This window comes from Roseateles sp. P1_C6 (assembly GCF_056406315.1).
In genome coordinates this window covers 1-222,057 of sequence record NZ_JBFUAK010000006.1, presented here as the reverse complement: position 1 = coordinate 222,057, position 222,057 = coordinate 1, and the positions used below count along the sequence as shown (strand labels likewise).

The window sequence follows — 222,057 nt, the reverse complement described above, 5'->3', positions numbered from 1 at the left end:
CCCAAGGTCTTCATGCTGTGGGGCGCCTACGCCCAGGCCAAGGCGCCGCTGATCGAGGCGGCGCGACAGGACCACCTGGTGCTGAAGGCCAACCACCCGTCGCCGCTGTCGGCACTGAAGCCGCCGCGGCCTTTCATCGGCTGCGGGCACTTCTCGACGGCCAAGGCCTGGCTGGAAGAGCGTGGGCGCCGCCGGCCGGGGCACCCCAACCCCAGGTAGCAGACCGAGAATCCGGTCAAGCGGTCGGTTTGCGCGCAGTGTGAATGGCCACGATGCCCAGGGATAGGCGTTCGAAGGCCACGTCCTCGAAGCCCTGCTCGCTCAGCTCTCGCGCCAGTGCTTCGGCCGTCGGAAAATCCTTTATGCCGTGCAACAGGTATTTGTAGGCCGACGCATCGCCTCCCGTTGCCAGCCATCCGAGCAAAGGCATGCACAGCGACATGTAGAGCAGGTAGGTCCGATGCAAAGGCGCCCAGGGGATGTTCGACGCCTCCAGCAGGATCAGGCGTCCGCCCGGTCGAAGGACGCGCCGGGCCTCCTTCATGGCCAGCTGACGATTGCAGATCTTGAAGGCCAGTGACATCGAATAGGCATCGACGCTACCACTGGCAACCGTCGGCATGGCCTCGGCATCCAGTTGCCGCACATCCACCATGCCTCGGTACGGCCCCAGGCGAGCTGACGCGATGGCCAACATCTTGGGGCTGATGTCCGACGCGATGATGGTGCGCTTTTGGCCAGCCACCCGCGGCAGCACGCGAAGAATGATGTCGCCTGTGCCGGTGGCGCCGTCCAGCAGCGTGTGCCATGACTCTCGGGCGATCGTGTGCGCGACGCGCCGCTTCCACAACCGATGAATGCCAAGACTGAACAGATCGCAGAGCCGGTCATAGCGGCCGGCAATGCGGCCGAAGACGTCATCTCGCTGCCAAGCGAACTCCGCGGCATTGCGTCGCTCGATGTTTTCGCCTTGCGTCATGAACGCGATGCGCCGTGAGTGACGAGCCGGCTGCGCGCCTCGCGATGCCGATGCGCGCGCGACGGCGCCATGAAATCAAGAACGTTGCCCAAGACACAGCCTCCCGCGGGATGACATCCGCACCATCGATTGTTCCGCTGACAGCAACTCGCCGTTCTATTCCGCCCGCTTTTTCCCAAGCCGCGGAATACCTACATTGACTCCTGTCGGCGCACCGCCTGTGTGCCCCGCGACAAGGAAGTCACCATGAACACCCGATCCTTCTTCACGCTGATCACCGCCGCGACGGCCGTCGCAGCGCTGGCGGCGGGCATGTTGTTGGCCCTCAGCGCCCCGGCGCCGGCGACCAGCGATTTCGGCCCCGCCTTGATGGCCGCCGCCGAGCCCGAGCAGGCCTGAGCGCGACCGCCCGCGCTCAGCTGGTGCAGCGCATCTTCACGCCGCCCATCGCCTCGCGGCCCAGCAGGTCGACGACCCAGTCGACGAACACCCGCAGCTTGCTGCTGAGGTGGCGGTTCGGCGGGTAGACCACATAGACCGGGACCGGCTCGGCGTCCCAGTCCTCCAATATCCGCACCAGTTCGCCGGTCTTGAGCAGCGGCCCGGCCATGAAGCAGGTGACCTGCACCACGCCCAGGTGGGCCAGGCCGGCATTCAGATAGGCATTGGCATCGTTGACGGCAATGATGTGATTGCCCACCACTTCGACGGCCTCCTCGCCACGGCGGAAGGTGTCGGGCATGACCTTGCCGGTCCGCGCCGAGAAGTAGCCCACCATGCGGTGCGGTGGCCGGCCCAGCTCCAGCGGGTGCGCGGGCGTGCCGTGGCGGCGCAGGTATTCGGGCGTCGCGCAGGTGATGAAGCGGAACTCGGCAACGCGGCGCGCGACCAGGCTCTGGTCGGTCAGGTCGCCGCCGCGGATCACGCAGTCGATGTTGTCGCTGATCAAGTCCACCGTGCGGTCGCTGACGCCCAGTTCGATTTGGATGTCCGGATAGCGCGCGTAGAAATCCGGCAGGTGGGGAATGATCATTTCCCGGCCCACCACGCCGGGCACGTCGATGCGGATGCGCCCACGAGGCGTCACGCGCGCCTGGCTCATGCTGCCTTCCAGCTCCTCCAGGTCGCCCAGCAGCCGCATGGCGCGCTCGTAATAGGCGGCGCCATCGGGCGTGACCGTGACGCGGCGCGTCGTGCGGTTCAGCAGCTTGGTGCGCAGGTGGGTTTCCAGCGTCTGGATCAGACGTGTGACGGTGGCCTTGGGCAGGTCCAGCGAGTCGGCAGCCTTTGTGAAGGTGCCAGCCTCGACGACCCGCACATAGGCTTGCATGGCGGTGAGTCGGTCCATGGCGCGATTGTTTCAGGTTGGGGAAAAGTGAGTCACTTTGAAGGGCGTTTATCTAAGGGACATGAATCTCTATCTTTCGCCCCATGGACAAATTCGCCATCCCTTCCACGTTGCGCCTGGGCCCCACGCCCGGTTTCGTGGCCCATGTCTACGCTGCCCGGCGTCCGCTGGACGGCGGCGGGCGGGCGCTGATGCTGTATCTGCACGACGGCAGCTTCACCGGCGGCTCGCTGGACGCAGCGCGCTCGCGCAGCGAGATGCTGGCCGACGCAGGCGCCGATGTCGTCGCGCTGGACTACCCGCTGGCCCCCGAGCACCCCTTCCCAGCCGCGCTGAGCGCCGCCTTCGAGGCGCTGCAGGCGCTGGCCGCCAAGCGCAGCAAGCTGACCGGCAGCGCGCAGACGGTGTTGTTCGTCGCCGGCGAGGAAGCAGGCGGCAACCTGGCGGCGGCGCTGGCGCTGATGGCGCGCGACCAGCGTGCGCCAGAGCTGGCCGGCCAGCTGCTGATCTCGCCCATGCTGGACCCGGTGCTGGGCAGCGCGTCCATGCGCGACGGTGAGTGCGGCGGCTGCGAATGCATTTATGCCAAGGGCTGGCAGGCCTATCTGGGCGACAGCACGCGTGCTGACCATCCTTATGCCGCGCCGCTGAACGCGCTGCGCCTGTCGGGCCTGGCGCCCGCCCTGGTGATGGGCGTTGCCGGCCACCCGCTGAACGACGAGGCGCGCCGCTATGCCGCAGCCTTGCGCGAGCACGGCGGCACGGCCAAGGACTTGACGCTGCCGGCCATCGCACCCGGCTATGTGCTGGCACCCATCCATGAGTTCCTGAGCCAGGCCACCCGCCGGGCTCTGACACCGCCTTCTGCTTGAAACCCCTGGGAGAAATCGAAATGCAGTCCACCGCCCCTCGCTTCAATCGCCGCCTCGGCCTCATCGCGGGTGCCGTCGCCCTGGTGGCGCTCGGCGCCATCGGCTTCGGCCAGTTCAACCAGCCGGCGCAGGCCAACTCCGGCCCCGCCGCGCCGCCGGCCACGCCGGTGTCCGTCGCTCAAGTGCTCAGCCAGGACGTGGCCGCCTGGAACGAGTTCTCCGGCCGCCTGGAAGCCGTGGAGCGCGTGGATGTGCGGGCCCGCGTGTCGGGCGCCGTGCAGCAGGTGCATTTCCGCGAGGGCAGCCTCGTGAAGGCGGGTGACCTGCTCGTCACCATCGACCCCGCGCCCTACCAGGCCGAGGTGTCCCGCCTGGAAGCGCAGGTGGCCGCGGCGCAGGCGCGCGTGACGTACTCGCAGAGCGAAGCCACGCGAGCCAAGTCCTTGCTGGAAGACCGCGCCGTGGCCCGCCGCGAGTTCGACGAGAAGGACAACGCCGCCCGCGAGGCGGCCGCCAACCTGCGCGCCGCGCAGGCCGCGCTGCAGTCGGCGCAGCTCAATCTCAGCTACACGCAGGTGCGTGCCCCGGTGGCCGGCCGCGTCGGCAAGATCGAGGTGACGCAGGGCAACTTGGTCGCCGCGGGTGCGGGCGCGCCGGTGCTGACCAACCTGGTGTCGGTCAGCCCCATCTACGCCAGCTTCGACGCCGACGAAAAGGTCGTCCGCGAGGTGCTGGCCTCGCTGCCGGGCGGCGGCGCAGAGCGCCGCGGCATGGACAAGGTGCCGGTCGAGATGCTGGCCGGCGCCGACAAGGCCACGACCGGCCGCCTGCAGTTGGTGGACAACCAGGTGGATGCCAAGAGCGGCACGCTGCGCGTGCGGGCGGTGTTCGACAACAAGGACGGCGGCCTGATCCCGGGCCAGTTCGCCAAGCTGCGCATGGGCCAGGCCAGGAACGAGGCGGCGCTGCTGGTCAACGAGCGCGCCGTGGGCACCGACCAGGACAAGCGTTTCGTCATCGTCGTGGGCCAGGGCAACCAGGCCGAATGGCGGCCGGTGAGCCTGGGCGCCAGCGTCAACGGCCTGCGTGTCGTGACCAGCGGGCTGAAGGCCGGCGAGCGAGTCGTCGTCGGTGGCGTGCAGCGCGTGCGGCCCGGCGCGGTGCTCGCACCCAAGGACGTCGCGATGGACGCCAAGCCCGAGCTGCAAGCCAAACAGACGGCCGCGACCGCCTCCTGACCTAGCCCCACACCTCCGTAGCGAGCCCTGTCACCGGGCCGGCCATCACTTCGGTGGTGGCGGCCCGTGGGGGCGGCTTTTGCTCTGAAAGCCACCCCGCTCCTCAGAGCCCCCTGAAGGAAGAACCAATGAACCTCTCCAAATTCTTCATCGACCGCCCGATCTTTGCGGGCGTGCTGTCGCTGCTGATCTTCCTCGGCGGCCTGCTGTCGATCGGCGCGCTGCCCATCTCCGAATACCCGGACGTGGTGCCGCCGTCGGTCGTCGTGCGCGCCCAGTACCCCGGCGCCAACCCCAAGGTCATCGCCGAGACGGTGGCGACACCGCTGGAAGAAGCCATCAACGGCGTCGAGGACATGCTCTACATGAGCAGCCAGGCGACCACCGACGGCCTGATGACGCTGAACGTCACGTTCAAGCTGGGCACCGACCCCGACAAGGCGCAGCAGCTGGTGCAGAACCGCGTCTCCCAGGCCGAAGCGCGGTTGCCCGAAGAGGTCAAGCGCCTGGGCGTGACGACGGTCAAGAGCAGCCCCGACCTGACCATGGTCGTGCACCTGACCTCGCCTAACGACCGCTACGACATGACCTACCTGCGCAACTACGCGTTGCTCAACGTCAAGGACCGCCTCGCGCGCATCCAGGGCGTGGGCCAGGTGCAGTTGTTCGGCTCGGGCGACTACTCCATGCGCGTTTGGCTGGACCCGCAGAAGGTCGCCGAGCACGGCCTGTCGGCCAGTGACGTCGTGCGCGCCATCCGCGAGCAGAACGTGCAGGCCGCCGCTGGCGTGGTCGGCGCGTCGCCGGGCCTGCAAGGCATCGACCTGCAGCTGTCCATCAACGCGCAAGGCCGCCTGCAGACGGCCGAGGAGTTCGGCGACATCATCGTCAAGAGCGGCGCCAACGGCCAGGTCACGCGGCTGCGCGACCTGGGCCGGCTGGAGCTGGGCGCGTCCGAGTACGCGCTGCGTTCGCTGCTGGACAACAAGTCCGCCGTCGCCGTGCCCATCTTCCAGGCCCCGGGCGGCAATGCGCTGGACATCTCCAAGAACGTGCGCGCGACGATGGCCGAGCTGAAGGCCGTGATGCCCGAGGGCGTGGACTACACCATCGTCTACGACCCGACGCAGTTCGTGCGCGCGTCCATCGAGTCCGTCATCCACACGCTGCTGGAAGCGGTCGCGCTGGTGGTGCTGGTCGTCATCCTGTTCCTGCAAACTTGGCGCGCGTCCATCATCCCGCTGCTGGCCGTGCCCATCAGCATCATCGGCACGTTCGCGGTGATGCACCTGTTCGGCTTCTCCATCAACGCGCTGAGCCTGTTCGGCCTGGTGCTGGCCATCGGCATCGTCGTGGACGACGCCATCGTGGTGGTGGAAAACGTGGAGCGCAACATCGCCTCGGGCCTGAGCCCGCGCGAGGCGACCTACCAGGCCATGCGCGAGGTCTCCGGGCCCATCATCGCCATCGCGCTGGTGCTGATCGCCGTGTTCGTGCCGCTGGCCTTCATCAGTGGCCTGACGGGCCAGTTCTACAAGCAGTTCGCGCTGACCATCGCCATCTCGACGGTGATCTCCGCGGTCAACTCGCTGACCCTCTCGCCCGCCTTGTCGGCTCTGCTGCTGAAGGGCCATGACGCCCCCAAGGATGCGCTGACGCGCGGCATGGACAAGGTGTTCGGCCGCTTCTTCGCCGGCTTCAACAAGCTGTTCGCCCGCGGCTCCACGGCCTATGGCGGCGGTGTCAAGCGCGTGCTGTCGCGCAAGGCCATCATGCTGGGTATCTACCTGGCCCTGGTCGGCGCCACGTTCGGCCTGTTCAAGCTGGTGCCCGGCGGCTTCGTGCCCGGCCAGGACAAGCAGTACCTGATCGGCTTCGCGCAGCTGCCCGACGGCGCGACGCTGGACCGCACCGAAGACGTCATCCGCCGCATGACCGAGATCACGCTGAAGACGCCGGGCGTCGAGCACGCGGTGGCCTTCCCCGGCCTGTCGATCAACGGCTTCACCAACAGCTCCAACTCGGGCATCGTCTTCGCGACGTTGAAGCCCTTTGCCGAGCGCAAGGGCAAGGCGCTGTCGGCCGGCGCCATCGCGGGCCAGCTGAACGCGCAGTACGGTCAGATCGAGGACGCCTTCATCGCCATGTTCCCGCCCCCGCCGGTGCAGGGCCTGGGCACGACCGGCGGCTTCAAGCTGGAGCTGCAGGACCGCGGCAACCTGGGCTACGCGGCCATGGACGCGGCCACCAAGGCCTTCCTGGGCAAGGCCTACCAGACGCCGGAGCTGGCCGGGCTGTTCAGCAGCTTCCAGGTCAACGTGCCGCAGCTGTATGCCGACCTGGACCGCACCAAGGCCCGCCAGCTGGGCGTGGCCGTGACGGACGTGTTCGACACGATGCAGATCTACCTCGGCAGCCTGTACGTGAACGACTTCAACCAGTTCGGCCGCACCTACTCGGTCCGCGTGCAGGCGGATGCCGCCTTCCGCGCGCGCTCGGAGGACATCGGCCAGTTGAAGGTCCGTTCGGGCTCGGGCGAGATGGTGCCGCTGTCCGCGCTGATGACGGTCAAGCCCAGCTTCGGGCCCGAGCGTGCGATGCGCTACAACGGCTTCCTGGCCGCCGACATCAACGGTGGTGCGGCGCCCGGCTTCTCGTCGGGCCAGGCCCAGGCCGCGGTCGAGCGCATCGCCGCCGAGACGCTGCCCCCCGGCGTCGGCTTCGAGTGGACCGACCTGACCTACCAGGAAAAGATCGCCGGCAACTCCGCGCTGTGGGTGTTCCCGCTGGCCATCCTGCTGGTCTTCCTGGTGCTGGCCGCGCAGTACGAGAGCCTGGCCCTGCCGCTGGCCATCATCCTGATCGTGCCCATGGGCCTGCTGGCCGCGATGACCGGCGTGTACCTGAGCCATGGCGACAACAACGTGTTCACGCAGATCGGCCTCATCGTGCTGGTGGGCCTGTCGGCGAAAAACGCGATCCTGATCGTCGAGTTCGCCCGCGAGCTGGAGTTCGCCGGCCGCACGCCGGTGCAGGCGGCGATGGAAGCGGCACGGCTGCGGCTGCGCCCCATCCTGATGACGTCGATGGCCTTCGTGATGGGCGTGCTGCCGCTGGTGCTGTCCACCGGCGCCGGCGCCGAGATGCGCCAGGCCATGGGCGTCGCGGTGTTCGCCGGAATGATCGGCGTGACCGTGTTCGGCCTGTTCCTGACGCCGCTGTTCTACGTCGGCATGCGCCGCCTGAGCGGCAACGCACCGCTGCGCCACCACGGTGGTCAGGCCGCCGTGCCGCCCGCCGCCCTGCCCCAAGGAGAGTGACCATGAAAAAAACTTTGACCGCCCTGTTCGTCGCGCTGCTGCTGGCCGGCTGCGCGTCGGTGCCGCCCATCGAGGCGTCGCAACTGCCGCAGGCGCCCGCGGCCTACAAGACCGCCGGCGCCGAAGCGCCCGCCATCCAGGCCGCCTGGTGGCAGCCGTTTGCTGACTCGACGCTGGACGACCTCGTCGCCCGCGCACTGGCCGCCAACACCAGCGTGCAGGCCGCCGCCAACCGGCTGACGCAGGCCCGTGCGGCGCTGAGCGGCGCCGAGGCCAACCGCCTGCCGCAGGTCGGCGTCGCAGCGGGTGCCGGCCGCGCGGCAGACCCGGGTGCGCAAGGCATCACGCAGTACAGCGCCGGCCTGAACCTGGCCTATGAGCTGGACCTGGGCGGCCGCCTGCTGCACGAGCGTGACGCCAGCCAGCTGGACGTGCGCGCCCGCGAGCAGCTGCTGGCCGACGCGCGCCTCTTGGTGCAGGCCAATGTGGCCCGTGGCTACCTGGCGCTGCGCGCGCTGGACGCCGAGCGCGACATCGTGCGCGGCACCGTGGCGGCCTATGCCGAGACGCTGTCGCTGACCGAGAAGCGCGCCCGCGCCGGCGACGTGGCCGACCTGGACCTGGCCCGCGTGCGCGCCGAGCTGGCCGCCAACGAGGCCGAGGCCTTCGCGCTGGACCGCCGCCGCGTCGAGCTGGAAACGGCGCTGGCCGTGCTGCTGGGCGAGCCGGCGTCCAACTTCCGCCTGCCCGCGACGGCGTGGACGACCGCGCTGCCGGTCGTGCCGGCGGGCCTGCCGTCCGAGCTGCTGCAGCGCCGCCCCGACCTGGCCGCCGCGCGCAGCCAGCTGCTGGCCGCGCAGGCGCGCGTGGGCGTCGCGCAGGCCGCCTGGTGGCCCAGCCTGACGCTGACGGCCCAGGGCGGCGGCGCGTCCAGCGAGCTGTCCAACCTGCTGAAGAGCGGCGCCAGCACCTGGGGCATCGGCCTGCTGGCCGCGCTGCCCATCTTCGATGGCGGCCGCCGCGAGGCCGGCGTCAACACGGCCAAGGCGCAGCTGGAAGGCAGCTCCATCGCCTTCCGCGAGCAGTTCCTGCTGGCGCTGAAGGATGTGGAGGACCAGCTCGGCGCGCTGACACTGCTGCAGCAGCAGGGCGAGGCCAATGCCCGCGCCGTCAGCGCGGCCGGCCAGGCATTGAAGCTGTCGGACACCCGCTACCGCAACGGCCTGGTCAGCCAGCTGGAGCTGCTGGACGCGCGCCGCAGCGAGCTGGCCAACAAGCGCGCGGCGCTGCAGGTGCGCTCGGCGCAGTACCAGGCGACCGTGGGGCTGATCCGCGCCCTCGGCGGCGGCTGGTCTAACCCCGGCGCTTGAGCAAGGCGACGTTCACCGCGGTGCGCACGACGAAGCCCAGGCTTTCATAGAGCGCAATCGCCGCGGTGTTCGTCGTCCACGCGTGCAGGAAGGCCTGCTCGCCGCGGCGCTGGATCTCGGCCGTCACGGCGGCCGACAAGCGCCGCGCCAGGCCCCGCCCGCGAAAGTCGGGGTGCGTGCAGACCCCGCTGACCTCCACGTGGCCGGGAAAGCGCATGCGCTCCCCGGCCATCGCCGCAAGACGACCATCGATGCGCACGCCGATGAAGCGGCCCATCGTGGGCGTGCGCGGCAGGAAGGGGCCTGGCTCGGTCAGCGTCGCCAGCGCCAGCATGTCGGCCGCGTCGGCCTCGCCCAGTACCTGCGGACCGTCGTCGATGTCGAGTAGGCGCGTCGCCACCATCTGTACGCCGGGAGCCTCCTTCGCGGCCACAAGGCTCGGCGGCAACGCGATGCGCGGCACCTGCAGCAGGTAGACCGCGTCATCGTCGCCTTGCACCAGGGCCGCCAGCGCGGCCAGGTGCTCGGGCGAGTCGTCGCGCGCGGATGCAAAGCGGTTGATGTCGGGCTTGAAGCGCCGCGCGCGCTCATCGCCGTCGGCCCAATGCGGCTGGTGCTGCAGGCTGGCCCAGACGGGCCGGTCGAGGTCGGTCATCGTGGCTTACTCCGGCAGGCGCTGCAGCAGCGGCTGGTCGACCAGCGCGTCTTCCAGCGCCGCCAGCTGCGTCAACAGGTCGCCGCGCAGACCGGCACAGGCCTGGGCGACGGCGGCCTCGATGGCCGGCCAGGCCTCGCGCTGCGAGCGCTGCACCAGCCCGCGGCCCTTGCGGCTCAGCGCGACGCGGCGCACGCGCCGGTCTTCCTCGGCCGTCTCCGATTCGACGAGGCCGTCGTCCTCCAGCCCGCGCAGCGAGCGCGTGATGACGGGCTGGCTGACGCCCACCGCCTGGCTCAGCTCGCCCACGCTCAGCGCGCCCAACCGGTCCAGCGCCGCCAGCAGCGGAAAGTAGGCCGCTGGCTGCTCGAAGCCATGCGCCGCCAGCACCGCCTGCGTCTGCGCCTGCAGCGTCTCGCCGATGCGCTTGAGCCGCGTGCCCAGGCTCAGATGGCCCAGCTCCCTGACTACGTCTTCCACCATCCGAGGCCTCTTCGATCAATTGCATACCATGCTATGTAAAAGATCGCGGGCCGTCAACGACGGCGAGACTCGGAGTCAGGCGCCCAGCAGCGCCTTGGCGCGCAGCAGCAGCCGGCGCCGGTCGTCGATGCCGTTCAGGCCGCCGTTGACGCGCTTGGTCAGCGTCGTCAGGTCGTCGGCATCGGCCAGGGTGTTCAGGTTCTTCTTGGCCCAGAACCAGCCGGCCACGTCCACGCACAACTCGGGGTCGCTCTCGACCAGCTCGGGCTTGTCCAGCAGCTCCGCCTCGCGGCCGATGGCGCGGCCGTAGTCGCCGTAGTTGGCGCGGCCGGTCAGCTGGATCAGACCGCGACCCTTGAACTTGCGGCCGTCACCGGGCTGCAGGTTGCCCAGGTCAACGCGGCCCTGGTAGGCCTCGCCGTTGGCGATCTCGGCGCGGAAGCGGAACTCGCCGGACTCGTGGCCCACCTGGGCCAGGAAATGCGCCTGGCGCAGCGGTGTGTCGATGTGGCGGTTGGCCATGACCTGCTTGAGCCGCGGCGAGAAGTCGGCCACGTCTTCGTCCTTGGCGCGCAGATAGAGCAGGCTCAGCCAGGGCGGCGCCAGCGCGTCGGGCAGGGATTCGCACAGGCTCAGCAGCGTCGTGCCGTTCGCATCGACGCGCCCGTCGGGTTCGGTGCGGCCCATGGCGCTGCGCTGGAAGGCCATGATGGCGTCCAGCGTCTTCTGCCCGAAGGCGCCATCGGCCTTCAGCGGCTCCGTCAGCGCCACACGGCCGGCCGTGCCGCAGAGGTTGAGCAACTGCTGCACGCTCTCGACGTCGTCGCGCGCATTGCTGCACTGGGCACCGACGGCGCCCGTGGTCAGCCCGCGGCCTCGCGCACCGGCCGGCACCGCCACGGTGGCGGGAGCCCCGGCAGGCGAGGCCGGCGCCGTTGCGGTGGCCGACGCGCCCTCGCGGCGCTCGAAATGCGGCGTGTCCTTGAAGCTGGTCCAGTTGCCGCCCCAGCGGTTGGCGCTGTCCAGACTCTCCCAGTATTGGCCGATGGGTCGCAGCACCTCGACGTCGTAGACCAGCACCGGCCGACCATCGGCGCTGTCGCGGAAGAAGTTCAGGTCGACGGCCAGGCGCTTCAGGTGCTGGCTGGACATCGTCGTGCTGCGGCCGTTCTTGACGTGCAGTGCCTGCTGCTCGGGCGTGCGGAACAGCTCGCCGCCCGACGCCGAGAAGCCCAGCTCGCTGGCCTTGCGGATGAGCTCGCAGACATGCAGCAGGAAGACCGATTGCTCGCGCACGAGATCACTCATGGCTTGCCTCCGCGGCTGAGATCCTCTTGGGCGTCGGCCTGCATGGCCGAGCTCTGCGCCCGGATCGCATCACCCAGCTGGCCGATCTTCTCGTCCTTGGCCTTGCTGCCGGCGCTGGAGCCGAAGAAGTACTGGATGATGGCCGACAGCGACACGCCGAGCAGGAAACCCAGCACCGTGTCGATGACGCGCGCCGACTCCTTGTTCGCCTCCGTGTACTGGTGCATGAAAGCTGCCCAGAAGATGAAGATGAAAGTCAGCAGCGTCAGCACGCTGGCGTAGATGTAGATGAAGCGCCGCACCCAGGGATCGTTGTTGCCCATCGCCGACTCCTGCATGTGACGCGCGCTGGCGCGGTCTGCGGCGGCGATGCGCTCGTACTCGAGCATGTTGGCATCGCTCTTCTGGCGGTACTCCAGCAGCTTGCCCTGGTAGTCGAACTCGAACTGCTTGAGCTGCGCCCACTGGGTGTCCGTGAGCTTGTTGTCGGCGACATCGTTGATGTCGATGCCGGTCTTTTCCTGGATCAGGTTGGCGATTTCCGCCGTGCCCTTGTTGACCGCGCCGCGGAACACGCCGCTGAGCAGGTCCAGCCCCTTTTGCGCAAGCTGCGGCGCTATCGCCGACATCGCCGCCGCGATCAGTGGAATAGGCATCTCTGCTGCTCCCGGTCAGGTAAGACCGGGTCAGCTTAGGCGGCGCCCCGACGCGCCGCATCCATCGAAATGACTAAGGCAGCGTCTTGCAGTTGGGCTTGCAGACCACCTCGTTGCGGCCAAGCAGCCGGATGGACTGCAGGCTGGCCGGGGCGCGGTGCTTGCCGCATTTGAAGCAGGAGCGGGTGTGGCCGCTGCCGAGGAAGGGCGAACCGCCCACTTTCGACTGGTAGCGCAGGCCATCTTGGCGGACCGCGGTCACGGTGTCTTTGCTCATTCTTCAGACAGGTCGGGACGAAAGCAGGATTGAGCCATGGCGAAGATGACAACGCCATCTCGCAAGCCCGAAGTTCGACGCGCAAACGGCGCCAAAACGCGGGATTTCCCGACCCCAATCTGCGGGGTCGGCCAGCGGGGACAATGCCCGGCTGCTCCAGACACCCCCATGGCCAAGCTCTTTTTCCGCTACGCCGCGATGAACGCCGGCAAATCCACCGCCTTGCTGCAGGTGGCGCACAACTACGAGGAACGCGGCCACCGCGTGCGCATCTTCACGGCGCGGCTGGACGACCGCTATGGCCGCGGCTTCGTCACGTCGCGCCTGGGCCCGCAGCGCGAGGCGGAGCAGTTCGACGCCGACACCGATTTCCTGGCGATGGCCGACGAGACGCCCGGCATCGCCTGCATCCTGATCGACGAGGCGCAGTTCCTCACCAAGCGCCAGGTCCAGGCGCTGCACGAGTTGGCGCACCTGCGCAACCTGCCGGCCATCTGCTACGGCCTGCGCACGGATTTCCAGGGCGAACTCTTCCCCGGCTCGGCCACGCTGCTGGCGCTGGCCGACGAGATGGATGAGATGAAGACCATCTGCGACTGCGGCCGCAAGGCGACGATGAACATGCGCGTGGACGCCAGCAACCGCAAGGTCACCGAGGGCGCGCAGGTCGAGATCGGCGGCAATGCACGCTACCGGTCGGTCTGCGGCCGCTGCTTCCGTCAGGGATAAAACAAAAGGCGGCCAGAGGCCGCCCATGGACACGAGCAAGGCGGGGCGCCTGCATGGCGCCGCCGCTGGACCGCTTCAAGGCGGCGCCGCTCGATTCACTGAGAGGCCCAGGTCCGCCAGTGAATCGCCCCCTCGGGGCCAGCCCGCGTGACCGCGGGCGGGGCAAACCTATTTGCTGGCGATCTGCGCGTCCAGCTCCTTGCAGGACGGCGAGCAAACCGGTTGGGACTTGCCAAGGAGTTTCTTGGACTTGAGCATCGCGCGCGGCCGGTGCTTGCCGCAGAGGAAGCAAGACATCGTTGCTGCACCGAAAGAGGAGGTCGCCGCGAACGGCGAGCCCGGGGCTTTGGAGCGGTAGCGCAGACCATCCGCTTCGATGGTGGTCTTGGTGGTTTCTTTGGCCACACTGGTCCTGTCGAAGAGTTGTAAAGGGGGGCGCCGGGCAGGCGCGCAGGCCCCATATTTTCCACGATGTGGCGAAAGCCCTGGCCTAGGGCTTTCAACCCCCCTTGAATCGCGCTGGTCTCTTGCCCGCCCAGGCGGCCTGGCCCTCGATCAGATCGGCGGAATCGCGCGCCTTCAGGATGTCGGCTGCGAGCCGCTCTTCATCCAGCCGGCCGGCCGCAATCGCGTTCAGATGCTGCTTCATCGGCAGCAGCGCCAGCGGCGCCATGCCACGCAGTTCGGCCGTCAGCGCGGCCAGCGCCGCGTCCAGCGTCGCCACGTCCGGCAGCAGCTGGTCCAGGTAGGCGCAGTCCAGCAGTGCCGTGGCGTCCAGCGTGCGCCCGGCCAGCAGCACCTGCTTGGCCGTCGCCAGGCCCAGGCGGTTGACGAAGCGCCGCAGGCCGCTGGCATAGAAATGCAGGCCGATGCGGGCCGCCGGCACAAACATCTCGCAGGCGGGCGCGCCGAGGCGGAAGTCGCAGGCCAGCGCCAGGTCGGCCGCGCCGCCATAGACACCGCCATGCAGCCGCGCGATCGTGATGGGGCGCGCGGCCTCCAGCGCATCGGCCAGTTCGCCAAAGCGGGCCCCGGCGTCAATGGCGCCCAACGCGCCCAGGTCAAAGCCACTGCAGAAATGCCTGCCCTCGCCGGCCAGCACCAGCACACGCACGGCCGCGTTCGCATTCACCTGCTCGATGAGCTCACGCAGCGCGCCGAGGTCGTCGACGGCGAGCCGGTTGGCCTGGCGTGGCCGACGCAGCGTGATGCGCGCCAGCCCGGCGTCGATCTCCAGCAGCGGCGCCAACCCACCACTCACGCGGACCGCCTGGCGATGTGCCCCTGGCGCACATAGGCGTCGTTCAGGCGCGCAAAGCTCTTGCCGCGCTCGGCCTCGACCAGCTCGCGCAGCGCCTGGGCATGCGCCGCGCGCAGCCCGGCGTCGTGGTGCAGCACCAGCTCGGCCACCAGACCCCAGTCCGTCTCCAACTCGCCCGGCCAGACCAGCGCCTCGGCAGGCAGCTCGGCGAGCAGCTGGTGCAGCGCGCCAAACAGCGTCTCGGCGCCGACCAGCGCGGCCATCTCCGGCCAACGGCCCAGCAGCGGCGCGTCCAGGCGCTGCGGGGGCCACAGCGCGCACAGCCACTGCGGCGCATGGTTCTCGACCAGCGGCCCCTGCGGTGTCTGCACGACCTCGGCGCTGGCGCCCCGCACGCGCCGCGCCAGCGCCGTCCAGGCCTGCGGCTGCCATTGCGTGAGCAGCCGCGCGTCGGCCGCCGGGCGCGCGGGCGGCAGGTCCAGCACCGGCACCACGACGACGGCGGGCGGTGGCAGGATCTCGCGCAGCTCGATGTCCTCAACGTCCTGGATCTGATAGCCGCGCGCCTTCATGCGGGCCTTCTTGGCCTCGTCCAGGCCCGCGCCACCGGCCTGCAGCAGCCGGTGCAGCTCCAGGTCCTGCAGCGGCGTGGGTGCGGGCGCGCGCCAGCCGTCCAGCACGCGGGTGGGGTCTTGGGTTTCGGAAGCCGGGCCAGCCATGCGGTGATTGTGACGACGTAAGCTCGCGGCCTCGTTGTCACAAAAACGTCATGACACACACCCGCCGCCGCCTGTTGGGCCTGGCCCTCGCCAGCGCCGCCCTGTCCACCTTCAGCGGTTGCACGACGCCGCCGCCCGCCGCCGCGCCGCAGACACCGAAGCTGCTGGTGCTCGTCGTCATCGACGGCCTGCCGATGCGCCAGGTCACCGGCTACCGGGAGCAGCTCGGCCCCGACGGCTTCGCGCGCTTTCTCGACCATGGCCGCTGGTTCTCGCAGGCCCATTACGGCCACGGCCACACGGTCACGGCGGCCGGGCACTCGGTGATGCTCAGCGGCGCGTATCCGCAGCGCAGCGGCATCATCAGCAACGAGTGGCGCGACCCCGCCACCGGTGAGCCGGTCTACAACACCGGCGACACGGCCTATCAGTACATCGACAACCCGACCGCGCCGCTATCCGGCACCAGCCCGCGCAACCTGAAGGTGCAGACGCTGGGCGACGTGCTGCGCACGCGCTCGCCCGAGTCCAAGGTCATCGGCATCTCCGGCAAGGACCGCGGCGCCATCCTGCCGGCGGGCCACAAGGGCACGGCGTACATGTACATGACCGAGACCGGCCGGTTCGCGTCCAGCACGTACTACATGCAGGCCCACCCGCAGTGGGTGACCGACTTCAACGCCGCCAAGCCCGCCGACGCCTTCTTCAAGAAGACCTGGGCGCCCGCCCTGCCCGAGGCGGCCTACGCGCGCTCCGTGCCAGACGGCCAGTCCTGGCAGGTCGCCAGCGGCAACGGCAACAAACTGCCGGCCGTCATCGGCGACAAGATGGACGGGCCGGGGCCGCGGTTCTACGGCAACCTGCTCGCCTCGCCCTTCGGTGACGAGCTGACGCTGGCCTTCGCGCGCGCCGCCGTCAGCAACGAGAAGCTGGGCCAGCGCGGCGTGCAGGACATCCTGTCGGTCAGCCTGTCCAGCCACGACTACATCAACCACGCCTTCGGCCCCGAGTCCCGGCTGTCGCACGACCACACGCTGCACCTGGACCGCCACCTGCAGGCCTTCTTCCAGTTCCTGGACAAGACCGTGGGCGCCGGCAACTACGTGCTGGCGCTGACGGCCGACCACGGCTTCACCGACACGCCGGAGTGGGCCTCAAGCCAAGGCCGCGACGCTGGCCGGTTCGCGAGCGGCCCGTCGCTGGCCGTGGTGAACGGCGCGCTGAGCGCGAAATTCGGCGTCGACAAGCTGGCGCGCGACTTCTCCGCCGCCGGCCTGCTGCTGAACGAAAAGCTCGCCGCCGAGCGCGGCCTGAAGTTCGCCGACGTGCAGGCCGCGGCGCGCGAGGAGCTGCTGAAGCTGCCCGGCGTGGAGACGGTCTTCACGCGCGAGCAGCTGCTCGGCAACGACCGCACGACGCCCTACCTGGAAGCCATGCGCAAGTCCTTCGACCCGACCCGCGCCGCGCAACTGCAGATCGTGCTGAAGCGCCACTGGATTGCCAGCTACCGCCCCGGCGGCAGCACCCACGGCAGCCCGCACGACTACGACACCCACGTGCCCCTGCTGTTCTGGGGGCCGGGCTACGTCGGCCGAGGCGAGGTGAAGGATCGTGTCGAGGTGGCCGACCTGGCGCCGACGCTGGCAGCGATTGCCGGCCTGCCCGCGCCGGCCCAGGCGCAAGGCCGGGATCTGGGCCTCAAGCCCTGAGCAGCAAGGCCGTCGCCGACTCGCCCCACTGGGCCTCGGTCAGCACCAGCCCACCGAGGCGCTCGACCAGCGCCGCCGCCTGGGCAGGCCCGGTTGACGGCAGGATCAGCAGCAGCCGCCCGTCCTCCAGTCGCGCGCAGCCGTCCTCGCCGCGGATGCGGGCGAGCAGCGCCTGGGGGTCGACGCCGGGCGGCGTCGTCGCGACGCACAGCGGCCAGGCGCGGGGGTCGGTCAGCAGCGTCTGCAGCAACTCGCGGCCGGACTGCGGCCCCAGCAGCTGGCCCGTCGCCGGCCGCGGCCGCGCCAATGCGCTGATGTCGATGCCGGTGCAGGCCCAGCCGCCGTCGGCCAGCCGCTGCTCCACCCACCAGAGCCGGCGGCCGTCACGCCAGGCCTGCTCGTAGCCACGTTGCGCAACCCGGCTGTGTCGCTCGGGCCGCTCCACCGGCCCGATGCCGGTGGCCTGCGCGGCCTTGACCATGTCGGCCCAGCCGGGCAGCTCGGCGTCGTTGAGCGCCCAGGCGGCGCGGAAGGCTGCATTGGCCTGCAGCAGCCGGTCATCGGCACCGAACAGCGCCAGCAGGACCGGGCCATCGGCCAGGGCCTGCCACCAGAGATCGCTTGGCTTCACCCGGGCATTGGAACCCAGCGCATCTCAGCGGCGATGGATTTCGCCCGAACCGCTGACGCTTTGGCGCAACTGCGGCCGGCCGGCGTAGCTCAGGTCGCCCGAACCGCTGAGCTGGGCGTCCAGCTGCTCCGTGACGCCGATGGCCACGTCGCCCGAACCGTTCAGCTCGACGCGGGCCGTGCGGCCGGTCAGCGAACGCGCGTCGACGTCGCCCGAGCCGCTGATCTTCCAGCTCTGCTGCTCGGCCCGGCCGGCCACACGCACGTCACCGGAGCCGCTGATGCTCACAGTCAAGTCCTTCAGCTCGACCAGGCCGAAATGCACGTCGCCCGAGCCGATGACGCTCAGGCCCAGGCCGTCGCCCTTGAAGCGCTCGACCGTCAGATCGCCCGAGCCGTTGATGGCCACGGCCTGCAGCGCCCGTGCATCGACGCGGACCGTGGGCGACAGCCGGGTCGTGAAGCCAGTGTCGCGCTTCATGCGCACGATCAGCGTGTCGCTCTCGACGACCGTCTCGACCAGCGGCTCGATGTTGTCGTCGGCAACGACGGTGGCCTGGTCGCTGCCGGCCTGGGTCAGCCTCACGTCGAAGGGCCCGTCGATGCGCAGCTTTGTGAAGGCGCCCAGCGCCCGGGCCTTCTCGACCTTGACCCCGGTGCCGCGCACGCGGTTCTTGCCGCCGCCGTATTCGATCGGCCCGTTGAAGCTCGCCGTCCAGCCGTCCGACTCTTTCTTGATGCGCAAGCGCCAGTCGTTGTCACCGGCGAAGGCGGCGCTGGTCGTCAGGGCGGCGGCGAGGGTCAGCAGGGCAAGGCGTTTCATTTGGGAACTCCGGGTTCAGCGATGCGGCCGTAGTGTGGCCAGGCGGCCTGCGCGACGCCTGTGGCGGGCGACAGACTGCATTTCTGCGGTCACGGGCCGTAGGATGCCCCGACCAGCAGGAGACGAGCATGAAATGGGAAGGCCAGCGCGAGAGTGACAACGTCGAGGACGTCCGCGGCAGCGGCGGCCGGGGGGGGCTGCCCATCGGCGGCCGTGGCCTGGGGGTGGGCGGCATCGTGATCGCGCTGCTGGCCTCCTGGGCCTTCGGCATCAATCCGATGACTGTGCTGGGCCTGCTGGATGGCGGCGGTGGCCAGCCCGCCCAGCCATCCGCGCCGGCCGAGTCCCGTCCCCAGGACCCGGCCGCCCGTTTCGTCAGCACCGTGCTGGCCGACACCGAGGACGTCTGGGGCGCCTACTTTCAGCGCAGCGGGCAGCAGTACCCTGCCCCCAAGCTGCGCATCTTCCGCGGCAGCGAGCCCACCGCCTGCGGCACCGGCGAGGCGGCCATGGGGCCGTTCTACTGCCCGGCCGACCGCAAGGTCTACATCGACCTGGCCTTCTACGACACGCTGCGCGAGCGGCTGGGCGCCCCGGGCGACTTCGCCCAGGCCTATGTCATCGCCCATGAGGTTGGCCACCACCTGCAGAACCTGATGGGCACCACCGAGAAGCTGGACCGCGCCCGCGGCCGCGTTTCGGAACGTGAAATGAACGCAATGAGCGTCAAGCTGGAACTGCAGGCTGACTGCTATGCCGGCGTCTGGGCCAATTTGTCGCAGCGCAGCAAAGGTTGGCTGGAACAGGGCGACATCGAGGAGGCGCTGAACGCCGCCGCCCAGATCGGCGACGACACGCTGCAAAAGCGCAGCCGCGGCAGCGTGGTCCCGGAGAGCTTCACCCATGGCAGCAGCGCCCAGCGGGTGCGCTGGTTCAAGCGGGGGGCCGAGGCGGGAGATTTGAAGGCTTGTGACACTTTCACCAACCCGACCCCCTGAGTGAAGCTGCCACCCGTTCGAGGGGGGAACGGGCCTATCGACCGCCACGGCTTCTGTGAAACACTGTCTTAGACGGCTCACATGACTGCACTAGCATGGCGGCCGTCCATGCCATGCAACCGGTGTTGCGCAGGCCTAGCAGGGTTAAAACATGAATGAGCGCACTCCCTCCGATCCCGAAATGGGCGGTTCCATGGAACCGCCCAAGCTGCCGCCCGCCTCGGCCCGGGTGAGTGCGTCTCGCCGGCAGTTTGCCAAGGCAGGCGCGGCCGCGCCGGTCGTTCTGGGCAGCTTGCTGAGCAAACCGGCACTGGCAACCCAGCCCTACAACTGCACCATTTCCGGTCAGATGTCAGGCAATGCCTCACCCCGCCCGGGCAAGGTGGACTGCAAGACTCTCGGCAAGTCGCCCGGCTTCTGGAAGAACAACGCGGGCTGGCCGACGGGCACGATCAAGGGCACGCTGCCCGGTTCGACCTGCAGCTTTGCCACCAAGGGCACCGTCTTCGGCGGCTTCGCCAGCGGCGGTTTCGCGCTGGTTGATGCCTTCCGCTACAAGGCAGAAGCGTCGGGTTGCAACACCTACGGAATGCGCGACCCGGCTTTCGGTTCCTGCGCGACGTCGTCCAAGGCCACCCTGCTGCAAGTGTTGAACACGCCCGGCGGCCTGAACGACACGATGATCTATGCCCTGGGCCGCGCGACGGTCGCGACCATCCTGAACGCGCTGAGCATTGGTCCGGACTATCCCGTCTCGGTGGCCCAGGCGATCAAGATGTTCAATGCGGTCTGCCCAGCCGGCGGCAGGTACCAGGTCAACAGCACCATCTCCTGGGACGACAACCAGGTGATGGCGTATTTCCAGAGCCTCTATTCCTGAGCGCCAACGGCGATCGGTGTGAAACTTCGGGCGTCCGCAAGGGCGCCCGAACTTTTTATTGCTCCACATTCCCGTGATCACGCCCGATTCCGCCTCGCCGCCGCACTGGACGCTCACCCACGGCGCCGACCTGGCGATCCGGGTTTGGGACGAGGACTGTGTCGTGCACCACGCGCTGTCCAACGACACCCACCGCCTCGCGGCCTGGCTGGTGCCGGCGCTTCAGCGCCTGGGCGAGCAGCCGCCCGCCGGCCTGGATGAGTTGGCGGCGCTGATGGAGGTCGAACCGGCCACGGCCACCGACACGCTACAACAGCTGGAGCAGGTGCTGCTGGTGCGCCGATGCTGACGCTGGGCGGGCTGCCCAGGCGGGAGCTGCAACAGCGGCTGCATCAGGGCCTGACGCTGCGCACGGGGCCGTTCGCCTACCGCATCCGCAGCGACTGCGCACCGGTTGCCGCCGGCCTGGCGACGCTGTATGCCGATTTCGAGATCGAGCCAGAGCAGGCCATCGCGGACTTCCACGTCCATGTGCGCGCCGTCGGCGGCCTGCGTCGCTGGCTGGGTCCGCAGGTCGACTTCCGGCTCGACCAGCATTCCCCCTTCCTGCCGCTGCCGGCCAACCATGCGTTCGCGTTGCTGGAATGGGGCATGAACTGGTGCCTGGCGAGCCAGGCCAACCACTACCTGCTGTTCCACGCCGCCGTGCTGGAGAAGGACGGCCAGTGCCTGGTCATGCCGGGCGAGCCTGGTGCCGGCAAGAGCACGCTGACGGCGGCGTTGATGCTGTCCGGCTGGCGGCTGCTGTCCGACGAGATGGCCATGATCGACCGTGACGACGGCCTGATTGCCGCACTGGCCCGGCCAGTCAGCCTGAAGAACCAGTCCATCGCCGTGATCCGCGGCTTCGAGCCCGCCGCGGTGCTGGGCGAGGCAGCGCTGGACACGCACAAGGGCACGGTCTCGCACCTGCGCCCGTCTCCCGACAGCGTCGCGCGTCGCGACGCCAAGGCGCGGCCGACGCAGCTGGTCTTCCCGCGCTGGCGTGCCGGTGCCGCGACGGCGCTGTCGCCGGTTGGCAAAGCGCTGGCCTTCGAGCGGCTGGCCGACCACGCCTTCAACTACAGCCTGCTGGGCCGGCTGGGCTTCGAGCTGACAGCGGACCTGATAGACGCCTGCCACTGCTGGGATTTCGAGTATTCGGACCTGCCGCAGGGCATCGCCGCGCTGGGCGGGCTGCCGCGATGACGCCGCGCTGGACCGCCCTGCTGGACTCGCTGCGCGAGCCCGCCTGCATGGGCCGCCACGATGCGGTGACCTGGGACCTGCTGCTGCGCCAGGCGCTGTCGGCCGGACTGCTGGCCAGGCTGGGCGCGTTGGCGCGCCAGGTCGGGGTCGAGCCCCAGTTGCCGGTCCCCGTGCGCCGGCAGATGCGGGCGCTGCTGGCACTGTCCGCCGAGCAGCGCCGCGCGGTGCGCTGGGAGTTGGTGCAGCTGTCACGCGCGCTGGAGGAGCTGGCCGGACCGGTGCTGCTGCTGAAGGGCGCGGCCTATGTCGCCGGCGACCTGCCGCCGGCCGCCGGCCGCCTGTTCTCCGACATCGACCTGCTGGTGCCGCGCGCGCAGCTGGACCAGGCCGAGGCCGCACTGATGCTGGCCGGCTGGGCCAGCGCCGCCGAGAACAGCTACGACGACCGCTACTACCGGCAGTGGATGCACGAGCTGCCGCCGATGGTGCACCTGCGCCGCCAGACCGTGCTGGACCTGCATCACAACATCCTGCCGCTGACGGCGCGCATCCAGACACCCAGCGCGCCGCTGTTGGCTGCTGCCCAGCCGGTTGCCGAGTTCCCGCGCTTCAGCGTGCCCGCGCCGCTGGACCAGGTGCTGCACAGCGCCACCCACCTGATGCACGAGGGCGAATGGGGTCATGGCCTGCGTGACCTGGTCGACCTCGACAGCCTGCTGCGCCGGCATGCCCAGGCCGACAGTTTCTGGGACGCGCTGCTGGCCCGCGCTGCCGAGTTGTCGCTCGGCCGACCGCTGTTCTACGCGTTGAGCCTGTGCCGACGCTGGCTGGACACCCCCGTGCCTGACGCGGCGCTGGCGCACTGCCCGGCCCGGCCGGGGCCGCTGACACGGCGCCTCATGGACGCGGTGTTCGCCCGCGCCCTGACCAGCGCCCACCGCGGCTCCCTGGCGCCGGGAACGCGGATTGCCGAATTTGTCCTCTACCTGCGCAGCCACTACCTGCGCATGCCTTTGCATCTGTTGTTGCCCCATCTGCTCGTGAAGGCCCTGGGCCGCACCGGCCCGGCCCAGGCCAAGCAGCCGGACGGCGCCGTCGGCCGACCCTGAGCGCAAACGCCATGGACAAACCCAAACCCTTTTCGATGATCCGCGAGTTCCACCTCGCCGACTGGTTCACGCTGGGCAACGCCTGCGCCGGCATGGGCGCGCTGTTTGCCGTGATGACGTTTCTGCAGAGCGGCGAGCGGCTACACCTGCAATACGCCTGCGCGCTGATTCCCATCGCGCTGGCCTTCGACGTGCTGGACGGCCGCATCGCGCGGTGGCGCCAGAAGAGCTCGGCGCTGGGCCGCGAACTGGATTCGCTGGCCGACATCATCTCGTTTGGCGTCGCACCGGCCGTCATCGCCTATGGCTGCGGCATGCAAGGCCTGTACGACCGCATCGTGCTGGTGTTCTTCGTCGCCTGCGGCGTCAGCCGACTGGCGCGCTACAACGTGACGGCCGAGAAGCTCAGCGCCGGTTCGGACAAGGTCGCCTACTTCGAAGGCACACCGATCCCGACGTCCATGCTGCTGGTGGCGGTGCTTTGGGTGGCGGCCTCGCAGGCTGCCATCGGCGACGCACTGTGGGGCGGGGTCTGGTGGATCGCCGGCTACCGGCTGCACCCGCTGGTGCTGATGTTTGCGCTGTCCGGCTCGTTGATGGTGAGCCGGATCCGGATTCCCAAGCTTTAGGCGGTACGCCGCGACAGCCAGCTCAGCGGCGAATCCTGCGGCCCGCGGCCGGATTGCGATTCGAGGAAATCACTGGGCGACTGGCTGCGGTATTCGCTGATCGCGCCGCCGTCCAGGCAGGCGTCCAGCCCGAAGGCAGTGCCGAGGTCGGCCGGGTCCGGCTCGCTGCGCGCAGCGACGTCACGGCGGAAAAAACGCAGCGCTGGAACGAATCGCATGGCAGACCTCTTTACGTGACGCAACCGATAACCGCATCGGCTTCGTGGACTCAGTGTGCGGGATTCGTGTGACAAGAGAACCCCCCATCTGTGAGTAAATATTGCCTCTGATGGCAATACCACACACTCAGTCCGGGGGGTTTGCCCAGTAGGCATCGAGGTTGTGGCCGATTTGCATCGCGCGGCGGGCGTTTTGCGTTTGCACAACGCTGGCCAGATCCCCTAGTCCTGATGAGCCATTCGGCTCTCGCAGCGCTTAAGCTGCGCGACCCTGCCTGTCCCCCCGCCGGCCTCCCCATGAGTAGTTCGTTATTGAAATGGATCGCCAACGGCGTCATTGCCGTCGTGCTGATGAGCACGCTGTGGCTGGCGCAAGCCGTCCACCCTGGCGATCAAGGCCCCAGCTTGCTGCTGGCCCAGGTCATTCCCTCGGCTGAGGCGGCGTCCGCGCCGGCCACGACGACGCGCTGATCAGCCCAGCGCCCGCCGCGCGCCGTCGGCCAATGCCTGGCCGATCTGGTCCAGCAGCGCGCCACGTCCCTGCAGCTGCCACTGGTGCCAGTACAGCGCCACGTCGACGCCCACGTCGGGCTTCAGCACGGCCAGCCGCCCCGCGTCGACGAAGGGCCGCACCTGGATTTCCGGGGCGACGCCCACGCCCCAGCCCATAACGGCCGCGTTGACGTAGGCCTCGCTGGACGGCACGAAACGTTCGCGCAGTCGCGGCGAGCGCACGCCGAAGGCCTGCGACACCCACTGCACCTGGCTGTCGTCCTTGCGGTTGAAGACGAGAAACGGCGTGTCGGCGAAATTGCCAGCGTGCAGGCCATGAATCGGATCGCCCTGCAGCTGGGCTGCCAGAAAGCCCGGGCTGGCCACTGCCACATAGCGCATGACACCCAGCGGCTGCACGCGGCAGCCCTGCAGCGCCTCCGCCACCGTCGACACGCAGCCCAGCACGGCGCCCTGGCGCAGGCTGTCGTGGGTGAAGTCCTGGTCGTCGACGACCAGCTCCAGCCCGTAGCCCTCGCGCAAGCCCTGCTGAACGAGGCTGTCCAGCGCTGGCAGCACCCAGGTCGCCAGGCTGTCGGCGTTGATGGCGATGGCCAGGCGCGACTGCGGCGCCACGCGCTCGCCCAGTTCGCGGGCCACGTCGACACGCAGCGCCTGCAGCTGGCGGGCGAAGCGCAGCAACACCTTGCCGGCCTCGGTCAGGCGCAGCGGCCGCGAGCGCACGACCAGCGGCTGGCCGACCTGGGCCTCGAGCCCGCGCAGCCGCTGGGACACCGCGCTCTGCGTGATCGACAAGCGCTGCGCGGCGCGCTCGAAACCTTGTTCATCGGCCAGCGCGGCCAGGCAGTCCAGCGCGGCGGGATCAAATTCATTCATAAGCATTGCTAATGTATGGCGAAGAATATGAATGCAGCTTCTTGAATGGCAGGTGGCTGCGGAGAATCCGCCGATGCCTGCTCCAGCCCTGGCCTCTGTGACCGCGCCCGCCGTTTTTGCGCAGGGCTGGGCCATGGGCGCCGGCCTCATCCTGGCCATCGGCGCGCAGAACGCGCTGGTGCTGCGCCAGGGCCTGAAGCGGGAGCATGTCGGCGCCGTCGTCGCGGTTTGCACGCTGTCGGATTGGCTGCTGATCGCGCTGGGCGTGTTCGGCCTGGGCGCGCTGATCCAGGGCAGCCCGCTGCTGCTGGAGGCTTTCCGTTTCGGCGGCGCGGCCTTCCTGCTGGGCTATGCGCTGCTTGCCGCCAAGCGTGCCTGGCGCCCGGCCGCGGGGCTGGAAGCCGCCGGCGTGGCGTCCAGCCTGGGCGCGACGCTGTCGGCCGCCTTCGCCTTCACCTATCTGAACCCGCACGTCTACCTGGACACCGTCGTGCTGCTGGGCGGCCTGGGCGCGCGCCAGCCGCCTGAGCTGCGCGGCGCCTTCGCCGCTGGCGCCTGTGTGGCGTCGGCGATGTGGTTCGGCCTGCTGGGCTTCGGTGCGGCGGCTGCCGCCCCGAAGCTGCGCAGCGCCCACACCTGGCGGGTCATCGATGGCCTGGTCGCTTTGCTGATGGCCGGCCTGGGTTTACAACTCCTCCTGCAACCGCTCTGACAACTCGAAAGACCGTCATGAAGATCGTCGTTCTCGGCGCCGGCATCATCGGCATCGCCACCGCCTGGTACCTGCTCGACGAGGGGCATGAGGTCATCGTCGTCGACCGCCAGGCCGACGCGGCGTTGGAGACCAGCTTCGCCAACGGCGCTCAGATCTCGGTGAGCTTCTGCGAGCCCTGGGCCAATGCCGGCGCGCCGTTCAAGGTCGCCAAGTGGCTGCTGCGCGACGACTCGCCGTTGCTGTTCCGCCCGCGGCTGGACCCCAACCAGTGGCGCTGGGGCCTGGCCTTCCTGATGCAGTGCACGAACGCCGCGTTCGAGCGCAATGTGGAGGAGCTGGTGCAGCTGGGCCGCTACTCGCATGAGTCGCTGAAGGCGCTGGTCGACCGTACCGGCATCGAGTACTGCCGGCTGGAGCGCGGCATCCTGCACTTCTTCTCCAGCCAGGCCGACTTCGACAACGGTGCGGCGGGCGCCGAGATCATGCGGCGGCATGGCGTGGACCGCCGCGTGCTGGGCCGCGACGAGGTGCTGAAGATCGAGCCGGCGCTGGCCAGCTTCGGCGCCAACGTTTTCGGCGGCACCTTCACGCCCAGCGACGAGAGCGGCGACGCCAAGGTGTTCACGCAGAAGCTGGCGCGGCTGTGTGCCGAGCGCGGCGCGCAGTTCCTGTACGAGCACGACATCCTGGCGCTCCAGCGTGATGCCGGCGCGGGCGACGGCATCGAGGCCGTGCAGATCGCCCACACGCGCAGCGGCGAGCGCAAGACGCTGAAGGCCGATGCCTTCGTGGCCGCGATGGGTTCGTACACGCCCGAGCTGGTGAAGCCGCTGGGCGAACACCTCAACATCTACCCGGCCAAGGGCTATTCGGCGACGCTGCGGCTGAAGAAGCCCGAGGCCGCCAGCGTCGTCAGCCTGCTGGACGACAGCCGCAAGATCGCCATCTCGCGCCTGGGCGACCACATCCGCATTGCCGGCACGGCCGAGCTGTCGGGGTTCGACCTGAACCTGGATTCACCGACGGCGCGCGTGCGCTGCGCGGCGCTGGTGAAGCGCTACGAGGAACTCTTCCCCGGCGTGGCCGACACCAGCGAGCCGAACTACTGGACCGGCCTGCGCCCCAGCACGCCGACCAACATCCCCTACATCGGCCGCAGCAAGAAGGCACGCAACCTGTGGATCAACGCCGGCCACGGCACGCTCGGCTGGACGCATGGCGCCGGCTCGGGCCTGGCCATGGCCGAGCTGATCGCGGGCCGGCGGCCGGCGATGCCGGACTTCGGCTTCTACGGCCAGGTCTGAGACCCCCTCGTCCCAGGCGCGCCTTGGCCGGTCCCCGAGGGGACGACCCAGCGCCCGGCCCAAGCCGAATTCAGAGCGTCTTCAGCAGCGCGTCGACCTGCTTCTGCTGCGGGAACTTGTTGCCCAGCCTGGCCAGGCTCTCCAGCTCGGCCTTGGCCGCCGGCTTGTCGCCGGACTGGATCAGGATCTGCGCCAGATTGAGCTTGTAGCCGGGCTGGTCGGGCTTGTCGCTGATGAGCTGGCGCTGCACGCTGATCGCCTTGGTGAAGTCCTTCTCGTTGGCCAGCACGGTGGCATAGGTGTCGCGCAGCGCGCCGTCGTCGGCCTTGAGCTTGAGGCCGCGCTCGGCCAGCTCGCGTGCGCCGGGCTTGCCGGCCTTGCTGCGCAGCCAGGCGACGTTGTTGATCAGCGAGACGGCATCGGGGTTGCGCTTGAGCAGCGCTTCATAGCGGCTCAGGGCGCCGTCGAGGTCGCCGCGCGTCAGCGTCAGGTCGGCGGCGGCGGCGGCGAAGCCGTTGTCCTGCGGATGGGCGGCCTGCCACTGCGCCTCGAAGGCCAGCGCCTCGTCGCGCTTCTTGGCGGCCAGCAACACGGCGAACAGGCGCGGCGCCGCGTCGCCCGGCTCGCGCAGCGCCGTGGCCTTGCGCAGCGCGGCAATGGCGGCATCGAAGTGCTGGCGGCCGACCTCGATGTCGGACTCGACGACCAGCGCGTAGGCCTCCTGCGGGAACTTCTTCTGGCGCTCCCGCGCGGCGGCCAGCGCCTCGTCGACCCGGCCCTGGCGGGCGGCCAGCTGGATCATCAGCCGCTGCGCCACCATCGAGCCCGGCTCGGCCTCCAGCGCGCGCTTGACCTCGCGCTCGGCGCCGGCGTAGTCCTGGTCCATGAAGCGCAATTGCGCCAGGCCCAGCCAGCCATGCGCACGCGACGGCGCCAGCGCGGTCAGGCGGGCGTAGGTCTTGCCGGCCTGCGCCTTGTCGCCCGAGGCGAGCTGGGTGCGCGCCAGGCGCTCCATCACGTCGGGGTTCAGCGGCAGCGCGGCCGCGGCCTCCTGCGCCGCCTGCGCCGCAGCGCCCGTGCTCCCCTGGCGCAACTGGTGGTCGATCTGCGCCAGCCTCAGCGTGGCCTCGGAGGGCTCGGCACGCACGGCGGTGGCCAGCACCTCGGTGACGCGCGCGGGCGGTGCCTTGGTCTGCACCAGCAGCTCGGCCAGCGCCAGGCGCGCCTGCGGCGAACGCGGCTGGCTGGCGATGAAGCCCTCCAGGCGCTTGACGGCGGCGTCCTGCCGGTCGGCCCGCATGTCGATGGCCACGAGGCCCAGCACCGCTGGCAGATAGCCGGCATCGGCCTTCAGCGCGGCCTCGAACGAGGCCTGGGCGGCGGCGGTGTCCTTGCGCACCAGGTGGATGCGCCCCCGCAGGCCCTCGGGCACGGGGTTGTCCTTCATCTTGGGCGCCAGCTTGTCGAGCGCGGCGAGCGCGGCGGGATAGTCCTGCCGGCGCATCAGCGCATTGACCAGCATCAGGTCGTAGTTGCTGCCCGTGTCCTTGGCGGCCAGCTCGCGCAGCTGGCTCAGCGCCGCGTCCGCCTTGGCCTTGCCGCCGCCACCGGGCGTGGCGCTGTCGCGCGCAATCGCCGACAGGGCCAGCGCGGCCTGGGTCTTGGCATCGTCCGGGCGCAGCTTGGCGGCGGCGCCGAAGGCCTGGTCGGCGCCTTCAAAGTTGCCCTGCATCAACTGGGCCTTGCCGGCCAGCAGCAGCGTCTCGGCATCGGCCTTGCCGCTTTCCAGCAGCGGGCGCAGCGTCTCCAGCGTCTTGCCCGGCGAGCGGCGCAGCAGCTGCAGGCTGGCGAATTGGCGGCGCAGCCCGGTGTCCTCGGGCGCCAGCTTGAGCGCCTGGTTCAGCAAGTTCTCGGCGTCGGCCAGCTCGCCCAGCTGCTGGTGCGCGCCCGAGGCCAGCCGCAGCAGCGGCAGGTAGTTGGGCATCAGCTTGAGCAGCGGCAGCGACAGCTCGCGGGCCTTGGTGGGGTCGTTCTTGGCCAGCGCCAGCTGGGCCTGCAGGAACCGGCCCTGCGGCTTCTTGGCGATGGCCGGCGGCATCTCCTCGACGAGCTTGGCCGCCACCTCGACCTGCTGGCGGCCGAAGGCCAGGCGCACGAGCAGCGAGCGGGCGTCATAGCTGTTGGGATCGAGGGCGACCACCTGGGTCAGCAGCGGCTCGGCCTCGGTGGGCTTGCCGCGGGCCAGCAGCACCTCGGCCTTCAGCAGCAAGGCCTTGGTGGCCTTGGGGTTGCGCAGCAGCAACTCGTCCAGCGCGCTGACGGCTTCGTCGGCAAAGCCGGCCGCGAGCTTGGTGCGCGCGCTGACGATGACGGCCGGCTCGGACTCCGGCGTCAGCTGCAGCGCCCGCACCGCGGCGGCCTTGGCCTCGGTCAGGTTGCCCTGGGCCAGGAAGGCCACCGCCAGGTGCTGCAACAGCGTCGACATGGCCTTGGGGTCGGCCAGGCTCTGGTCGGAGAACTCGCTGATGAGCTTGCGCGACTGGCCGGAGTTCAGCAGCGTCTGCGCCAGCAGCGGCGCCAGCTCGTCGCGTGGTGCGCCCAGCTCCCAGGCGCGGCGCAGCTCGATCTCGGCGCCGGCCAGGTCGCCGGACTCCAGCAAGGCCTTGCCAAGGAGGTACCGCCCATTGGCGTTGTCAGGGTTGTGCTGCAGCAGATTCTTCAGTTCGATGACCGCACCGGCCGCGTCCTTTTGCTCCATGCGCTTCTGCGCGGCAGCGAGCAATTCCTGCTCGGAACGTTGGCCGCAGGCGGCCAGGGCGGCCGCCAACATCAGTGCGAAATAGCGCGTCTTCATCGGTTCTCCAGAGCAGGCGCGCGATTGTGTTCCTAGAATCCGCGCCCCTCGTCAGTGAAGCCCCCAGGGGCTCACCCACCCCGCCGTGACGTCATGAACACCCTTCCCAATTTTTGCGCCATCGACTTCGGCACGTCGAATTCGGCCGTCGCCATTCCCCAGGACCTGGGCGGCATGCGCCTCATCGAACTGGAGGCCGGCCAGCGCACCATGCCGACGGCCGTCTTCTACTTTGCCGAGGGCCCGCACGACGCCGACGGCCCGCCCCGCGCCTTCGGCCGCGCCGCCGTGGCCGCCTACGTGGAGGGCCACGACGGCCGGCTGATGCGTTCGATGAAGAGCATCCTCGGCTCCCCCCTCATCGACCAGACCACCGATGTCGGCGGCGGCCGCGGCGCCAAGTACTCGGACATCGTCGCCGGCTACCTGAAGCGGCTGCGCCGCCTGGCCGGCAACCCCAGCCGCGCGGTGCTGGGGCGGCCGGTGTTCTTCGTCGACGGCGAGCCCGAGCGCGACAAGGCGGCGCAGGCGCAACTGGAGGCCTGCGCCCGCGCGGTCGGTTTTGCGGACGTGCAGTTCCAGTACGAGCCCATCGCCGCGGCCTTCGACTTCGAGCAGCAGGCCACGCGCGAACAGCTCGTGCTGGTGGCCGACATCGGCGGCGGCACCAGCGACTTCTCCCTGGTGCGCGTGGGCCCCGAGCGCATGCAGCGCCTGGCGCGCCGCGACGACATCCTGGCCAGCCACGGCGTGCACATCGCCGGCACGGACTTCGACCGCCACATCGAGCTGGCCGGCCTGCTGCCCGAGTTCGGCTACCGCTCCACGGGCCCCAGCGGTCGCGAGCTGCCCAGCGGCATCTACTTCGACCTGGCCACCTGGCACCTCATCAACACCTGCTATGCGCCGCTGCGCGTGGCCGAGTGGCGGGGCATGAAGAGCTGGTTCAGCGACGTGCGCCAGCATGCGCGGCTGATGACGGTGCTGGAGGAGCGCCTGGGACACGAGCTGGCCGCGCGCGCCGAGGGCGCCAAGATCGCCGTCTCCGGCGGCGCCGACACGACGGTGGACCTGAGCCATGTCGAGCCAGGCCTGGTGCTGCCACTGAGCGAGCGCGTGGCCGTGGATGCGCTGCGCGCCGACCTGGACCGCATCATCGCGACGGCGCACGAGACCGTGGCGCTGGCCGGCCTGAAGGCGAGCCAGGTCGACGCGCTCTACTTCACCGGCGGCTCGACGGGCTTGCGCCTGCTGGTCGACGGCATGGCGGCCGGCTTCCCGCAGGCCGCGCGCGTCACCGGCGACCGCTTTGCCTCGGTCGCGACCGGGCTGGGCCTGCACGCCCAGCGGTTGTTTGCTGGGGCTTGAGCGGCCGAGAAACATCCGCCAGCATCAGCACCGCGCTGACCAGCCCCTCGACGGCCTGTTCCAGATCGGTCGGCGGCTCCAGCGACTCGATCTCCTCCAGCAGCGCATCGGCGTCCTCCAGGTCGTCCGGGTCCAGGTGCAGGTACAGCGCCGCCAGCGGCTCCAGCAGCGGCTCCTCGGGCAGCTTCATCAGCGCCGGGTGGGCGTCCAGCGCGTGGGCAAAGCCGGCCACCCAGGGCAGCACCGTCTCGCTGGGGCCGGCGTCCTCGTCCAGCTCGAACACCCAGGGGTCGAACCACTGGCGGCCGATGATGGCCATGTTGAGTTCCTTGTGGCGGCGGCGCAGCAGCGCGACGAGTTCGTCGCTCAGGCGCGGCGGCACGGGCCGCCCCTCGCTGTCCAGCAGCGGCGGCAGCCAGCGCTCCAGCGGCACGGCCTCCGGCTGCAGCAGCACGCCGCACAGGTAGCCGTCGGCCATGCTGACGTCCAGCGGTTCCAGCGGCGCGGGCAGGTCGTCCAGCAGGGCCTGCAGGCGCTCCAGATCGGCTTCGGAGAGGGCTTCGGCGGCGCGGTGGATGGGGGCAGACATGACGGGATTATCGGCAGGACGGCGTGAATATTGCCCGCCGCGGCGCGGGCAGGCGTCCTACAGTGCTGCCATCCCAACGACGCCCTCACCCGAGGGCTTCATGACCCGGCAGCCCGCTGACCGGGTCTTTTTTTGCGCGCAGCGTCAGCCCTTCACGCACGCGGCGGGTTGGCGGCGTCCATCCTGGCACCCAGCTCTGATACTGGCGGCTATGCCTGCAGTACTCGCGCTGCGCTTCGACCCCGCGGTCGTCGTGCTGTCCTATCTGACCGCCGCCTTCGCGTCCTATGTGGCGCTCGACCTGGCCCAGCGCGTGCGCACGCCGGATGCGCTGGTCGCCCGCGCCTGGTGGATCGCCGGCTCGCTGTCCATGGGCACGGGCATCTGGGCCATGCACTTCGTCGGCATGCTGGCGCTGAAGCTGCCCTTTCTCGTCGGCTATGACAGCGCCGTCACGCTGCTGAGCTGGCTCGCGGCCGTCGGCGTGTCGGCCATCGCGCTGCGTGTCGCGGCCCAGGAGGCGCTGACGCCGGCGCGGCTGGCGCTGGGCTCGCTGAGCATGGGCGCCGGCATCTGCGCGATGCACTACACCGGCATGGCCGCCCTCGTGCTGGCGCCGGGCATCCAATGGAACTGGCCGCTGGTCGCGGCCTCGGCCGGCGTCGCGACCGGCGCGGCCGCCGCGGCGCTGTGCATCTTCTTTGGCCTGCGGCGGCTGCCGCGTGTCTGGGCGCGCTGGGGCCAGGTCGTCGCGGCGCTGGTCATGGGCGCGGCGGTGGCCGGCATGCACTACACCGGCATGGCCGCCGCCGGCATCGCCGAGGGCGCGGTCTGCCTCAGCGCGACCGGGCTGCGCGGTGACAACCTGGGCAACCTCGTCGCCGGCGCCACGTTCGCGCTGCTGCTGCTGACGCTGATCACGTCCGCGCTGGACGCTCGCGGCCAGCGCCGCACGAACCGGCTGCAGCAGTCGCTGCACGCGGCCACGACCGAACTGCACGAACAGGCGCTGCGCGACGCGCTGACCGGCCTGGCCAACCGCCAGCTGCTGGACGACCGCCTGCAGCACGCCGCCGCGCGCGGCCAGCGCGAAGGCGCCCGGCTGGCGCTGCTGGCCGTCAACCTGGACGGCTTCAAGCCCATCAACGACAGCTTCGGCCTGGCCGCCGGCGACCAGGTGTTGCGCGAGACCGCCGCGCGGCTGCAAAGCCTGGCGCGCAGCGACGACACGCTGGCGCGGCTGGGCGCGGACGAGTTCGTGCTGGTGCTGGAGGGCGAGGTCGGCGAGGCCACGCTGGCCCAGGTTGCCCAGCGCCTGCTGGACGCACTGTCCGAGCCGATGACGGGCGTGCCCGGTGCCGGCAGCCAGCCGCTGCGGCTGTCGGCCTCGGTCGGCATCGCGCTGTACGACGGCACGGGCCCGGGCGAGGCACTGGTGGCGCAGGCCGACTCGGCCGCGCAGTCGGTCAAGCGCGCCGGCGGCAATGGTTTTGCGTTCTTCGAAGCCCACATGCAGGCCGGCGTGCGCGAGCAGGTCGAGCTGGCCCGCGACCTGCGCGCGGCGCTGGCCGGCGAGGCCAACGGCGGGCGCCTGTCGCTGCACTACCAGCCCAAGGTGGCCAGCGACGAGGGCGAGGTCACCGGCGTCGAGGCGCTGCTGCGCTGGCAGCACCCGCAGCGCGGCGCGATCAGCCCGGTCGTCTTCATCCCGATCGCCGAGCGCTTCGGCCTCATCATGCCGCTGGGCGACTGGGTCATCGCCGAGTCCTGCCGCCAGCTGGCCGCCTGGCGGGATCAAGGCCTGCAGATGCGCGTGGCGATCAACCTGTCCGTGCAGCAGCTGCGCCAGCCCGACGCGCTGCTGCGCCACTTCGAGGACGTGCTGGCACGCCATGACGTCGACGCCCGCCTGCTGACCTGCGAGATCACCGAGTCCGTCGCGATGGACGACGCCAGCGCCACGGAGCGCGCCTTGCAACGCCTGGCCGGGCTGGGCCTGGGGCTGTCCATCGACGACTTCGGCACCGGTTATTCCAGCCTGGCCTATCTGCGCCGCCTGCCGGTGTCGCAGCTGAAGATCGACCGCAGCTTCATCCAGGACCTGGAGACCAGCGCCGACGCGCGTGCCATCGTCAAGGCCGTCATCGAGCTGGCCCATGCGCTGGGCCTGAGTGTGGTCGCCGAGGGCGTCGAGACCGAAGGCCAGGCCGCCGTGCTGCGCGGCAAGCGCTGCGACAAGCTGCAGGGCTTTCTGTTCGCGCGGCCCATGCCGGCCGACGAACTGGCGCGCTGGGCGATGGATGCCCAGGACTCGCGGCTGCTGCGCTTCAGCGCCTCGGTCTACGCGCCGCTGGACGCCGGCGCAGGCGTCTAGGCGAGCATGCGTTCCGGCGCCACGTAATGGCGCCGGAAGTCTTCGAAGGGCATGGTGTCCGCCGCCTCGATGCGGGCCTGCTCGGCCAGCGAGTCGGCCGCCATCTTCTCGAAGCGCTGCTGCAGCGCGTCCGGGAACGGCAGCGCCAGCAGCGCCGCGCGGGTCGCATCGCTCTGGCGGCGGATGAAGCCGACATGGCTGTCGTCGAAGTCCTGGTCCATGACGGCCAGCACACGCGCCGACGGGCACAGCTCGGGCCGGCGCAGCCGCTCGGCCACGCGGGCCAGCGCCGCGCGGTAGGCCGTGCCGCCATGGGCCGCGTCCAGCGCCTCGGCCTGGGCTGCGCAGGCGGCCAGGATCTCGGCCGCCCAGTCCTGCAGGCTGCGCTCGCCGCCCTGCCAGTGCTCCAGCATCAGGCCGGGCTCGCGGCCGCGCGCGGCCACGCGGTGCTGGTTGCGCGCATTCAGCGCGCCTTCCAGCGGCGTGTCGTCGGGGCTGTCGCTCTTCAGGCAGTGCAGCAGGAAGGCGTCCAGCACGCGGATCGCGTCGGCGCCTATGCCCAGCGGCTCGAAGGGGTCGAGGTCCATCAGCCGCACCTCGATGTACTCGACGCCGCGCTCGCGCAGCGCGTGCAGCGGCCGCTCGCCGGAGCGGATCACGCGCTTGGCGCGGATGGTGCTGTAGAACTCGTTCTCGATCTGCAGCAGGCTGGTGGAGAGCTGGTTGTAGTCGCCGCCGGGCGTCTGCACGCCGATGGCTTCATAGGCCGGGTAGGGCCGGCTCAGCGCCTCCTGCAGCGACGCGGCATAGCTTTCCAGGCAGTTGTACGTGACGGCGATGCTGGCCTGCGCGTCGCTCTGGTAGCCCAGGCGCCCCATGCGCAGCGAGGTCGCGTGCGGCAGGTACAGGCTGTGCTCGGACAGCCGCTGCAGGCCGTGCTCGCGGCCATGCACGAAGCTGTCGCACAGCGCCGGGCTGGCGCCGAACAGGTACAGCAGCAGCCAGCCCTCGCGGCGGAAGTTGCGGATGGCGCCGAAATAGCCCTCGGTGGACACGCCCGGCAGCGACCAGTTGTAGTGGATGCCCGAGATGGTCTGCATGCGCCGGCCGTAGCGCTGGCCCAGGCCCATGCGGTAGACGCTCTTGGCGCGGCCGACGTTGCTGCCGCCATAGCGGCCGATGGGGATGGTTTCGTCGGCCGGCAGGCCGCAGGGCATGGAGCTGACCCACAGGCGCTCGTCGGCCAGGGCCCGGTAGACGGCCTGGTGGATCTCGGTCAGCTCCTGCAGGCAGTCGTCCACGCCGGCATGCACGCCGGTGATCAGCTCCAGCTGGGACTCGCTGTAGTCCGTCGTGATGTGCGGGTGCGTCAGCGCCGAGCCCAGCGCCACGGGATGCGGCGTCAGCGCGAGGCCGCCCCCGGGCAGGGCGCGCAGGCTTTCCTTCTCGATGCCACGGCGGATGCCGAGCAATGTCTCTTTGTCATTCATGGCGTCCGGGGACCGCTAACTGGGCCGAGACGGTAGCAGAAGAGCGCTAAAGCTGTCCGGGCGCGTCGATGTCGGCCAGACTGGGCCTCAGGGCATGTTCGCCGGCCTGGATGCCTTCGTGGTGGCTGAGGTAGAGCGACACATCGTGGCGTTCCAGCCAGCCAATAGCCTTCAACCGGTCCAGCACCGGTCCCTTCACCTCGGACAGCTCCAGCCGCAGCCCCTCGGCCGCCAGCGCGGCGTGCAGCTCCTGCAGCGCCGTGAGACCCGACACGTCGATGTGGTTGACCGGCGCCATCAGCAGCAGCACACGCTGCGGCGCGCCGACGCGGACGCGGTGCTCGCGCACATGGGCCAGCACGACGTCCACCAGGCCACGGGCGTTGGTGAACACCAGGCTCTCGTCGATGCGCAGGCCCACGACCTCGGGCTGCCATTCCACCGCGTAGCGCTCGAAATTGCGGTAATGCTGGGTGCCCGGCACGCGGCCGATGCGCGCCACATGCGGCCGCGCCGTGCGCTGGATCAGCAGCGCGATGGAGCCGACGACGCCCAGCGCCAGCGCCGCGCCGACGCTCCACAGCAGCACGGCCGCCGACACCGCCGCCATCAGCAGGCCTTCCGCGCGGGCGTAGCGCCAGGCGTCGGCGTAATGGCGCAGCGTGAAGCCGCCCAGCACGGCCACGACGATGGTCGCGGCCAGCACCGGCTTGGGCAGGTGCGCCAGCGGCCCGGCCAGCAGCAACATGGCCAGGGCCATGAAGGCGGCGACGAACACCAGGCTCCAGCGGCTTTGCGAGCCGGCCTCGTGCAGCAGGATGCTGCGTGAAAAGCTGCCCGCCACCGGCATGCCGCCGGTCAGCGACGCGACCAGGTTGGCGGCCGCCAGCCCGCGCATCTCGGCGGCCGGGAGCAGCTTCTCGCCACGGCGCTGGGCCAGCGACTCCGACACCGCCAGGCTGGACACGAAGCCCATCAGCCCGACCAGCGCGGCCGACGGCAGCAGCTGCAGCCACAGCGCCGCGTCCAGCGGCGGCAGGCCCAGCGGCACTGACATCGACGGCAGCGCGCCGACCTGGGCCACGCCCTGGGCGGCCGGCGTCCACGCCGACAGCGCCATCGCACTCACCAGCAACAGCAGCGGCGCCAGGCGCGCCAGCAGCCGCGAGCCGGCGCGGCGAGACAGCAGCAGCAGGACGATGGCCGCGGCGCCCCAGGCCGCGCTCAGCGGACCGAAGCCGCCCTGCGGGGCCGACCTGAGCAGGTCCGGCAACGTGAAGCCGGCCGCGGCGCTGCCCAGCAGCACCGGCAGCTGGCCGGCGGCGATCATCAGCGTGGCGCCGTTCTCGAAGCCGCGCAGCGCCGGCACCGACAGCAGGCTGCTCAACGCATCCAGCCGCAACAAGGCCGCGCAGGCGAGCAGCAGGCCCACCTCGGCCGCCAGCACCAGCGCGCCCGCCTCCACCGACACGCCCGCCGGCAGCCCGCCCAAGGCCTGGGCGATCATCAGCGCCAGCACCGCCACCGGCCCCAGGCCCAGCACCGGGCTGGAGCCCAAAGCGGCATAGGCCAGCAGCGGCAGCAGGCTGGCGTACAGCCCCACCTGCGGCGGCAGGCCGGCCAGCATCGCGTAGGCCAGGCTCTGCGGGATCAGCAGCACGGCGACGACGGCGCCGGCGATGAGGTCGGCGCGCCAGGTACGCGGCAACCCCATCAGTCGACTTTCGCGCCGGAGACCTTGACGACCTTGGCCCACTTGGCCGTCTCGGCGGCGATCAGCGCGGCGAACTCGGCCGAGGAGCCGCCACCGGCGACGGCGCCCTGGCCGGCCATGCGCTCGCGCAGCGCCGGCGCGTTCAGCGCCGCAGCGGCCTCGCGCTGCAGGCGCGCGACCTGGTCGGCCGGCTGGTTGCTGGGCGCCAGCAGGCCGAACCAGGAGCTGGCCTCATAGCCCTTGAGCTGCGCGCCGCCGGCCTCGGCGACGGTGGGCAGGTCGGGCACGGCCGGGCTGCGCTGGGCGCTGGTGACGGCGATGGCCAGCAGCTTGCCGGCCTTGATCTGCGGCAGCGCCGACGGCAGGTTGTCGAACATCAGGTCGGTGTTGCCGGCCATCAGGTCCAGCAGCGCCGGGCCCGAGCCGCGGTAGGGGAAGTGCAGCATGAAGCTGCCCGTCATGCTCTTGAACAGCTCGCCGGCCAGGTGGATGGACGTGCCGTTGCCGCTGGACGCCATGTTGAGCTTGCCCGGGTTGGCGCGCGCGACGCGGATCAGGTCGGCCACCGAATGGATGCCCAGGCGCGCCGCGTTGGCGGGGTTGAGCACCAGCACGTTGGGCACGGCCGCCACCAGCGTGATGGGCGCGAAGTCCTTCACCGGGTCGTAGGGCAGCTTGGGGTACAGCGCCGCGTTGATGGCGTGCGTGCCGACCGTGCCCATCAGCAGCGTGTGGCCGTCGCTGGCCTTGGCGACCTCGGCCGAGCCGATGTTGCCGCCCGCGCCGGGCTTGTTGTCGACAACGACGGCCTGGCCCAGGCGCTGCTGCAGTTCCGGCGCCATCGCGCGCGCCAGCAGGTCGGTGGTGCCGCCGGGCGTGAAGGGCACGACCAGGCGGATGGGCTTGCTGGGCCAGCTGGACTGGGCGAGTGCGGGCAGCGCGAGGCTGCCGGCCAGGGCGGTGATCTGGCGGCGGTTCAAGCTCATCGATGTCTCCTCGTTGATGTCAACGGTCGACTTTGACACCAGACAGCTTGACGACGCGAGCCCATTTGGCGGTCTCGGCGGCGATCAAAGCCGCGAACTCGGCGCCACCGCTGCCCTGGATGAGCAGCCCGCGGGTCTGCAGGCGCTCGCGCAGCGCCGGACCGGCCAGCACTGCAGCCACGTCGCGCTGCAGCCGCGCCAGCTGCTCGGGCGGCTGGCTGCTGGGCGCGAACAGGCCCACCCAGGCGCTGGCCTCGTAGCCCTTCAGCACCGGGCCGCCGGCCTCCTCGACGGTGGGCAGCTCGGGCAGGCCGGGGCTGCGCCGCGCGCTGGTGACGGCCAGCGCCAGCAGCTTGCCGGCCTTGATCTGCGGCAGCGCCGACGGCAGGGAGTCGAACATCAGGTCCATGTTGCCGGCGATGACGTCCTGCTGCGCCGACGCCGTGCTGCGGTAGGGGAAATGCAGCATGTAGGTCTGGGTCAGGCGCTTGAAGAGTTCGCCGGCCAGGTGCGAAGGGTTGCCGTTGCCGCCGGAGGCGATGTTCAGTCGGCCGGGCTGGGTCGTCGCCACATGCACAAGATCGCCCACATTGCGGATGCCCAGCGACTGCGCGACGCCGGGGTTGACGACCAGCACCAGCGGCACCGTCGCGATCAGGCTGATGGGCGCGAAATCCTTCACCGCGTCGTAGGGCAGGCGGCGCGACAGCAGCGGGTTGATCGCATGCGTGCCGACGCTGCCCATCAGCAGCGTGTGGCCGTCGCTGGCGCTGGCGACTTCGGCGCTGCCGATGTTGCCGTCGGCACCGGGCCGGTTGTCGACGATGACGGCGTTGCCCAGGCCCCGCTGCAGCTCGGGCGCGAGCAGGCGCGCGACGACGTCGGCCGCGCCGCCCGCGGGGTAGGGCACGACGATGCGCAGCGGTTTGCCCGGCCAGACCGGCGCGTTGCCGGGCTGGGCCTGGGCGGCACCGGCGGTGGCGGCCAGCCATACCAGCAGGCCGCGGCGCTGCAGCCGCACGCGACTCATGGTGGCCCGGGCAGCAGGCTCAGCCTGACCTGGCCGTTCATGCAGGCGGCGTCGAAGTCCTGCAGGATGGCGCCCAGCGTGTCGGCGTCGGGCACCTCGACGGCGGTGATGCCCACGCCGCGGTTGCGGCCCTCGGCCTTGGCCTTGTAGAGCACCATGTCGGCCCAGTTGACGGCCTGCTCCCAGTGCAGGCGCAGCCCCGGCCCTCCCGAGCCGCCGAGCGGGAAGCTGGCGAAGCCGATGGACGTGGTGATGCGCAGCGGGCCCTCGGGCGTGGCCATGGGCGTGCCGCCGATGCTGCGCAGGATGCGGTCGGCCATCAGCGCGAGGTCGGCGCCGGGCAGCTCGGGCGCGAACACCAGGAACTCCTCGCCGCCCCAGCGCACGACCAGGTCGGTGTCGCGCACGGCCGCACTGATGCGACGCGCGACCTCGACGATGACGGCGTCGCCGGCCGCATGGCCATGCTGGTCGTTGACGTTCTTGAAGTGATCGATGTCGATCATCATCAGCGCGCCGTGGAAGCCCTCGGCCTTGGCCTCGCGCGAGCGCTGGTCCATGACGGCCAGGAAGTGGCGGCGGTTGGACAGGTCGGTCAGCGGGTCGCGCTCGCTCTGCGCGCGCAACAGGCTCTGGTTGGCCGTCAGGCGGGCCTGCGCGCGGCGCATGCGCAGCAGCGTGACGCCGATCAGCGCGATGGACAGCAGCAGCAGCACACCCACGGCCACGCCGACCTGCTGCGCCAGGCGCTGGTTCTCGATCTGCTGGTCCTTCAGCTGGCCGTCGCGGTTCAGCAGGTCCAGGTCGCGCTGCTTGGCGGCGCTGTCGTACTTGCGGCGCAACTCCTCCAGCGCGGCGGCGCGGTTGCGCTCGTTGGTGCGCGCGTTCAGCTCGCGCTCATCGTTGAACGCGGCGAGCGCTTCCTTGTACTGGCCGGCCTCGGCCCAGGTGTCGCCCAGCTCGCGCAGCTCGCGGGCGCGCGGCACGAGATCGGTCGGGTCGACGGTGATGTCGCTGGCGCGCACCAGCTCCTGGCGCGCCGCGTCGAACTGGCGCAACTTGATGTGGGCCACCGCCAGGTTGTGATGCAGGCCGCGTTCGTAGGTGCGGTCGCGAAAGCGCTGCAGCACCGGCAGCGCCTTCTGGCCCGTGGCCTGGGCTTCCTTCAACAGGCCCAGGTGCATGTAGGCATCGACGAGGTTGGAACGCAACATGGCGACCAGGTGCGGCGCCTCGGCCTGCTCGGCCAGCAGCAGCGCGCTCTCCAGCGCGCTGCGCGCGGCACCGGCGTCGCGCGCGCGGCGCTCCAGCACGGCTTCGAAGTTGCGCACGCGCGCGCCGGCGACGAGGTCGCCCTGGGCCTCCACCAGCGCCGCGCGGATCTCGGCGCGTGCCGCGTCGACATGGTCCTGGGCCTGCAGGATGACGGCCAGCTGCGCCAGGCTGAGCGCGGCCAGGTGCTTGTCCTCGCCGGCGCGGGCCAGCGCGAGGGCGCGACGCACGCTGGCCTCGGCCTCGACGAACACGCCCTGCCCGGCCTGCTCGCGCTGCAGCATGCGCAGCGCCTCCCAGTTGCTGCGGAAGTCGCAGCCCAGCTCACGCACGGCACGCACCTCGTCGCCCACCGGGCAGCGCTTGGCCAGGCCGGTCAGTGCGCGGGCGGCCAGCGTGCCGGCGGGCTTGCCGGAGCGCTCCTGGATCAGCGCGCGCAGCAGCCAGCTGCGGTCCACGCCGTCCTCGCGCGCCATCAGTTGCACGGCGACGCCATCGGCCGCCTCGGTCTGGCTGGCGGCGAGCAGCACGCGGCCACGGGCCAGCAGCCAGGCGGCCTCGCGCGGCTGGCCGGGGCCGGCATGCGTGGGCCAGCGCCGGGTCAGCTCGGCGAGCATGGCGTCGGGGTCGTCGAAGGCACGGCGCGTGATGTTGGCCAGCAGCGTGTCCTCGGCCACCGGATCGGGCGCGGTCACCGGCGCCGCGTTCAACGCGGCAGTGGCCAGCAGCAGGCTCAGCGCGAGGGCGGCTGCTCTCATGCACCAGCCGGCCGTAGGCCGTCGTCGAGGGGCTGCATGCCGCTGTTGGGCGCCACGACGCCTGGGCCGCTGAGTGCCATCAGGCCCACACGACCCTCGCTCCAGGCGGCTTCGAGGCGGGCCGTCAGCTGCGCGGCGGCGAGGGCGTCCGCGGCGTCGATGCGCTCGACGCCATAGGCCTTGTTGCGGCCATGCGCCTTGGCCAGGTACATCACCGTGTCGACGAGATCGATGGCGCGCTCCCAGGACAGACGCAGCCCGTGCGGCGGCAACGGCAGGCTGACGAAGCCGATGGACGCGGTGACGTGGATGTTGCGGCCGTCGTGGCGCACCGAGCGGCCGCCGATGAGGTCCAGCAGGCGCTGCGCGAGCTGCGGCGCGAACGAGCTTTCGCGGCTGCGCGCAACGATGAGGAACTCCTCACCACCCCAGCGCACGATGAGGTCGTCGTCGCGCACGGCCTCGCGCAGCCGGCGCGCCATCTCGATGAGGACCACGTCGCCGGCGGCATGGCCGAAGCTGTCGTTGATGCGCTTGAAATGGTCCACGTCGACGAGGAAGACGCTGCCCACCAGCCCCTCGGGGCCGGACAGGTTCCTGATCGCAGCCTGGAAGTGGCGGCGGTTGGCCAGGCCCGTCAGCGGGTCGGTCTCGCTCTGGCGCTTCAGCGATGCGTTGCTGTGCGCCAGCGCCTCGTTGGTGCGGCGCACGCGGCGGAAGGCCTGGTACAGCAGGCCCAGCGACACGACGACGCAGCCACCCAGTGCCGCCCACAGCGCCAGCGCCAGGTTGCGCTGGTGGACCTGCTCGGCCTTCAGCGCGTTGTCGCGGTTCAGCAGCTCGATGTCGCGGGCGCGCTGCTCGGCGTCCTGGCGCTCCTGCGCTTCCAGCAGCAGCTTGCGCGTCTCGTCGCGCAGCACTCGGTCGGCCATGCGACGGTGTTCGCGATACGCGGCGACGGCACCGGGCAGGTCGCCAGCGCGCTCCAGGTAGCCGGCCATTTCCTTCCAGCCGTCGGAGGCATAGGACAGCGCGCCCTGCTGCTCGTCCAGCGTGATGGCGGCACGCGCCTCGTTGCGGCCCTCGGTGATGCGGCCCAGCGCGATCTTGGCCAGGCCGATGTTGGAGCGGGCGACGCTCTCGGCGCCGGTGTTGCGCGTCGCGCGCGCCAGCGGCAGCGCCTGCTCTGCCAGCTCCAGCGCGCGCGCCGGGTGGCCTTGGCGCAGGTGGTAGTCGGCGAAGTTGGCCAGGCCCAGGGCCCGCACCGAGTCGGCGCCGGCGATGGCGGCCTGCTCCAGCGCGTCGGAGTTGGCCTGCAGCGTGATGCTGGAGTCGCTGTCGTCGGCATGCACGATGCCGCGCATCGTGTGGACCTGGTTCAGCGTCATCGGGTCGGGGTCCTTCTGCGCCTCGGCCAGGGCCTGCGCCGCGATCTGGCGGGCGCGGGCCGGCGTGTCGGCGCGCAAGGTCGTGAAGGCCAGGTCCACGAGCGACAGCGCGACGCGCCACGGCTGGCCGGTCTGCTCGGCCAGGCGCAGCGCGTTGTGGCCCTCGGTCAGCGAGGAATCGAGTTCACCCGCATCGCTGCTGATGGCCGCGAGCTGGCGGTAGTAGCGCCAGCGGTAGACCAGGCCGGCGGCGTTGAGCTGGGCCGCATCCACCGCGGTCAGCAGCTTGCGTGCCTCGCGCAGGTCGCCGTGCGAGCGCAGGTACTCGGTGCCAATGCTGGCCGCCGCGACGGTGGCGGCGGCGCGCAGCTCGCCGGCGGGCCAGTCCCGCAGTTGCTGGGCCAGCTGCTCGCTCAGCGCCCGGTCGCGCGCCAGTGCGGCCAGCAGGCCGCGCAGCGCGATGACGTCGAGCTGCGCGGCACTGCCGGGCGGCAGCGCCGCGCCGCGCTCGCGCAGCTCCTTCTCGTACTGGGCTGGCTTGGCGCGCTCCGCGCGCTCAATGCGGTCGAGGTCGCGGGCCAGGCCGTCGGGGCTCACGGCCGAGGCGGCGGAGGCGGCCGCGTGGGGCGTGGCGGAGCCGCCGTCGCCTGGGGAACAGGCGCTCAGCAGGACCAGCGCGGCCAGCGCCGCGCACAGCGTTGATCGTGGAGCCAGGGGTCGGAGCATCGCGGCGGCAGGAACATCAGGTTCCAAGCGCCCCATTTCAGCGCGGTTCGGCCGGGGCCGCTGCGGATGCCGGGCCGAAGACCGTTGAAATTCCACGCGAGCTGCCGCGGCGGCCTCAGGCGACCTGGCCCTGGTAGCCGCGCGGCACGGCGCCCAGCAGCCGGCGCGTGTATTCCTCACGGGGCGCGGCAATCAGCGCCTGCGTGCCGGCCTGCTCGACGACGTCGCCGTTCTGCATGACCAGCACCTCGTCGGAGATGAACTTGACGACCGCCAGGTCGTGGCTGATGAAGATGTAACTCAGGCCGAACTCGTCCTGCAAGTCCTTCAGCAGGTTCAGCACCTGGGCCTGCACCGACACGTCCAGCGCCGACACGGCCTCGTCCAGCACCAGCACCTCGGGTTGCAAGGTCAGGCAGCGCGCGATGGCGATGCGCTGGCGCTGGCCGCCGCTGAACTCGTGCGGGTACTTGGCCATCGCGCTCTCGTCCAGGCCCACCTTCTTCAGCAGCGCCACGGCGCGCGCCTCGCGCTCGGCCGTGTTCGCGCCGATGCGGTGGATCTCCATCGGCTCGCGCAGCGTCTGGCCGATGGTGAAGCGCGGGTTCAGCGACGCGTAGGGGTTCTGGAACACGACCTGGATGCGGCGGCGCATCTGCTGCCAGTCGGCGCCGCTCATCTTCAGCAAGTCCTTGCCCTCGAACAGCACCTGGCCGCCGGTGGGCTCGTGCAGGCGCAGCAGCGTCAGGCCCATGGTCGTCTTGCCGGAGCCGGACTCGCCGACGACACCCAGCGTGTGGCCCTTGCGCAGCTTGAAGCTGACGCCCTTGACAGCCTTGAACTCGCGCTTGCCGAACAGGCCGTCCTTGAGCCAGAAGCTCTTCTGCAGGCCGGTCACTTCCATGATGACCGGCGCGCTGTCGTCCTTCACCTGCGCATCGCGGGCGCTCTCGCGACCGGCGATGTGGTCGTCGATGACCATCAGCCGCGCCGGGTTCTCGGTCAGCGATGGCCGGCAGGCCAGCAAGGCCTTGGTGTAGGCGTCCTGCGGGTCGTTGAAGATCTGCGCCACCGGCGCGCTCTCGCGCACCTGGCCATGGCGCATGACGACGACGTGGTCGGAGATCTCGCCCACCACGCCCAGGTCATGCGAGATGAACAGCAGGCTCATGCGGTGCGATTCCTTCAGCCTGGCCATCAGCTCCATGACCTGGCGCTGGATGGTCATGTCCAGCGCCGTCGTCGGTTCGTCGGCGATCAGGAGCTTGGGCGAGCAGGCCAGCGCGACGGCAATCATCACGCGCTGCTGCTGGCCGCCGGACATCTCGTGCGGGTAGGCCTTCAGGCGCCGCTTGGGCTCGGGGATGCCGACCTCGTTGAGCAACTCCTCGGCGCGCACCAGCGCCTGGCGGCGGCTCATGCCCATGTGCTTCATCAGCGGCTCGCAGATCTGCGTGGCGACGTTGAAGACCGGGTTCAGCGAACTCATCGGGTCCTGGAACACGCAGGCGATGTCCTTGCCGCGGATCCCCTGCAGGTCGCGCATCGACGCCTGCAGCAGGTCGCGGCCCTGGAACAGGATGCGGCCTTCGCGCTCGGCGTTGCTGGGCAGCAGGTTCAGGATGGACATCGCCGTCACGCTCTTGCCCGAGCCGGACTCGCCCACCAGCGCGACCGTGCTGTTCTCCGGCACGTCGAAGCTGACGCCCTTGACGGCCAGCTGGCGCTGCATCTGGCCATCGACGCGGCCCATGCGGAAGGCGACCTTGAGGTCTTGAATGCTGAGCAACATGGTCACTCCAGACCTCTCAACTTCGGGTCCAACGCGTCACGAAGCGCATCCGTGAACAGCGCAAACGCGGTGACGAAGACGGCCATGAAGGCGGCCACGACGGCCAGCTGCCACCAGTAGCCCAGGATCAGCTCGTTCTGCGCCTCGCCCAGCATGGTGCCCCAACTGACCTGGTCCACGCCGACGCCCAGGCCCAGGTAGCTCAGGATGACCTCGCTCTTGATGAAGCTGACCACGTGCAGCGACAGCTGCACCAGCGCCACATGCGACACGTTGGGCAGGATGTGCCGGAACATGCGCGACGCCTGCGACGCGCCGATGGCCTCGGCCGAGCGCACGTACTCGCGCACGCGGTGCTTCATGAACTCGGCGCGGATGAGGCGGTAGATGCCGGTCCAGCCCGTCAGCGCCAGGATGAGCACGACGGCGCCGACGCCGCGCGGGAAGATGGCCGCGAACGCGAAGATCAGCAGGATGCTGGGGATGGCCGTGAAGACGTTGTAGACCCACTCCAGGAAGTCGCCGACCTTGCCGCCAAAGAAGCCCGACACGGCGCCCAGCACGGTGCCGATCAGCGTCGCGACGATGGCGGCCGCCAGGCCGACAAAGATGGAAACCTCGGCGCCCTTGATGACCTTGGCCAGCACGTCGCGGCCCAGGCGGTCGCCGCCCAGCGGCAGCGTCTCGGCCTTGTTGATCTCGTCGGTCTTGAAGGCCTTGGCGCGCTCGGCCCATTCGGCGTAGCGCGGCGCCAGCGGGTCGATGTCGGACAGGTCCACGTTCGGCCCCTTGGGCGCGGCGATGGTGCCGGTGTCCTCGGCGGGCTGCGGGCCCAGCAGCGTCGGCGGCGCGTTGGGCACGCCGACCTCCTTCTGCCAGCCCGACGCGACCAGGTTGGTCGCGGCCAGCAGCACCAGCACCATGAAGGCGCCGACGATGGCCATGGACACGACGCCGACGCGGTCGGTCTTCAGGCGTCGCCAGGACGCGGCCCAGACGCCGCCGGAGGAGTTGGACACGGCGATCATTTCAGCACCACCCGGGGGTCGACGAGCTTGTAGAGCAGGTCGACGAGAAGGTTGACGGTCATCGTCAGCGCGGCCAGGTAGATGGCGAAGGCCTGGATGACGGGATAGTCGCCGCGGTTGACGGCCAGCAGCAGCTCGCGGCCCAGGCCCGGGATGGAGAAGAACACCTCGATGAGGAAGCTGCCCACCAGCACGCCGGGCAGCAGCACCGACACGTTGGTCAGGATGGGGATCATCGCGTTGCGCAGCACATGCTTGAGCAGCACGGTGCCCTCGGTCATGCCCTTGGCGCGCGCGGTGCGCACGTAGTCGTGGCCGATCTCGTCGAGGAAGAAGCTGCGGTACAGCCGGATCTGCGGTGCCAGCGACACGGCCACCGCGACCAGCACCGGCAGCGGCGCGTAGGTCGTCAGGTTGGTCCAGTGGCTGCCGGTCCAGCCCTGCACCGGGAACCAGCCCAGGCGAAAGGCAAACACGTACTGGGCCAGGATGACGTAGACCAGCAGCGAGATGGACACGGCCACCGTCGTGCAGACCATCACGGTGCGGTCGGTCAGGCTGCCGCGCACGGTGGCCACGGCGAGCGCGAACGGGATGGCCAGCGCCACCTCGAGGATGAGGATGGGCACGGTGACCGTCAGCGTGGCCGGCAGGCGCGTCGCGAACAGGTTGGCGACCGACTCATTCGTCGCCCAGCTCTTGCCCCAGTCGAAGGTGGCGATCTGCTTGATGAAGATCCACAGCTGCTCCCAGACCGGCTTGTTCAGGCCCAGCTGCTCGCGGATGGACTCGATCTGCTCCGGGCTCGCGTTCAGGCCGCCGAGGATGATGGCCGGGTCGCTGCCGAAATACTTGAACAGGAAGAACACCAGCAGCACGACACCGAGCAGGGTCGGGATCATCTGCCACAGGCGTCGAACGAAATAGGCCGCCATCGGGGCTCCAAGAAACTGCAAACCCCGCCGTTGACGCGGGGTTACACGGGAAAACGGGCCGGAGTCTATGCGAGCAACCCTGGGCCTTGCCCTGACGGTTTCACTAGACTCCGCGACTTTCCCGCCTTTGCCGCGCCCTCCGATGAAGCTCCCGTCCCTGCTGACCGCCCTGCTGCTGGCCTGCACACTGACCGCCGCCCAGGCCCAAGACAAGGTGCTTCGCTATGCGTTCAAGGTGGCCGAGACCGGCTTCGACCCGGCCCAGATCACCGACCTGTACTCCAAGGCCATCGTCGCCGGCATCCTGGACGCGCCGCTGGAATACGACTTCGGCGCCCGGCCGTTCAAGCTGCGGCCTGCCACGCTGGTCGAGATGCCGGAGATCAGCGCCGACTTCAAGACCATCACGATGCGGGTCAAGCCCGGCATCTACTTTTCCGACGACCCGGCCTTCAACGGCAAGAAGCGCGAACTGACCGCCGAGGACTACGTCTACAGCGTCAAGCGCCACTACGACCCGCGCTGGAAGAGCGGCAACCTCTACCTGCTGGAGAACGTCAAGATCCTGGGGCTTTCGGAGCTGCGTGCGGAGCTGATGAAGGCCAAGAAGCCCTTCGACTACGACCGCGAGGTCGAGGGCCTGAAGGCGCTGGACCGCTACACCTTCCAGCTCAAGCTGGGCGTCGCGGACCCGCGCTTCATCTACCAGTTCAGCGACCCCGGCTTCCTGGGCGCCGTCGCACGCGAGGTGGTCGAGTTCTATGGCGACAAGATCATGGAGCACCCGGTCGGCACCAACGCCTGGCGGCTGGCCGAGTGGCGGCGCAGCTCGCGCGTGGTGCTCGACAAGAACCCCAACTACCGCGACGTGCGCTACGTCGAGACTGCGCCGCCCGACGCCAGCGACAAGCTCAAGGCCGAGGTGGCCGCGCTGCAGGGCAAAAAGCTGCCGCTGGTGGACCGCGTCGAGATCGACATCATCGAAGAGTCCCAGCCGCGCTGGCTGTCCTTCCTGCGCGGCGAGGCCGACGTCATCGAGGAGGTGCCCATCGACTTCGCCAGCGTGGCCATTCCCGGCAACCACCTGGCGCCCAACCTCGCCAAGCAAGGCATCACGATGACGCGCTATCCCCGCGCCGACATCGCCTTGAGCTACTTCAACATGGAGGACCCGGTCGTCGGCGGCTACACGCCCGAGCGCATCGCGCTGCGCCGCGCGATCAACCTGGCCGTGGACCTGGACAAGGAGATCCGCCTGGTGCGCCGCGGCCAGGCGCTGAAGAGCCAGGGGCCGGTGCCGACCACGGTGTTCGGCTACGACCCCGCGTTCAAGTCCGAGATGAGCGAGTTCAGCCTCGCCAAGGCCAAGGCCTTGCTGGACCTGTACGGCTATGTCGATCGCGACGGCGATGGCTGGCGCGAACAAGCTGACGGCAAGCCGCTGGCCATCGAGTACTCGACGCTGGCCGACGGCGAGCGCCGCCAGCTGGCCGAGCAGTGGCAGAAGAACATGAGTGCGCTGGGCATCCGCATGAGCTTCAAGATCGGCAAGTTCCCCGAGCAGCTCAAGGCCGCCAGCGCCGGCAAGCTGCAGATGTGGGCCGTCGGCTGGGTGGGCTCCACACCCGACGGCGACACCTTCCTGGCGCTGGGCTCCAGCGCGGCCAAGGGCAAGGCCAACAAGGCGCGCTTCGCGCTGCCGGCCTTCGAGGCCATCTACGAGAAGCAGAAGGCCTTGCCCGACGGCCCCGAGCGCCTGGCGCTGATGACCGAGGCACAGCGGCTGCTGGTGGCCTACGCGCCTTACAAGTTCCACGTGCACCGCATCTGGACCGACATGGCCCAGCCCTGGGTCAAGGGCTACAGCCGCAACATCTTCGTGCGCGACTTCTGGAAGTACGTCGACATCGACCCCGCTGCCGCCAGCCTCAAGGCCAAGTGATGAAACAACTGCTCGCCGCACTGGCCCTGTGGGCCGCGCTGACCCCCGCCGGTCACGCCGCGCAACCCCAGAAGACGCTGCGCTACGCCTTCCTGATCGCCGAGACGGGGTTCGACCCGGTGCGGCTGTCGGACATCTACTCGCGCACCATCACGGGCCACATCTTCGAGGGCCTGTACACCTACGACCCGCTGGCACGGCCGACGCGCATCGTGCCGCTGATCGCCTCCGCCGACCCCGAGATCAGCGCCGACTTCAAGACCTTCACGATCAAGATCCGCCCCGGCATCTACTTCGCCGACGACCCGGCCTTCAAGGGCAGGAAGCGCGAGGTCACGGCCGAGGACTTCGTCTACAGCATCAAGCGCTACGCCGACCCGGCCAACAACGCCCAGGGCTGGTCGCAATACGAGGAAGCCGGCCTCGTCGGCCTGAACGAGTTGCGCGAGCGGGTCATCAAGAGCAAGAAGCCCTTTCCCTACGACAGCGAGGTGCAGGGCGCGCGGGCACTGGACCGCTACACGCTGCAGGTCAAGACGAACGAGGCCCGGCCCCGGCTGGTGGAATCCATCTTCGCCGGCAGCGACCTCTACGGCGCGGTGGCGCGCGAGGTCGTCGAGTTCTACGGCGACCAGATCATGGAGCACCCGGTCGGCACCGGCCCCTTCGTGCTGAAGGACTGGCGCCGCAGCTCGCAGATGGTGCTGGAGCGCAACCCGACCTACCGCGAACGCCACTACGAGGCCCAGCCGGCGCCCGATGACGCCGAAGGCCAGGCCATCCTCGCCAAGTTGAAGGGCCGGCGCCTGCCCATGCTGGACCGCGTCGTCATCGACGTCATCGTCGAGCGCCAGCCGCGCTGGCTGGCCTTCCTGAACAACGAGCACGACTTCATCGAGCGCGTGCCCGAGGAGTTCATCACCCAGGCCGCGCCCGGCGGCAAGCTCGCGCCCAACCTCGCCAAGCGGGGCATGCAGGCCGTGTTCACGCTGGCGCCCGACATGACGCTGACCTGCTTCAACATGGAAGACCCGGTCGTCGGCGGCATGACGCCGGACAAGGTCGCGCTGCGCCGCGCGATCTCGCTGTCCTACGACGTGCAGCGCGAGATCCTGATCGCGCGCCGCGGCCGTGCCGTGCCGGCGCAGGGCCCCACCGTGCCGCACACCACCGGCTACGACGCGGCGTTCAAGAGCGAGATGAGCGACTACGACCCGGCGCGCGCCAAGGCGTTGCTGGACATGTATGGCTACGTCGACAAGGACGGCGATGGCTGGCGCGACCTGCCCGACGGCCGCCCGCTGGTCATCACCCGCAACACCGAGCCCAACTCACTGAACCGTGCCATCGACGAGCTGTGGGACAAGGCGCTGCAGGCGGTGGGCATACGGATGCAGATCAAGATCCAGCAGTGGCCCGAGAACCTGAAGGCCGTGCAGGCGGGCAACTACCAGATGTGGCCGGTGGGCTCCACGGCGGCCCAGCCGGATGGGCAGGGCGCGCTGCAGCGCTTCTACGGCCCCGCCGCCGGCACGCAGAACCTGCCGCGCTTCAAGGACGCGCGCTTCGACGCCATCTATGACCGCATGCAGGCCATGCCCGACGGCCCGGAGCGCGAGGCGCAGTTCAAGGAGGCCAAGCGCCTCGCGGTGACCTATCTGCCTTACAAGGTCCACGTGCACCGCATCCTGACGGACATCGAGCAGCCCTGGATGAGCGGCTACCGCCGGCCGCTGTTCTGGCAGGACTTCTGGCAGTTCGTCGACATCGACGAGAGCAAGCGGCCTGTCCATTGAAATCACCGGGCGCGTCCCACAGATTCAACGGCCTGTCGCACGACACTGGTCTCCACGCGCAGGGCCGCTAGGCTTCGCCACATCAACACCGAAAGGAGCCCCAGATGAACGACGCAGAAGAACTGAACAAGCTGGCCGACCTGCACGCTCGCGGCGTGCTCAACGACGAGGAATTCGCCAAGGCCAAGGCCCGGCTGCTGGCCGGCCAGGCCACCGCCCACGCCTACAGCGCCGGTGCCGCGCCGGCGCCCAACCTCGGCGCCGTCAACGGCCTGCGCCGCGCCCGCGTCGACCGCTGGATCGGCGGTGTCTGCGGTGGCATCGCCCGCTCGACGGGGCTGGACTCCTGGGTCTGGCGCCTGATCTTCACGGTGCTGTTCCTGGCCTTCGGCAGCGGCATCCTGGTTTACATCCTGCTGTGGATCTTCGTTCCCGAGGAGTAAGGCCACCCCCTACGGCCTGACGGCCGCCCCCTCAAGGGGGCACCCCCAGCCGACCGGCAAAGCCGGATCGGCGGGAGTCGCTGGAGGGGTCGGCCCTAAGGGCCTCCGCCAGGTGAGCGCGGGTATGCTGGGCTGAAACAAGCCCAGGAGACAGCCCGATGAAACAGCTCGCCGGCCTCGACGCCAGCTTTCTCTACCTGGAAACGCCGCAGATGCCGATGCATGTCGGCGCGCTGCACCTGCTGGAACTGCCCGTCGGCTACGACGGCGACTATGTCGAAGACCTGCGCGAGCACATGCGCGCGCGCATGCCGCTGCTGCCGGCGCTGCGCCGCCGCCTGATCGCGATGCCGCTGGGCCTGTCCAACCCCGGCTGGGTGGACGCCGACCCCGACCTCGAAGAGCACATCGTCGAGATTCCCCTGCCTGAGGGCAGCGGCATGGCCGAGCTGGAGGCCCAGGTCGGCGCGCTGCACCCGGTGCTGCTGGACCGCAGCCGGCCGCTGTGGAAGTTCCATGTCTTCACCGGGCTGGAGTCCGGCCCCGAAGGCCAGCCGCGCATCGCGCTGTACACGCAGCTGCACCACGCCGCCGTCGACGGCCAGGCCGCCGTCGCGCTGGCCCAGGTCATCCTGGACCTGAGCCCCGAGCCGCGCAGCATCGAGGCGCTGGCCGCGCGCGGCAAGAAGCGCGGCCAGCTCGGCACCGTGGGCATGCTGCGCGCGGCCGTGTCGCAGCAATGGAAGCAGACCGTCAAGCTGGCCCGTTCGCTGCCCAACGCGGCCAGCATCCTGGGCGGCATGGCGGTCAAGTCACTGGGCGGCGCCGCGGCCGAGGCGTCGGTGGACAAGCTGCGCACGCTGCTGGCCGGCGTCGCGTCGCAGACGACGGCCGTCGTGCGCGGCAAGAAGGCCGTGTCCAGCCTCGGCCCGGCGCCGCGCACGCGCTTCAACGTCAGCCTGTCCGACACGCGCTCCTTCGCCGGCGTCACGCTGCCGCTGGCCGAGCTGCACCGCACGCGCAAGCGCCACCACGCCAGCGTCAACGACGCCGTGCTCTTCATCATCGGCGGCGCGCTGCGGCGCTACTTCGCCAAGCACGGCCCGCTGCCGCGCAAGAGCCTGATCGCCGCCGTGCCGGTGTCCACGCGTGCCGCGGGCGACACGACGTCCAACAACCAGGCGACGATGACCTTCATGAGCCTGGGCACGCACCTGAGTGACGCCAGCGAGCGCCTGGCCCATGTCATCGAGGTCAGCAAGGCGATGAAGGCGCAGATGAGCCAGCTGAAAAGCCTGATGCCCACCGACTTCCCGTCCCTCGGCATCCCCTGGCTGATGCAGGCCGGTGCCATGCTCTACGGCCGCGCCAAGGTCGCCGAGAAGCTGCCGGTGGTGGCCAACGTGGTCATCTCCAATGTGCCGGGGCCGCAGGTGCCGCTGTACCTGGCCGGCGCGCAGATGCTGACCAACTACCCCACCTCCATCGCCGTGCACGGCCTGGCGCTGAATGTGACCGTGCAGACCTACAACCAGTCGCTGGACATCGGCCTGATGGCCTGCGGCGAGGCGCTGCCGGAGACCGCTGAGCTGGCGGCCTATGTCGAGGCGGCGTTCATGGAGTTCCAGGCGCTGCCGGTGGCCGAGGTCGCGCCGGAGCCGGTGCCGGTGGTGAAGAAGCGGGCCCCGGTGAAGAAGGCAGCGGCCAAGAAGGTCGCCGTGAAGGTCGCCGCGAAGAAGAAGGCCCCCACGCCGGCCAAGCGGCGAGTGGCCAAGGCCGCCTGAGCGCATGGACGGTTCGATCTCGGACCTGCTCTTCTGGGGTGGGCTGATGGCCGCGGGCGCCCTGCTGCTCTGGCGCATCACGAACAACAACGGCGACGCGACATCGCGGCAGCAGCGCGAGCTGGAACGGCGCCTGGCCCGCTACCCGGCCAGCGCTGGCGCCGTCGTCATCAAGGGCCAGCCTCGGCGGGCGCTGTGGCGCATGCTACCGGCTGCGCTGCTGGCCATGGGCCTGGCTTTGGCGACATCACAGGCCGGCCGTGGCTTGCTGTGCGATCGCCTGGACGCCGCCGACGCGGCGCGGTGGACCTTGCGCCTGATCTTCCTCGGCATGCCGGCGGCGCTGGCGCTGCTGGCCGCCTTCGAAGTCAGCAAGGCCTTCCGGGTGCTGCGCGGTGGCTACGCACCCCCGCTGGACGCGGTGCTGGCGCGGGACACCATCGCCGTGACGGGATGGCGCGCCAAGCTGCAGGGCGCTGTCGGGTTGGTGATGGCGCCGCTGCTGGTTGGCGTCGTGGCCTGCCTGGCGTACGGCATGCGCGATGCCTTTGACGAAGACCGGCTGCAGGCGCGCGTCGCCGCCCAATGTGCGGCCCGGCACGGCGCAGGTGGCGTGCCGTGAGCGAAGGCGCGCTGAGGTGCCAGGGCTGCGGCGCGCCATTGCCGCACGCCGAAGCGGTCTGCACGCGCTGCGAGCAGGAACTGTCGGGGGCGCCCGCCATGCCGACCGGCCCCTACGTCTGCCCCCAGTGCCACGGCCGCTTCGCGACGCTGGCCCGCGCGCTGTGGCCGCCCAAGGTGCCCTGGTACCGGCCGACGACGATGCGGCTGCAGTGCCCGCACTGCGCCACGCCGCTGCGCGAACGCCATGAGCCCCCGTGGCTGAGGCGGCTCGCGCTTGTGGTGCTCGTGCTGGCGATCGGCCTGCAGCTGTTCGCGTCGGGCCGCCTGCGCCTGCTGATTCCCGCGCTGATGCTGGCAGGCCTGTTCGGCCCGCTGCTGTGGGCCGCCTGGAAGGGTCGGCGGGACCCGCACCGCTACGTCGTCGGCATCCGCCGCTTCTGGGCCCAGGGGCCGGACGTGATCCAGTCCACGGCCGACGGCGGGCGACGGCCGGGCACGCCGCCTTAGGGCCATACGGCGGCCCCATGCCACGTCGCCAACGCGACACGGCGGCCCCGGGCAAGCACGCCCCGGAAACAGGCGACAGCTGGCTAACATCGCCGAGCTTTGCCTGAAACCGCTTTCCGCATGCCCGCTATCCGCTCGCCGCGCTTCTCGCGCTGGCAACAGACGCCCACCACCGCCCACCCCGACTGGTCCGACCTGCGCGCCCCCAACGCCTGGCTGCTGATGCTGGAGGGCCGCGCGCCCTGGGAGTACGCCGCGCTGCTGGCCACGATGCCGTGGCTGAAGAAGCTGCCGCACGGCGACGGCCACCCGGTGCTGGTCTTCCCCGGCTTGGGTGCGCATGACTTCACCACGGCGCCGCTGCGCGCCATGCTGGACTCGCTGGGCTACGCCACCCAGCCCTGGGGGCAGGGCTTCAACTTCGGCCCGCGCGCCGGGGTGCTGGAGCGGTGCAAGGCCGACCTGGTCGACCTGCACCGCCGCCATGGCCGCAAGGTCAGCCTGCTGGGCTGGAGCCTGGGCGGCATCTACGCCCGCGAGCTGGCCAAGGAATGCCCCGAGCTGACGCGCTGCGTCGTCACGCTGGGCACGCCCTTCACCGGCCACCCGCGCGCGACCAACGCCTGGCGCTTCTTCGAGATGGTCAGCGGCCACGCCTCCAACGACCCCGAGCTGATGGCACAGATCCGCCAGGCGCCGCCGGTGCCGACGACATCCATCTACTCCAAGAGCGACGGCGTGGTCGCTTGGCGCTGCAGCGTCAACGAACCCTCGCCGCTGGCCGAGAACATCGAGGTGCAGGCCAGCCACATCGGCCTGGGCGTGAACCCGATCGCGCTGTATGCGCTGGCGGACAGGCTGGCCCAGCCGGATGGCGACTGGAAGCCGTTCGAACCCAAGGGCGCGCGGCGCTGGTTCTACCGGACACCGGTGCAGCCATGATCGCGACCTCCACGCTGCTGGCCTTCACGCTGCTCAACATGAGCTTCGCGCTGATCCCGGGACCGGACGTCATCTGCATCCTGAGCAACTCGGTGTCGCGCGGCGGCGCCGCGGGCATCAAGGTCTGCCTCGGCATCGCCTGTGCCGCGCTGGTGCATGTGGCCGCGGCCTCGCTGGGCCTGACGGCCTTCCTGGCGGCCGTCCCCACCGCCTTCCTGGCCGTCAAGGCGATCGGTGCCGTCTACCTGATGTGGCTGGGCTGGCAGATGCTGCGCCACCCCGCGCCGGTGGGCATCGAACCCCGCCGCAGCCGCTGGTCCTCGCCGTTCGCCCAGGGCGCGCTGTCCAATCTGCTCAACCCCAAGGTGGCCATCTTCTTCCTGGCCATCCTGCCCCAGTTCATCGACCCCACGCTCGGCCACCCGGGCCTGCAGGCAGCCGTGCTCGGCCTGGTCTCCATCGCCTCGGGCACCGCGGTCAACCTGTGCACGGCCACGCTCGGCGGGCGGGCCCGGCATTGGCTGCTGGCCAAGCCGCGCGTCTTCCAACGCTTCCAGCAGGTCGCCGGCGCCACCTTGATGGGCCTGGGCGTCAAGGTCGCGCTGGAGCGCGCCCGGTAGCCCTGCGGCACAAGCGCGCCCTGAGCGCAGGCGCATCAGGGTGCGATATTCCGGCTGACGAACTCGTGAGCTGTTGACGACTGACCCATGCCCTGGACTTTTGCGCACCCGGCCGCCATCCTGCCGCTGCGGTCTCTCTGCCCTCGCTGGCTCTCCTTTCCCGCCCTGATCCTGGGGGCCATGGCCCCCGACCTGAGCTACTACGTCGGCATGCACGGCAAATGGCGGGCGTTCTGCCACACGCCCGAGGGCGTCGCCACGGTCTGCCTGCCGGCGAGCCTGCTGCTGCTCGTGCTGCTGCTGCGGTTTTCCCAACCGCTGACGGTGCTGTTGCCGGCACCTCACCGCGCCCTCGTGCGCAGCCAGTTGCAGCAGCCGGCGCGCAGGGCCTCGGTGAACCTGGCGGTGGCCGTGCTGTCCATCTTGGTGGGGGCGGCCAGCCATGTGCTGTGGGATTCGTTCACGCACCCGGGCCGCTGGGGCACCGACCTGTTGCCCTGGTTGAACCGACCGGTCTTTGCCGCCATGGACCGGCAGTTCCTCGTCGTCCACCTGGTCCAGCACCTGAGTACCGCCATGGGCGTGGTCGCCATCGCCGCCGTGTACCGGCGTGCACTGCGCGCCCAGCGGCAGGCCAGCCCACCGCGACACGATGTCCGGCGAAACCGGCTGCTGCTGGCCTGCCTCGCCTGCGCCGCCATCGTCGGCGCGCTGTCGGCCCACGCGCTCACGCCGCCGACGCTGCCCGCCTACACCTCGCACCTCATCGTGCGCACGGTCGTCTGGAGCACCAGCTGCTTCGCCACGCTGTTGATCCTCGGCAGCATCGTCTGGTGGCGCCGGCTGGGTGACGCCTGACCTCTCCTCCAAGCCGCCCCGCATCTCGCGGTAAGGTATCGCCCTCAACCCGGACCCCACCATGCAACACCACACCCTCGCCGCCGCCGAAGACAAGGCCGCCAAGAAAGACGCCCCCGAGAAGCAGGAAGAGCAGCTGCTCTTCAAGGGCCGCTTCGTCATGGTCTTCGGCGAGATCGACGACAAGATGGCGCATGCCACCTGCCGCCGCCTGCTGGCGCTGAGCCAGGAATCCGACGCACCGATCACGCTGCTGATCTCGTCGCCCGGTGGCCATGTCGAGAGCGGCGACGCCATCCACGACATGATCCGCTTCGTGCGCGCACCGGTCACCACCGTCGGCACGGGCTGGGTGGCCAGCGCCGGTACGCACATCTACCTGGCCGCGCCCAAGAACCGCCGCTTCGCGCTGCCCAACACGCGCTTCATGATCCACCAGCCCGCCGGCGGCGCCGGCGGCCAGGCGAGCGACATCGCCATCCAGGCCAAGGAAATCCTGCGCACGCGCGCACGCATCGCCGCCGTCATCGCCAAGGAAACCGGCCAGCCGCTGGAGCGCGTCGCGATCGACATCGAGCGCGACTTCTGGATGAGCGCCGAGGAGGCCATCGACTACGGCCTGGTGTCGCGCGTCATCGAGCGCCAGGTCGACCTCGGCTGATCGGCCGTTGATGAAAGTCTCGGCGAACGGCGTCCAGATCGAAGTCGACATCCAGGGCCCGGACAGCGGTGAGCCGCTGCTGATGATCATGGGCCTGGGCATGCAGCTGATCGCCTGGCCCGACGGCCTGGTCGAGCAGCTGGTCGCCAAGGGCTTTCGCGTCATCCGCTTCGACAACCGCGACGTGGGCCACAGCCAGCCGTTCGACCAGCTGGGCATGCCCAACATCCCGCTGGCCGCGCTGCTGCACACGCTGCGGCTGCCGGTCAAGGCGCCCTACCAGATCGCCGACCTGGCGCGTGACGCCGTCGGCGTGCTGGACGCTTTGGGCATCGCCCAGGCCCATGTCTGCGGCGCGTCCATGGGCGGCATGATTGCGCAGCACCTGGGCTTCGCCCACGCCAGCCGCGTGAAGGGCCTGACGCTGATGATGACCACCAGCGGCCACCGCGGCCTGCCCAAGGAAAGCCTCAAGGTACGCCGCGCGATGCTGTCGCGTCCCAGGCCGGCGACGACGCCCGAGCAGAAGCTCGAGAACATCCTCGACCATTACGTGAAGCTCTACGGCGTCATCGGCAGCCCCGGCTACCCGCCGGAGCCCAGGGCGCTGCGCGAGCGCCTCGCGCGCGGCGTGAAGCGTGCCTTCCGCCCGCAGGCGGTGGCGCGCCAGCTCGTCGCCATCGCCGCTGACGACCGCCGCGCCGAGCGCCTGCCGCGCATCGCGGCGCCCACGCTGGTCATCCACGGCCAGGACGACGCGCTGATCCCGGTCGCCGCCGCGCACGACCTCGCCAAGCGCATCCCCGGCGCGCGGCTGGAGATCCTCCCGGGGTGGGGCCACGACCTGCCCGAGCCGCTGTGGCCGCGGCTGGCCGCTGAAGTCGCCGCCATCGCCGCAAGGGCCTGAGCGGACTTCCCCAGTTCACGCGGACCGCTCTCCGGCCGCGACAGGCGAACCGCGATGCCCCGTCTTTCTGCCCTCAAGCCGCGGGCCTTCGGCCTTGGCCTGACCGCGCTGGCCGGCGTGGGCATTGCCCGCCGCCGCCGCTGAGCCTCAGGCGCGTGCCGTCGGGTCGCCCAGTCGCGCGTTCAGCGCGATGGCGGCCCGTACCAGTGCCAGCGCGGTGGCGCGCTGCAACGGCGTGTCCTGCCGCAACTCCAGCGTGCGCATCTCGAACTTGCCGCCGCCACGCATGCGCGGTTCAAGGTCGAGCAGCCGCGTGCCGCGCCAGAAGCCGAACAACACGCGGCTCTCCTCGGCGCGGATCAGCAGCACGGGGCCGTTGCTGAAATAGACGAGGTGGCCCCACTTGAGCCGCTCGTCGGCAGCCGGCGCGGCCTCCCGCACCGCGGCACGCAACGCCGCCACCTGCGCCTGTCGCCAGCCGTCCAGCGCGGCGACGTAGGCGTCCGGCGTGTCGGCGTCAATGCGATACATCGCGGTGCATCAGTTCACTTGGCCCGTGCCTCGGCCTTGATCTCGACCGTCGTGCGCTGCTTGTCCTCGCCCTCGACGGTCAGCGTCAGCGGCACGGTCTCGCCGGCCTTGATCGGCGCCTTCAAGCCCATCAGCATGACGTGATAGCTGCCCGGCTTCAGCGCCACGGCCTGGCCGGCCGGCAGCGGCAGCGCGTCGACGGCGCGCATCTTCATGTTGTCGCCGTCCATCTTCATCTCGTGAATCTCGACGACCGCCGCCACCGGCGAGCTGGCCGCGACGACCTTCACGGACTTGGCCGACGTCAACTGCATGAAGGCGCCGGTGGCCTTCTGCGGCGCCACGGTGGCGCGCACCCAGGGGTCGTCGACCTTGACTTGCGCCTGGGCGGCAAAGGACACGAACAGAGCGGAGGCGAGCAGCAGACGGCGCATGGGGGTGACTTCAACGAGCAAGAAAGCCCGCATTGTGCGCAGTCCCGCCCGCCCCTGCTGTTCTGAACAAATAAAGTCGAAAACTGGACCCTAGGCGGAATGCGGCCTAGCGGGCGGTCAAATTTGTTCGGCGCTTCGGAGCGGTCGAAAACTGGAGCCGGTTCCGACCAGGTCCGCAGCGAAGGCTGACAAAAATAGTCGAAAACTGAATCCGGCTGCGGCGCGATCCACGTTGCTCAGGGACGGTCCAGGGCGTAACCGGTCAACGAGTGGCGACCGGTTACCCCGGCGCGGGAAGCTTGGGAGAGGCAGGCCCGCGCCACAGACCTTACCCGGGCGAGGCGCCGCCCAATGCGTCTGATTTTCAACCGCGCCAAGGTTCTTGCAGGTGCCTTGGAAGGAGCTCTTTGAAATGGCGGGCGCGCCTGCGCCCGCCATTTCAGACCAGAGTGAGTCTGCCCTCGCCGATCTTGCCGACCGGACCTACCTTAGGGATCAGAGGCCAAGCTGCTTGATCGCGTCGTCGAACTGCCGGGCGACCTTAGCTCGCTGATCCTCAAGCTCCTTCAGCTTTGCCGCGAGCGTGCTGACGTCGCCATGGCTTGCGCGAACGTGTTCAAGCATTGCTTGAAGGCCATTCACCGCGCCGTCAATTTGCGCCCCCCGCATCTCAGCGTCGGCATCTGCAAGTAGCCACGCGAGGGAATCGGCCGCATCGACGTTGTCGTCGATGACGAGCACGCGGAGCCCTTTCAGCTCTGTCCCGGCCATGGCGCACCTTCTTTGGCGGTGCGTCAGCGGACCTGCTCGTGCGGGCATTGCGCTTAAGGGCACGAAGGAGAAGCGCGCAGGAAGAACCACAAGTCTAGGCGGCAAGCGCCGGGATAAATTTCCCGACGGATCTGATTTCTAGAAGGACAGGTGCTCGCGCGCGGCAGCGCTCGGGCATTGGGCACTGCTCCCACGGCAAGCCCTCCACACTGTTGATGACCCGCGCCGTTGACCGCCGAAATGCCCGCATGGTGCACTCGTTGCCCACACTCAGGGAGAGCGACATGGCCAACGTTCGGGTCGTTTGGGATGGGGATACGGGCGTCGCAAAGCGCGCCGGGCTCAAGGGCATCGACGGAAAAATCATCTGGCTTTCGAAGTCGGGGGTCCAGGTGCCCAAGGGCGTCTACCTGCTGGTGTGGATGTTCTTGGGCGAGGTGGGCCTGAAGATCAGCCTGAAGATCGAGCAGGACGTCGACGGGACGTGGACGAAGCGCGCCGAGACCGGCCCTCACAAGATTCGCCAGGGGAAGAACAGGGTCGACAGCATGGATGCACGTCCGGACGGCTACGGCGATATCTCCGTGTCCATCACCTGAGGAGGTCCGCGATGAAGCATTTCATCCTCGCGGGCGTCGCGCTCGCCATCGCCGCCGCCTTCCCTGCCCATGCAGCCGAGCCCACGGCGTTAGAGAAAGCCCTGCAGGCAGCGAAGCTCGCCGCTGATGCCGCACGCCGGGCCGGAGATGCGGCCAAGGCCGCGAAGGACGCCGCGCAGGCGGCGCAAGACGCGGCGGCAGTCGCCAAGGCTGCCGCCAAAGCTGCGGGTCTGCCTGACGTCGCTACAGCCGACGCCAAGACACCGGCCGTCGCTCCCGACCTGAACCTTGCGCAGGCAACAGATTCAGGCGCCAAGCCAGCCGCGAAGCCGGATTCCGGCGCAACAAAGGATGGTGCGGGCAGCAGTAAGGCGCAGGCCGACGGCCCGAGCGCCTACCTGACGGCCAATACCGAGGGCGGCAACGCCACGATCAGGTACGACTGGTACGGCAAAGGCAAGGACGGCAGCGCCGACGGCAGCTACCTGAACCGCACCCTCAGCCTGTCTTCGCCGTTGTCGAGCGGCGCGAAGTCAGTGGACATCGCCTCTTTGGACGGGCTCGCCTCAGGCGCGAGCGTCGGCTACGGGCTGACGGCGGGCACGTTCGCGAGCAACTTCCTGCCGAGTGCCAACCTTGCCGACTTCGTGCTGGCAGGCGCCCAGGCACGCGTCGGCTACAAGAAGTACAAGTTCCTCAACACCACCACGCTGAAGGACGAGACGTCCGAGAAGTACTCGCAGAGCCTGGCTCCGTACATTGGGTACGCCACTTCGGGCTCAGTCCTCTACCTGGCCAAGTTCGACTACCAGCGCGCCTACAAGGAGGCCGATGCCAAGGTGTTCTGCCCGCAGGCCCAGACGTACCCGGTGACCTGTGTCAACGGCGCAGCCGGTCAGCCCAAGCAGCAGATCAAGCGAATCTTCACGCTGACGTCGCGCTTCTTCATGGGCGAGGCCGCCAGCGCGGAGATCAACCTGAGCTACGACCGGACGTCGCGCGTGAAAGGCATCGACATGCCGGTGTACTTCCTGCAGTCCAAGGACACCAACGACGGGTTCACGCCGTACAACGCGGGCATCCGCTTCGGCTGGCGCAGCGACACCAAGGACCCGTCGATCGGCATCTTTGTCGGAAGCCCGTTCAAGTTCTGGGGGCTGTAGCCGCCGCCGACGAAGCAGGCTGGCTCGCCGGCGCAGCAGGTCTATCCGCCGCCGGTGCGGCGGGTTCACTGGCTGAAGTCTGCTCAGCCTTGATGGCCTGGGCGACGAGGTTCCTGACTTCGGTCGGCAGCAGTTCCGATTGCGAGAACTTGCCCCGCTCGCCTTTCCAGATTCCCGATTCATGCATGCCCAACACGCGACCCGTCGCTATGTCCGCGAATGGGGCCCCCGCGACGCCGCCGGCAGTGCTGATGTCAGTGGTGACTCGAAGGGGGCGGCAGAAGCTTTGATGGACAACCTGTTCTTCGCGACGGATGGGACGGCCTCCGCGCTTGCATCGGTGAAGCTGTACGAACTCGGCTACCTGGGCGTGGTCCGTTTCGTCGTCGACAGCAGCGGCGAGGGTGCATTGCGCCACGAGTGCATCCGACACAGGGATACACGCGAGGAAGCCCTCGGCGATGCTCGTTCCGACGCGCTTCGCTTGGTCACGATGTGGGTAGAAGACCGCGTGCGCTTGGGCGGCCTTTAGTTCAAAGCACCTCAAGCCGATCCAAGAACCCGAAGTAGCGGGAGCGACTTTCACTGGGGCAGCCGTCTCCTCCCCTACCGTCGGTTCGCCGTGACGGTGGCCACGTCGTGGCCTCCGTGAGTCCTGTGCGAGTCAGTTCTCGACTGTCATTGACAGTTTTCGACTTTATTTGCTCAAAACACCTGCACCACGGGGGCTTGACGCGAACTGTCTACGTGTACTATCGTACTAGTACACATTGGCAGTACCGCATGGATCCCACCCATTTCGTTCACATCAACACCGGCTCGCCCGAGCCCATCTACCGCCAGCTCATCGAGCAGGTGCGGCGGCGTGTGGCGGCCGGGCAGCTGAAGGCGGGCGACGAGATCCCGTCGGTGCGCGAGCTGGCTCAGGCGCTGGCGGTGCACCCGATGACCATCTCCAAGGCCTATTCGCTGCTGGAGTCGGACGGCGTGCTGGAGCGCCGTCGCGGCCTGTCCATGGTGGTGGCGGCCCAGCACCAGCGCGCCCAGCCCACCGCCGACCGCGTCGAGCTGCTGCGCCCGACGCTGGAGCAGGCCGCCGCCGAGGCCCGCCAGCTGGAGCTGCCCAAGGCCCAGACCCTGCAGTTGTTCAAGACCATCCTCGACGAGCAAGCCCCATGAAGAGCGCCCACTTTCCCCACACTGAGACCACCGCCGCCGAACTCGCCGGCATCAGCCTGTCCTACCCCAAGGGCAGCGCCGTGCTGAACGGCCTGGACTGGCAGCTGCTGCCCGGCCAGGTCGTGGGCCTGCTGGGCCGCAACGGCGCCGGCAAGACGACGCTGCTGGAAGCCTTGCTGGGCTTGCGTGAACCGCAGGCGGGGACGGTGAAGCTGTTCGGCCAGGACGTGCATCAGCTGGACGACGCGGCACGCGCGCGCATCGGCTACGTGCCTCAGCACAGCGATCTGTTCGAGAGCTTCACGCCCGCCCAGCTGCTGGCGTACTTCAAGAGCTTCTACCCGCGCTGGAACGAGGCGCGCGTGGAAGGCCTGATGTCGCGCTGGGACATCGCCCGCGACAAGCCCATCCGCAAGCTGTCCGGCGGCCAGCAGCAGCGCCTGTCCATCATCCGCGCCCTGGCGCACGAGCCCGACCTGCTGGTGTTGGACGAGCCCGTGGCGAGCCTGGACCCGGTCGGCCGGCGCGACTTCCTGCGCGAGCTGGTCGAGCAGGTGCTGGACCGCGGCACGACCGTCGTGTTCTCGACGCACATCCTGTCCGACTTGGAGCGCGTCGCCTTCAACCTCGCCTTCCTCAGCGGCGGCCGCATCGCGCTGCAGGCGCCACTGGACGAGCTGCTGGAGCAGGTGCGCGCCTTCACCGGCACCGTCACCGAGCTGGCCGGCCTGTTCGCCCGGCTGAAGGCCGAACCGCTGAAGCGCACGCCGCTGGCCGCCGGCCGCGAGCGCGTGCTGGCGCGGTTGCCGGCGAACGCCAGCGTGCCGGCCGGCGTCGCGGCCGACCGCGTGAACCTGGACGACTTGTTCGCGGAGCTGACGTGATGCTCAACCCCAGCCTCAACCAGATGCTGCTGGCGTCCTGGCGCCAGCGCGACCCCGACAGCCCCTGGGGCCGGCGCGCGCTCGCCGCCCTCGGGCTGATCAGCCTGGCCGTCGGCCTGGTCATGCTGCCGGACACGAAAGCCCGCCTCATCCTGACGGCCTGCGTGCTGGCCGGTGCCGTTTTCGGCATCTGGATCGCCATCGTCGCCAGCCTGCTGGAACAGAACCACCCGAACGCCGCGCGCTTCGTGCCGCAGCATCTGCCGCGGCTGCGCGAGGCCGCGCTGCTGGCCTGGCTGCCGCTGTCGGCCGCACTGGGCGTGCTGCTGTGGCTGGCCATGGCGCGCATGCCGTCGCTGCCGGCCATGCTGCTGGCCGGCGCCGCCGCCGGCGTCTTCGTCGCGTGGGCGCAGCGCCAGTGGCTGCTGTGGTTCTTGCTCTGTTTCGCACCGGCCGTCGTGCTGCCGCTGCGCCTGGATGTGCGCTGGGCGCCGCTGTGGGCGGCGCTGGGCGACATCTGGCAGGCCCAGCCCTGGTCGGTGCTGGCGCTGTGCGTGCTGGCCTTGGGCGCGCTGCTGGCGCTGGTGTTCGGCAACGGCAGCGATGCGCACCGTGCCGGCTATGCGCGCCGCAGCCGCATGCGCCAGGCGGCGCTGGACGGCATGACCGGCAGCCGTGCCGGCCTGGCCGTGTTCGGCCGCCCGGGCGAGTGGCTGAGCCAGCCCTTCGACCGGATCGCCTCGGCATGGCTGGGCCACGTGCTGGCCAATGCGCGGCCCACGCCGGCCAGCGTGATGGCGCGCGCCGAGATCGTGCTGCACGGCCTGCAGCACTGGCTGCGCCAGCTGCTCGGCGTGAGCCTGGCCTTCGGCTTCGTGGGCCTGGGCTTCGGCCTCGCGTTCGCCCTGGCCGGCGCCAAGATCGGCCTGGCCTTTCAGAGCGGCGGCATCGGCATGGCCATCGGCCTGGCCAGCGCCGGCTTCAACCCCGGGTTCGCGCTGCGCAACATGCTGTGGCACAGCCGCCGCGAGCAGGCCTTGCTGACGCTGCTGCCCGGCATGCCGCAAGGCAGCGCACAGAGCCGTGCGGTGGTGTGGCGGCAGATGCGCCACTTCCTCGTTGCCTGGGTGGTGACGACGCTGGGCCTGCTGCTGCTGGCCAACGCCGCCGAGCAGCCGCTGATGCTGTGCCTGCCCATCGCGGCGCTGGCGCTGGGCATCGCCACGCTGATGCGCAGCCCGGCCGGCATGCAGGCGCCGCGCGCCTGGACGACCGTGCTGCCCGTCTTCGGCTTCCTGCTGCTCGGCGGCGCGCTGTGGCTGCTGAGCCGCTGGCTGGCGCTGCCGCTGTGGCCGCTGGCGCTGCTGGGCCTGGCCATCAGCGCAGCGCTGGCTGCCTGGCGCTGGCGCGTCATCAGCGCCGCGCCGGCGGCGATGCCGGCGGGCCGGCTGGGCTGATCACTGGTTGATTTCGGGCTCGGCCAGCTGGGCCAGCAGCGTCAGCGACTCCTGCCAGCCCATGTAGCAGGCCTCGGCCGGGATGACGGCCGGGATGCCTTCCTGCTTGATGTGCACCTCGGTGCCACAGAACACCGCGCGCAGCTCGACGGTAGTCTGCATCTCGCCGGGCAGGTTGGGGTCGTCGAAGGCGGCCGTGTAGCGCAGCTTCTGGCCGGGCACCAGCTCCAGGTAGCGGCCGCCGAAGCTGTGGCTGCCACCGGTCGTGAAGTTCGTGAACGACATGCGGTAGCTGCCGCCCACCTGGGCGTCCATCTCGTGGACGGTGCCGGTGAAGCCGTGCGGCGGCAGCCACTTGGCCATCGCGGCGGGCGTCGTGAAGGCGCGGTAGACGCGGTCGGGCGGGCAGCGCAGCACGCGGTGCAGCGTGACGGTGTTGGTCATGGCGTGGTTCCTGGGTTGGGCAGAGGACGACCCTCTGCAATGACGACGAACGGCGTGGGCCCAGATCGACAGCGCAGCGCCCTAGAGCGGCAATTCGGTGAAATAACGCCCGCCGTGGAAGATCAGCGGCTGGGCGCCGGCCCGTGCCGTGCAGCGCTCCACCTCGCCGACGAAGATGACATGGTCGCCCTCCTCGTACTGGCTGCGGTTGGCGCATTCGAAGGTGGCCACGGCGCCATCCAGCACCGGCGCACCGCCCGCGCCCTCGCGCCAGGGCACGCCGGCGAAGCGGTCGACGTCGCGCATCGCGAAGCGCTGGGCCAGCTGCATCTGGTCCGCGGCGAGGATGTTGATCGCGTAATGCGTGCCGCGCGCAAACACCGGCAACGAGCCGGCACGGCGCGCCAGGCTCCACAGCACCAGCGGCGGGTCCAGCGACACGGAGTTGAAGGAGTTGGCCGTGAGGCCCACGAGGCCGCCGTCCGCCGAGCGCACGGTGACGACGGTCACGCCGGTGGCAAACATGCCGAGGGCGGCGCGGAATTGCTGGCTGTCCATGGCGGTCATTGTCGCTAGGTGATGATGCCTCGTCCTACGAGAAGGCCGCGGCCGCCATCGCACAATGACGGCATGGATGCCGACGACTTCTTCGCTGCCCAAGATCTGCAGTTCACCAACCCGCCGACGCGCCAGTTCGGCGCCTGCGCCGATTGCGCGGCCGGCCGCTGCACGCCGCCGTCCCAGCGCAGCCGGCGCCTCTTCACGGGCCTGCTCGCCGCCACGGGCGCCGCGGCCGTCATACCGGCCTGGGCGCGCGAAGGCGTGGACGTGGGCCCCAAGAGCAAGTTCGCCGGCTTCGTGCCCGCCGAGCAGCTGGAGCAGGCCGGCGGCCAGCAGTACGCGCAGATGATGCAGCAGGCCGGCCAGCAGCGCGCGCTGGCGCCCATGGAGCACCCTCAACTGCAGCGGCTGCGCTACATCGCCCAGCGCATCATCCCGTTCAGCTACGAATGGAACGACCGCGCGCGGCAGTGGAAGTGGGAGGTCAACCTGCTGGGCAGCCCGCAGCTGAACGCCTTCTGCATGCCGGGCGGCAAGATCGCCTTCTATTACGGCATCCTCGAGAAGCTCAAGCTGGAAGACGACGAGGTCGCGGCCATCATGGGCCACGAGGTGGCTCATGCGCTGCGCGAGCACGCCCGCGAGCGGGTCGGCAAGTCCACGGCGACGAACGTGGTCGTCGAGCTGGGCTCGGCGCTGCTGGGCCTGGGCAACCTGGGCCGCTACGCGGCCGGCATGGGTGCACAGCTGCTGAGCCTGAAGTTCGGCCGCGAGGACGAGACCGAGGCCGACCTGGTCGGCCTGGAGCTGTCGGCCCGCGCCGGCTACGACCCGTCCGCCGCCGTGCGGCTGTGGGAAAAGATGATGGCCGCCAACAAGGGCGCGCCGCCGCAATGGCTGTCCACACACCCGGCCAACGCGACGCGCATCCGCGACATCCAGGCCGCCCTGCCGCAGGTCTCCGGCCTGTACGCGCGGGCGCCTCGGCCCGATCAGCGCTTCCCGGTGGCGCAGCCGCTCAAGTCAGCCCCGTCACCAGCGGGCCGGTAAGGTCTTGAGCCGCTGGTACTCGCCCGCCGCCACGCGCTTCAGGTAACCGCCCAGCTCCAGGTCCTTGACGAGCTTGGACACCATCTCGCGCGAGCAGCCCAGGCGCTGGGCCATGCCCTGGTGGGTCAGCTCCAGGTGGCGGCCATCGCCGGTGAACTCGTCGACGAGGTTGCGCAGGCGGCCGTAGACATCGTTCAACGCCAGCTGCTTGGTCGACAGCGTCGCGGCGCGCGCGCGGCGTATGACCTTGGTCAGCAGCTCGAACGCGAACTCGGGGTGCTCGCTGATGTGGGTCAGCAGGCTGGCACGCGTGACCATGACGAGGCGGCTGGCGGCCTCGGTGATGACGCTGGCCGAACGCGGGCCGCCGTCCAGGCTCATCTCGCCGACGTATTCGCCGGGGCCGTAGACGCCATAGGTGATCTCGCGGCCGCGCACGTCGCTGCTGTAGGCGCGCAGCGAGCCGGACAGGATCAGGTAGAGGTTGTCGCCGACCGAACCCTCCTCGATCAGCACGACGCCCTTGCGATAGCTGCGCGCCATGCCACGCGCGGCCAGCAGCCGCAGCGAGGGCGGCAAGGCCAGGAGTTCAGTGTCGAGGGCGTCGTCAGGCATCCGGCAGCGCCGCAGGCATGAGGCCTGGGGCACCGCGGAATGTTAGCCCCTCGTCCAAGGAGTACCTTGGGCGCCCCCTGGCGGACGGCTTGGGAGCGGCCCGGCGCTCGGCCCGCAGTTCTATAAAGTCAATTGACCAGCTTGGCCGGCCGCAGCGACGACACCAGCGGCGGCAGCAGCGCCAGCTGGCGCAGCAGCTCGCCGATGCTGTCCGCGCCGCTCTTGGCGCGGATGCTCTGGATCTGGCTGCGCACCGTCGAGATCGCGACACCCTGGCGCGACGCCACTTCGGTGGGCTTGACGCCGTTGGACAGCGCTTTCAGCACCTCGGTCTCCGCCGGGGTCAGCTGGTAGCGCAGTGCAAACCACTGCGCGGCCAGGTCGCCGCACAGCTGACGCCGCTCCAGGATCAGCAGCACGGCGGCCTGGCTGACGTCGCGGTTCAGCGGCACGACGACGACATTGCAGCGACCGCATTCGGCACGCTCATCGCCCAGGCGCAGCAGGCAGCGCCGGCCGCTCGCCTCGGCGCCCTCCAGCGCATCGGCCAGCGGCACGGCGTCGGTCAACAGCCGTGCGCGCAGGTGGGGGCCCACCAGCTCCAGCGGATGGTTGTCCTCCAGCGACGCGCGCGCCGCCAGATTGGTGTGCAGCACGCGGCCGGCACCGTTGAGCAGCACGACGCCATGGTCGAGCTCCTCCAGCACGAGGCCCATCCATTGGCTGGACAGCGAGGCCGCCGCGCGGCGCTCGGAAGGACGGGGCGTCTGGCCCGCCTGGGCAAATTCAGTCATCCACATCGCAGTGCTCCTCGGCTCATGCGGTTGACGAGCCATCCCCAAAGCGTAGGAGGCTGCGTGACCGGCTGGTTGTAAATGTTGCGGGATGTGTATGTGAACGAATTACGGCGTGGCGTCATTCGAACGCGTTTTGCAAGCTAGGGATTGCGAGGCCGCCCAAACAGGTACCGGCAAAGGCTGTGCACAAAGCACGACAGGCATGAGCTCATGACAAAGGCGTTGTTGGCCTTTGTGTCATCCGCCGTCAGACTTGAGACGTTCAACCTCCTACCAGAGCTGCCCCACCCCTCCGATGTGTGAGCTTTTCGCCCTCAACAGCCGCCTGCCGGCCGCCGCCAACTTCTCGCTGCGCGGCTTCGCCGCCCGCGGTGGGCGCACGGCGGACCATGTCGACGGCTGGGGCGTCGCCTTCCACGACGGCGAGCATTGCGAGGTGGTCGTCGAGGACCAGCCGGCCGCCCATTCCGACCTGGCCTCGCACTACGGCCAGCACCCGGTGCAGGCACGCAACATCATTGCCCACATCCGCAAGGCGACGCAGGGTGCGCGGGCGGTCGAGAACTGCCACCCCTTTCGCCGTGACTGGGCCGGCCGCACCTGGGCCTTCGCCCACAACGGCGATCTGAAGGACTTCCACCCCACGCTGACCGGCGCCTTCACGCCGGCCGGCCAGACCGACAGCGAGCGCGCGTTCTGCTGGCTGATGCAGCGCCTGCAGCAGCGCTTTGGCGACCAGTTGCCCGACTGGCCCGAACTGGGCGCCACGCTGACGCCCTGGCTGCACGAGATTGCCGAGCACGGCCGCTTCAACCTGCTGCTGACCGATGGCCGCGCGATGCTGGCGCATGCGTCGACCAAGCTGCACTGGCTGCGCCGCCAGCCGCCGTTCGGCCATGTGCGCCTGCGCGACGGCGACCTCAGCGTGGACCTGGCCACGCTGAACGGCCCGCGCGACCGCATGACGCTGATCGCCACCGAGCCGCTGACGCATGACGAAGCCTGGACGGCCTTCCTGCCCGGCGAGGTGCGTGTGTTCGAGCAGGGCGACTGCGTCTATGTCAGCGAAGGCCTGGCGGTGCAGGCCGCCGCCTAGCGTTTGCCGACGGGCCGCATGCGGCCCAGGTAGTCCAGCACCTCGCGCAGGCTCAGCCTGTCGTCCTTGTCGACATCGGCCGCGGCGAAGAAAGCCATGCGCGCCTCGATGACCTCCTTGAAGCTGAGCTTGCCGTCGCCGTCCTTGTCGGCCAGGCGCAGCCGGGCCGCCACCTCGCCGTCGTTGCGCACCACCCCCAGCATCTCGCGCACCGACAGGTAGCCGTCGTGGTCGAGATCCAGCGCATGCCAGGTGCGCAGCACATCCTTGTGGAATTCGTCGAGCGAGACGACCCCGTCGTGGTCGAGATCGGCCGCGGCAAACGCGACGCGTGCCTCGCTGGGTGACATCGGCTGGCCAGGCGTGGCCGCGCCGGCGGGCATCAGCGCCGCGGCGGCCAGCAACAGGGCGGCGGCGCAGGCGCGCTGGAGAGGGCGTCGCTTCATCATGGTGTCGGTCTCCATCGCTTACCAGGACCAGTTCTGGTTGGCGCCGCCATTGCAGCGCCAGGCAATCACGGGCTGGCCCGGCCGCGCCTGGCCGCTCTGCAGGTCCATGCACTTGCCGCTCAGATCGCTGACGATCTGGCCGCCACGCGCGCTCCAGCGCTGGTTGCGCCCGCCGTTGCAACGGAAGGCGATCAGCGGCGTGCCGTCGCGCGTGTCGCCGCTGGTGACGTCGACGCAGTAGTCGCCCACGCGCAGCTCGCCGCGCCGGCTCCAGCTGAAGCGCTGGTTGTCGCTGCCGTGGCATCTGAAGACGATCAGCGGCGCGCCCTGGCGCAGGCCGCCGGAGATGTCCAGGCACAGGCCATTCATGCCGCGGATGCTGTTGCCGCCCCAGGAGGGGTAGGACGGCTGGTTGTCGTCGGGGCGGTCGTCGTCGTCCTTGCCGTGGTGGTGGGCCAGCAGCGCCAAGCCCGCGATGGCGGCGATGGCCACAACCGCGGCGGTGCCGTTGCCGGATGACTTGTCACCGTCGCGCGTGCGCACGGTGAAGCGGCCCGAACAGCCGTCATCGACCCACAGCTCGCGGCCGGTCAGGTCGTAACCCCAGCTGCGGCCGAAGCGGCAGTTGCCGCCGTACTGCTGCGCCAGGTCGACGCTCTCGGTATCGGCGGGCAGCCGATAGCTTTCGTAGCGGCCGCGCGAACCCAGGTCCACGCTTTGCTCGGCGGCCTGCGCCGGCGCGGCGGTCAGCAGCAGGCTCACTGCCAGCATCACGACGGATGCGCGAGATGGTTTCATATGGCCTCCCCTGCGCCAGACCGGCGCCGGCGCATGCTACTGGGGCCGGGCAGCAAATGCCACGCAACGCCGCTGATTTGGTGCGTTCGCCCCCTAAGCCGTTGCCGGACCGGTGGCCGGCCTGCCAAGATGGCGCCATGCAACACATGACCCTCAGACTGCTGCGGCTGCTGGCCGCCGCCCTGCTGCTGCCGGCCAGCCTGGCCCACGCGGGCACGGCCATCGTCATCGGCGGCGCGCTGAAGAACGACAACGACGCCGTCTGGCAGCGCATCGTCGACGAGGCGGGCGGTGCCGGCGCGCGCATCGCCGTGTTCGCGACGGCCGCGGCCAACCCCGAGCGCAGCGCCGGCCTGATCGTGACCGCGCTGAACCGCCACGGCGCGAACGCCGAGGCGATTCCCGTCGCGCCGCGCCAGAAGGACATCGACCTGCAGGCCAACCTCAACGATCCCGCGCTGATCGCCAAGGTCGCCGGCGCCAAGGCGGTGTTCTTCTCGGGCGGTGCACAGGAGTACATCGTCGACACGCTGCAGCCCGGCGGCGAGCCCACTGCGATGCTGAAGGCCATCCGCCAGGTGTTCGACGGCGGCGGCGTGGTGGCCGGCACCAGCGCCGGTGCGGCCGTCATGAGCCGCATGATGTTTCGCGACGCGCCGGACAACATGCAGATCCTGAAGGGCCAGTGGCGCGACGGCCGCGAGTACGACCGTGGCCTGGGCTTCGTCGCGCCGACGCTGTTCGTCGACCAGCATTTCCTGAAGCGCGGGCGCATCGGCCGCATGCTGCCGGCGATGCGCGCGCTGGGCTACACGCTGGGCCTGGGCGTGGAGGAGAACACGGCCGCCGTCATCAAGGGCAGCGAGGTCGAGATCGTCGGCGCGCGCGGCGCGCTGCTGGTGGACCTGGCCGAGGCCACGTCGGACGCCAAGCTGCCGGCCTTCAACCTGCGCGGCGCCGTGCTGAGCTATCTGGACCGCGGCGACAAGCACGACCTCCAATCCGGCGTCACCACGCCCGCCGCGCACAAGCTGCGCGAATCCCGGATCGACCCGGCCGCCAGCGACTACAAGCCGCTGCTGCGCTACGACCACTACTTCCTGGACATCCTGGGCGACAGCAGCATCGTGCTGGCCATGGCACAGCTGCTGGACGGCCCGGCGCCCGAGGTGCGGGGCCTGGCCTACCGCGTGCGGCCGCGGCCGGGCGACCTGTCGCCGGAGCTGGGCTTCGAGTTCCGGCTCTACAAAGGCCCGGGCCTGGTGGGCTGGTTCAGTGGCGCCTTGGGTGGCGAGGACTACACGGTGCTGAAGGCACGGCTGGACGTGATCCCGGTGCGCATGGCCAGCCCGCTGTTCACGCCGGTGCCGGCGAACTAGGGCCTGTTAACGCTGTGGCAACGGGCCCTAAACGACGGCCTCGATCGCGCGCTTCAGCAGCGACAGGCCCAGGTCGATCTCCGCGTCGGTCACCGTCAACGGCGGCGCGATGCGGAACACGCCGCCCATGCCGGGCAGTTGCACGATGTTCATGCTCAAGCCCTGCGCCATGCAGGCGCGCGTGATGGCTGCGCCCAGCTCCGGCGCGGCCTGCTTGCCGGCCTGGCTCTTGACGATCTCCACGCCCAGCAGCAGGCCGCGGCCGCGCACGTCGCCGATGCAGTCGAACTCGCGCTGCAGGCTGCGCAAGCCCGCCTCCAGCCGCGCGCCGGCCGTGCGCGCGCGCTCCACCAACCCGTCGCGGGCCACCACCTCCAGCACCTTCAGCCCGACCGCCGCCGGCAGCGGATCGGACACGTGCGTCGTGTAGAACAGGAAGCCACGCTCGTGGCAGCGCTCCTCGATCTCGGTCGTCGTCAGCACCGCCGCCAGCGGCAGGCCCGCGCCCAGCGTCTTGGACAGCGTCAGGATGTCCGGCGAAACGCCGTCGCGGTTGCACGCGAACATCAGGCCGGTGCGGCCCACGCCGGTCTGCGCTTCGTCCAGGATCAGCAGCATCTGTCGTTCCCGGCACTTCTGGTGCAGCGCCGCCAGGTAGCCCACGGGCAGGTCGATGAGCCCGCCGGAGCTGAGGATGGGCTCGGCGATGAAGGCTGCGAGGTTGCCGCTGGACTGGCGGTCGATGAGGTCGAAGGCGTAGTCCAGCTCGGCCTGCCAGTCGAACCGGCCGTCGCGCTCGAAGCGCGGGCGGTAGGGATAGGGCGCGGGGATCGCGAACGAACCGACCGCCGCCGGGCCATAGCCCTTGCGGCCCGCGCTGTACGTGGCGGATGCCGCCGCGCCCGTCATGCCGTGCCAGGACTGCGCGAAGCTGACGATCTCGTACTTGCCGGTGTACAGCTTGGCCATCTTGATGGCGGCTTCGTTGGCCTCGGCGCCGGTGCTGAGCAGCATGGCGCGCTGCAGGCCCTCGGGCGCGACGTCGGCCAGTGCGGTGGCCAGCGCCACCACCGGGCGGCTCAGCATGCCGCTGAACAGGTGGTCCAGGTGCCGGGCGTGGTGGGCGACCACCTCCGCCACCTCCGGGTGGCCATGGCCCAGCAGCGAGCTCATCTGGCCGGACGTGAAGTCCAGGATCGCGCGGCCATCGGCGTCGTAGACGAAGCAGCCGTCAGCGCGCTCGATGATCAGCGGTTCGAAGCTGCCGCCGTAGCGGATCAGGTGCTGGCGGGACTGGGCCCAGAAGGCGGCATCGGCATTGCGCGACATGAAGAACCCCACGGCGATTGGATGCTGCGAGGGTAGGAAGTTCGCGCCGGCAGCGGAAGCGAATAGTGCTGATAGCAGCTATCAGCGCTAGACGGTGGGCAGCGCCTTGCGGACGTGGGCGGCGAAGGCGGCCGTCAATGCCGACGGGCGGTCCCGGTCGAAGGCCAGCGTGAGGCCCACGGTGGGCAAGGCCGGCAGGCCGCGGTCCTCGCCGAGGATTTCGAGATCGCCCGGCACGGCCGTGCGCGTCAGCACCGTGACGGCCTGGCCCGAACGCGCCATGCCGACCAGCCCGGTCAGGCTGCTGCTGGCATAGGCGATGCGAAAGCGCCGGCCCGCGGCCTCCAGCGCCTGGAGGGAGAGCCTGTGGTCCAGCGTGTCCGGCGCGCCCAGGGCCAGCGGCAGCGGGTCCAGCGTCGCGGCAGCCCCGCCTCGTCTGGCGGCCCACACCAGCGGCTCGCGGCGGATCACGTCGGTGCCGTCCTCCGCCTGCACGGACACCAGCGCCAGGTCGGCCGCGTGGCGGGCCAGCAGCTCGTGCAGACGCGGCGTCGGCGCGCAGGTGACCTCCATCTGCACCAGCGGATGCAGGCTCGCGAAGCCCTGCAGCAGGTGCGGCAGGAACACGACCGCGTAGTCCTCCGGGCAACAGAAGCGCAGCACGCCGGAGATCTGCGCGCCGCGCAGCTCGGCCAGTGCCTCGTCGTGCCGGCGGATCAGCTCGGCCGCCTGCGCCACCAGCCGCTCGCCCGCGGCCGTCAGCGTCACGCCGCGCCCGGTGCGGTACAGCAGCGGCTGGCCGGCCACGCCTTCCAGGCGCTGCATCTGCATGCTCAGCGCCGACTGCGTGCGGCCCACGCGCGCGGCGGCCTGGCCCAGCACGCCGGTCTCGGCCACGGCGACCAGGCTGCGCAGCAGGTCGATGTCCAGCGTGGCGGTCATGGCGGGCGCACGGCCAGCGGCCGCACGTGCTGCACCAGGCTCAGCAGGAACAGTCCCGGCTCCTCGTGCGGGGCCAGGTGGGCCGAGTGCTCGAACCAGACGATGCGCTTGGCGGGCGCCTTCAGCTGCGTCATCCACGGCTCGATGACGGACGACGGCGTCGTCAGGTCGTGGCGGCCCAGGAACATGAACATCGGGAACGCGACCTCGCGGAGAGCGGTGTGGTCCACGCGGCGCATGTCGCGCAGCAGCGCGGGCACCGACAACTGGCCGCCCTGGTCGATGGCCAAGCGGTCCTCGAACTCGTAATACGGCGACAGCCGCGCGGCGCGGAAGTAGAAATTGGCATCGCTGCGGTAGGCCGCCAGGCCACCGTAGGCCATCACCCACTTGCGCGCGACATTGACCTTGGCGAACGGGATCTCGCCGTCGCCCGGGTAGGGCGCAATGGCCTGCAGCTCCGCCAACGCGGTCGCGTCATGGCGCTTGCGCGCCTCGGCCAGCAGCGCCTCGTACTGCGCCTTCTCGTTGGACTGCAGGTTCATCAGCGGCCCCACGCCCACGTAGGCGCTGATCCACTCCGGCTTGCGCAGTGCCGCATCCATGCCGATGACGTTGCCCCAGGAATGGCCCAGCAGGATGACGCGCTCGACCTTGAGCCGCTGGCGCACCAGGGCAATCAGCTCGACGAGGTCGTCAGCCATCTGCCGGCGCGTGAGCCCCTCCTTGTTCGCGGCCTCGCCGCCGTGGCGCAGCGTCTTGCCGGTGCCGCGCTGGTCCCACTGCACGACGGTGAACACGTCCTCCCAGCCGCGCTGGTAGGGCCAGCTGCGGCCCATCTCCGCCGCGCCGGGGCCGCCGTGCACGTAGATCAGCACCGGGTTGGCCTTGTCGGCGCCGCGGACGGTGATCCATTGCTTCAGGCCGCCCAGCGTCACGGCCTCGCTGACCTCGATGGCGTTGGGCGCCACGAGGCGCTGCTGCTCCGCGATCATCGGCCGCACGGCGACGTAGGCAGCTTCGGCAGACGGTGGCTCGGCGGCGTGCGCGAGCGAGACGAGGAAAAGAGAGGCAGCAGCGAGACGCAACAACATCATGCGGAACGGGCGGGCGACAGAGGCTCGGACGCTATCACCGCCGCCGGCCCACCGTGCGGGCGGCGCTGTATGCCCAGCAGCAGCGCCAGCCCCGGCACGCGGCGCGCGCCCAGATAGGCCAGCGCGCAGATGCCCAGTGTCAGCGCGATCAGCAGCAACGCCTCCACCCCGCAGGGCAGCGCCAGCGGCTTCAGCGCCTGGGTCAGCAGCACGATGACGCTCTGGTGCAGGATGTAGAGGCAGAACACCGCGGCGCTGGCCTGGCGCAGCAGCGGCGATTCGCGGGTGAAGGCGCGCTGCGCCCAGCCGCAGGCGGCGACGATGGACCACCAGGTCAGTGAGGCACGCAACGTGCGCGCCGCGGCCAGGACGGCGTCGGGCGGCGTGGCGTCGGCATAGCGGCTGTTGAAGACCATCAGCACGGCCCAGGTGGCCAGCGAGACGCCCAGCGCCACCCAGCGCAGCCGCAGCGCCGCGGCCCAGAAACCCGCCGCCAGCGGCGTGCGGCTGGCCCAGCCGATGGCAAACAACCAGCCGTATTGCAGGTGGTTGTAGAGGTCGTGCACGAGATCGTGCGTGGTCGGGTAGTGCGGCATCACCAGCACGCGCGCCAGCGCCAGCGGCACGGCCGGCAGCAGCAGCCAGGCCCAGGCCGGCAAGGCCAGCGCAGGCGGGCGCCGGCGCAGCAGCGCGGCCAGCCCGGCGGCCAGCACGGCGTAGACCCAGAGGTAGGGCAGGAACCACAGGTGGTTCCAGGTCGGCACGTCCATGCAGTCCTGGCCGCGGCAGTACTTGCCGCCCTTCAGGTAGGCCGCCCAGAAGTCCAGGTAGCCGCCGTCGCCGGGCAGCAGCTGCGGCGCCTTGGTCAGCACCTCGAAATAGGCCTGCGGCGTGACGATGACGGCCATGCCGAAGACCAGCGGCAGCAGCAGCCGCAGCGAGCGGTCCTTCAGCGTGCCCAGCGCGCCACGCCGGGCGAACAGGCCTTGGGCTGCCGCGCCGGCGATCAGGAACAGCAGCCCCAGTCGCCACGGCGAGCTGAGCTGCATGAAGGGCTCCAGCGCGCTGCTGGCGGCGGGGCTCTTCACATGCCAGTCCCAGGTCACGTAGTACATGCCCACGTGGTACGGGATCAGCAGCGCGAAGGCGGCAACGCGCAGACCGTCGAGGAAGGGGAGGCGGGCGGAGGGGGTGTTCATGGCCGCCAGCTTCGCGGCGGGGCGCTCACCGCGCGAGCGCGCTGGGGCGAGTGGCGGCCGCTACGGGGCGAATGCGTCCAGCGCGGCCCGGTAGCCGCGCGACACGCGCAGCGACTCGCCGCAGCTCAACGTCAGTACGGCCTCGCCGCTGCCCAGGCGCTCGATGCGCTGCACATGCGCCGGGTTGACCGCATGGCTGCGGTGCACGCGCAGGAAACGCGCGGCCCAGCCGGGGCGGGCCAGCGCGTCGGCCAGCGTGGCGCGTTCCAGCAGCGTGCGTGGCGGCAGGTGCAGCTCGATGTAGTTGTCCGCCGCCGACAGCCACTGCACGTCGGCCAGCAACAGCCGTTCGCCATCCACCCACCACTCGCCCACCGGCGCAGCCGGCCGCGCCAGCGTCTCGCGCACGCGGGCCAGCGCGGCGGCCAGGCGCTCCGCCGTGTAGGGCTTGAGCAGGTAGTCCAGCGCGGCCAGCTCGAAGGCCTGCAGCGCATGCTCGGCATGCGCCGTCGAAAAGACCACGCAGCGCACGCCCATCTCGCGCAGCGCGGCGGCCAGCTGCACGCCATTGCCGCCGGGCATTTCGATGTCCAGCAGCGCCAGGTCGGGCGGGGCGGGCAGCGACCGCACCAGTGCCAGCGCCGCCGGCGCGTCGGGCGCTTCCAGCAGCTCGGCCACATCGGCCTCGGCAGCCAGCAGGCGGCGCAGCTTGGCGCGCGCGGCGGGCTCGTCATCGACGATCAGCACGCGCATGGCAGCTCCACGGTGAGCGTCATGCCGCGGCCGTCCGGCCCGAACACGACGCGGGCGGCGCTCCCGTAACGTCCATCCAGGCGCTCGCGCAGGTTGCGCAGGCCCAGGCCGCCGTCGGGATCGGGCGGGGACTCGGGCACCGGGGTGTCGCCGTGGTTGCTGACGCGCAGCCGCAGGCGCTCGCCCTCGCGCGTAGCCGCGACGACGACGGTCACGCGGCCACGGTGCCGCGCGACATCGTGCTTGACGGCGTTCTCCACCGGCGCCAGCAGCAGCAGCGCCGGCAGCCGGCAGTCCAGCGCGTCGGCGGCCGCGTCGATCTGCACGACCAGCCGCTCGGGCCCGAAACGTGCCTGCATCAGCGCGAGGAAGGGCTGCACCAGCGCCAGCTCCTCGCGCACCGTGTGCTCCACGCGCGCCTGCGCGGCCAGCGTCTGGCGCAGCAGGTCGGCCAGCTGGCACAGCAGCCGGTCGGCGCGCGGCACGTCCTCGTACATGACGGAGGAGATCAGGTTCAGCGTGTTGAACAGGAAATGCGGCTGCACCTGGTCGGCCAGCCGCGCCAGGCGCACCTCGGCCAGCTCGCGGCGGGCGCGCTCCAGCTCCTGCTCGCGCGCGCCGGCCGCCTGCGCCATCCAGATGCCACGCGAGATCAGGCAGAAGCTGATGTAGCTGACCGCGTCCTTGCCGCCCTCGAAGACGAGCAGCGCCGGGATCGCGTCGGGCCGGTAGTCGGCACCGACCAGGCCGTAGACCAGAAAGCGCAGGCCGAACATGCCGGCGATGTGCAGCACGCTGAAGACCGGCAGCGCGACGGCGTGCGCGGCCAGCTGCCGGGGCCAGGGCTGACCGCGCAAGGCGCCAACCAGCGCATGCACGCCCAGCGCCAGCGTGCCGATGACGAGCACGGAGCTGAACTCCCACAGGAAGGGCTCCCACGGGTGTGTGCCGCCGCCCAGGCGGTAGGCCTGCAGCGCCGACGCACTGAGCAGCAGGCCAACGACGGTCAGCAGCGCGAGATAGGGCAGGCGCCAGCGGCGCGGCAGGATGGCCATGCCGCGAGGTTAGCCGGCCCGACGACGAGGCCGCCGCGACTCACCCCGGCCGGGCGGCGCTTCGCCCCAGGTCAGCGACTGGCGCGCGGCTTCTGGTCCCCCGCGCCATGCTCGCCACCCTTCACCAGGTCGCCGCGGCGGTCGGCGTCCAGGCCCGGCGTGGCGCGCAGGTCGGTGTCGACCTGGCCTTGTTTCAGGTCGCTGGCGGCGCGGCGGATCTGCGGGTCGGGCTTGGCGTTCGTGGCCGTGTTCTGCTGGTCGCGCTCATGCGGCAGCGACGGCTTGCCATCGGGCACCGCGGTGCCGCGCTGCGTGGTCTCTTCCGGGCGGGGCGGGATGTTGGCGGTGGGCTTCATGGCGGGCTCGGGCAGGGCAATAGGGGTCAGACAACTTTGGGCGCCCAGCCGGCCTGGCACCGTCGTCCCCACCCCCTTCAAGGTGTCGGCGCAAACCGACAACGCCGCCGAAGCGGCGCGCCGTCCTACAACGGGCACGGTCGGCGTCCGGGCCGCGGATGCGCTGGCGCGACAGAGCATGTCGCTGTCATGTCCCATGTCCTGCCCGCCCCCCTGCCCCCTGCCGCCGCCAGCGCCGGTGGCCGCGCCATCGCCAACGCCCGCTGGGAGGGCCAGGGCCGGCAGTGGCGGCTGGTACTGGCCGGCGACTGGCACGCCGCCGACGCCGAGCTGCCCAAGCCGCCGGCCGAGCTGCCGGCCGCGCCCGGCACGCAGCTGGGCTTTGACAGCGCGGCGCTGTCGCAGTGGCAACCGCCCTTTGCCGGCGCGCTGTGGCAGGCGCTGGCGCCGCTGGCGCGCGCGGGCGTGCAGCTGGACCTGAGCGGCCTGCCGCGCGGCCTGCAGCCGCTGCTGACGCTGAGCCTGCCGCAGGTGGCCGGCGCCAAGCCGGCGCCCGCGCCCGACAGCGACGAGGCGCCTGAGCCCGAATGGCACAAGACGCTGGTGTTCGTCGGCGACCTGCTGGGCGCCCTGGGGCGGCTGGCGCGCGGCAAGACGGCCATGCGCATGTCGGACTGGCTGTGGCAGATCGAGCAGACGGGGCCCAGCAGCCTGCCCATTGTGCTGCTGGTCAGCAGCCTGGTCGGGCTGATCGTGGCCTACATGGGTGCGGAGCAGCTGCAGCGCTTCGGCGCGCAGAGCTTCATCGCCAACCTGGTGACCATCGGCGTGGTGCGCGAGATCGCGGCGCTGGTGGTGGGCATCGTGCTGGCCGGCCGCGTCGGTGCGGCGTTCGCGGCGCAGATCGGCAGCATGCGCGCGGGCGAAGAGATCGACGCGCTGACGACGCTGGGCGTGGACCCGGTCGAGCACCTGGTGCTGCCGCGCATGCTGGCGCTGCTGGTCACCGGGCCGCTGCTGACGCTGTGCGCCGGCGTGGCGGGCCTGGCCGTGGGCCTGGCCGTGGCGGTGGTGCTGTACGACGTGCCGGCCATGGCCTACCTGACGACCACGCGCGAGGCGCTGGCCGGCTGGGACTTGTTCGCGGGGCTGCTCAAGGGCAGCGTCTACGCGGTGCTGGTCGCGCTGGCCGGTTGCCGCCAGGGGCTGAACGCCGGGCGCAGCGCGCAGGCCGTGGGCGAGGCCACGACGGCGGCCGTCGTGCAGGCCATCGTCTGGATGGTCATCGCCGCATCGGCGCTGACCGTCATCTTCCAGCGACTGGACATCTGATGGCCGAGACCGACCGCAAGAACGGCGACGTGCTGATGCGCGTGCAGGACCTGAGCCTGCATGCCGGCGGCCGCGAGCTGCAGCACGGCCTGACGTTCGACGTGCGCGCCGGCGAGGTGCTGGCCATCGTCGGCGCCAGCGGCTGCGGCAAGAGCACGCTGCTGCGCCACATGATCGGCCTGCAGGCGCCGCGCCAGGGCACCGTCACCTGGATGGCCGGCGGCCAGGAACGCGACGTCCATGGCGACGACCCGCCGCGCCGCGAGATCGGCGTGGCCTTCCAGGCCGGTGCGCTGTGGAGCAGCATGACCGTCGGCGAGAACCTGATGCTGCCGCTGGAGCTGTACACCGAGCTGGACGAGACCGAGCGCGAGCAGCAGGCGCGCTTCAAGCTGGCGCTGGCCGGCCTGCCCGACGCGGCCACGTTTGACGCCGAACCCTCGGCGCTGTCGGGCGGCATGAGGAAGCGCGCGGCCATCGCCCGCGCGCTGATGCTGGACCCGCCGCTGCTGTGCCTGGACGAGCCCTCGGCTGGGCTGGACCCGCTGACGTCGGCGCGGCTGGACGACCTCATCAAGCGGCTGAAGAACGACCTCGGCACGGCCATCGTGCTGGTCACGCACGAGCTGGACAGCCTGTTCGCCGTGGCCGACCGCGTGCTGTTCCTGGACGTCGAGGCGCACACGGCAACGGCGCTGGGCCCGCCGGCGGAGCTGCGCGACCGCGGGCCCGAGCCGGTGCGCGAATTCCTGACGCGCGGCCAGTACCAGGCCGCAGAGCCCGCACGCGAGAAGGACGCTGCATGAAGCGCCGCCGCGCCAGCCCCTTCGTCATCGGCGCCTTCGTCGTCGGCGCGCTGGCCTTGCTGGCGCTGGCCCTCGTCGTGCTGCCGGGCCGGCACTGGTTCAAGCAGCCGGAGCGCGTGGTCATGTTCTTCTCGGGCTCGGTGTTCGGGCTGCAGAAGGGCGCGCCCATCGTCTTTCGCGGCGTGCGCATCGGCGACGTGACCGACATCACCGTGCACTACGACAGCAAGGCCGACAGCTTCGCCATTCCCGTGCTGGCCGAACTCGATGCCGATGCCGTGCGCGGCCTGGACGGACGCATGGGCAACGACGACATCGGCCATGCGCTGCCCACCCTCATCAAGCGCGGCCTGACAGCCCAGCTCGGCACGCAGAGCCTGCTCACTGGCCAGCTCTATGTGGACCTGGATTTCCGCCCCAAGCCGCCCGGCCGCATGCATGGCGGCTACCAGGGCGACGCCACCGAGATCCCGACCAGCGCGACCGCCTTCCAGGCGTTGAAGGACCAGCTCGAAAGCGTCGACCTGCGCAAGATCGTCGACGACCTCAGCCAGATCGCGAACTCGGCGCGCCAGCTGATCGCGGCACCCGAGCTGAAGCAGGGTTTGAAGGACTTCGCCGCCACCGCCGGCCATGCGCGCAAGCTCGCCGCGCAACTGGATCGCCGCGCCGTGCCGCTGACGCAGGGCGCCGAACGCGCGATGGCCAGCGTGGACCGCGCGGGCGACAAGGTGTCCGGCACGGCGGACCGCCTCGGCACCACCGCCGACCGCGCCAACCAGGTGCTGGACCCCAAGGGCCCCGTCGTGCGCGACCTGCAGCGCGCCATCAACGAGCTGGCCCAGGCCAGCGCCTCGCTGCGCGAAGCGGCCGACGGCGACGGCCCGCTGCTGCAGCAGACCGAGCGGACGATGCGCGAGCTGTCGCAAGCCGCGCGGGCGCTGCGCCAGCTGGCCCGCTCGCTGGACGCGCAGCCCGAGCAGCTGCTGCTGGGCCGCAAGCCCGATGCCCCGCCAACTGCGCCCGCCGTGGAGCCCGCCAAATGAAGACGCCCGCCCTGGACCTGCGCCGCCGCGACGCGCTGCTCATGCTGGGCGCCGCGGCCCTCCTCACCGCCTGCTCGACGCGCAGCACGCCGCCACGCCGCCTCTACGGCCTGACCGGCCTGCCGCCGTTGCCGCCCGAGGCCAGGCCCGGCAAGGACAACCGCGCCTGGGTGCTGAGCCCGCAGGTGGCGCTGCCCGATCTGCTGGACCGCGACGAGATCCTCATCGCCGAAGGCAGCGCCGGCCTACGGCCGCTGCCCGAGTCACGCTGGGCCGAGCCGCTGCGCGAGGCGCTGCCGCGCGTGCTGGCCGAGGACCTGTGGCGGCTGCGCCAGCCCTACCCGGTCACGGTGGGCAAGCAGAACACGCCGGACGGTGAGTCGCTGCGGCTCGTCGTGCAGGTGGACGAGTGGCTGGCCCGGCCCGACGGCGGCGGCCTGCAGTTGCACCTGCGCGCGCGCTGGCACTGGTTGCCGCTGCAGGCGCCGGCCGGCACGGCCTTGCCCGCGCCGGGCTCGGCGGACCTGACGCTGCCCTGCAGCGCGCAGCCGGATGCGCTGGCCGACGCCTACCGCCGCAGCGTCATGGGGCTGGCGGCACGCATCGTGGCGGGGTCCTGACGCCGGGCATCGGCGAGACTGCGGCGCCGCAGCTCATCCACCCGCCACTTGCAGATTCAGACCGTACGGCTCCAGCGCGTGTTCGACGTCAAGCGCGATCCGTCCTCGAAGGACGAGGCCACGCTTTTCTCCTTCGAGACCGAGGACGGGCGCCGGTGCCTGTCCGCGCAGCTGCCAGGCCGGCCGCGGCAGGAGCCCGGCGACACGGTGACGGCGGTTCTCGTGGAGGCGGACAACTGGCAGACGCTGCGGGGCTGGAAAAACCAGGCGAACGGCGACGTCGTGGTGCGCGGCAACGTCGGCTTCGCCGGCTTTCTGCGCGCACTGGCGGTGTCGGGCCTCGTGTTCGCGCTGTGGCGCGGGGCGACGACCGAGAGCGGCCGGACCCTGTCGGGCGTGGTCTTTGGCCTGAGCGGCCTGATCACGATCGGACTGGCCCACCAGCAATGGCAGGCCTGGCGGGTCCGCAAGCTGCTCGACAACGCCTAGCCTCAGCGCGATGCCAATGAAATCGCGGGAGCCGCCGCGGCGGCTCCCCACATCGTTCACTGCGCCGTCAACCGCGCCGCGAACGCCTTGTGCACCGCCAGCAGCGAGGCCGCACGATTCGTCTGCACCTGGATCAGCGCGTCCTGCGCCGCCAGCCGCTCCTGCTCGGCGTTGAGCAAGGAGTAGAAGTCGGTCACGCCGGCTTCGTAGCGCTTCAACGCCAGGTCACGGGCGCGTTGCGTCGCCTCGGCGGCCGTGGCCTGGGCGGTCGCCTGCAGCTCGGTCTCGCGCAGCGTGGACAGGCTGCCCTGCGCGTCCTGCAAGGCCGTCAGCTGGGCTTGCTCGGCAGTCGCCACCGCCGCCTCGAAGCCGGCGCGGGCGGCCGACTCTTCGGCCTTGCGGGCCCCGAAGTCCAGGAAGTTCCAGTTCAGCGCGGCGCCCAGGCTGTGGATCTGCGTGCCACTCTTGAACAGGTCGCCTGCCCTGCCAGCGCTCCAGCCGATCTGGCCGGTCAGGCCCAGGCTGGGCCAACGCGCGGCCCAGGCGACGTGGGCGCGTGACGCGGCGGATTGGGCGCGCACGGCAGCGGCCTTCACGTCGGGGCGTTGCGCCAGCAGCCCCGCCGGGTCGGGCAAGGTTCCCAGGCTGATCAGGCGAGGCTCGGGCATGGCGGGCAGCGGGTCGCTGTCGGCCTTGTCGCAGTCGGCCGGCGGCTGGCCGCGCAGCACGTCGAGCTGCAGGCGCGTCAGGCAGGCGGCGTTGCGCAGCGCCGGCACGCTGGCGGCCGTGGTGGCCACGAGCGCCTCGGCGCGGGCCTGGTCGACGGCCGTGCCGCGGCCGGCACCCACGCGGGCCTTCACCAAATCCAGCAGCTGGTTCTGCACGCCGAGCGCCTCCTTGGCGAGCTTCAGGCGATGGCCCAGGCCGATGAGCTGGGCCTGCAGGTTCAGCGCCGTGCCGGCCAGGCTGAGCTGGGCGGCATCACGGTCCAGCGCAGCGCCTTGCGCGTCATAGCCGGCGGCCTGCGCGTTGGCCGACGCACGGCCCCACAGGTCGATCTCCCAGTTGGCCGTGGCGTTGACGCCATAGCTGTTGAACGTGTTGTATTGGCCCTGGTCGTTGGGCGCGCGCTGGCGGCTGGCGTTGGCGCCGATGCCGACCGTGGGCAGGCGCTGGGCGCCCGCAGCGGTCGCGAGCGCCTCGGCCTGCTTGAGGCGGGCCGCCGTGGCGCGCAGGTCACGGTTGTTGGCCAGCACCTCGTCAACGACGCGCTGCAGCTGCGCGCTGTCGACAAAGGCAGCCGTCATCGTGGCCGGGCCGGGGTTGGCTGCGGCATCCACCACGGGCAACTGAGCGAACTTGGCGGGTGCGAGGTTCTGGGGGCCTTGGGACAGACCCGGTGCTGCGCAGCCGGCCAGCACGGCGGCTGCGGCCAGGAGGGTGAGGCGGACTTTCATTTCAGTGGCCCTCCTTCTTGGGTGCGGCATCGTCGATGCCGGGGTGGAAGGCGTGGGCCGAGGCCTCGACCTGGGCGCGCAGCGCGGCGGCGCGGGCGCGGCGCTTTTCGGTGCCCTTGCGCAGCAGGCTGTAGAACACCGGCGTCAGGAAGATGCCGAACAGCGTCACGCCCAGCATGCCGGCGAACACGGCGATGCCCATCGCGCGGCGCATCTCGCTGCCGGCACCACTGCCCAGGATCAGCGGGATGACGCCGGCGCAGAAGGCGATCGACGTCATCAGGATGGGGCGCAACCGCAGGCGGCAGGCCTCGATGACGGCGTCCGTGACCGACTTGCCGTGCTCCTCCAGCTCCTTGGCGAACTCGACGATCAGGATGGCGTTCTTGCACGCCAGGCCGACCAGCACGACCAGCGCCACCTGCGTGAAGATGTTCAAGTCACCGGCCTGCCCGAACGGCGGGAAGTGCGACAGCCACACGCCGAAGAGGGCCGACAGGATGCACATCGGCACGATCAGGATGATGGCCAGCGGCAGGCTCCAGCTCTCGTACTGCGCGGCCAGCACGAGGATGACGAGCAGCACCGAGAACATCAGCACGGCGGCCAGCGTCGGCACCTTGACGCCGATGCCGGGCAGCGTGACGTCGCGGGTCAGGCGGTCCTGGTAGCTGAGCTCGGTGAACTCGTAGCTGAAGCCGCGCGGCAGGCCCTTGAGCAGCCGCTCGATCTCGGTCTCGGCCTGGCCCGACGAGAAGCCGGGCTTGGGCGCGCCGTTGATGTCCGCCGACGGGAAGCCGTTGTAGCGCGTCACGCGCGTCGGGCCGAAGGTCGGCTCGACGCTCATCAGCGAGCCCAGCGGCACCATCTCGCCGGCCTCGTTGCGGGTCTTGAGCTGGGTGATGTCCTCGGCCTTGGCTCGGAAGGGCGCGTCGGCCTGCACGATGACCTGGTAGGTCTTGCCGAACTTGGCGAAGTCGTTGACGTACAGCGAGCCGAGGTTGATCTGCAGCGTGTCGTAGATGGAGGCCAGCGGCACGCCCATCTGCTTGGCCTTGGTGCGGTCGACGTTGGCGAACAGCTGCGGCACGTTGATGTCGTAGTTGGAGTACGGCGTGCCGATGCTGGTGTTGGGGTTGCCGTAGATCTGGCCCAGCGTGCCCCAGGTGGCGCCGTACAGCGCCTGCTCGCCCTGGCTGCTGCGGTCCTGCACCTGCACCTTGAAGCCGCCGGCAATGCCCAGGCCGTCGACCGGCGGCGGCGGCACGACGAACATGCGCGCGCCCTGGATCTGCTGGATGGCGCCGTTGACCTGGCCGAGGATGGCCTCCTTGCTCAGGTCGCGCGAGGTGCGCTTGTCGAAGTCGGCGAGGCCGAAGAAGACGATGCCCTCGTTCGGCGCGGCCGAGAAGCCCGCCCCCGACAGGCCGGGAAAGGCCACCGAGTCGACGATGCCGGGCACCTTGAGCGCGATGGCGCTCATCTGGCGGATGACTTCCTCGGTGCGGTCCAGGCTGGCGCCGGCCGGCAGCTGGGCGATGCCGATCAGGTACTGCTTGTCCGGCGCGGGCACGAAGCCGCTGGGGATGCGCGTGAACAGCAGTGCCGTGGCGCCCAGCAGCAGCGCGTAGACGACCAGGGCCAGCGACTTGCGCTTCAGGATGCCGGTGACGCCGCGGCCGTATTCCGAAGAGCGCCGCTGGAAGAAGCAGTTGAACCAGTGGAAGAAGCGGCCGAACACCTTGTCCATGCCGCGCATCAGCGCGTCCTTGGGGGCGTCATGCGGGCGCAGCAGGATGGCGGCCAGCGCCGGCGACAGCGTCAGCGAGTTGAAGGCCGAGATCACCGTCGAGATGGCGATGGTGACGGCGAACTGCTTGTAGAACTGGCCCGACAGGCCCGGCACGAGTGTGAGCGGGATAAACACCGCGCACAGCACCAGCGCGATGGCGATGATGGGGCCCGAGACCTCCTGCATCGCCTTCACGGTCGCCGCATGCGGCGTGAGGCCGTCCTGGATGTTGCGCTCGACGTTCTCGACCACGACGATGGCGTCGTCCACGACGATGCCGATGGCCAGCACGAGGCCGAACAGCGTCAGCGTGTTGATGGAGAAGCCCAGCAGCAGCAGCACGGCGAAGGTGCCGATGATGGACACCGGCACGGCCACCAGCGGGATGATGGACGCGCGCCAAGTCTGCAGGAAGATGATGACGACCAGCACGACCAGGCCGACGGCCTCGAACAGCGTGTGCACGACCTTCTCGATGGAGGTCTGCACGAAGCGCGTCGGGTCGTAGACGATGGCGTAGTCCACGCCCTTGGGGAAGCTGGGCTTGAGCTTCTCCATGGTCTTGCGCACGTTGTCCGAGATCGCCAGCGCGTTGGAGCCCGGCGCCTGGAACACGGCGATGGCCGCGGCCTCCTTGTTGTTCAGCAGGCTGCGCAGCGCATAGGTGTTGGCGCTGATCTCGACGCGGCCGAGGTCCTTCACGCGCACCATGGCGCCGGTCTTGGGCTCGCTGCGCACGATGATGTCGCCGAACTCCTCCTCGCTCGCCAGCCGCCCCTGGGCGTTGATGGAGAGCTGGAAGTCCGTGCCCTTGGGCGACGGCGACGCGCCGACCACGCCGGCCGCGACCTGGGTGTTCTGCTCGCGGATGGCGCCGACGACGTCACCGGCCGTCATGTTGCGCGCGGCCAGCTTCTGCGGGTCCAGCCAGATGCGCATCGCATAGTCGCCGGCACCGAAGCTCAGCACCGAGCCCATGCCGGGCACGCGCAGCAGGTCGTCGCGCACGTTCAGCGTGCCGTAGTTGCGCAGGTAGAGCGCGTCGCGCGAGTTGTCGGGGCTGACCAGGTGGACCACCATGGTCAGGTTGGACGCGGCCTTCTCGGTCGTCACGCCGATCTGGCGCACGATATCGGGCAGGCGCGGCAGCGCGCGGTTGATGCGGTTCTGCACCGCCGTCTCGGCGGCTTCCGGGTGCGTGCCGATCTTGAACGTGACCGTCAGCGTCATGCCGCCGTCACCGGTGGCCTGGCTGTCGAAATACAGCACGTTCTCGAGGCCGTTGATCTGCTCCTCCAGCGGCGTGGCCACCGTCTCGGCGATGACGCGCGGGTTGGCGCCGGGGTATTGGGCGCGCACGACGACCTGCGGTGGCGCGACCTCGGGGTACTCGGAGATCGGCAGCAGCGGGATGGCCAGCGCGCCGATCAGGAAGATGAACAGCGACAACACGGTCGCGAAGCGCGGCCGGTCGATGAAGAAGCGTGAGATGTCCATGGGCTACCGCCTTGGGATTACTTCGAGGCGGCCGAAGTTGCAGCAGACGCCGGCGCAGCGGCGGGCGCGGCGCCCGGCTGGCCTTGCGGCGGCGCGGGGATGGGCATGCCCTTGTCGTCAACCTTCAGCACCTGCGGCGTGACCGGCGCGCCGGGGAACGCACGCAGCAGGCCGTCGACGATGACGAGCTCGCCGGGCTTGAGGCCATCGACGACGCGCATGCCGTCGATGAGGGCGCCGGGCTTGACCTCGCGCGGCTGCACGATGTTGTTGGGGCCGACGACCAGGACGATCTTGCGCGTCTGGTCGGTCGTGATGGCGCGGTCGGTGACGACAACGGCCTTGTAGGTGCCGCTGCCGATCAGCTTGATGCGCGCGAACAGGCCCGGCGTGAACAGGCCCTGCTTGTTGTCGAACACGGCACGGCCGCGGATGGACGCCGTCGCCGGGTTCAGCCGGTTGTCGACGAAGTCCATCTTGCCCTGGTGCGGGTAGCCCTCTTCATTGGACAGGCCCATCTGCACCGGGTTGGCGGCGTCGCGCGACGACGCGCGGCTGCCGTCGCGGGCAGCGCGCATGTACTTCAGATAGGTGGCCTCGCTGGCGTCGAAGTAGGCGTAGACCTTGTCGCTGGACACGACGGTCGTCAGCACCGGGTCGCCGACGCCGACGAGGTTGCCCGGCGTCACATTGGCGCGCGACGTGCGGCCGCTGACGGGTGAAGTGACGTTCGCGTACTCGACGTTGAGCTTGGCCTGCACCAGCGCGGCTTCCGCACCCTTCTGGTTGGCCTCGGCGCTGCGCAGCGCCGAGCGCAGCTGGTCGATCTCCTGCTGGCTGACCGCGTTGACGCTGACCAGCTTCTCGGAGCGGGCCAGGTCGGTCTTGGCCAGCTCGGCCTGGGTCTTCAGCGCGGCGATCTGCGCCTCGGCGCGAGCCACCTCGGCGCGGAAGGCACGCGTGTCGATCGTGAACAGCGGGTCACCCTTCCTGACGAGCTGGCCCTCCTTGAAGCGCACCGCATCCACCGTGCCGGCGACGCGGGCGCGCACCTCGACGGTGTCCGGCGCCTCCAGGCGGGCCGTGAACTCGTCGAACTCCTGCACCTCGCGCTGCGTGGCCGGTGCGACCGACACCGGCGGCGGGCCGCCGTGGCCACCCGGACCGCCGGGGCCGCCCTGCTGCTGGCCGCACGCGGCGAGCAGGACGGCAAGAGTGGAGGTTAGGGACAGCGCCAGGCTTCGCTTCTTCATGGAGGGCTCCGAATTCAAGCGCGCGACTGTAGCGAGATCGACTTAAAGCTGATTAAGTCACGCCTGAAACCCTTTGCCTCTGCTGACATAACTTGTCACCAGCCAGGATCTGTGAACAAAAAAGCCGCCAGGCTCGGGGCCGTGGCGGCTTCGGGGAGTTACGCACGGGTTTCATGACCCGCGAGGTCATCGTCAGTGGACGCCGTGCATCCACTTCTTCATCAGCGGCGTCATGGCCATCAGCACGAGGCCGGCGCCGATCGGGATGACCGTGAAGATCAGGAAGAAGACCGACATCGAGTACTGGCTGGACACCTGGTCGATGAAGGCGCCGGTGGATCCGGCGATCTTGTTGGCGATGGCCGCGTTCAGGAACCACACGCCGAACATCAGGCCCAGCAGGCGGGCAGGCGCCAGCTTGGAGATGTACGACAGGCCCACCGGCGACAGGCACAGCTCGCCCATGGTGTGGAACAAATAGGCCAGCGTCAGGAACATCATGCTGACCTGGGCGGTCTTGGCGCCCTGCGGGATGCCGGCCGAGCCATAGGACAGCACGGCGAAGCCCAGGCCCAGCAGCACCAGGCCGACGCCGAACTTGACCGGGCCGCTGGGGTTCCACTTCTCTTCCCAGAGCTTGGAGAACATGGGCGCCAGCACGACGATGAAGAAGCTGTTCAGCACGCCGAACCAGGTGGCGGGCACCTCGCTCTGCTCCATCGCGAACTCGCGGCCCAGCATCCACAGGCACAGGCCCCAGATGATGACGAAGGCGACGGCCAGCGACAGGTTGGCCAGCGCGTAGTTGCCGCCGGTGGAGCGGTAGAGCTTGAACAGCAGCCAGGACAGGATGGCCGCCGGCACCAGCGTCATCGCGGTGTTGACGATCTTGAAGATGAGGCCGCTGGTGCCGACCAGCGAGCGGTCGGTGTAGTCGGCCGCGAAGATGGTCATGGAGCCGCCGGCCTGCTCGAAGGCGAACCAGAAGAAGATCGTGAAGAAGGAGAACACGAAGATCGCCTTCAGGCGGTCAGCGACGACCTGCTTGGGCGTGTCGTCCAGCGCATCGCGGGCCACCTTAGCCGCGGCGTCGATCTTGTCGCCGACGCTGCCGAACAGGCCCTGGCTGAGCCAGAACTGCAGGGCGCCCAGGATCATGAACACGCCGGCCAGGCCGAAGCCCAGGTTCCAGGACACCTTCTCGCCGATGTAGCCGCACAGCGAGATGCCGAAGAAGGCCCCGGCGTTGACGCCCATGTAGAACAGCGTGTAGCCGCCGTCGCGGGCGCCCTCGTTGTCCTTGCCGTACAGCTGGCCGACGATGGCCGAGATGTTGGGCTTGAAGAGGCCCGTGCCGATGACCACCAGGCCCAGGCCGATGTAGAAGCTGGTCACCGTGTCCATGAACAGCGCGACGTGGCCGGCGGCGATGACGAAGCCGCCCAGCAGCACCGAACGGCGTGTGCCCAGCAGCCGGTCGGCGATGTAGCCGCCCAGGATGGGCGTCAGGTAGACCAGGCCGGTGTACCAGCCGTACAGGTTGGTCGCATCCGCCCGGCTCCAGCCCCAGCCGCCCTTGCTGGCCTCGGTGACCAGGAACAGCACGAGCAGCGCCCGCATGCCGTAGTAGGAGAAGCGCTCCCACATCTCCGTGAAGAAGAGGACGAAGAGCTGGTTGGGCTGGCCAAGGATGGCCGTCCCGGCGGGCGGGGTTGCCGCGCGGCCGGACGCCGGTGTGGGGATGGTGGTCACGTCTGTCGTTCCAAGTGGACCCGGTAGGGCGGGCGAGGCGGGCGGTAACCCGCTGGAAAGAGCGGAATTGTCCCGTCTGGCGCGGGCAATCCCGCGTCGTCCCGGCCCAGGGAATGCCCTCGGTCGCCCTAAACTGGTTCCATGACCAAAGCCGTGATCCTGGCCGGTGGATTGGGTACCCGCATTGCCGAGGAAACCCATCTGCGGCCCAAGCCGATGATCGAGATCGGCGGCCAGCCCATCCTGTGGCACATCATGAAGATCTATGCCGCCCACGGTATCCAGGACTTCATCGTCTGCTGCGGCTACAAGGGCTATGTGATCAAGGAATACTTCGCTAACTACTTCCTGCACAGCTCGGACGTCACCTTCGACCTCGCCCACAACCGCATGGAAGTGCACGAGCGCCATGCCGAGCCCTGGCGCGTAACGTTGGTGGACACCGGTCAGGACAGCGGCACCGGCGGCCGGCTCAAGCGCGTGGCGGCCTATCTCAAGGACGAGCAGGACTTCTGCTTCACCTATGGCGACGGCGTCGCCGACGTGGACGTGACGGCGGCCCTCGCCCAGCATCGCGCCCGCGGCGTGGCCGCCACCATCACCACCGCCATCCCGCCGGCCCGCTTCGGCGCGCTGGATGTGGACCCCGACTCCGGCCTGGTGCGGCGCTTCCGCGAGAAGCCGCAGAGCGAGAGCGCCGGCGTCAATGCCGGCTTCTTCGTGCTCAATCCCGAGGTGCTGGACCTGATCACCGACGATGCCGACGCCTGGGAGGCCACGCCGCTGGAGACCCTGGCCGAGCGTGGCCAGCTCGGCGTCTATGAGCACCCGGGCTTCTGGCAGCCCATGGACAACGTGCGCGACCGCACCCATCTGGAGCGCCTCTGGGCCGAAGGCCGGGCGCCGTGGAAGACGTGGTGACGCCGCAGTCCTCAGCCTTTTGGGCCGGCCGACGCATCCTGGTCACCGGCCACACCGGCTTCAAGGGCGGCTGGCTGGCGCTGTGGCTGAAGCGCCTGGGCGCCCAGGTCAGCGGCTATGCGCTGGCGCCTGAAGCCGGCGGCTTTTACGACTTGGCTGGTGTTCAGCAAACGCTGCGCGGCGAATGGCGCGCCGACGTGCGTGACGCAGCCACGCTGCGTGAAGCGCTGGCCGCGGCCCAGCCCGAGGTCGTCTTCCACCTCGCCGCCCAGCCGCTGGTGCGCGCCTCCTATGCCGACCCGCTGGGCACCTTTGCCACCAACGTGATGGGCACGGCAAACCTGCTGGACGCCGTGCGCCAGCAGGCCGGCGTGCGTGCCGTCGTCGTGGTCACCAGCGACAAGTGCTACCGCGACCTGGGCGCCACCCCCTGCCGGGAGACCGACGCCCTGGGCGGCCACGACGCCTACAGCGCTAGCAAGGCCTGCGCCGAGATCGTCGCAGCCAGCTTTGCGTCCGCCTACGAGCTGCCCGGCCGCGGCACGGGCCTGGCCACCGCGCGCGCCGGGAACGTCATCGGCGGCGGTGACGTCAGCACCGACCGCCTGGTACCCGACCTGCTCCGCGCGCTTGACAGCGGCGCGCCGCTGCACCTGCGCCACCCCGGCGCCGTGCGGCCGTGGCAGCACGTGATGGAGCCGCTGGCCGGCTATCTGGCGCTCGCCGAGCGCTTGGTGGAAAACCCGTCAAGCTACAGCAGCGCCTGGAACTTCGGCCCGGAGTTGGCGCAATGCCTTCCCGTCAGCACGGTGGCACAGCTGCTGATGGCACAGGCCCAGCGCGAAGATGTGCAACCGCCGCGCCTCACGCTGGGCGACGGCGCCGGCGTGCACGAAGCCGGCATCCTGATGCTGGACAGCAGCAAGGCCGCCGAGCGTCTCGGCTGGCGCGGCCGGCTGGCGCTGGAAGAAGCGCTGCACTTGACCTGGCAATGGCACCTCGCACACCGCATGGGGCAGGACCTGCACGCGCTGACGCTGCAGCAGATCGACTCTTACGCTTTTCTCCTATGACCCCCGCCCAACTCGCGCTGCGCCAGCAGATCCTGCAGCTCGTCGAACAATACGAGGCCGCTGCCGCCCAGCCCGCCCCCTTCCAGGCCGGCCAAACGGTCATTCCACCGTCCGGCAAGGTTGTCGGTGCGCAGGAGATGAAGCTGATGGTGGAGGCGTCGCTGGACGCGTGGCTCACCACGGGCCGCTTCAATGCCGCCTTCGAAGCGCGGCTCGCGCAGCGCCTTGGCGTGAAGCATGTGCTGACGACCAACTCCGGCTCGTCCGCCAACCTGCTCGCGTTCTCGGCACTAACGTCGCCGCTGCTGGGCGAGCGCGCCATCCGCCCCGGTGATGAGGTCATCGGCGTGGCCGCCGGCTTCCCGACCACGGTGAACCCCATCCTTCAGTGCGGCGCCGTGCCGGTTTTGGTGGACGTGCACCTGCCGACCTACAACATCGATGTCGCCCAGCTGGAAGCCGCCATCACCCCGCGCACCAAGGCCATCATGCTGGCCCACACGCTGGGCAACCCGTTCAACCTTGACGTCATCACGCGCATCGCCCGCCAGCACGGCCTGTGGCTGGTGGAGGACTGCTGCGACGCGCTGGGCTCCACCTACAACGGCCAGCTGGTTGGCAGCTTCGGCGACATCGCCACGCTGAGCTTCTACCCCGCCCACCACATCACCATGGGCGAAGGCGGCGCGGTGTTCATGAACGACGACACCCTGAAGCGCGCCGCCGAATCGCTGCGCGACTGGGGCCGCGACTGCTGGTGCGCACCTGGCAAGGACAACACCTGCGGCCAGCGCTACTGCTGGAAGCTGGGCGCTCTGCCTTCAGGGTATGACCACAAGTACACCTACAGCCACTTGGGCTACAACCTGAAGATCACCGACATGCAGGCCGCCTGCGCGCTCGCGCAGTTGGACCGGCTCGACGGCTTCATCGCCGCGCGCAAGCGCAACTTCGCCCGGCTGCACGAGCGGCTAAAGGGTTGCGAGGAATTCCTGCTGCTGCCCGAGGCGACGCCCGGCAGCGACCCGTCGTGGTTCGGCTTCCCGATCACCATCAAGCCCGAGGCCAACCTGCGCCGCATCGACCTGTTGACGCACCTGGACAGCAAGCGCATCGGCACGCGGCTGCTGTTCGCTGGCAACTTGACACGCCAGCCCTACATGCAAGGCCGCAATTTCCGCACCGTCGGCCCGCTGACCAACACAGACACCGTCATGAACGACACCTTCTGGATTGGCCTGTATCCGGGCCTGTCCAACGATCAGCTCGATTACGCAGCCGACGAGATCGCCGCGTTCGTCGGAGGTGGGCTGTGAACGCAGCCGAGCGCATCGCCGCGTACCTCGCGTCCAAAGGGCTGGCACAGGTTTTTGCGGTCACCGGCGGCGGCGCAATGTTTCTGAACCAGGCGCTGGCCGCGCAGCCGAGTCTGCACTGCACCTTCATGCATCACGAGCAGGCCTGTGCGATGGCCGCCGAAGGGTATGCCCGCATCGACGGCCGCCCGGCCATCGTCAACGTGACGACCGGCCCGGGCGGGTTGAATGCGCTGAACGGCGTGTTCGGGGCCTTCACCGATTCCATCCCGATGATCGTGATGTCAGGCCAGGTCAAGCGCGCCACGGCGTTGGTTCATACGCCTGTGCCGGGGCTGCGCCAACTGGGTGACCAGGAAGTGCCGATCACCGACATGGTCGGCCCCATCGTCAAGCACGCCTGGGCCATCGGCTCGCTGGATGAGCTGGCGCGCGCACTGCCCGAGGCCGTGGTGCTGGCCGCGAGTGGCCGCCCCGGCCCCGTGTGGCTGGACATTCCCATCGATCTGCAGTCCTCGACCGAGGCCTTCGACTTCATCGAGCCGCCCGCGACGCAGGCCCCCGCCCCACCCGATGTCGGCACCGTGTTGGCCTGGCTGGGCGAGGCCAAGCGCCCGCTGATCCTCGGCGGCACTGGCGTGCGCCTGGCGGGTGCGGTGGACGACCTGCGCGAGCTGGTCGAGGCCAGCGGCATCCCGCTCGCCACCGCCTGGACGCACGACCTCATCGAGAGCGACCACCCGCTGTTCGCCGGCCGCCCCGGGACCATTGGCACGCGCGCCGGCAACCTCTGCTTGCAGGCGGCCGACCTCGTCATCGTCATCGGCTCACGGCTCAACATCCGCCAGGTCAGCTACAACTGGGGCAGTTTCGCGAAGAACGCCCGCGTCGTGCAGGTCGACATCGACCCGGCCGAGTTCGACAAGCCGCTGGTGAAGCCCGCGCTGACGATCACCACCGACGCCAAGGTCTTCATCACGGCGCTGCGGGCTGGCATCACCGCCCCGGCCTTCGCGCCCTGGGCCGCCTGGTGCCGTGACATGGCTGTACGCTACCCGGCGCTGGAAGCCGGCAACGTCAGCGCGCCCGGGCTGATCAACCCGTACCGCGCCGTCGAAGCACTGTTCAGCGCTGTGCCAGAAGACGGCATCGTTGCAAGCGGCAATGCCTCAGCCTGCATCCTACCTTTCCAGATCAGCCGCTTGAAGCGCGGCCAGCGTCTCTTCAGCAACTCCGGTGCGGCCTCCATGGGTCACGACCTGCCCGCCGCCATCGGCGCATCCGTCGCCGCGCGGCAGCGCCGGGTCGTCTGCCTGGCCGGCGACGGCAGTCTGCAGATGAACGTGCAGGAGTTGCAGACGCTCAAAACCCTGCAGCTCAACGTCGTGGTAGTCGTGCTGGCCAACGACGGCTACCTGTCCATCCGCCTCAGCCACGAGAACTTCTTCGGCCGCGTCGTCGGTGCCGACCGCACCTCAGGAGTTGACTGCCCGGACTACGTGGCGCTGGCTCGCGCGTATGGTCTTCAGGCCGTGGACATCGCCACGCCCGACGACATGGCTCGTCTGCCCGAGCTGATCGGCGGTTCGGGCCCGTTGCTCGTGCAGATCCACGTGGACCCGGCGCAGGGCTTCAGCCCCAAGCTGAAATCGCGCGTTGACGAACAGGGGCGCTTCCTGACACCAGAGCTGGACGACATGCATCCGTTCCTGCCGGCCGAGGAACTGGCCGCCGTTCGGGCGGAGAAAGACAACTTGTGAGCGTCCGGAGCTTCATGATCAACTGGCACGTCTACGGGGCGCCGCCCGCCACAAGATCGAGATATGCGCGCCAGCGCGGCATGGCCTGTGCGGGCGCGAAGGCCTCGACGAAGGCGCGGCCGGCCTCACTGCGGAGACGCATCTGCGCCGCGCCGGCCTCGCTGAAGCGCTCGGCCAAGGCCTGCGCCAGTGCTTGAGGTCGCTCGTCGGTGACCCAGCCGCGCTCACCCCATCCCAGCATCTCGGCTGGCCCCGACGGACAGTCGTAGGCCACGACGGGCACGCCCAGGTCGAAGGCCTCCAGGATCACCGTCGGCCAGGCCTCGTAAAGCGAGGTCATGGCCAGGGCATCGCATCGCGCGAGCAGTGGCAACGGATTGGGGTCGGCTCCCAGCCAGTGCAATCGTTCCCGCACGGGTGAGGCCACCCGCGCAGCCTCGAAGGCCGCGCGCTCAGGGCCGTCACCGACGAACACCCACTGCGCCTGCACACCCAGCGACTGGAGCTCGGCGGCAGCCGCGAGCGCATCCTCCCAACGCTTCTGCCGCACCAGCCGGCCCAGCACAAGCACAACAGCGCCTCCCAAAGCGCGTATGGCGGGCAACCGAGGCAGCGCGGCCGACTCCACGGCAAAGGCGCTGCGCAGATAGAGGTTGGGCAGCACGGCCCAGCCCGGTGGCCTAGAGCCACCTCGCTCGCGCACCATGCTCGCCAGCGTCGATTCGCTGACGCACACCAGATGCTTCAAGCGCGGCATGAAGCGGTAATACAGCAGATTCTGAGCGCTGTCCCGCAGCCAGCCACCCGTGGCTCCGACACGCTCGCGGCGGCGGCCCTCCACGTCGTAATGCACCCAGCCGATCACGGGCCTGCCGCAGCGCCAGCCCGCCCACCAGGCGATCAGGCTCGAAGGTGGACAAGTACCGAGGATGCAATCGCTCTCCCTCGCCAGGCGCACGGCTTCGCGCAGCGCGCCCACAGCCTTGCGCATCTTGGTGAACAGCGATTCGCTGCGACGGCGCGCCATCGCAGGCCAGACAATGCGCTCGTCAGTGGCCGACAAGCCGGTCTTGTCGGTCATGCACACCAAAGCCTGGCAGCTGATCTGGACCTCGTTCGAGTCCGCCATCAGGTTGAGGGCGGCTCGGTGCGAGCCGCTGAGTTCGAGGTTGTCGAAGATGACGAGGAGCCGCAGGCGCTGCATGGCGTCACCGCTCGGTTCTGGCGACGAGCCGCTGGCTGCGCAGTCGAGCGCCGAGCTCCAGCACCGCGCGCAGCGGCAGGTAGGTCCAGCGCAAGCCGTGCGCCACTGGCCGCCATCCGACGTCCATCAAAGCGCGATCCACTTCACGCGGGTCGATCGCCACCCGGAACAGTTGCTCGAGGAAGGGTCGCTCCCGGTAAGGCTTGAGCCTGGAATGCCACTGCAGCCAGCGGTTGCCTGGGTAGTGGGCCTCGAGGATCATCTTGCGCTGCTTGAAGTCGTTGACGATGTAGGCCGTCAGCACCGAAGGTTGGAGCGAGACGTTGCGGCCGATGTGGTAATGCACCAGCGGCGCAGGCAACCTCGCACCCGGCGCGGCTTCGCAAAAACGCAGCCAGTAGTCTGAATCCATCGTGGGGTACCAGCGACCGTCGAAGCCGCCAAAGTCCACCGCCATCTGACGATCCATCATCACGCCGGATACGAAAAACGGATTGCCGAGCAGAAAATGGAACGGCGTGATGCGCCAGGGCGCTCGCGTGGCGACGCCGCCAGCGCGGCGTGGGGTCTCACCATCCCTTTCGATGAAGCCCATGCTGCCCACCAAGCGCAGTGCAGGATTGGCAGCGATCAACTCAAGACACTGGCGCACGAAGTCCGGCGCCAGCCAGTCGTCGTCGTGCAGGAGCACGACCCACCGGCCACGCGCCTGCCGCAGACAGCGATTCCAGTTGTCGACCATGCCAAGGTTGGTCGGGTTGCGCTGGTATCGCAGGCGCGGATCGCTGATCGACCGGCAGAGCTGCTCCACAGGCGAAGCTGCCCGCGCCCCTTCGCCAATGGCTGGATCCTCGATGACCAGCACTTCCAAGGCCTCCGGGGCCAGGCCCTCCTGGGCGAAGGCACTGCGCAACGCCCGGTCGAGCAGGTCGGCACGCTGGAACGCCGGCACGGCGAGAGTCACCAGGGGATTCATCGCGGATTCAGAAGGCAAACAGCCTTCGGGCTTCGCCGCCATGTTCAAGTGCTTCATCACGACACACGGCTGGAGAGCCGCGTCAGCCGCTTCGTGAGGAGAATGGACAGAAGTTCGAACCCCAGTCGCATCGGCGCATAGGCCCAGGACACCCATCGCGGCAGCGGCCGCCAACCTGCCTCTAGAAGGGCTTCATGCAACTGCAGCTCGGGGACCTGCAGATCTAAGAACCGCTGCAGGAAGCGCCGCTCGTGGTAAGGCTTCAGGCGCGAATACCAGGTCAGCCACTGCTGCCTCGGGAAAGTCAGGCGCATCAGCTCCTGCCGTTGCAGGAAGTCGTTGACGATGAAGCGGATCACCATCTCCGGCTTCAGCGAAGCATTCGCACCGATGTAGTAGTGAAGGAGCGGCTCGGGCAAGCGCGCGCAAGGTGCTTCACCGCAGAAGCGCATCCAGAACACATGATCCATCGTCGGATACCAGGCCTCGTCAAAGCCGCCCAGCCGCAGTGCCAGTTCGCGGTCCATCACCACGCTCGAGGCAAAGTATGGGTTGCCGAGCCAGAAGTGCGGCAGCTCGATGCGGTAAGGCTTCAAGCGCTCGGGCAGCACCGGCGGAGCGCCCACATCACCCCTTTCCAGCACGCCGGACGTTCCCACCATCCGCAGTTCCGGATGCGCGGCCAGCAGGCCGAGTACCAAGCGCAGGAAATGCGGCGACAACCAATCGTCGTCGTGCAGGATGAGCACCCAACGCCCGCGCGCCAGTTCCAGGCATCGGTTCCAGTTGCCCACCATGCCAAGATTGCTGTCGTTGCGGACGTAGCGCAACCGCGGATCGGCCAACCCGGCGCAAAGCTGCTCCGCATCGCTGGGCTGGTTCATGTCAGCGTCGTCGGGGTTCTCGACAACGACGATTTCAAGGCCTTCCACCCCCACCTGCGACATGGCGCTTTGCAAGGTACGGCGCAAAAGGTCTGCCCGACGGAACGTCGGAATCGCTATGGTCACGAGAGGTTTCATCGGGACGGACTGAACGCGGCTCTGATCAACTCGCCGTAGCGGGTTCGGAAGGCACGCAACATCTCCAGCGGCCATCTCCAATTGTTGTATGCCGCCTGCACGAGCAGCGGAATGACGATGGCCGCTGGCAGGCCGGCCTGGGTCTGCGTCAGCACTAGCACAGACAACAGCACGATGGCCACTCCGGACAGCAGCGCTGCCGGGACGAAGGGTACGCGGTTCTCCACCATCAAGAGCGTCGCGCTCATGCTGTGATTGAGCTCCAGGCCGCCAGCCGCTAGCATCAGTGTCAGCAGGCCTGTGCTCAGCAGCACGCCGGGCTTTCCGAGCCAGTTCAGCACCGCATCACCAAAGACAGCGAGCGACAAGGCTGCGCCGGCATAGCTCACCCATCCCACCACCAGCACGCGACCCACCATCGTGATGAAGGCTTTGCGGTCCGCCTGGACATGAAGTGCATAGAGCTGGGGCATCCGCGCCAGCAGCGGCGCCTGGGCGAGTTGGCTGATCGCATCCAGCAACTGCATGGCGAGCGCCAGGCGCCCCGCGGCCTGCAATCCAAGCGCGGCGGAAACAATGGGCAAGTTCGCCCTGAGAACCAGGTAGCCACCCAGCCGGCTGAGCCACAAGGCGAAGCTGCCCTGCAGCAGCGCCCGCAAACGCTCCCAGGTCGGCCGCATGCTCGCGGCGGGCATCAGTTTCCGAGCCCGGTACAGCGCGGGGCAAAAGCCGAGGATCGCGCCGACGATCTGGGCCAGCCCCAGCATTTCGAGCCGGGGGGCGCAGGCCAGTCCGACCAGCACCGTCAGGCCGAACGCCAAGCGCTGGACGGCCAGCGCCCTGAAGGCCTGGTCCACGTGACCAGCACCCTGGAGTAGCGAGATGGCGGCGAAACCTCGGCACGCCAAGAACTGGCCTGCGCAGAACAGCCCCCAGGCGGTCAGTACTTGGGGGACATCTCCCAGAGACGCTCCGAGCCATATCAGCACCCAGCCGCCTACGCTCCCGAAACAAAACAGATTGATCCAGCTCAGCCGGCCATAAAGCCAACGCGCGGCGCCTGCCAGTTCGCGCATACCTGCGACGTCGGCTGGTCCCTGCCCAATGCCCGGTGCTTCGCCATGTGTGGGCAGCGTGCGCAACCCGCTGCGCGCGTAGCTCAGGTAGCGGGTCAATCCGGGCTCAAGCGCCCCCTCGGCCATCGATGCCAGCAGTCCCAGGCTCTGGATCAGGTACCACAGCGCCAGCTGCTCCAGCGAAAACCGCCACAGCACCAGAGGCAGCAGCACCGCGCTCAGCGGTAGGCCACCGAGCTGCGCCAGGTAGGCCCAGAACGTGGCTCGATGCGAATTGCTCATGCGGGGCCGGCCAACAGCTCGGCCAAACCCGCTTCTAGAGCGATGCGGGGCATCCATCCCGGCAGCGGCTTCATGGCGCGCCATGGCTGCATGACTTCGCGGTCGCGATACGGCCGCGCGCCCCACGCCACCGGCAATCGCCGACCGCTCAGCGCCTCGATCATCGCGACGATCTCCCGCAGCGAATGCGCCGGCACACCGCCCAGGCCGAAACGCCCGTGACCGGCGTGCGCAGCCGTATGCGACGCGGCAACCAGCAGTGCCTCGACCACGTCGTCCACATGCACCATGCACAACCGCTGCTCCCCGCCCGACAGCGCCAACGTTTCCGCACCCGCATCCAGCCGCAGCAGCAAGTTCAGGAGCTTGGGACGAGGGTCGGCAGGTCCATACGACTCGAACAGTCGCAGCGACACGGCGGATACGCCGTGGCGTTCGGCGTGATAGTCCACGATGGATTCAAAGGCCTGCTTGGTTGCAGCATACAAGTTGACCGCATAAGGTGCGGCCTCATCGGGCAACCTGTGCTGCCAACTGGTCGTGGCATTGACAAAGCGCCCCGCGCCCAACCGGCCCATCGCATCGAGCAGGTGCGTGCCGAGCCTGAGGTTGGCGTCCAGCAGATCGTCGATCTGGTCCGGACGGTGCTCGACCAGAAAAAGCGTCGCCAGATGGAAGACGACATCGGGCTGGAGGGACTGCATCAAACCATCCCACGCTCCACTTTGCGCATCGACGCGATGGAAACGCACTACCGCTGAATCAACCAGGGCCTGCCGCGTCACGACATGCACGCGCCATCCGTCCCGCACTAGCCTTGCGACAAGACGGGAGCCCACGAAACCCGTGCCACCCGTGATCAGCGCAACGGGTGCGGTCATCCCGCGGCACCAAACGGGTTTTGAAAGCCCTTCAGGCCCGGCAGCCCGCGATCACGCGCCGAAAGGATGGGATCGGCAACGGGCCAAGCCACCCCAACAGAATCCCAACGCACGCCACCATCCGTTGATGGGTCGTGCGCGAACTCGGTCTTGTAGCCCATCACCGCCACGTCGCTGAGTGTCAGGAAGGCATGGGCCACGCCAGGCACGATGTAGAGCGCGTCGCCGTCAGCAGCATCGAGTTCGAAAGTCAGCACACTGCCATAGCTCACTTCGCCCAGTCGCAGGTCCAGCAATGCGTCGAACACACGGCCCTGGATGGGATACACCAATTTGGCGCCCGCCCGAGGCGGCGTCACGACGTGGAAACCGCGCAGCACCCTGCGATGAGAGACAGAAAAAAAGTCTTCATCGAACCGGGTGCTCAAGCCATGCTCGGCCCACGAGGGCGCATGGAAACTCTTGACGAAGCGCCCCCGATGATCGCCATGGACCGGTAGCCGCAACCGCCAACATCCGGCAAACGCCGTTGGCTCGAAGGCCTGGGAAGGATTCATGGGCAATGCTGGGTTCGAGAGTCGAAGGGCGCCTGTCTCGCATGGCGGTTGCGCCAGCGCCGCGTCTGCCACGCCAGGCTGCGCTGCAGCAATCCAATACCAGCGGGCATGGCCAAGCAAGTCGTCAGCAGCAGGCCTCTCCAATTGTGCGGGTCCAGCTGACGCGCCATCCGGGCGAACTCACGCGCGACCTCGTTGGCCGCGGCCCATGGTCCGTGGTGCTGCACCCCAACCTCGATCGCCCAGGCTCTCAGGTGCGCGGCTCGTTCCTCGGCAGGCAGTGAGAGAAACTGTGCATCGTGGGTGAGCGCGCCATACAGCCGACATCCTGCGACATGCATCGACTCACGGGAGCGGCTCACGCTGCAAGGCCGCACCACGTAGTCGACCAATTCACCCGGCAGGTACCCGGTTTTGTGTAGGGCCGCGAATCGAAGCCAGAAATCAAGGTCTTCGCGGGCGCGCAGGCTTTCGTCAAAGCGTCCGGTGGTCTCGACGGCCGCCCCCCTCAGCAGTGCGCAATGAATGGGGAAGGGATGGCCGCGGAGCAGATGTCGACGCAGATGCGCAGCGCCCTCGGCACTGAACAACCCCGCGGGTGATTCCGTCGATACCCGATTCAGGACTTGACCTTCGGGCGTCACCAGAAGGCCGTCGGAAAACACTCCCGACATCGCCGGATGCGCGCGCAAGTAAGCGAGCTGCACGGCAATCTTTCCTGGCAGCAGGCGGTCGTCCGCATCCAGGAACATGATGAACTCGCCCCTGGCAAGCCTCAGTCCGGCATTGCGCGCAGCGGCCTGCCCTCGATTCTCCTGGTGCCACAACGTGATGCGACAGGCAAACGGCGCCAACCGTGCGCGAGTGTCGTCGGTGGAGCCGTCGTCGACCACGATGACCTGCACGCCTTCGACATCCTGGCTGAGCACCGACTCGACGGCGGCCCGCACGCACAAGCCCATGTTGAAGCTGGCAATGATCACGCTGACCTGGGGAGTGGACTTCGATGGAGACAAAGTAACGTTAGGACCCACGGTGCGTGATATCTGTTGCAAAGGGAAGGATCGAGTGCGTCGATTATGTCGATCGACCGCCTGGCTTTCGACCATCCCTGTACCCCGGCGCTAGCATTCGCGTGGCTGTGACGAGAAAGCTGCGAGAAAGTACACATGACCCCCATGCAACGCGTTTTCAGTGACCTGTTTGTGCTGGAGCTGGCCAACAACCACTGGGGCCGCGTCGACCGCGGCCTGGCCATCATCAATGCATTCGCCCAAGTCGTGCGATTCAACAACGTGCGCGCCGCGATCAAGCTGCAATTCCGCGATGTCGACCACTTCATCTCACCGAACTTCAAGGGTCGCGAGGATCTACGCTACATCAAGAAGACCGAAGCCACCAAGCTGGAAAAGCACGAGTACGCAACGCTGATCGACGCTATTCGCGACCAGGGCTGCATCCCGATGGCGACCGCCTTCGACGAGGCATCGGTGGACCTGTGCGAGGAATTCGACCTGCCCATCATCAAAGTGGCCAGCTCGGACCTGAACGACTGGTTCCTGCTCGACCGCATCGCCAAGACGCGCAAACCTGTCATCGTGTCCACCGGCGGCTCGTCGGAGAAGGACATCGACGACCTCGTCACCTTCTTCGCCAACCGCCACATCCCGCTGTCGCTGAACCACTGCGTGTCGCTCTACCCGTCCGAGGACGACGAGCTGGAGCTGAATCAGATCGACTATCTGCGCCAGCGCTACCCGCAACTGGTCATCGGCTTCTCGACGCACGAGTACAGCGATTGGCGCGACTCGATGCTGATGTCGTACGCCAAAGGCGCTCGCACGTGGGAACGCCACATCGACATCGAGGCCGACGGGATTGCCGTGTCGCCCTATTGCTCGCAGCCGCATCAGGTGGATGCCTGGTTCAAGGCTTTCCACAAGGCTCGCGAGATGTGCGGCGCCAGCGGCGACACCAAGCGCATTCCGAGCAAACGCGAGATTGAGTACCTGGACCAGCTTGTACGCGGCGTCTATCTGAAGCGCGACTTGCCCGCCGGTTATGAGTTCCACCACAACAGCGTGGATCGCGACTTCTACTTGGCCATCCCGCTGCAGAAGGGCCAGCTCTCCTGCCGCGAGGTCATGAACGGCCAACGCTCGGTGCGAGAACTCAAGGCCGACTCTGCGCTGATGATCGACGACCTCGACAGCCCCTACGCCAGCACACCGGCGCTGCGTCAGCTGATCTACAACCGCGGCCTGTGAGCGACTTTGCGGCCTTCCTGGGAGAAGATTTCTCCCGCCTCGAAGCCGTCGCGCCAAGCTTGCAGGCGCTGGACGGCCAGCGCCTCTACCTGACTGGCGCGACCGGCTTCTTCGGCAAGAACCTGCTGACCCTACTGACCCATCTGCATGCCGGCGGCATGCGCTTCGAGGTCGTGGCGCTAAGCCGCAATCCGCAGGGCTTCATCGCCGCACAACCCTGGATCTCACGGCAGTCTTGGCTGCGATTCCTGCAAGGCGACGCACGCAACGCCTGGCCGGGCGAGGGCCGCTTCGACCTGTTGCTGCATGCAGCCACCGACACCCATGCCAGTGCGCACATCGACCAGCAAAACGTATTCGACGATGCGCTTGCCGGCACCCGCCAGGTGCTCGCTTTTGCCGGCACCCACGGCGTGCGTCGCCTCCTGCTGACGGGCTCCGGCGCACAGTACGGCGCCCTGTCCACCGATGGCAGGGGGATTAGAGAGGACACACCGCGGGCCTGCGACCCGACGCAGGTCAGCAGCGCCTACGGAGAGGCCAAACGCGTGTCGGAGCTGCTGGCGGTGTTGCATGCCCAGCGACATGCGTGCGCAATCGTACCGACGCGCTGCTTCGCCTTCGTCGGCCCTGGGCTGGATCTGCATGGCCATTTCGCCATCGGCAATCTCATCCGCGATGCGCTGGCCGGCGGGCCGTTGCGGCTGAACTCGGCCGGCGAGGCGGTGCGCAGCTACCTCTACGGTGCTGACCTGGCTTGGTGGTTGCTGCACCTGTTGCTCGAAGCACCTAGTGCGTGGCCCGTCAACGTCGGCGGAGGGCAAGGCCTGCGCATCGTCGAGCTGGCGCATCTCGTGCGCGATCTGCTGTGCCCGGCTGCTGACGTGCAGGTCGGCTCTGTCCAGCCCGGCGAATCGAGGCGTCACTACCTACCGAGCATCGACCGCGCCGCCGAACTTGGCCTGACTCCCTGGACGCCGCTGGAGCTCGCCATAAAGCGCACAGCGCAATGGCACTCGTTGGATGCCTGACCCGCAATGCCTCGCATCGCCACCCAATGCATCTGTTGCAATTCACACGATCTGGAACGCGTGAGCGCCGTGTTGATGCCGTTCGTCGCGCAGCGCGCGCTGGGCTGGGAGCCTTGCGAGATCACGCCTGAATGGGGGCTGCGTGACCTGCCGCTCGGGCACGCCCACGCGCTGTGTACCACCTTGCACTGCCCCGCCTGCGGCACCCTGTTCCTGGACATGCGTTTTGACGACTCAGAGATGGCGCGTCTCTACCGCGACTACCGTGGTAACGAGTACGAAGCTCAGCGCGAACATTTCGAACCGGGCTACACGACCCGCAACCGCGCCCTGGTGGCCGGTGACGCGCACATTCCCGAGATCGATGCCTTTCTGCGGCCGAGGCTCCCCGCCAGGCCCGCGGTGCTCGACTGGGGCGGGGACACCGGCTTGAACACGCCACTGCGTCGCGAAGCGGCGCTGCACCACGTACTGGACATTTCCGGGCGCCCTTTGGTCGACGGAGCCGTAGCCGTAGCCGCGCCGCAAGGGACCTATGACGTCATCGTGCTGGCGCATGTGCTGGAGCATGTGCCCGAACCCGGCTCGCTGATCGACCAGGTCCGCGCCGCCATGGCGGCGCGGACGCGGCTCTACGTAGAAGTCCCTTTCGAGGTCTTGATGCGCGCCGCCGAGACCGACGGGACGGCTTGGCGACGCAAGCGCCACTGGCACGAGCACATCAACTTCTTCAGTCCGGTCGGACTGCGCCGCTTGCTCGAAGGGCATGGCCTCCAAGTAGAAGCTGAAACACGCCTGCGCCTGAGCAGCGACGGCGCCACGGCGCTGGGGCTGCTGTGCCGTCTGGGCTAAGCGCCGCGTTCAGTGTCCGGCCAATGGCTGCGGTTCACGCATCAAGCTGGCCAACGCGCCGGGCATCAGGCGACCGACGTAGTGCCACGCCTGGCCCTGATAGCTAGCCATGCTGCGGCCGTCATCGCGCCAGTGAGAGCCTCCCAGCGTCTGGCGGTACAGCTCTTGCGCAGGCGTGACCGCGCCGACCAGCAACATCAGTACAACCGCATGGCGCCAGCGCGCAGGCATGTCGCAAAGCGCCAATGCGCGCGCGGTGCACAGCAGTAGCAAGGTGACGGGTGCAATGCCTGCGCGCATCAGCAGGTCGTTGCCTGGCCCGAAGCGCAGCAATGGCAGCGCAAACAGCAACGCACACGCAGCCCAGAACGTCCAGTCCAGACGGCGCGGTCCGGCGGCCAGCAACGCGCAGGCCAGGAAACCCCATTCCAGCATCTGAAAGCAGATCCATTGATTCCATGTAGCCATTGACGCCGCGACGTCGGCGAGTTCGCGCCGCTCGGTCGGCAGGATGTCGGTGACGATGCCGAAGCTGACGAACACACCCAGCAACGCCAGCAGCGGCAGCACCGCCAGCACAGCCGGGCGTAGCAGCTCGCGTGCCCACGCCGACGCGGCCTGGGCACGCAACGTCGCCAAGGCCAGCAACGGCAACAACCCTACGCAGGCCAGCGGCGACCAGAGCGCCGCGGCCAGCAACAGCAGCGCAGCGGGTGCCAGCGCCAGCCCCGTGTCACGGTGGCGCCAGATCAGTGCCACCCCCAGCCAGGCAGGGAGTGCATGGTTGGGTGCCCAGAACAGCAGCGTGGTCTGCGACGAGTACTGCAGCCACGGCGCCCACCATTCGATGTGTTCACCCAGCGCAGGTGTATACCCTCGCTCCACCACGAAGCCCAGGACGTCCATGCCACTGAATAGCCCGAGGATCAACAGCACCGTCGCCAAGGCACTCGGCCGCCGCTGGGGCCAGGACTGGACCACGAGCGCGAAGAACAGCAGCACACCCAGTGCCGTCCACAGGCCCAGCAGCAATCGCGCAGCCCCGATACCGCCGAACCAAGAACCCAGGCCTGCGGGAATCAGGTAATAGCCCATCGAGAAGCGCAGCACTGCTTCACCACCGGCGAGCGGGCCGTAACCTACCGGCCAGGCACCCAGGGTCAGGTCGTGCAGCACGACCATCCGCACGCTCCAGTCCTTGGCCAAAGGCAGGCCGCCAAGCAGACCGCTGGCGGCCACCCACAGCAGCGCCAGGGCAACGAGCGCGACCCACCACCACAGCCGCAGGGGGACGGCATCGCGGCGGTGACGAACGACCACCGCATGCACCGTGACGGCCAGCAGACTGCTGAACGCCAGCGCTACCGGCCAACGCCACCAGCCCCACAGGAACGGCAGCAGCGGCGCCAGCAGGTAGCCCGCGGCAGCCAGTTCCAGCTGGTCGAACTGGCGCTCGGTGCGGTCGCCGCTCACGCGCGGGGCTCGCTCGAATGCCGCGGCAGCGAATCGCTCGGCGGCAGGTTGACGCGCTCCTTCTCGACGACCAGCGGCCGCTTGCTGACCTGGGTGTGGATGGCCGCCACGTACTCGCCGACGATGCCGATGAAGAAGAGCTGCACCGCGCCGAAGAAGAACAGGCCAATGATGACTGGCGCCGTACCGACTGCGAAGTGCTGCCAGAACACCAGCTTCGCGATCAGATAACCCAGCGAAACCAGCAGGCTGACCGCGCTCAACGTGAAGCCGGCCAGCGTCGCCAGCCGCAACGGCAGCTTGGAATGGCTGGTCAGCCCCAGCATCGCCAAGTCGTACAGCGTGTAGAAATTGTTCTTCGTGATGCCGCGCACGCGTGCCGGCTGCTCGAACTCGACAGTCGCGTACCGGATGCCCAGCTCGGCGATCAGCCCGCGGAAATACGGGTAGGGGTCGCCCAGGTCTCGAATCATCTCGACGACCGACCGGTCGTACAGCCCGAAACCGGTGAAGTTGGCGATCAACGGCACGTCGGCCATGCGCCCCAGCGCGCGGTAGTAGAAGCGTCGCACGACCGCCATCGCCCAGGTCTCGCGCGAATGCGGCTTCACACCCAGCGCGATCAGCTCGCCCGCACGCCAGTGAGCGACGAACTGGCCGATCAGCTCGGGGGGGTCTTGCAGGTCCGACGCCATGCAGATGATGGCCTGGCCGCTGGCTTGGTACATGCCATGCAGCGGCGAGCGCACATGACCGAAGTTGCGGGCGTTGACGATGAGTTTCACGCGCGGGTCCGCCGCGGCGAGCGCCTTCACTTGGGCGACAGTCTCGTCCGTGGAGCCGTTGTCCACGAAAATGTGCTCGAACTCGAAGTCCGCTGCTGGACCGCCTGGTTCGAACTGGGCCTTGATGCGCTGATGCAGCTCGACGACGTTGTCGGCCTCATTCAGGCAGCTGGTGACGATGCTGATCAGGGTCATGCGCGCGCATCCTAGGGCCATCCAGGCCCCGCGCGTGGTGCCCAGGCTTGCAGACCGCTCAGGGCGCCGCCGCTCGCACCATGCCCGCCGCAGCCGCGACGATGGGCTCGCGCTCCGGCAGGATGTAGACGAGCCCCCGGCCACTGCCCAGTGCGGGCAGCACGACTTGGTCGAAGAAGGCCGGGTCGACGACGACGCAGCCCAGCGTGATGCGGCGGTCCTGCAGATTGCTGGATGCCAGCCGCTCCGGGCGGTGCTGGTTGGCGGGCGCTGGGCGCAGGCGGTGGATGGCCAGGTTGGCTTCGTAGTCGAACCACACCACGCGCTCACCGTTCAGGTTGTGACCGGGCTGGGTCTCGAAACGACCCGCCGGCGTCACCCGCTCCTGCGTCGTCAGCGCCGAGGGGGCCTTGCCCCGGGCGCTGGCCGCTTCGGCGTCGCCAGGCGTCAGACCCAGCAACGCGGGCGTGCGGCCCAGCAGGCGGCCGTCCGCGGCATACACCGACAGCGTCGCCAGGCGCTTGTCCACGACCGCGAAGGGGCGGCCGTCGCCGGCGTCATGGGCAACCGGCCGCGCCGTGACGTCCGCGAGCGCCGGCAGTGCCGTGGCGGCGCCCCATGCCGCGACGATGCCCCAAATGCCGACCTTGACCCGACGTAACCGGTTTGCCCAACTGCTGCCCACGCTTTGCCCCGCTGACGGGCGGCGCAACCTCGCACCAGCCCGGCGGGCAGTCTAGGAAGGCGGGCACCTCGCGCACAGGCGAGGAGTTCACGGTTTGGCGCTGTTACCTCGCGCCGGCGCCGCCTGTGCGAAATATTGCGGCGGCCGGGCGTCGGGAAAGAAGGCCGTCAACGACTGGCGCTCGGGCAGCACGTAGACGACCGCCCCGCGCCGGCCGAGGTTGGGCCAGACGGTCTTGTCGAAGAAGGCGACAGGCACGTTGATGCAGCCCCAGCTGATGCGGTTGTCGGCCGGCGTCGGTGTGGCCAGGCGTTCAAGGCGGCGCTCCTTGGGGTTGGTCGCACGCACCCGATGCATGGACACGGCGGCGCCGTAGTCCACCCAGACGACGTCGTCGCCCAGCGCATTGCGGCCGGGCTCGGACTGGAAACGGCCGGCCGGGGTTGTGCGTTCCTGGGGCTTGATCTGGTCGATGGGCTTGTTGCCGATGCCGGCGACGGACAGGTCGCCGGCGGCATAGCCCAGCAGCACGGGGCTGTTGCCGAGCAGGTGGCCGCTGGGTGCGAAGACGTAGACGCGGGCGCGCCGCTTGTCGACGATGGCAAACGGATGGTCGCCGTTGTCGGCCTCGCGCACGGCCCAGGCGGCGACGCGGGTCACGTCCTGCGGGGCGCGGACGTTGCCCATGTCCAGCCGCCGCTCGATGGCCGGTGCCGCAGGGGCGGCGGTCGGCTGGGCAGCGGCCGCGCGGGGCGGCGGGGAGGAAGCCGGCAAATGGCTGCGCCAGAAGCGGCTCCCGCCAAAAATGAAAAGCGCGGCGAGCGCCACGGCGGCAAACAGCACGCCTTGGCGCAGGCCGGCAAGGATGTCCCGCCGCGAGTCCGCGGCGGCGTCATCCTCAGGGCGGTCTCCGAAACGCATGGTCAGCAGTGACGGAGATCGCCCGATACGTCGCGATCAGTTACGGTCGGCGCGGGGAGCGGGTTCCGTGTAGGCCGGGGCCGGCGTCGTGTTCACGGACGAGTTTTGCGTCGCGGGTTGCGACAGCGTGTTGTCGACCGGCTGGGGCGGGATCTGCGCGGTGCTGGGCTCGGCCGGCGGCGGCGTGGTGCGGCTCGGTTCGTCGGCCGGCTGCTGCAGCGTGGCGTTGCTTTCCTGCGGCATCAGCGTCGGGTCGGCGGGCGGCGTCTGGTCAGCCGGCAGCGGCGCTGCGGTGGTCTGCTCGACCGGGGGGGACGCCGGGGTTTCTTCCGACTGGGCGACGGCCAGGCCGATGCCGGTCACGAGGAAGGCAGCGGTCATGACGGTGGTGACGGTCTTGATGGTGGACATAGCGAACTCCTTTTGATGCGGTGAGGCCAGCAAAAGCGCCGACCGGCGGGTGCCGGGCATTTCCACCGCGGCTGAGTCCACTCTAGGGCGCCACCCGGGCGCGTGACGTCGGCTCCCCGCCCAATGCCCTGTAGGAGCGCCCCGCACGCGGATGCGGCTGGTTACCCGCAGAAGCAGGGCGTTGCAGCGCTTGCGCCACAGTGGCTTTCAGAGCTTGAAGTCGTAGTCCACCGTCAGCGGCGCGTGGTCGCTGAACATCTCGCCGGTGTAGATGGCCTCGCTGCGCGCAAGCGCCGCAACGCCCGGCGTCGCCAGGTGGTAGTCCAGCCGCCAACCGACGTTGTTGGCGCGTGCATTGCCGCGGTTGCTCCACCAGGTGTATTGCTCGGCCTTCTGGTTCATCGTGCGGAACACGTCGACCAGGCCGCCTTCGTCGAACAGACGCGTCAGCCAGGCGCGCTCCTCGGGCAGGAAGCCGCTGTTCTTCTGGTTGCTGCGCCAGTTCTTCAGGTCGATTTCCTTGTGCGCGATGTTCACGTCGGCGACCAGGATGAACTCGCGCTCGGCCTTCAACGCCATCAGGTGCGGGTACAGCGCTGCCAGGAAGCGGTACTTGACCTGCTGGCGCTCCTCGCCGCTGGTGCCGCTGGGGAAATAGACGCTGATGAGGCTGAGCTTGCGGCCCGGCTTGTCGAAGCGCTTCTCGACCCAACGGCCCTCTAGATCGAACTCGCCTATCCCCAGGCCCGTGACCAGATCGCTGGGTTCTTCCTTGGTATAGAGGCCCACGCCCGAGTAGCCCTTCTTCTCGGCGTAGTGGAAATGGCCGTTGAGCAGGTCGCAGCTGCGGAACTTGTCCTCGACGACGTCGGCCTGCGCCTTCAGCTCCTGCACGCCGACCGCATCGGCCTGCTGCTTGTCGAGCCAGTCGAAGAAGCCCTTGCTGGCGGCGGAGCGGACGCCGTTGAGGTTGGCGGTGATGAAGCGCATCGCAATGAGGGGTGGGTTGACGCGGATGAGTATCGCAGTGCAGCAAATGCACAACACCGCGCACGCTTTCATCACGCAAACGTCACGTGATCTTTACGATCCCGTAGAAATCAGAGGCGTCAAAAGCGCCCATTTTTTCTCGCCTGCCCGCCCTACCCCCCGTCAACCCGAGGATTTCTCATGCCGAAACAACGCATTTCCCCGACCCTGCTGGCGCTCGCACTGGCTGCGGCCTTCCCGATGCAGGCCGCCGTGGCCCAGACCGCGCCGGCGTCGGAAGCCAAGAAGGACGTGAGTCAATTGGAGGCCGTCATCGTGACCGGCAGCCGCCGCGCCGAGAACCTGAAGGAAGTGCCGCTGTCGATCTCGGCGATCAAGTCCGAGGAACTGGACACCTACAACGCCAGCGGCCAGGACGTGCGCGCGCTGTCGGGCCGTGTGCCCAGCCTGAACATCGAATCGGACTACGGCCGCACCTTCCCGCGTTTCTATGTGCGCGGCCTGGGCAACACCGACTTCGACATGAATGCGTCCCAGCCCGTGGGCCTGGTCTATGACGACGTCGTGCAGGAAAGCATCGCGCTGAAGGGCTTCCCGGTCTTCGACATGGAGCAGGTCGAACTGCTGCGCGGCCCGCAGGGCACGCTCTTCGGCCGCAACTCGCCGGCCGGCGTCATGAAGTTCGACTCGGCCAAGCCGACCAAGCGCCTGGAAGGCTTCGCCAACTTCAGCTACGGCCGCTGGAACTCCGCCAACCTGGAAGCCGCCGTCAACGTACCGCTGAGCCAGGACTGGCAGATGCGCGTCGCCGGCATCGTCCAGCGCCAGGACAACCGCGTGCACAACCCGGTGGCTGACGCGACGCCCGACCTCGAGGGCTACAACGACAAGGCGGTGCGCCTGCAGGCCGCCTACAAGAACGGCAACTTCTCGGGCCTGTTCAAGGTCCAGGCCCGCGACTTCAAGGGCACGGCCACCACCTTCCGCGCCAACATCATGAAGCGCGGCGCCAACGACCTGGTCGACGGCTACGACGACGCCAGCTACCCCACCGACGGCTACAACTCGCAGACGCTGAAGTCCAGCGAAGTCAGCGCGCGCCTGCGCTGGGACTTCGACGGCGTGTCGCTGTACTCCATCACCGCCCACGACCGCGCCAAGTTCTACAGCCGCGGCGATGTGGACGGCGGCTTCGGCAGCCGCTTCGGCGGCATCCCGGATGGCCCTAAGTACTACCCGTCGGGCTCGACGACGCCCTACCCGTCCGTCATTCCGTTTGACGCCCAGACGGCCGATGGCATCCCGACGCTGCGCCAGACGACGCAGGAATTCCGCCTGCAGTCCAACACCAGCGACCCGCTGCAGTGGATCGCCGGCCTGTACTACTTCAACGAGAAGCTGCAGGTGGACAGCTTCAACTTCGACAGCTTCGCCGCCGGTGACCCGCAGAACGGTTATGCCGTGCAGCACCAGACGGCCAAATCCTGGGCCGCATTCGGCAACGTGAACTTCGCCGTCACGCCGGACTTCAAGATCCGCGGCGGCGTTCGCTACACCAACGACAAGAAGGACTTCGACGCCATCCGCACCTGGACGCCGGGCAAGGCCAACAACGTCGACGTCATCGGCCCGTTCTTCGCGTCGCCGAAGTCCACGAACTGGAGCTGGGACCTGGGCGCCAACTACAACCTGGACAAGTCCACCAGCCTGTTCGCGCGCGTCGCCACCGGCTACCGTGCGCCGTCCATCCAGGGCCGCGTGCTGTTCGGTGATGCGATCTCGATCGCCAATTCCGAGAAGGTGCTGTCCGTCGAAGCCGGCTTCAAGGCCGACCTGCTGGACAACACCGCCCGCATCAGCGGCACGGTGTTCAAGTACCGCGTGAAGGACATGCAGCTGACCGCTGGCTCGGGCTCCACCAACCAGAACCGCCTGGTCAACGCCGCCAAGGCCGAGGGCCAAGGCTTCGAGCTGGATGCGCAGGCCATCATCGCCCGCGACTGGCGCACGACGCTGGGCTTCTCGTACAACGACACGAAGATCAAGGACGCCAACCTGTTCGTGCAGCCCTGCGGCAACGCCAACTTCCAGTTCCTGGAAGCCAACACCGGTTGCACGGTGCTGGACCCGGCAGGCCCGCTGGCCGGCACCGTCAGCATCAACGGCAACCCGCTACCGCGCGCGCCCAAGGTCACCTGGAACTGGACGCTGAAGTACAGCACCGAGATCGGCGCCGGCGAACTGACCGTGCTGACCGACTGGGCCTACAAGGACAAGTACAACATGTTCCTGTACGAGGCCGTCGAGTACAAGGCCAAGTCGGCCCTGGAAGGCGGCCTGCGCGTGGGCTACGGCTGGAACAACGGCAAGTACGAGGTGGCGGCCTATTCCCGCAACATCACCAACCACCGCCAGGTCGTCGCCGCCATCGACTTCGACAACCTGACCGGCATCGTCAACGAGCCGCGCAGCTACGGCGTGCAGTTCAAGGCATCGTTCTAAGACGCACTGCGGGACTAGCGCCGGACCGCTCCCAAGCCGGCCCGCCCGAGGGGCTCACAAGCCCGCCGGTGTAAACGAGTAGAGGCCTGACCCGTTCTAGGGGTCAGGCCTCTTTTTTTGACCCCTAGAATCTTTGTCACATGTCTGCCGCCGCCGATCCGCTCGCCCAGTCCTTCGTCGCCTTTGCCGTGGAGGCCGGTGTGCTGCGCTTCGGCGAGTTCAAGACCAAGGCCGGCCGACTCAGCCCGTACTTCTTCAACGCCGGGCTGTTCGACGACGGCGCCAAGCTGGGTCGCCTGGCGGGCTTCTATGCCGAGCGCCTGATCGCGTCGGACCTGGCCTTCGACATGATCTTCGGCCCCGCCTACAAAGGCATCACGCTGGCCGCGGCGGTGTCGATGGAGCTGGCGCGGCGCGGCCGCAATGTGCCGTTTGCCTACAACCGCAAGGAAGCCAAGGACCACGGCGAAGGCGGCACGCTGGTCGGCGCACCGGTCAAGGGCCGCGTGCTGATCATCGACGACGTGATCTCCGCCGGCACCTCGGTGCGCGAGTCCATCCAGATGATCGAGGCCGCCGGTGCCACCCCTTGCGGCGTGTCCATTGCGCTAGACCGCCAGGAGAAGGCGGCCGAGAGTGGCGTCGACAGCCCGCAGTCCGCCGTGCAGCAGGTGCAGCAGCGCTACGGCCTGCCCGTCGTCGCCATCGCCGGCCTGGCCGACCTGCTGGCCTTTCTCGACGGCGCGCCCGAACTGGCCGCGCACCGCCCGGCCGTGCTGGCCTACCGAGAGCGTTACGGCGTCTGATGCGCGCGCTGCCCGTCGTTGCCGGACTGTTCATCGCCAGCGCCGCGCTGGCGCAGGACGGCGCGCCCGCCAAGGGCATCTACACCTGCACGACCGCTGACGGTCGCAAGCTCACGGGCGACCGACCCATCCCCGAATGCACCGCGCGCGAGCAGCGCGTGCTGAACCCCGACGGCTCGCAGCGCACGACGCTGCCGCCCTTCCTCAGCCCCGAGGAGCGCACCGCCAAGGAAGCCGCCGACCGCCGCGCCGCGGCCGACCGCATCGCCCAGCTGGACGCCATCCGCCGCGACCGCACGCTGATGCAGCGCTACCCGACCGAGGCGGCGCACCAGCGCGCGCGCAACACCGCGCTGGACGACGCCAGCAAGGCCACCAAGATCTCCGAGCGCCGCATCAAGGACCTGAACCAGGAGCGCAAGCCGCTGCTGGACGAGGCCGAGTTCTACAAGGGCCGCCCGCTGCCGGGCAAGCTCAAGCAGGCGCTCGATGCGAACGACGCGAGCATCGAGGCCCAGCAGGTGCTCGTCGAGAACCAGAAGGCCGAGATCGTGCGCATCAATGCGCGCTTCGACGCCGAGCTGGCGCGGCTGAAGAAGCTCTGGGCCGGTGCCACGCCGGGCTCCATGCCGCCGCTGGGCGAGTTGCAGAAGACGGTCCCCGCGACGACGCCGAAGCCCGGCGCCTCCAAGTAGCGCCGGGATCGGCGATCAGCCGAGCTTCTTCTTCAGCAGCTCGTTCACCAGGGCCGGGTTGGCCTTGCCCTTGGTTGCCTTCATCGCCTGACCGACCAGCGCGTTGAACGCCTTGTCCTTGCCGGCGCGGAATTCGTCGACGGACTTCTGGTTGGCGGCCAGCACCTCGTCGAGGATGGCCTCGATGGCACCGGTGTCGCTGACCTGCTTCAGGCCCTTGGACTCGATGACGGCGTCCACGTCCGTGGCCTCGCCAGACCACAGCGACTCGAACACCTGCTTGGCGGCGTTGTTCGAGATCGTGCCGTCGGCAATGCGCGCGATCAGCCGGCCGAGCAGCGCGGGGCCGACCGGGGCGGTGTCGATCTCGCCGTCTTCCGAGTTCAACCGACGAGAAATCTCGCCCATCACCCAGTTCGCGACCAGCTTGGGCGCGGCGCCCGCGGCCTTCGCGGCCTCGTAGTAGCGCGCCGTCGCCAGGCTCTGCGTCATCATCGTCGCGTCATAGGCCGGCAGGCCATCGACACTCTCGAAGCGCGCCGCCATCACGCGCGGCAGCTCGGGCATCTCGCCCTTCACGCGCTCCACCCACTCGGGCGCGATGACCAGCGGCGGCAGGTCGGGGTCGGGGAAGTAGCGGTAGTCGGCCGAGTCCTCCTTGCTGCGCATCGCGCGGGTCTCGCCGGTGTCCGGGTTGTAGAGGATGGTCGCTTGGCTGATTCTGCGGCCATCCTCGATCTCGTCAATCTGCCAGTTGACCTCGTAGTTCACCGCGTCGACGAGGAAGCGGAAGCTGTTGAGGTTCTTGATCTCGCGGCGCGTGCCATAGGGCTCGCCGGGCTTGCGCACCGACACGTTGACGTCGCAGCGGAACGAGCCTTCCTGCATGTTGCCGTCGCAGATGCCCAGCCACATCACCAGCGCGTGCAGCGTCTTGGCGTACTCCGCCGCTTCGGCGGCCGAGCGCATGTCGGGCTCGGAGACGATCTCCAGCAGCGGCGTGCCGGCGCGGTTCAGGTCGATGCCCGACTGGCCGTGATAGTCCTCGTGCAGGCTCTTGCCCGCGTCTTCTTCCAGGTGGGCACGGGTCAGGTTGACCTTGTGCTTCACGTCGCCGACAAAGAACTCCACCGCGCCGCCCTGCACGACGGGGATCTCGAACTGGCTGATCTGGTAGCCCTTGGGCAGGTCCGGGTAGAAGTAGTTCTTGCGCGCAAAGATGGACAGCGGCGCGACCTTGGCGCCGACGGCCAGGCCAAAGCGGATGGCCCGCTCGACGGCCGCGCGGTTCAGCACCGGCAGCGTGCCGGGCAGGGCCAGGTCCACCGGCGACGCCTGCGTGTTGGGCGCCGCGCCGAAGGCGGTCGAGCTGCCGCTGAAGATCTTGCTCTGCGTCGAGAGCTGGACGTGGTTCTCGAGGCCGATGACGACCTCGTAGCCGCGGATGAGTTTGGACGTGGGCATGTTCAGAGACTCCGCAGAGCCGCCTCAAGGAGGCTCGCGCCCCCTTGGGGGGCAGCGAACAAAGTGAGCGTGGGGGTCATCAATATCCTGCCGGGGCGCGCTGGTGCCAGTCGGTCGCCTGCTGGAGGGCGTGCGCGGCGTGCAGCAGCTGCCCTTCCTTGAAGTAGTTGCCGATCAGCTGCAGGCCGACCGGCATGCCGCCTTCACCCGCGCCCACCGGCACGCTCATGCCGGGCAGGCCGGCGAGAGACCCGGGCAGCGTGAAGATGTCGGCCAGGTAGGCCTGTGTTGGGTCGTCGGCGCCGGTGCCGGCGGCCCAGGCGACGGTGGGCGCCACCGGGCCGGCGATCAGGTCGCACTGCTTGAAGCACTGCTGGAAGTCGTCCGCGATCATGCGGCGCAGCTTCTGCGCCTGCAGGTAGTAGGCGTCGTAGTAGCCGTGGCTCAGCACATAGCTGCCGATCATGATGCGGCGCTTGACCTCGGCGCCGAAGCCCTCGGCGCGCGTCTTCTTGTACATGTCCAGCAGGTCGTCGTACTGGGCAGCACGGTGGCCGAACTTGACACCGTCGAAGCGGGAGAGGTTGGAGCTCGCCTCCGCCGGAGCAATGATGTAGTAGACGGGGATGGCCAGCTCGGTGCGCGGCAGGCTGACGTCCACCAGCGTGGCGCCCAGCTTCTCCAGCTCGGCCAGGCCGGCGCGCACGGCAGCGTTCACGTCGGCGGACAGGCCGGCCGGGAAGAACTCGCGCGGCAGGCCGATGCGCAGGCCCTTCAGCGGCTGCGCAGCCGTGGCGCCGTCGCGGGCCACCAGCATCTGCGCGTGGAAGTCCTGCGGCGGCTGCTGCACGCTGGTCGCGTCGCGTTCGTCGAAGCCGCTCATGGCCGACAGCAGCAGCGCGCAGTCCTCGGCCGAGCGGGCCATCGGGCCGGCCTGGTCCAGGCTGGAAGCGAAGGCGATCATGCCGTAGCGGGAGCAGACGCCGTAGGTCGGCTTGATGCCGGTGATGCCGGTGAAGCTGGCCGGTTGGCGGATGGAGCCGCCGGTGTCGGTGCCGGTGGTGCCAGGCACCAGGCGGGCTGCGACGGCCACCGCCGAGCCGCCGGACGAGCCGCCGGGCACGCGGGACATGTCCCACGGGTTGTGGGCCGGGCCGAAGGCGCTGTTCTCGTTGGCCGAGCCCATCGCGAACTCGTCGCAGTTCAGCTTGCCCAGCGCCACCGTGCCGGCGGCGTTCAGCCGGGCGACGACGGTCGCGTCGAACGGGCTGCGGTAGCCGGCCAGGATCTTGGAGCCGGCCGTCGTCGGCATGTCGGCCGTGACGTAGATGTCCTTGTGCGCGATCGGCACGCCGGTCAGCGGGCTGGCGTTGCCGGCGGCGAGAACGGCGTCGGCCGCGCTCGCGCGGGCCAGCGCGCCGTCGGCGTCGACATGCAGGAAGGCACCCAGCTTTTCGTGGGCGGCGATGCGCGCCAGCAGGCCTTGCGTGACTTCACGGCTGGAAACGGCACGGCTCTTCAAGGCGCTGGCCAGCTCGGCCACGCCCATGTCGTGAACGGCGTTCATTCGATGACCTTGGGAACGAGGAAGAGGCCGTCCTCGACGGCCGGGGCGCTCTGCTGGTTGCGCTCGCGCTGGTTGCTTTCGGTGACAACGTCGTCACGCAGGCGCAACTGCACTTGCTGGATGGCCGACAGCGGCGTGTACAGCGGCTCGACGCCGGCGGTGTCGACGGCGCTCATCTGGTCCACGATCTTGAAAAAATCGTTCAAGTTGCCGAGCAGCGCTTGCGACTCGGCCGGTTGAAGCTCCAGGCGGGCCAGATTCGCAATGCGGCTCACATCATCGAGGGTGAGGCTCATGGGGTCGTTTTCAGGTGTAAGGATTGAGCCGAAAACCCAGTAGCGGCGGGCTCAAAACGAAGGGGTTCGGTTATTATCGCCGCCCATCTTCATGGCCTTCGGGGCTGCTCATTCAGCGACTGATTTCGTCGCCGGCGGGGCGGCCTCGCTGCTTATAAGCCCCCCCGATTTCGAGCCGCGCCCCGCCGGCGAGGCTCCTTCCGCGCCCCACCATGTTCGCCTCCCTGCGCCGCTATTTCTCGACCGACCTCGCCATCGACCTTGGCACCGCCAACACCCTGATCTACGTGCGCGGCAAGGGCATCGTCCTCGACGAGCCCTCGGTGGTCTCCATCCGCCACGAAGGCGGCCCCAACGGCAAGAAAACCATCCAGGCCGTCGGCCGCGAGGCCAAGGCGATGCTGGGCAAGGTGCCCGGCAACATCGAGGCCATCCGGCCGATGAAGGACGGCGTCATCGCCGACTTCACGGTCACCGAGCAGATGCTCAAGCAGTTCATCAAGATGGTCCACGACTCGAAGACGTTCAAGCCGTCGCCGAGGATCATCATCTGCGTGCCTTGCGGCTCCACCCAGGTGGAGCGCCGCGCAATCCGCGAATCGGCGCTGGGCGCCGGCGCCAGCGAGGTCTACCTGATCGAGGAACCGATGGCCGCCGCGATCGGCGCCGGCCTGCCCGTCAGTGAAGCCTCGGGCTCGATGGTCGTCGACATCGGCGGCGGCACGACCGAAGTCGGCGTCATCTCGCTGGGCGGCATGGTCTACAAGGGCTCGGTGCGCGTCGGCGGCGACAAGTTCGACGAAGCCATCATCAACTACATCCGCCGCAACTACGGCATGTTGATCGGCGAGCCCACGGCCGAGGCGATCAAGAAGAACATCGGCAGCGCCTTCCCCGGCTCAGAGGTCAAGGAGATGGAGGTCAAGGGCCGCAACCTCTCCGAAGGCGTGCCGCGCAGCTTCACGATCTCGTCCAACGAGATCCTGGAAGCCCTCACCGACCCGCTGAACCAGATCGTCTCCGCCGTGAAGAACGCGCTGGAGCAAACGCCGCCCGAGCTGGGCGCCGACATCGCCGAGCGCGGCATGATGCTGACCGGCGGCGGCGCGCTGCTGCGCGACCTGGACCGCCTGCTGGGCGAGGAGACCGGCCTGCCGGTGCTGGTGGCCGAAGACCCGCTGACCTGCGTGGTGCGCGGTTGCGGCATGGCGCTGGAGCGCATGGAACGTCTCGGTTCCATCTTCACCTCGGAATGAGCCGCCCCACCTTCATCTGAAGCGCCAGGCGCGCAATGCCCCTCGGCACCCTCGACCGCACACCCCCGCCGTTCTTCCGGCAAGGCCCGTCGGCGCTGACCAAGCTCGCGCTGTGCTCGGCCCTGGCGCTGCTGCTGATGGTGGCCGACGCGCGCTTTCGGCTGATGGCCCCGGCCCGCGCCGCGCTGGCCCTGGTGCTGCACCCGGTGCAGCGCCTGCTGCTGACGCCGGTCGACGCCTGGGAGACGGCCGGCGACTATCTGCGCGGCACGCAGCGCGCGATGGAAGCCGAAGACCAGGCGCGGCGCCAGCTCACGGCCCAGGCCGAGCGCCTGTCGCGCGCCGAGGCGTTGCAGGCCGAGAACGACCGCCTGCGCAAGCTGCTGGACCTGCGGCCCGCGCTGAGCGTGCCGTCCATCTCCGCCGAGGTGCTGTTCGAGGCGCCGGACCCGTTCTCCCGCCGCGTCGTCATCGACCGCGGTGCGACGCAGGGCGTGGCGGCCGGCTCGCCGGTCATCAACGAGGCCGGCGTGCTGGGCCAGGTGACACGCGTCTACCCGCTGTCCGCCGAGGTGACGCTGCTGACCGACAAGGACGCGGCCATCCCGCTCTTGAACGCGCGCACGCAGATGCGCAACGCCGCCGCCGGCCGGGCGGATGGTTCCGGCATGGAACTGCGCTTCCTGGCCGCGAACGCGGACGTGAAGGCCGGTGACCTGATGACGACCTCCGGGCTGGACGGCGTCTACCCGCCGGGCCTGCCGGTGGCCAAGGTCAGCGTCGTCGAGCGGCGCGGCGATTCCAGCTTCGCGCAGGTGCTGTTGGCGCCCATCGCCCAGCCCGACAGCGCCCGCCACGTGCTCGTGCTGCAGCCCCAGGATCGCCACGTCGCCGCCAAGAAGGAGTCCGAGGTCGCCGCAGTCGCTGAAGCGGCTTCGGCCGCGGAAGCCAAGGCCGCGGCACGGGCCGTGAAGAAGGCCGAGAAGGCTGAGAAAGCCGCGGCCAAGGCAGCCAGTGCGGCATCGGGAGCCAAGCCATGATCATGCTGGGATGCCAGCCCCTCGCCGCTTCGCGGCGGCCCGGCGCGCGGCCGGAAGGGAGCGCGTCATGATCATGCCGCGCGCCGCCGACCAGTTGCTGCTGCCGGCCAACCCCTGGTTCATCGGCTTCACGCTGCTGGTCGCGCTGATGGCCGACATGGTGCCCATGGGCCGCCTGGCCGCGATGCCGGACGTGCTGGCCGTCGTGCTGGTGTTCTGGGGCGTGCACCAGCCGCGCCGCATCGGCGTGCTGTGGGCCTTCATCTTCGGGCTGCTGATCGACGTGCATGACGGCGCGCTGCTGGGCCAGCACGCGCTCGCCTACAGCGGCCTGAGCTTCGGCGCGATCACGCTGCACCGCCGCCTGCCGTGGTTCTCGCTGGGGGCGCAGGCGATCCAGGTGCTGCCGCTGTTCTTCGGCGCCCATGTGCTGGCGCTGGTCGTGCGCATGGCGGTCGGCGGCATGTGGCCGGGCTGGGGCGTGCTGCTGGCGCCGGTGTTCGAGGCGCTGCTGTGGCCGGTGGCCAGCGTGCTGCTGCTGGCGCCGCAACGCCGCGCGCCGGACCGCGACGCCCACCGACCCCTATAGCACCCCGTGGTCGTCCTCAAGAACCTCCACCAGGAGCTGTCACGCTTCCGGCTTCGCGTGCTGGCCGCGGGCGCCTTCGTGCTGTTCTGCTTCGGGCTGCTGGTCACGCGGCTGGTGTGGCTGCAGGTGGTGCAGTACGACAGCTTTGCCGAGCGTGCCGAGTCCAACCGCATCGCCATCGTGCCCATCGTGCCCAACCGCGGCCTCATCAAGGACCGCAACGGCGTCGTGCTGGCCAGTAACTACTCGGCCTACACGCTGGAGATCAACCCCGAGAAGGTGGTCGACCTCGATGGCGTCATCGAGGCGCTGGGCCAGGTCATCGAGATACAGCCCCGCGACAAGCGCCGCTTCAAGCGCCTGCTGGAAGAGGCCAAGCACACCGATTCCCTGCCCATCCGCACCAAGCTGACGGACGAGGAGGTCGCCCGCTTCACGGCGCAGCGCTTTCGCTTCCCCGGCGTCGAGATCAAGGCCCGGCTGTTCCGCAGCTATCCGCTCGGCGACGTCGGCGCCCACCTGATCGGCTACATCGGCCGCATCAACCAGGCCGAGAAGAAGCAGATGGACGAGTGGGAGGAGGAAGACCTCGCCAATTACCGCGGCACCGAGTACATCGGCAAGCTGGGCCTGGAGCAGGCCTACGAGAAGGAGCTGCACGGCGCCACCGGCTTCGAGCAGGTCGAGACCAGCGCCGGTGGCCGTGCGGTGCGTCGCCTGGACCACAAGCCGCCCACGCCCGGCAACACGCTGAACCTGTCCATCGACATCAAGCTGCAGGCCCTGGTCGAGCGCCTGTTCGGCGAGCGCCGCGGCGCGCTGGTGGCCATCGACCCGCGCAACGGCGAGGTGCTGGCCTTCGTCTCCAAACCCACCTTCGACCCCAACCTGTTCGTCGACGGCATCGACGCCGATTCCTGGCGCGAGCTGAACGAGGACATCGACAAGCCGCTGCTGAACCGGGCCCTGCGCGGCACCTACCCGCCCGGCTCCACGTACAAGCCGCTGATGGCCATGGCCGCGCTGAACAGCGGCAAGCGCGCGCCCGGCACGGTCATCATGGACAACCTGACCTACAGCTTCGGCGGTCGCACCTTCGGCAGCCCCGAGACCGACCGCGCCGGCCCCAAGGACATGCGCCTGGCCATCGTCACGTCATCCAACGTCTACTTCTACAGCCTGGCCAACGAGATGGGCGTGGACCTGATCCATGACCAGCTGGAACCCTTCGGCCTGGGCCGCAAGACCGACATCGACGTGCAGGGCGAGGTCACCGGCGTGCTGCCGTCGCAGGCCTGGAAGCGCCGGTACTTCGCCAGGAGCCCGGCCAACCAGAAGTGGTTCCCCGGCGAGACCATCTCGCTGGGCATCGGCCAGGGCTACAACAACTTCACGATGCTGCAGATGGCCACGGCCTACTCGACCATCGCGTCCGGCGGCCAGCGCTACAAGCCGCGCCTGGTGCGCGAGATCGAGGATGTGGTGAAGCACGAGCAGCGCCGCGTGGCCAGCGATGCGCTGGAGCCGCTGCCGCTCAGGCCCGCCGATGTCGCCATCATCCACAACGCGATGAACGGCGTGACGCTGGAGGGCACGTCGCGGCTGGCCTTCCTGAACGCGCCCTACCAGAGCGGCGGCAAGACCGGCACGGCCCAGGCCATCGGCCTGAAGGCGGGCGAGAAGTACAGCAGCATCAAGGCCGACGAGAGGAAGCGCGACCACTCGCTGTACGTCGCCTTCGCGCCCGTGGACCAGCCGCGCGTGGCACTGGCCGTCATCGTCGAGAACGCCGGCTTCGGCTCCATGTCGGCCGCGCCCATCGCCCGCCGCGTGTTCGACTACCTGTTGACGGGCACCTACCCCAGCGAGGAAGACATCGCCAAGACGCAGCTGGGCCAGACCTTCGCGCCCATCGGCACGCCGCGCCGCGCCGTGGATGTGCCACTGCCGGGGCAGGCCGCCTCTGCACCACAGGCAGCCTCAGCCCCCGCCTCGGGAGCCTCACGATGACCGTCATCGAACGCCCGCCGCTGCTGAGCCGGCTGCGCCCCTGGCTCAGCGGCTTCGACATCCCGCTGCTGATCGCCGTGCTGTGGATGTGCGGCTGGGGCCTGCTGTGCATGTACTCGGCCGGTTACGACCACGGCACGCGCTTCGTCGATCACGCGCGCAACATGGTGCTGGCACTGACGCTGATGTTCATCGTCGCCCAGGTGCCGCCGCAGAAGCTGATGGCGCTGGCCATCCCGCTGTACACGCTGGGCGTGGCGCTGCTGATCGCGACGGCGGTGTTCGGCGTCACCAAGAAGGGCGCGACGCGCTGGCTCAGCATCGGCGTCACGCAGATCCAGCCGTCGGAGCTGCTGAAGCTGGCCACACCGCTGATGCTGGCCTGGTGGTTCCAGAAGCGCGAGGGCCTGCTGCGCTGGCCCGACTTCCTTGCCGCCTTCGCGCTGCTGCTGTTGCCCTTCGTGCTGATCGCCAAGCAGCCCGACCTGGGCACCGGCATCCTCGTGCTGGCCGCGGGCCTGTACGTGATCTTCTTCGCCGGCCTGCCGTGGAAGCTCATCCTGCCCGCCGTCGTGCTGGCCGCCGCGGGTGCCACGGCGCTGGTGCTGAGCGAAGACAAGATCTGCGAACCCGACGTGACCTGGCCGGTGCTCAAGCCCTACCAGAAGCACCGCATCTGCACGCTGCTGGACCCGTCCAAGGACCCGCTGGGCAAGGGCTTCCACATCATCCAGGGCGAGATCGCCATCGGCTCCGGCGGCATGACCGGCAAGGGCTTCATGCAGGGCACGCAGACCCACCTGGAGTTCATCCCAGAGCGCACCACCGACTTCATCTTCGCGGCCTTCGGCGAGGAGTTCGGCCTGATGGGCGCGCTGGCGCTGCTGGCCGGCTTCACGGCGCTGATCCTGCGCGGGCTGATGATCGCGTCCGACGCGCCGACGCTGTTCACGCGGCTGATGGCCGGCGCGGTGACGCTGTCCTTCTTCACCTATGTCTTCGTCAACATGGGCATGGTCAGCGGCATCCTGCCCGTCGTGGGCGTGCCGCTGCCCTTCGTCAGCTATGGCGGCACGGCGATGGTGACGCTGGGGTTGAGCCTGGGGCTGCTGCTGTCGATCGCGCGGGTCAAGAAGCTGGTCAAGACGTAGCGATCGCTGCCGCCGGGAAGCGGATCGTGAACCGCGCCCCCGGCCCCTGCCCGTCCGGCGACTCGCCCCCGGCCGCGCGCCGCACGCGCGTGTCATCCAGCGTCAGCTCGGCGTCGTGCTGCTGCACGATCTCCCGCACGATGGCCAGCCCGAGGCCCGAGCCTTCCACACCACTGCCGAGCGACCGGTAGAACGGCTGGAAGACCTTCTCGCGCTCGCCCGGCGCGATGCCGGGCCCGCTGTCCTCGACCTGCAGCACGACGACCTGGCCGAACGGGTCCTCGACGACGCGCACCGTCACCAGGCCGCCGGCTGGCGTGTACAGCAGCGCGTTGTCGACCAGGTTGCGGATCAGCTCGCCCAGCAGCATGGGCTGGCCATGCACGCGCAGCCGGCTGTCGTCGGGCACGACGCCGTCGTAGCCCAGGTCGATGCGCCGCTCCAGCGCGCGCGGCACGAAGTCCCGCACCGTGTCGATGGCGATCCCGGCCAGGTCCACGGGCTCGCGCCGCAGCGCCTGCTCGGCATCCTCGGCGCGCGCCATCGCCAGCAGCTGGTTGACCATGTGCGCCGCACGCTCGCTGGCGCGGGCGATCTGCGCGAGCGAGCGCTTCAGTTCCTCGGGCGACGCACGCCCCGCATCGATCTCACGCTGGATCAGTTCGGCCTGGGTGCGCAGGCCGGCCAGCGGCGTCTTCAGCTGGTGGGCGGCATCGGCCAGGAAATGCTTCTGCCGGCTCATCGACGAGTCCAGCCGCGCCAGCAGGTCGTTGATGGCCTGCACCAGCGGCGCCACCTCGTCGGGCACGCGCTGCTCGTCGATGGGTGACAGGTCCGAGCTTTCCCGCGAGCGGATGCGCCGCTGTAACTCGTTCAGCGGCGAGATGCCGCGCGCCAGTGCCAGCCAGACCAGCAGCACCGCCAGCGGCAGGATGACGAACTGCGGCAGGATGACGCCCTTGATGATCTCGTTCGTCAGCCGGGCGCGCTTGCCCAGCGTCTCGGCGACCTGTACGAGCATGGTCTTCGTCGACCCCGCCTGGCCCTCGGGCGAGATCCACAGATAGGCCACGCGCACGGCCTCGGCGCCCACCTCGTCGTCACGGAAATGCAGCTCCCAGGGCACGACGGGTGCGTCCTCGGTGGGCACGGGCAGCGTCGCGTCGCCGCTGAGCAGTTCGCCACGCTGGCCCAGCACCTGATAGAAGACCGTGTCGGAGGCATCCGCCCGCAACAGCGCCGCAGCCTCGGGCGCCAGCGCATAACGGTCCCGTCCCTTGGCAGGTGCCGACTCCGCCGCCACCTGCAGCCCCAGGCTGCGCGCCATCTCGCCCAGTTCACGGTCATAGGGCCGGCTGGCGATGCCCTGCGCCACCAGCCAGGTCAGCGCGACGCTGATCGGCCAGATCAGCAGCAGCGGCGCGAGCATCCAGTCGAGGATCTCGCCGAACAGCGAGCCCTGCTGCGGGCTGGCGCCGTCCTTGGTCGGCATTTACGCGGGCCGCGGCGCCGGGCCGCTCCCAAGCGAGGCCCGCCCCTCCCGGACGGTCGACCGCACCCGGCCGGCGGGGAGCCTCATGACGCGATCTTTTCCAGGCAGTAGCCGAGGCCGCGCACCGTCGCGATGCGGATCGGCCCCTGCTCGATCTTCTTGCGCAGCCGATGGATGTAGACCTCGATCGCGTTGTTCGACACCTCTTCACCCCACTCGCACAGTCGCTCGACGAGCTGGTCCTTGCTGACCAGCCGCCCGGCGCGCTGCAGCAGCACCTCCAGCAGCGACAGCTCGCGCGCCGACAGCTCCAGCATCTGCTCGTTGATGTAGGCCACGCGGCCGGTGGCGTCAAAGGTCAGCGGCCCATGCTTGATGACGCTGCTGGCCGTGCCCAGCCCGCGCCGGGTCAGCGCGCGCACCCGCGCCTCCAGCTCCTGCAGCGAGAACGGCTTGGCCATGTAGTCATCCGCGCCCAGATCCAGCCCCTTGACGCGCTGCTCCACGCTGTCCGCGGCCGTCAAGATCAACACCGGCATCGTCGAGCCGCGCGCGCGCAGCTTGCGCAACACCTCCAACCCGTGCAGGCGGGGCAGGCCCAGGTCCAGGATGACCAGGTCGAACTCATGCGTGGCCAGCGCCGAGTCGGCCTCGGTGCCCGAGCTGACGCGGTCCACGGCGTAGCCCGATGCGCGCAGCGCGCGCAACAGGCCATCGGCCAGCACTTGGTCGTCTTCCGCAATCAGGATGCGCATGGTCTTGTCTCCTGCGTCGATGTTAGGGGTTGCGCAGATGGCTCACGCCTTGAGCCACCTTCTGCCTAGGATGCTCCTCAATCCTGTGTCCGCTGACTGCCGCGGATCGGGGGACAAACTACTGTACAAACTTACAGCTTGCCCCATAATTCAGCCATTCCCACGGAGATTCGCATGGACGCCCCCGTCAAAGCCCTCAACACCGAAAAAGCCAAGGCCCTGCAGGCCGCCCTCGCCCAGATCGAAAAGCAGTTCGGCAAGGGCTCCATCATGCGTCTGGGTGAAGGCGAGGTCATCGAAGACATCCAGGTCGTGTCCACCGGCTCGCTGGGCCTGGACATCGCGCTGGGCGTCGGTGGCCTGCCGCGCGGCCGCGTCGTCGAGATCTACGGCCCGGAGTCCTCCGGCAAGACCACGCTGACGCTGCAAGTCATCGCCGAGATGCAAAAGCTCGCCGGCACCTGCGCCTTCATCGACGCGGAGCACGCGCTGGACATCCAGTACGCCCAGAAGCTCGGCGTCAACCTGCAGGACTTGCTGATCAGCCAGCCCGACACCGGCGAGCAGGCCCTGGAGATCGTCGACGCGCTGGTGCGCTCCGGCTCGGTGGACCTGATCGTCATCGACTCGGTCGCGGCGCTGACGCCCAAGGCGGAACTCGAAGGCGAGATGGGCGACAGCCTGCCCGGCCTGCAGGCCCGCCTGATGAGCCAGGCGCTGCGCAAGCTGACCGCCACGATCAAGAAGACCAACTGCATGGTCATCTTCATCAACCAGATCCGCATGAAGATCGGCGTCATGTTCGGCTCGCCCGAGACGACCACCGGCGGCAATGCGCTGAAGTTCTACGCCTCCGTGCGCCTGGACATCCGCCGCATCGGCTCCATCAAGAAGGGCGAGGAAGTCATCGGCTCCGAGACCAAGGTCAAGGTCGTCAAGAACAAGGTCAGCCCGCCGTTCAAGACCGCCGAGTTCGACATCCTCTACGGCGAGGGCATCAGCCGCGAGGGCGAGATCGTCGACATGGGCGTCGTCGCCAAGATCGTCGAGAAGTCCGGTTCCTGGTACGCCTACCAGGGCGAGAAGATCGGCCAGGGCAAGGACAACGCGCGCGAGTTCCTGCGCGAGAACGTCGACGTGGCCCGCGAGATCGAGAACAAGATCCGCGAATCGCTGGGTGTGGCCCTGCTGACCACGGCAGCACCGGAATAAGCCCGGGCGGCCGACTGTCGTGGCGCGTGCGCCCCTGTCGCTGAAGGCCAGGGCCATCGGCTTGCTGGCCCAGCGCGAGCAGAGCCGCGCCGAGCTGAGGCGCAAGCTGCTGCGCATCGAGCAGCAGCAACGCGCTCGGCTGGCCGCACAAGCTGATGGAGAAGACGGCGATCCGCCCGACGAGGACGGCTCCGAGGCAGGCGAGAGCGTCGTCGACGCCTTGCTCGACGCCCTGGCCGCGGACGGGTACCTCGATGAAACCCGCTTTGTCGCGTCTCGCCTGCACCTGCGCGCCGACCGCTTTGGCGCGCAGCGCATTCAGCAGGAACTGGCCCAGCATGGGCTGAAGCTGGATGCCGAGCAGCAGGCGTCTCTGCGGGCGACCGAGTTGGAGCGCGCCCGCGAGGTCTGGCAGAAACGTTTTGGCATGGAACCGGCCCGGGAGCCGGCCGAGCAGGCGCGGCAGACGCGTTTCCTGCTGGCGCGGGGATTTGCCCCCGATGTGGTGCGCCGCTTGCTGAGGGCCTAAGGTCGGCTTGACCGAGCACGCAGGGGTCTTTTTCACCCTCCGTGCTACATTGCCGCCTGCTCCAAAACGGCGGTTCACCCGGTTACAAGCCCGCGGCCCATCGGCCACGCAGCTGCAAAAGCTGGTGCGACCACCGTCCCGGCACCGGCCGGGTTGTTCCGCCCCATCCCCGCTCCATGCCCGCCGTCCACCCGTCCATCACGCGCCGCCCGCTGCATCGCCGCGCCCTCGATGTGCAGGTGTTCCTGCGCGATGACGGCTTGTTCGACGTCGAAGCCAGCCTCATCGACACTAAAACGCATGATGTGCCACTGGCCGGCGAAACGCGCCGGGCGGGCGACCCCATCCACGAGATGCGCCTGCACCTGACCGTCGATGCCGCGCTGACGATCACGGCCGCCGCATCCGACACGCTGTGGATGCCCTATCCCGGCGCTTGCAATGAGCACGGCAATGCCTATGCCCAGCTGGTCGGTCTGAATCTGATGAAGGGCTTTCGCCACGCCGTCGCCGAGCGCCTCGGCGGCACGCGCGGCTGTACCCACCTCACGGAGCTGTGCCAGATCCTGCCGACCGCCGTCATCCAGGCGATGGCGGGCTCCGTCATCGACACCCGTGAGGGCGATGCCGCCGGCAACCCGCCCTTCCAGCTCGACCGCTGCCACGCGTTGCGCCGCGACCGCGCCACCGTCGCCCAGTTCTACCCCCGTTGGCATCTGACCCCAGAGCCGGCCTCGACCGCTTCCTGACTTCCTCGACCCGAGAGACCCAGCCATGAAAATCCACGAATACCAAGGCAAAGAAATCCTGCGCCAGTTCGGCGTGCCGGTGCCGCGCGGCATCCCCGCCTTCACCGTGCAGGAGGCCGTCGAGGCCGCACAGAAGCTGGGCGGCCCGGTCTGGGTCGTCAAGGCCCAGATCCACGCCGGTGGGCGCGGCAAGGGCGGCGGCGTGAAGGTCGCCAAGACGCAGGACGACGTCAAGGCGCTGGCCGAGAAGATCCTCGGCATGCAGCTGATCACGCACCAGACCGGCGCCGAAGGCCAGAAGGTCCGCCGCCTGTACATCGAAGACGGCGCCGACATCAAGAAGGAACTCTACGTCTCGCTGGTCACCGACCGCGGCACGCAGAAGGTCGCCTTCATCGCGTCGAGCGAAGGCGGCATGGACATCGAGGAAGTGGCCCACTCCACGCCCGAGAAGATCATCACCGAGATGATCGACCCGCTGACCGGCCTGACCGAAGCGCAGTCGCGCAAGATCGCCGCGGCCATCGGCCTGACCGGCGCGTCCATCGACCAGGCCGTCGACATCTTCGCCAAGCTCTACAAGTGCTACATGGACACGGATGCGTCGCTGGTTGAAATCAACCCGCTGAACTGCGACTCCAAGGGCAACCTGATCGCGCTGGACGCCAAGTTCAACTTCGACGCCAACGCGCTGTTCCGCCACCCCGAGATCGTGGCCTACCGCGACCTGGACGAAGAAGATCCCGCCGAAGTCGAAGCCAGCAAGTTCGACCTGGCCTACATCTCGCTGGACGGCAACATCGGCTGCCTGGTGAACGGCGCCGGCCTGGCCATGGCCACGATGGACACCATCAAGCTGTTCGGTGGCGAGCCGGCCAACTTCCTGGACGTCGGCGGCGGCGCCACGGCCGAGAAGGTGACCGAGGCCTTCAAGATCATGCTGAAGAACAAGAGCGTGAAGGGCATCCTGGTCAACATCTTCGGCGGCATCATGAAGTGCGACACCATCGCCGAGGGCGTCATCACCGCCTGCAAGGCCGTGAACCTGTCCGTGCCGCTGGTCGTGCGCATGAAGGGCACCAACGAAGAACTGGGCAAGAAGATGCTGGCCGAATCCGGCCTGCCCATCATCGCCGCCGACACCATGGCCGAAGCCGCGACCAAGATCGTCGCCGCTGTCGCCTAAGCCCAGGAGAACAAGACATGTCCATCTACATCAACAAAGACACCAAGGTCATCACCCAGGGCATCACCGGCAAGACCGGCCAGTTCCACACACTGGGTTGCCAGGCCTATGCCAACGGCAAGAACGCCTTTGTCGCGGGCGTGAACCCGAAGAAGGCCGGCGAGAAGTTCTCCGAAATTCCCATCTACGCGACCGTCAAGGAAGCTGCGGGCCATACCGGCGCGACCGTCTCGGTGATCTACGTGCCGCCCGCCGGCGCTGCCGCCGCGATCTGGGAAGCCGTCGAGGCCGACCTGGACCTGGCGATCTGCATCACCGAAGGCATCCCGGTCCGGGACATGCTGGAAGTGCGCAACAAGATGAAGGCCAAGGAAGCCGCCGGCGGCAAGCGCACGCTGCTGCTGGGCCCCAACTGCCCCGGCCTGATCACGCCGGAAGAAATCAAGATCGGCATCATGCCCGGCCACATCCACCGCAAGGGTCGCATCGGTGTCGTGTCGCGCTCGGGCACGCTGACGTATGAAGCCGTCGCGCAGCTGACCGAGATCGGCCTGGGCCAATCGTCGGCCGTCGGCATCGGCGGCGACCCGATCAACGGCCTGAAGCACATCGACGTGATGAAGGCCTTCAACGACGACCCGGACACCGACGCCGTCATCATGATCGGCGAGATCGGCGGCCCGGACGAGGCGGAAGCCGCGCGCTGGTGCAAGGCCAACATGAAGAAGCCCATCGTCGGCTTCATCGCCGGCGTCACCGCCCCTCCCGGCAAGCGCATGGGCCACGCCGGCGCGCTGATCTCCGGCGGCGCCGACACGGCCGACGCCAAGCTCGCCATCATGGAAGAGTGCGGCTTCACGGTCACACGCAACCCCAGCGAGATGGCCAAGCTGCTCAAGGCCCTGCTGTAATCGGGGTTCGATCCCACACCAGCCGCCGGGTTCGACTGGCGGCTTTTTTTTGCCTACCGCTCCGTCAAGACATGGACTTGCTCAACGCCGCCTTCTTCATCGCGCTGCTGAAGATCATCTGGGTCAACATCCTGCTGTCGGGCGACAACGCCGTCGTCATCGCACTGGCCTCGCGCAACCTGCCGGCGGGCCAGCAGAAGAAGGCCATCTTCTTCGGCAGCGGCGCGGCCATCGTGCTGCGCGTCGTGCTGACGCTGTTCGCCGTGCAACTGCTGCAACTGCCCTGGCTGAAGCTGATCGGCGCCGTGCTGCTGCTGTGGATAGGCATACAGCTGCTGGCCGACAACGACGATGACGCGGACGTGCACGCCAGCGGCAACCTGTGGTCGGCCGTGCGCACCATCCTGATCGCCGACCTGGTCATGAGCCTGGACAACGTCATCGCCGTCGCGGCCGCCGCCAACAGCGCGCCCGAGCCCTTGCGCGTGCCACTCCTCATCATCGGCCTTGGCCTGTCCATCCCGCTGATCATCTTCGGCAGCACGCTGCTGCTGAAGCTGATGGAGCGCTTCCCGGCCATCATCACGCTGGGCGCGGCGCTGCTGGGCTTCGTGGCCGGCGAGATGGCGACGACCGATTCGGCCGTGCATGAATGGTTCGAAGCCCACATGCACGGGCTGGACTACGCGGTCAGCATCAGCTGCGCCGTCCTCGTCGTCGCCGTCGGCCTGGCCCTCGCGCGCCGCGGCAAGCGCGAGCCGACCTAAGATCGGCTGCATGGCAAGCAGCGGCAAACCCGACACGCCTAGAAAAGCGGGCGGCTTTTGGCAACGCCTCATCGGCCGCGTTGCCGATGCGCCGCCCAGCGAGCTGTCGACATTGCCCGCCGTGCAGCAGACCCACGCGCCCGGCGCCGCGCCCGCCCCGGACCGGGCCACATCGGCGCCCCCTGACCTGCGCGACTTCGAACTCGGCGCCGAGATCGGCCGTGGCGCGATGGCCGTCGTCCACAAGGCCACGCAGCGCTCGACCGGCCGCCAGGTTGCCGTCAAGCGCCTCGCGCTGAGCCGCGAGTTCTCGGCCGAGGACCTGGCTGACGTGCGTGAACGCTTCATGCGCGAAGCACGCGCGGCCGGGGCGCTGGAGCATGCCGACATTCTGCAGGTCGTTGATGCCGGCCAGGACGGCAACGACGCCTGGATCGCCCTCGAATACGTGCTGGGCCGCGACCTCAGCCTCTTCACCAAGGCCGGACAACTGCTGCCGGTGCGCGAGGTCGTGCAGATCGGCGCGCGGCTGGCGCGGGCGCTGGCCTATGCCCACAGCCAGGGCGTCGTCCACCGCGACATCAAGCCGGCCAATGTCATGCTGGATCGCGTCAACGGCAGCCTGAAGCTGATGGACTTCGGCATCGCCCGCGTCGGCGACGGCAGCCGCACGCGCACGGGCCTGGTCCTCGGCACGCCGTCCTTCATGTCGCCGGAGCAACTGGCCGGCCTGACGGTGGACGGCCGCAGCGACCTCTACTCCCTGGCCGTGCTGCTCTACCAGCTGCTCAGCGGCACGCTGCCACACCAGAGCGACTCCATGGCGCGGCTGATGCAGCAGATCGCCACCGAGCCGGCGCCGGACGTGCGTATTCACCGTCCCAGCCTGCCCGAGTCGCTGGCGCTGGTGCTGGCGGTCGCACTCGAAAAGCGCCCCGAGCTGCGCTACGCCTCCGGCGAGCAGATGGCGCGCGACCTGGACGCCGTGCTCGTCATGGATCTGCAGGCCGAACCCACCGTGCCCGATGCCGTCAAGCCCCAGGAGCCGGCTTTCGCGCAAACACTGCGCTTGGCGCCGGAGGAAGCAGGGCAGAATCGCCGATCCCCCGCCCCACCCGTCGAGCCGACCGACCCCTCCCAAGCCTCATGATCCTGGAGTTCTTCAGCGCCACCGACGTGGGCCGTGCGCGCGACAACAACGAAGACTCGGTGGCCCTGGACGAGGCCGCCGGCCTGGCCGTGCTGGCCGACGGCATGGGCGGCTACAACGCCGGCGAAGTGGCCAGCCAGATGCTGACCAGCTTCGTCAACACCGAACTGGGCCGCTGGCTCAAGGAAGGCGGCCGCGAGGCCCGCGCCGGCGAGGTCAAGCGCGCGATGGACATCTGCGTGGACAACGCCAACCGCGCCATCTTCAACGCTGCCAACACCAATCCGCGCTATGCCGGCATGGGCACGACGCTGGTGCTGGGCGTCTTTCGCCCCGAAGGCCTGCTGCTGGGCCATGTCGGCGACTCGCGCGCCTACCGGCTGCGCGCCGGCCGCCTGATGCAGATCACGCGCGACCATTCGCTGCTGCAGGAGCAGATCGACGCCGGTCTGCTGACCGTCGAAGAAGCGGCCTTCTCCAGCAACAAGAACCTCGTCACGCGCGCCGTCGGCGTCGAAGACACGGTGCTGCTGGAGCTGCATCTGCACGAAGTCCAGCCCGGCGACACCTACCTGCTTTGCTCCGACGGCCTGTCCGACATGCTCGACGACGACAGCCTTGCGAATCTGCTCAATGGCAATCCGGCACTGCCCGAAGCTGCGCAGGCACTGATCAACGCGGCCAATGACAGCGGCGGCCGCGATAACATCGCTCTCATCTTGGCCCGCGCGGAGGGCCGCCAACGTACCGAAGGGCGGGGCTGGTGGCCCTTCGGCCGACGTGGCGGCAACTGACATCCCTCGCCTGAAGAGTCACGGCACGTACAACAGAACTTGAGGTCATTCATGGGCAAACTGGTGGTTTCGCTCGACGGCGTCGTGATCAAAGAGGTACAGATCACCAAGGACAAGACCACGCTCGGTCGGCGGCCGTACAACGACATCGTCATCGACAACCTCGCCGTCAGCGGCGAGCACGCCGTGCTGCAGATGGTGGGTGCCGACGTCTTCATCGAAGACCTCAACTCCACCAACGGCACCTACATCAACGGCAAGGCGATCAAGAAGCAGCTGCTGGCCGACAACGACACCGTCGAAATCGGCAAGTACAAGATCAAGTTCCTGCTGAATGACGGCGGCGACTACGAGAAGACGATGATCCTCAAGCCCGGCTCCGGCGCGCCGCCGAACCTGGGCCTGACTTCGTCTTTCGGCTCGCTGGGCAATGCGGCGGTCATCGGCCCGGCCTCCATCAAGGTCCTCACCGGCGCCGCTGCCGGCCGCGAGGTTGCGCTGACCAAGGTCGTCACGACGCTGGGCAAGCCCGGCGTGCAGGTCGCGTCCATCACCAAACGCCCCACCGGCTACGTCTTCGCCCACGTCGAAGGCGGCCAGCGCCCCAGCGTCAACGGCATCCCGCTGACAGGGGAATCGATTGCATTACGCACCGGCGATCTGATCGAACTGGCGGGCACGCAGATGCAGTTCATCCAGGGCTGAACCCTCGGCCCGGCGGAGGCCCGCGGGCTTCGCGGCCGCGCGTGACTTCCTCACGGACAGCACACCCCCAACTCGGTAATCCGACCGTCCGGTGACCGGGGCGGGTGCGTACATTGTCGGCTCCACCTCGCCTGACGCGAGGCCCCGACACCGAGCCACGCACCGCATGAACATCCGCGTCCTGGGCTGCTCCGGCGCCATTGCCGCCGGCTACAAGACCACCGCCTTCCTGCTCGACGACGATGTCCTCATCGACGCGGGCACCGGCGTGGGCGATCTGCCGCTGGACGCCCTGGCCGCCATCGACCACATCCTGCTCAGCCATTCCCATCTGGACCATGTGCTGGGCATCCCGCTGCTGGCCGACGCCGTGCTGCGCGTGCGCGCTGCCGCCGGCCGCCCACCCATCCAGGTCCACGCCCTGCCCGAAACGCTGGCCGCGCTGCGCCAGCACATCTTCAATGGCGTCATCTGGCCCGACTTCACCGTTCTGCCCAGCCGCCACGCCCCGGTGCTCAGCCTGCACCCCTTCCAGATCGGCGACCGTCTGGACCTGGGCGGCCGCGTCATCGAAGTGCTGTCGGCCGCCCACACCGTGCCGGCCGTCGGCTTCGCCGTCGATGGCGGCGAAGCCAGCCAGCATGCGCATTGGGTCTTCACCGGCGACACCGGCACCAACCCGGCCCTGTGGCGGCGCTTGGCCGAACTGCGCTTGTCGCACCTCGTCATCGAGACCGCGTTCAGCGACGACGAGGCCGAACTCGCCCACGTCAGCAAACACCTTTGCCCGACCGACCTGGGCTATGAGCTGGCGCAACTGGGCGGCAGCGTCGATGTGCGCATCACCCACATCAAGCCCGGCGAGGTCGAAGCAGTCATGCACGGCGTGCAGGCGCTGACCAGCCCGCACCGGATCAGTGCGTTGCAGGCCGGCCAGGAGATGAGGCTCTGAGCCTCGGCGATTTCCGACCAACGGCGCCGCGAGCGCCGTTTTTCATGCCTGACGTTTCTTGCCGATACTCTGGCAGCTGACAGAATGCGTCAGGCCAAGGTGACGTTTTTTGTCAGAACCAGGCTTTCAGCGACCCTGAACGTGCGCTTTTGCACGGCAAAACGGGCAGGAACAGCTGGCACGACCCCTGCATTCAAGGGGTCTGCCCCCTCCCACCAAACACTCGCTGGAGTACCGACATGCAACTGAAAGCACGCGCCCAAAAGGGCTTCACCCTGATCGAACTGATGATCGTCGTGGCCATCATCGGCATCCTGGCTGCTGTGGCTCTGCCGCAGTACCGTAACTACACGACCAAGGCTCGCATCGCCAATGCGATTACCGTGGCTGACTCGCTGAAGAGCGCTGTGGCTCTTTGCATCCAAGAAAACGGCGGTCAGAAGGACAAGTGCGATGCTGGCAGCGAAGGCATCATGGCCACCACCGACTTCAAGGCGACCAAGGAAGTGAAGAGCCTTGATTCCGTCACCGATGGCAAGATCACCATCACGCTTCAAGACGACGTCGGCGTGGGCACCGGCAAGAAGATCATTTTTGACGTCGGTGGCATCTACGGTAATGCCGTGACCTGGCTCACCACCACTGACATTGATACGACAAACTACAAGGTGATCGTCGACTCGATCACGAAGAACAACGCCAGCACCTGATCGATATCGTTCGATCACGGCTGAACGTTCAGCAAAAAGGGGCTTCGGCCCCTTTTTCTTTGCCCCCCGAATCCGATGTCCGCTCTCTTGCGACGACTGCCCTCCCCCAGCGTACTGGCTGCGCTGATGCTGCTGCTCCTGGCCCGGCCTTACGAAGGAATACGCCACGATGGGGTGCTCTACTTCGGTCAAGCCCTGCGCCGCAGCCTGGTACCAGGGCTGAGCGCCGACCCATTTTTCTCGGGGGGGTCGCAGGACACGTTCTCTGCCTATTCGCTGCTGCTGGCACCGCTGTATCGCATCGTCGGCCCTGCATTCACGCACCAAACGCTGTTATTGATCGGCCTGCTGGCGTCGGCATGCGTCGTCTGGCAGCTGTCGCGCCGCTGGGGTCTGGCACCCATCTGGGGTCTGCTGGCGCTGGCCGTTATGTCGCCGTTGTACGGTGGGCTGCGCAAGTTCAGCGTGACGGAGAATTCTCTGACCGCACGCAGTCTGGCCGAACCGCTGGTGCTGGCCAGTCTGCTGCCGCTCGCTCGCGGCCAGTTGCTGCTCGGGACACTATGGCAACTAGCCGCTGCGCTGTTTCACCCTTTAATGGCGTTGCCAGGCCTTGTCGTCACTTGGCTGCTGGCGGTGCAACGCGATCGCCGCTGGCTGCTGTTGATAGCGCTCCCCTTGGCCACCGCCGCGCTAGTGCAAGCCGGCGTCATCACGCTGAAAGCCGTGACCGCCGTGTACGACCCATTCTGGTGGTCCCAGGTGTACGGAGCCAACGTGCAGGTCGTCCTATCCAACTGGACCCTGTCAGACGCGTTGACGTTGTTGACCGACACTGCGTTGTTAGCAGTAGTCGCGCGCGGCTACTGGTTGCCAAATGAAGGTCGCAAGTTGCTGCAGGTCGTGGTGGTGGCCACGGTGGGCCTGCTGACGGTCCACGCTGTGGGCACCGATCTGTTGCACTCCGTGCTGCTGACACAGTTGCAGCCATGGCGAATTCTATGGCTTACGCATCTGCTGGCGACGGTGCTGGCGCCCTACCTGATTTGGCAGACGTGGCAGCGAGGCGGCTTGACGCGGCTTGGCGCGGCACTGCTGGCGCTGGCGGTGATGAGCAACCACGCTGGCAGCCCCTATACGGCGCCATTGCTCGTGGGCTGGGTCTTGCTGATCTGGGCCGCATCGCGAGGTCTGCGCGTGTCGCCCCATGTGACGACTGTCGCGGTCGCCTTCTCTGGCGTGCTGCTGCTGGCGTTAGCCGGCATGAGGCTATGGCTGGAGCTGGATCGCTTGCACTGGCGGCCGCCGACCTGGCCGATGCTTGATATTGCGAGTCACGTCATCACCGCACCCCTGCTCACGTTCGCGTTCGCCGGCTTAGCCTTATGCTGGTGGCCGCACAGCGCACCATGGCGGCGCGCGGGACTCGCACTGAGTCTGCTGGGACTTGTCGCGGCCGTGACGCTATGGGACAGGCGCGACGCACTCGATCGCGCGATTGAATCCGCGTCCACGCCAACGCCGTTCGCCTCACAAATACCCGTCGACGCAAGCGTCTTCTGGCCTGAGCAATTGGCCGGCACCTGGGGCCTCATACAGCGGGCCAGCCACTACAACCGCCAGCAGGGTGCGGGCATGCTATTCAACCGTGCGACAGCAGAGCTTATGGCACCGCGTCGTGCCGCCTATGAAGCAATCCGCGATGATTTCGAACGCTGCGAGACCAGCGCATTCTTCAGCAACTCCCCCCCCCAGCTGGCTGGCTGCCCGACGCCAAACCTCGCCCGGCTGCATCAGCTTTGCGCAGGCCCAGTGCGGCCGGACTACTTGATCTTTGAACAAGCCTTGTCCATCCCGCCGTTGAGCACCGCGACCGTAGGCAACGTCGCGTTGCGCCTGTACTCCTGCACCCAGCTCGGCTCCCCCACGGCTGCTCGCCACTGACATGCCCTCATTGCCACGCGAGCTGTTGTTCTACGGACTGCTCAGCGCAGCGGCGCTGGCGGCCGATGTCAGCCTCTTCCTGCTCGGCCTGAACGGGGGTCTGCCATGGTTCTGGGCAGCAACGCTCGGTTTCAGCATCGGCTTGCTCGTCAGCTACGGCGGCAGCACGCTATTCGTGTTCCGCCAGCACCGACTGACCGACCGACGCGCCGAGTTCGTGATGTACGGGCTGATAGGCGGAGCCGGGCTGCTGCTGACCCACCTATCGTTGTGGGTCTGGCTTGCGCTGCTGAACGCCCCTCCATTGGCGGCCAAGCTCATGTCTGCGGCCGGTGTATTCGGCTTCAATTTCACTCTGCGCAAGACATTGCTCTTTTCGCGCTCCAACGCCTGAAGTCGGCCCATGGCCACCAACGATCGCAGCACCCTCATCATCGGCGCCGGCCCCGCCGGCCTGACCGCCGGCCTCGAACTGCTGCGCGCCGGCTACCCGCAAGTGACGATCCTGGAGGCGACCGACGCCATCGGCGGCATCTCCAAGACGGTCAACTACAAGGGCAACCGCATCGACATCGGCGGTCACCGCTTCTTCTCCAAGTCCGACTGGGTGATGGACTGGTGGCGCGACGTGCTGCCCGTCGCCAAGCCGGCTCACGGCAACGGCGATGCGCGCCTGGCCTACCAGGGGCAGGAACGGCTGCTGGGTGGTCACGCGGCCACGGCCAGCGAGGCCGACGACTCGGTCATGCTGATCCGCAGTCGCCAGTCGCGCATCTACTTCGGCGGCCAGTTCTTCGACTACCCACTCAAGCCTGGCCTGGACCTCGTTCGCAAGATGGGGCCGTTGCGCTGCCTGCAGTTCGCCGGCAGCTACATGGCCGCTGCAGCCAGCCCCATCCAGCCCGAGCGGACGCTGGAAGACTTCTTCATCAACCGTTTCGGCCGCCAGCTCTACCGGCAGTTTTTCAGGGACTACACCGAGAAGGTCTGGGGCGTGCCCTGCCGCGAGATCAGCGCGGATTGGGGCGCACAGCGCATCAAGAGCCTGTCCATCGGCAGCGCCGCCAAGCAGGCGTTGAAGAAGATCGTGTCGGGCAAGACCGACACCCAGCACACCTCGCTGATCGAAAGCTTTCTCTATCCCAAGTACGGCCCCGGCCAGATGTGGGAGACGGCCGCTGCAGAGTTCGAGCGGCGCGGCGGGCGGCTGCTGCGCGGCTGGACCGTGGACGAAATCCACCGCCAGGAAAAGCGCGTCGAGCGCGTCGTCGCGCGCGATGCGCAGGGCCAGCACCAGAGCGTCGACGCCAGCGCCGTCGTCTCGACGATGCCCATCCGCGAGCTCGCGCAGGCGCTGCGCCCGGCACCGGACGCCCCGACCTTGTCCATCGCGTCGGGCCTTGAGTACCGCGACTTCATCACCGTGGGCCTGCTGTACCGCCGCATGAGCCCCAAGGTGTCCGGCAAGGCGCGCCATGTCAGCGACAACTGGATCTACATCCAGGAGCCCGGTGTGAAGGTGGGCCGCCTGCAAGTCTTCAACAACTGGAGCCCCTACATGGTGGCCGACCCCGACACGGTCTGGCTGGGGTTGGAGTTCTTTGCCCGCGATGACGATGCGCTGTGGGCCATGAATGACGAAGCGTTGAAGGCCCTGGCCGTGCGCGAGATGCAGCAGCTGGGCCTGGCCGACGAGGCTGAGCTGCTCGACGCGACGGTGCTGCGCCAGCCCAAGGCCTACCCGGGCTATTTCGGCGCGGCATTCGAACGGTTCGACGAGCTGCGCGGCTGGCTCGATGGCCTGGACAACCTGTTCCTGTGCGGCCGCAACGGCATGCACCGCTACAACAACCAGGATCACTCCATGCTGTCCGCCCGCTTGGCGGCGCAGGCCATCATGAAGGGTGGTGCCGGCCGCGACGCGATCTGGGCCGTCAACATCGACGACGACTACCACGAGGAAGCGGCAACGAAGGGCTGAATGGCAGGCCCATGCCATCATGCGCGCCCATGTCGACCCAGACCTCCGCCCTTGGCGGGGCAACGCTGCCCCGGCCCGCCCCGACCTTCGCCCCAGCCCTCGCGTTGTCGCTCGCGGTCGCTGCAGCGCTCCCGCCGCTGCTGGCCTACAACCAGACGCCGGCGGCGACGCTCTACAACCAGCTGCTGGCCCTCGCCGGATGGGGCGCCGCGCTGATGTTTTTGGCACGCGCCACACCCGGTTGGCGTGCCGGCCTGAAGAGCCCCGCTGCGGCTGCTCTCGCTTTGCTGCTCGTCGCGCCGATGAGCTCGGTCGTCTGGCGCTCGCTGCCACTGTCGCTCGGCCTGGGCGCCACGGCCATCATCGGCGCAGGTCTGGCGGTGCTGCTGCTGGCACAAGGCCTGTCGCGGGATTCGCGCAGTCAGGCCGCGGAAGCGTTGTGCTGGGGCCTGCTCGCCACCGGCCTGCTCAGCGTCGCCATCAGCCTCATCCAGGTCTTCGCGCCCGCCATGGCCGATGGCAGCATCATCGCGCGCTCGGGCATCGTCGGCCGCGCGGTCGGCAACCTGCGCCAGCCCAACCACCTCGCCAGCCTGATGATGTGGGCCGCCGTGGCCGCCGTCTTCATCACCGAGAAGCGCGGCTGGCGCGCGGCCTTGTCGCCGCTGCTGTTCGCCTTCGTCTTCACGGTCGTGCTGAGCGCCTCGCGCACAGGCTTCATCGGTATCGCGATGCTGGCGATCTGGGGCCTCGTCGACCGCAAGCTGTCACGCGGCGCACGCCTTGGGCTGCTGGCCACGCCGCTGATGCTGGCCGTCAGCTGGTGGCTGATGTCGATCTGGTCCGAGGGCGGTCATGCCTTCGGCGCGGCCTCGCGTCTCTCGGAGGGTGCCGGCTCGCCGTCGCGCATGGCCATCCTACACGACGCCTGGGCGTTGACCCTGGCCAACCCGTTGCTTGGCGTCGGTTGGGGTGAGTTCAATTTCGCGTGGAGCCTGACGCCCTTCCCGACCCGTCCCATCGCCTTCTTCGACCACACCCACAACCTGCCCTCACAGCTTGCCGTCGAGCTGGGCCTGCCGTGGGCCGGCACCGTGCTGGCGCTGCTCGGCTGGGCGCTGTGGCACGCCTGGCGCGGGGCGCTGCGGGCCGAGGACGACGCGCCGCTGCGTCGCGCCGCGCTGATGCTGGTGCTGACCATCGGCCTGCACAGCCTGCTCGAGTACCCGCTCTGGTATGCCTATTTCCTGCTGCCGGCCTGTTTCGCGCTGGGCCTTGCACTGCCGGTCGCGCAGCCCGGCCACAGTGCAAAGCCCGCCCCCGGCCCCTGGCGGCTGCTCGGTGGCCTGTTGGTGGCGGGCAGTGCCGTGGCCGTCTGGGACTATCAGCACATCGTCGCCATCTACTCGCCGCACGAAGACGCCGTGCCGCTGGGCGAGCGCATCGTCACCGGCCAGCACTCGTTGCTGTTCAGTCATCAAGCCGACTACGCCGCGGCCACCAGCATGGCGCCAGGCCCCTATGCGCTGGCCGCCGCACGGCGCACCGCATTCAGCCTGATCGACGCCCGCTTGCTGATGCATTGGTCGCGATCGCTCGAATCCACCGGCGACATCGAAGGCGCGCGCTACCTCGCCGACCGCCTGCGCGAATTCCGCAACCCGACGGGCCAGACCTGGTTCGCGCGCTGCGCCGACGCAGACTCGGCCGCCGTGCCGCAGTGCCAGGCAGCCTCGGCCGTCATCGACTGGCGGACGCTACGCTGAGCCGCCCGCGCGCCAATCGCCGCTCTTGCCGCCCTGCTTCTCCAGCACCCGGACGTTGCCGATGACCATGCCGCGGTCGGCGGCCTTGCACATGTCGTAGATGGTCAGCAGGCCCACCTGCACGGCGCACAGCGCCTCCATCTCGACGCCCGTGCGGCCCAGCGTCTCGACCTGGGCGCGGCACAGCACGCGGCTGCCAGCGGCGTCGAGGTCGAAGTCCACGGCCACGCGCGTGATTGGCAGCGGGTGGCACAGCGGCACGAGATCGGCGCAGCGCTTGGCGCCCTGGATGGCCGCGATGCGTGCGACGCCCAGCACATCGCCCTTCTTGGCCGTGCCGCTGGCGATCAGCGCGAAGGTTTCGGGCTTCATGCGGATCTCGCCGGCGGCGACGGCGACGCGGTGCGTCTCAGCCTTGGCCGACACGTCCACCATGTGGGCCTGGCCCTGGGCATCGAAGTGCGTCAGAGATGTCGTCATGCCTGGAAACAAACAGGAAACCGAGTTGCGGGCATCATAGACAGCCGGCTGCTGCCGGCCGGAGTTCCTGTTCGATGAAGAAGTCCCTCGCTTCCCGTTCCCTGCTCAGCCTGCTCACCGCGGCCAGCCTGCTGTTGCCCGGCGCCCCGCTGAACGCCCAGGTCAACCTGCCGGCGCTCGGCGATTCGGTCTCGCAAGACCTCGACGTCGGCGCCGAACGCCGGCTCGGCGACCAGGTCATGCGACAGATCCGCATCGACCCCGACTACGTGCTGGACCCGCTGCTGCAGGAGTACCTGGAGGGCATCTGGACGCCGCTCGTCAACGCCGGCCGCAAGCTGGGCCACATCGGCGACGAGACGCAGGCGCGCTTCGCGTGGGAGCCCTTCCTCGTGCGCGACAAGAGCGTCAACGCCTTCGCGCTGCCGGGCGGCTTCGTCGGCACGCACCTGGGCCTGATCGCGATGACGACGTCGCGCGACGAGCTGGCCTCGGTGCTGGCACACGAGCTGTCGCACATCACGCAGCGCCACATCGCGCGCCGCATCGCCGGCGAGTCGCGCAACAGCATGGTCGCCGTCGCCGGCCTGCTGCTGGGCATCCTGGCCGCGTCGCGCGGCAACATCGACATGGCCAACGCCGGCATCATCGGCGGCCAGGCCGCGGCCACGCAGCTGTCGCTGAACTTCTCGCGCGACATGGAGCGCGAGGCCGACCGCGTCGGCTTCAACGTGCTGGTCGAAGCCGGCTTTGCCGGCAGCGGCATGGTGGGCATGTTCGAACGCATGGAACAGGCCTACCACCTGATGGACAACGGCGCCTACCCGTACCTGCGCTCCCACCCGCTGACCAGCGAGCGCATCGGCGACGCGCGCACCCGCCTGGCACTGGAGCCCTTCTCACGCCCGCGCGGCCTGGCCGAGCATGCGCTGATGGCGGCACGCTCGCGCGTGCTGATGGACCCGCGCGTGGACGCCTGGAAGGTGCTGGAGAACTACGACAGCGGCGCACGCAGCGTCAAGGACGCGGGCGGCTACGAGCAGCTCGGCGCTCGCTACGCGGCCGCTCTGTCGTCCATCAAGCTGCGCAACTTCGAACGCGCCGAGGCCTCGCTGCGCAGCGCCGAATTGACGCTGCAGCTGATCAGCCCCAGCCCCACCGAGACCGCCGCCGCCCAGCGGTTGTTGGTCTATCTGCGCGCCGAGCTGGCCCAGGCACGCGGCCGGCCCGCCGACGGCATCGCGGCGCTGGACCAATTGCAGGGCGAGAAGTCACGACCCATGCTGCTGCAGCGCGTCGGCCTGGCGCTGGCCGCAGGCCCGGCGGCGACCGCAGGCCCCGCCTTGCGCGACGCCGCGGACGCACTGCAGACCCATGTCAGCCTGGACCCGCACGATGCGCTGGCCTGGTCCCAGCTGGCGCTCATCTGGGAGAAGCTGGGCCAGCCGCTGCGCGCCGTGCGCGCCCAGGCCGAGACGCGCGCCGCCGCCGGTGACCTGAACGGTGCCATCGACCGGCTGCGCTCGGGCCTGCGCCAGTCGCGCGGGCGTGACGCCGACCAGGTCGAAGCCTCGGTCATCGATGCCCGGCTGCGCACGCTGGTCTACGAGCGCCAGTCCATCCTCGGCGAGATCTACCGCGGCCGCTACATCCCGCCGGACGTCGAGCTGCCGAACTAGGCCGCGCGCAGCCGCTGCTCTTCCTGGTACAGCGCGAACTCCTCGCGCGTGGCGCGCGCCACCGCCTCGCGCTGGTTGATGCGGCGGTGGAAGGCCTTCACGGCCGGCCAGGCGCCCAGGTCCACGCCGGCATAGGGCGCCCAGTTCAGCACGACGGCCAGGTAGATGTCGGCAATGCCGTAGCCGCCTTCCAGGTGTTCATGCTGCTGCAGGTGCGCCTCTAGCGCGGCCAGCCGCAGCGCCACCTTGGCCATCGAATAGGCCTTGACCTCGACGCCGGCCTTGTCGTCCAGCAGCGGCACGAACACCGCCTTGTGCAGCTCGGTGCCGATGAAGCCCAGCCACTGGCGCACACGGGCACGCGCCTGGGCATCGGCGGGCAACAGGTCGGCTTGCGGCCAGGCCTCGGCGAGGTATTGCAGCACCGCCGGGTTCTCAGTCAGCAGCCAGCCCTCTTGCGTGCGCAGCGCGGGCACCTGGCCCATCGCGTTGATCTGCCAGTAGTCGCGCCCGTCATCCGTGCGCTTGGCCTTGTCGACCTGCGTGAATCTCACCTCGGCGCGCGCCTGCTCGCCCACCTCGTACAGCACGATGCGGCTCGCCAGCGAACAGGCCATCGGGGAAAAGAACAACTCCATCTCGGTCTCCAACAGTGTTTCTGTACTATATTGAACAGAAATCAACGGCGTCAATTAATTTCATTCATTGTGGTACACAAATCTGAAGACGAGGGCGCACCGGCGCGCCGGCCGCGCGGCCGGCCGCGCAGCTTCGACACCGAGGCCACGCTGGCCAACGCAACGCTGGCCTTCTGGCAGCGCGGCTACGCGGCCACGTCGATGGACGACCTCAGCGCCGCCACCGGCTTGAACCGCCCCAGCCTGTACGGCGCCTTCGGCGACAAGCACGCGCTGTACCTGCAGGCGCTGCGGCTGTATACCGAGCAGTCCAACGCGGCCATCGCGGCGGCACTGCAAGGGCGCTCGCTGCGCGACGGGCTGTCGCGCGTCTACGAGCTGGCGCTGCAGCTCTACTGCCCCGCCGACGCGGCCGCGCGCGGCTGCCTGCTGATCGGCACGGCCGCCACCGAGGCACCGCGGGACGAGGCGATCCGCCAGGCGCTGGGCGATTCGCTGCGCGGCTTCACGGCGGCCTTCGAGACGCGGCTTCGGCTGGCGGCCGACGCGGGCGAACTGCCGGCCGGCACCGATGTCGCGATGCGGGCGCAGCTCGCCTCGGCCGTGCTGCATTCGATGGCGCTGCGCGCCCGCGCCGGCGATGCGCGCGCGGAGCTGGCCGCGCTGGCGGCGGCCGGGGTCGAGATCGTCTGCGCTTAATCGCCCGGGAACATGCGCTCGACGACGACGTCGATGACCATGCCGCACAGGCTGTAGATCAGCGAGCCGATCAACGCGGCCCAGAAGCCGGTCACGGCCAGGCCGTCCAGCAGGGAAGCGGCGGCCCAGAACATCAGCGCGTTGATGATGAACAGGAAGAGCCCGAGGCTCAGCACCGTCACTGGCAGCGTCAGCAGCACGAGGATGGGCCGCAGCAGCGTGTTCAGCAGGCCCAGCACCAGGGCCGCGATCAGCGCGGAGGTGAAGCTGGTCACCACGACGCCAGGGTAGAGGTGGGCGACCAGCAGCAGCGCGCCAGCCAGCAGCAGCCAACGAGTGAGTGTCTTCATGGGGCTCAGCATATCGGGCGGGGACCTGCCCCTGTGTGGCGCCACCGCCGCAACGCCCATTCCTCAAATAGGAATCGTTCGCATTCGTGTTAATATTTTTGCTTGAGCCCGCCCCGTCGTCATCTCGTCCTGCCCTTGAAGTCCGCCCTCGCCTTCGTTGCTCCCACACCGGTCGCCGCCGCGCCTGCTCGGCTCGCCGTCGTGCCGGCGCGGCCACGGCCCAACTATGTCGAGACGTCGGGCTGGGGCCGGCACCGCCTGCTGGCCGCGGCCATCGTCGTGCTGCACGTGCTGGTGCTGTGGGGGCTGAGCCAGCTGCAGGATGTGCGCCGGACGGTGGCGCGCGTCGCGCCGGTGGTGGTGCGCCTGATCGCGCCGGCCGAGCCACCCAAGCCGCTGCCACCCACGCCTGTGCCCATGCCGCAGCTGCAGACGCCGGCGCAGACCTTCATCGAGCCGCCGCTGATCGCGATCGCCGCCGCGCCCGCACCGTCCCTCGTGGTCGCCGCGCTGCCGCCGCCCCCGCCGACGCCCGCGGTGGTGCAGACGGCGCCCGCGCCGGTCATCATCCCGGTGGTGCCACCACCCACGCCGGCCATCAAGCAGATCCCGGCCAGCGCGGTGCGTTACCTGAAGGAGCCGCGCATGACCGTGCCGCTGATGTCCAAGCGGCTGCGCGAGTCCGGCATCGTGCACCTGCGCGTCATCGTCGACGTGCGCGGCCTGCCGCGCGACATCACGCTGGCGAAATCGTCCGGCTTCGCCCGCCTGGACGAGCAGGCGCTGCAGGACATGCGCAGCGCCCGCTTCGTGCCGCAGACCGAAAACGGCCAGCCCGTCGAGTGGGAGGTCATCACGCCGATGTCCTACGAAGTCGACCGCTGACCTCTTTCCCGTTTCCCAACTAGCCATGCCGTGGGCGGCTCCCGATGCCGTCGTGGGCAAAGCCATGCCCATTCACGATCCATCGGAGAGTTCCATGTCCCGCAAGAACAAATCGAACAAGGCGAAGGCCCCGGCCCTGCTGTTGCCCCTGGGTGCGCTGGCCGCCGGCTTCGGCATGGCCTCGGCCGCGCTGGCCCAGACCGCCCCCGCACAGAAGGCGCCCGCCAAGGAAGAAAGCGTGCTGCCCGTCGTGCGCGCCAAGGCCAGCGCCGAGCCGCAGGGCAAGGACGGCTACCAGGCCACCGAGACGCGCATCGGCAAGGGCAAGCAGGACATCCGCGACATCCCGCAATCGCTGACCGTCGTCACCGAGAAGCTCATCGACGACCGCAACCTCGACAACGTCAAGGAAGTGCTGAAGAACACCGCCGGCATCACCTTCCAGGCCGCCGAAGGCGGCGAGGAAGACATCAAGATCCACGGCATCTCGCTGCAGAGCACCGGCGACATCTTCATCGACGGCATGCGCGACCCGGCGTTCTACGATCGCGACACCTTCTTCCTCGACAAGATCGAGCTGCTGCGCGGCTCCGGCGCGCTGATGTTCGGCCGCGGCTCCAGCGGTGGCGCGGTCAACCAGGTCACCAAGCAGGCCCTGCTGGCCGACCAGAACGAGATCAACGTCAGCGTCGGCAGCCACTCGCAGTTCCGCGCGGTCGGCGACTTCAACCGCCGCTCTGGCGAGACGACGGCCTGGCGCATCGGCACCATGGTCAACCGCGGCGACAACGACGGTGCCGGCACCATGATCAACAAGGCCGGCCTGGCCGGCTCGGTGCGCACCGGCATCGGCGAGGACGACGAGTTCGCCGTCACGCTGTACGCGCTGCAGAACGAGAACGGCATGAACTACGGCATGCCGTGGATCCGGCCGACGGCGGGTGCCGCGGTCACGACCGAGCTGCTGCCGCTGGACCCCACCGCCTACTACGGCATGGCCAGCGACCGCAACAAGGGCTCGGCCACCTACGTGATGGGCCAGCACACGCACCGCTTCAGCCCCGACGTCGAACTGGTCACCAAGGCCCGCTACGCGTCATACACGCGTGACCAGCGCGCCGGCACCGTGCGCTTTGCGGCCGCGTCCCAGCAACCCGGCGGCATCGCTGCCAGCCTGGCCACCTTCGGTCCCAACACCGTGCTCACCCGCGGCAAGCAGCTCAAGGTGCAGGACATGCAGACCGTCACCGTGCAGAGCGACCTGAGCGCCAAGTTCAAGGCCGCCGGCATGAACCACCACGTGATGACCGGTGCGGACTTCTCGCAGGAGAAGAAACAGGTCTACACCGACATCCTGGCCGCCCAGGGCGGCATCGTGCCGGCCAAGCCCAACACCACGGTCGGCACGCCCAACGATGGCGCGTCCATCAACGAAGGCCTGCGCAGCTTCCGCACCAACAACGACTACGTCTCCAAGGGCTTTGGCGCCTACGTGCAAGACCTCATCCAGGTTGCGCCGATGTGGAAGGTCGTGGCCGGCCTGCGCTACGACAAGCTCAACGGCGACTACAACCAGTACACGGTGCCGACCAACGCCGCCACGCCGGTCACGGCGACGCCCTACCAGATGAAGATCTCGGAATGGAGCCAGCGAGCCGCCGTGCTGTTCCAGCCTAACGAGCGCCTATCCTTCCACTTCCTGGCGGCCACGGCCTTCAACACCTCGGGCGACACCTATTCGCTGAGCTCGGCCAACCAGGGCATCCCGCCCGAGAAGTCCATCAACCTGGAACTGGGCGGCCAGATCGACTCGGCCGACGGCAAGCTGACGACGCGCTTCGGCATCTTCCGCGCCACCAAGCTGCACGAGCGCAACACCGACCCGCTGAACACCAACGTCATCACGCTGTCCGGCAAGCGCCACGCCTCGGGCGTGGACGTCGACATCACCGGCCGCATCACGCCCGATTGGGAGATCTTCGGCAGCTTCACGTGGATGCCGGTCGCCAACATCGACATCTCGTCGGCCAACAGCGGCGAGATGCAGGGTGATCGCCCCTCGCTGACGCCCAGGTACTCCGGCAGCCTGTGGACGACCTACAAGATCACACCGCAATGGCGCGTCGGCGGCGGCTTCAACGCCCGCAGCGGTCAGCAGCCCAACCGCAACCCCGGCATCTACGCGCCCAAGTTCGTCGTCGCCAACCTGATGGCCGAGTACACGGTCATCGAGGACGCGCTGCTGTTCCGCCTCAACGTCGACAATGTGGCCAACAAGCTCTACGCCGATTCGCTCTACACCGGTCACTACATCCCGGGCAAGGGCCGCATCGTCACGATGACGGGCACGTACAAGTTCTGACCCTGGAGACCCGCCCCGCGCCATGCTGCTGAAGATCCCGCAGATCCTCGACACCGCAGCCCTGGCGCGGGCGCGCGAACTGCTGGCCGCGGCCTCCTGGGCCGATGGCCGCACGACCGCCGGCCGCCAGGCCGCGCAGGTCAAGAACAACCAGCAGTTGCCCGCCGGCAGCGAGCAGCACCAGGCCTTGCAGGCGCTGGTGCTGCAGTCGCTTGAGAAGCACCCTCTGTTCTTCTCCGCGACCCTCCCCAAGCGCGTGCTGCCGCCGCTGTTCAACCGCTACGCTGGTGCCAGCAATGCCTACGGCAGCCATGTCGACCAGGCCGTGCGCTACCTGCCCGGCGGCGTGCAGCGCGTGCGCACGGACATCTCCTGCACGCTGTTCCTCAGCGAGCCGAGCGACTATGACGGCGGCGAACTGGTCATCGACACCACATTCGGCGAACAGCGCGTCAAGCTCGCGGCCGGCGATCTGGTCGTCTACCCCGGCACCAGCGTGCACCGCGTCGAGCCCGTCACGCGTGGCGAACGCCTGGCCAGCTTCTTCTGGATCGAGAGCATGGTGCGCGCCGACGAGCAGCGCCGCCTGCTGTACGAGATGGACATGAGCCTGATGCGGCTGCGCGGTGAACTGGGCGAGACGCCCGAGCTGGTGCAGCTGACCGGCACGTATCACAACCTGCTGCGCATGTGGGCGGACACGTGAATACGCCGGCCATCGAGGCCCTGCCCGAGGGCCTGGCCAATCTGGCCGACTTCGAAGCGCCCGCCCAGGCCCGCCTCGACGCCAACGCCTGGGCCTACCTGAACGGCGGCGCCGCCGACGAACTGACGCTGCGCGCCAACCGCAGCGCCTGGGACGCCATCAAGCTCCACCCCCGCGTGCTGCGCGACCTGTCCGGCGGCCACACCCGCACGACGCTGCTCGGCCGCGAACTGCTGCATCCCATCCTGCTGGCACCCATCGCCTACCAGCGCCTCTTCCACGCCGACGGCGAGCTGGCCGTCGCCCACGCTGCCGCCGCGCAGGAGGCTGGCCTCATCCTCAGCGCCCAAGCCAGCGTCGACATGGAGGCCGTCGCCGCGCCCATGCTGGGCGACGCGGCTGCCGGCCCGCTGTGGTTCCAGCTCTACTGGCGCGACGACCGCGACTTCATGCGCGCGCTGCTGCACCGCATCGAAGCCGCCGGCTACCAGGCCCTGGTGCTGACCGTCGACGCGCCCGTGCACGGCGCGCGCGACCGTGAGCGCCGCATCGGCTTCAAGCTGCCCGAGGACATCCGCGCCGTGAACCTCGGCGGCCTGAAGAAGCCGCTCAACCTGCAGCCCGGCCAGAGCGTGCTGTTCGACGGCTTGATGCCGCGTGCCGCGACCTGGCGCGAGGTCGACTGGCTGCGCGCCGAGAGCCGGCTGCCGTTGCTGCTGAAGGGCCTCACGCGCGCCGACGACGCGCGCGAGGCGCTGGCCCGCGGCGTCACCGGCTTCATCGTCTCCAACCACGGGGGCCGCACGCTGGACACGCTGCCTGCCAGCGCCGAGCTGCTGCCGCCGCTGCGCGCGGCGCTGGGCCCGAACGTGCTACTGCTGGTCGACGGCGGCATCCGCCGCGGCACCGATGTGCTCAAGGCCATCGCCCTGGGCGCCAACGCCGTGCTGCTGGGCCGCCCGTACGTGCACGCACTGGCCGCCAGCGGCGCGCTGGGCGTGGCCCACGCGCTGCGCCTGCTGCGCGACGAACTGGAGATCGCGATGGCGCTCTCCGGCTGCAAGACTCTCGCCGACGCCGGCCCGGCGCTGCTCTGGCCCGGCACCTTCTCCGATAGGACTCCCCGATGAAACACCTGCTCATCAGCACCCTGCTCGCCGCCACCGCCGGCGCCGCCTTCGCCCACGGCAACGTCTCCTGCCCCGCCGTGCCCAAGGAAGAGAAGAAGCCGCAGATGGAACTGCAGAAGAAGCTCGAAGGCGAAGGCTGGAAGGTCCGCAAGGTGCAGAACTACAACGGCTGCTACGAGGTCTACGGCTTCGACGCCACCGGCAAGAAGGCCGAGGCCTTCTTCCATCCGAAGAGCTTCGAGCGCGTCTACCCCGAGGGCGAGCAGCCGGCTGCGAAGTAAGCCGTGCGCATCCGCGTCTGGGACGCGCTCGTCCGCGCGCTGCACTGGACGCTCGCCGCCGCCGTCGCGACCGCCTGGATCAGCGGCCACTGGCCGCCCCGGCAGTTCGACGACGTGCACCACAGCGCCGGCTACGTGGCCGGCGCTGTGGTGCTGCTGCGGCTGATCTGGGGCTTCACGGGCAGCCGCTACGCGCGCCTCGCGCAGTTCGTGCGCAGCCCGCGCGCCGTGCTGGCCTACGCCCGCGCGATGCGCTCGGGCCGGGAGCCGCGCTATGTCGGCCATAACCCCTTGGGCGGCTGGATGGTGCTGCTGCTGTGGGGCACGGCCTTCGCCGTCACCGCCACCGGCTGGCTTTACACGACCGACTGGCTGTGGGGCTACGAATGGTTGTCGGACCTGCACGCCGCGCTCGCATGGCTGATCGCAACCTTGGTCGTGGGCCATCTGGGCGGCGTCGTGATGGCCAGCTGGCGGCATCGCGAGAACCTCGTCGGCGCGATGTTCAGCGGCAGGAAACGCGCGCCCGAAGCGGACGACATCGCCTGAGATCACCGCTGCGAAGGGCCTCGTTTGACGCAAGGCCGCGACAACCCCGATGTTTCCTGGGGAGATACGCGTTTCCTCCTGGGAGAAAGCCTTCTATTCCTCCATGGAGCGCAGTACCATCGCCGCCGCAGGGTGCTAGCGAGTATTGAAGGCTTACGCGGCCTTCACCCAGACCCGGCACATCAACAACCTTTGATGGAGTGAATCGACATGGCAACTGCGAAGAAGGCCGCGCCCGCGAAGAAGGCGGCACCGGCAAAGAAGGCCGCCGCACCGGCGAAGAAGGCGGCAGCGCCCGCCAAGAAGGCGGCGGCGCCGGCCAAGAAGGCCGCTGCGCCTGCGAAGAAGGCAGCTGCGCCGGCCAAGAAGGCCGCTGCACCCGCCAAGAAGCGCACGCCCAACGCCGCCTTCATGAAGGCCCTGACCCCCAGCGCGGCCCTGGCCGCCATCGTCGGCGCAGCCCCGCTGCCGCGCACCGACGTGACCAAGAAGGTCTGGGAGTACATCAAGAAGAACAAGCTGCAGGATGAGCTGCAGAAGCGCGTCATCAACGCCGATGCCAAGCTGAAGGAAATCTTCGGCAAGGCCAAGGCCGACATGTTCGAGATGACCAAGCTGATCAACAGCCACCTGAAGTGATGCGGCGCCGCGCAAGCGGCTCCTCAAACAAGCCCGGCACCGTCCGGGCTTTTTTTTATGGCGCGAGGCATCGCGCCTGCCCAACCATGCCAGACGTTGCCGAACGACGTCGCCTCGAGAAGCTCCTCACGCTGCTGGGCTTCGCGGTATTCGTCGCGCTGATTGCCTTGGCCGTCATGCCTCACAGCAGCCGCTGGCCGGGCGAGCTGCGCGACCCCGACGTGAAGCCGCTGTTGCGGGACTGCGGCAACGCCGGCGATCCGCCGGGCTCGGGCATGCCTGCCTGGCCGGACGGCAAGCAGCGCTACTACACGCGCCAGCAATGGAGCGAAGCCGGCGAGCTGAAAGTCGAGGTCTGGGAGCTCCTGCCGCCGGGCCACGTGCTGGTGTCCGCCGACCGCGAGGTGAAGGGCAACCGCATCGTCATCGCGCCGCGCTGGGAGGTGCCGCCGGGTGGCGCCGTGGCGGCCTGCGTCGCCAAGTTCGGTGTGGAAGTCCGCTGGCGCGGTCTGCCGCGCGGCAGCTACGTCATCGACGCCCGCTAGCGTCGGCCGCCGAGCTGGCCTCGCTGCGGCGTCTCAGCCCAGCAGCTTGCGCAGCCCGGCCTGCAGCAGCGGCACGTCGATAGGCTTGAGCCAGTAGTCGTCGAAGCCGGCCTCGCGCGCCGCGCGCACCACGTCGCTGGGGTCGTCCGCCGACAGGGCCACCCAGCGCGTGCCGGCCAGCGTGGCGCTGAGCGCGACGTCGGCGCGCACGCGCCGCACCAGCTCCAGCCCCGTCATGTCGGGCAGGTTCATGTCGACCAGCACCAGGTCGGGTCGGGCCTCGGCCAGGGCCGTCAAGCCCTCCTGGCCGGTCTCGGCGCAGCGCAAGGCCCAGCCCGGCAGCAGCCGAAAGACCTCCTCCATCAGGATCAGGTGGATGCGGTCGTCTTCGACGTAAAGCACCAGCGGTGCGGCGCGGTCGGGCATGGCGGGATCGGGGGGCAGGTACGGCGGTCGGCACGATAGCAGCAATGCCCACCCGCCCCGGCCAGGCGGCAGGGGCAATCGTTTTCAGCCCGATGTGTGACTTATCTCACCGCGGCCTCACCCCATCCTCGGGGGTCTTCAACGCGGAAAAACCCTAGATCCCCCTAATACTAGGTCCCATGCGCCCTGGTTCGGGCGCGACGTTTTTCCGGGCTCCCGATGTCCCTGATCGCCACCCTCGCCCTCGCCGTCTCCGCCGGCTCCACGCTGCCCCAGTGCAGCTGGGACCGCCCGGGCGTCAACCCGTTCATGGGCGACGTCATTGCGGCCGTGGATCGCTACAAGGACATCCCGGCAGCGACGCGCGAGAAGCTGAAGGCGCGCATGAAGGCGCGCAGCTATGACGACATCGCCGTCATCGAACGCGACGCCATCAAGGGCAAGGCCGAGTACGCGCCGGAGATCCGCGACATGCATTTCGGCCCCGGCGCCGTCTGCCAGACGGTCACCCGCGCCAAGTGGACGGCGACGACGCAGGAGCGCGGCCTCGTCTACTGCGAGGACGGCCAGTGCATCCTGGTGCCCACCGTCTGCCGCAACGTGAGCCGCATCCGCCGCCTGGACAAGCCAGCCGCCGCGGCGCCCAGCCAGGCCGCCAACGTCGCCTCCTCGGCACGCGCGGGCGAAGACAACAGCCCGCTGGAGTTCGAAGCGCCGGCCGCCGGCCCGATGGCCGCCGCGGCGCCGGACAGCTTCGCGCAGCAGTCGGGCATGTCGGCACTGGCCGCCGGTGGCGCGCCCGCCCAGGGTGGCAGCGCCGGCCTGCTCGGTGGCTCGGCGCCCGGCCCGCAGGTCGCCGGCGGCAGCGGCAACCTGCCGTCGCTGGTCAACCTGGGCATGCCGGCCCTACCGCCGGGCACGGTGCGCACGGCCGAATCCAACCCGGGCCTGCCGGGTGTCACGCCGGCCGTGCCGGAGCCCGGCACCTGGGCCATGATCGCGGCCGGCCTGCTGGTCATCGGCTTTCGCGCGCGCCAGCGTCGCTGACGTCTGATCAGCGTTTGAGCAAAGGCGCCAGATAGCGCCCCGTGTGGCTGGCCTCGCAGGCCGCCACGTCCTCCGGCGTGCCGGCCACCAGCAGCGTGCCGCCGCCCGAACCGCCTTCCGGCCCCATGTCGATGAGCCAGTCGGCCGTCTTGATGACGTCCAGGTTGTGCTCGATGACGACGATGGTGTTGCCCGCGTCGCGCAGCTGGTGCAGCACCTTCATCAGCAGCTTGATGTCGGCGAAGTGCAGGCCGGTGGTGGGCTCGTCCAGGATGTAGAGCGTACGGCCGGTGTCGCGCTTGGAGAGTTCCAGCGCCAGCTTCACGCGCTGCGCCTCGCCACCGGACAAGGTCGTGGCGCTCTGGCCCAGCTTCACATAGCCCAGGCCCACATCCAGCAGCGTCTGCAGCTTGCGCGCCAGCGCGGGCACGGCGTTGAAGAGCTGGAAGGCGTCCTCCACCGTCATGTTCAGCACGTCGGTGATGTTCTTGCCCTTGTAGAGCACCTCCAGCGTCTCGCGGTTGTAGCGCTTGCCGTGGCAGACGTCGCAGGGCACGTAGACGTCGGGCAGGAAATGCATCTCCACCTTCAGCACGCCATCACCCTGGCAGGCCTCGCAGCGGCCGCCGGCCACGTTGAAGCTGAAGCGCCCGGGCCCGTAGCCGCGCTCCTTGGCCGTGTTCATCTCGGCGAACAGCTCGCGGATGGGCGTGAACAGGCCCGTGTATGTCGCCGGGTTGGAACGCGGCGTGCGGCCGATGGGCGACTGGTCGACGTTGATCACCTTGTCGAAGGCGTCCAGGCCCTCGATCTCGTCGTGCGCGGCCGGGTCGGCATGGCTCTGGTACAGCTTCTTGGCGACGGCCGCATAGAGCGTGTCGTTGACCAGCGTGCTCTTGCCCGAGCCGGACACACCGGTCACGCAGGTGAACAGGCCCACCGGGATCTCGACCGTCACACCCTTCAGGTTGTTGCCGCGCGCGTTGACGATGCGCAGCCGCGCGTCGTCCGTCGCCTTGTGGCGCTCGGTCGGCACCTCGATGCGCGCGGCGCCGCTCAGGTAGCGCCCGGTCAGCGAGTTGGGGTCGGCCGCCACCTGGTCGGGCGTGCCCTGGGACATGATGCGGCCGCCATGCACGCCCGCGCCGGGGCCCAGGTCCAGCACCCAGTCGGCCGCGCGGATGGCGTCCTCGTCATGCTCCACCACCAGCACCGAGTTGCCCAGGTCGCGCAGCCGCCGCAGCGTGGCGATGAGCCGGTCGTTGTCGCGCTGGTGCAGGCCGATGCTGGGCTCGTCCAGCACATACATGACGCCGGTCAGACCCGAGCCAATCTGGCTGGCCAGCCGGATGCGCTGCGCCTCGCCGCCCGACAGCGTGTCGGCGCTGCGGTCCAGGCTCAGGTAGTTCAGGCCCACGTCGTTCAGGAAGCGCAGCCGTGACGCGATCTCGCGCACGACCTTGTCGCCGATCTCGGCCTTGTTGCCCTTGAGCTTGAGCCCTTCGAAATAGTCCAGGCATTCGCGCAGCGTCGAATGCTCCACCTCGTAGATGGGCCGGCCCTTGAAGCCTTCCGGCGCGTCGGCGGGTTGCAGCACCACGTGACGGGCCTCGCGGCGCAGGCGCGAGCCCTCGCAGGACGGGCAGGGCTTGGCGGCCATGTAGCGGGCCAGGTCCTCGCGCACCGCGGCCGAATCCGTCTCCTTGTAGCGCCGCTGCAGGTTGGGCAGGATGCCTTCGAAAGGGTGCTGGCGCTTGACCTGGCGCTTCTTGCCGGAGGCCGTCTCGGCCTGGTACAGGAAGCTGATGTCCTCCTCGCCCGAGCCGCGCAGCAGCACCTGCCGGGCCGTCTCGGGCAGGCTCTCCCACGGCGCCTCGACGTCGAACTTGTAATGCGCCGCGACCGATTCCAGCAGCGAGAACGTGTACGGGTTGCGCCGGTCCCAGCCCTTGACCGCACCGCTGGCCAGGCTCAGCGTCGGGAAGGCGACCACCCGGTCCGGGTCGAACACGGTGACCTGGCCCAGGCCCTCGCAGCTGGGGCAGGCGCCCACCGGCGAGTTGAACGAGAACAGGCGGGGCTCCAGCTCGGGCAGCGAGTAGGAGCACACCGGGCAGGCGAACTTGCTGGAGAACAACGTGGTCTGGTCGCTGTCCATGTTCAGCACCAGCGCGCGGCCCTCGGCCAGGCGCAGCGCCGCCTCGAAGCTCTCGGCCAGCCGCTGGCGCAGCTGGTCCTGCGCGTCGGCGCGCAGCTTGACGCGGTCGATGACGACGTCGATGTCGTGCTTCTCCGCCTTCTTCAGCGCCGGGATCTCGGGCGCCTCCACCGTGGCGCCGTCGACACGGAAGCGCACATAGCCCTGCGCCTGCAGCTCCTGGAACAGCTCGACGAACTCGCCCTTGCGGTCGCGCACGACGGGTGCGAGCAGCATCAGCTTGGACTCGTCGGGCATGGCCAGCACGGCATCCACCATCTGGCTGACCGACTGCGCCTCCAGCGGCAGGTGGTGGTCCGGGCAGAACGGCGTGCCGGCGCGGGCATACAGCAGGCGCAGGTAGTCGTGGATCTCGGTGACCGTGCCGACCGTGGAGCGCGGGTTGTGCGACGTCGCCTTCTGCTCGATGGAGATCGCGGGCGACAAACCCTCGATGACATCCACGTCCGGCTTGTCCATCAGCTGCAGGAACTGGCGGGCGTAGCTGGACAGGCTTTCGACATAACGCCGCTGGCCCTCGGCATACAGCGTGTCGAAGGCCAGCGACGACTTGCCCGAGCCGGACAGCCCCGTGATGACCACCAGCGCGTGGCGCGGCAGGTCGACGTCGATGTTTTTCAGGTTGTGGGTACGCGCACCGCGCACGCGGATGAACTTCGACTCGGGCGGAGCAGAGGACTGGGGCAAATCAGGAGGCGCCATGGCAGTTTTCACAAGCGAACCGGCCATGATAGGCGGCCAGAATCCAGCGCGTCCAAACACCGACAGGGAGGTCCCGATGAGGACGACATTGCGCACGGTGCTCGTCACGCTGGCGACCGCGCTGGGCGGGGCGGTCGCCAACGCACCGGCCGCCGCGCAGGCTCCGGCGGCACCACCACCCATCGCGGCGTTCTTCAAGAAACCGGCCGTGCGCCAGCCACGGCTGAGCCCCAGCGGTCGCTACCTCGCGATCCAGGCGGTCGGTGCCAACGACCGCGCGCTGCTGGCCGTCATCGACCTGCAGGCCATGGCGCCGCCCAAGATCGTCGCCGGCTTCCAGGACGTGGACATCGTGAGCCACGACTGGGTCAGCGAAGACCGGCTGGTATTCCGCGCTGGCACGGCGCCAGACGGCAAGACCGTCATCTTCTCGACCGGCGTGTGGGCGGTGAACCGTGATGCCACCGGCTACCGGCAGCTGATCGACAGCGTCTCGCGCCATCTCAGCAACGAAACCACCCGCCCGGGCGAGCGGCGGCTGGACATCAACCACCACTTCGCCGGGGTGGTACCTGGCGACAGCAACGAAATATTCGTCGCCCGCTACCCGCTGTGGCGCGGTGACAGCGATGCCCCGGGCGAGCAGATGAGCCGCCTGGATACCGTCACCGGACGGCTGCGCAACCTCAGCGAAGGCCTGCCGGACTACGTCTATGACTGGACCATGGACTGGCGCGGCGAGCCACGCGCGGTGTCGGCCGCGTCCAACGGTCGCAACCGCCATTACCTGCGCGAAGCGGACGGCCGCTGGAAGCTCTGGAAAGAGGACGACGCCTACACCGGCGGCACTTTCAAGCCTTACTGGTTCGGGCCCGACGGACAGACCTTGGTGCTGGACGGCTGGCAGGGCTTCGAGGCGGTGTTCCAGCTCGACCCGAAGACCCAGCAGCGCGAGGCCGAGCCGCTGATCACGTTCAAGGGCTACGACTACCAGGGCGAGTTGCTGTTCGACCCAGACGCCCGGCGCCTGCTGGGCCTGCGCCACGAGACGGAAGCACCCGGCACCGTGTGGCTGGACGCAACGATGAAAGCCCTTCAGGCCGACATCGATGCCAAGCTGCCCGGCAGCGTCAACCAGATCGAATGCCGGCGCTGCCTGAACGCCACGCACCTTGTTGTCACGGCGCTGTCCGACCAACACCCACCCATCTACTACACGTACAAGCCGGCCAACAAGCAGCTGCAGCCTCTGTCCAGCCAGCGCCCCGACATCCGCGTGCAGGACATGGGCCAGCGCGACTACCACCGCATCAAGGCCCGCGACGGGCTGGAGCTGCCCGTGCTCGTCACGCAACCGGCGGGTGGCGTCGGCAAACAGGCGCGGCCCGTCGTCGTGCTGGTGCACGGTGGCCCCTACCTGCGCGGCACGCACTGGGCCTGGGAGCCCGACGCGCAGTTCCTGGCCAGCCGTGGCTACCTGGTGCTCGAACCGGAATTCCGCGGCAGCACCGGCTACGGCTTCCGGCATTTCCAGGCCGGCTGGAAGCAGTGGGGCCTGGCGATGCAGGACGATATCGCCGACACGCTGGCCTGGGCCGTCAAGCAGGGCTGGGCCGACCCCAAGCGCGCCTGCATCGCGGGTGCCAGCTACGGCGGCTACGCGGCCATGATGGGCGCCGTCACCCAAGGCGACCTCTTCAAGTGCGCCATCAACTGGGTCGGCGTCACCGACATCGGGCTGATGTCCAGCATCCAGTGGAACGGCATCTCCGAGGAATGGCAACGCTACGGCATGAAGCGTCTCGTTGCCGACCCCGACACCGACGCCGAGCAGATGAAGAAAACCTCGCCACTGCAGCGCGCGAAGGAAATCCGCATGCCGCTGCTGATGGCCTATGGCGGCAGCGACTACCGGGTGCCCATGCAGCATGGCACAGACATGAAAGCCGCGCTGCGCCCGGACCAGGATGTCGAATGGGTCGTCTATCCCGACGAAGGCCATGGCTGGTTCGACCTGAAGACCCATGAAGACTTCTGGGGGCGCGTCGAGCGCTTCCTGGCGCGAAACATCGGCGCGACTGCGCCCAAGTGAAACGCCCCACGAGGGCCAGAGGGAGGAACCCATGATTCGACGACTGATCATCGCCGCCACGCTGCTGGCGGGCCTGGCGCAGACCGCCACGGCCGCGCCGCCACCCATCGCCGACTTCTTCAAGACCCCTGCCGTCCAGGCGCCCAAGCTCAGCCCGAGCGGGCGCTATCTGGCCATCCTGACGGCCGGCCAGGGTGGGCGGGTGCGCTTGGCCGTCATCGACCTGGAGACCATGCAGCCCGGCAAGGTCGTCGCCGGCTTCAGCAACGTCGACATCACCGGCCACCATTGGGTCAACGAGGACCGGCTGGTGCTGCAGGCCCGCAGCCCGCAGGACGGCACGCAGGAGGTCATCGCCCCCGGCCTTTGGGCCGTGGACCGCGACGGCAGCGCCTTCCGCCAGCTCATCATCAGCCACTTCGGCCCCAAGGACGCCACGTCCACGACGATCAACGATCGCCGGCTGGAGGGCAACTGGCGCTTCCACAGCACGGTGGCGGCCGGCGGCGACGAAGTCCTGGTCATGCGGCACCGCTGGGCGTCCGAGCCGGAGTCCGTCGGCGTGCAGATGTCCCGGCTCAACACGCGCAATGGCGCACTGCGCAACCTGAACGACGGCCTGCCGCCCAACATCAACGACTGGGTGACCGACGGGCAGGGCGAGCCGCGCGCCGTCACGTCCTATCAGGGCGGCGGCAGCAAGATCTTCCTGCGCCAGCCCGACGGCCGCTGGAAGCTGTGGCAGGAGCTGAAGAGCTACTACGACGCGCATGCGGAGCCCTACTGGTTTGGCGCCAAGGGCGAGATGCTGGCGCTGCAGAGCTACCAGGGCCATACGGCGCTGTTCAACGTCAATGCCGAGACCTTGAAAGCCGAGGCCCAGCCACTGCTGAACCTGAAGGGCTATGACTTCAACGGCCGGCTGATCGTCGACGCGCCCAGCCAGCGCCTGCTGGGTATGCAGTTCGAGACCGACGCCCCCGGCAGCGCCTGGTACGACCCCACCATGAAGGCCATGCAGGCCGACATCGACGCCAAGCTGCCCGGCACGGCCAACCAGATCGAGTGCAGCCGCTGCCTGGATGCCAAGTACATCGTCGTCACGGCGCTGTCCGATCAGCAGCCGCCGCTGTACTTCCTCTACAAGCCGGCGGACAAGAGTCTGCAGGCCATTGCCGCACTGCGGCCCGAGATCAAGGCGGCCGAGATGGGCCAGCGCGACGTCTATCGCATCCCCGCGCGCGACAAGCTGGAGCTGCCCGTGCTGGTCACCCAGCCGCCGGGCAAGGCACAAGGGGCGCGGCCGGCCGTCGTGCTGGTGCATGGCGGGCCCAACGTGCGCGGCACGCACTGGGCCTGGGAGGCGCAGGCCCAGTTCCTGGCCACCCGCGGCTATGTCGTGCTGGAGCCCGAGTTCCGCGGCAGCACCGGCTATGGCTGGACGCACTTCCGCGCCGGCTGGGCGCAATGGGGCCTGGCCATGCAGGACGACCTGGCCGACACGCTGGCATGGGCCGTCAAGCAAGGCTGGGTGGACCCCAAGCGCGTGTGCATCGCCGGCGCCAGCTACGGCGGCTATGCGGCGCTGATGGGCGCCGTCAAGCAGGGCGACCTGTTCCGCTGCGCCATCTCGTGGGTGGGCGTCACCGACCTCGAACTGCTGTCCAGCATCCACTGGAGCGACGCTTCGGACGAGTGGAGGAACTACGGCATGAAGAACCTCATCGGCGACCCCGTGGCCGACGCGGAGCGCTTCAAGGCCACGTCGCCGCTGCAGCGCGCCCGCGAGATCAAGATGCCGCTGCTGGTCGCCTATGGTGGCGAAGACCGCCGCGTGCCCATCAAGCACGGCACCGAGTTCAAGGCGGCGCTGCGGCCCGGGCAGGACCTGGAATGGGTGGTCTATCCCGACGAAGGCCATGGCTGGCTCGAGCTGAAGTCCAACGAGGACTTCTGGGGCCGCGTGGAACGCTTCCTGGCCCGGCATCTGCCCCCCGGCAACTGACCGTTCATCCGCGCCGCCTGCAGCTGGCGGCGCGGCTCTGACGCTTCATCGCAGCGCCCTGGCGGCGCCTGGGTCCGGTGACGAAACTGTTTCCATCGACACAGCAATCCCGCTGTGCAGACACCCAAAGGAAGCATCATGAAGACCACCGTCCTGATCCAAGCCGCCGCCGTCGCCGCCTTCGCGTTCAGCGCCTTCGCCGCCAGCGCCGCCCCCCAGGAAGTCAAGACCCTGCCGCGCGTCGTCGTCACCGGCAAGGCCACGCAGGAAGTTGCCCAGCTGCCGCGAGTCGTCGTCACCGGCTACGCCACCCGCGAGATCGCTCAGCTGCCCCGCGTGACCGTCACGGCCCGCCGCGCCTGAGCCCTCCATGACGATGTCCCTGACGACGAACCCCCGAGCCGAGTCGCCGGCGCAGCAGGCCGGTGGCCACCGCTGCGCCGCCGAGTCGGCTTGGCGCAACGCTTTGACACAGCTCTGAAAGACAATCGGGCTTCTTCATCGGAGCCCGCTTGTGAAAGAAGAGCTGCCCAAACGCCGGTCCTGGCTGGATGGCTTCATGGCCTACCCCGCGCCGGCCGGCCTGAGCGAAAGCCAACTGCGCGAGAACATCATCCTGCTGGACCAGGCGCTGTACGCGTTGTGGAACCTGGGTGACAACCTCATCTATGCCTGGACGCCCGAGGCGCGCGGCTTGCGCGTGCTCGTTGCGCCGCACCCGATGCTGACCGAGTTCGCGCTCGGCGACGGCACGCTGGCGCCGGCCGAGCTGACGCGCCGCGCACGGCTGCTGGACAAGCTGCTGTCCAACCAGGAGCACCTCGACACCCATGCCTTCGACGCCGTCGCCGCTGCGCTGGGCGTCGCGCCGCTGCTCATCGAGCTGCCCTTCGCGCCCGAGCGCGGCCTGGGCCTGCCGCTGATCGCGGCCGTCGCGGCGCGCTACGGCATCCGCCTCGTCGAGGACCGCGCCGTCATCCTGTTCGACGCCGTCGGCTTCTCGCTGCTGACGCCGCTGCAGCAGGTCGTGCAGCTGAACAGCCTGTCCTGCTCGGTGAACGCCGCCTACGCCAAGCTGCTGGACCGCGAGATCAACATCAACTTCGCGCGCACGACGACGGGCGACGGCTTCTACATCTGGAACCGCATGCGCGGCATCGAGGCCAATGTCGAGCTGTACCAGCTGATGCAGTTCATCCTGGCCGACAACGCGTTGGCCCAGGAGCGCGCGACGCGACCCGAGTCGGTGCCGCGCCTGCGCGCCTGCTTTCACGTCGGCTCGCACTACGAGTTCTACCAGTCCGAAGGCCTGAACCCGACGTCGTTCAGCTACCTGGTCGGCCAGGTCACCATCGAGCTGGCGCGCATGATCGACAACGCCCAGCCGGGCCAGATCCTGGTCGGCAAGTTCAACACGCTGATGCACGACGAGGCCAGCGGCGCCGACGTGCGCATCGACAGCCTGGACTTCGTCGAGCGCACGCGCGCACCGCTGCGCAGCCTGAACGGGCTGAAGCTCGCCGGCTCCGAGGTCGACGAGATCGCCTGCTACCTGACCGGTCGCCGTGACGCGACCGGCCTGTGGGGCATCAGCGAATACCAGATCGCCGACAAGCACGGCCTGATCCACCGCGTCTACAACGCCAAAATCAACATCCACCGCCGCAACGGCGAGCCCATCTACCTGGGCCTGCGCGAGGAAGACCTGCCGCCCGACGCGCCGCGCACGGTGGCGGACACCGATTTCACGCCGCTGCAAGGTTGACGAAGGGCTGAGGGCGACAAGGCCTTAGAGCAAGGCCTCCAAAACGGCTTGTTTCATTGGGTGTAACAGGAATGCAACGGCTAGGATGCCCGGCGTTGTGACCGAGTCCCCCGCTCCCTTTGCCGCCAGCCCCAGCGCCGTCGGCCAGCGCCGGCTGCTGACGCTGCTCTTCGTCGACCTGAGCGCCTCCACGGCGATGGCGGAGTGGATGGAGGCCGAGCACTACGCGGCCATGCTGGCCGGCCTGCGCGCCCTCTACGAACGCATCGTGCCCCACCATGGCGGCGTCATCGCGCGCATCCAGGGCGACGGCATGCTGGCCGTGTTCGGCCACCCCGAGGTGCGCGAGGACGACGGCCGCCGCGCCACCGAGGCGGCGCTCGAACTGCACGCCGCCGTGCGCGGCCTGATGCCGCCCGGCCCGCGCCCGGCCGACAGGTCCGGCTTCAAGGGCCTGACGCTGCACAGCGGCATCCACGCCGGCGTCGTGCTCGTCAACGAGGGCGACCAGATGCGCGGCCGCTTCGAGCTGCTGGGCAATGCGCCCAACATCGCGGCCCGCCTGTCCGAGGCCGCCAAGGCGGACGAGATCATCGCCAGCGACGAGAGCCTGGGCCTGCAGAGCCAGTTCTTCGAGACCGGCCCGCGCTTCAGCCTGCAACTGCGCGGCCGCGCGACGCCGCTGGCCGCCTACCGCGTGCTGGGCCGTGCCGCCATCGGCCGGCGTTTCGAGGCCAGCATGCGCCGCGGCCTGGCACCCTTCGTCGGCCGCGGTGCCGAGCTGGCGACGCTGGAAGCCGGCCTGGCCCACGCGCTGGCCGGCCACACGCTGTGGCTGGGCCTGCGCGCCGGCGCGGGCGTGGGCAAGACGCGGCTGACCGAGGAGTTCCTGCGCCGCGCGGCGGACCAGGCCTGCCGCATCCACCGCGGCTACTGCGAGAGCTACCTGAGCGCCGAGCCGCTGCAGCCCTTCCTGCAGATGCTGCGTGCGATGGACGGCCTGGGCCAGATGCAGGACGCGCCGCCCGAACTGTTCGCCGCCCAGCACAGCACGGCGGCCCAGCGCGCCGATGCGCTGCTGACGCTGCTGCTGGCGCTGGCGCGGCGCACGCCGCAGCTGGTCTTCATCGACGACCTGCAATGGGCCGACGACGCCTCGCTGCGCCTGCTGCACCGGCTGCGCAGCGCTGCGGAGCGCGAGGGCCTGCCGCTGCTGCTGCTCAGCGCCAGCCGGCCCCAGCCCACCACGCTGCCCGGCGCCAACGACGACCCCGCCCAGCTCATCGAGCTGCCGCCGCTGACCGAGTTGGAGGCCGCCCGCGCCGTGCAGCAACTGCTGCCGCAGATCGACCCCTTCATCGCCTCCGAGGTGCAGCGCCACGCCGGCGGCAACCCGCTGTTCATCGAGGAGCTGTGCCACGCCGCGGCCGACAGCGGCGGCGGCCTGGTCGAGGGCCAGAGCAGCTCGGCCTGGCTGGCGGCGCTGGTCGAATCACGCGTGGGCCGCCTGCCGCCCGAGCAGGCCCAGCTGGTGCGCGTGGCCGCCGTCATCGGCAACGTCATCCCGGTGTGGCTGCTGGAGGTGTTGTCGGGCTATGGCGAGCAGCACCCGGCCGTGCAGGCGCTCGCCGCGCAGGACTTCATCTTCCCGGACCAGCGCCCTGGCCACCTGCGCTTCAAGCACGGCATCACGCGCGACGTCGTCTACGAAGCCACCGGCCTGCACGAGCGCCAGACGCTGCACCGCCACATCAGCGTCGCGCTGAGCGCGCGCGGCGGTGCCGAGGACCAGCTGCACGAGCAGCTCGCCTATCACGACGCCGCCGCCAACGACTGGCCCGCCGCCGCCCGCCACGCCGAGGCCGCCGGCGACCAGGCGCTGGCCGCATCGGCGCTGGACCGCGCGAAGAAACAGTTCCGCGCCGCGCTGGCCGCGCTGGAGTTCCTGCCCGATGGCGACGACGAAGGCCGCGCGCGCCGCCGCCGCTGGGTCGGCATCGCGCAGCGCCTGGGCATGGCCTGCGTGTTCGACGCCTCGCAAGACGACTTGCGCGTGCTCAGGCATGCCGCCGCGCTGGCCCAGGAAGACGGCGACCTGGGCCTGATCGCCCGCACCGAGTATTGGCTGGCCTACGTGGGCTATGCGCTGGGCGAGACGCGCGACAGTCTGGCCCACGCGCGCGCCGCCGTCGACACCGCGCAGCGCTGCGGCGACAACGCGCTGCTGGCCCAGCTGCCCGGCACCGTGGGCCAGCTGCAGGCCGCCGCGGCCGACTATGCCGAGGCCATGCCGATGCTGGACCTGGCCATCGCCCGGCAGCGCCAGCGCGCCAGCAAGAGCCCGGCCAACCAGATCGGCCTGTCCTACTCACTGTGCTGCCGCGCCTATGTGCTGGGCGACCAGGGCTTGTTCGCGCAGGCGCACGAGGTGTTCGCCGACGCGCTGGCGCCCTTTGACGGCAGCGGCCACGCCGTCGAGGCCAGCATCCAGGGCTGGCGCGCCGCCGTCTTCCTGTGGCAGGGCCGCTGGGCCGAGGCGCGCGCGTCCGCGGCCGTGGCCCACCGCGTCGGCGCCCAGGTGCGCAGCATGTTCACCTGCGCGATGGGCCATGCCGCCGGTGCCTACGGCGCGTGGATGCAGGCCGCGGACCCGGTCGCGCGCCAGCACATCCTCGACGCCACGGCCTGGCTGGCACCGCGCGGCGGCGGCCTGTACAGCAGCTTCAACCATGGCTGGCTGGCCGACATCCTGTCCACGCAGGGCGATGCTGGCGCCGCGCGGCACCACGTCGCGCTGGCACTCAAGCGCGGCCGCCAGCACGACTGGATTGGCGGCGCGATGGCCTACCGCGCGGCGGCGCGGCTGGCGGCGCGGGTGGGCGACACGGACCGCGCCCGGCGCTACCTGGCGCTGGCGCGCGGGGCCGGCGAGCAGCGCAACTCCGACCACGAGGCGGCCGTCACGGCGCTGTTGGAAGCGGAGCTGAAGCTGGACGGCGGCTGGCAGGCGGCACTGGTGCGGTCACTGGACGAGTTCCAGCGCATGGGCATGACGGGCTTCCTGAAGCGCGCACAGCGCCTGGGCGATAGCTGAACCCGCCCCACTGCGGGCATGCACCGCAACAGGTCGGCAACGGAAGTTACGGCTTTGAAGTCGCCGCCCGCAGCTTCGTGAAACCACGTATCCATAAAAACAGAACGCTGTTTCATAGTTGCCTTGCGATGCGCGGCGATGCCGCACCGACCTGACGTCGCCGCGCCCTGGCGCGCGGATCGACCGGTAGCGACCTGACGTCGGCACTGGTTCCTTTCTCCCCACACGACAAGCCTCTTGCTTCGGCGCGCGCCAGCCCGCCGCGGAGGCCGGCTGCGCGCCCCACGGAAGGACCCCGCGTCGCCACAACATCAGGAGACATTCCCATGACGATCTTGAAGAAGATGACCCCGCCGCCGCTGCCGGCGATCCGCCCCGCGGGCGCCGCGCTGTCGCTGCTGCTGGCCGCCTCGGCCGCGCACGCGGTGGACTGGCCCTCGGGCTATTCGAAATGCGCCGACGAGGGCGAGACCTGCAAGGCCGGCACCAGCACCCGCCCCGTGTCCTTCGGCATCAAGGACAAGTGGGTCATCAAGAACCTCAGCGGCAACATCGCATGCACGGTGGCCACCTTCGGCTCCGACCCCAACCCGGGCATCACGAAGAAGTGCGCCGTCGGCCCGGTGGGCAGCCCGGCGCCTGCACCCACACCCACGCCGGCTCCCGCACCGACTCCCACGCCAGCCCCGGCACCCACGCCGACACCAGCCCCCGCGCCCGCCCCGGCCGGCCACAGCGGCGGCTATGGCGGCACGGTGACCGGCGGCGGAACCAAGACGGCGGTGACGGTCAGCACGGCTGCGCAGATGCAGGCGGCCCTGAACGCCTATGACGGCAGCTCCGGCCTGGTGCTGCGCTACACGGGCACGTTCGACTTCGGCGCCATCACCGACTCCTGCGCGCAATGGCAGAAGCCCGCCGGCACCGTCGTCGAGATCAAGAACAAGAACAACGTGACCATCGAAGGCGCCAACGGCTCGTCGGCCAACTTCGGCCTGGCCATCAAGGCCGCGGCGCAGAACATCATCATCCGCAACATGACCATCGGCCTGCTGCCCGGCTCCATCGACGCCATCGGCATCGAAGGCCAGAGCGGCGGCATCCCGGGCTACATCTGGGTGGATCACAACACCTTGTTCAGCAGCCTGAAGGAGTGCAGCGGCGCGGGCGACCTGGAGTTCGACGGCCTCATCGACAGCAAGGCCGGCGCCCACCACATCACCTATTCGTACAACCACATCCACGACCACCAGAAGGTCGGCCTGATCGGCTCCAGCGACAGCGACGCCAGCGACCGCTTCATCACCTTCCACCACAACTACTACAAGGACGTGAACTCGCGTCTGCCGCTGCAGCGCGCCGGCTACACGCACCTGTACAACAACCTGTACAGCGGCGTGAAGACCTCCGGCGCCAACATCCGCATGGGCGGCTACTCGCTGATCGAGGGCAACTGGTTCGAGAACGCGCAGAACCCGGTGACCTCGCGCGACAGCTCGTCCATCGGCTTCTGGCAGCTGCGCGGCAACAACATCACCAGCCCGGCCGACTTCGCCACCTACGGCATCACCTGGGTGGCCAGCGGCTCGTCGCCATCGCGCGACGCGACGGACTGGGCCAGCACCGCCACCTTCCCGCTGGGCATCCCCTACAGCTACGCGCTGCAGGCACCGTCCTGCGTGAAGCAGAAGCTGTCGGCGGCGGCTGGTGCCGGCACGGGGCTCGCGAAGGTCAGCTGCTGACGCCCTGAGCGCAACGCCCGGGCCTGCGCAAAGCGGGCCCGGGCTTGTACGGCCGCAGCGTTGCCTGAGAAGATGGTGCACGCGAGGAGGCCCATGGATCCGTCCACCATCGATCCCAACCAGTTCATCCATATGCGCATGGTGCTGGGCATGGTGGTCAGCCTGGCCATCGCCAGGCTGCTGTCGGGCTTCGCGCGCTTCGTGCAGCACCCGGGCCGGCTCAAGGTGTACTGGATCCACATGCTGTGGGCCATCCACGCGCTGGTCATGCTGATCCACTTCTGGTGGTGGGAATTCGCACTGAGCCGCATCGGCCCGTGGCACTTCGGGCAGTTCGCGTTCCTCATCGCGTACAGCGCCACGCTGTATCTGCTGTGCGCGATGCTGTTCCCGGACGACATCGCCGAATACAAGGGCTACAGCGACTACTTCATGTCGCGGCGCCGCTGGTTCTTCGGCATCCTGGCGCTGGTGGTGGTGCTGGACGTCATCGACACCTCGCTCAAGGGCCTGCCCCACCTGCGCGCGCAGGGTCCGGAATACGGGCTGCACACGGCGCTGGTGCTGCTGCTGTGCGCCGTCGCGGCGTCGACGACGAACCCGCGCTTTCACGCGCTGTTCGTCAGCGCCAGCCTGGTCTACCAGGCGTCGTGGATCTACCGGCTCTACGACGTGCTGGCCTGATGGCGCGACGCGCTTGCGCGCCTGCTGAAACCACGAGAGTCGGGGGCGGTGCCAATGCCGTCATTCGGGCGCCAGCGTCTTGGCCCAATGCCACGCCTGTCGCATCAGCTCGCGCAGCTCTGCGTCCTGGTGATTCAACGTCAGCGCGGCAATCGATTCCTGAAAGCCTGGTGGCGCGTTGCCCTTCTGAATTTGGACGAGACAGGCGAGAACTCGGTGCTGCACTTCGTTGATCGAACGCAATTGCCAGGGCCTGTCCAGCTCTTCCGTCCGCGGGCGATAGCTGTAGCGTCCGACAACCGTCAATTGATGTGCCAGCGCGCTCAGGAAAAGCAGCTTGCGCTCGCAAGGCAAACCGGCAAGCCAATCCCCCTGTTCTACGGCGTCGTGCATGCGCTGCCTCGTCAGATCGCGAACGCGTTCAGATCCCCATCGCCACCACCGTCGGCGCTCCCGTGAAGCGCATGACGCCGGCATCCAGCACCGCCGCGATGACGCCCAGCATGACGCCCATGCCCATCGCATAGCCGGGGCAGGCGTGCGGCGGCGGGCCGGCCGGGTCGGCGCGGTCGCCGCCGAAGAAGATGTGGTGGCGCAGCGGGTCCTGCTGCGTGGCGGAGCCCAGGCCCACGACCAGTTGGCGGCCGGCGGCGATGTCCACGCCGCCCAGGCGGTGGTCGCTCAGCGCGCGGCGCCAGATCTGGAAGGGCGTGGGGCGCTGGTTCAACGTGGCGATCAGCGTCGGGCGCAGGCGGGCGACGGCCTCGGCATGGCGCTGCGCGGGTGTCGCGGTGTCAGGCACCTCGTGCCAGATGGGCTGCAGCTCCCACAGCTTGCGCGTCTGCACCCAGGCGGCCAGCGCGGTGACGAGGTTGCCGTGCGTCGTCGGCGGGAAGCCCAGCATGACGCCGGCCAGCGTGCGCGCGGGCAGGTCGGCCGGCGCACCGGGCACGGCCGCGGCGATGGCGACGATCTTCTGCGTCAGCGGCGGCAGCTGCTCGGCCGGCGTGCGGGACAGCCACGTCGTGATCGCGGCGAGCAAGCCCTGGCCCGCATCGCGCCCGGCCTGGCAGACGGCCGGGCTGGGATGCGGGCCGAACACGTAGCGCGACACGCGGAACAGCTCGCGCGGGCAGCGCGGCGCCGCCGGCTGGCCGGGCGGGTGCAGTTCGGTCCCCCACACGGCGGCGCCATCCGGCTGGCCGAACCAGACATTGCACAGCTTGGCCATCACGCCTTCGCTGAGCCGCTCGAGGTCCAGCGGCGTGTCGGCCGGGATGCCGTCGGGCCGCTGCCCGGGCGGGAAGGCGGCCAGCAAGCCCTGCGCCTCGAGCTTGAGCTGTGCGAGGCCGCCCTGTGCGACCTGGTAGGCCGCCGCAAAGGCCTGCGCCTCGCTGATGCTTTCCAGCACCGTGTTGACCAGCGGCGCCTGCTCCTTGTGGCCGTTGTCGTCGTCCATGCCGAGGAAGCCCTCGCCGATGGAGTCGCGCATGCGCTCGCCATAGCCCTTCACGGAATAGCGCGCGGGCTGGTTGCGCAGCACCTCCTGCACGCGGTCGGCGGCACCGACCAGCACGCCATAGGCCGTGTCGACCACGCCGCCGGGCTGGGCGCGCACCCAGGCCCAGGCGGCGTCGCGGCTGTTGGTGTCTTCCAGCCAGCGCTGCCAGGCGGCGAAGTCCTGCGGGTCGGGCGCGCGCGCCGGCACGGGCGTGGGGGCGGGCAATGGCAGAGGCAGCTCGGCCAGCCCCGGCAGGGCCTTCAGCGCCGGGATGGACGGCACGAAGAAGTAGGCGCCCCACTGCAGCGTGATGAAGGGCTGGTTGCCGAGGTGGATCTCGTGTGCCTTGCCCTTGTGCTCAAACGGGTAGACGCGGGGCCCCCCGCTCGGGTCCACCACGCCTAGCATGGGGTCGCTCTGCGCGGAGTAGCCGCCGCTCGCGTTGCCGCCCGCCATCCAGCGCTGCACGACCTCGAACTGCTCGGCCAGGTGGGCGTTGTAGGCCATGAAGATGAGGCCGCGGTCGGCATCGTCCACCGGCTTGGTGGCATGGGCCGGCGGGCCGTAGCTCATGCCGCGGCGCAGGATCCTGGGCATGCGCCGGGTCAGCGCGGAGTTGGCGGCGATGTCGCGCGGGTTGGCGCGGCGGATGTGGGCGTGGAAGGGGCAGCGCGCGCCGTCGCCGTCCTTTTCGTAGTTGAAGTCGTTCACGGCGGCCTCGTCCGCGAGCGGGCGGCCGTCGCGCCAGCGGCCCATCAGCTTGGCCATCAGCAGCTCCTTGGGCAGGCGCAGCCGCTTGGCCTCGGCCGCCAGGCGGCTGTCCAGCCGGCCGACGTACTGGCGCAGCTTGCGGACCACGAGGAAGCTGCCGCGGTCCAGCAGCGCGTCGGGCTGCTCGGGCACGACATGGCCCTTGTCGCGCAGCGTCGTGAAGCCCTGCAGGATCTCGCCGGTGGGCACCTGGTCGTCCCACAGCTGTCCGCCGCTGGGCTGCAGGCCGGGCTGGCTGATGCCGTCCTTGAAGCCGAAGTTCTCGCTGTCCTTGGCGTTGCTGCGCAGCGGCTCGATGGCCATCAGCGCCAGGCCCGTGCCCTGCGTCAGCGCCTGCGCAGCGGCGTCCAGGCGGCGGCGGTCGTCCTCGGTGACGTCCTCGCCCTTGGCGCGGCTGACGAAGCGCACCTGCACCAGCACATGGGCGTTGGCCGGGTCCAGCCGGTCGCGGCCGTTGACGTGCGGTGCCAGCGCCCAATGCGCCGGGTGGTTGTGGCGCACATCGCCCAGCAGGCCGGCGCGCGCGGCCATGCCTTCCTTGAAAGCCTGCGGGAAGCGCTCCAGCCGCGCCGCCGGCAGGCCCAGGGCACGCAGGCCGGCCAGGCTCAGCGCGATCTGGCGCCAGACGCCGTCGGCCGGCGCCTCGCCCTCGTGCGGCACGGGCGCGGTGGACAGCCAGGCCAGCGCCTGGGCGGGCTGGGCGATGCGCAACAGCACCAGCGCACCGCGGTTGGCGGGCAGCTTGGTCAGCATGCCGGCCTGCAGGTCGCTGGAATCCAGCGACAGGGGGCGCGGCGTCGGCGCGGGCAGATGCAGCACGGTCTCGAACCAGGCCAGCATCTCGTGGTGACGGCGGCGCAGCAGCTCGCCCGGCGAGTTGCCGGCGCCGAGCGGGAACTGCGCCTTGGTGTCCAGCTGCGCCAGCTCGAACAGCACGTCCTGCGTGGCGCGCAGCAGGCAGGCGCCGTCCGGCGCGCCGGCGCCGAAGAAGCGCTGCAGCGTGAACATCCCCGCCAGCGGCACCAGGCCGCGCGCCGCCATCGCGAAGCGCTCGGCCGGGTCGGTGGGCAGTGGCGGCGTCTGGCCGGAGGACGGCGCGCGCAGCCGACCCGCGGCCAGCTCGTCGGGGGCGCCGCGCTGGGCGGCTTCCAGCCGGGCCAGGTACTCCGCGTCGCCGACCGTGCGGCCGGACTCGATGAACAGGAAGTCCGCCGACACCTCGCGCTCGCGCACCCAGCGTGCATAGGTGTCGAAGCTGCTCTCGCAGGACAGCGTATAGCCCTCGGTGTGGCACAGCATCAGGTCCAGCGTGGAGCCCAGCTGGTCCCAGATGACCCGCATGTAGGGTTCCCAGCCGCCGTCGAAGTTGACGCTGAGCAGCAGCCGGTCGGGTGCGCCGTTCGTGCCGTCGATGACCGTCCAGCGGAAGGAGTGGACGATGCGCCAGCGCGCGACGATGTCGGAATAGGGCGAGGCCGGCGCGCTCGACTCGCGCGACCCCAGCCGCAGGCCGTTGAGCGTGCGCAGCACCTTGCGCAGCCGGTCCACATAGGTGACCACTTCCAGCGCATCGACGAACCCGGGCTTGATGTCCGCCAGCAGGTTCAGGTCGGTGATGCCGCCGAGTTGGACGTCGTTGCCGCGTGCCATTGTTCTCCCCCTAGATTGCGGGCAGCAGTATGGCGGCGCGCCGTGACGCGCGCGGCCCGCTTTGCCCACAAGTTTGATTAGGGCTCATCGGCCGCAACTGCAACTCACGCCGCAAAACACGCAACCTATCGCAAACCCTAGGACTATCAAGCCCTCCCCCGGCACATTCACGTCCATCGAACCGGGAGAGCACACATGAACCGCATCAGCACCACCACCGCCCGCAGCCGCCTGCAAGCCGTCAGCGCCGCCGTCCTCGTCGCCATGACCGCCCTGACCGGCGCGGCCTGGATGACCATCGCCACGCCGGACGACGGCCCCACCGTCATCCAGCTGGAGCGCGTCGTCATCGAAGGCACGCGCACCGACACGACGGCCGAGGTGCAGCAGCTGCCGCGCGTCGTCGTCGTGGGCCGCCGCGACGCGACGGCCGACGGCGCCCAGGTCGCCAGCGCCTGTGTCGCGCCGGCCGTCTGCTGATCAGCGTCCCAGGACTCTCAGGATCTCGCGGCCGTAGGCCTCGAGCTTCTTCGCCCCCACGCCGCTGATCTCTCCCAGTTCGACCAGATCCCCCGGCACGACGCGCGCCATTTCGGCCAGCGTCGTGTTCTGGAAGATGACGTAAGCCGGCAGGCCGTGCTCCTTGGCCACCTCGGAGCGCCAGGCCTTCAGCGCCTCGAAACGCTCATGCCCCTCGGCATCCAGGCCCAGCGCCGGATCGGTCTTGGGCTTGGCGCCCGCGCGTGAGGACTTGCCGCGCGGCTTCTTCTCCTCCGCCTCGCGCAGCCGCAACTCCACCTCGCCCTTGAGCACCGCCCGCGCGCTGTCCTGCAGCGCCAGCGTGTTGAACTCGCCCTCGGCCGCCACGTGGCCCAGCGAGATCAGCTGGCGCAGCACCGCACGCCACTGCTGTTCGGACAGATCCGACCCGCAGGCCCAGGTCGACAGCTGCTCATGGCCATACTGCCTTGTCTTGTCCGTCGCCTTGCCGCGCAGCACGTCGATCAGGTGGCCGGCGCCAAAGCGCTCGCCGCGCTGGTGGAAGCGGTAGATGCAGCTCAACAGCTTCCTGGCCGCCTCGGTGCCGTCCCAGGTCTGCGGCGGGTTCAGGCAGTTGTCGCAGTTGCCGCACGGCTTCGCGTCTTCGCCGAAGTAGTTCAGCAGCCGCACGCGCCGGCAGTCCGTCGCCTCGGCCAGCGCCAGCAGCGCATCCAGCTTGCCGCGCTGGCCTTGCTTGAAGACCTCGTCCGCCGGGCTGTCGTCGATCATGCGGCGCTGGTTGACGACGTCGGCCAGGCCGTAGGTCATCCACGCCTCGGCCGGCGCGCCGTCACGGCCCGCGCGGCCGGTCTCCTGGTAGTAGCTCTCGATGTTCTTGGGCAGGTCCAGGTGGGCCACGAAGCGCACATCGGGCTTGTCGATGCCCATGCCGAAGGCGATGGTGGCCACCATGACCAGACCCTCCTCGCGCAGGAAGCGGTCCTGGTGGCGGCGGCGCACGTCAGCGTCCAGGCCGGCGTGGTACGGCAGGGCCTTGATGCCCTCGCTCTCCAGCCACACCGCCGTCTCATCGACCTTCTTGCGGCTCTGGCAGTAGACGATGCCGGCCTCGCCCTCGTGCTCGTCGTTGATGAAACGCAGCAGCTGGTCGCGCGGCGAGGCGCTCTTCTCGGCGATCAGGTAGCGGATGTTGGGCCGGTCGAAGCTGCTGATGAAGACGCGCGCGTCCTGCAGCTGCAGCCGCTGGATGATGTCGGCCCGCGTCAGGTCGTCGGCCGTGGCGGTCAGCGCGATGCGCGGCACATCGGGGAAGCGTTCGTGCAGCAGGCTGAGCTGCAGGTACTCCGAGCGGAAGTCGTGCCCCCACTGGCTGACGCAATGCGCCTCGTCGATGGCGAACATCGACAAGAGGCCACGCTCGTGCAGCGAGGTCAGCTGGGCCAGGAAGCGCGGCGTCGTCAGCCGCTCGGGCGCGGCGTACAAGAGCGTGAGACGCCCGCTCATCATCTCGCGCTCGATGCGGCTGGCCTCCTCGCCGGTCTGGCTGCTGTTCAGGAACGCCGCGTGCACGCCGGCCTCCTCCAGCGCGCCGACCTGGTCGTGCATCAGCGCGATCAACGGGCTGACGACGATGGCCACGCCCTGCTGGCGCGTGTGCCGCACGATGGCCGGCACCTGGTAGCACAGGCTTTTGCCGCCGCCCGTGGGCATCAGCACCAGCGCGTCGCCGCCGGCGGCCACTTCCTGGACGATGTCGGCCTGCTGGCCGCGGAAGGCGGTGTAGCCGAAAACTGCTGACAGGACCTGGTGGGCTGCGGATTGCAGGTCGTCGGAGGCTTGGGGAAGATGCAGGGGCGGATTCATTCAGCCGCCATTGTCCCAGGAGCTTCTCCATGCCCACACCCGCCGAGCTGCGTGAGCGGCTGATCCGCAATTTCAACGACGCCCCGCGCGAGCGCTTCGTGCGAGCGCCGCTCTACGACACCGAGACCGCCAGCATGACCCAGGGCACCGCGGCGAAGCGGCTGGGCGCCAGCTTCGACATCGTCGCGCCCGGTCAGATGAGCTGCCCCTACCACCTCCACCATGCGGAGGAAGAGATGTTCATCGTGCTGCAGGGCGAGGGCACGCTGCGCGTCGCCGGCGAGCGCCTGCCCATCGCGGCCGGCGACGTCATCACCATCCCGCCGGGGCCGGAGTACCCGCACCACATCATCAACACGTCGGACGCGCCCCTGCACTACCTCAGCATCAGCACGATGGAAAAGCCCGAGGTCTGCGAGTACCCGGACTCGGGCAAGGTCGGCGTGTTCTCGACGGAGCTGCGCCTGCTGCAGCGGCGCGAGGCGGCGCTGGACTATTGGGACGGCGAGCCGTGACGGCTGCGCCAGGCCCGCCGACTCGCACATGGAGCTGAAAGCGGGCGCTCCCCTACACAACAACTTCTGGGCGGTGACGAGTAGTGAGCGTCACACCTAGGCTCTCAGCGGCAACAGCACCCCGATGGTCGCCATGGTCGCGCCGCACACGCGGTTGAAACCTCGCCCCACCCGAGCCAGCCGTTCGTTGATGTGCTGAGCCATGCCGGCGATCAACATCTCGGTGGCGAACTCGACGGCGGCGAAGGTGCCAGCGATGACAAGGAACTGGGTGGAGAGCGGGCGTGCCGGGTCAATGAAGCCGGGCAGAAAGGCGCTGAAGAACAACAGCACCTTGGGGTTGGTCACGGCGGACAGCAGCCCCTGCAGAAGCATGGCACCGGCGGTGGTCGCCTTCGCGGCGTCCGCAGCATGGATGCCCACCGGCGGTGATCGCCACACCTGGATGCCCAACCACACCAGATAGGCGCCGCCGACCCACTTCATGACGGTCAGCGCGATGGCCGACGCATGCAGCAGCGCGCCGATGCCGAACATCGCCAGCGCGATGACAGCAACAAAGCCGATGGTGCCGCCCATGACTGTGAACGCGGCCTTGCGCCATCCGTGCACTGCGCCATGCGTCAGCGCCAGCAGGCCGTTAGGGCCGGGTGACAGCGACAGACCGACGATGGCGGCAAGGTAGAGGAGCCAGGTATTCAAGTCCACGATGGTGCGGTTCCGCGCAATGCTGGGCCATAAGAAGGGCGCATGCCATCAGGCCGCCTCAACCCTCGCGCAATAGGCATCGAAGGCACGCTTCCACGCCGGCCGGGCCAGGCACCGGTCGCGGTAGGCCATAACGCTGGAGTAGGGCGCGATCAGGGTCTCGTCCTTGACACCCGCTGAAAGCACATGGGCCATCAGAATGTCCGCCACCGTGAAGCTGTCCGTCGCGACGAACTCGCGCCCGGTCAGCCAGCGTTCCAGGTTGCCCAGCACGCGATTCACCCAACCCACCAAGAACTCGCGGGGCTTGGCGCAGCCGCCGTCGGCAGTCCAGTCATGGACCATCAGCGCCATCAAGGGCAGTTCCACCGTGCTCAGCGCGGCAAAGCACCAGCGCGACACCTGCGTCTCGCCAGCGAAATCTGCCGGCATGAGTTGGCCAGTCTTTTTCGCCAGGTGAATGAGGATGGCGGCCGATTCGGAGACCACGATCCCGTCGTCGTCGATCGCCGGGATTTGCTCGAAAGGACTGAGCCGGCGGTAGGCCTCGGTGTTCAGGTCGTGTGCCGGATGGTCCATGCCGGCAATCTCGAAGGGCAACTGCATCTCTTCCAGTGCCCAGAGCACGCGCAGGTCGCGGGTGTGGGTGCGCGCACCGGCGTTGACTTTGGCAAATCCGTAGAGCGTGAGCATGGGGGGCCTTTTCAGTGATTCAACTCGGAGCTCACGATAGGTTCACCGGCGCATGCCGCAGAGCCACAGAGTCAGATCAGTTCGGCCAGCACAGATCGCACCCCGCCGCAGCTGTACCAGCCGCATAGGTGGTCGTCTGTTCCAGTCAGGCCGCACAGCACAGGGACAAAATGCCCCCATGTCAGCCCTGCCAGAGTCAGCGGAGCCCGCGACGTTGTACCTTCGGATCGCAGACAGCATCGCCGCGCCCATCCGCAACGGCACGTTGGCGCGTGGTGAGCGCATCCCCTCGGTGAGGGAGCTGTCGCGCCGCCACGGCGTGTCGCTGGGCACCGTGGTGCAGGCCTACCGGCTGCTGGAGGATTCACGCCTCATCGAAGCCCGGCCGCGCTCGGGCTACTTCGTCACGGCACCACCGCCCGGCTTGCCCGAACCCGATGCTTCCAACCCGCCAGCCAGTTCGCTGGCCGTGGACGTCAGCTCTTTGGCCGAACGCGTCATGCAGCTCGCGCACGATCCGAGCTACATCTCCTTCGGAGCCGCTTGCCCCAGCCCAGAACTGTTCTCGCAGGAACGCCTGCGCCGGGCAGTGGCCCGCGCCGCACAGCGCCATGGCGCGTCGCTGACGCGCTATGCCATCGGTCCGGGCGACGAAGGCCTGCGCCGCGCCATTGCCCGTCATGGGCTGTACTTGAGCTGCCAGCTCGACGCGCGCGACATCGTGGTCACGAACAGTTGCCTGGAGTCCATTGCGCTGTGCCTGCGTTCGGTGACCCGGCCGGGTGACGTTGTGGCGCTGGAATCGCCGACGCTGTTCAGCTTCCTCGTCATCCTGGAGAGCCTGCACCTTCGCGCGCTGGAGATCCCCACCCACCCGCGCACCGGGCTGTCCGTCGACGCGCTGCAGCTCGCCTTCGACACCCAGCCCGTGAAGGCCGTTCTGGCCGTGCCCACGCTGTCCAATCCGATAGGCGCCTGCATGCCGCTCGCCGAGCGCCGGCGACTGGCACAGATCGTGGCCGAGCGCCGCATACCGCTCATCGAAGACGTGTTGTGCAACGCCCTGGCCGCGAGCGACGAGCACCGCCGGGCCGTGCGCGGCTTCGATCCCACCGGCCACGTCATGCTCTGCGGCTCTTTCTCCAAGACCGTCGCGCCCGGGTTGCGTCTGGGCTGGGTGGACGCCGGCCGCTGGAGCGCACAGGTCGCGCGACTCAAGCAAGCCACCAGCGGCAGCCAGTCCGCCGTGCTCGAACAAGCGCTGGCGGATCTGCTTACCCAGCCCGGCGCCGAGGCTGGCCGACGCCGGCTTCGCGACGCGCTTGCCACCCGTGTCGACGAGGCCCGCCGGCTCATTGCCCGCCATTTCCCGCCCGGCACGCGCGTGACCAATCCTGCCGGCGGTCTGATCCTGTGGGTGGAGCTGCCGCTTGGCACCGACGCGCTCGCGCTCCACCAAGCGGTTCTGGCAGAGGGCATCGTCGTCTCGCCCGGCACCATGTTCAGCGCCACCGACCACTTCCGCCATTGCCTGCGGCTGGGCCTCGGCGGTGATTGGGACGAGACGCACCGGCGGGCGCTTCAGCGCCTAGGGATGCTCGCGACGGTACAGGGTCGACAGGCGTACCACCGTTGAGGTCGCTCTGCGCGTGCCGAACGGCAAACACAGGCAACGACCCAAAGGGGAAATCTGCTGTGCTGAACTCCATCCTGGAAGGGCGCCCTTCCGACCGGCACCGGGAACCCGTCGACGGCGAGTGGACTGCAGGCCGAGAACGCCCAGGCTCAAGGTGACCATGGCCAAGGTGGCGGGTTCAGGGACATCCATCGTGGGTGTCCTGAGGGTGGCCACCAGCGGAACTGGGTTGAGGACTGAACCCAGGGCGATTCCGCCAAGAGAAACATAGGAGCCCGCCAGCCCGGTGCCAAAGCCGAGGCCCCCGCCATTCCCACTCCAATCCTGACCGTTGTCAGAGTCGTTGCGCCCGCCAAGGAAGAACTGCCCTGTCGCGGCATCGAAGTTGAAGTTGAAGGCAGCCTCCGAGGGCGCCGTCGCGTTCGACTCGAAGGATGTCCCGGTCACGAAGCCCTCGAAGAACAGGTTGGCAACTTCACCATCTCGAACGGCACCATCGGCAGCATCGGCCGAATCAAAGCTGAAGTAGCCCGCCATGGCGTAGCCGCCGTTGCCGGTCCACGCGAAGTCGTACGTCACGGGATGGGCGTGGGCGGCGAGAGGCAGCGAGAGCATCGCGGTCGCCAAGGCAACGCAGCGCGGACGCAGCAAGCGCTTTGCCCAGGACCTCAGGCGTCTGATCGCGACCCGCTTCAAGAGGTCAGTGGCTGAACAGCTTTCGGTCATCATGCCTGCTCTCCCATGAAGTTCAAATGGCTCGCAGGCGATGCCACGCCACGTGCCGGGAATTGCTTGGCGCTGGCGCGTTCATGCCCCAGCGCGTCGAACAGCCGGGTCATGCCGGCACGCCGAGCCGCCTCGATCAGGGTTTGTTCGATCACGTCACGCTGCGCGTGGCTGCCGCCAAGGCGGTGCGCCACGTGACGCACCGGCCTCAGCAGCTGGACGGCCTGCTCATAGCGGCCGTCACCGAATGCCTTGATCGCACGCGTTGCGTTCTGGCCTACCTCGAACGTGAACCCGGCGTTGTCGTCATCGCGTTCGGTGGCGCCGTTCTGGGCGCCGAGCAGCGCGTGAGCGTTCGCCGTGCGTCCGGCGGCGGCGAAGGCCATCATCGCGTGCATGTCGTTGAAGGCGTAGTTCGCTGCAGTGGACAGCGGCACCCAGCGGTCGGCCAGCGCCCGCCAGCGGTCGCCGACATCAATGCCGCGCAGGTGCAGGCGCCACAGCAGCGACGAGGCGTCGACCATGTCCAGCACCACGCCGGACGCAGCGCCGCAGATGGGACCGTCAACCAGCGCCAGCACTTCGTCAATCTGGTCCAGATCGAGGTAGTACAGCGCCAGGTGCCACCAGTTGTGCACGGCAAAGAAGCTGTTCTGGCCCCAGGCTGAGACGTTGCCACGCATCCATTCGATGCCTTCCGTCCGCCGTCCCTGCATTTCCAGCACATGGGCCACGGCATGCTGGCCCCAGCCGTCGAGCGGCTGGATCTCCACGCAGCGGCGGCCCAGCGCTTCGGCGCGATCGAAGCGCCCGGTCTCCTCAAGCCCGAAGGCCATCATGCCGAGCACGGCATGGAACCCGGTCGTGCCGCTGCCCCAGTGCGGCAGCGCGCGGGCGATGCGGTCGTGCAGCATGCGCGAGTCGCCGCGAAAGAAGTCGATCTGGTGGCCCGCCTGGAGTGCCAGCGCGTCCAGCGGGTGGTCGATGCTGAGGTCTTCCAGCGCGCGCCCGGCGTCTGCCCAGCGCCCGCGCACCAGGTGGCCCACCGCGGCCAGGTGGCCCTGCTCGCGGTCGCTCATCGGCAGCGCCAGTGCGCGTCGGTGCGACTCGCGCGCCACGCCGATGCCCGCGGGTTCCGTCCCGAGCAAGTGCAGGTAGGCGTGCAGCAGATGGCCCATCGCCATCTCGGGGCTGGCCTCGAGCGCTGCCGTGACACTGGCCACCGGGTCGCCGATGAAGCAGCGCAGCTGATGGAGGGCTGTTTCGAGATGGTCGAGCGCGGCGGGCGTGCTGCCGCTGACGACAAGGCCGGCGGAGTCCTGGAGGTTCATGGGCCTTCCGAGAAGTCAGGATGTCAGGAAACCCATGGTCGCCGTGCAGGCCTCTTCAGGTCCTTGCCGTCGCCCTGAATTTCGCCTGAATCGCGAGCGGTGCAGAGGGGCGATGGTCGATTGCGTCTGTCACACTCGCCGGGCGCCATGGACGACTCCGAGCTTCAATTCGGCCGCTTCCGGCTCGATCGCACTCGCCGCGTGTTGCTGCACGACGGTGTCCCCGTCCGTCTCGGTCCGCGCGCGACTGACTTGTTGCTGGTGCTGGTTCAGCGCCGTGGTGCAGTGGTCAGCAAGGCGGAACTGTTCGACCTCGTGTGGCCGAGACTGGTCGTCGAGGAAAACAACCTGCAGCAGCACATCTCCGCGCTTCGCAAGCTGTTCGGGCCGCAGGCCATCGCCACCGTGCCGGGTCGGGGATACCTGTTCACGCTGTCGCCTGACGGTGAGCGCTCGACGGGTCATGACCGCGGCCGCGACGATGGACGGGCGCGTACGGCGCCAGTGCCTGCGGGCGCGCCACTCATCGGCCGGAATGCCGAGCTGTCCGAACTGCGCGAACGGGTGCACATGCATGCTGTCGTGACGGTCGTAGGCCCAGGCGGCATCGGCAAGACCCGGCTGGCCTTGGCGGTGGCACAGATCTGCAATGCTGACTTCGCCGACGGCGTCTATGTGGCCGACCTGTCGGTGCTGACAGACGGCGGGCAGGCGATGGCGGCGGTGGCGCAGGCGCTGGGCATCGTCTTGCCGCTCGAGCCCGCGGCCGAGCCTGGGACATTCGGCCGCCATGCACAGACGATTGCGGCCGCGTTGCGGGGACGCGAGCTGCTCCTGGTGCTGGACAACTGTGAGCATGTGCTCGACCCGGTAGCAGCCCTCGTCGATGTTCTGCGCCAGCGCGCCCCGCTTGCACGCGTACTGGCCACGTCGCAGGAACCCTTGCATGTTGCGGACGAACAGGTCTTTCGGCTGGCTCCGCTCGGCGTGCCATCGGCTATGGACCGCGCTGATGACATCGACCACGCAGAGGCGGCCATCCAAAGTGGAGCCGTGCAGTTGTTCTTGGCGCGCGCCCAGGCCGTCGACAGGTTTTTTGCCCCGACGCCCGATGTGCTGCCGGCAGTTGTCGACATCTGCCGGCGCCTCGACGGGCTGCCTCTGGCCATCGAACTGGCGGCAGCGCGCCTGCCTTTGCTGGGCGTGCACGGCCTTCAGCAGCGCCTGGATGAACGCCTGGGCGCCCTGGGCGCTCAACGGGGTCGCGGCCCGCGGCGCCAGCAGACGATTCGTGCGGCGCTGCTGTGGAGCCACGGGCTGTTGAACCGGGATGAGCAGATCATCTGGCGCCGGCTGGGTGTGTTTTCAGGCGGCTTCTCGCTGGACCTGGCCCATCGCGTCCTGGTCGATACCGACCTCGCGCCCGGTGCCGTGCTGGACCACCTCGGCGCGCTGATCGACAAGTCACTCCTGATGACCGAAACGGGACACGACCCACGCTATCCCCGGTACAGGTTGCTTGAACCGGCACGGGCGTTCGCGCTGGCGCAGCTCGAACAGGCTGACGAGCTCGACACGCTGCGTCTTCGCCATGCGAAGGCCCTGGGTGAGCTTCTGCACTCTTACGACGATCTGGTGGTCCACGAAAGGCGTTTCGATGTCGTGGTGGCCCGGATGGCCGCCGAGCTGGACAACCTGCGCGCCGCCATGCGATGGCTGTCCGACGTCATCGCGCGCCCGTCTGCCACTGCCTCGGTGGATCCGCACGTCACCCGGCTTCAGGCGATCACGCTGGCCGCCTATGGGGACTGGCTGTGGAGCGAAGTGGATTCGTTCGGCGAAGGCTTGCGGTTCTGCAGACTGGCACGTGGATGCCTGGGTGACGATGTGCCCGTCGCGCTCGGCGCGCGCCTGCGCCTGGCACATCAGCTGCTGGCCAGAACTCGCCTGCGGCCGGCCGCCGAGTGGGCAATCGATGCGCCTCTGGCGCTGAAGGGGTTCCGCGAGGTCGGTGACCGCGTGGGCCTGTACCGCGCGCTGTGCGCGCTCGGTGGTGCGCCGCGCGCCGTGGTCGGTGACGACGAGTCGATTGCGCTGCTGCATGAAGCCGAGCAGTTGGAGGCGCCGGATTGGTCGCCCGTCTTGCGACGCCGGCGACAGGCCGCCTTGGAGTGGTGTCACGACCAGGGGGGACGCGACGAGGCTTGTCGTGAAGCGGGCTTGCGCAGCGTGGCGCTGGCGCAAGAGGCAGGGGGTGTGGGAGAGGTCGCTGCGCTGGGCAATCTCGCCGATACCGAGTTTGCATTGGGTCTTGTTGACGACGCCATCCAGTCTTGCCGGCGCGCCATTGCTGTGGCGACCGAGCTGCACCGCCCGGAAGAGGCCTTCAACGCGTTTCAGCACATGGTGCCGGCCTTGCTCGAGCGCGGCGACCTGGCAGAGGCCGAAGCCGCAATCCGGCAGGGGCGCGATCTGCTGGTGCGCGGCCTGGGTTCGGCCAGCGGCATGCTGATGCCGCTGGCCTTGCTGGCATTGAAGCGAGGTGACGGCCGCCTGGCGTTGCAGCTGGTAGGTTGCGCAGATCGCGCCAGGAGCGACGAAGGGCTCGACCTGCATTCACCTGAACGTCGCATTCGTGAGACTCTGCTGGCCGGCATGCGGTCCGTGCTGTCCGAGGCTCAGATCTCAACGCTGGTGGCATCAGGCGCCCTTTGGGACACGGATCGAGGCTTTGCGGCCGGTGGATTCGGTTGAAAGCGCAAGCAGGAGATGTTGGCCAGCATCTCGAAGGTCAACCTTCGGAGACGACCGCTTCTGGCCGACAGCGGGCATCACGCCGCTCGCGGCGAATAGCAGCTCCTGCTGCAAAGCAGCAAATGCCGTAGTGCCGAATGTTGGTAGATCCGTTAGCTTCTCGGCTATTCCGCAGCAGCTCGCGGTTTCAATTCGGGAGACGCCGCCACCCGTTGTGGGAAAGCTTCGAGCAGCCAGTCCATGAACACACGAAGGCGGTGCGTCACGTGCCGCGCTTGTGGATAGACGAGCTGGAATGGATAGCGCGCCGGGCGCCAATCCTGCAGGATCTCGACCACCGAACCGTCATTGAGCGCCGACGCGGCCGCATAGCCGAAGGTCTGGACCAACCCCAAGCCCGCGACGCAAGCCGCCAGGTGGGCATTGCTCTCGTTGATGCCCACGCGGTGGTCGACCTTGACCTCCGTCTTCTTGCCGTCGCGCTCGAAGCGGAACGGAAACGCCCTGCCCGTGTCGCTCGACACGTAGGCAACGAGCCGGTGACCATTCTTCAATTCGTCGGGGTAGGCGGGCGTGCCGAACTGCTTCAGGTAGGACGGCGCCCCGCAGGTGATCAGCACGGCTTCGCCCAGCCGGCGCGCCACCAGCGAGGAACTCTCCATCGCCCCGCCGCGAATCACGCAGTCGACGTTGTCGCCGATCAGGTCCACCGAGCGGTCCGACACGCTGAGGTCGATGCGTATGTCCGGGTAGCGCGTCATGAAGTCCGCCAGCATCGGGATCAGCACATCACGCGCGGTTGACCCGCCCACGTCGATGCGCAGCTGGCCTCGCGGCCTGCCACGGGCCAGGTTGAAGGCGCCATCGACGTCCTCGAGGTCGCGCAACACCCGGCCGCTCTTGGCGTAGTACTCCTCGCCTTCGGGCGTCACGGTCACGCGCCGCGTCGTCCGCTGCAGCAGCCGCACGCCGAGATGGCCTTCGAGGTCGCGCACCAGCTTGCTGACGGTGGCGATGGGCATGTCCAGCGAGTCCGCCGCCCGCGTGAAGCTGCCCGCCTCGATGACCCGGGCGAGGGCGCGTATCGCCAGCAGCTGGTCCATGTCGATTCCTTCGTTCGTGTCGATCTGATTATCTATACGAGTAGATAGTCATTCCATCTTTCTCTCTTTTTCATTCAATGCAGCTTTCCTACATTGAACCCATGCCGACAGCGACAGCGCCTCTCGAAGAGGCCTCAACCGCCGCGGGCCCACCTCTCTCAACGTCATCACATGGAGCTGAACATGAACAAGCCATTCGAAGGAAAGATCGCCCTCGTCACCGGAGGCAGCTCGGGCATCGGTCTGGGCGCCGCCAGGGAGCTGGCCGCCCAGGGCGCCCAGGTCTTCATCACCGGCCGCCGCCAGGCTGAGCTGGATGCCGCCGTCGCCGAGATCGGCCCGCGCGCCACCGGCATCCGCGCCGACGCCTCGGTGCTCGCCGATCTGGACGCCGTGTACGCGGAGATCGCGAGGAAGGTCGGCCGGCTGGACGTGCTGTTCGCCAACGCCGGTGGCGGCGACATGGCGCCGCTGGGTGCCATCACGGAAGAGCACTTCGATCGCATCTTCGGCACCAACGTCCGCGGCGTGCTGTTCACGGTGCAGAAGGCCCTGCCGCTGCTGACCGACGGCGCGTCCATCGTGCTGACGTCGTCGACGACGTCGGTGCAGGGCACGGCGAACTTCAGCGTCTACAGCGCCAGCAAGGCCGCGGTGCGGAACTTTGCGCGCTCGTGGGCGCTGGACCTGAAGGACCGCGGCATCCGTGTGAATGCCGTGAGCCCCGGCCCCATCCGCACGCCCGGGCTCGGTGGCCTGGCACCCGACGACGCCACGCGCCAGGGCCTGTTCGACTACCTCGCTGCGCAGGTGCCGCTGGGCCGCCTCGGCGAGCCGTCGGAGATCGGCAAGGTGGTGGCCTTCCTGGCCTCGGACGCCGCCAGCTATATCAACGGCATCGAGCTGTTCGTCGACGGCGGCATGGCCCAGGTCTGAGCCCCGCCAACCTCGCAAGGAGACCCCATGACCACCGCGCTCGAACTTCTCAAGTCCTATCTGGACAACATCCAGAACCCCGCCGCCGCCGCTGAGTTTTTTGCGGAGGACGGCATCCTGGAACTGCCCACCGTCAACGCCCGCGCCGTCGGCCCGGCGCAGGTCCAGGGCCTGGTGGCCGGCCTGCTCGCCCGCGTGCCGAACTTCCGGTTCAAGGACCTGCGGGTCTGGATCGACACGCCCGACAAGGTGTTCGCCGAGTACTCGGTCGAGGCCGTCGTCACTGCCACCGGCAAGCTCTACCGGCAGACCTATGCCGGGGTCCTGATCGCGGAGACCGGGAAGATCAAGCGCCTGCGCGAAGCGCTGGACACCGCCGCGGCGGCGGCCGCGTTCCAGTAAAGGCTGAGTGCCCCATCGGGTCAACCGGAGGGACCGATCTGCCCATGCCAGGGGCATCCGAAGAGGCATGAACAGTCCTCATGCAGCACTTCGTGGCGGCTGCAGGCTGGGTGCTGCCGCTCGGGTTCGTCAGTCGTGGGGCAGCAATGTGCCCAAAGCGGAAATCCGCCGATCCGCGGCAACAGGCTGGTCTGAGTCTTCGCGGCAGACGGTCCGAGCGACCGATGCGTTCTGGCACACGACACTCGACGGGCAGTGGCTCAGGTAGGCGCTCCAGCGCCCCTCCGCAATTTTGAGCGCGCTTTGCCTATTGCGGTGGCTTGTGCCACCCGGGCTGCGCAATCAGCGGAAGTCGGACTGGAGTCCAGACGCACGCGCGCTGTTGGGTCGGCACCGGCGTCAGATCTTAAAAGTCGAAACCAGCTTGACCAGGTCTTCCGCCTGGTGCTTCAGGCTCTCGGCCGCTGCAGCGCTCTCTTCGACAAGGGCCGCATTCTGTTGGGTGGCCTCGTCCATCTGAGAAATGGCTTGGCCAACTTGGCCAACCCCGGTGCTCTGCTCACGGCTGGCGGCGCTGATTTCGCGCACGATCTGCGCAACCCGTTCGATGGATGTCACGACCTGGCCCATCGTCTCGCCAGCGCGGTTCACGAGCACCGCACCCTGCTCAACGCGCTCAACGCTGTCGCCGATCAGGACCTTAATCTCCTTTGCCGCGGCTGCACTGCGTTGCGCCAGCATGCGCACCTCGCTGGCGACCACGGCGAAGCCTCGGCCTTGCTCGCCAGCACGGGCCGCTTCCACGGCGGCATTCAGCGCCAGGATGTTGGTCTGGAATGCGATGGAGTCAATGGTGCTGATGATGTCGCTGATCTTGCGCGAGCTTTCCTCGATGCCGCGCATGCGCTGGACGGCTTCGCCGACCACCTCACCGCCCTGACGCGCGACGTCACTGGCGTCATGCGCGAGCTGATCCGCCTGGCCCGCGTTGTCAGCGTTCAGTCGGACGGTTGCCGACAGTTCCTCCATGGAGGCGGCGGTCTGCTGAATCGCACTAGCCTGCTGTTCAGTGCGGGCGGAGAGGTCATTGCTGCCGAGCGAAATCTCCGAGCTGGCGGTGGCGACGCCGTCCGCGTTGTGTCGCACCGCGCCGACCAGATGGCGCAAAGACTGCTGCATGCCGGCCAGGGCGTGCGTGAGCTGCGCCGTCTCGTCGTTGCCGACGGAGTGAATCTCCCGTGAAAGATCGCCTCGGCCAACCTGTTCCGCTTCATAGATGGCCGCACGCAGCGGCCGCACGACTGAGCGGGTGATAAGCCAAGCCGCCGCCACGCCAATGCTCAGACAAATCGCAGCGAGCGCAAGCATGACGATCTGCGTGCGGCGTGCGGCATCGAGCACCTCGCGCGTTTCGTCGCGGACCCGTTCACCCTGGTAGTCGGCCATCCGACTGATGGACGCGACATAGACCTCCGAGGCGGGGCGCATCTTGCCTTCGAGGGTCTGCAGTGCGGTTTCCGCCTCCCCGGCCTTGAGTTGGGCAAAGACCTGATTGCGGATGTCGACGTAGGCCTTGCGGGCGGCACTGATCTCGTCGAGCCTGGCCTTGCCGCGAGGCGTGTCGGAGGCCTTGGTCAAACCCTCCTGCAGCTCAGTGATCTTGGCGCTGGTGGTTTTGATGACGGGCGCAAAGAAGTCCGCCACGGGGCCCGCGCCGCCGGCGCGTGCAACGGCGTCGGTACGCGTCACGTTCAGCTGAGTCTGAGTCCGCCAGTCCTGTGCCAGGTCTTGCTGGCGTTGGAGTTCTACCAACAAATCGATGTGGGGTCCGACAGTGGCCATCTGCCGATAGCTCAGCCCTACAGCCAGCGCCAGAAGCACCAAAACGATGCCGAAGCCCAGAGCGAGCCGCATGCCAATGCGCAAGGATTGCATCTTCATCATTGCCTCCTGTCGTGGCTGCAAGTCCACGTCGGAGTCCACCAGCATCAACTCAAACGGTCGGCGCCAGCAGCCACTCAAACGCAGCAGCCATGTCGTTGTAGAAAACCCTGTTGTCACCGTAGTCGTCCGCAAACGCAAGGCGAGCGAGGAAAGCGATCTTCGTGTTTGGGACCACGATGGCACGCTTTGGTCGCAGCGGCAGCGTGGCATCCAGCGCCCTCTGGGACCATGCCACGTCAGTAGCCGGGGCAATCATTTCCAAGGCGTCGTAGAGGACCAACGGTTTGCCGGTGTCCTCTATGAGGCCGAGCACGCGGCGTTGGCAATCTGCCAAAAGCTCAACCGTCGGCAGCCCACGGAGCCGGGCAATGATGACGGAACCGACGGGTTCAACCCAAAGTTGGCTTTCCATGACACCTTAATCGTGAGCTCATGAATGCGCTGGGAACCCTGGCGGTCGCGCTTCTCGGCGGCGGCTGGAAAAAGCCGCCAAATGAGTGTTCACTTTTGCGACGACGCCCGCCTCCCTCATGCGTCCAGATATAGCACCTATCCTCGTCGCTTGGCTTGAAGCTGCGGTCATGGCGCCCGAGCAACGGCCAGCGCCTGCGCGCGCACGGTTTCGCGAGCCCAGATTCGCTTGATCTGTCCTTGACTTTCCATGTCCTGAAGAACGGCCTCAACCTTGGCGGCCAGCGCGGCATGCCGCACGTTGAGAGAGTGGAACAAATCCGCGGCCAGCACGGGCTCCGAGACGCGGCAGATGCCGGTCGCTCCTGCCTTGATAAGGAGCACCTCCGCCTCGGTCTGATCCACCACCGCGAAGTCCGCGATGCCACGTTGAACATGCCTCAGAGCATCCCAGTTGTTCTTGGCCCCGACCAAAGCGGATTCGGGAATGAGGGTCTCGATGCTGCGGGCGCCGCGCATATACGCAATCCGCTTGCTTGACAGGTCGTCTATCGATACTTGAGCCGGGCAATCGCCGCGCCGGTAGGCGGAAAATACCACTCGGGCCACCGGCACCTTCAGCACGACGAGCCTGGACCAGTCTTTGAGCGAAACTTCAGCGCGCATCAAGTCACCATCGAGTTCTCCTGCATCAGCCATCTGGACGCCGCGCCTGAGCGGGAACGTCTGGGTATGCAGCGTCAGGTCGAGCTTGGCATAGGCACGCTCTAGGACGGCCAGCGCGACACTGGCCAGCACGCCGTTGTCGAGCACGGAGATCTCGATCGTCTGCCCTGCAAAGGCCACTGGAGAAAAGGCGAGGAGCCCAAGGCCGGCACACACCTTCCTTCGCGCAATTGCACGGCAGGTGTAAAAGGGCCGCGTTGGGGTTCGGTGCAACGTCATGGGTATCCGCGCGTGCAGAGCGTTCGGGATAGCCCGGACGCAGACCTATGCGGAAATTTCGACGCTAGGTCAATCGGCCACGAAGCGGTGTAGGACGCCGCCGCCTGATCTTCGGCCGCTCTCGGCCAGGCACGTAACGTGAACGACGTCATCCGAGCGCCGGGTTTCCGATAGTCCCGACCGCCGCCATCAAGAACTCCCTACAGCCCGTGCTGATCGGGCTACCTAGAGTCTCCTGACCAGCGCGTTTGACTCTTCGTCGAAGAAGCGTTCTTCCGCTGCGTTTCACGAACTGGGAATTGAATGATGCTGAACAATATGCGCCTGAGGGCCAAGCTGATGCTTGGATTTGCCGTTCTCGCGGCTGTTGTGCTGATGGTCTCCGGGCTGGCCCTGAATTCGCTGGTGCGAGCGAATGCGCGCTTCACGGGCTACCTCGAGGGCATCGGCAGCCGTGACCACCTGGCAACCGAAGTGCGCGGCGCTGCGACCCGACGGGCCATCGCAGCGCGCAACCTGGTGTTGGTGACGACGCCGGCCGACCGTGAAGTCGAAAAGGCCGCCGTCACCCAAGCGCATGACGATGTGCAGAAGGCTCTTGCCAAACTCAAGGATGCCGTGGCGAACGGTTCTGATCTTGGCGAGCGCGACAAGGCTCTGGTTGGGGAAATCGAGCGCGTGGAGTCGCAGTATGGTCCGGTGGCCCTGGCGATCGTAGGTCTGGCCCTGGACGACAAGCGCGACGACGCCATCGCCAAGATGAACGCGGAATGCCGGCCGCTGCTGGCAGCGCTGTTGAAGGCGGTCAACGAATTCATCGTCTACGAAGGCCACCAAACGGCCGCGAACACGCAGAAGGCGGAGGGTGCCTTCAATCTCGATCGAACCCTGATGTTGATTGCTTGCGTCGGTGCCATCGGTGCCGCCATCGTGCTGGGCTGGACGCTGAGCAACGCCGTCACCCGGCCTCTGGAGCGCGCCGTGCGGTTGGCCGAGGCGGTGGCCTCTGGCGACCTGAGTTCGGACATCGTCGTCGATCGCCAAGACGAGACTGGTCAGCTGCTGTCGGCGCTCAAGCGCATGAACGACGGCCTGGTTGACATGGTTGGCCGCGTGCGCCAATCGGCCGACAGCATTGCAACCGCTTCCCAGCAGATCGCCAGCGGCAACCAGGACCTCTCCAGCCGGACGGAGCATCAGGCCAGCTCGTTGCAGCAGACGTCCGCTTCGATGCAGCAGATGACGTCGATCGTTCAACAGACGGCCGAGAGTTCGCACCAGGCCAGCCAGCTCGCCAGCGCCGCGACGGAAGTGGCGGGTCGCGGTGGCGACGTCGTGCAGCGCGTCGTCACCACCATGGGCGACATCAGCAATGCAAGCCGCAAGATCGCCGAGATCATCGGGACCATAGATGGCATCGCCTTCCAGACCAACATCCTGGCGCTGAATGCAGCCGTCGAAGCGGCCCGTGCCGGGGAACAAGGCAGGGGCTTCGCCGTCGTAGCCGGTGAAGTGCGAGCACTGGCCAAGCGCAGCGCCGACGCGGCGCGCGAGATCAAGGGCCTGATCGGCGCCAGCGTCGAGAAGGTCGAAGCGGGCAGCCAGCTCGTTGGCGAGGCAGGCACGACGATGAGTGACATCGTCAGCCAGGTGCGCCGCATGACCGATTTGATGGCCGAAATCAACGCGTCCGCGACCGAACAGAGCAGCGGTATCGTCCAGGTCAACCAGGCTGTTGCATCCATCGACCAGGGCACCCAGCAGAACGCCGCGCTTGTGGAAGAGAGCGCCGCAGCCGCCGAGAGTCTGCAGCAGCAGGCCGCCGGCCTTTTGGACATCATCGGACAGTTCAAGACTGCGCGTGCATAGCCCCCGCACAAACTGAGGCTGCTGTTAAGAAGGCCGGAGCGCTAGAGTTCCGGCGGAACACTGCGCACTATCCTCCACTCCCGTCAGTCGGGATTCAGACCCATGTTTTCAGCTTTCGTCTTGACCCCCACGGGACGCTGGCTTCAGCGTCCAACGCTGCTTGCGGTTGTATTGACGCTGCCTGGTTGCAGCGACGACCGTCCCCTGAGCCCACCGATGCCGCGAGATCGGCGGCGACTGACGTTGGAACATTGGTCTTCGCTGTGCATCCGCTCCACAGCCCTTTGTCGTGAATCACGAGCTTCCGCTTTGGGCACTGACCTGCCCCCGAGACGCGGACCGGCAGGCCGTCGGCAGCTTGGTGCCCGAAGCGGAAACTCGCCGAACCGCGGCTCCAGGCTGGCTGCTGTCACCCACGTTTGGTGGTTAGATGGCCGCTGCCGCCGGGACCGGTCATTCGGACGCTGCGGACAGAGTGGCCGCTGCTCATCCAGGAACTAACGCTCGGCGGAACTCGTTCCTGCGTCGTCTGAAGTCCAACGCCCGACGCCGTTCAACGGAAGCTCTGGCCCTTCACGGTGCGATGGTTGCGCTGACGCGACTAGGCCCTTCCGGTACGGCGTGAAGCACGATGAGCAACCAGCGCCAACCCGGCAAGAGCGAGCATCGCGGACCAGGGTTCAGGGACGGGACCCGCCACGTCGCGCTACGGTGGTCGTACCGTAGTCGGCACGGGCCAGTACCGTAGGACACCGATTGGGCCACGGCGGCTAAGGCCAGCAAACTGACCTCACTTTAAACGGAGGTCACATGGAGATTGCCACCGCGCTCCGTCGCTGGACGACACCAGGCCCGTTTGCACTCATGTTCACGCGCAGCCCGAACGCGCAGCTGGCCTCACGGCGCGTACCGCAGCAGCAGCGCCTGGCTCGCCATGCAACGCTGCGGCTGCCAAATCACGAATCGGTGCTTCAGGTCATCAGCGGCTGCGTTTGGGTCACCCGCGACGGCTGTGCGACCGACTGGGTACTGGAAGCCGGTCAGGTGTTCATGCAGCAGACGGGTGCTCCGGTCCTGGTGCATGCACTCCGGGATGCGGACCTAGTGCTTGCGGGGTGGCATGCTGGCGAACAGAATGGCTGACGCCGTGCTGCACGTGCGCCGGGGATCACCTTCTCATGAACCCTCACCAGGACTTGCACTTCTGCATGACCCCGGACCACGTCACGCTTGCTTGTGCAACGACAGGCAGCGGCCCCAAGCTCGTGAGGGCGGGAACCTGGATGAGCCATCTGGAATGCGACCTGCGCGAGCCGCACGGCTGGCCCACGCTGGAGGCGCTGAGCCAACACCACACCCTGGTGCGCTACGACCCGCGCGGCTGCGGCTTGTCGACCCGCCAGGTAGAGCGCCTGGACTTCGACACACTGGTGGCTGACTTCGAGGTGGTGATGGATGCGCTCGCACCCGAACCCGCGGCAGTGATGGCCCTGTCCTGCGGCGCGCCGGTCGCCATCGCCTATGCCGCGCGGCATCCCGAGCGCGTCAGCGCCCTGGTGATCATCAACGGCTTCGGGCGGACCTACTTCAGCGCGCGCAACACGCCGCCGCACCTGCTGGAAGAGGCGAACCTGTTGCTGGCATCCGCGCGCCAGGGCTGGGCGCATGAGAGATCGCCGTTCCGGCAGATCTTCATCGCGCAACTGCTGGGGGATGCCGCGGCCGACCCGGCCGCGCGCGAGCTCATCAGCGAGCGCATGCGCCTATCGATGACGCCGGACATCGCGGAGCGGCACATGCGCATCAACTACAGCATGGATGTCAAGGCGCAGTGCGCGATGGTGCAGTGCCCGACGCTTATCTTCCATGCCCGAGACGATCAGATGGTGACCCTGGACCAGGGCCACAAGCTGGCCGCATGGATACCGGGCGCGCGCTTCATACCGCTGGACGGCGACAGCCACATCCTGCCCCTCGGCAACGACGCCAGACGAACGTTCATCGAAGAGACCCTGGCCTTCCTGGGTGGGGGCCGTTCGAACAAGCCCCGCCTGAGCCGTCGGCAGTCGGAAATTCTTCAATTGGCTGCGCAAGGAATGACGGACAAGCAGGCCGCGCGCAATTTGGGCCTGAGTCCTCGCACCGTGGAAATGCACATGGCTTTGGCGCTGCGCGCCCTCAACTGCAGCAACCGCACCGAGGCGGTCCACCGGGCCACGATGGAAGGCCTGTTGAAGCCCGCCGTATAGGGCGAGTCGCTCATCTCAGCCGGTGCCGACGCTGGCCCTGCGGGGCCGCCGCGACCGGTTCGCCTCACCACCCATCTTTCGACGAAGAAGGACTCACGGTCATGATCACCCTGCCTCAAGGATCGGTTGAATACCAGGAGAGCGGCGACGGGACGCCCCTGGTGTTCGTGCCCGGGTCATTTTCCACGGGCGCGTCGTGGCGCGGCATCAGCACGCCGCTCTCCGAGCGCTACCGCACCATCACGACCAGCTTGTCGGGCTACGGAAAGACGCAGGAGCGGCGCAGACCGGAAAGTGACCACCTGAAGGATCAGATGGATGTGCTCGAAGCCGTTCTGGCGCAGGTGGGCATGCCGGTGCATCTCGTGGCCCACTCCTTCGGCGCCTGGGTGGCCTTGGCGCTGGCCATGAATCGCAGCCCCAGGCTGCTCAGCATGACGCTGTTGGAGCCCACCGTCTTCAACCTGCTCTCGCTAGGCGGTGAGACGCCGTTGAGGCAGCAGGTGCAGGCCATGACCTCGCGCTATGTGGCCGACTGGCAAGGCGGGGATCAAGAGGCTGTCCGGCACGTGATCGATTTCTACGGTGGGGACGGGACATTTGATGCCTACCCGCCTGCGGTCAAGGAAAAGCTTATCGCCCAGACGTACACCAACATCCTCGACTGGGAAACTGGCGACTCGGTGCATCCCACGCCGGCCGACTTCCGCGCTGTCCAGGTACCGGTTCTAGTGATCTACGGCGGCACGAGCCATATGGCAATGCAGCGTTGCAACCAACTGCTGGCTGGCTACCTGCCTCAGGCACGGGTCGTGGCATTGGAGGATGCGAGCCACTTCATGATCGGAACCCATGCCGCGCCCTTGATGCAGCGGATCGAGGAGCACGTTCGCGCAGCATCGTAAGCCGTACATCCGGGCTGCGGAGGCCAGCCTTCTGAAGGTAGCTTGGTGTCACCCGTCAGGCGACGCTTACTCATCTTCGGGAGGGATGTGCCAAATCAGCGCTTCAAGCAGCAGACGTTCGACGACGACTGCCGCGGACAGCCAGGCTAAACGACCGCAGCACCCTCGACACCGGTCGTTGAACCCGTCAGCCGGCCAGGTGCGCCGACGTCTGCTTCATACCAGAGAGCGCGAATTCGGCGGCTGATCGCAGATGACGGCAACCGCTGCGGAACCGCCCTCCAGCCCGGATCTCGAGCTTCGGCTTTGGGCACAAAGCTGCCGCATTCAAGCCGGCCGCGAACGGCAGCACTCGCTTCAAAGCGAACACAGCAGGCCCTCACGCCCGGAAGACCGCCGCGCAGGCTTCTTTCAATAGTGCGGCGGCAACTCGTCACGCGGGCCCCGCGCGGCGCTGGGGTCGTCCGCACTGGCGGCGCGGTTGCGCAGCTCGACCAGTTCGCGCACCAGCCGGTCGATCTGGGCCTGCTGGCGCACGATGACCTGGTTCAGCGCCTCCACCGTGTCCTCGGTGTAGCTGGCCTTGACCTCCAGGTCGGTCAGGCGCTTGTCGATGTCGTCCGGCGTGTGATCCATAGCCGTATTGGACCCGCTTTGCCGGCTCCGCCGTGCATTCCTCGCAGACACTCGCGGCCCCTGCCCCGCCGGAAGAGTTCCGATGATCAACAAGGCCCTGACCCTCATCGCGCTGGCCACCTGCCTTGCATCGGCCGTTGCCGAGGTGAAGGTGGACGCCCAGGGCAGCCGCTTCGAGGGCAGCTTCGTCAACGGCAAGCTCGCCGGCAAGGGCACGGCGGCGCTGGCCGACGGCAGCCGCTACGAGGGCGAGTTCGCCGACGGCAAGTTCCATGGCCGCGGCGTGCAGACCTGGCTGAACGGCAGCCGCTACGAGGGTGACTACGTCGACGGCCGCCGCTCGGGCCGCGGCGTCTATGTCTACCCGGACGGCACGCGCTACGAGGGCGAGTTCGTCAACGGTCGGCTGGCCGGCAAGGGGGTCATGACCTGGCGCGACGGCGACCGCTACGAGGGCGACTTCTTCGACGGCGCGCGCACCGGCGTCGGCACGCTGCAGCTGGCCAACGGCGACCGCTACCAGGGCGAGTTCCTGGACAACGCCTTCTCGGGCGCGGGCGTCATGGTCAAGGCCAACGGTGCGCGCCAGGACGGCGACTGGGCCCGAGGCGAGTTCCTGGGCCAGCGCAGCGTGCTCAAGCGCGCGACCGCCTCGAGCGGGCTGCAGAACCTGTCGTATGCGGTGCAAAAGGGCGAGCACGTGCTGGTGGCGGCCAGCTTCGAGGACAAGCCGGTGCACCTGGTGCGCGACGGCGCGCGCGGCGCGGGTAGCTGGACGGCCTGGGTCGGCCCGGCCACGGACCGCGTGCGGCTGAGCATCGACGACCGCAAGGGACTGACCGGCGTGCTGGCCATGGACAAGGGCCAGCGCATCGCCGTGCGCACCGTGGGGCAGGAGCGTATCGAGTACCGCCTCTACAACGCCGAGCGCCGCTTCATCGCCGGCGCCGTGCTGTACCGGCACGCCACCGGCTGGGCCATGGGCAGGCTGCGCACCGAGGCCTTCTGGGGGTATGCCGAGCTGACGGAGCTGGAGGACATGGGCCCGCAGCTGGTCCTTGCCAACGCCGGCCCGCCGCAGACCATCACCGCGTTGCTGAAAGCCTGGTGGGACCGTGTGGACCTCATCCCCGCGGCCCACGCACAAGGCCTGCTGGACGGCTTCTTCAGCCAGTCGGCCCAGGACGCCCGCGAACGCTGGAGCGCGCCGGCGCACGAGATGTTCAAGGCCTCGCTAGTGGGCGGCGCCGCCTTCACCGTGAAGTTGCTGGGCCAGACGCTGGGTGCCGGTGAGACAGCCGCGTTGGTGGCCGCGGCCTCGCCCTTCCTGGTGGCCGTGGGCACCGGCGTGGCCATCGGCATCGCTGCGGACGGCTTCTACGAATGGGCCAGCGCGCGCAATCTGGGTGACGCAAGCTCGCTGCGCGCGCTGTTCGCCAGGCTGATGGCCGACAGCAGGTACAGCCAGCTGCCGGACCCGCACCCGCCGGCCGGCGCGGCGGCTGGCGACAAGCCGCCCGCGCCCGTCGTGGCCGCCAGCCCGGACCGAAGCGGCTTTCGCAACGCGCTGGACAAGGGAGCGGCGTGCGCGCAGGCGCGCGACTTCGCCTGTGCCGAGGCGGCGCTGGCCACGGCCCAGCAGCAGGCCTTGACGCACCAGGAGCGGCGCGAGCTGATCGCCAAATGGCAGCTGGTGGACGGCGAGAAGAAGTCCGCCGAACTGGAGCGTTCGCGGCCCAAGCCGGTCGTCGCACAGGCCCCGCCACCCGCCGCCGCGCGGCCCGCACAGCCACCCCAGGCGCAAGCCGCCGTCGCGCCGCCGGCGCGCAAACCCGTCGGCTGCCTGGACCTGCTGCAGGGCAGCTGGTCGCACGACACCGGCGGCACCTGGACGTTCTCGGGTTCGCAGGCCACGCTGGTGATGCGCTCCACCAACCAGGGCGGCTCGGCGCGCCAGACCACGGTGCTGGCGGTCTCGTCCTGCGAGGGCGGCACGCTGCGCTATCGCATCGTCCGCGCGGCGCTGGAGAGCGCCGGCTACAACTACGACAAGACCGAGGACAACGACAACCCGCCCACCGTCAACTGGGCCAAGGTCTACACGCAGGCCTACAGCCTGTCGGGCAACTCGCTGCAGCTGGGCAACTTCACCTACAGCCGCTGACCGTGTCGATCAGCGCTTCTCACCCTTGGCGCTGATCGACCCCATACCCGACACCGAGCGCTGCACGCTGGGGTTGCCGAAGTAGTCGACCGAGCCGATGCCGGAGATGTGGGCGGACAAGTCGTCCGTGACCCACAGCAGCACATTGCCGATGCCGCTGACGTTGACGCGGGCGCTCTTGGCCTGCAGGCGGTCGGCGATGACCTTGCCCTTGCCGGAGATCTGCAGCGCCAGGTCGTCGACGCGGCCGCCCAGCTGGCCGTCACCGGCGCCGGAGATCGTGAAGGTGATCTGCTTGGCCTGCAGCTGCTCCAGCCGCGCCAGGCCTGCGCCGCTGATGCTGAGCTTGAGCTGCTCCACACGCAGCGGGCCGGGGGCCTGCACGTCGCTGGCGCCGGAGATGGACAGCGCGCGCAGCTGGCGCATCTCCACCTGCACGAAGAGCTTGTTGCTGTGCCAGAACTTCCAGCCACCGGTCGGGCGGATGACGAGCTGGCGGTCGGCGAGCTCCACCTCGACGTTCTTCTGCACGTCGGCGTCGCCGGCGATGAAGGCCTGGTCGCGTTCGCCCTGCACGAGGATGACGCGCGCCGCGCCGGCCAGCTCCAGGCGGTCGAAGGCGCCGGGCGCGTACAGGCGGCCAGGCTCGGCCGGGGGCATGGGTGGCATCGGCGGCGCCGGATGGGCCACGGGCGCCGGCGGCGCGGGCTGGGCCGGTGGTGCGGTCTGGGCCTGCGCCAGACCGGCGGCCGCCAGCAGGGTCAGCAACAGCGTTTTCACAATGACTGCTCCCTCAGCATCTTGGACACCTCACGGTTGGCCGTGATGCGTGTGCCGTCGCGCAGCTGCACGACCAGCTGCGAGTTCTCGTCGGGCGTCATGCTGTCGACGAAGTCCAGGTTGACGATGCAGCCGCGCTGCACGCGCAGGAAGCGCGTCGGGTCCAGCCGCGTCTCGAAATCGGCGATGGGCAGGCGCACGAGGAAGCTGCGGCCCTTGCTGGTGATGGCGGTGTACTTGTTGTCGGAGCGCAGGCACTCGATGGCGTCCACCTGCAGCGGGAAGATCTTGCCCTGGTCGCGCACCAGCAGACGCGTCAGCGGCGCGTCGTGCGGCGCGCCCAGCGCCTGCGCCACGTCGGCAGTGCTCGGGGCCGCGTCGCGCAGCACATGGGCCACGGCCTCGTCGAAGCGCTCGCGCGAGAACGGCTTGAGCAGGTAGTCCACGGCATGCAGCTCGAAGGCCGCCAGCGCGTGCTGGTCATAGGCCGTCGTGAAGATGATGCGCGGCTGGTGGGCGTCGCCCTGCAGCGCCTGCACGACCTGCAGCCCCGTCAGGCCGGGCATCTGGATGTCGGTCAGCACGAGGGCCGGCTTCAGCGCGCGGATCTGCGCCAGCGCGTCCTCGCCGTCTTCGCACACGGCCACCAGCTGCAGGCCTGGCGTGGCCTTCACCCAGTCGGCCAGCGCCTCGGCGGCCAGGTGTTCGTCTTCGGCGATGAGAACGGTGGTGGTCATGCTGTTCATGTCTGCGGAATGAAGAGGTCGACGCGGAATCCGGCGCCGGGGGCGGTGTGGATGCGCAGGCGGGCCTGGCCGTCGTAGTCCAGCGAGAAACGCTTTCTCAGCGCCGCCAGGCCCACGCCGCGGCGCTGGCCGGGCTTGGGTTCCAGCGCCGCGGGCTCGCAGCCCGGGCCGTCGTCGGCCACGGCCAGGTCCAGCCCGTGGTTGAGCGCGTTGCGCCGCGCGGTGATGGTCACGCAGCCGCCGCCCTTGCGCGGCGCCACGGCGTGCAGGATGGAGTTCTCCACCAGCGGCTGCAGCGTCAGCGGCGGCAGCTCGTCGGCCATCACGCGCTCCTCCAGCTGCCAGTCCACGCGCAGCCGGTTGCCCAGGCGCAGCGCTTCAAGCGCCAGGTAGTCGCGCAGGAAGTCGATCTCGTCGGACAGCATCACACGGTCCTCGGCGCCGCGCTTGGTGTCCAGCACATAGCGCAGCATGGACGCGAACTTCAGCAGCGCGGCCTCGGCGGCGGCCGGGTCCTTGCGGGTCAGCGCGATCAGCGAGTTCAGCGTGTTGAACAGGAAATGCGGGTTCAGCTTGCCGCTGATGGCCGACAGCTCGGCCCGGGCCAGCGCCGACTCGGCCTGCGCCGCGGCAACAGCGGCCGAACGCGCGGCACGCGACTGCAGCACCGCCATGAAGGCCGTCGCGATGGCCGCGTAGACCACGAAGCCCCACACCGAGCGCCACAGCAGGCCGGCCACCAGCACGGCGCCGGCATGGTCCACGCCGAACAGCGCCACGTTGACGGCGAACTCGCCCGCCTGCCACAGCGCCGAGAACGCCACTGCCGCCAACACATGGGCCATGCCGGCCGCGGCCGAGCCGGCGTCGCTGGCGTGCAGGCGGCGCGCCAGCGGCCAGACGGCGATGCCCAGCAGCATCGGCGCCCACAGCATCGTGGTCGCCTGGTAGACGGCCAGCCAGAACGGGTCCAGCCCGCGGTCGAACTCGCTGCCGGCCAGCACGAACAGGCACCAGGCCAGCGCGCAGCCACCGGCATACGACAGCCAGAGGCGGCGGTTGCTGTGGTGGTGGCTGATCGTGTTCATGGCTTCATCTTAGGGAGGGTGCCTGGCCGGCACGGGGGCGGGGAGACGAAGTGCGGGCCCCGGGGTGCGGGATGCGGTCTCCGGGGTGTTGCTGACGCCCCCGGCGAGGGCGGCCGGCATAATTCGCACCCTTCCCCATCGAAATCCGGACGAGCGTCATGGCCAGCGTCAACAAAGTCATCATCATCGGCAACGTCGGCAAAGACCCCGAGGTTCGCTACAACCCCAGCGGCGGCGCTTGGGTCACCCTCAGCCTGGCCACCACCCGCAACTGGAAGAACCGCGAATCCGGCGAGCGCCAGGAAGAGACCGAGTGGCACCGCGTCGTCTTCAACGACCGCCTGGCCGAGATCGTCGGCGAGTACGTCAAGAAGGGCCGCCCGCTGTACGTCGAGGGCCGCCTGAAGACCCGCAAGTGGCAGGACAAGGAAGGTCGCGACACCTACACGACCGAAATCATTGCCCAGGAGATGCAGCTGCTCGGCGGCCGTGATGGCGGCGGCGGTGGTGACGAAGGCGGCGGTGGCGGCAGCTACAGCCGTGGCGGCGGTGGCGACGACATGGGCGGCGGTGGCCGCCCGGCGGCGCGCCCTGCAGCGGCTCAGCGCCCGGCCGCTCCGCGTGCACCGGCCCCGGCGCCCAAGGCGTCGACGGGGTTTGATGACATGGACGACGATATTCCGTTTTAATATCGGAATCGTCTAGAGAAAAGAGGCCCACGGCACATGCGGTGGGCTTTTTCAATTCTGCGGGTGATTTCAGATTCGATGAATGCTGCGCACGGGCGACGGCCAAGTGCCAGCCCGACCGAGTAATTCCAAGCGCCTCAGTAAAAGCCGGCGCATCTATACCGGAGAGAAGATGAGTGCTATCGGAAACTTGCTTTGGTTCATTCTGGGCGGGTTCGTCATGGGGCTCGGCTGGTGGCTGGCCGGGATCATTGCCTTCATCACGATCATTGGCATTCCCTGGGGGCGAGCCTGTTTTGTGATCGGGCAATTTGCATTTCTTCCGTTTGGCAGGGAAGCCATCAGCCGAAAGACTTTGTCCCTCAAGGAAGACATCGGCACGGGCAGTCTCGGCTTGGTGGGCAATGTCATCTGGTTCGTCTTCGCGGGCCTGTGGCTGGCACTGGGCCACGTCGGATCGGCGTTGGTGTGCTTCGTGACGATCATCGGCATCCCGTTTGGCATCCAGCATTTGAAACTGGCGGGAATTGCCATCGCACCGATTGGCAAGACCATCGTCACCAAAGAAGTCGCAGCGGCAGCCCGCAGAGAAGGCGCCGAAATCACAGTGGCCCAAATTCGCGCAGGTCACTAGTCCGGTCGGGACAGCGTGGGCTGGACGACGGCGAGGCGCCGGTCAGCCGCGCCGTCTCATCGCCAGCGCCACGATGGCAAACCCCGCTGCCACGACCAACGCGTCTTCGATCAGCCCGCTGCGGGTCTGGCCGATCCGGGTCATGGCTTGCTTGCGCACGGCCAGCGTGGCGTAGGCCAGCGGGACGGCGGTCGCGACCGCCACGGTGGCGCCTTCACGCTCCTTGCCTTTCGGCGCGAGCGCGGCGCCGGCAATGCCGGCGCTCATGACGCGCGCGAACAGGCCCAGGAACACGGTGCGGTCGGGCGCCGTCTTCATCTTGTCGCCGAACAGCTCGCCCACGCCCATGGCCAGCGCGCCGTACTTGAACAGCGGCCGGTCCAGCAGCATGAGTTGCCCCGGCGTACGGCGGCCGGCGAGGCGGGCCGCCGAGATGGTGGCCATGGGCGTCATGGAGCGCGCGCTCGCAACGGCACCGATCAGGGCCGACGGGAGAAGGTTGCGGAAGTTCATCGGGATGTCGCCTTTGCAAGGTCGGAGGTCTCGGAAGCCGGATGGCCGTCGCATGCCAGCAAATGCCGCTCCTGCGCCCGGCCTGGGCGATGAGACGCGTTCAGCGCCCCGGCGGCGTGACGGGCCCGGAAGCCGCCAGCCCGCGCTCGCAAGCGGCCTTGTCACTGGCGTCGCCCGCGGCCATGCACCGTGCCGCGCCTTCGTTCACGCGGCCGACGATGCTGCCGGCAGGCGCCGATGCGGCGGTTGCGGCGCCGCGCCTGGACTTGAGCGGGATGGAAATCTGCGGGATCACCCGTTCGTCGGGCCGCTGACTGCCGGGCTCCTTGACGTTCTCCGCGGCCGTGATGGCCGTGTTGCGGGCCGGGACCGCCTTTGACGCAGCCGTCATGGGCACGGGCGCCGAGGCTGGCGATGATGCTGGAGCGACCGACTGAGCGACCGCAGCGCCCGAGGCTGCCACGCTCGCCGCGGCAACGATGCCGCCAAGGAGGGCGTCGAAGACGTTTCTCATGACACACCGCGCGGATCAGTTGTTGTGCGATGAGTCTGACGCCATGGGTGGCGCGTGTTTGTAGGAGGCCGGCTTGCGATCCGCGGCGCGGTGGCTGATACCCGCCGGCCCGGCGGGTTCACCGGGCGCGCTGCGCACCCTCCAGCGCCAGCAAGACCTTCTGAAGTTGCGCTGCCCGCGCGCCCGGGTTGCGGGCCGTCAGCAGCTTCAGGATCAACTGATAGCGCTGCGTCTTGCCCATCGCGTCGAAGGCCTGGGCGGCCGATGGGTTGCCCGCCAGTGCCTCGGCAAGATCAGGCGGCACCTCGGCATGGCGCTGGGATTCATAGGCGGCCTGCCAGCGCCCATCGGCCTGGGCCGCTTCGACCTCGGCCAGGCCCGAGGGCCGCATGCGGCCGGCCGCCGTCAGCGCCGCCACCTTGTCGACGTTGACCTGCGACCAGCGGCTGCGCGGCCGGCGCGGCACGTATTTCTGCAGGAAGTAGCGGTCGTCCAGCGGCTTGCGCTGGCCCGAGATCCAGCCGTGGCACAGGCCCACGTCGACGGCTTCATCGCTGGTCAGCGTGGGCACGCCAGAACCGCGCTTGGCGATCTTCAGCCACACACCCGCCTGCAGCCCGGCGTTCTCGTCCAGCCAGGCCTCGAAGGCCGAGGCGTCGCGGAACTCGATCACCGCGGCTTCGGCGGCGGCCGGCATTGCCCGGGGCGGCGGGCGGCGGCCGTCAATCAAACTGCACCACGGCATTGGCTGCCGGCATCTCGTTCTGGAACCGCTCCCCTTGCGGGTGGGCGCTGGCCGGCCAGGGCTGGCCCGACTCGGCCTGTGCCATGCTGGCGTAGGCACCGAGCTGGCGGAAGGCGCTCAGCACATAGGGCCGCCCCTGGGCGGCGATCAGCGCCGGCCGGTCGGCCACGTGGAAATGCAGATGGGGGCCCGAGGAATTGATGCCGGAGCGCCCCAGCCGGGCGATGACCTGGCCCGCCTTGACGCGCTCGCCCATCTTGACGGCGATGCTGCCCTGGCGCAGGTGCTCGTAGAAGACGCACCGCCCGCCGCCGACCTGCAGGCACAGGTAGTTGCCCGCCACGTCGTCATCGGTCCAGCGCGCGCCTTCGCGCCGCGCGCCCAGCACGTCTTCGCGGCCATCGCGCAGCGCCACGATCTCGCCGTCGGCCACGGCCAGCACCTCGCTGTCCAGGCCATGCCAATGCTCGAAGCCGGGCCGATCGGCGGGCGATGGGCTGCCGCGCGCGTCGACGCGTATCCAGTCGATGGCAAAGCGCGCCGGAATGAACCGCTGGCCGTCGCGCACGAACGCGGCCCGGCGATGGCCCAGCGCGAACCAGGGGTCGAAGACGGCGATCCAGGGGCCGCCGCGCAAGGGCGGGCTCAAGGCCACGGCCAGCTCGGGGGCGCCGATGGGCGCGCGGACAGCGTGCGCCTGTGGCGCGCCGTCGCCGCGCGAGAACACCAGTTCGGCCGCCAGCGCCTGCTCGCCACCCGCTGCTGGCAGGGCATGCCAGAAGTGGAGGTTGCGTTGCTCGCCCGCGGCCAGCGTGAGCGACTGCGCCATGCGGCCGTTGGGCAGGGACGCCAGCGCCTGCAGCGCGTCGCCGGAGATCTCCGCAATCAGCGGGCCGCCGCGATCCTCGGGCACCAGCGTCAGCCGCTGCATCGACAACGGTTGCGGGCCGGCATTGCGCACGGCCAGTTCGCCGACCAGGAAGCGCTGCCGGTTCATGGCCAGCACGCCAAAGCTGTCGAGGGCGAACCATTCGACGCCGGCCGCCGTCGCATCCGCAGGCGCGGCGTGGGACACGTCCGCCAAGAGCCAGGGCTCCAACGCCACGGCGGAGGCGGTGGCCAGCAGCTGCCGGCGGTTGGGCACGGCGCGCCTCGGTGCGCAAACTCGCTCTTCATGTGGCATGGGTGGCAGTTGCCGGGTGCCCGGGTCCCGGCCGGTCGGGGCGCCCGACTGTGCCCACGGGGCCTCGTCGCCGACAAAGGTCATGGCCGGCGTCCCCGGAACGGGGGAGCCGCCTGCGCGAGCCCGGCGGGTTTCAGCAGAATCGGCACTCCCAGCCATCCCGCCCGAGCGCCCGCCATGAAAACCCTGCTGATCTACGACGACCTCGTGTCCCTGAACCGCGACCAGCACCGCCATCTGAAGCTGGCGCCGGCGGACAGCCAATTCGCGTTTGCGCGCGAGACCAACTCGGTGCTGATCGCGGCGACCGAGCTGCCCGCGGCGGCGCTGGACTTTCCCTGCGTGTTGATCGAGGCCGACGGCGGCCACAGCCTGGCGGCGCTGGTGGGCCTGCGCGACCACGAGAACCTGTTCGTGCAGCCCGATGGTGCCTGGGCGCGCGGGGCCTATCTGCCGGCGTTCTTCCGCCGCTACCCGTTCGTGCTGGCCGAGGCCGAGGGCGACGCCACCTTCACCGTCTGCCTGGACCGGGCCTACGCGGGGCTGAACGCCGACAAGGGCGAGGCGCTGTTCGACGACCAGGGGCTGGAGACACCGTGGCTGGAGGAGATCAAGCGCTTCCTGCTGAGCTTCCGCCAGGAGATGCAGGCCAGCCGCGACTTCGCCTCCCACCTGGCCGCGCTGGAGCTGCTGCAGGACGGTGTCATCGAGTACACGCTGGACGGCGAGAAGAGCACGCTGCGCGGCTTCAAGACCGTCAACGAGGCCAGGTTGCGCGCGCTGGACGCGGCCACGCTGAAGGACCTGGCCGACAAGGGCTGGCTGGGCTGGGCCTATGCGCACCTGTTGTCGCTGCAGCAGGTGCAGCGCCTGGCCCGGCGGCTGGACGAGCGCCGCACGCTGGACAAGGCCGAGCGCGACGCCGCGCCCGCGATGCACTGACGCGGCAGGTGCTCGGGCATCTATCGCGGCCGTCAAGATTCCGCACCAGCCCCGCATGGCGCGGCGGCGGCGCTGCTCGCAGGACAGTGCAGAGCGGCTTGAGGCCCGACCGACTCAAGGGGCCGTGTTGACCGCCAGCTGTGCGGCGAACGCGCGCTGATAGGCGGGCCGCGCTTCACCGCGGGCCACATAGGCGGCCAGGCTGTGAAACTCGTTCAGCAGGCCGGACGGCCGCAACCTCAGCAGCACCGACACCATCAGCAGGTCACCCGCGCTGAAGCCGCCATCCAGCCAATCCGAAGCGCCCAGGCGGGCGGCCAGCTGATTCAACCGGGCGCGCACCCGCTCATGGACGAGGGGCAGGCGCTCGTCCTTCCACGGCTTGTCGCCTTCGGTGATGCGGGCGGTGACCAGTTCGAGGATGGGCGGCTCGACGGTGTTCAGCGCCGCGAACATCCATGTGATGGCGCGCGCCCTGGCGTGCGCGTCGGCGGGGAATAGGCCCGGGTGGCGCTCGGCGATGTGGAACACGATGGCGCCGGTCTCGAACAGCGCGAGATCGCCGTCCTCCAGGGTGGGAATCTGGCCGAACGGATGCAGCGCGAGATGCGCGGCCTCCTTCATCGCCCGCATGGACACCAGGCGCACCTCGTACGGCAGGCCGGCCTCCTCCAGCGCCCAGCGAACGCGCGTGTCGCGGGCCAGGCCCTTGCCGCCGTCGGGCGACCGTTCAAAGGCGGTGATGGTGATCATCGGAAGAGTCCTTTCGAGAAACATGGCTCGCCGATGCGGCTTGCCAAACGCCGGGGGCGCGGTGGGAGGGGGTGAGGTGCTTGTCGCACCGTCATCCCCACGACGATCGAGGTGGGCCGACATCGACAGCCGCAGGCTCACCCGACAAGCCTCGCCAATACACGTTTACATCTGGCGCGCCGTGGTCTGTCGAGATCGACGACGCTCGATCGTCGTGCAAAAGGCGGCGGTGTTGCCGCCACCCCAATGGAGAGAACCCATGAACTACGTCGATGGTTATTTGGTCCCGGTGCCCACGGCCAGCCGCGAGGTGTACCGCAAGCTGGCGCAGGAGATGTCCGCGCTGTTCAAGCAGCACGGGGCGCTGCAGGTGGTCGAGTGCTGGGGCGACGACGTGCCCGAAGGCAAGGTCACGTCGTTCCCGCTGGCCGTGCAGCGCAAGCCCGACGAGACCGTCGTCTTCTCGTGGGTCGTCTGGCCGTCAAAGCAGGCGCGCAACGAGGGCATGAAGAAGGTGATGGAAGACCCGAGCATGAAGAAGGGGCCGGAAGGCATGCCGTTCGACGGTCAGCGCATGATCTTCGGCGGGTTCGAAGTGATCGTGGACGCCTGAGGGCCGCTTCAGCCCGCCAGCAGCCGCATCAGGGCTGACGGCGCGGCCGCCAGCGCGCGGTCGTCCTGCTCGTCCTTCAGCTCGACGCCGCTCAACTGCCGCGTTCGCGCCTCGCGCAGCAGCGCGTGCAGCTTGGCCGCCGCCGCGGCGGGCGCCAGGCCTTCGGGGCGGACGTTGGAGATGCAGTTGCGCTGCGCGTCGACCAAGCCCGGGCGCGGCGCCCAGCTGAAGTACAGGCCCAGGCTGTCCGGCGCCGACAGGCCCGGGCGCTCGCCGATCAGCACGACCACGCAGCGGGCGTTCAGCAGCGCACCGACCGCGTCGCCCAGCGCCACGCGGGCCTGGGTCGCGACGACGGGCGGCGCCCAGCGCCAGCCGCCCTCTTGCAGCAGGCGCTCGCGCAGCGCGGTGAACACGGGCAGCGCCTGGCGTTGCAGCGCCAGCGCCGAGAGGCCGTCAGCGAACACGAAGGCCAGGTCGCTGGCGGGCTGCTGCGGCGCCACCAGCGTGGCCGCACTGGCCTCGTCGAGCCGGCGGCCGAGGTCGGGGCGCTGCAGATAGCTCGCCCGGTCCGGCGCCTGGCTTTGCACCTGCAGCGGCATCTCACCCAGCGCGCGCAGGCCGGCCAGCAGCGCGTCGGCGTCCAGCGGCGCATGGACGGCGTCACGCGCCTCGGCGTGCGCTTGCTGGAAGGCCAGATGCGCGGCCGTCGGCACGCTGACGCCGGCGCGGCCCAGGCCGATCCGCGCGGCCGTGTAGCGGCGCAGGCTGGCCCAGGGCTGGTCGGTGACCGGCGGCTTCATGCCTGCCCCAGCAGCGCGGCAAAGCGTGCCGGCATCGCGTCCGCCAGTCGCGGCTCGGCGCCGGGCGCGAACACACCCATGCGCTGCAACCAGGCCTCGAACTCGGGCGCCGGCCGCAGGCCCAGCAGCCGGCGCATCGCCAGCGCGTCGTGGAAGCTGGTGCTCTGGTAGCCCAGCATGATGTCGTCGGACCCCGGCACGCCCATGATGTAGTTGCAGCCCGAAGCGCACAGCAGCGTCAGCAGGCTGTCGACGTCGTCCACGTCGGCCTCGGCATGGTTGGTGAAGCAGACGTCCACGCCCATGGGCAGGCCCAGCAGCTTGGCCGCGCAGTGGTCTTCCAGGCCCGCGCGCAGGATCTGCTTGCCGTCGAACAAATACTCGGGCCCGATGAAGCCGACGACGCTGTTGACCAGCAGCGGCTCGAAGCGCCGCGCCACCGCGTAGGCGCGGCATTCCAGCGTCTGCTGGTCGCAGCCGTGGTGGGCACCGCTGGACAGCGCGCTGCCCTGGCCGGTCTCGAAGTACATGACCTGCCGGCCGCCGCGCTGCAGCGACAACGCCGCCTGCTGTGCCTCGGCCAGCAGTGCCAGCGTGACGCCGAAGCCGCGGTTGGCGCCCTCGGTGCCGGCGATGGACTGAAAGACCAGGTCCACAGGCGCACCCCGGTTGATGGCCTCGATCGTCGTCGTCACATGCGTCAGCACGCAGCTCTGCGTCGGGATCTCATGGTGGGTGATGACGGCGTCCAGCATCTGCACCAGGCGCATGACCTGGGGCAGGTTGTCGGTCGCGGGGTTGATGCCGATGACGGCGTCGCCCGCGCCCATCAGCAGGCCGTCCAGCAGGCTGGCGGCGATGCCGGCCTCGTCGTCCGTCGGGTGGTTGGGCTGCAGCCGCGTGGCAAGACGCCCGCGCAGGCCCAGCGTCGAGCGGAACTGCGTGACCACCTCGCAGCGGCGCGCGATCAGCATCAGGTCCTGCACGCGGCACAGCTTGCTGACGGCGGCGGCCATCTCGGGCGTCAGGCCCGCGGCGATCTGTGCGGGGTCGACCGCATCGGCCAGCAGCGCGTCGCGCAGGCCGCCGACCGTCAGGTGCGCGACGGGCGCGAACGCGTCGGCGTCATGCGCGTCGATGATGAGGCGGGTCACCTCGTCCGTCTCGTAAGGCACGACGGCCTCGCTGAGGAACACGTTCAGCGGCAGGTCGGCCAGCGCCAGCTGCGCCGCGACCCGCTCGCGTGCATTCGCCGCCACCACGCCGGCCAGCTCGTCCCCGGAGCGGCGCGGGCTGGCCTTGGCCAGCAGCGTGCGCAGGTCGGCGAACTGGAAGCGCTCGCTGCCGAGGGTGTGGGCATAGGCCATGGCGCAAGTGTGCGCAAAAGCCGTGCCGGCTGCATGACAAAGCGGCGACGGGGCACATCCCCAGGTGCCGATTACCGACGCTGCAAGCGTGGGATGTTCGGCGCCCGCCCGGCTGCCGAACATCGCGCCCTTTCGGATCAGGAGGCATCCACTCGATGCGACACGACGCCAGCACCTCTGGCTTGACGGCAGCGCTGGCGGCGCTGGCTTGGGCAATGGCCAGCGGCGTGGCCTGCGCGGCGCCGGCCACGCCGCTGGCGACGGACCGGGCCGCCGTGGGCCAGCTCGTCAACGCCGTCAGCCTCGACGTGATGGCCGAAGCCACGCTTGGCGCCTGCGACGCCGTGGGCGCGCCGTCGTTCATGCCGCTGCGCTCGGCCTGGGTGGCATGGCGCGAGAAGCACCAGCTGCCGCAGCTCAAGACAGTGCTGGTCAACGCGAACCGGCGCAACAACTACGGCCGCACGCCGTCGTGGGACGAGATCACCGAGCCCATGCGCTCGCGCGTGCTGGGCGACCCCAATCCCGAGCAAGCCTGCGCCGCGCTGGTGCGCGACCTGCAGTCGCCCGGCATGGATGCGACGGCGCTGTTCCCGCAGGCCGCCGCGGCGGCCGCGGATCTGCTGCGCGCCGACGTGTCATCGCGGCTCGCTGAACTGCCGGCCGCCGCGGCGCCCGATGGGGCCCAAGTGCTGCTGCCGACGCAGATCGCCGCACTGGCCGAGCGGCACAAGGGCGGCTGGAGTTCCAAGTCGGCCGACGAAGCCCAGCGCGAGCACGGCTTCGTCTACGTGAAGGGGCGCGTGAAGCGCTGGTCGCAGGGCCGCGACGGCGACCGCTTCAGCCTGGTCGTGGACGAAGGCGAGCGCGTCTCGGGTGCCAAGTTCTACCTCGACTTCGACGCTGAAGCCTGGGTGGGCCGCGAGGTGGTGCTGCGCGGCGTGATGACGTCGCTGCGGTCCTACGCCGCCGACCTCAAGCGCCTGGCCCTGGTGGCCGACGCGTCGCGCCTGACGCCATCGCCGCTGGCCCAGGAGTCGCTGGCGCGCAAGGAGGTCATCCTGCAGCGGGTCATGAGCCCGCCCGGCCGCGGCCTGGCCGACAAGGAGCTGGCCGCCGTCGTCATCGAGGGCAAGGCCAACTACAACTACGGCACCAGCTGGGAGGAAGACGTGCGCTTCCTGCTGCGCGACGGCACGGTCTACAGCCGCACGGACATGCCGCCTGACCAGCTCGACGTCACCGCCTCGCGCAAGCTGGAGCCACAGCAGTGGGGCCGCTGGCGCAGCGCTGGCAAGGGCTACGAGATGCAGGGGCAGGACTTCGACGGCCGCCCCGCGGGCGACTGGAAGGCGGGGCACCACTACGCCGTCAAGCCCTGGCCCCAGAACACACGGCTGGAGGGCTATTTCAGCCGCGGCACGTTCAGCGGCAGCCTGGTCACCGGCGGCGTGTCGTCCAAGCGCGCCATCCGCTTCACGCGCGACGGCCGCTTCGAGCGCAGCTACAGCTCGCTGGGCACGTCGGGCGGCCTGGCCGCCGCCAACGGCGCCAACATCTCCATGTCCTCGCGTGCCGACGGCAAGGGCAGCAGCAGCACGGCCGGCGGCACCATGGCCGGGCCGCTGGGCACCGTCACCGCGACCAGCGGCACCAACACCAAGGACGACGGCGCCAGCCGCCGTGGCCGCTACCAGCTCAGCGGCTTCGCGCTGACGCTGGACTACGACGACGGCCACCAGGAACGCCTGCTCTGCTTCCCGGTGCACGACGACGGCAAGACCGTCTATGTCGGCAGCGGCAGCCTGAGCCTGGACAAATGAACGGCGCATGACGAAGACTGCATGGCTGATGACGCTGGCGCTGCAGGCCGGCAGCGCCGCTGCCGCCCCCCCCAACGCGCAAACCCTGCTGACCGACCCCGCGGCCATGGGCCAGCTGATCAGCGCCGTGAGCCTGGACGTGATGACCGAGGCCTCGCTCGACGCCTGCCATGACGTCGGCGCCCCCGCCACCGCGCAGGCGCGTGCGGCCTGGGTGGCGTGGCGCGAGCGTCACCAGGTCGCGCCGCTGCGCATGGTGCTGATCTCGATGAAGCAGCGCGACAGCAGCAGCATCCCGCCGTGGAGCCGGCTCACCGAGACTATGCGCCAGCGCGTGCTGGGCGATGCCGCGCCCGACCGCATCTGCGCCGGGCTGGGGCAGGACCTGCAGGGCGCCGGCATGGACGTCAGCGCGCAGTTCCCGCAGGCCCGCGCCGTCGCCATGGGGCTGCTGCAGATCAAGATGGCCTACAAGCCCACGCTGCCGGACATCGCACCAGGCGCGCCACGGGGCCAGCTGCTGCTGCCCAGCCAGATCCCGGCGCTCGTGAAGCAGCGCGGCCGCTGGTCCGCGATCTCCGACGAAGCCGCGCAGCAGAAGCTGGGGCTGGTCTACGTCAAGGGCCGCGTGGAGCGCCACGGCATGGACGGCGACCGCTACCGGCTCGTGCAGGAGCAGGGCGAGCGGCGCTCGGCGCACACCATCGCGCTGGACGTCAGCGCCGAGCCCTGGGTGGGCCGCGAGGTGGTGCTGCGCGGCGTCTTCACGTCGCTGGACAACAGCTACGTGAACCTGGCCGCCGCGGCCGTCGTCGGTGACGCGTCGGGCCTGACACCGTCGCCGCTGCCGCAGGCGCCGCTGGAGCGCCAGGAGGTGCTGCTGCAGCGCGTGACGAGCGCGCCCGGCAAGGGCCTGGCCGACAAGGACCTGGTGGCCATCGTCATCCACGGCGAGGCCAACAACGTCAACGGCACGCAATGGGAGGAGGACGTGCGCTTCCTGCTGCGCGACGGCACCGCCTACCGCCGCGGCGGCATGCCGCCGGACCAGCTCAACGTGAGCGCGTCACGCCAGCTGGAGCCGCAGCAATGGGGCCGCTGGCGCGGCGCCGACAAGCGCTACGAGATGCAGGACCAGGACGACGACGGCCGCCCCGCCGGCGACTGGCGGGCCGCGCTGCACCACGCCGTCAAGCCCTGGCCCGCGGGCACGCGGCTGGACGGCAGCTTCAGCCGCGCCAGCTTCACCGGCAGCCTGGTGCTGGGCGGCCGGTCGTCGTCGCAGACCTTGCGCTTCACGCGCGACGGCCGCTTCGAGCGCAGCTACAGCGCGACGTCCAGCACCGGCACGCTGGCCGCGACGCTGAACAACACCGTCATCAGCGGCTCGTCGTACGGCGACGGCAAGAGCAGCAGCAGCGTCGGCGGCGGCTCCGTGGGCACGGGCCCGAGCGGCGGCCCCGGCGGCACCGTGGGCGCCTACAGCGCGCGCAAGACCGACGACGGCGCCAGCCGCCGCGGCCGTTACCAGCTTGGCGGCTTCGCGTTGGTGCTGGACTACGACGACGGCCACCAGGAGCGCCTGCTCAGCTTCCCCGTGCACGGCGACCACAAGACCGTCTACGCCGGCGACGGCAGCTACAGCCTCGACAAGTAGCGGCCGTCCCGGGTCACACCCAGGTCTGCGCCACCGCGTCCTGCACGGCCGCCACAGCCGGCACCTGCAGCGCGGCCTCGCTGCTGATCCAGCAGAACCAGGTCGGCGCCGACCAGCCCGGCCAGATGCGCGCCTGGCCCGCCTCTTCCATCAGCACCGCCTGGTCGCGCCGCACCATGCCGGCGCCCATGCCGGCGGCCACCATGCTGCGCACGGCCACTTCGGTGTCAGCCTGCAGGCCCACCTCCAGCACCGCGCCGGCCTGGGCGAACAGCCGTTCCTGGTGGCTGCGCAGGCCGCAGTCCGGCGGCGTGGTGACCCAGGGCAGCGCGGCCAGGCCGGCCAGGTCAGGCGGCAGGCCGCCGTGCAGCAGCAGGCGCTGCGGCACCACCGGCACGATCTCGGCGGCCTGCAGGCGCCGCAGCGCCAGGCCTTCGATCTCCGGGTGCTCGTGCAGCACGCAGGCGCAGTCCAGCTCGCCGCGGCGCACGGCGGCAATAGCGCGCAGCGACACCAGCTGCTGCAGTTGCAGCTGCACCTGCGGATGCCGCTCGGCCAGGTGCACGAAGACCTCGCCCAGCCGCAGCGCCACGGCGTCGCTGACCGTGCCCATGCGCACCTGGCCGCGCGCCTGGCCCCGGATGAGCGCGGCCGCTGTCTGCATGGCTTGGGCGGCGGCCAGCGTGCGGCGGGCCTCGTCCAGCAGCCGCTCGCCGGCGGGCGTCAGCGCCATGCCGCGGGTGCTGCGCTCGAACAGCTTCACGCCGAACTCATCCTCCAGCGCCTTGAGCTGCGCGCTGACCGCCGGCGGGCTGGTGAACACGCGCTCCGCCGCGCGCGTGAGGTTGCCTTCGGTGGCCACCGCGACAAAGGTCTTGAGCTGGTAGATCTCCATGGCCGGCATTCTGCGCAGGGCCGCCGCAGGGCGGGTGTGGAATTTCCGAACGGGGTGCTCCGCCGAAACGAATGGCCGTTTGGCGGCCCGGCGCCCAGACTGACTCCATTCGAATCCGTCTGGAGCCTTCCATGACTGCCAACACCTCACCGCGCGCCATCGCCGCGCTGCTGTTCGCCACCAGCGCCTGGGGCAGCCTGTTCCTGATCGGCAAGCCGGTCGTCGCCCAGCTCGACCCCGTCTGGTTCACGCTGGCCCGCTACACCTTGGCCACCGCCGTGCTGGCCTTGCTGGTGCAGTTCGCCGGCCATGAGCCCTGGACCAAGCTGCGCCGCCACGCGCTGCGGCACAGCCTCGTCGGTCTGGCCGGCTATGGCGTGTTCAGCATCATGGTCTTCCAGGGCCTGAAGCTGTCGCTGCCCTCGCACGGCTCGGTCATCATGGCCACCATGCCCTTCACGACGATGGCGCTGCGCTGGGCGCTGGACGGCCAACGCCCGCCGCTGCGCTCGCTGCTGGGCGCCGCGCTGGCGCTGGCCGGCGTGGCCACCGTGGCCAACCTGCTGGGCCAGGCTGGCGAGGTCAGCCCCCGCATGCTGCTGGGCGACGCGATCACGCTGACCGGCACGCTGGGCTGGGTGATGTACACCCGCGCCATGGCCAAGGTGCCCGACCACAGCCCGCTGGAGTACACCGCGCTGACGGCCATCGCCGCGCTGCCGGGGCTGGCCGTGGTGGCGCTGCTGGCCACGCTGGCCGGCTGGGCCGAGGCGCCGTCTGCCGAGTTGCTGCTGGAACTGAGCCCCAAGCTGGTCTACATCGCGCTGGTGCCCACCGTCGCCGCCGTGATGGCCTTCAACGCCGGCGTGAAGCAGCTCGGCGCGCCGCTCGGGACGCTGTTCCTGAACATGGTGCCGGTGTCGGTCATTGCCGTGCGTGCCGTCATGGGCGAGGCGCCGCATGCCAACGAGATCGCCGGTGCAGCCCTCGTCGGCCTGGGCCTGGCGCTGACCGTGTGGACGCCCAAGCCCGCACCGGCCGGCGTGCAGCCGGCGCTGCGCACGGCGCCCTGCACGCGCTGAGTGGCGCCCGCGCGGCCGCTCAGACGTAGGTGCCGGTGGCGGACATCTCCAGCCGCCACAGGGCGTCGTCCAGCCATCGGCTGCGGCGCCACCCGCGCAGCGCGTTCTCCGCCGTCATGCCGCGCGCCCAGCTCTGCGCGGTGAACGTGGCCGACGCCACGTGCCCGCCCCAGAGCTGCTGCGTGATGACCCAGAAGTCCGCGTCGCTGAACACCTCGGGCACGGGGCTGCGCAACACCACGCGGGCGTGCGTCCAGGGTGTTTCGAAGAAGGGCTGCGCGGGGTCGAACAGGCGCTCCTCGTAGACCGGGCCGCTGCCGTCATTGGGCTCACCGCGCGCATCGCTCAGGTGGGCACCGAAGAACGCCTCGGCCGACCGGCGCTCATCGCGCGCCGCGAACGGCCGCCACCAGCGGCTGGCCGGCTGCCAGGCCCACAGCCGGCCGGGCCAGGGCGGCGGCCAGCCCAGCCGATGCGGCCCCAGCAGCGCACGCCGCTGCGCCTCGGGGCAACCGGGCCAGGCGCGCTCCAGCGCGGCTTGCAGCTCGGCGGGGAGATGGCGCAGGTCGAGGTCAGGCATGGGCCGCAGACCTTAACCGCCGCCACAGCTGCGCCAGCGCGTGAAGTTAGGGGCGCCGCCTCACGCGGCTGTCATGCAGGCGGCCTAGGCTGGGCCGATCCATGCCGACGCTCCTCACCCTCTCGCCCTGGGCCTGGGCCCCGCTGGCCGCGCTGACCCTGTCGGCCGCCGTCGTCGGCCTGCAGGGCAAGCTGCTGTTCGGCCGCACCTGGCGCATCCGCCGCACCGACCCCGGCCCCGCAGCCGCCCGGCGGCGCACCGAGGCCGTCTGGCTGGCGCGCCCGGGCGGCGTGCGGCTGCAGGGCTGGCTGACCTTGCCCACGAGCCAGCCGGCGGGCGACACGCCGCCGCCGCGCCGCCTGTTGCTGTGGTTTGGCGGGCGCAATGAGCACGTCGCCTGGACGCCCGACCTCGCCGGCTGGCTGCCCGACGACTGCGCGCTGCTGGCCTTCAACTACCGCAGCCTGGGCGCCAGCGGCGGCTGGCCGTCCGAGGCGGCCTGCGTGGCCGACGCCGAAGCCGCCGCCACCTGGGGGCTGGCGCGGCTGCAGCTGCAACCCGGCGCGCTGCACCTGGCCGGCCGCAGCCTGGGCACCGGCGTGGCCATGCAGCTGGCCGCGCGCCTCGCCGCGGCCGGACGCCCGGCGGCCAGCGTCGCGCTGATCACGCCGCTGAAGAGCCTGCGGGCATTGCTCAGGCGCAGCCCGCTGCTGGCGCCGCTGACGCCCTGGCTGCGCTCGCCGCTGGACAGCGTCGCCGCCGCGCAGGCATTGAACTGCAAGGTGCTTGTGCTGCTGGCCGAGCGTGACCGCCAGGTGCCGCACGCGCACTCGCATGCCCTCGTGCAGGCCCTGCAGCACGCCGGCGCGGCCGTGACCGTGCACCAGCTGGCGGGCACCAACCACCGCAGCCTGGCGCGCACGCCCGCGGCCATGCAGCACCTGGGCGGCTGGCTGCCCGCCGCAGCCGCGGTGCGCTGACGCAACGCCTGCCCCCCACACATCCGCCTCTCGCTGGCTAACCCTCTTGCCAGTACCGGGGCGGGTGCCTAGCGTCGGTCTCCCACAAAACCCATGGAGACGACATGACACACCCTGTTCGCAGCTCACTCGCCGCAGCAGCGCTCGCGGTCCTGTTCGCAGGCCCGGCCTGCGCCGCCGGCTTCAGCAACGCCTACTTCTTCGGCGACAGCCTGTCCGACACGGGCAACGCGCTGGTCCTGACCGGCGGTGCCCTGCCCGTGGCGCCGTACTTCACCGGGCGCTTTTCCGATGGCCCGGTGTGGGTCGAGTACCTGGCCACGGCCATCGGCCACAGCGACGCCGCCAAGGCCAACCTGGCGGGCGGCAACAACTACGCCATCGGCGGCGCGCGCGTGGCCGCGGGCGCCACGAGCGTGCTGGCCCAGATCGGCAGCTTCAGCAGCACGCACGCGGTGGCCGACCCCAATGCGCTCTACGTCGTCGTCGCCGGGGGCAACGACATGCGCGACGCGCGCAGCGGCAACCCGGCCAACATCGGCGCCGCCGCCGTCGCCGCGACCGACAGCCTCAAAACGGCCATCAGCCAGCTGGCGGGCAAGGGGGCCAAGAACATCCTCGTGGCCAACCTGCCCGACCTCGGCGCGACGCCCGAGGCCGTGGGGCTCGGCCTGACGGCCCCGTCCACGCAGGCCACCAACGCCTTCAACTCGCTGATGGGCGGCGTGGTCAGCCACGGCCAAGGCCTGGGCCTGACCATGAGCTTCTTCGACTTCGCGGCCCTGGGCGCCGCGGTGCGAACCGACGCGCTCAACAACGGCGGTGCGGTCTACGGCATCACCAACGTCAGCACGCCGTGCGGCGCCTTCCAGGGCTCCGTCGGCATCTCGTGCAGCGTCTCGCAGTTCTCCGACGCGCTGCACCCCTCGGCCCTGTCGCACCAGTTCATGGGCGCCGCCGCCATCGCCGCCGTGCCCGAGCCCGAGACCTACGGCCTGATGGCGCTGGGCCTGGGCGTCGTCGCCGTGATGGCGCGCCGCCGCCGCGCCGCCGCCTGAGCACGGCACCTGCAGGCGGGCGGTGCCCCGCACGCCTGCAGGGTCGGGCATCACACCGGGGCCGCGCCAGCCTGGAAGAATCGCGGCCCATGAAGCTCACGCACACCCTGCCGGCCCTGGTCGCCGCCGCCATCTCCGGCACCGCTCTCGCCGGCGACGGCCAGTTCCAGCTGCTGGTGCTGGCCATGCCCACCAAGTACCACTACGAGTACATCCCGGTGGCGCGCGACAGCTTCGAGAAGCTGGCCAGGCTGCACGCCTTCGAGCTGACCTGGACGGCGCAGCCCGGCGCCTTTGAAGGCGACCTGAGCAAGTACGCGGCCGTCGTGCTGCTGAACAGCTCGGGCGAGGAGTTCAACGAAGCCCAGCGCACGGGCCTGGAGCGCTACATGAAGGCCGGCGGCAACGCCGTCGTCGTGCACCGCGCCATCATCAGCAAGCCCGGCCTGTGGCCCTGGTACGAAAAGCTGGTCGGCCGCAGCTTCGTCATTCACCCGATGCTGCAGACGGCCATCGTCACCAAGGCCGATGTGAACCACCCCGCCACGTTCGGCCTGCCGGACCGCTGGATCTGGTCAGACGAGTGGTACGAGTTCAGCAACCCGCATGGCGTGGCGATCAACCCCGTGCTGAAGGTCGACGAGCGCAGCTACGACCCGACGAAGATCTGGCCCGGCCAGGTCGCCAAGGGCATGGGCGCCGACCACCCGGTGAGCTGGTGGCAGGGTTACGAAAAGGGCCGCGTGTTCGTCACGGCGTTGGGGCACAACGTCGAGATGTACAAGGACCCGCGCTACCTGGACCACCTGTGGGGCGGCATCTGGTGGGCGGCGACCGGGCGCTGAGGGCCCGGCTTCGCGTTACTTCGAGAACCAGCCGACGATGCGCTGCTTGATGCGCAGGAAGAAGCCGGCGCGCTCCACGTCGGCCAGCGCGACGACCGGCGCCTCGCCAAGCGTCTTGCCGTTGGCCACCGCCACCAGCTTGCCGATCACGGCACCCTTGGCGATGGGCGCCTCCAGGCCCGGGTTCAGCGTCACCTCGGTCTTCACCGCCGCCGCCTGGCCCTTGGGCACCACCAGCGTCCACGGCTTGGCCACGCCCGCCGCCACCTCGGGCGCCACGCCGTACAGCACCTTGGCGCTCGTCAGCGTCGCGCCCGCCTGCGCCGGCGTCGCTTCCTCGAAGTTGGCGTAGCCCCAGTTGAACAACACGCGGGTCTGGTCAGCACGCGCCTGCTTGCTGTTCGCGTTCATGATGACCGAGATCAGGCGCATGCCGTTGCGCTTGGACGAGGCGGTCAGGCAATAGCCGGCGTCCTCCGTGTGCCCGGTCTTGAGGCCGTCGACCGTCGGGTCGGTGTACAGCAGCGCGTTGCGGTTGCCCTGCTTGATGTTGTTGTAGGTGAACTCGCGCTCGGCGTAGAGCGGGTAGTACTCGCCGCTGTTGCGGATGATGGCCGCGGCCAGCACGGCCAGGTCGCGCGCCGAGGCCTTGTTGTTGGGGTCGGGCAGGCCGGCCGCGTTCGCGAACTGCGTCTTGGTCATGCCGAGCTTGGCGGCTTCGGCATTCATCAGCGTGACGAAGCCGGCCTCCGAGCCGCCGACGTGTTCGGCCAGCGCCTTGGACGCGTCGTTGCCGCTGGCGATGACGACGCCGCGCAGCATGTCCATCAAGGAGGCCTTCTCGTTGAGCGGCACGAACATGCAGCTGTCGCCGTCCTTGCCGCCGCGGCACCAGGCGCTCTCGCTCATGGTGACCATCTCGTCGGGCTTGAGCTTGCCGCTCTTCAGGCCCTGCTCGACCAGGTAGCTGGTCATCATTTTGGTCAGCGACGCGGGCGGCAGCGGCTCGTCCGGGTTGGACGACGCCAGGATCTGCCCCGTGTTGAAGTTGAGCAGCACCCACGCCTTGTTCTCGAGCACCGGGATGGACTGCCCGTTGGCGTCGGTCGTCATCGCCTGCTCGGCGGGGGCGGCCTTGGCCTTGCGGGCTGCAGCCGCGTGGGGCTTGGACTTGGCGTGCGCCGCACCACTGGCGGCCCCGGCCATGCCGATCAGGATCGCGCTGGCAAGAAGGGAAGGGAGCAGGGGGGAAATGCGCAGGGTGCGGGGCATGGAGAGATGCTTGCTGAAGAAGCCGGTAGATAGCTCAGAGACGGACGCTCAGAGACGGGCGGTTTTTGTGCTGGCGCGATGCGCACCCAGGGTTTGCCATCCGCTGGACGGGCCAGGGACGGCGGAATCGCGCCTGGTGTGCCCGGGTCACGAGATCGCGCCAAGCGATTCGGGGCCCAATTGTGGCCGCTTGACCGTGCACCCGCCGGGCGGGCGACGGCGATCTCACGAATCTCTACAACTGCACCCGACCTGCGGGACCACTTCCGGTGGGGCGACTGGCGGCCGCAATCACTCACCGCCATGAGCGCCCGCCACGGGCAAACTGCAACGCAACGACTCTGAGGGGCCTATGCACCGGCCCGCCGCACGCATGCAGCGCCGCCCACTGATCCTGTCGCCCTGGTTGACCCTGCTGTCGCCGCTCAGCCGGGCCGCGGCCACGCCGAACGTGCTGCCGCTCTGGCCCGAAGGCGTGCCCGCCGCCGTGCGTGCGGATGCGCCGGCAACGCGCGGCGACCTCGGCCCCGAGCGGGTGGACGCGAACGGCGGCATCGCCAACGTGTCGGTGCCCACACTCACCGTCGTGCCGCCCGCCGTCGATCGCCCCAACGACACCGCCGTCGTGCTGTGCCCGGGCGGCGGCTACCGCTACCTGTCGTGGCAGCGCGAGGGCCTGCAGTACGCCGCCTGGCTGAGCACGCTGGGCATCACCACCTTCATTCTGAAGAGCCGACTGCAGGAGTGGGGCCACCCCGCGCCGCTGCAGGACGTGCTGCGCGCCATCCGGCTCGTGCGCTCGCGCGCGGCCGAGTTCGGGGTCGATCCCCAGCGCATCGGCGTGATGGGCAGCTCCGCCGGTGGCCACCTGGCGGCCAGCGCCAGCACGCTGTTCGACCATGCCGACGGCCGCACCGGCGCCGCGCTGGACAACAGCATCAGCGCCCGGCCCGACTTCGCCGTGCTCGTCTACCCCGTCATCACGATGACCGACCCCGCCGCCCACGCCGGCTCGCGCCTCGCACTGCTGGGTGCCGGGCCTGGCCCCGCGCTGCTGGCGCTGGCGTCGCTAGAGCAGCAGGTGACGGCCGCCACCCCGCCCACGGTGCTGCTGCACACCCAGGGCGACAAGACCGTGCCAGTGCAGAACAGCATCCTGTACTACCAGGCCCTCACCCGCGCCGGCGTGCCGGCCGAGCTGTACCTGTTCGAGCAGGGCGGGCATGGCATCGGCATGCGCGACGGGCTGGGCACGGCGTCGGCTTGGCCGAGGCGGGTGCAGGAGTGGCTGAGGCAGCGGGGGTTGTTGGGGCCGGCGGGGCGGTGAGGCGGTCCGCAGTGCGTGAAGGTCAAGCCCGTGCTGGCTTGGACGAGCGCAGCTACGACTCCAAGAAGGCCCAACTTCAAAACTGAATAAATCGCTTGGAGTTGCTGTTAAGAAACTATATAGTCACTGAACAGCAACTTTGAAGCGCAATCATGGCACTGCAACTTATGGTCGGCGTTTCGCTACCCAAAGACCTGCTGCTGCGCATTCAGGCCAAGTCTGAGATGCCAGCCATTGAAGGTTTGGCCGGAATCCTGACGCGCGTTCTAGACGAGCACGACAAGGCATATCCGACTCAAGCCAAGCACGTCACGCTTACCGTCTCAGCATCACCGGAGCCGAAGGTCTTCAAAACTTCGCGCGGGTTCGAACTGCCGATCGGGCTGGAACTTTTTGCCGACTACGACGGCAAACACATGACCGCAAAGGTCACGGCGGGCGGCATCGAATACAAGGGTGAAACCTATGAGGTCAGCCCATCCGCGTTCGCCGCCAAGAAGGATTGCGGCGCGAGCGACACGGCGGCATCAACCAATGGCTGGAAATTCTGGATGTACAAGGACAATGGCCGGTCTCGATTCATTGACGCTTTTCGGAGTTGAATTGTCTTTCGCTGCATGCGAGTGCAGTCCCGCTAGAACAACCCAAGACGCTTTGGCGGCTTGCAATACTGTCGACTCAATCAAGCTGATCGGCCTGCGTGAACCGCAGGATGAGATGCGGCAAGCAACTAACGCAAGTATCAAGACTCAAGGACGGCAATGCCCTTTCTCGACTGGGTGAACAAGAACCAAGCCAAAGAGGTGAGTCGGACGGTCCCCTACCGACGAGGATAACGCATCGTGCACAGCATAGAGGCCAGTCCAGCACCTAACCCCTCTTTGCAGCCGACCGCCTTTGGCGGCGGCTGAACTTCGACGTTAGGCAGCGTCAAGAGGAGCGTGAACGAGATGTGGCTACTACCTTGGGAAAAGCTTCCTCCGCTCATTCTTGGACCGTTGATGATTGCGGTCGGCATCTTTGTGTTCTTGGTTCCGGAGGTCAAGGACTGTTGATTCCCACGCCATCCTGACCCACCGTTTCCATCCAATCCTGACCCACCCTTGTTCGAGCCTCTTGGGCTCAGGTTGTGGGTAACTTCCTCGGTTTGGACTCCTTCTTAGTGGTGGGTTGAGCTGAGCTGTTCTTGAACCGGTAGCTGTCGTTGCCGGTTTCAAGGATATGGCAGTGGTGCGTGAGCCGGTCCAGCAGCGCCGTGGTCATCTTGGCGTCGCCGAAGACGCTGGCCCATTCACTGAAGCTCAGGTTCGTCGTGATGACGACGCTGGTGCGCTTGGTGCGCT

General features: G+C 69.0%; 210 protein-coding genes (1 of these 210 only partly in view). 115 read left to right on the top strand and 95 right to left on the bottom strand.

Annotation, left to right across the window (positions count from 1 at the left end):
• Positions 1–219 carry the 3' portion of a uracil-DNA glycosylase gene (locus tag AC1D29_RS15070; protein WP_477898726.1) on the top strand. It extends 477 nt beyond the left edge of the window, so 219 of the gene's 696 nt are visible here — the last part of the coding sequence; the start codon falls outside the window, past its left edge; it ends in the stop codon at positions 217–219.
• Positions 220–235: 16 nt separating this feature from the next.
• Here the strand turns inward: AC1D29_RS15070 and AC1D29_RS15065 are convergent, their stop codons facing one another.
• Positions 236–979 carry a ubiquinone/menaquinone biosynthesis methyltransferase gene (locus AC1D29_RS15065; RefSeq protein ID WP_477898724.1) on the bottom strand — a complete coding sequence of 248 codons (744 nt, stop codon included), beginning with the start codon at positions 977–979 and terminating at the stop codon, positions 236–238.
• 246 nt (positions 980–1,225) lie between these two features.
• On the opposite strand from AC1D29_RS15065, the gene AC1D29_RS15060 reads away from it, so the two are divergent.
• Positions 1,226–1,378: a hypothetical protein gene (locus tag AC1D29_RS15060; protein WP_477898722.1), complete on the top strand. Its 153-nt coding sequence runs from the start codon at positions 1,226–1,228 to the stop codon at positions 1,376–1,378.
• A gap of 16 nt (positions 1,379–1,394) precedes the next feature.
• Here AC1D29_RS15060 and AC1D29_RS15055 read toward each other — a convergent pair whose 3' ends face one another.
• On the bottom strand, positions 1,395–2,327 hold the full coding sequence (locus tag AC1D29_RS15055) for a LysR family transcriptional regulator (protein ID WP_477898720.1): 933 nt from the start codon (positions 2,325–2,327) through the stop codon (positions 1,395–1,397).
• An 83-nt stretch (positions 2,328–2,410) separates the two neighbouring features.
• Between AC1D29_RS15055 and AC1D29_RS15050 the strand changes: the two genes are divergently transcribed.
• The 4 genes from AC1D29_RS15050 to AC1D29_RS15035 all read left to right on the top strand — a co-directional run bounded on the left by AC1D29_RS15050 (position 2,411) and on the right by AC1D29_RS15035 (position 9,127).
• Complete coding sequence (locus AC1D29_RS15050) at positions 2,411–3,199, top strand: alpha/beta hydrolase fold domain-containing protein (RefSeq protein WP_477898718.1); 789 nt, start codon at positions 2,411–2,413, stop codon at positions 3,197–3,199.
• A gap of 20 nt (positions 3,200–3,219) precedes the next feature.
• Positions 3,220–4,437, top strand: coding sequence for an efflux RND transporter periplasmic adaptor subunit (locus tag AC1D29_RS15045; RefSeq protein WP_477898716.1), 1,218 nt, complete (start codon positions 3,220–3,222; stop codon positions 4,435–4,437).
• A 128-nt stretch (positions 4,438–4,565) separates the two neighbouring features.
• Positions 4,566–7,757: an efflux RND transporter permease subunit gene (locus tag AC1D29_RS15040; RefSeq protein ID WP_477898714.1), complete on the top strand. Its 3,192-nt coding sequence runs from the start codon at positions 4,566–4,568 to the stop codon at positions 7,755–7,757.
• A gap of 2 nt (positions 7,758–7,759) precedes the next feature.
• On the top strand, positions 7,760–9,127 hold the full coding sequence (locus AC1D29_RS15035) for an efflux transporter outer membrane subunit (protein ID WP_477898712.1): 1,368 nt from the start codon (positions 7,760–7,762) through the stop codon (positions 9,125–9,127).
• On the opposite strand, the gene AC1D29_RS15030 is transcribed toward AC1D29_RS15035, so the two are convergent.
• The 5 genes from AC1D29_RS15030 to AC1D29_RS15010 all read right to left on the bottom strand — a co-directional run bounded on the left by AC1D29_RS15030 (position 9,111) and on the right by AC1D29_RS15010 (position 12,506).
• On the bottom strand, positions 9,111–9,782 hold the full coding sequence (locus AC1D29_RS15030) for a GNAT family N-acetyltransferase (protein ID WP_477898710.1): 672 nt from the start codon (positions 9,780–9,782) through the stop codon (positions 9,111–9,113). The two genes, AC1D29_RS15035 and AC1D29_RS15030, sit on opposite strands and share 17 nt — an antisense overlap.
• Positions 9,783–9,788: 6 nt before the next feature.
• Positions 9,789–10,265 (bottom strand): MarR family winged helix-turn-helix transcriptional regulator, encoded by a 477-nt coding sequence (locus AC1D29_RS15025; RefSeq protein ID WP_477898708.1) that lies wholly within the window; start codon positions 10,263–10,265, stop codon positions 9,789–9,791.
• Positions 10,266–10,340: 75 nt separating this feature from the next.
• Complete coding sequence (locus AC1D29_RS15020; protein ID WP_477898706.1) at positions 10,341–11,573, bottom strand: glycoside hydrolase family 19 protein; 1,233 nt, start codon at positions 11,571–11,573, stop codon at positions 10,341–10,343.
• Positions 11,570–12,229, bottom strand: a complete 660-nt coding sequence (locus AC1D29_RS15015) for a hypothetical protein (protein WP_477898705.1) — start codon at positions 12,227–12,229, stop codon at positions 11,570–11,572. Before AC1D29_RS15015 ends, AC1D29_RS15020 begins: the two co-directional genes overlap by 4 nt.
• A 73-nt stretch (positions 12,230–12,302) precedes the next feature.
• Positions 12,303–12,506 carry a hypothetical protein gene (locus AC1D29_RS15010; protein WP_056875494.1) on the bottom strand — a complete coding sequence of 68 codons (204 nt, stop codon included), beginning with the start codon at positions 12,504–12,506 and terminating at the stop codon, positions 12,303–12,305.
• A gap of 168 nt (positions 12,507–12,674) precedes the next feature.
• Here AC1D29_RS15010 and AC1D29_RS15005 point away from each other — a divergent pair, with 168 nt between their 5' ends.
• Positions 12,675–13,235: a thymidine kinase gene (locus tag AC1D29_RS15005; protein ID WP_477898703.1), complete on the top strand. Its 561-nt coding sequence runs from the start codon at positions 12,675–12,677 to the stop codon at positions 13,233–13,235.
• A gap of 168 nt (positions 13,236–13,403) precedes the next feature.
• On the opposite strand, the gene AC1D29_RS15000 is transcribed toward AC1D29_RS15005, so the two are convergent.
• From AC1D29_RS15000 to AC1D29_RS14990, 3 genes are all read right to left on the bottom strand, one after another.
• Positions 13,404–13,640 carry a hypothetical protein gene (locus AC1D29_RS15000; RefSeq protein ID WP_477898701.1) on the bottom strand — a complete coding sequence of 79 codons (237 nt, stop codon included), beginning with the start codon at positions 13,638–13,640 and terminating at the stop codon, positions 13,404–13,406.
• Between the two features lie 94 nt (positions 13,641–13,734).
• A complete protein-coding gene (locus AC1D29_RS14995) occupies positions 13,735–14,496 on the bottom strand; it encodes an enoyl-CoA hydratase/isomerase family protein (RefSeq protein ID WP_477898699.1) in 762 nt (253 codons plus the stop codon).
• Positions 14,493–15,215, bottom strand: coding sequence for a hypothetical protein (locus AC1D29_RS14990; protein WP_477898697.1), 723 nt, complete (start codon positions 15,213–15,215; stop codon positions 14,493–14,495). Before AC1D29_RS14990 ends, AC1D29_RS14995 begins: the two co-directional genes overlap by 4 nt.
• Before the next feature lie 50 nt (positions 15,216–15,265).
• On the opposite strand from AC1D29_RS14990, the gene AC1D29_RS14985 reads away from it, so the two are divergent.
• Positions 15,266–16,924 carry an alkaline phosphatase family protein gene (locus AC1D29_RS14985; protein WP_477898695.1) on the top strand — a complete coding sequence of 553 codons (1,659 nt, stop codon included), beginning with the start codon at positions 15,266–15,268 and terminating at the stop codon, positions 16,922–16,924.
• On the opposite strand, the gene AC1D29_RS14980 is transcribed toward AC1D29_RS14985, so the two are convergent.
• Positions 16,914–17,555 (bottom strand): hypothetical protein, encoded by a 642-nt coding sequence (locus AC1D29_RS14980; protein ID WP_477898693.1) that lies wholly within the window; start codon positions 17,553–17,555, stop codon positions 16,914–16,916. The two genes, AC1D29_RS14985 and AC1D29_RS14980, sit on opposite strands and share 11 nt — an antisense overlap.
• Positions 17,556–17,579: 24 nt before the next feature.
• Complete coding sequence (locus AC1D29_RS14975; RefSeq protein ID WP_477898691.1) at positions 17,580–18,377, bottom strand: head GIN domain-containing protein; 798 nt, start codon at positions 18,375–18,377, stop codon at positions 17,580–17,582.
• 128 nt (positions 18,378–18,505) lie between these two features.
• On the opposite strand from AC1D29_RS14975, the gene ypfJ reads away from it, so the two are divergent.
• From ypfJ to pssA, 6 genes are all read left to right on the top strand, one after another.
• Positions 18,506–19,375 carry a KPN_02809 family neutral zinc metallopeptidase gene (ypfJ, locus tag AC1D29_RS14970; protein WP_477898689.1) on the top strand — a complete coding sequence of 290 codons (870 nt, stop codon included), beginning with the start codon at positions 18,506–18,508 and terminating at the stop codon, positions 19,373–19,375.
• A gap of 151 nt (positions 19,376–19,526) precedes the next feature.
• Positions 19,527–20,255, top strand: a complete 729-nt coding sequence (locus tag AC1D29_RS14965; RefSeq protein WP_477898687.1) for a hypothetical protein — start codon at positions 19,527–19,529, stop codon at positions 20,253–20,255.
• A 73-nt stretch (positions 20,256–20,328) separates the two neighbouring features.
• Positions 20,329–20,604: a MarR family transcriptional regulator gene (locus AC1D29_RS14960; protein WP_477898685.1), complete on the top strand. Its 276-nt coding sequence runs from the start codon at positions 20,329–20,331 to the stop codon at positions 20,602–20,604.
• Positions 20,598–21,503 carry an HprK-related kinase A gene (locus AC1D29_RS14955; protein WP_477898683.1) on the top strand — a complete coding sequence of 302 codons (906 nt, stop codon included), beginning with the start codon at positions 20,598–20,600 and terminating at the stop codon, positions 21,501–21,503. The genes AC1D29_RS14960 and AC1D29_RS14955 overlap by 7 nt, the downstream gene beginning before the upstream one ends.
• Entirely contained in the window at positions 21,500–22,612 is a 1,113-nt protein-coding gene (locus AC1D29_RS14950; protein ID WP_477898681.1) for a nucleotidyltransferase domain-containing protein, read from the top strand. Before AC1D29_RS14955 ends, AC1D29_RS14950 begins: the two co-directional genes overlap by 4 nt.
• 11 nt (positions 22,613–22,623) lie before the next feature.
• On the top strand, positions 22,624–23,241 hold the full coding sequence (gene pssA / locus AC1D29_RS14945) for a CDP-diacylglycerol--serine O-phosphatidyltransferase (RefSeq protein ID WP_477898679.1): 618 nt from the start codon (positions 22,624–22,626) through the stop codon (positions 23,239–23,241).
• Here the strand turns inward: pssA and AC1D29_RS14940 are convergent.
• Positions 23,238–23,459, bottom strand: coding sequence for a hypothetical protein (locus AC1D29_RS14940; RefSeq protein WP_477898677.1), 222 nt, complete (start codon positions 23,457–23,459; stop codon positions 23,238–23,240). The two genes, pssA and AC1D29_RS14940, sit on opposite strands and share 4 nt — an antisense overlap.
• A gap of 297 nt (positions 23,460–23,756) precedes the next feature.
• On the opposite strand from AC1D29_RS14940, the gene AC1D29_RS14935 reads away from it, so the two are divergent.
• A complete protein-coding gene (locus tag AC1D29_RS14935) occupies positions 23,757–23,930 on the top strand; it encodes a hypothetical protein (protein ID WP_477898675.1) in 174 nt (57 codons plus the stop codon).
• Here the strand turns inward: AC1D29_RS14935 and AC1D29_RS14930 are convergent, their stop codons facing one another.
• The gene (locus tag AC1D29_RS14930) at positions 23,931–24,848 is read right to left on the bottom strand and encodes a LysR family transcriptional regulator ArgP (protein WP_477898673.1); all 918 of its coding nucleotides are present in this window, start codon (positions 24,846–24,848) and stop codon (positions 23,931–23,933) included.
• 73 nt (positions 24,849–24,921) lie between these two features.
• Here AC1D29_RS14930 and AC1D29_RS14925 point away from each other — a divergent pair, with 73 nt between their 5' ends.
• Positions 24,922–25,560 carry a LysE/ArgO family amino acid transporter gene (locus AC1D29_RS14925; RefSeq protein ID WP_477898671.1) on the top strand — a complete coding sequence of 213 codons (639 nt, stop codon included), beginning with the start codon at positions 24,922–24,924 and terminating at the stop codon, positions 25,558–25,560.
• A 17-nt stretch (positions 25,561–25,577) separates the two neighbouring features.
• Entirely contained in the window at positions 25,578–26,867 is a 1,290-nt protein-coding gene (locus AC1D29_RS14920; protein WP_477898669.1) for a D-amino acid dehydrogenase, read from the top strand.
• Between the two features lie 70 nt (positions 26,868–26,937).
• Here the strand turns inward: AC1D29_RS14920 and prsT are convergent, their stop codons facing one another.
• The gene (prsT, locus tag AC1D29_RS14915; RefSeq protein WP_477898667.1) at positions 26,938–29,721 is read right to left on the bottom strand and encodes an XrtA/PEP-CTERM system TPR-repeat protein PrsT; all 2,784 of its coding nucleotides are present in this window, start codon (positions 29,719–29,721) and stop codon (positions 26,938–26,940) included.
• Positions 29,722–29,814: 93 nt separating this feature from the next.
• On the opposite strand from prsT, the gene AC1D29_RS14910 reads away from it, so the two are divergent.
• Positions 29,815–31,089 (top strand): Hsp70 family protein, encoded by a 1,275-nt coding sequence (locus tag AC1D29_RS14910; protein WP_477898665.1) that lies wholly within the window; start codon positions 29,815–29,817, stop codon positions 31,087–31,089.
• On the opposite strand, the gene AC1D29_RS14905 is transcribed toward AC1D29_RS14910, so the two are convergent.
• A complete protein-coding gene (locus tag AC1D29_RS14905) occupies positions 31,016–31,678 on the bottom strand; it encodes a YecA/YgfB family protein (protein ID WP_477898663.1) in 663 nt (220 codons plus the stop codon). The genes AC1D29_RS14910 and AC1D29_RS14905 overlap by 74 nt on opposite strands.
• Before the next feature lie 211 nt (positions 31,679–31,889).
• Here AC1D29_RS14905 and AC1D29_RS14900 point away from each other — a divergent pair, with 211 nt between their 5' ends.
• Positions 31,890–34,052, top strand: coding sequence for a putative bifunctional diguanylate cyclase/phosphodiesterase (locus AC1D29_RS14900; protein WP_477898661.1), 2,163 nt, complete (start codon positions 31,890–31,892; stop codon positions 34,050–34,052).
• Here the strand turns inward: AC1D29_RS14900 and gshA are convergent.
• The 9 genes from gshA to AC1D29_RS14855 all read right to left on the bottom strand — a co-directional run bounded on the left by gshA (position 34,049) and on the right by AC1D29_RS14855 (position 47,171).
• On the bottom strand, positions 34,049–35,542 hold the full coding sequence (gene gshA / locus AC1D29_RS14895; RefSeq protein WP_477898659.1) for a glutamate--cysteine ligase: 1,494 nt from the start codon (positions 35,540–35,542) through the stop codon (positions 34,049–34,051). The genes AC1D29_RS14900 and gshA overlap by 4 nt on opposite strands.
• A gap of 46 nt (positions 35,543–35,588) precedes the next feature.
• A complete protein-coding gene (locus AC1D29_RS14890; RefSeq protein ID WP_477898656.1) occupies positions 35,589–37,256 on the bottom strand; it encodes a SulP family inorganic anion transporter in 1,668 nt (555 codons plus the stop codon).
• Positions 37,256–38,242: a Bug family tripartite tricarboxylate transporter substrate binding protein gene (locus AC1D29_RS14885; RefSeq protein ID WP_477898654.1), complete on the bottom strand. Its 987-nt coding sequence runs from the start codon at positions 38,240–38,242 to the stop codon at positions 37,256–37,258. Before AC1D29_RS14885 ends, AC1D29_RS14890 begins: the two co-directional genes overlap by 1 nt.
• A 19-nt stretch (positions 38,243–38,261) precedes the next feature.
• Positions 38,262–39,272 (bottom strand): Bug family tripartite tricarboxylate transporter substrate binding protein, encoded by a 1,011-nt coding sequence (locus AC1D29_RS14880; protein WP_477898652.1) that lies wholly within the window; start codon positions 39,270–39,272, stop codon positions 38,262–38,264.
• Positions 39,269–41,302 carry a GGDEF domain-containing protein gene (locus AC1D29_RS14875; RefSeq protein WP_477898650.1) on the bottom strand — a complete coding sequence of 678 codons (2,034 nt, stop codon included), beginning with the start codon at positions 41,300–41,302 and terminating at the stop codon, positions 39,269–39,271. The genes AC1D29_RS14880 and AC1D29_RS14875 overlap by 4 nt, the downstream gene beginning before the upstream one ends.
• Positions 41,299–43,416, bottom strand: a complete 2,118-nt coding sequence (locus AC1D29_RS14870) for a GGDEF domain-containing protein (protein WP_477898648.1) — start codon at positions 43,414–43,416, stop codon at positions 41,299–41,301. The genes AC1D29_RS14875 and AC1D29_RS14870 overlap by 4 nt, the downstream gene beginning before the upstream one ends.
• A gap of 115 nt (positions 43,417–43,531) precedes the next feature.
• Positions 43,532–45,208: an ABC transporter ATP-binding protein gene (locus AC1D29_RS14865; RefSeq protein ID WP_477898646.1), complete on the bottom strand. Its 1,677-nt coding sequence runs from the start codon at positions 45,206–45,208 to the stop codon at positions 43,532–43,534.
• A gap of 2 nt (positions 45,209–45,210) precedes the next feature.
• Positions 45,211–46,236 carry an ABC transporter permease gene (locus AC1D29_RS14860; protein ID WP_477898644.1) on the bottom strand — a complete coding sequence of 342 codons (1,026 nt, stop codon included), beginning with the start codon at positions 46,234–46,236 and terminating at the stop codon, positions 45,211–45,213.
• Complete coding sequence (locus AC1D29_RS14855; RefSeq protein WP_477898642.1) at positions 46,233–47,171, bottom strand: ABC transporter permease; 939 nt, start codon at positions 47,169–47,171, stop codon at positions 46,233–46,235. The genes AC1D29_RS14860 and AC1D29_RS14855 overlap by 4 nt, the downstream gene beginning before the upstream one ends.
• A gap of 142 nt (positions 47,172–47,313) precedes the next feature.
• Here AC1D29_RS14855 and AC1D29_RS14850 point away from each other — a divergent pair, with 142 nt between their 5' ends.
• From AC1D29_RS14850 to AC1D29_RS14800, 11 genes are all read left to right on the top strand, one after another.
• The gene (locus tag AC1D29_RS14850; RefSeq protein ID WP_477898640.1) at positions 47,314–49,113 is read left to right on the top strand and encodes an ABC transporter substrate-binding protein; all 1,800 of its coding nucleotides are present in this window, start codon (positions 47,314–47,316) and stop codon (positions 49,111–49,113) included.
• A complete protein-coding gene (locus AC1D29_RS14845; protein WP_477898638.1) occupies positions 49,113–50,909 on the top strand; it encodes an ABC transporter substrate-binding protein in 1,797 nt (598 codons plus the stop codon). Before AC1D29_RS14850 ends, AC1D29_RS14845 begins: the two co-directional genes overlap by 1 nt.
• Positions 50,910–51,013: 104 nt before the next feature.
• Positions 51,014–51,352: a PspC domain-containing protein gene (locus AC1D29_RS14840; RefSeq protein WP_477898636.1), complete on the top strand. Its 339-nt coding sequence runs from the start codon at positions 51,014–51,016 to the stop codon at positions 51,350–51,352.
• 158 nt (positions 51,353–51,510) lie between these two features.
• Entirely contained in the window at positions 51,511–53,136 is a 1,626-nt protein-coding gene (locus tag AC1D29_RS14835; protein WP_477898634.1) for a wax ester/triacylglycerol synthase family O-acyltransferase, read from the top strand.
• 4 nt (positions 53,137–53,140) lie between these two features.
• Complete coding sequence (locus AC1D29_RS14830; protein WP_477898632.1) at positions 53,141–53,758, top strand: hypothetical protein; 618 nt, start codon at positions 53,141–53,143, stop codon at positions 53,756–53,758.
• Positions 53,755–54,267 carry a hypothetical protein gene (locus AC1D29_RS14825; RefSeq protein ID WP_477898630.1) on the top strand — a complete coding sequence of 171 codons (513 nt, stop codon included), beginning with the start codon at positions 53,755–53,757 and terminating at the stop codon, positions 54,265–54,267. The genes AC1D29_RS14830 and AC1D29_RS14825 overlap by 4 nt, the downstream gene beginning before the upstream one ends.
• 120 nt (positions 54,268–54,387) lie before the next feature.
• Positions 54,388–55,209: an esterase/lipase family protein gene (locus AC1D29_RS14820; RefSeq protein ID WP_477898628.1), complete on the top strand. Its 822-nt coding sequence runs from the start codon at positions 54,388–54,390 to the stop codon at positions 55,207–55,209.
• Positions 55,206–55,829 (top strand): LysE family translocator, encoded by a 624-nt coding sequence (locus AC1D29_RS14815; RefSeq protein WP_477898626.1) that lies wholly within the window; start codon positions 55,206–55,208, stop codon positions 55,827–55,829. The genes AC1D29_RS14820 and AC1D29_RS14815 overlap by 4 nt, the downstream gene beginning before the upstream one ends.
• A gap of 87 nt (positions 55,830–55,916) precedes the next feature.
• Complete coding sequence (locus tag AC1D29_RS14810) at positions 55,917–56,687, top strand: DUF4184 family protein (protein ID WP_477898624.1); 771 nt, start codon at positions 55,917–55,919, stop codon at positions 56,685–56,687.
• 61 nt (positions 56,688–56,748) lie between these two features.
• A complete protein-coding gene (locus AC1D29_RS14805) occupies positions 56,749–57,348 on the top strand; it encodes an ATP-dependent Clp protease proteolytic subunit (protein ID WP_477898622.1) in 600 nt (199 codons plus the stop codon).
• A gap of 10 nt (positions 57,349–57,358) precedes the next feature.
• The gene (locus tag AC1D29_RS14800) at positions 57,359–58,255 is read left to right on the top strand and encodes an alpha/beta fold hydrolase (RefSeq protein WP_477898620.1); all 897 of its coding nucleotides are present in this window, start codon (positions 57,359–57,361) and stop codon (positions 58,253–58,255) included.
• 147 nt (positions 58,256–58,402) lie between these two features.
• On the opposite strand, the gene AC1D29_RS14795 is transcribed toward AC1D29_RS14800, so the two are convergent.
• The 3 genes from AC1D29_RS14795 to AC1D29_RS14785 all read right to left on the bottom strand — a co-directional run bounded on the left by AC1D29_RS14795 (position 58,403) and on the right by AC1D29_RS14785 (position 59,991).
• Positions 58,403–58,786, bottom strand: coding sequence for a DUF1801 domain-containing protein (locus tag AC1D29_RS14795; protein WP_477898618.1), 384 nt, complete (start codon positions 58,784–58,786; stop codon positions 58,403–58,405).
• A gap of 14 nt (positions 58,787–58,800) precedes the next feature.
• On the bottom strand, positions 58,801–59,220 hold the full coding sequence (locus tag AC1D29_RS14790; RefSeq protein ID WP_477898616.1) for a copper chaperone PCu(A)C: 420 nt from the start codon (positions 59,218–59,220) through the stop codon (positions 58,801–58,803).
• Positions 59,221–59,715: 495 nt separating this feature from the next.
• Entirely contained in the window at positions 59,716–59,991 is a 276-nt protein-coding gene (locus tag AC1D29_RS14785; protein WP_477898614.1) for a response regulator, read from the bottom strand.
• Positions 59,992–60,275: 284 nt separating this feature from the next.
• On the opposite strand from AC1D29_RS14785, the gene AC1D29_RS14780 reads away from it, so the two are divergent.
• The 6 genes from AC1D29_RS14780 (at position 60,276) to AC1D29_RS14755 (ending at position 65,273) form a co-directional block, all read left to right on the top strand.
• Positions 60,276–60,590: a hypothetical protein gene (locus tag AC1D29_RS14780; RefSeq protein ID WP_477898612.1), complete on the top strand. Its 315-nt coding sequence runs from the start codon at positions 60,276–60,278 to the stop codon at positions 60,588–60,590.
• 11 nt (positions 60,591–60,601) lie between these two features.
• Entirely contained in the window at positions 60,602–61,753 is a 1,152-nt protein-coding gene (locus tag AC1D29_RS14775) for a hypothetical protein (RefSeq protein WP_477898610.1), read from the top strand.
• Positions 61,754–61,934: 181 nt separating this feature from the next.
• Positions 61,935–62,285, top strand: a complete 351-nt coding sequence (locus AC1D29_RS14770; RefSeq protein WP_477898608.1) for a hypothetical protein — start codon at positions 61,935–61,937, stop codon at positions 62,283–62,285.
• A gap of 251 nt (positions 62,286–62,536) precedes the next feature.
• The gene (locus AC1D29_RS14765; protein ID WP_477898606.1) at positions 62,537–62,932 is read left to right on the top strand and encodes a GntR family transcriptional regulator; all 396 of its coding nucleotides are present in this window, start codon (positions 62,537–62,539) and stop codon (positions 62,930–62,932) included.
• A complete protein-coding gene (locus tag AC1D29_RS14760) occupies positions 62,929–63,816 on the top strand; it encodes an ABC transporter ATP-binding protein (RefSeq protein WP_477898604.1) in 888 nt (295 codons plus the stop codon). Before AC1D29_RS14765 ends, AC1D29_RS14760 begins: the two co-directional genes overlap by 4 nt.
• Positions 63,816–65,273, top strand: coding sequence for a hypothetical protein (locus AC1D29_RS14755; protein WP_477898602.1), 1,458 nt, complete (start codon positions 63,816–63,818; stop codon positions 65,271–65,273). Before AC1D29_RS14760 ends, AC1D29_RS14755 begins: the two co-directional genes overlap by 1 nt.
• Here the strand turns inward: AC1D29_RS14755 and AC1D29_RS14750 are convergent, their stop codons facing one another.
• Together AC1D29_RS14750 and AC1D29_RS14745 are read right to left on the bottom strand one after the other, a co-directional pair.
• Positions 65,274–65,717 carry an SRPBCC family protein gene (locus AC1D29_RS14750; protein ID WP_477898600.1) on the bottom strand — a complete coding sequence of 148 codons (444 nt, stop codon included), beginning with the start codon at positions 65,715–65,717 and terminating at the stop codon, positions 65,274–65,276.
• A gap of 81 nt (positions 65,718–65,798) precedes the next feature.
• Positions 65,799–66,284 carry a flavin reductase family protein gene (locus AC1D29_RS14745; RefSeq protein ID WP_477898598.1) on the bottom strand — a complete coding sequence of 162 codons (486 nt, stop codon included), beginning with the start codon at positions 66,282–66,284 and terminating at the stop codon, positions 65,799–65,801.
• A gap of 63 nt (positions 66,285–66,347) precedes the next feature.
• On the opposite strand from AC1D29_RS14745, the gene AC1D29_RS14740 reads away from it, so the two are divergent.
• A complete protein-coding gene (locus tag AC1D29_RS14740) occupies positions 66,348–67,328 on the top strand; it encodes a M48 family metallopeptidase (RefSeq protein WP_477898596.1) in 981 nt (326 codons plus the stop codon).
• On the opposite strand, the gene AC1D29_RS14735 is transcribed toward AC1D29_RS14740, so the two are convergent.
• Complete coding sequence (locus AC1D29_RS14735) at positions 67,311–67,943, bottom strand: Crp/Fnr family transcriptional regulator (RefSeq protein ID WP_477898594.1); 633 nt, start codon at positions 67,941–67,943, stop codon at positions 67,311–67,313. The genes AC1D29_RS14740 and AC1D29_RS14735 overlap by 18 nt on opposite strands.
• Positions 67,944–68,071: 128 nt before the next feature.
• Complete coding sequence (locus tag AC1D29_RS14730; protein ID WP_477898592.1) at positions 68,072–68,737, bottom strand: helix-turn-helix transcriptional regulator; 666 nt, start codon at positions 68,735–68,737, stop codon at positions 68,072–68,074.
• A 298-nt stretch (positions 68,738–69,035) separates the two neighbouring features.
• Here AC1D29_RS14730 and AC1D29_RS14725 point away from each other — a divergent pair, with 298 nt between their 5' ends.
• The gene (locus AC1D29_RS14725) at positions 69,036–69,836 is read left to right on the top strand and encodes a class II glutamine amidotransferase (protein WP_477898590.1); all 801 of its coding nucleotides are present in this window, start codon (positions 69,036–69,038) and stop codon (positions 69,834–69,836) included.
• On the opposite strand, the gene AC1D29_RS14720 is transcribed toward AC1D29_RS14725, so the two are convergent.
• Complete coding sequence (locus AC1D29_RS14720) at positions 69,833–70,300, bottom strand: EF-hand domain-containing protein (RefSeq protein WP_477898588.1); 468 nt, start codon at positions 70,298–70,300, stop codon at positions 69,833–69,835. The genes AC1D29_RS14725 and AC1D29_RS14720 overlap by 4 nt on opposite strands.
• Positions 70,301–70,303: 3 nt before the next feature.
• On the bottom strand, positions 70,304–71,083 hold the full coding sequence (locus AC1D29_RS14715) for a lectin (protein WP_477898586.1): 780 nt from the start codon (positions 71,081–71,083) through the stop codon (positions 70,304–70,306).
• A gap of 137 nt (positions 71,084–71,220) precedes the next feature.
• On the opposite strand from AC1D29_RS14715, the gene AC1D29_RS14710 reads away from it, so the two are divergent.
• Positions 71,221–72,462, top strand: coding sequence for a cyanophycinase (locus AC1D29_RS14710; protein ID WP_477898584.1), 1,242 nt, complete (start codon positions 71,221–71,223; stop codon positions 72,460–72,462).
• Between the two features lie 27 nt (positions 72,463–72,489).
• Here the strand turns inward: AC1D29_RS14710 and AC1D29_RS14705 are convergent, their stop codons facing one another.
• From AC1D29_RS14705 to AC1D29_RS14675, 7 genes are all read right to left on the bottom strand, one after another.
• On the bottom strand, positions 72,490–73,791 hold the full coding sequence (locus AC1D29_RS14705) for an aspartate aminotransferase family protein (RefSeq protein WP_477898582.1): 1,302 nt from the start codon (positions 73,789–73,791) through the stop codon (positions 72,490–72,492).
• Between the two features lie 87 nt (positions 73,792–73,878).
• Positions 73,879–74,733, bottom strand: coding sequence for a LysR family transcriptional regulator (locus AC1D29_RS14700; RefSeq protein WP_477898580.1), 855 nt, complete (start codon positions 74,731–74,733; stop codon positions 73,879–73,881).
• On the bottom strand, positions 74,730–75,827 hold the full coding sequence (locus tag AC1D29_RS14695) for an alpha/beta fold hydrolase (RefSeq protein WP_477898578.1): 1,098 nt from the start codon (positions 75,825–75,827) through the stop codon (positions 74,730–74,732). The genes AC1D29_RS14700 and AC1D29_RS14695 overlap by 4 nt, the downstream gene beginning before the upstream one ends.
• Entirely contained in the window at positions 75,827–77,029 is a 1,203-nt protein-coding gene (locus AC1D29_RS14690; protein WP_477898576.1) for an acyltransferase family protein, read from the bottom strand. The genes AC1D29_RS14695 and AC1D29_RS14690 overlap by 1 nt, the downstream gene beginning before the upstream one ends.
• A gap of 60 nt (positions 77,030–77,089) precedes the next feature.
• Positions 77,090–77,782, bottom strand: coding sequence for a LytR/AlgR family response regulator transcription factor (locus AC1D29_RS14685; protein ID WP_477898574.1), 693 nt, complete (start codon positions 77,780–77,782; stop codon positions 77,090–77,092).
• Positions 77,770–78,837, bottom strand: a complete 1,068-nt coding sequence (locus AC1D29_RS14680; RefSeq protein WP_477898572.1) for a sensor histidine kinase — start codon at positions 78,835–78,837, stop codon at positions 77,770–77,772. Before AC1D29_RS14680 ends, AC1D29_RS14685 begins: the two co-directional genes overlap by 13 nt.
• Before the next feature lie 71 nt (positions 78,838–78,908).
• The gene (locus tag AC1D29_RS14675; protein WP_477898570.1) at positions 78,909–79,193 is read right to left on the bottom strand and encodes a hypothetical protein; all 285 of its coding nucleotides are present in this window, start codon (positions 79,191–79,193) and stop codon (positions 78,909–78,911) included.
• A gap of 189 nt (positions 79,194–79,382) precedes the next feature.
• Between AC1D29_RS14675 and AC1D29_RS14670 the strand changes: the two genes are divergently transcribed.
• From AC1D29_RS14670 to AC1D29_RS14650, 5 genes are all read left to right on the top strand, one after another.
• A complete protein-coding gene (locus AC1D29_RS14670; RefSeq protein ID WP_477898568.1) occupies positions 79,383–80,525 on the top strand; it encodes an MlaE family ABC transporter permease in 1,143 nt (380 codons plus the stop codon).
• Positions 80,525–81,331 (top strand): ABC transporter ATP-binding protein, encoded by an 807-nt coding sequence (locus AC1D29_RS14665; RefSeq protein WP_477898566.1) that lies wholly within the window; start codon positions 80,525–80,527, stop codon positions 81,329–81,331. Before AC1D29_RS14670 ends, AC1D29_RS14665 begins: the two co-directional genes overlap by 1 nt.
• Positions 81,328–82,377 carry an MlaD family protein gene (locus tag AC1D29_RS14660; RefSeq protein ID WP_477898564.1) on the top strand — a complete coding sequence of 350 codons (1,050 nt, stop codon included), beginning with the start codon at positions 81,328–81,330 and terminating at the stop codon, positions 82,375–82,377. Before AC1D29_RS14665 ends, AC1D29_RS14660 begins: the two co-directional genes overlap by 4 nt.
• On the top strand, positions 82,374–82,997 hold the full coding sequence (locus AC1D29_RS14655) for a PqiC family protein (RefSeq protein ID WP_477898562.1): 624 nt from the start codon (positions 82,374–82,376) through the stop codon (positions 82,995–82,997). The genes AC1D29_RS14660 and AC1D29_RS14655 overlap by 4 nt, the downstream gene beginning before the upstream one ends.
• Before the next feature lie 78 nt (positions 82,998–83,075).
• Positions 83,076–83,486 carry a hypothetical protein gene (locus AC1D29_RS14650; protein ID WP_477898560.1) on the top strand — a complete coding sequence of 137 codons (411 nt, stop codon included), beginning with the start codon at positions 83,076–83,078 and terminating at the stop codon, positions 83,484–83,486.
• 56 nt (positions 83,487–83,542) lie between these two features.
• On the opposite strand, the gene AC1D29_RS14645 is transcribed toward AC1D29_RS14650, so the two are convergent.
• The 4 genes from AC1D29_RS14645 to AC1D29_RS14630 all read right to left on the bottom strand — a co-directional run bounded on the left by AC1D29_RS14645 (position 83,543) and on the right by AC1D29_RS14630 (position 91,237).
• Complete coding sequence (locus AC1D29_RS14645) at positions 83,543–84,943, bottom strand: efflux transporter outer membrane subunit (RefSeq protein WP_477898558.1); 1,401 nt, start codon at positions 84,941–84,943, stop codon at positions 83,543–83,545.
• 1 nt (position 84,944) lies between these two features.
• Positions 84,945–88,232: an efflux RND transporter permease subunit gene (locus AC1D29_RS14640; RefSeq protein WP_477898556.1), complete on the bottom strand. Its 3,288-nt coding sequence runs from the start codon at positions 88,230–88,232 to the stop codon at positions 84,945–84,947.
• A 17-nt stretch (positions 88,233–88,249) separates the two neighbouring features.
• Positions 88,250–89,485: an efflux RND transporter periplasmic adaptor subunit gene (locus AC1D29_RS14635; protein ID WP_477898554.1), complete on the bottom strand. Its 1,236-nt coding sequence runs from the start codon at positions 89,483–89,485 to the stop codon at positions 88,250–88,252.
• 192 nt (positions 89,486–89,677) lie between these two features.
• Complete coding sequence (locus tag AC1D29_RS14630) at positions 89,678–91,237, bottom strand: peptide MFS transporter (protein WP_477898552.1); 1,560 nt, start codon at positions 91,235–91,237, stop codon at positions 89,678–89,680.
• A gap of 141 nt (positions 91,238–91,378) precedes the next feature.
• Between AC1D29_RS14630 and rfbF the strand changes: the two genes are divergently transcribed.
• From rfbF to AC1D29_RS14610, 4 genes are read left to right on the top strand one after another with little or no spacing between them, the layout of a single operon-like run.
• Complete coding sequence (rfbF, locus tag AC1D29_RS14625; protein ID WP_477898550.1) at positions 91,379–92,158, top strand: glucose-1-phosphate cytidylyltransferase; 780 nt, start codon at positions 91,379–91,381, stop codon at positions 92,156–92,158.
• Positions 92,143–93,231 carry a CDP-glucose 4,6-dehydratase gene (gene rfbG / locus AC1D29_RS14620; RefSeq protein ID WP_477898548.1) on the top strand — a complete coding sequence of 363 codons (1,089 nt, stop codon included), beginning with the start codon at positions 92,143–92,145 and terminating at the stop codon, positions 93,229–93,231. The genes rfbF and rfbG overlap by 16 nt, the downstream gene beginning before the upstream one ends.
• Positions 93,228–94,547 carry a lipopolysaccharide biosynthesis protein RfbH gene (gene rfbH / locus AC1D29_RS14615; RefSeq protein WP_477898546.1) on the top strand — a complete coding sequence of 440 codons (1,320 nt, stop codon included), beginning with the start codon at positions 93,228–93,230 and terminating at the stop codon, positions 94,545–94,547. The genes rfbG and rfbH overlap by 4 nt, the downstream gene beginning before the upstream one ends.
• On the top strand, positions 94,544–96,307 hold the full coding sequence (locus tag AC1D29_RS14610) for a thiamine pyrophosphate-binding protein (protein ID WP_477898544.1): 1,764 nt from the start codon (positions 94,544–94,546) through the stop codon (positions 96,305–96,307). Before rfbH ends, AC1D29_RS14610 begins: the two co-directional genes overlap by 4 nt.
• A 31-nt stretch (positions 96,308–96,338) precedes the next feature.
• On the opposite strand, the gene AC1D29_RS14605 is transcribed toward AC1D29_RS14610, so the two are convergent.
• The 7 genes from AC1D29_RS14605 to AC1D29_RS14575 are packed head-to-tail and all read right to left on the bottom strand — an operon-like array spanning position 96,339 to position 103,288.
• Positions 96,339–97,511, bottom strand: coding sequence for a glycosyltransferase (locus AC1D29_RS14605; RefSeq protein ID WP_477898542.1), 1,173 nt, complete (start codon positions 97,509–97,511; stop codon positions 96,339–96,341).
• 4 nt (positions 97,512–97,515) lie between these two features.
• Positions 97,516–98,544 (bottom strand): glycosyltransferase family 2 protein, encoded by a 1,029-nt coding sequence (locus AC1D29_RS14600; protein WP_477898540.1) that lies wholly within the window; start codon positions 98,542–98,544, stop codon positions 97,516–97,518.
• On the bottom strand, positions 98,544–99,509 hold the full coding sequence (locus AC1D29_RS14595) for a glycosyltransferase family 2 protein (protein ID WP_477898538.1): 966 nt from the start codon (positions 99,507–99,509) through the stop codon (positions 98,544–98,546). Before AC1D29_RS14595 ends, AC1D29_RS14600 begins: the two co-directional genes overlap by 1 nt.
• Positions 99,506–100,867, bottom strand: a complete 1,362-nt coding sequence (locus tag AC1D29_RS14590) for a hypothetical protein (RefSeq protein WP_477898536.1) — start codon at positions 100,865–100,867, stop codon at positions 99,506–99,508. Before AC1D29_RS14590 ends, AC1D29_RS14595 begins: the two co-directional genes overlap by 4 nt.
• Positions 100,864–101,748 carry an NAD-dependent epimerase/dehydratase family protein gene (locus tag AC1D29_RS14585; RefSeq protein WP_477898534.1) on the bottom strand — a complete coding sequence of 295 codons (885 nt, stop codon included), beginning with the start codon at positions 101,746–101,748 and terminating at the stop codon, positions 100,864–100,866. Before AC1D29_RS14585 ends, AC1D29_RS14590 begins: the two co-directional genes overlap by 4 nt.
• The gene (locus AC1D29_RS14580) at positions 101,745–102,305 is read right to left on the bottom strand and encodes a dTDP-4-dehydrorhamnose 3,5-epimerase family protein (protein WP_477898532.1); all 561 of its coding nucleotides are present in this window, start codon (positions 102,303–102,305) and stop codon (positions 101,745–101,747) included. Before AC1D29_RS14580 ends, AC1D29_RS14585 begins: the two co-directional genes overlap by 4 nt.
• Positions 102,302–103,288 (bottom strand): glycosyltransferase, encoded by a 987-nt coding sequence (locus AC1D29_RS14575; RefSeq protein ID WP_477898530.1) that lies wholly within the window; start codon positions 103,286–103,288, stop codon positions 102,302–102,304. Before AC1D29_RS14575 ends, AC1D29_RS14580 begins: the two co-directional genes overlap by 4 nt.
• A gap of 195 nt (positions 103,289–103,483) precedes the next feature.
• Between AC1D29_RS14575 and AC1D29_RS14570 the strand changes: the two genes are divergently transcribed.
• From AC1D29_RS14570 to AC1D29_RS14560, 3 genes are read left to right on the top strand one after another with little or no spacing between them, the layout of a single operon-like run.
• Entirely contained in the window at positions 103,484–104,572 is a 1,089-nt protein-coding gene (locus AC1D29_RS14570; RefSeq protein ID WP_477898528.1) for an N-acetylneuraminate synthase family protein, read from the top strand.
• Positions 104,569–105,603, top strand: a complete 1,035-nt coding sequence (locus AC1D29_RS14565; protein WP_477898526.1) for an NAD-dependent epimerase/dehydratase family protein — start codon at positions 104,569–104,571, stop codon at positions 105,601–105,603. The genes AC1D29_RS14570 and AC1D29_RS14565 overlap by 4 nt, the downstream gene beginning before the upstream one ends.
• Positions 105,604–105,609: 6 nt before the next feature.
• A complete protein-coding gene (locus tag AC1D29_RS14560; protein WP_477898524.1) occupies positions 105,610–106,455 on the top strand; it encodes a class I SAM-dependent methyltransferase in 846 nt (281 codons plus the stop codon).
• Positions 106,456–106,464: 9 nt separating this feature from the next.
• Here the strand turns inward: AC1D29_RS14560 and AC1D29_RS14555 are convergent, their stop codons facing one another.
• The 6 genes from AC1D29_RS14555 to AC1D29_RS14530 form a co-directional block, all read right to left on the bottom strand.
• A complete protein-coding gene (locus AC1D29_RS14555; RefSeq protein ID WP_477898522.1) occupies positions 106,465–107,928 on the bottom strand; it encodes a hypothetical protein in 1,464 nt (487 codons plus the stop codon).
• Positions 107,925–108,908, bottom strand: a complete 984-nt coding sequence (locus AC1D29_RS14550; RefSeq protein ID WP_477898520.1) for a glycosyltransferase family 2 protein — start codon at positions 108,906–108,908, stop codon at positions 107,925–107,927. Before AC1D29_RS14550 ends, AC1D29_RS14555 begins: the two co-directional genes overlap by 4 nt.
• 58 nt (positions 108,909–108,966) lie before the next feature.
• On the bottom strand, positions 108,967–109,593 hold the full coding sequence (locus tag AC1D29_RS14545) for a L,D-transpeptidase (RefSeq protein ID WP_477898518.1): 627 nt from the start codon (positions 109,591–109,593) through the stop codon (positions 108,967–108,969).
• Between the two features lie 87 nt (positions 109,594–109,680).
• A complete protein-coding gene (locus tag AC1D29_RS14540) occupies positions 109,681–110,514 on the bottom strand; it encodes a hypothetical protein (RefSeq protein WP_477898516.1) in 834 nt (277 codons plus the stop codon).
• 36 nt (positions 110,515–110,550) lie between these two features.
• Positions 110,551–110,925 (bottom strand): hypothetical protein, encoded by a 375-nt coding sequence (locus AC1D29_RS14535; RefSeq protein WP_477898514.1) that lies wholly within the window; start codon positions 110,923–110,925, stop codon positions 110,551–110,553.
• 207 nt (positions 110,926–111,132) lie between these two features.
• Complete coding sequence (locus AC1D29_RS14530; RefSeq protein WP_477898512.1) at positions 111,133–111,915, bottom strand: exodeoxyribonuclease III; 783 nt, start codon at positions 111,913–111,915, stop codon at positions 111,133–111,135.
• A 180-nt stretch (positions 111,916–112,095) separates the two neighbouring features.
• Between AC1D29_RS14530 and AC1D29_RS14525 the strand changes: the two genes are divergently transcribed.
• The 3 genes from AC1D29_RS14525 (at position 112,096) to AC1D29_RS14515 (ending at position 115,918) form a co-directional block, all read left to right on the top strand.
• Positions 112,096–114,417, top strand: a complete 2,322-nt coding sequence (locus AC1D29_RS14525; protein ID WP_477898510.1) for a TonB-dependent receptor — start codon at positions 112,096–112,098, stop codon at positions 114,415–114,417.
• A gap of 140 nt (positions 114,418–114,557) precedes the next feature.
• A complete protein-coding gene (pyrE, locus tag AC1D29_RS14520; RefSeq protein ID WP_477898508.1) occupies positions 114,558–115,223 on the top strand; it encodes an orotate phosphoribosyltransferase in 666 nt (221 codons plus the stop codon).
• On the top strand, positions 115,223–115,918 hold the full coding sequence (locus AC1D29_RS14515; protein WP_477898506.1) for a hypothetical protein: 696 nt from the start codon (positions 115,223–115,225) through the stop codon (positions 115,916–115,918). Before pyrE ends, AC1D29_RS14515 begins: the two co-directional genes overlap by 1 nt.
• A gap of 15 nt (positions 115,919–115,933) precedes the next feature.
• On the opposite strand, the gene gatB is transcribed toward AC1D29_RS14515, so the two are convergent.
• From gatB to gatC, 3 genes are all read right to left on the bottom strand, one after another.
• Entirely contained in the window at positions 115,934–117,382 is a 1,449-nt protein-coding gene (gene gatB, locus AC1D29_RS14510; protein ID WP_477898504.1) for an Asp-tRNA(Asn)/Glu-tRNA(Gln) amidotransferase subunit GatB, read from the bottom strand.
• A 79-nt stretch (positions 117,383–117,461) separates the two neighbouring features.
• On the bottom strand, positions 117,462–118,949 hold the full coding sequence (gatA, locus tag AC1D29_RS14505) for an Asp-tRNA(Asn)/Glu-tRNA(Gln) amidotransferase subunit GatA (RefSeq protein ID WP_477898502.1): 1,488 nt from the start codon (positions 118,947–118,949) through the stop codon (positions 117,462–117,464).
• On the bottom strand, positions 118,946–119,245 hold the full coding sequence (gene gatC / locus AC1D29_RS14500; RefSeq protein WP_477898500.1) for an Asp-tRNA(Asn)/Glu-tRNA(Gln) amidotransferase subunit GatC: 300 nt from the start codon (positions 119,243–119,245) through the stop codon (positions 118,946–118,948). The genes gatA and gatC overlap by 4 nt, the downstream gene beginning before the upstream one ends.
• A gap of 212 nt (positions 119,246–119,457) precedes the next feature.
• Here gatC and AC1D29_RS14495 point away from each other — a divergent pair, with 212 nt between their 5' ends.
• The 5 genes from AC1D29_RS14495 to rodA all read left to right on the top strand — a co-directional run bounded on the left by AC1D29_RS14495 (position 119,458) and on the right by rodA (position 125,291).
• The gene (locus tag AC1D29_RS14495; protein WP_056914135.1) at positions 119,458–120,501 is read left to right on the top strand and encodes a rod shape-determining protein; all 1,044 of its coding nucleotides are present in this window, start codon (positions 119,458–119,460) and stop codon (positions 120,499–120,501) included.
• Positions 120,502–120,536: 35 nt separating this feature from the next.
• Positions 120,537–121,541, top strand: coding sequence for a rod shape-determining protein MreC (gene mreC, locus AC1D29_RS14490; protein ID WP_477898498.1), 1,005 nt, complete (start codon positions 120,537–120,539; stop codon positions 121,539–121,541).
• Positions 121,542–121,608: 67 nt separating this feature from the next.
• Positions 121,609–122,130, top strand: coding sequence for a rod shape-determining protein MreD (gene mreD, locus AC1D29_RS14485; protein ID WP_477898496.1), 522 nt, complete (start codon positions 121,609–121,611; stop codon positions 122,128–122,130).
• 6 nt (positions 122,131–122,136) lie between these two features.
• Positions 122,137–124,140, top strand: coding sequence for a penicillin-binding protein 2 (gene mrdA / locus AC1D29_RS14480; protein ID WP_477898494.1), 2,004 nt, complete (start codon positions 122,137–122,139; stop codon positions 124,138–124,140).
• Positions 124,137–125,291 (top strand): rod shape-determining protein RodA, encoded by a 1,155-nt coding sequence (gene rodA / locus AC1D29_RS14475; protein WP_477898492.1) that lies wholly within the window; start codon positions 124,137–124,139, stop codon positions 125,289–125,291. Before mrdA ends, rodA begins: the two co-directional genes overlap by 4 nt.
• On the opposite strand, the gene AC1D29_RS14470 is transcribed toward rodA, so the two are convergent.
• The gene (locus tag AC1D29_RS14470) at positions 125,281–126,783 is read right to left on the bottom strand and encodes a sensor histidine kinase (RefSeq protein ID WP_477898490.1); all 1,503 of its coding nucleotides are present in this window, start codon (positions 126,781–126,783) and stop codon (positions 125,281–125,283) included. The two genes, rodA and AC1D29_RS14470, sit on opposite strands and share 11 nt — an antisense overlap.
• An 83-nt stretch (positions 126,784–126,866) precedes the next feature.
• Entirely contained in the window at positions 126,867–127,538 is a 672-nt protein-coding gene (locus AC1D29_RS14465) for a response regulator (protein WP_457420024.1), read from the bottom strand.
• Positions 127,539–127,712: 174 nt separating this feature from the next.
• On the opposite strand from AC1D29_RS14465, the gene recA reads away from it, so the two are divergent.
• The 15 genes from recA (at position 127,713) to AC1D29_RS14390 (ending at position 142,894) form a co-directional block, all read left to right on the top strand.
• Positions 127,713–128,750: a recombinase RecA gene (recA, locus tag AC1D29_RS14460; protein WP_477898488.1), complete on the top strand. Its 1,038-nt coding sequence runs from the start codon at positions 127,713–127,715 to the stop codon at positions 128,748–128,750.
• Between the two features lie 19 nt (positions 128,751–128,769).
• The gene (locus tag AC1D29_RS14455; protein WP_477898486.1) at positions 128,770–129,279 is read left to right on the top strand and encodes a regulatory protein RecX; all 510 of its coding nucleotides are present in this window, start codon (positions 128,770–128,772) and stop codon (positions 129,277–129,279) included.
• A 176-nt stretch (positions 129,280–129,455) separates the two neighbouring features.
• Positions 129,456–130,028: a DUF2889 domain-containing protein gene (locus tag AC1D29_RS14450; RefSeq protein WP_477898484.1), complete on the top strand. Its 573-nt coding sequence runs from the start codon at positions 129,456–129,458 to the stop codon at positions 130,026–130,028.
• Between the two features lie 25 nt (positions 130,029–130,053).
• Positions 130,054–131,214 (top strand): ADP-forming succinate--CoA ligase subunit beta, encoded by a 1,161-nt coding sequence (sucC, locus tag AC1D29_RS14445; RefSeq protein ID WP_477898482.1) that lies wholly within the window; start codon positions 130,054–130,056, stop codon positions 131,212–131,214.
• Positions 131,215–131,231: 17 nt separating this feature from the next.
• Positions 131,232–132,125, top strand: coding sequence for a succinate--CoA ligase subunit alpha (gene sucD / locus AC1D29_RS14440; RefSeq protein ID WP_477898480.1), 894 nt, complete (start codon positions 131,232–131,234; stop codon positions 132,123–132,125).
• Positions 132,126–132,196: 71 nt separating this feature from the next.
• A complete protein-coding gene (locus AC1D29_RS14435) occupies positions 132,197–132,892 on the top strand; it encodes a TerC family protein (protein WP_477898478.1) in 696 nt (231 codons plus the stop codon).
• Positions 132,893–132,902: 10 nt separating this feature from the next.
• Entirely contained in the window at positions 132,903–134,042 is a 1,140-nt protein-coding gene (locus AC1D29_RS14430; protein ID WP_477898476.1) for a serine/threonine-protein kinase, read from the top strand.
• Positions 134,039–134,836: a Stp1/IreP family PP2C-type Ser/Thr phosphatase gene (locus AC1D29_RS14425; RefSeq protein ID WP_477898474.1), complete on the top strand. Its 798-nt coding sequence runs from the start codon at positions 134,039–134,041 to the stop codon at positions 134,834–134,836. Before AC1D29_RS14430 ends, AC1D29_RS14425 begins: the two co-directional genes overlap by 4 nt.
• Positions 134,837–134,887: 51 nt before the next feature.
• Positions 134,888–135,541, top strand: coding sequence for an FHA domain-containing protein (locus tag AC1D29_RS14420; RefSeq protein WP_477898472.1), 654 nt, complete (start codon positions 134,888–134,890; stop codon positions 135,539–135,541).
• Positions 135,542–135,707: 166 nt separating this feature from the next.
• On the top strand, positions 135,708–136,493 hold the full coding sequence (locus AC1D29_RS14415; RefSeq protein ID WP_477898470.1) for an MBL fold metallo-hydrolase: 786 nt from the start codon (positions 135,708–135,710) through the stop codon (positions 136,491–136,493).
• 239 nt (positions 136,494–136,732) lie between these two features.
• On the top strand, positions 136,733–137,203 hold the full coding sequence (locus AC1D29_RS14410; protein ID WP_477898468.1) for a pilin: 471 nt from the start codon (positions 136,733–136,735) through the stop codon (positions 137,201–137,203).
• 126 nt (positions 137,204–137,329) lie between these two features.
• Positions 137,330–139,147 (top strand): DUF2339 domain-containing protein, encoded by a 1,818-nt coding sequence (locus tag AC1D29_RS14405; protein ID WP_477898466.1) that lies wholly within the window; start codon positions 137,330–137,332, stop codon positions 139,145–139,147.
• Between the two features lies 1 nt (position 139,148).
• Positions 139,149–139,541 (top strand): GtrA family protein, encoded by a 393-nt coding sequence (locus tag AC1D29_RS14400; protein WP_477898464.1) that lies wholly within the window; start codon positions 139,149–139,151, stop codon positions 139,539–139,541.
• Positions 139,542–139,550: 9 nt separating this feature from the next.
• A complete protein-coding gene (locus tag AC1D29_RS14395) occupies positions 139,551–141,128 on the top strand; it encodes an NAD(P)/FAD-dependent oxidoreductase (RefSeq protein ID WP_477898462.1) in 1,578 nt (525 codons plus the stop codon).
• A 29-nt stretch (positions 141,129–141,157) separates the two neighbouring features.
• Positions 141,158–142,894 (top strand): PglL family O-oligosaccharyltransferase, encoded by a 1,737-nt coding sequence (locus AC1D29_RS14390; protein ID WP_477898460.1) that lies wholly within the window; start codon positions 141,158–141,160, stop codon positions 142,892–142,894.
• Here the strand turns inward: AC1D29_RS14390 and moaC are convergent.
• Positions 142,886–143,374, bottom strand: coding sequence for a cyclic pyranopterin monophosphate synthase MoaC (moaC, locus tag AC1D29_RS14385; protein WP_477898458.1), 489 nt, complete (start codon positions 143,372–143,374; stop codon positions 142,886–142,888). The two genes, AC1D29_RS14390 and moaC, sit on opposite strands and share 9 nt — an antisense overlap.
• A gap of 74 nt (positions 143,375–143,448) precedes the next feature.
• On the opposite strand from moaC, the gene AC1D29_RS14380 reads away from it, so the two are divergent.
• Positions 143,449–145,053, top strand: coding sequence for a M48 family metalloprotease (locus tag AC1D29_RS14380; RefSeq protein WP_477898456.1), 1,605 nt, complete (start codon positions 143,449–143,451; stop codon positions 145,051–145,053).
• Here AC1D29_RS14380 and AC1D29_RS14375 read toward each other — a convergent pair.
• Positions 145,050–145,691, bottom strand: coding sequence for a glutathione binding-like protein (locus AC1D29_RS14375; protein WP_477898454.1), 642 nt, complete (start codon positions 145,689–145,691; stop codon positions 145,050–145,052). The genes AC1D29_RS14380 and AC1D29_RS14375 overlap by 4 nt on opposite strands.
• Positions 145,692–145,760: 69 nt before the next feature.
• Here AC1D29_RS14375 and AC1D29_RS14370 point away from each other — a divergent pair, with 69 nt between their 5' ends.
• On the top strand, positions 145,761–146,390 hold the full coding sequence (locus AC1D29_RS14370; protein ID WP_477898452.1) for a TetR/AcrR family transcriptional regulator: 630 nt from the start codon (positions 145,761–145,763) through the stop codon (positions 146,388–146,390).
• On the opposite strand, the gene AC1D29_RS14365 is transcribed toward AC1D29_RS14370, so the two are convergent.
• Positions 146,387–146,740: a phage holin family protein gene (locus AC1D29_RS14365; protein ID WP_477898450.1), complete on the bottom strand. Its 354-nt coding sequence runs from the start codon at positions 146,738–146,740 to the stop codon at positions 146,387–146,389. The two genes, AC1D29_RS14370 and AC1D29_RS14365, sit on opposite strands and share 4 nt — an antisense overlap.
• Before the next feature lie 135 nt (positions 146,741–146,875).
• On the opposite strand from AC1D29_RS14365, the gene AC1D29_RS14360 reads away from it, so the two are divergent.
• From AC1D29_RS14360 to AC1D29_RS14325, 8 genes are all read left to right on the top strand, one after another.
• Complete coding sequence (locus AC1D29_RS14360; protein WP_477898448.1) at positions 146,876–147,625, top strand: energy transducer TonB; 750 nt, start codon at positions 146,876–146,878, stop codon at positions 147,623–147,625.
• 94 nt (positions 147,626–147,719) lie between these two features.
• Positions 147,720–149,987: a TonB-dependent receptor gene (locus tag AC1D29_RS14355; protein WP_477898446.1), complete on the top strand. Its 2,268-nt coding sequence runs from the start codon at positions 147,720–147,722 to the stop codon at positions 149,985–149,987.
• Between the two features lie 22 nt (positions 149,988–150,009).
• Positions 150,010–150,693: a Fe2+-dependent dioxygenase gene (locus tag AC1D29_RS14350; RefSeq protein ID WP_477898444.1), complete on the top strand. Its 684-nt coding sequence runs from the start codon at positions 150,010–150,012 to the stop codon at positions 150,691–150,693.
• Complete coding sequence (locus AC1D29_RS14345) at positions 150,690–151,823, top strand: alpha-hydroxy acid oxidase (protein ID WP_477898442.1); 1,134 nt, start codon at positions 150,690–150,692, stop codon at positions 151,821–151,823. The genes AC1D29_RS14350 and AC1D29_RS14345 overlap by 4 nt, the downstream gene beginning before the upstream one ends.
• Positions 151,820–152,104: a PepSY domain-containing protein gene (locus AC1D29_RS14340; RefSeq protein ID WP_477898440.1), complete on the top strand. Its 285-nt coding sequence runs from the start codon at positions 151,820–151,822 to the stop codon at positions 152,102–152,104. The genes AC1D29_RS14345 and AC1D29_RS14340 overlap by 4 nt, the downstream gene beginning before the upstream one ends.
• 3 nt (positions 152,105–152,107) lie before the next feature.
• On the top strand, positions 152,108–152,653 hold the full coding sequence (locus tag AC1D29_RS14335) for a cytochrome b/b6 domain-containing protein (RefSeq protein ID WP_477898438.1): 546 nt from the start codon (positions 152,108–152,110) through the stop codon (positions 152,651–152,653).
• Positions 152,654–152,863: 210 nt separating this feature from the next.
• The gene (locus AC1D29_RS14330) at positions 152,864–153,292 is read left to right on the top strand and encodes an SWIB/MDM2 domain-containing protein (protein WP_477898436.1); all 429 of its coding nucleotides are present in this window, start codon (positions 152,864–152,866) and stop codon (positions 153,290–153,292) included.
• Positions 153,293–153,378: 86 nt separating this feature from the next.
• Entirely contained in the window at positions 153,379–153,837 is a 459-nt protein-coding gene (locus AC1D29_RS14325) for a hypothetical protein (RefSeq protein WP_477898434.1), read from the top strand.
• Positions 153,838–153,870: 33 nt separating this feature from the next.
• Here the strand turns inward: AC1D29_RS14325 and AC1D29_RS14320 are convergent, their stop codons facing one another.
• Positions 153,871–154,263 (bottom strand): response regulator, encoded by a 393-nt coding sequence (locus AC1D29_RS14320; RefSeq protein WP_477898432.1) that lies wholly within the window; start codon positions 154,261–154,263, stop codon positions 153,871–153,873.
• Positions 154,264–154,482: 219 nt separating this feature from the next.
• Here AC1D29_RS14320 and AC1D29_RS14315 point away from each other — a divergent pair, with 219 nt between their 5' ends.
• Positions 154,483–155,310, top strand: a complete 828-nt coding sequence (locus tag AC1D29_RS14315; protein ID WP_477898430.1) for an MHFG family PEP-CTERM protein — start codon at positions 154,483–154,485, stop codon at positions 155,308–155,310.
• Positions 155,311–155,317: 7 nt separating this feature from the next.
• On the opposite strand, the gene uvrA is transcribed toward AC1D29_RS14315, so the two are convergent.
• A complete protein-coding gene (uvrA, locus tag AC1D29_RS14310) occupies positions 155,318–158,230 on the bottom strand; it encodes an excinuclease ABC subunit UvrA (protein WP_477898428.1) in 2,913 nt (970 codons plus the stop codon).
• Positions 158,231–158,306: 76 nt separating this feature from the next.
• Here uvrA and AC1D29_RS14305 point away from each other — a divergent pair, with 76 nt between their 5' ends.
• From AC1D29_RS14305 to AC1D29_RS14275, 7 genes are all read left to right on the top strand, one after another.
• On the top strand, positions 158,307–160,322 hold the full coding sequence (locus tag AC1D29_RS14305) for an alpha/beta hydrolase family protein (protein ID WP_477898426.1): 2,016 nt from the start codon (positions 158,307–158,309) through the stop codon (positions 160,320–160,322).
• Positions 160,323–160,353: 31 nt separating this feature from the next.
• Entirely contained in the window at positions 160,354–162,327 is a 1,974-nt protein-coding gene (locus AC1D29_RS14300; RefSeq protein ID WP_477898424.1) for an alpha/beta hydrolase family protein, read from the top strand.
• Positions 162,328–162,465: 138 nt separating this feature from the next.
• Positions 162,466–162,690, top strand: coding sequence for a hypothetical protein (locus AC1D29_RS14295; RefSeq protein WP_477898422.1), 225 nt, complete (start codon positions 162,466–162,468; stop codon positions 162,688–162,690).
• A 151-nt stretch (positions 162,691–162,841) separates the two neighbouring features.
• Entirely contained in the window at positions 162,842–164,092 is a 1,251-nt protein-coding gene (locus tag AC1D29_RS14290; protein ID WP_477898420.1) for a hypothetical protein, read from the top strand.
• 97 nt (positions 164,093–164,189) lie between these two features.
• Complete coding sequence (locus AC1D29_RS14285) at positions 164,190–167,186, top strand: ATP-binding protein (RefSeq protein ID WP_477898418.1); 2,997 nt, start codon at positions 164,190–164,192, stop codon at positions 167,184–167,186.
• Positions 167,187–167,512: 326 nt separating this feature from the next.
• The gene (locus tag AC1D29_RS14280; RefSeq protein WP_477898416.1) at positions 167,513–168,928 is read left to right on the top strand and encodes a pectate lyase family protein; all 1,416 of its coding nucleotides are present in this window, start codon (positions 167,513–167,515) and stop codon (positions 168,926–168,928) included.
• Positions 168,929–169,021: 93 nt separating this feature from the next.
• Positions 169,022–169,612, top strand: coding sequence for a hypothetical protein (locus AC1D29_RS14275; protein ID WP_477898414.1), 591 nt, complete (start codon positions 169,022–169,024; stop codon positions 169,610–169,612).
• A gap of 60 nt (positions 169,613–169,672) precedes the next feature.
• Here the strand turns inward: AC1D29_RS14275 and AC1D29_RS14270 are convergent, their stop codons facing one another.
• A complete protein-coding gene (locus AC1D29_RS14270; RefSeq protein WP_477898412.1) occupies positions 169,673–170,005 on the bottom strand; it encodes a hypothetical protein in 333 nt (110 codons plus the stop codon).
• Positions 170,006–170,033: 28 nt separating this feature from the next.
• On the bottom strand, positions 170,034–173,534 hold the full coding sequence (locus AC1D29_RS14265) for a Dyp-type peroxidase (protein ID WP_477898410.1): 3,501 nt from the start codon (positions 173,532–173,534) through the stop codon (positions 170,034–170,036).
• Between the two features lie 195 nt (positions 173,535–173,729).
• On the opposite strand from AC1D29_RS14265, the gene AC1D29_RS14260 reads away from it, so the two are divergent.
• The gene (locus AC1D29_RS14260) at positions 173,730–174,014 is read left to right on the top strand and encodes a hypothetical protein (RefSeq protein ID WP_477898408.1); all 285 of its coding nucleotides are present in this window, start codon (positions 173,730–173,732) and stop codon (positions 174,012–174,014) included.
• Here AC1D29_RS14260 and recQ read toward each other — a convergent pair whose 3' ends face one another.
• Complete coding sequence (gene recQ, locus AC1D29_RS14255) at positions 174,015–175,898, bottom strand: DNA helicase RecQ (RefSeq protein WP_477898406.1); 1,884 nt, start codon at positions 175,896–175,898, stop codon at positions 174,015–174,017.
• Positions 175,899–175,927: 29 nt separating this feature from the next.
• On the opposite strand from recQ, the gene AC1D29_RS14250 reads away from it, so the two are divergent.
• On the top strand, positions 175,928–176,413 hold the full coding sequence (locus AC1D29_RS14250; RefSeq protein ID WP_477898404.1) for a cupin domain-containing protein: 486 nt from the start codon (positions 175,928–175,930) through the stop codon (positions 176,411–176,413).
• Between the two features lie 96 nt (positions 176,414–176,509).
• Here AC1D29_RS14250 and AC1D29_RS14245 read toward each other — a convergent pair whose 3' ends face one another.
• Both AC1D29_RS14245 and AC1D29_RS14240 read right to left on the bottom strand, forming a co-directional pair.
• On the bottom strand, positions 176,510–177,121 hold the full coding sequence (locus tag AC1D29_RS14245; protein ID WP_477898402.1) for a LysE family translocator: 612 nt from the start codon (positions 177,119–177,121) through the stop codon (positions 176,510–176,512).
• A gap of 48 nt (positions 177,122–177,169) precedes the next feature.
• Positions 177,170–177,814, bottom strand: a complete 645-nt coding sequence (locus tag AC1D29_RS14240; protein WP_477898400.1) for a glutathione S-transferase family protein — start codon at positions 177,812–177,814, stop codon at positions 177,170–177,172.
• A 178-nt stretch (positions 177,815–177,992) separates the two neighbouring features.
• Between AC1D29_RS14240 and AC1D29_RS14235 the strand changes: the two genes are divergently transcribed.
• Complete coding sequence (locus AC1D29_RS14235; protein ID WP_477898398.1) at positions 177,993–179,450, top strand: aminotransferase-like domain-containing protein; 1,458 nt, start codon at positions 177,993–177,995, stop codon at positions 179,448–179,450.
• Here AC1D29_RS14235 and AC1D29_RS14230 read toward each other — a convergent pair.
• Positions 179,403–180,179 (bottom strand): PEP-CTERM sorting domain-containing protein, encoded by a 777-nt coding sequence (locus AC1D29_RS14230; protein WP_477898396.1) that lies wholly within the window; start codon positions 180,177–180,179, stop codon positions 179,403–179,405. The genes AC1D29_RS14235 and AC1D29_RS14230 overlap by 48 nt on opposite strands.
• Positions 180,176–181,507, bottom strand: a complete 1,332-nt coding sequence (locus AC1D29_RS14225) for a tetratricopeptide repeat protein (RefSeq protein WP_477898394.1) — start codon at positions 181,505–181,507, stop codon at positions 180,176–180,178. Before AC1D29_RS14225 ends, AC1D29_RS14230 begins: the two co-directional genes overlap by 4 nt.
• A 147-nt stretch (positions 181,508–181,654) precedes the next feature.
• Between AC1D29_RS14225 and AC1D29_RS14220 the strand changes: the two genes are divergently transcribed.
• A complete protein-coding gene (locus tag AC1D29_RS14220) occupies positions 181,655–184,261 on the top strand; it encodes an ATP-binding protein (RefSeq protein ID WP_477898392.1) in 2,607 nt (868 codons plus the stop codon).
• Between the two features lie 164 nt (positions 184,262–184,425).
• Here AC1D29_RS14220 and AC1D29_RS14215 read toward each other — a convergent pair whose 3' ends face one another.
• Positions 184,426–185,364, bottom strand: a complete 939-nt coding sequence (locus AC1D29_RS14215; protein ID WP_477898390.1) for a LysR family transcriptional regulator — start codon at positions 185,362–185,364, stop codon at positions 184,426–184,428.
• Between the two features lie 183 nt (positions 185,365–185,547).
• Between AC1D29_RS14215 and AC1D29_RS14210 the strand changes: the two genes are divergently transcribed.
• Together AC1D29_RS14210 and AC1D29_RS14205 are read left to right on the top strand one after the other, a co-directional pair.
• Positions 185,548–186,300, top strand: a complete 753-nt coding sequence (locus AC1D29_RS14210; protein ID WP_477898388.1) for an SDR family NAD(P)-dependent oxidoreductase — start codon at positions 185,548–185,550, stop codon at positions 186,298–186,300.
• A gap of 27 nt (positions 186,301–186,327) precedes the next feature.
• A complete protein-coding gene (locus AC1D29_RS14205; RefSeq protein ID WP_477898386.1) occupies positions 186,328–186,702 on the top strand; it encodes a nuclear transport factor 2 family protein in 375 nt (124 codons plus the stop codon).
• Between the two features lie 399 nt (positions 186,703–187,101).
• Here AC1D29_RS14205 and AC1D29_RS14200 read toward each other — a convergent pair whose 3' ends face one another.
• The 3 genes from AC1D29_RS14200 to AC1D29_RS14190 all read right to left on the bottom strand — a co-directional run bounded on the left by AC1D29_RS14200 (position 187,102) and on the right by AC1D29_RS14190 (position 190,002).
• Positions 187,102–188,643, bottom strand: coding sequence for a methyl-accepting chemotaxis protein (locus AC1D29_RS14200; RefSeq protein WP_477898384.1), 1,542 nt, complete (start codon positions 188,641–188,643; stop codon positions 187,102–187,104).
• A 52-nt stretch (positions 188,644–188,695) separates the two neighbouring features.
• Entirely contained in the window at positions 188,696–189,058 is a 363-nt protein-coding gene (locus AC1D29_RS14195; protein ID WP_477898382.1) for a hypothetical protein, read from the bottom strand.
• A 167-nt stretch (positions 189,059–189,225) separates the two neighbouring features.
• Positions 189,226–190,002, bottom strand: coding sequence for a hypothetical protein (locus AC1D29_RS14190; protein ID WP_477898380.1), 777 nt, complete (start codon positions 190,000–190,002; stop codon positions 189,226–189,228).
• Positions 190,003–190,305: 303 nt separating this feature from the next.
• On the opposite strand from AC1D29_RS14190, the gene AC1D29_RS14185 reads away from it, so the two are divergent.
• Entirely contained in the window at positions 190,306–191,871 is a 1,566-nt protein-coding gene (locus AC1D29_RS14185; RefSeq protein ID WP_477898378.1) for a methyl-accepting chemotaxis protein, read from the top strand.
• A gap of 601 nt (positions 191,872–192,472) precedes the next feature.
• Here the strand turns inward: AC1D29_RS14185 and AC1D29_RS14180 are convergent.
• The gene (locus AC1D29_RS14180) at positions 192,473–192,571 is read right to left on the bottom strand and encodes a PEP-CTERM sorting domain-containing protein (protein WP_477898376.1); all 99 of its coding nucleotides are present in this window, start codon (positions 192,569–192,571) and stop codon (positions 192,473–192,475) included.
• Positions 192,572–192,681: 110 nt separating this feature from the next.
• Here AC1D29_RS14180 and AC1D29_RS14175 point away from each other — a divergent pair, with 110 nt between their 5' ends.
• From AC1D29_RS14175 to AC1D29_RS14165, 3 genes are all read left to right on the top strand, one after another.
• The gene (locus AC1D29_RS14175; protein ID WP_477898374.1) at positions 192,682–193,014 is read left to right on the top strand and encodes a DUF2917 domain-containing protein; all 333 of its coding nucleotides are present in this window, start codon (positions 192,682–192,684) and stop codon (positions 193,012–193,014) included.
• Between the two features lie 140 nt (positions 193,015–193,154).
• Positions 193,155–194,120: an alpha/beta fold hydrolase gene (locus tag AC1D29_RS14170; RefSeq protein ID WP_477898372.1), complete on the top strand. Its 966-nt coding sequence runs from the start codon at positions 193,155–193,157 to the stop codon at positions 194,118–194,120.
• A 101-nt stretch (positions 194,121–194,221) separates the two neighbouring features.
• Positions 194,222–195,025 carry an alpha/beta fold hydrolase gene (locus AC1D29_RS14165; RefSeq protein WP_477898370.1) on the top strand — a complete coding sequence of 268 codons (804 nt, stop codon included), beginning with the start codon at positions 194,222–194,224 and terminating at the stop codon, positions 195,023–195,025.
• A 411-nt stretch (positions 195,026–195,436) separates the two neighbouring features.
• Here AC1D29_RS14165 and AC1D29_RS14160 read toward each other — a convergent pair whose 3' ends face one another.
• Positions 195,437–195,661: a SlyX family protein gene (locus tag AC1D29_RS14160; protein WP_477898368.1), complete on the bottom strand. Its 225-nt coding sequence runs from the start codon at positions 195,659–195,661 to the stop codon at positions 195,437–195,439.
• A gap of 82 nt (positions 195,662–195,743) precedes the next feature.
• Here AC1D29_RS14160 and AC1D29_RS14155 point away from each other — a divergent pair, with 82 nt between their 5' ends.
• Positions 195,744–197,825, top strand: a complete 2,082-nt coding sequence (locus tag AC1D29_RS14155; protein WP_477898366.1) for an MORN repeat-containing protein — start codon at positions 195,744–195,746, stop codon at positions 197,823–197,825.
• A 9-nt stretch (positions 197,826–197,834) separates the two neighbouring features.
• Here AC1D29_RS14155 and AC1D29_RS14150 read toward each other — a convergent pair whose 3' ends face one another.
• The 3 genes from AC1D29_RS14150 to AC1D29_RS14140 are packed head-to-tail and all read right to left on the bottom strand — an operon-like array spanning position 197,835 to position 200,439.
• Positions 197,835–198,605, bottom strand: coding sequence for a head GIN domain-containing protein (locus AC1D29_RS14150; protein WP_477898364.1), 771 nt, complete (start codon positions 198,603–198,605; stop codon positions 197,835–197,837).
• Positions 198,602–199,342: a LytR/AlgR family response regulator transcription factor gene (locus AC1D29_RS14145; protein WP_477898362.1), complete on the bottom strand. Its 741-nt coding sequence runs from the start codon at positions 199,340–199,342 to the stop codon at positions 198,602–198,604. The genes AC1D29_RS14150 and AC1D29_RS14145 overlap by 4 nt, the downstream gene beginning before the upstream one ends.
• 5 nt (positions 199,343–199,347) lie before the next feature.
• The gene (locus tag AC1D29_RS14140; RefSeq protein ID WP_477898360.1) at positions 199,348–200,439 is read right to left on the bottom strand and encodes a sensor histidine kinase; all 1,092 of its coding nucleotides are present in this window, start codon (positions 200,437–200,439) and stop codon (positions 199,348–199,350) included.
• Between the two features lie 158 nt (positions 200,440–200,597).
• Here AC1D29_RS14140 and ssb point away from each other — a divergent pair, with 158 nt between their 5' ends.
• Positions 200,598–201,128: a single-stranded DNA-binding protein gene (ssb, locus tag AC1D29_RS14135; protein ID WP_477898358.1), complete on the top strand. Its 531-nt coding sequence runs from the start codon at positions 200,598–200,600 to the stop codon at positions 201,126–201,128.
• Positions 201,129–201,210: 82 nt separating this feature from the next.
• Positions 201,211–201,762, top strand: a complete 552-nt coding sequence (locus AC1D29_RS14130; protein ID WP_477898356.1) for a YccF domain-containing protein — start codon at positions 201,211–201,213, stop codon at positions 201,760–201,762.
• A gap of 42 nt (positions 201,763–201,804) precedes the next feature.
• On the opposite strand, the gene AC1D29_RS14125 is transcribed toward AC1D29_RS14130, so the two are convergent.
• The 4 genes from AC1D29_RS14125 to AC1D29_RS14110 form a co-directional block, all read right to left on the bottom strand.
• Positions 201,805–202,275, bottom strand: a complete 471-nt coding sequence (locus AC1D29_RS14125; RefSeq protein WP_477898354.1) for a hypothetical protein — start codon at positions 202,273–202,275, stop codon at positions 201,805–201,807.
• A 100-nt stretch (positions 202,276–202,375) separates the two neighbouring features.
• Complete coding sequence (locus AC1D29_RS14120; protein WP_477898352.1) at positions 202,376–202,789, bottom strand: hypothetical protein; 414 nt, start codon at positions 202,787–202,789, stop codon at positions 202,376–202,378.
• 118 nt (positions 202,790–202,907) lie between these two features.
• Positions 202,908–203,486 carry a YdeI/OmpD-associated family protein gene (locus AC1D29_RS14115; RefSeq protein ID WP_477898350.1) on the bottom strand — a complete coding sequence of 193 codons (579 nt, stop codon included), beginning with the start codon at positions 203,484–203,486 and terminating at the stop codon, positions 202,908–202,910.
• 25 nt (positions 203,487–203,511) lie between these two features.
• Positions 203,512–204,678, bottom strand: coding sequence for a M23 family metallopeptidase (locus AC1D29_RS14110; RefSeq protein WP_477898348.1), 1,167 nt, complete (start codon positions 204,676–204,678; stop codon positions 203,512–203,514).
• A 216-nt stretch (positions 204,679–204,894) separates the two neighbouring features.
• On the opposite strand from AC1D29_RS14110, the gene AC1D29_RS14105 reads away from it, so the two are divergent.
• Entirely contained in the window at positions 204,895–205,659 is a 765-nt protein-coding gene (locus AC1D29_RS14105) for a SapC family protein (RefSeq protein ID WP_477898346.1), read from the top strand.
• A 114-nt stretch (positions 205,660–205,773) separates the two neighbouring features.
• On the opposite strand, the gene AC1D29_RS14100 is transcribed toward AC1D29_RS14105, so the two are convergent.
• On the bottom strand, positions 205,774–206,412 hold the full coding sequence (locus AC1D29_RS14100; protein WP_477898344.1) for a glutathione S-transferase family protein: 639 nt from the start codon (positions 206,410–206,412) through the stop codon (positions 205,774–205,776).
• Positions 206,413–206,671: 259 nt separating this feature from the next.
• Between AC1D29_RS14100 and AC1D29_RS14095 the strand changes: the two genes are divergently transcribed.
• Positions 206,672–207,025 carry a DUF1428 domain-containing protein gene (locus tag AC1D29_RS14095; protein ID WP_477898342.1) on the top strand — a complete coding sequence of 118 codons (354 nt, stop codon included), beginning with the start codon at positions 206,672–206,674 and terminating at the stop codon, positions 207,023–207,025.
• An 8-nt stretch (positions 207,026–207,033) separates the two neighbouring features.
• On the opposite strand, the gene eutC is transcribed toward AC1D29_RS14095, so the two are convergent.
• Positions 207,034–207,828, bottom strand: a complete 795-nt coding sequence (gene eutC / locus AC1D29_RS14090; protein ID WP_477898340.1) for an ethanolamine ammonia-lyase subunit EutC — start codon at positions 207,826–207,828, stop codon at positions 207,034–207,036.
• Positions 207,825–209,195 (bottom strand): ethanolamine ammonia-lyase subunit EutB, encoded by a 1,371-nt coding sequence (locus AC1D29_RS14085; RefSeq protein WP_477898338.1) that lies wholly within the window; start codon positions 209,193–209,195, stop codon positions 207,825–207,827. Before AC1D29_RS14085 ends, eutC begins: the two co-directional genes overlap by 4 nt.
• 155 nt (positions 209,196–209,350) lie before the next feature.
• Here AC1D29_RS14085 and AC1D29_RS14080 point away from each other — a divergent pair, with 155 nt between their 5' ends.
• The gene (locus tag AC1D29_RS14080; RefSeq protein ID WP_477898336.1) at positions 209,351–211,018 is read left to right on the top strand and encodes a hypothetical protein; all 1,668 of its coding nucleotides are present in this window, start codon (positions 209,351–209,353) and stop codon (positions 211,016–211,018) included.
• Between the two features lie 7 nt (positions 211,019–211,025).
• A complete protein-coding gene (locus tag AC1D29_RS14075; RefSeq protein ID WP_477898334.1) occupies positions 211,026–212,675 on the top strand; it encodes a hypothetical protein in 1,650 nt (549 codons plus the stop codon).
• A 13-nt stretch (positions 212,676–212,688) separates the two neighbouring features.
• Here the strand turns inward: AC1D29_RS14075 and AC1D29_RS14070 are convergent, their stop codons facing one another.
• Positions 212,689–213,570, bottom strand: coding sequence for a LysR family transcriptional regulator (locus tag AC1D29_RS14070; RefSeq protein WP_477898332.1), 882 nt, complete (start codon positions 213,568–213,570; stop codon positions 212,689–212,691).
• 131 nt (positions 213,571–213,701) lie between these two features.
• Here AC1D29_RS14070 and AC1D29_RS14065 point away from each other — a divergent pair, with 131 nt between their 5' ends.
• A complete protein-coding gene (locus AC1D29_RS14065; protein WP_477898330.1) occupies positions 213,702–214,652 on the top strand; it encodes a DMT family transporter in 951 nt (316 codons plus the stop codon).
• Positions 214,653–214,671: 19 nt separating this feature from the next.
• On the opposite strand, the gene AC1D29_RS14060 is transcribed toward AC1D29_RS14065, so the two are convergent.
• Positions 214,672–215,232 carry a hypothetical protein gene (locus AC1D29_RS14060; RefSeq protein ID WP_477898328.1) on the bottom strand — a complete coding sequence of 187 codons (561 nt, stop codon included), beginning with the start codon at positions 215,230–215,232 and terminating at the stop codon, positions 214,672–214,674.
• Between the two features lie 101 nt (positions 215,233–215,333).
• Between AC1D29_RS14060 and AC1D29_RS14055 the strand changes: the two genes are divergently transcribed.
• From AC1D29_RS14055 to AC1D29_RS14045, 3 genes are all read left to right on the top strand, one after another.
• Positions 215,334–216,212 carry an alpha/beta hydrolase family protein gene (locus AC1D29_RS14055; RefSeq protein ID WP_477898326.1) on the top strand — a complete coding sequence of 293 codons (879 nt, stop codon included), beginning with the start codon at positions 215,334–215,336 and terminating at the stop codon, positions 216,210–216,212.
• A 104-nt stretch (positions 216,213–216,316) separates the two neighbouring features.
• The gene (locus tag AC1D29_RS14050) at positions 216,317–217,270 is read left to right on the top strand and encodes an SGNH/GDSL hydrolase family protein (RefSeq protein WP_477898324.1); all 954 of its coding nucleotides are present in this window, start codon (positions 216,317–216,319) and stop codon (positions 217,268–217,270) included.
• 89 nt (positions 217,271–217,359) lie between these two features.
• Positions 217,360–218,115: a ThuA domain-containing protein gene (locus AC1D29_RS14045; protein ID WP_477898322.1), complete on the top strand. Its 756-nt coding sequence runs from the start codon at positions 217,360–217,362 to the stop codon at positions 218,113–218,115.
• A gap of 15 nt (positions 218,116–218,130) precedes the next feature.
• Here the strand turns inward: AC1D29_RS14045 and AC1D29_RS14040 are convergent, their stop codons facing one another.
• Positions 218,131–219,387 (bottom strand): D-alanyl-D-alanine carboxypeptidase family protein, encoded by a 1,257-nt coding sequence (locus AC1D29_RS14040; RefSeq protein WP_477898320.1) that lies wholly within the window; start codon positions 219,385–219,387, stop codon positions 218,131–218,133.
• A 373-nt stretch (positions 219,388–219,760) separates the two neighbouring features.
• Here AC1D29_RS14040 and AC1D29_RS14035 point away from each other — a divergent pair, with 373 nt between their 5' ends.
• Together AC1D29_RS14035 and AC1D29_RS14030 are read left to right on the top strand one after the other, a co-directional pair.
• A complete protein-coding gene (locus AC1D29_RS14035) occupies positions 219,761–220,714 on the top strand; it encodes an alpha/beta hydrolase (RefSeq protein WP_477898319.1) in 954 nt (317 codons plus the stop codon).
• Between the two features lie 152 nt (positions 220,715–220,866).
• Positions 220,867–221,316, top strand: a complete 450-nt coding sequence (locus tag AC1D29_RS14030; RefSeq protein ID WP_477898317.1) for a hypothetical protein — start codon at positions 220,867–220,869, stop codon at positions 221,314–221,316.
• A 520-nt stretch (positions 221,317–221,836) separates the two neighbouring features.
• Here AC1D29_RS14030 and AC1D29_RS14025 read toward each other — a convergent pair.
• Positions 221,837–222,057, bottom strand: a 221-nt coding sequence (locus tag AC1D29_RS14025; protein ID WP_477898315.1) for an ATP-binding protein, incomplete at its 5' end; no start/stop codon positions are given.

Excerpts from the sequence above, each read along its gene's own strand:
- AC1D29_RS14805 (WP_477898622.1), top strand. The coding sequence starts at position 56,749 with ATGCAACACCACACCCTCGCCGCCGCCGAAGACAAGGCCGCCAAGAAA.
- AC1D29_RS14430 (WP_477898476.1), top strand. The coding sequence starts at position 132,903 with ATGGCAAGCAGCGGCAAACCCGACACGCCTAGAAAAGCGGGCGGCTTT.
- AC1D29_RS14875 (WP_477898650.1), bottom strand. The coding sequence starts at position 41,302 with ATGAGAGCAGCCGCCCTCGCGCTGAGCCTGCTGCTGGCCACTGCCGCG.
- AC1D29_RS14035 (WP_477898319.1), top strand. The coding sequence starts at position 219,761 with ATGCAGCGCCGCCCACTGATCCTGTCGCCCTGGTTGACCCTGCTGTCG.
- AC1D29_RS14405 (WP_477898466.1), top strand. The coding sequence starts at position 137,330 with ATGCTGCTGCTCCTGGCCCGGCCTTACGAAGGAATACGCCACGATGGG.
- AC1D29_RS14715 (WP_477898586.1), bottom strand. The coding sequence starts at position 71,083 with ATGAAACCATCTCGCGCATCCGTCGTGATGCTGGCAGTGAGCCTGCTG.
- AC1D29_RS14300 (WP_477898424.1), top strand. The coding sequence starts at position 160,354 with ATGATTCGACGACTGATCATCGCCGCCACGCTGCTGGCGGGCCTGGCG.
- AC1D29_RS14065 (WP_477898330.1), top strand. The coding sequence starts at position 213,702 with ATGACTGCCAACACCTCACCGCGCGCCATCGCCGCGCTGCTGTTCGCC.
- AC1D29_RS14320 (WP_477898432.1), bottom strand. The coding sequence starts at position 154,263 with ATGCCCGACCGCGCCGCACCGCTGGTGCTTTACGTCGAAGACGACCGC.
- AC1D29_RS15010 (WP_056875494.1), bottom strand. The coding sequence starts at position 12,506 with ATGAGCAAAGACACCGTGACCGCGGTCCGCCAAGATGGCCTGCGCTAC.
- AC1D29_RS14400 (WP_477898464.1), top strand. The coding sequence starts at position 139,149 with ATGCCCTCATTGCCACGCGAGCTGTTGTTCTACGGACTGCTCAGCGCA.
- AC1D29_RS14120 (WP_477898352.1), bottom strand. The coding sequence starts at position 202,789 with ATGAGAAACGTCTTCGACGCCCTCCTTGGCGGCATCGTTGCCGCGGCG.
- AC1D29_RS14165 (WP_477898370.1), top strand. The coding sequence starts at position 194,222 with ATGATCACCCTGCCTCAAGGATCGGTTGAATACCAGGAGAGCGGCGAC.
- AC1D29_RS14495 (WP_056914135.1), top strand. The coding sequence starts at position 119,458 with ATGTTCGCCTCCCTGCGCCGCTATTTCTCGACCGACCTCGCCATCGAC.
- AC1D29_RS14735 (WP_477898594.1), bottom strand. The coding sequence starts at position 67,943 with ATGCCTGACGACGCCCTCGACACTGAACTCCTGGCCTTGCCGCCCTCG.
- AC1D29_RS14910 (WP_477898665.1), top strand. The coding sequence starts at position 29,815 with ATGAACACCCTTCCCAATTTTTGCGCCATCGACTTCGGCACGTCGAAT.
- AC1D29_RS14765 (WP_477898606.1), top strand. The coding sequence starts at position 62,537 with ATGGATCCCACCCATTTCGTTCACATCAACACCGGCTCGCCCGAGCCC.
- recQ (WP_477898406.1), bottom strand. The coding sequence starts at position 175,898 with ATGAATCCGCCCCTGCATCTTCCCCAAGCCTCCGACGACCTGCAATCC.
- prsT (WP_477898667.1), bottom strand. The coding sequence starts at position 29,721 with ATGAAGACGCGCTATTTCGCACTGATGTTGGCGGCCGCCCTGGCCGCC.
- AC1D29_RS14810 (WP_477898624.1), top strand. The coding sequence starts at position 55,917 with ATGCCCTGGACTTTTGCGCACCCGGCCGCCATCCTGCCGCTGCGGTCT.
- AC1D29_RS14530 (WP_477898512.1), bottom strand. The coding sequence starts at position 111,915 with ATGCGCTTCATCACCGCCAACCTCAACGGCGTCCGCTCCGCCGCCAGC.
- sucD (WP_477898480.1), top strand. The coding sequence starts at position 131,232 with ATGTCCATCTACATCAACAAAGACACCAAGGTCATCACCCAGGGCATC.
- AC1D29_RS15060 (WP_477898722.1), top strand. The coding sequence starts at position 1,226 with ATGAACACCCGATCCTTCTTCACGCTGATCACCGCCGCGACGGCCGTC.
- AC1D29_RS14795 (WP_477898618.1), bottom strand. The coding sequence starts at position 58,786 with ATGTATCGCATTGACGCCGACACGCCGGACGCCTACGTCGCCGCGCTG.
- AC1D29_RS14755 (WP_477898602.1), top strand. The coding sequence starts at position 63,816 with ATGCTCAACCCCAGCCTCAACCAGATGCTGCTGGCGTCCTGGCGCCAG.
- AC1D29_RS14950 (WP_477898681.1), top strand. The coding sequence starts at position 21,500 with ATGACGCCGCGCTGGACCGCCCTGCTGGACTCGCTGCGCGAGCCCGCC.
- AC1D29_RS14800 (WP_477898620.1), top strand. The coding sequence starts at position 57,359 with ATGAAAGTCTCGGCGAACGGCGTCCAGATCGAAGTCGACATCCAGGGC.
- AC1D29_RS14140 (WP_477898360.1), bottom strand. The coding sequence starts at position 200,439 with ATGAACACGATCAGCCACCACCACAGCAACCGCCGCCTCTGGCTGTCG.
- AC1D29_RS14085 (WP_477898338.1), bottom strand. The coding sequence starts at position 209,195 with ATGGCCTATGCCCACACCCTCGGCAGCGAGCGCTTCCAGTTCGCCGAC.
- AC1D29_RS14935 (WP_477898675.1), top strand. The coding sequence starts at position 23,757 with ATGAGTAGTTCGTTATTGAAATGGATCGCCAACGGCGTCATTGCCGTC.
- AC1D29_RS14775 (WP_477898610.1), top strand. The coding sequence starts at position 60,602 with ATGAAGCATTTCATCCTCGCGGGCGTCGCGCTCGCCATCGCCGCCGCC.
- AC1D29_RS14160 (WP_477898368.1), bottom strand. The coding sequence starts at position 195,661 with ATGGATCACACGCCGGACGACATCGACAAGCGCCTGACCGACCTGGAG.
- AC1D29_RS14885 (WP_477898654.1), bottom strand. The coding sequence starts at position 38,242 with ATGAGCTTGAACCGCCGCCAGATCACCGCCCTGGCCGGCAGCCTCGCG.
- AC1D29_RS14190 (WP_477898380.1), bottom strand. The coding sequence starts at position 190,002 with ATGACGTTGCACCGAACCCCAACGCGGCCCTTTTACACCTGCCGTGCA.
- mreC (WP_477898498.1), top strand. The coding sequence starts at position 120,537 with ATGCCCCTCGGCACCCTCGACCGCACACCCCCGCCGTTCTTCCGGCAA.
- AC1D29_RS14170 (WP_477898372.1), top strand. The coding sequence starts at position 193,155 with ATGAGCCATCTGGAATGCGACCTGCGCGAGCCGCACGGCTGGCCCACG.
- AC1D29_RS14695 (WP_477898578.1), bottom strand. The coding sequence starts at position 75,827 with ATGTTGTTGCGTCTCGCTGCTGCCTCTCTTTTCCTCGTCTCGCTCGCG.
- AC1D29_RS14670 (WP_477898568.1), top strand. The coding sequence starts at position 79,383 with ATGTCCCATGTCCTGCCCGCCCCCCTGCCCCCTGCCGCCGCCAGCGCC.
- AC1D29_RS15055 (WP_477898720.1), bottom strand. The coding sequence starts at position 2,327 with ATGGACCGACTCACCGCCATGCAAGCCTATGTGCGGGTCGTCGAGGCT.
- AC1D29_RS14060 (WP_477898328.1), bottom strand. The coding sequence starts at position 215,232 with ATGCCTGACCTCGACCTGCGCCATCTCCCCGCCGAGCTGCAAGCCGCG.
- AC1D29_RS14330 (WP_477898436.1), top strand. The coding sequence starts at position 152,864 with ATGGCAACTGCGAAGAAGGCCGCGCCCGCGAAGAAGGCGGCACCGGCA.
- AC1D29_RS14690 (WP_477898576.1), bottom strand. The coding sequence starts at position 77,029 with ATGAACACCCCCTCCGCCCGCCTCCCCTTCCTCGACGGTCTGCGCGTT.
- AC1D29_RS15035 (WP_477898712.1), top strand. The coding sequence starts at position 7,760 with ATGAAAAAAACTTTGACCGCCCTGTTCGTCGCGCTGCTGCTGGCCGGC.
- ssb (WP_477898358.1), top strand. The coding sequence starts at position 200,598 with ATGGCCAGCGTCAACAAAGTCATCATCATCGGCAACGTCGGCAAAGAC.
- AC1D29_RS15025 (WP_477898708.1), bottom strand. The coding sequence starts at position 10,265 with ATGGTGGAAGACGTAGTCAGGGAGCTGGGCCATCTGAGCCTGGGCACG.
- rfbH (WP_477898546.1), top strand. The coding sequence starts at position 93,228 with ATGACCCCCGCCCAACTCGCGCTGCGCCAGCAGATCCTGCAGCTCGTC.
- gatB (WP_477898504.1), bottom strand. The coding sequence starts at position 117,382 with ATGCCCACGTCCAAACTCATCCGCGGCTACGAGGTCGTCATCGGCCTC.
- AC1D29_RS15065 (WP_477898724.1), bottom strand. The coding sequence starts at position 979 with ATGACGCAAGGCGAAAACATCGAGCGACGCAATGCCGCGGAGTTCGCT.
- AC1D29_RS14040 (WP_477898320.1), bottom strand. The coding sequence starts at position 219,387 with ATGCCCCGCACCCTGCGCATTTCCCCCCTGCTCCCTTCCCTTCTTGCC.
- AC1D29_RS14220 (WP_477898392.1), top strand. The coding sequence starts at position 181,655 with ATGGACGACTCCGAGCTTCAATTCGGCCGCTTCCGGCTCGATCGCACT.
- AC1D29_RS14985 (WP_477898695.1), top strand. The coding sequence starts at position 15,266 with ATGACACACACCCGCCGCCGCCTGTTGGGCCTGGCCCTCGCCAGCGCC.
- AC1D29_RS14395 (WP_477898462.1), top strand. The coding sequence starts at position 139,551 with ATGGCCACCAACGATCGCAGCACCCTCATCATCGGCGCCGGCCCCGCC.
- moaC (WP_477898458.1), bottom strand. The coding sequence starts at position 143,374 with ATGACGACATCTCTGACGCACTTCGATGCCCAGGGCCAGGCCCACATG.
- AC1D29_RS14415 (WP_477898470.1), top strand. The coding sequence starts at position 135,708 with ATGAACATCCGCGTCCTGGGCTGCTCCGGCGCCATTGCCGCCGGCTAC.
- AC1D29_RS14270 (WP_477898412.1), bottom strand. The coding sequence starts at position 170,005 with ATGCACGACGCCGTAGAACAGGGGGATTGGCTTGCCGGTTTGCCTTGC.
- AC1D29_RS14860 (WP_477898644.1), bottom strand. The coding sequence starts at position 46,236 with ATGATCGCCGTGTCCAACTCCTCCGGCGGCGTCTGGGCCGCGTCCTGG.
- AC1D29_RS14975 (WP_477898691.1), bottom strand. The coding sequence starts at position 18,377 with ATGAAACGCCTTGCCCTGCTGACCCTCGCCGCCGCCCTGACGACCAGC.
- AC1D29_RS14745 (WP_477898598.1), bottom strand. The coding sequence starts at position 66,284 with ATGACCGCCATGGACAGCCAGCAATTCCGCGCCGCCCTCGGCATGTTT.
- AC1D29_RS14155 (WP_477898366.1), top strand. The coding sequence starts at position 195,744 with ATGATCAACAAGGCCCTGACCCTCATCGCGCTGGCCACCTGCCTTGCA.
- AC1D29_RS14055 (WP_477898326.1), top strand. The coding sequence starts at position 215,334 with ATGCCGACGCTCCTCACCCTCTCGCCCTGGGCCTGGGCCCCGCTGGCC.
- AC1D29_RS14080 (WP_477898336.1), top strand. The coding sequence starts at position 209,351 with ATGCGACACGACGCCAGCACCTCTGGCTTGACGGCAGCGCTGGCGGCG.
- AC1D29_RS14990 (WP_477898697.1), bottom strand. The coding sequence starts at position 15,215 with ATGGCTGGCCCGGCTTCCGAAACCCAAGACCCCACCCGCGTGCTGGAC.
- sucC (WP_477898482.1), top strand. The coding sequence starts at position 130,054 with ATGAAAATCCACGAATACCAAGGCAAAGAAATCCTGCGCCAGTTCGGC.
- AC1D29_RS14175 (WP_477898374.1), top strand. The coding sequence starts at position 192,682 with ATGGAGATTGCCACCGCGCTCCGTCGCTGGACGACACCAGGCCCGTTT.
- AC1D29_RS14560 (WP_477898524.1), top strand. The coding sequence starts at position 105,610 with ATGCCTCGCATCGCCACCCAATGCATCTGTTGCAATTCACACGATCTG.
- AC1D29_RS14350 (WP_477898444.1), top strand. The coding sequence starts at position 150,010 with ATGCTGCTGAAGATCCCGCAGATCCTCGACACCGCAGCCCTGGCGCGG.
- AC1D29_RS14470 (WP_477898490.1), bottom strand. The coding sequence starts at position 126,783 with ATGCCGACCAAGGACGGCGCCAGCCCGCAGCAGGGCTCGCTGTTCGGC.
- AC1D29_RS14390 (WP_477898460.1), top strand. The coding sequence starts at position 141,158 with ATGTCGACCCAGACCTCCGCCCTTGGCGGGGCAACGCTGCCCCGGCCC.
- AC1D29_RS14195 (WP_477898382.1), bottom strand. The coding sequence starts at position 189,058 with ATGGAAAGCCAACTTTGGGTTGAACCCGTCGGTTCCGTCATCATTGCC.
- AC1D29_RS14295 (WP_477898422.1), top strand. The coding sequence starts at position 162,466 with ATGAAGACCACCGTCCTGATCCAAGCCGCCGCCGTCGCCGCCTTCGCG.
- AC1D29_RS14410 (WP_477898468.1), top strand. The coding sequence starts at position 136,733 with ATGCAACTGAAAGCACGCGCCCAAAAGGGCTTCACCCTGATCGAACTG.
- pssA (WP_477898679.1), top strand. The coding sequence starts at position 22,624 with ATGGACAAACCCAAACCCTTTTCGATGATCCGCGAGTTCCACCTCGCC.
- AC1D29_RS14640 (WP_477898556.1), bottom strand. The coding sequence starts at position 88,232 with ATGGACATCTCACGCTTCTTCATCGACCGGCCGCGCTTCGCGACCGTG.
- rfbF (WP_477898550.1), top strand. The coding sequence starts at position 91,379 with ATGACCAAAGCCGTGATCCTGGCCGGTGGATTGGGTACCCGCATTGCC.
- AC1D29_RS14280 (WP_477898416.1), top strand. The coding sequence starts at position 167,513 with ATGACGATCTTGAAGAAGATGACCCCGCCGCCGCTGCCGGCGATCCGC.
- gshA (WP_477898659.1), bottom strand. The coding sequence starts at position 35,542 with ATGAATGACAAAGAGACATTGCTCGGCATCCGCCGTGGCATCGAGAAG.
- AC1D29_RS14145 (WP_477898362.1), bottom strand. The coding sequence starts at position 199,342 with ATGACCACCACCGTTCTCATCGCCGAAGACGAACACCTGGCCGCCGAG.
- AC1D29_RS14850 (WP_477898640.1), top strand. The coding sequence starts at position 47,314 with ATGAAGCTCCCGTCCCTGCTGACCGCCCTGCTGCTGGCCTGCACACTG.
- AC1D29_RS14705 (WP_477898582.1), bottom strand. The coding sequence starts at position 73,791 with ATGTCGCGCAATGCCGATGCCGCCTTCTGGGCCCAGTCCCGCCAGCAC.
- AC1D29_RS14925 (WP_477898671.1), top strand. The coding sequence starts at position 24,922 with ATGCCTGCTCCAGCCCTGGCCTCTGTGACCGCGCCCGCCGTTTTTGCG.
- AC1D29_RS14100 (WP_477898344.1), bottom strand. The coding sequence starts at position 206,412 with ATGATCACCATCACCGCCTTTGAACGGTCGCCCGACGGCGGCAAGGGC.
- AC1D29_RS14760 (WP_477898604.1), top strand. The coding sequence starts at position 62,929 with ATGAAGAGCGCCCACTTTCCCCACACTGAGACCACCGCCGCCGAACTC.
- AC1D29_RS14780 (WP_477898612.1), top strand. The coding sequence starts at position 60,276 with ATGGCCAACGTTCGGGTCGTTTGGGATGGGGATACGGGCGTCGCAAAG.
- AC1D29_RS14965 (WP_477898687.1), top strand. The coding sequence starts at position 19,527 with ATGAATGAGCGCACTCCCTCCGATCCCGAAATGGGCGGTTCCATGGAA.
- AC1D29_RS14770 (WP_477898608.1), top strand. The coding sequence starts at position 61,935 with ATGCATGCCCAACACGCGACCCGTCGCTATGTCCGCGAATGGGGCCCC.
- AC1D29_RS14275 (WP_477898414.1), top strand. The coding sequence starts at position 169,022 with ATGGATCCGTCCACCATCGATCCCAACCAGTTCATCCATATGCGCATG.
- AC1D29_RS14130 (WP_477898356.1), top strand. The coding sequence starts at position 201,211 with ATGCTGCGCACGGGCGACGGCCAAGTGCCAGCCCGACCGAGTAATTCC.
- AC1D29_RS15030 (WP_477898710.1), bottom strand. The coding sequence starts at position 9,782 with ATGACCGACCTCGACCGGCCCGTCTGGGCCAGCCTGCAGCACCAGCCG.
- AC1D29_RS14920 (WP_477898669.1), top strand. The coding sequence starts at position 25,578 with ATGAAGATCGTCGTTCTCGGCGCCGGCATCATCGGCATCGCCACCGCC.
- AC1D29_RS14200 (WP_477898384.1), bottom strand. The coding sequence starts at position 188,643 with ATGAAGATGCAATCCTTGCGCATTGGCATGCGGCTCGCTCTGGGCTTC.
- AC1D29_RS14585 (WP_477898534.1), bottom strand. The coding sequence starts at position 101,748 with ATGACCGCACCCGTTGCGCTGATCACGGGTGGCACGGGTTTCGTGGGC.
- AC1D29_RS15040 (WP_477898714.1), top strand. The coding sequence starts at position 4,566 with ATGAACCTCTCCAAATTCTTCATCGACCGCCCGATCTTTGCGGGCGTG.
- AC1D29_RS14685 (WP_477898574.1), bottom strand. The coding sequence starts at position 77,782 with ATGCGCGTGCTGATCGTCGATGACGAGCCCGCCGCGCGCGCCAAGCTG.
- AC1D29_RS14205 (WP_477898386.1), top strand. The coding sequence starts at position 186,328 with ATGACCACCGCGCTCGAACTTCTCAAGTCCTATCTGGACAACATCCAG.
- AC1D29_RS14830 (WP_477898632.1), top strand. The coding sequence starts at position 53,141 with ATGGACGGTTCGATCTCGGACCTGCTCTTCTGGGGTGGGCTGATGGCC.
- AC1D29_RS14315 (WP_477898430.1), top strand. The coding sequence starts at position 154,483 with ATGTCCCTGATCGCCACCCTCGCCCTCGCCGTCTCCGCCGGCTCCACG.
- AC1D29_RS14595 (WP_477898538.1), bottom strand. The coding sequence starts at position 99,509 with ATGAAACCTCTCGTGACCATAGCGATTCCGACGTTCCGTCGGGCAGAC.
- rodA (WP_477898492.1), top strand. The coding sequence starts at position 124,137 with ATGACCGTCATCGAACGCCCGCCGCTGCTGAGCCGGCTGCGCCCCTGG.
- AC1D29_RS15005 (WP_477898703.1), top strand. The coding sequence starts at position 12,675 with ATGGCCAAGCTCTTTTTCCGCTACGCCGCGATGAACGCCGGCAAATCC.
- AC1D29_RS14095 (WP_477898342.1), top strand. The coding sequence starts at position 206,672 with ATGAACTACGTCGATGGTTATTTGGTCCCGGTGCCCACGGCCAGCCGC.
- AC1D29_RS14535 (WP_477898514.1), bottom strand. The coding sequence starts at position 110,925 with ATGTCCACCATCAAGACCGTCACCACCGTCATGACCGCTGCCTTCCTC.
- AC1D29_RS14250 (WP_477898404.1), top strand. The coding sequence starts at position 175,928 with ATGCCCACACCCGCCGAGCTGCGTGAGCGGCTGATCCGCAATTTCAAC.
- AC1D29_RS14635 (WP_477898554.1), bottom strand. The coding sequence starts at position 89,485 with ATGAAGAAGCGAAGCCTGGCGCTGTCCCTAACCTCCACTCTTGCCGTC.
- AC1D29_RS14525 (WP_477898510.1), top strand. The coding sequence starts at position 112,096 with ATGCCGAAACAACGCATTTCCCCGACCCTGCTGGCGCTCGCACTGGCT.
- AC1D29_RS14045 (WP_477898322.1), top strand. The coding sequence starts at position 217,360 with ATGAAGCTCACGCACACCCTGCCGGCCCTGGTCGCCGCCGCCATCTCC.
- pyrE (WP_477898508.1), top strand. The coding sequence starts at position 114,558 with ATGTCTGCCGCCGCCGATCCGCTCGCCCAGTCCTTCGTCGCCTTTGCC.
- AC1D29_RS14785 (WP_477898614.1), bottom strand. The coding sequence starts at position 59,991 with ATGGCCGGGACAGAGCTGAAAGGGCTCCGCGTGCTCGTCATCGACGAC.
- AC1D29_RS14115 (WP_477898350.1), bottom strand. The coding sequence starts at position 203,486 with ATGCCGGCCGCCGCCGAAGCCGCGGTGATCGAGTTCCGCGACGCCTCG.
- AC1D29_RS14355 (WP_477898446.1), top strand. The coding sequence starts at position 147,720 with ATGTCCCGCAAGAACAAATCGAACAAGGCGAAGGCCCCGGCCCTGCTG.
- AC1D29_RS14580 (WP_477898532.1), bottom strand. The coding sequence starts at position 102,305 with ATGAATCCTTCCCAGGCCTTCGAGCCAACGGCGTTTGCCGGATGTTGG.
- AC1D29_RS15045 (WP_477898716.1), top strand. The coding sequence starts at position 3,220 with ATGCAGTCCACCGCCCCTCGCTTCAATCGCCGCCTCGGCCTCATCGCG.
- AC1D29_RS14185 (WP_477898378.1), top strand. The coding sequence starts at position 190,306 with ATGATGCTGAACAATATGCGCCTGAGGGCCAAGCTGATGCTTGGATTT.
- AC1D29_RS14790 (WP_477898616.1), bottom strand. The coding sequence starts at position 59,220 with ATGCGCCGTCTGCTGCTCGCCTCCGCTCTGTTCGTGTCCTTTGCCGCC.
- AC1D29_RS14865 (WP_477898646.1), bottom strand. The coding sequence starts at position 45,208 with ATGTTGCTCAGCATTCAAGACCTCAAGGTCGCCTTCCGCATGGGCCGC.
- AC1D29_RS14075 (WP_477898334.1), top strand. The coding sequence starts at position 211,026 with ATGACGAAGACTGCATGGCTGATGACGCTGGCGCTGCAGGCCGGCAGC.
- AC1D29_RS14030 (WP_477898317.1), top strand. The coding sequence starts at position 220,867 with ATGGCACTGCAACTTATGGTCGGCGTTTCGCTACCCAAAGACCTGCTG.
- AC1D29_RS14465 (WP_457420024.1), bottom strand. The coding sequence starts at position 127,538 with ATGCGCATCCTGATTGCGGAAGACGACCAAGTGCTGGCCGATGGCCTG.
- AC1D29_RS14655 (WP_477898562.1), top strand. The coding sequence starts at position 82,374 with ATGAAGACGCCCGCCCTGGACCTGCGCCGCCGCGACGCGCTGCTCATG.
- AC1D29_RS14215 (WP_477898390.1), bottom strand. The coding sequence starts at position 185,364 with ATGGACCAGCTGCTGGCGATACGCGCCCTCGCCCGGGTCATCGAGGCG.
- AC1D29_RS14900 (WP_477898661.1), top strand. The coding sequence starts at position 31,890 with ATGCCTGCAGTACTCGCGCTGCGCTTCGACCCCGCGGTCGTCGTGCTG.
- gatA (WP_477898502.1), bottom strand. The coding sequence starts at position 118,949 with ATGAACGCCGTTCACGACATGGGCGTGGCCGAGCTGGCCAGCGCCTTG.
- AC1D29_RS14940 (WP_477898677.1), bottom strand. The coding sequence starts at position 23,459 with ATGCGATTCGTTCCAGCGCTGCGTTTTTTCCGCCGTGACGTCGCTGCG.
- AC1D29_RS14720 (WP_477898588.1), bottom strand. The coding sequence starts at position 70,300 with ATGGAGACCGACACCATGATGAAGCGACGCCCTCTCCAGCGCGCCTGC.
- AC1D29_RS14105 (WP_477898346.1), top strand. The coding sequence starts at position 204,895 with ATGAAAACCCTGCTGATCTACGACGACCTCGTGTCCCTGAACCGCGAC.
- AC1D29_RS14540 (WP_477898516.1), bottom strand. The coding sequence starts at position 110,514 with ATGCGTTTCGGAGACCGCCCTGAGGATGACGCCGCCGCGGACTCGCGG.
- AC1D29_RS14050 (WP_477898324.1), top strand. The coding sequence starts at position 216,317 with ATGACACACCCTGTTCGCAGCTCACTCGCCGCAGCAGCGCTCGCGGTC.
- recA (WP_477898488.1), top strand. The coding sequence starts at position 127,713 with ATGGACGCCCCCGTCAAAGCCCTCAACACCGAAAAAGCCAAGGCCCTG.
- AC1D29_RS14305 (WP_477898426.1), top strand. The coding sequence starts at position 158,307 with ATGAGGACGACATTGCGCACGGTGCTCGTCACGCTGGCGACCGCGCTG.
- AC1D29_RS14730 (WP_477898592.1), bottom strand. The coding sequence starts at position 68,737 with ATGACTGAATTTGCCCAGGCGGGCCAGACGCCCCGTCCTTCCGAGCGC.
- AC1D29_RS14665 (WP_477898566.1), top strand. The coding sequence starts at position 80,525 with ATGGCCGAGACCGACCGCAAGAACGGCGACGTGCTGATGCGCGTGCAG.
- AC1D29_RS14450 (WP_477898484.1), top strand. The coding sequence starts at position 129,456 with ATGCCCGCCGTCCACCCGTCCATCACGCGCCGCCCGCTGCATCGCCGC.
- AC1D29_RS14725 (WP_477898590.1), top strand. The coding sequence starts at position 69,036 with ATGTGTGAGCTTTTCGCCCTCAACAGCCGCCTGCCGGCCGCCGCCAAC.
- AC1D29_RS14235 (WP_477898398.1), top strand. The coding sequence starts at position 177,993 with ATGTCAGCCCTGCCAGAGTCAGCGGAGCCCGCGACGTTGTACCTTCGG.
- AC1D29_RS14070 (WP_477898332.1), bottom strand. The coding sequence starts at position 213,570 with ATGGAGATCTACCAGCTCAAGACCTTTGTCGCGGTGGCCACCGAAGGC.
- AC1D29_RS14880 (WP_477898652.1), bottom strand. The coding sequence starts at position 39,272 with ATGAGTCGCGTGCGGCTGCAGCGCCGCGGCCTGCTGGTATGGCTGGCC.
- uvrA (WP_477898428.1), bottom strand. The coding sequence starts at position 158,230 with ATGGCGCCTCCTGATTTGCCCCAGTCCTCTGCTCCGCCCGAGTCGAAG.
- AC1D29_RS14425 (WP_477898474.1), top strand. The coding sequence starts at position 134,039 with ATGATCCTGGAGTTCTTCAGCGCCACCGACGTGGGCCGTGCGCGCGAC.
- AC1D29_RS14645 (WP_477898558.1), bottom strand. The coding sequence starts at position 84,943 with ATGAAAGTCCGCCTCACCCTCCTGGCCGCAGCCGCCGTGCTGGCCGGC.
- AC1D29_RS14700 (WP_477898580.1), bottom strand. The coding sequence starts at position 74,733 with ATGACCGCCACGCTGGACATCGACCTGCTGCGCAGCCTGGTCGCCGTG.
- AC1D29_RS14890 (WP_477898656.1), bottom strand. The coding sequence starts at position 37,256 with ATGGGGTTGCCGCGTACCTGGCGCGCCGACCTCATCGCCGGCGCCGTC.
- AC1D29_RS14325 (WP_477898434.1), top strand. The coding sequence starts at position 153,379 with ATGCCAGACGTTGCCGAACGACGTCGCCTCGAGAAGCTCCTCACGCTG.
- AC1D29_RS14125 (WP_477898354.1), bottom strand. The coding sequence starts at position 202,275 with ATGAACTTCCGCAACCTTCTCCCGTCGGCCCTGATCGGTGCCGTTGCG.
- AC1D29_RS14955 (WP_477898683.1), top strand. The coding sequence starts at position 20,598 with ATGCTGACGCTGGGCGGGCTGCCCAGGCGGGAGCTGCAACAGCGGCTG.
- eutC (WP_477898340.1), bottom strand. The coding sequence starts at position 207,828 with ATGAAGCCGCCGGTCACCGACCAGCCCTGGGCCAGCCTGCGCCGCTAC.
- AC1D29_RS15015 (WP_477898705.1), bottom strand. The coding sequence starts at position 12,229 with ATGCCTATTCCACTGATCGCGGCGGCGATGTCGGCGATAGCGCCGCAG.
- AC1D29_RS14550 (WP_477898520.1), bottom strand. The coding sequence starts at position 108,908 with ATGACCCTGATCAGCATCGTCACCAGCTGCCTGAATGAGGCCGACAAC.
- AC1D29_RS14420 (WP_477898472.1), top strand. The coding sequence starts at position 134,888 with ATGGGCAAACTGGTGGTTTCGCTCGACGGCGTCGTGATCAAAGAGGTA.
- AC1D29_RS14570 (WP_477898528.1), top strand. The coding sequence starts at position 103,484 with ATGCAACGCGTTTTCAGTGACCTGTTTGTGCTGGAGCTGGCCAACAAC.
- AC1D29_RS14380 (WP_477898456.1), top strand. The coding sequence starts at position 143,449 with ATGAAGAAGTCCCTCGCTTCCCGTTCCCTGCTCAGCCTGCTCACCGCG.
- AC1D29_RS14870 (WP_477898648.1), bottom strand. The coding sequence starts at position 43,416 with ATGCTCCGACCCCTGGCTCCACGATCAACGCTGTGCGCGGCGCTGGCC.
- AC1D29_RS14750 (WP_477898600.1), bottom strand. The coding sequence starts at position 65,717 with ATGACCAACACCGTCACGCTGCACCGCGTGCTGCGCTGCCCGCCCGAC.
- AC1D29_RS15020 (WP_477898706.1), bottom strand. The coding sequence starts at position 11,573 with ATGAGTGATCTCGTGCGCGAGCAATCGGTCTTCCTGCTGCATGTCTGC.
- AC1D29_RS14815 (WP_477898626.1), top strand. The coding sequence starts at position 55,206 with ATGATCGCGACCTCCACGCTGCTGGCCTTCACGCTGCTCAACATGAGC.
- AC1D29_RS14930 (WP_477898673.1), bottom strand. The coding sequence starts at position 24,848 with ATGAATGAATTTGATCCCGCCGCGCTGGACTGCCTGGCCGCGCTGGCC.
- AC1D29_RS14845 (WP_477898638.1), top strand. The coding sequence starts at position 49,113 with ATGAAACAACTGCTCGCCGCACTGGCCCTGTGGGCCGCGCTGACCCCC.
- AC1D29_RS14680 (WP_477898572.1), bottom strand. The coding sequence starts at position 78,837 with ATGGCCATCCTGCCGCGCCGCTGGCGCCTGCCCTATCTCGCGCTGCTG.
- AC1D29_RS14660 (WP_477898564.1), top strand. The coding sequence starts at position 81,328 with ATGAAGCGCCGCCGCGCCAGCCCCTTCGTCATCGGCGCCTTCGTCGTC.
- AC1D29_RS14435 (WP_477898478.1), top strand. The coding sequence starts at position 132,197 with ATGGACTTGCTCAACGCCGCCTTCTTCATCGCGCTGCTGAAGATCATC.
- AC1D29_RS14265 (WP_477898410.1), bottom strand. The coding sequence starts at position 173,534 with ATGGCACGCGGCAACGACGTCCAACTCGGCGGCATCACCGACCTGAAC.
- AC1D29_RS14905 (WP_477898663.1), bottom strand. The coding sequence starts at position 31,678 with ATGTCTGCCCCCATCCACCGCGCCGCCGAAGCCCTCTCCGAAGCCGAT.
- AC1D29_RS14240 (WP_477898400.1), bottom strand. The coding sequence starts at position 177,814 with ATGCTCACGCTCTACGGATTTGCCAAAGTCAACGCCGGTGCGCGCACC.
- AC1D29_RS14210 (WP_477898388.1), top strand. The coding sequence starts at position 185,548 with ATGAACAAGCCATTCGAAGGAAAGATCGCCCTCGTCACCGGAGGCAGC.
- AC1D29_RS14840 (WP_477898636.1), top strand. The coding sequence starts at position 51,014 with ATGAACGACGCAGAAGAACTGAACAAGCTGGCCGACCTGCACGCTCGC.
- AC1D29_RS14260 (WP_477898408.1), top strand. The coding sequence starts at position 173,730 with ATGAACCGCATCAGCACCACCACCGCCCGCAGCCGCCTGCAAGCCGTC.
- AC1D29_RS14710 (WP_477898584.1), top strand. The coding sequence starts at position 71,221 with ATGCAACACATGACCCTCAGACTGCTGCGGCTGCTGGCCGCCGCCCTG.
- mreD (WP_477898496.1), top strand. The coding sequence starts at position 121,609 with ATGATCATGCCGCGCGCCGCCGACCAGTTGCTGCTGCCGGCCAACCCC.
- AC1D29_RS14590 (WP_477898536.1), bottom strand. The coding sequence starts at position 100,867 with ATGAGCAATTCGCATCGAGCCACGTTCTGGGCCTACCTGGCGCAGCTC.
- gatC (WP_477898500.1), bottom strand. The coding sequence starts at position 119,245 with ATGAGCCTCACCCTCGATGATGTGAGCCGCATTGCGAATCTGGCCCGC.
- AC1D29_RS14365 (WP_477898450.1), bottom strand. The coding sequence starts at position 146,740 with ATGAAGACACTCACTCGTTGGCTGCTGCTGGCTGGCGCGCTGCTGCTG.
- AC1D29_RS14515 (WP_477898506.1), top strand. The coding sequence starts at position 115,223 with ATGCGCGCGCTGCCCGTCGTTGCCGGACTGTTCATCGCCAGCGCCGCG.
- AC1D29_RS14675 (WP_477898570.1), bottom strand. The coding sequence starts at position 79,193 with ATGAAGCCCACCGCCAACATCCCGCCCCGCCCGGAAGAGACCACGCAG.
- AC1D29_RS15050 (WP_477898718.1), top strand. The coding sequence starts at position 2,411 with ATGGACAAATTCGCCATCCCTTCCACGTTGCGCCTGGGCCCCACGCCC.
- AC1D29_RS14600 (WP_477898540.1), bottom strand. The coding sequence starts at position 98,544 with ATGAAGCACTTGAACATGGCGGCGAAGCCCGAAGGCTGTTTGCCTTCT.
- AC1D29_RS14605 (WP_477898542.1), bottom strand. The coding sequence starts at position 97,511 with ATGCAGCGCCTGCGGCTCCTCGTCATCTTCGACAACCTCGAACTCAGC.
- AC1D29_RS14225 (WP_477898394.1), bottom strand. The coding sequence starts at position 181,507 with ATGAACCTCCAGGACTCCGCCGGCCTTGTCGTCAGCGGCAGCACGCCC.
- AC1D29_RS14835 (WP_477898634.1), top strand. The coding sequence starts at position 51,511 with ATGAAACAGCTCGCCGGCCTCGACGCCAGCTTTCTCTACCTGGAAACG.
- ypfJ (WP_477898689.1), top strand. The coding sequence starts at position 18,506 with ATGAAATGGGAAGGCCAGCGCGAGAGTGACAACGTCGAGGACGTCCGC.
- AC1D29_RS14340 (WP_477898440.1), top strand. The coding sequence starts at position 151,820 with ATGAAACACCTGCTCATCAGCACCCTGCTCGCCGCCACCGCCGGCGCC.
- AC1D29_RS14855 (WP_477898642.1), bottom strand. The coding sequence starts at position 47,171 with ATGGCGGCCTATTTCGTTCGACGCCTGTGGCAGATGATCCCGACCCTG.
- AC1D29_RS14375 (WP_477898454.1), bottom strand. The coding sequence starts at position 145,691 with ATGGAGTTGTTCTTTTCCCCGATGGCCTGTTCGCTGGCGAGCCGCATC.
- AC1D29_RS14820 (WP_477898628.1), top strand. The coding sequence starts at position 54,388 with ATGCCCGCTATCCGCTCGCCGCGCTTCTCGCGCTGGCAACAGACGCCC.
- AC1D29_RS14230 (WP_477898396.1), bottom strand. The coding sequence starts at position 180,179 with ATGATGACCGAAAGCTGTTCAGCCACTGACCTCTTGAAGCGGGTCGCG.
- AC1D29_RS14740 (WP_477898596.1), top strand. The coding sequence starts at position 66,348 with ATGGATGCCGACGACTTCTTCGCTGCCCAAGATCTGCAGTTCACCAAC.